The 226,408-nt window shown below is 66.5% G+C and carries 193 protein-coding genes, 4 tRNA genes, 5 pseudogenes, 1 CRISPR repeat array and 1 riboswitch (2 of these 204 only partly in view); of the genes and pseudogenes, 110 read left to right on the top strand and 92 right to left on the bottom strand.

Features of this window, described 5'->3' with window-relative positions; translation table 11 throughout:
* Together ACVMK0_RS01330 and ACVMK0_RS01325 are read right to left on the bottom strand one after the other, a co-directional pair.
* A protein-coding gene (locus tag ACVMK0_RS01330) for an alkaline phosphatase (protein WP_476464048.1) crosses the window boundary here: on the bottom strand, window positions 1–1,657 show its 5' portion. 83 nt of this gene lie to the left of the window's left edge; only the first 1,657 of its 1,740 coding nucleotides appear in the window; the start codon lies at window positions 1,655–1,657; its stop codon lies off the left edge, out of view.
* A gap of 186 nt (window positions 1,658–1,843) precedes the next feature.
* Window positions 1,844–2,347: an arsenate reductase ArsC gene (locus tag ACVMK0_RS01325; protein WP_034114123.1), complete on the bottom strand. Its 504-nt coding sequence runs from the start codon at window positions 2,345–2,347 to the stop codon at window positions 1,844–1,846.
* 125 nt (window positions 2,348–2,472) lie between these two features.
* On the opposite strand from ACVMK0_RS01325, the gene ACVMK0_RS01320 reads away from it, so the two are divergent.
* The gene (locus tag ACVMK0_RS01320; protein ID WP_034114121.1) at window positions 2,473–2,664 is read left to right on the top strand and encodes a YgaP family membrane protein; all 192 of its coding nucleotides are present in this window, start codon (window positions 2,473–2,475) and stop codon (window positions 2,662–2,664) included.
* A gap of 85 nt (window positions 2,665–2,749) precedes the next feature.
* Here the strand turns inward: ACVMK0_RS01320 and ACVMK0_RS01315 are convergent.
* Window positions 2,750–2,825: transfer RNA gene (locus ACVMK0_RS01315), tRNA-Asn, on the bottom strand.
* Window positions 2,826–2,979: 154 nt separating this feature from the next.
* Here ACVMK0_RS01315 and ACVMK0_RS01310 point away from each other — a divergent pair.
* The 3 genes from ACVMK0_RS01310 (at window position 2,980) to ACVMK0_RS01300 (ending at window position 6,778) form a co-directional block, all read left to right on the top strand.
* Window positions 2,980–4,620, top strand: a complete 1,641-nt coding sequence (locus tag ACVMK0_RS01310; RefSeq protein ID WP_476464047.1) for a bifunctional aminoglycoside phosphotransferase/ATP-binding protein — start codon at window positions 2,980–2,982, stop codon at window positions 4,618–4,620.
* A gap of 149 nt (window positions 4,621–4,769) precedes the next feature.
* The gene (locus ACVMK0_RS01305; RefSeq protein WP_476464624.1) at window positions 4,770–6,098 is read left to right on the top strand and encodes a TIGR03862 family flavoprotein; all 1,329 of its coding nucleotides are present in this window, start codon (window positions 4,770–4,772) and stop codon (window positions 6,096–6,098) included.
* 38 nt (window positions 6,099–6,136) lie between these two features.
* A complete protein-coding gene (locus ACVMK0_RS01300; RefSeq protein WP_476464046.1) occupies window positions 6,137–6,778 on the top strand; it encodes an MBL fold metallo-hydrolase in 642 nt (213 codons plus the stop codon).
* Between the two features lie 11 nt (window positions 6,779–6,789).
* On the opposite strand, the gene ACVMK0_RS01295 is transcribed toward ACVMK0_RS01300, so the two are convergent.
* Window positions 6,790–7,701, bottom strand: coding sequence for a M48 family metallopeptidase (locus ACVMK0_RS01295; RefSeq protein ID WP_476464045.1), 912 nt, complete (start codon window positions 7,699–7,701; stop codon window positions 6,790–6,792).
* A 26-nt stretch (window positions 7,702–7,727) separates the two neighbouring features.
* Here ACVMK0_RS01295 and ACVMK0_RS01290 point away from each other — a divergent pair, with 26 nt between their 5' ends.
* A complete protein-coding gene (locus ACVMK0_RS01290; protein WP_476464044.1) occupies window positions 7,728–9,419 on the top strand; it encodes an AmpG family muropeptide MFS transporter in 1,692 nt (563 codons plus the stop codon).
* A gap of 300 nt (window positions 9,420–9,719) precedes the next feature.
* On the opposite strand, the gene ACVMK0_RS01285 is transcribed toward ACVMK0_RS01290, so the two are convergent.
* The gene (locus tag ACVMK0_RS01285; RefSeq protein ID WP_082027396.1) at window positions 9,720–10,175 is read right to left on the bottom strand and encodes an acyl-CoA thioesterase; all 456 of its coding nucleotides are present in this window, start codon (window positions 10,173–10,175) and stop codon (window positions 9,720–9,722) included.
* Window positions 10,176–10,254: 79 nt separating this feature from the next.
* Window positions 10,255–11,178, bottom strand: a complete 924-nt coding sequence (locus tag ACVMK0_RS01280) for a LysR family transcriptional regulator (RefSeq protein WP_034114116.1) — start codon at window positions 11,176–11,178, stop codon at window positions 10,255–10,257.
* A gap of 144 nt (window positions 11,179–11,322) precedes the next feature.
* Here ACVMK0_RS01280 and ACVMK0_RS01275 point away from each other — a divergent pair, with 144 nt between their 5' ends.
* The gene (locus ACVMK0_RS01275) at window positions 11,323–12,798 is read left to right on the top strand and encodes an NADP-dependent isocitrate dehydrogenase (RefSeq protein WP_476464043.1); all 1,476 of its coding nucleotides are present in this window, start codon (window positions 11,323–11,325) and stop codon (window positions 12,796–12,798) included.
* Between the two features lie 305 nt (window positions 12,799–13,103).
* Window positions 13,104–16,013 (top strand): excinuclease ABC subunit UvrA, encoded by a 2,910-nt coding sequence (gene uvrA / locus ACVMK0_RS01270; RefSeq protein WP_476464623.1) that lies wholly within the window; start codon window positions 13,104–13,106, stop codon window positions 16,011–16,013.
* Window positions 16,014–16,171: 158 nt separating this feature from the next.
* Here the strand turns inward: uvrA and ACVMK0_RS01265 are convergent, their stop codons facing one another.
* The gene (locus ACVMK0_RS01265) at window positions 16,172–17,989 is read right to left on the bottom strand and encodes a glycoside hydrolase family 15 protein (RefSeq protein WP_476464042.1); all 1,818 of its coding nucleotides are present in this window, start codon (window positions 17,987–17,989) and stop codon (window positions 16,172–16,174) included.
* 313 nt (window positions 17,990–18,302) lie between these two features.
* Here ACVMK0_RS01265 and ACVMK0_RS01260 point away from each other — a divergent pair, with 313 nt between their 5' ends.
* From ACVMK0_RS01260 to gorA, 5 genes and pseudogenes are all read left to right on the top strand, one after another.
* Entirely contained in the window at window positions 18,303–20,582 is a 2,280-nt protein-coding gene (locus ACVMK0_RS01260; RefSeq protein ID WP_476464622.1) for an alpha,alpha-trehalose-phosphate synthase (UDP-forming), read from the top strand.
* Window positions 20,583–20,612: 30 nt separating this feature from the next.
* Window positions 20,613–21,443, top strand: a complete 831-nt coding sequence (gene otsB / locus ACVMK0_RS01255; protein WP_082040008.1) for a trehalose-phosphatase — start codon at window positions 20,613–20,615, stop codon at window positions 21,441–21,443.
* Window positions 21,440–21,616, top strand: a pseudogene (locus tag ACVMK0_RS01250) (glutathione-disulfide reductase); the annotation flags it as partial. The gene otsB and the pseudogene ACVMK0_RS01250, both read left to right, overlap by 4 nt.
* 147 nt (window positions 21,617–21,763) lie before the next feature.
* Window positions 21,764–22,957: an ATP-binding protein gene (locus ACVMK0_RS01245; protein WP_476464041.1), complete on the top strand. Its 1,194-nt coding sequence runs from the start codon at window positions 21,764–21,766 to the stop codon at window positions 22,955–22,957.
* 70 nt (window positions 22,958–23,027) lie between these two features.
* A complete protein-coding gene (gene gorA, locus ACVMK0_RS01240) occupies window positions 23,028–24,428 on the top strand; it encodes a glutathione-disulfide reductase (protein WP_476464040.1) in 1,401 nt (466 codons plus the stop codon).
* A 21-nt stretch (window positions 24,429–24,449) separates the two neighbouring features.
* Here the strand turns inward: gorA and ACVMK0_RS01235 are convergent, their stop codons facing one another.
* From ACVMK0_RS01235 to cas3, 12 genes are all read right to left on the bottom strand, one after another.
* Complete coding sequence (locus ACVMK0_RS01235) at window positions 24,450–24,743, bottom strand: type II toxin-antitoxin system RelE/ParE family toxin (RefSeq protein WP_476464039.1); 294 nt, start codon at window positions 24,741–24,743, stop codon at window positions 24,450–24,452.
* Complete coding sequence (locus ACVMK0_RS01230) at window positions 24,731–25,003, bottom strand: CopG family ribbon-helix-helix protein (RefSeq protein WP_476464038.1); 273 nt, start codon at window positions 25,001–25,003, stop codon at window positions 24,731–24,733. The genes ACVMK0_RS01235 and ACVMK0_RS01230 overlap by 13 nt, the downstream gene beginning before the upstream one ends.
* A 153-nt stretch (window positions 25,004–25,156) precedes the next feature.
* The gene (locus tag ACVMK0_RS01225) at window positions 25,157–25,477 is read right to left on the bottom strand and encodes a BrnA antitoxin family protein (RefSeq protein ID WP_476464037.1); all 321 of its coding nucleotides are present in this window, start codon (window positions 25,475–25,477) and stop codon (window positions 25,157–25,159) included.
* A gap of 310 nt (window positions 25,478–25,787) precedes the next feature.
* Window positions 25,788–30,695: direct repeats of the CRISPR family, unit length 28 nt; unit sequence GGTCGATCCCCGCTCACGCGGGGGAGAC.
* Between the two features lie 60 nt (window positions 30,696–30,755).
* A complete protein-coding gene (cas2e, locus tag ACVMK0_RS01220; protein WP_476464036.1) occupies window positions 30,756–31,055 on the bottom strand; it encodes a type I-E CRISPR-associated endoribonuclease Cas2e in 300 nt (99 codons plus the stop codon).
* Window positions 31,027–31,926, bottom strand: coding sequence for a type I-E CRISPR-associated endonuclease Cas1e (gene cas1e, locus ACVMK0_RS01215; RefSeq protein WP_476464035.1), 900 nt, complete (start codon window positions 31,924–31,926; stop codon window positions 31,027–31,029). Before cas1e ends, cas2e begins: the two co-directional genes overlap by 29 nt.
* Window positions 31,923–32,624, bottom strand: coding sequence for a type I-E CRISPR-associated protein Cas6/Cse3/CasE (locus ACVMK0_RS01210; protein ID WP_476464034.1), 702 nt, complete (start codon window positions 32,622–32,624; stop codon window positions 31,923–31,925). The genes cas1e and ACVMK0_RS01210 overlap by 4 nt, the downstream gene beginning before the upstream one ends.
* Complete coding sequence (cas5e, locus tag ACVMK0_RS01205; protein ID WP_476464033.1) at window positions 32,621–33,346, bottom strand: type I-E CRISPR-associated protein Cas5/CasD; 726 nt, start codon at window positions 33,344–33,346, stop codon at window positions 32,621–32,623. The genes ACVMK0_RS01210 and cas5e overlap by 4 nt, the downstream gene beginning before the upstream one ends.
* Before the next feature lie 9 nt (window positions 33,347–33,355).
* Complete coding sequence (cas7e, locus tag ACVMK0_RS01200) at window positions 33,356–34,495, bottom strand: type I-E CRISPR-associated protein Cas7/Cse4/CasC (RefSeq protein WP_476464032.1); 1,140 nt, start codon at window positions 34,493–34,495, stop codon at window positions 33,356–33,358.
* 44 nt (window positions 34,496–34,539) lie between these two features.
* The gene (gene casB / locus ACVMK0_RS01195; protein ID WP_476464031.1) at window positions 34,540–35,088 is read right to left on the bottom strand and encodes a type I-E CRISPR-associated protein Cse2/CasB; all 549 of its coding nucleotides are present in this window, start codon (window positions 35,086–35,088) and stop codon (window positions 34,540–34,542) included.
* A complete protein-coding gene (locus ACVMK0_RS01190) occupies window positions 35,085–35,981 on the bottom strand; it encodes a hypothetical protein (RefSeq protein ID WP_476464030.1) in 897 nt (298 codons plus the stop codon). The genes casB and ACVMK0_RS01190 overlap by 4 nt, the downstream gene beginning before the upstream one ends.
* On the bottom strand, window positions 35,939–36,667 hold the full coding sequence (locus ACVMK0_RS01185) for a hypothetical protein (protein ID WP_476464029.1): 729 nt from the start codon (window positions 36,665–36,667) through the stop codon (window positions 35,939–35,941). Before ACVMK0_RS01185 ends, ACVMK0_RS01190 begins: the two co-directional genes overlap by 43 nt.
* Window positions 36,645–39,236, bottom strand: a complete 2,592-nt coding sequence (gene cas3, locus ACVMK0_RS01180; protein ID WP_476464028.1) for a CRISPR-associated helicase Cas3' — start codon at window positions 39,234–39,236, stop codon at window positions 36,645–36,647. The genes ACVMK0_RS01185 and cas3 overlap by 23 nt, the downstream gene beginning before the upstream one ends.
* Before the next feature lie 164 nt (window positions 39,237–39,400).
* On the opposite strand from cas3, the gene ACVMK0_RS01175 reads away from it, so the two are divergent.
* The 7 genes from ACVMK0_RS01175 (at window position 39,401) to ACVMK0_RS01145 (ending at window position 46,917) form a co-directional block, all read left to right on the top strand.
* Window positions 39,401–40,939: an AMP nucleosidase gene (locus ACVMK0_RS01175; protein ID WP_476464027.1), complete on the top strand. Its 1,539-nt coding sequence runs from the start codon at window positions 39,401–39,403 to the stop codon at window positions 40,937–40,939.
* 48 nt (window positions 40,940–40,987) lie between these two features.
* Window positions 40,988–42,202, top strand: coding sequence for an FAD-dependent monooxygenase (locus tag ACVMK0_RS01170; RefSeq protein ID WP_476464026.1), 1,215 nt, complete (start codon window positions 40,988–40,990; stop codon window positions 42,200–42,202).
* Between the two features lie 205 nt (window positions 42,203–42,407).
* Window positions 42,408–43,100 (top strand): DsbC family protein, encoded by a 693-nt coding sequence (locus ACVMK0_RS01165; RefSeq protein WP_476464025.1) that lies wholly within the window; start codon window positions 42,408–42,410, stop codon window positions 43,098–43,100.
* A gap of 40 nt (window positions 43,101–43,140) precedes the next feature.
* Window positions 43,141–45,216 (top strand): M61 family metallopeptidase, encoded by a 2,076-nt coding sequence (locus tag ACVMK0_RS01160; RefSeq protein WP_476464024.1) that lies wholly within the window; start codon window positions 43,141–43,143, stop codon window positions 45,214–45,216.
* 39 nt (window positions 45,217–45,255) lie between these two features.
* Window positions 45,256–46,038: an enoyl-CoA hydratase gene (locus ACVMK0_RS01155; protein ID WP_476464023.1), complete on the top strand. Its 783-nt coding sequence runs from the start codon at window positions 45,256–45,258 to the stop codon at window positions 46,036–46,038.
* A 110-nt stretch (window positions 46,039–46,148) separates the two neighbouring features.
* Window positions 46,149–46,225 (top strand) — tRNA-Met (locus ACVMK0_RS01150).
* Between the two features lie 317 nt (window positions 46,226–46,542).
* Complete coding sequence (locus ACVMK0_RS01145) at window positions 46,543–46,917, top strand: hypothetical protein (RefSeq protein WP_250960760.1); 375 nt, start codon at window positions 46,543–46,545, stop codon at window positions 46,915–46,917.
* Between the two features lie 26 nt (window positions 46,918–46,943).
* Here ACVMK0_RS01145 and ACVMK0_RS01140 read toward each other — a convergent pair whose 3' ends face one another.
* The 9 genes from ACVMK0_RS01140 to ACVMK0_RS01100 all read right to left on the bottom strand — a co-directional run bounded on the left by ACVMK0_RS01140 (window position 46,944) and on the right by ACVMK0_RS01100 (window position 53,841).
* A complete protein-coding gene (locus ACVMK0_RS01140; protein ID WP_250960759.1) occupies window positions 46,944–47,396 on the bottom strand; it encodes a hypothetical protein in 453 nt (150 codons plus the stop codon).
* Window positions 47,393–48,742 (bottom strand): recombinase family protein, encoded by a 1,350-nt coding sequence (locus tag ACVMK0_RS01135; protein ID WP_476464022.1) that lies wholly within the window; start codon window positions 48,740–48,742, stop codon window positions 47,393–47,395. The genes ACVMK0_RS01140 and ACVMK0_RS01135 overlap by 4 nt, the downstream gene beginning before the upstream one ends.
* Window positions 48,739–49,215 carry a DUF2924 domain-containing protein gene (locus ACVMK0_RS01130; RefSeq protein ID WP_476464021.1) on the bottom strand — a complete coding sequence of 159 codons (477 nt, stop codon included), beginning with the start codon at window positions 49,213–49,215 and terminating at the stop codon, window positions 48,739–48,741. The genes ACVMK0_RS01135 and ACVMK0_RS01130 overlap by 4 nt, the downstream gene beginning before the upstream one ends.
* Window positions 49,216–49,275: 60 nt before the next feature.
* A complete protein-coding gene (locus ACVMK0_RS01125) occupies window positions 49,276–49,719 on the bottom strand; it encodes a hypothetical protein (RefSeq protein WP_476464020.1) in 444 nt (147 codons plus the stop codon).
* A gap of 167 nt (window positions 49,720–49,886) precedes the next feature.
* Window positions 49,887–50,732 (bottom strand): hypothetical protein, encoded by an 846-nt coding sequence (locus ACVMK0_RS01120; protein ID WP_476464019.1) that lies wholly within the window; start codon window positions 50,730–50,732, stop codon window positions 49,887–49,889.
* A 38-nt stretch (window positions 50,733–50,770) separates the two neighbouring features.
* On the bottom strand, window positions 50,771–51,052 hold the full coding sequence (locus tag ACVMK0_RS01115) for a hypothetical protein (RefSeq protein ID WP_476464018.1): 282 nt from the start codon (window positions 51,050–51,052) through the stop codon (window positions 50,771–50,773).
* Window positions 51,033–52,847: a hypothetical protein gene (locus ACVMK0_RS01110; protein WP_476464017.1), complete on the bottom strand. Its 1,815-nt coding sequence runs from the start codon at window positions 52,845–52,847 to the stop codon at window positions 51,033–51,035. Before ACVMK0_RS01110 ends, ACVMK0_RS01115 begins: the two co-directional genes overlap by 20 nt.
* Window positions 52,847–53,125 carry a hypothetical protein gene (locus tag ACVMK0_RS01105; RefSeq protein ID WP_476464016.1) on the bottom strand — a complete coding sequence of 93 codons (279 nt, stop codon included), beginning with the start codon at window positions 53,123–53,125 and terminating at the stop codon, window positions 52,847–52,849. Before ACVMK0_RS01105 ends, ACVMK0_RS01110 begins: the two co-directional genes overlap by 1 nt.
* A gap of 104 nt (window positions 53,126–53,229) precedes the next feature.
* Window positions 53,230–53,841: a hypothetical protein gene (locus ACVMK0_RS01100; RefSeq protein ID WP_476464015.1), complete on the bottom strand. Its 612-nt coding sequence runs from the start codon at window positions 53,839–53,841 to the stop codon at window positions 53,230–53,232.
* A 69-nt stretch (window positions 53,842–53,910) separates the two neighbouring features.
* Here ACVMK0_RS01100 and ACVMK0_RS01095 point away from each other — a divergent pair, with 69 nt between their 5' ends.
* Window positions 53,911–54,162 (top strand): type II toxin-antitoxin system ParD family antitoxin, encoded by a 252-nt coding sequence (locus ACVMK0_RS01095; protein ID WP_476464014.1) that lies wholly within the window; start codon window positions 53,911–53,913, stop codon window positions 54,160–54,162.
* Window positions 54,159–54,488 carry a type II toxin-antitoxin system RelE/ParE family toxin gene (locus ACVMK0_RS01090; protein ID WP_476464013.1) on the top strand — a complete coding sequence of 110 codons (330 nt, stop codon included), beginning with the start codon at window positions 54,159–54,161 and terminating at the stop codon, window positions 54,486–54,488. Before ACVMK0_RS01095 ends, ACVMK0_RS01090 begins: the two co-directional genes overlap by 4 nt.
* 637 nt (window positions 54,489–55,125) lie before the next feature.
* On the opposite strand, the gene ACVMK0_RS01085 is transcribed toward ACVMK0_RS01090, so the two are convergent.
* On the bottom strand, window positions 55,126–55,611 hold the full coding sequence (locus ACVMK0_RS01085; protein ID WP_476464012.1) for a DUF3489 domain-containing protein: 486 nt from the start codon (window positions 55,609–55,611) through the stop codon (window positions 55,126–55,128).
* Window positions 55,612–55,622: 11 nt separating this feature from the next.
* Window positions 55,623–55,826 (bottom strand): hypothetical protein, encoded by a 204-nt coding sequence (locus ACVMK0_RS01080; protein WP_476464011.1) that lies wholly within the window; start codon window positions 55,824–55,826, stop codon window positions 55,623–55,625.
* A gap of 180 nt (window positions 55,827–56,006) precedes the next feature.
* Here ACVMK0_RS01080 and ACVMK0_RS01075 point away from each other — a divergent pair, with 180 nt between their 5' ends.
* The 10 genes from ACVMK0_RS01075 (at window position 56,007) to ACVMK0_RS01030 (ending at window position 70,366) form a co-directional block, all read left to right on the top strand.
* A complete protein-coding gene (locus ACVMK0_RS01075) occupies window positions 56,007–56,219 on the top strand; it encodes a helix-turn-helix domain-containing protein (protein ID WP_476464010.1) in 213 nt (70 codons plus the stop codon).
* The gene (locus ACVMK0_RS01070; RefSeq protein WP_476464009.1) at window positions 56,216–57,772 is read left to right on the top strand and encodes a type I restriction-modification system subunit M; all 1,557 of its coding nucleotides are present in this window, start codon (window positions 56,216–56,218) and stop codon (window positions 57,770–57,772) included. Before ACVMK0_RS01075 ends, ACVMK0_RS01070 begins: the two co-directional genes overlap by 4 nt.
* A complete protein-coding gene (locus tag ACVMK0_RS01065) occupies window positions 57,769–59,004 on the top strand; it encodes a restriction endonuclease subunit S (protein WP_476464008.1) in 1,236 nt (411 codons plus the stop codon). The genes ACVMK0_RS01070 and ACVMK0_RS01065 overlap by 4 nt, the downstream gene beginning before the upstream one ends.
* A 1-nt stretch (window position 59,005) precedes the next feature.
* On the top strand, window positions 59,006–60,121 hold the full coding sequence (locus ACVMK0_RS01060; RefSeq protein WP_476464007.1) for an anticodon nuclease: 1,116 nt from the start codon (window positions 59,006–59,008) through the stop codon (window positions 60,119–60,121).
* A 4-nt stretch (window positions 60,122–60,125) separates the two neighbouring features.
* On the top strand, window positions 60,126–61,175 hold the full coding sequence (locus tag ACVMK0_RS01055) for a PDDEXK nuclease domain-containing protein (protein WP_476464006.1): 1,050 nt from the start codon (window positions 60,126–60,128) through the stop codon (window positions 61,173–61,175).
* Window positions 61,168–64,266: an HsdR family type I site-specific deoxyribonuclease gene (locus ACVMK0_RS01050; RefSeq protein ID WP_476464005.1), complete on the top strand. Its 3,099-nt coding sequence runs from the start codon at window positions 61,168–61,170 to the stop codon at window positions 64,264–64,266. Before ACVMK0_RS01055 ends, ACVMK0_RS01050 begins: the two co-directional genes overlap by 8 nt.
* A gap of 10 nt (window positions 64,267–64,276) precedes the next feature.
* Entirely contained in the window at window positions 64,277–66,712 is a 2,436-nt protein-coding gene (locus ACVMK0_RS01045; RefSeq protein WP_476464004.1) for a TOTE conflict system archaeo-eukaryotic primase domain-containing protein, read from the top strand.
* 318 nt (window positions 66,713–67,030) lie between these two features.
* Complete coding sequence (locus tag ACVMK0_RS01040) at window positions 67,031–68,821, top strand: AMP-binding protein (protein ID WP_476464003.1); 1,791 nt, start codon at window positions 67,031–67,033, stop codon at window positions 68,819–68,821.
* Between the two features lie 36 nt (window positions 68,822–68,857).
* On the top strand, window positions 68,858–69,775 hold the full coding sequence (locus ACVMK0_RS01035; protein ID WP_476464002.1) for a bile acid:sodium symporter: 918 nt from the start codon (window positions 68,858–68,860) through the stop codon (window positions 69,773–69,775).
* 36 nt (window positions 69,776–69,811) lie between these two features.
* The gene (locus tag ACVMK0_RS01030; protein ID WP_476464001.1) at window positions 69,812–70,366 is read left to right on the top strand and encodes a thermonuclease family protein; all 555 of its coding nucleotides are present in this window, start codon (window positions 69,812–69,814) and stop codon (window positions 70,364–70,366) included.
* A 46-nt stretch (window positions 70,367–70,412) separates the two neighbouring features.
* Here ACVMK0_RS01030 and ACVMK0_RS01025 read toward each other — a convergent pair whose 3' ends face one another.
* Window positions 70,413–71,615 (bottom strand): HD-GYP domain-containing protein, encoded by a 1,203-nt coding sequence (locus ACVMK0_RS01025; protein WP_476464000.1) that lies wholly within the window; start codon window positions 71,613–71,615, stop codon window positions 70,413–70,415.
* Between the two features lie 101 nt (window positions 71,616–71,716).
* On the opposite strand from ACVMK0_RS01025, the gene ACVMK0_RS01020 reads away from it, so the two are divergent.
* Genes ACVMK0_RS01020 through mpl form a run of 3 tightly spaced genes read left to right on the top strand, consistent with a single transcriptional unit; the run spans window position 71,717 to window position 76,950 of the window.
* Window positions 71,717–73,045 carry an HD-GYP domain-containing protein gene (locus ACVMK0_RS01020; RefSeq protein WP_045534419.1) on the top strand — a complete coding sequence of 443 codons (1,329 nt, stop codon included), beginning with the start codon at window positions 71,717–71,719 and terminating at the stop codon, window positions 73,043–73,045.
* Window positions 73,042–75,444, top strand: a complete 2,403-nt coding sequence (locus ACVMK0_RS01015) for a putative bifunctional diguanylate cyclase/phosphodiesterase (RefSeq protein ID WP_476463999.1) — start codon at window positions 73,042–73,044, stop codon at window positions 75,442–75,444. Before ACVMK0_RS01020 ends, ACVMK0_RS01015 begins: the two co-directional genes overlap by 4 nt.
* 9 nt (window positions 75,445–75,453) lie before the next feature.
* Window positions 75,454–76,950 (top strand): UDP-N-acetylmuramate:L-alanyl-gamma-D-glutamyl-meso-diaminopimelate ligase, encoded by a 1,497-nt coding sequence (gene mpl / locus ACVMK0_RS01010; RefSeq protein WP_476463998.1) that lies wholly within the window; start codon window positions 75,454–75,456, stop codon window positions 76,948–76,950.
* On the opposite strand, the gene ACVMK0_RS01005 is transcribed toward mpl, so the two are convergent.
* The 12 genes from ACVMK0_RS01005 to argB all read right to left on the bottom strand — a co-directional run bounded on the left by ACVMK0_RS01005 (window position 76,944) and on the right by argB (window position 89,630).
* Window positions 76,944–77,264 (bottom strand): hypothetical protein, encoded by a 321-nt coding sequence (locus ACVMK0_RS01005; RefSeq protein WP_476463997.1) that lies wholly within the window; start codon window positions 77,262–77,264, stop codon window positions 76,944–76,946. The genes mpl and ACVMK0_RS01005 overlap by 7 nt on opposite strands.
* 132 nt (window positions 77,265–77,396) lie before the next feature.
* Complete coding sequence (locus ACVMK0_RS01000; RefSeq protein WP_476463996.1) at window positions 77,397–77,777, bottom strand: TorF family putative porin; 381 nt, start codon at window positions 77,775–77,777, stop codon at window positions 77,397–77,399.
* A gap of 176 nt (window positions 77,778–77,953) precedes the next feature.
* Window positions 77,954–79,471 (bottom strand): hypothetical protein, encoded by a 1,518-nt coding sequence (locus ACVMK0_RS00995; protein ID WP_476463995.1) that lies wholly within the window; start codon window positions 79,469–79,471, stop codon window positions 77,954–77,956.
* A 135-nt stretch (window positions 79,472–79,606) separates the two neighbouring features.
* Window positions 79,607–80,101, bottom strand: a complete 495-nt coding sequence (locus ACVMK0_RS00990; protein ID WP_476463994.1) for a thioesterase family protein — start codon at window positions 80,099–80,101, stop codon at window positions 79,607–79,609.
* Between the two features lie 13 nt (window positions 80,102–80,114).
* A complete protein-coding gene (locus tag ACVMK0_RS00985) occupies window positions 80,115–80,879 on the bottom strand; it encodes an enoyl-CoA hydratase (protein ID WP_476463993.1) in 765 nt (254 codons plus the stop codon).
* A gap of 56 nt (window positions 80,880–80,935) precedes the next feature.
* Window positions 80,936–81,817 carry an alpha/beta hydrolase family protein gene (locus tag ACVMK0_RS00980; RefSeq protein ID WP_476463992.1) on the bottom strand — a complete coding sequence of 294 codons (882 nt, stop codon included), beginning with the start codon at window positions 81,815–81,817 and terminating at the stop codon, window positions 80,936–80,938.
* A gap of 32 nt (window positions 81,818–81,849) precedes the next feature.
* A complete protein-coding gene (locus tag ACVMK0_RS00975) occupies window positions 81,850–83,085 on the bottom strand; it encodes an acetyl-CoA C-acyltransferase (protein WP_476463991.1) in 1,236 nt (411 codons plus the stop codon).
* A gap of 19 nt (window positions 83,086–83,104) precedes the next feature.
* Window positions 83,105–85,546 carry a 3-hydroxyacyl-CoA dehydrogenase/enoyl-CoA hydratase family protein gene (locus ACVMK0_RS00970; protein WP_476463990.1) on the bottom strand — a complete coding sequence of 814 codons (2,442 nt, stop codon included), beginning with the start codon at window positions 85,544–85,546 and terminating at the stop codon, window positions 83,105–83,107.
* A gap of 31 nt (window positions 85,547–85,577) precedes the next feature.
* Window positions 85,578–86,033: a DUF2147 domain-containing protein gene (locus ACVMK0_RS00965; RefSeq protein ID WP_476463989.1), complete on the bottom strand. Its 456-nt coding sequence runs from the start codon at window positions 86,031–86,033 to the stop codon at window positions 85,578–85,580.
* Window positions 86,034–86,064: 31 nt separating this feature from the next.
* Window positions 86,065–87,861, bottom strand: coding sequence for an acyl-CoA dehydrogenase C-terminal domain-containing protein (locus tag ACVMK0_RS00960; RefSeq protein ID WP_476463988.1), 1,797 nt, complete (start codon window positions 87,859–87,861; stop codon window positions 86,065–86,067).
* Window positions 87,862–87,902: 41 nt separating this feature from the next.
* Window positions 87,903–88,583: a TetR/AcrR family transcriptional regulator gene (locus ACVMK0_RS00955; RefSeq protein ID WP_250960739.1), complete on the bottom strand. Its 681-nt coding sequence runs from the start codon at window positions 88,581–88,583 to the stop codon at window positions 87,903–87,905.
* A 129-nt stretch (window positions 88,584–88,712) separates the two neighbouring features.
* Window positions 88,713–89,630, bottom strand: a complete 918-nt coding sequence (gene argB / locus ACVMK0_RS00950) for an acetylglutamate kinase (protein ID WP_250960738.1) — start codon at window positions 89,628–89,630, stop codon at window positions 88,713–88,715.
* Window positions 89,631–89,774: 144 nt separating this feature from the next.
* Here argB and ACVMK0_RS00945 point away from each other — a divergent pair, with 144 nt between their 5' ends.
* Together ACVMK0_RS00945 and miaB are read left to right on the top strand one after the other, a co-directional pair.
* Complete coding sequence (locus ACVMK0_RS00945; RefSeq protein WP_476463987.1) at window positions 89,775–91,352, top strand: CYTH and CHAD domain-containing protein; 1,578 nt, start codon at window positions 89,775–89,777, stop codon at window positions 91,350–91,352.
* Between the two features lie 61 nt (window positions 91,353–91,413).
* Window positions 91,414–92,775 (top strand): tRNA (N6-isopentenyl adenosine(37)-C2)-methylthiotransferase MiaB, encoded by a 1,362-nt coding sequence (miaB, locus tag ACVMK0_RS00940; RefSeq protein WP_250960736.1) that lies wholly within the window; start codon window positions 91,414–91,416, stop codon window positions 92,773–92,775.
* Between the two features lie 36 nt (window positions 92,776–92,811).
* On the opposite strand, the gene ACVMK0_RS00935 is transcribed toward miaB, so the two are convergent.
* Window positions 92,812–93,843, bottom strand: coding sequence for a sensor histidine kinase (locus ACVMK0_RS00935; protein ID WP_476463986.1), 1,032 nt, complete (start codon window positions 93,841–93,843; stop codon window positions 92,812–92,814).
* Window positions 93,844–93,999: 156 nt separating this feature from the next.
* Between ACVMK0_RS00935 and xth the strand changes: the two genes are divergently transcribed.
* On the top strand, window positions 94,000–94,827 hold the full coding sequence (gene xth / locus ACVMK0_RS00930) for an exodeoxyribonuclease III (protein WP_045534398.1): 828 nt from the start codon (window positions 94,000–94,002) through the stop codon (window positions 94,825–94,827).
* Window positions 94,828–94,847: 20 nt separating this feature from the next.
* Here xth and ntrC read toward each other — a convergent pair whose 3' ends face one another.
* The 7 genes from ntrC to ACVMK0_RS00895 all read right to left on the bottom strand — a co-directional run bounded on the left by ntrC (window position 94,848) and on the right by ACVMK0_RS00895 (window position 102,605).
* Window positions 94,848–96,476, bottom strand: a complete 1,629-nt coding sequence (ntrC, locus tag ACVMK0_RS00925; RefSeq protein WP_476463985.1) for a nitrogen regulation protein NR(I) — start codon at window positions 96,474–96,476, stop codon at window positions 94,848–94,850.
* A gap of 89 nt (window positions 96,477–96,565) precedes the next feature.
* Window positions 96,566–97,657, bottom strand: a complete 1,092-nt coding sequence (glnL, locus tag ACVMK0_RS00920) for a nitrogen regulation protein NR(II) (RefSeq protein ID WP_476463984.1) — start codon at window positions 97,655–97,657, stop codon at window positions 96,566–96,568.
* Between the two features lie 9 nt (window positions 97,658–97,666).
* Window positions 97,667–98,389, bottom strand: a complete 723-nt coding sequence (locus ACVMK0_RS00915; protein ID WP_171820267.1) for a hypothetical protein — start codon at window positions 98,387–98,389, stop codon at window positions 97,667–97,669.
* Between the two features lie 50 nt (window positions 98,390–98,439).
* Window positions 98,440–99,855 (bottom strand): type I glutamate--ammonia ligase, encoded by a 1,416-nt coding sequence (glnA, locus tag ACVMK0_RS00910; protein WP_476463983.1) that lies wholly within the window; start codon window positions 99,853–99,855, stop codon window positions 98,440–98,442.
* A 200-nt stretch (window positions 99,856–100,055) separates the two neighbouring features.
* Window positions 100,056–100,877, bottom strand: coding sequence for a competence/damage-inducible protein A (locus ACVMK0_RS00905; RefSeq protein ID WP_250960732.1), 822 nt, complete (start codon window positions 100,875–100,877; stop codon window positions 100,056–100,058).
* Window positions 100,874–101,812: an EI24 domain-containing protein gene (locus ACVMK0_RS00900; RefSeq protein WP_045534389.1), complete on the bottom strand. Its 939-nt coding sequence runs from the start codon at window positions 101,810–101,812 to the stop codon at window positions 100,874–100,876. The genes ACVMK0_RS00905 and ACVMK0_RS00900 overlap by 4 nt, the downstream gene beginning before the upstream one ends.
* Window positions 101,813–101,828: 16 nt before the next feature.
* On the bottom strand, window positions 101,829–102,605 hold the full coding sequence (locus tag ACVMK0_RS00895; protein WP_045537314.1) for a 16S rRNA pseudouridine(516) synthase: 777 nt from the start codon (window positions 102,603–102,605) through the stop codon (window positions 101,829–101,831).
* Between the two features lie 149 nt (window positions 102,606–102,754).
* Here ACVMK0_RS00895 and ACVMK0_RS00890 point away from each other — a divergent pair, with 149 nt between their 5' ends.
* Complete coding sequence (locus ACVMK0_RS00890) at window positions 102,755–103,336, top strand: DUF2062 domain-containing protein (protein WP_250960731.1); 582 nt, start codon at window positions 102,755–102,757, stop codon at window positions 103,334–103,336.
* A gap of 24 nt (window positions 103,337–103,360) precedes the next feature.
* On the opposite strand, the gene ACVMK0_RS00885 is transcribed toward ACVMK0_RS00890, so the two are convergent.
* The 5 genes from ACVMK0_RS00885 to ACVMK0_RS00865 form a co-directional block, all read right to left on the bottom strand.
* Window positions 103,361–104,665, bottom strand: coding sequence for a heme biosynthesis protein HemY (locus ACVMK0_RS00885; RefSeq protein ID WP_045534385.1), 1,305 nt, complete (start codon window positions 104,663–104,665; stop codon window positions 103,361–103,363).
* A 21-nt stretch (window positions 104,666–104,686) separates the two neighbouring features.
* Entirely contained in the window at window positions 104,687–106,009 is a 1,323-nt protein-coding gene (locus tag ACVMK0_RS00880; RefSeq protein ID WP_045534383.1) for a uroporphyrinogen-III C-methyltransferase, read from the bottom strand.
* Entirely contained in the window at window positions 106,006–106,761 is a 756-nt protein-coding gene (locus tag ACVMK0_RS00875; RefSeq protein ID WP_250960730.1) for a uroporphyrinogen-III synthase, read from the bottom strand. The genes ACVMK0_RS00880 and ACVMK0_RS00875 overlap by 4 nt, the downstream gene beginning before the upstream one ends.
* Before the next feature lie 135 nt (window positions 106,762–106,896).
* Window positions 106,897–107,919: a hydroxymethylbilane synthase gene (hemC, locus tag ACVMK0_RS00870; RefSeq protein ID WP_476463982.1), complete on the bottom strand. Its 1,023-nt coding sequence runs from the start codon at window positions 107,917–107,919 to the stop codon at window positions 106,897–106,899.
* 95 nt (window positions 107,920–108,014) lie between these two features.
* The gene (locus ACVMK0_RS00865) at window positions 108,015–108,914 is read right to left on the bottom strand and encodes a LytR/AlgR family response regulator transcription factor (protein ID WP_476463981.1); all 900 of its coding nucleotides are present in this window, start codon (window positions 108,912–108,914) and stop codon (window positions 108,015–108,017) included.
* Between the two features lie 228 nt (window positions 108,915–109,142).
* Here ACVMK0_RS00865 and argH point away from each other — a divergent pair, with 228 nt between their 5' ends.
* Complete coding sequence (gene argH, locus ACVMK0_RS00860) at window positions 109,143–110,621, top strand: argininosuccinate lyase (RefSeq protein ID WP_476463980.1); 1,479 nt, start codon at window positions 109,143–109,145, stop codon at window positions 110,619–110,621.
* Between the two features lie 54 nt (window positions 110,622–110,675).
* Here argH and ACVMK0_RS00855 read toward each other — a convergent pair whose 3' ends face one another.
* The 3 genes from ACVMK0_RS00855 to ACVMK0_RS00845 are packed head-to-tail and all read right to left on the bottom strand — an operon-like array spanning window position 110,676 to window position 114,983.
* Entirely contained in the window at window positions 110,676–112,025 is a 1,350-nt protein-coding gene (locus tag ACVMK0_RS00855) for a sensor domain-containing diguanylate cyclase (RefSeq protein WP_476463979.1), read from the bottom strand.
* A complete protein-coding gene (locus ACVMK0_RS00850) occupies window positions 112,022–113,008 on the bottom strand; it encodes a hypothetical protein (protein WP_476463978.1) in 987 nt (328 codons plus the stop codon). The genes ACVMK0_RS00855 and ACVMK0_RS00850 overlap by 4 nt, the downstream gene beginning before the upstream one ends.
* A 22-nt stretch (window positions 113,009–113,030) precedes the next feature.
* Window positions 113,031–114,983, bottom strand: a complete 1,953-nt coding sequence (locus ACVMK0_RS00845) for a TonB-dependent receptor plug domain-containing protein (RefSeq protein ID WP_476463977.1) — start codon at window positions 114,981–114,983, stop codon at window positions 113,031–113,033.
* 314 nt (window positions 114,984–115,297) lie between these two features.
* On the opposite strand from ACVMK0_RS00845, the gene ACVMK0_RS00840 reads away from it, so the two are divergent.
* The 3 genes from ACVMK0_RS00840 to ACVMK0_RS00830 all read left to right on the top strand — a co-directional run bounded on the left by ACVMK0_RS00840 (window position 115,298) and on the right by ACVMK0_RS00830 (window position 117,506).
* Window positions 115,298–116,140, top strand: a complete 843-nt coding sequence (locus ACVMK0_RS00840; protein WP_476463976.1) for an AAA family ATPase — start codon at window positions 115,298–115,300, stop codon at window positions 116,138–116,140.
* 41 nt (window positions 116,141–116,181) lie between these two features.
* A complete protein-coding gene (locus ACVMK0_RS00835; RefSeq protein ID WP_476463975.1) occupies window positions 116,182–117,372 on the top strand; it encodes a vWA domain-containing protein in 1,191 nt (396 codons plus the stop codon).
* A gap of 59 nt (window positions 117,373–117,431) precedes the next feature.
* Window positions 117,432–117,506 (top strand) — tRNA-Arg (locus ACVMK0_RS00830).
* Between the two features lie 47 nt (window positions 117,507–117,553).
* On the opposite strand, the gene ACVMK0_RS00825 is transcribed toward ACVMK0_RS00830, so the two are convergent.
* Complete coding sequence (locus ACVMK0_RS00825; protein WP_250960722.1) at window positions 117,554–118,801, bottom strand: HD-GYP domain-containing protein; 1,248 nt, start codon at window positions 118,799–118,801, stop codon at window positions 117,554–117,556.
* A 313-nt stretch (window positions 118,802–119,114) separates the two neighbouring features.
* Between ACVMK0_RS00825 and ACVMK0_RS00820 the strand changes: the two genes are divergently transcribed.
* Window positions 119,115–120,227, top strand: a complete 1,113-nt coding sequence (locus ACVMK0_RS00820; RefSeq protein ID WP_045534366.1) for an ABC transporter ATP-binding protein — start codon at window positions 119,115–119,117, stop codon at window positions 120,225–120,227.
* 129 nt (window positions 120,228–120,356) lie between these two features.
* On the opposite strand, the gene ACVMK0_RS00815 is transcribed toward ACVMK0_RS00820, so the two are convergent.
* On the bottom strand, window positions 120,357–121,337 hold the full coding sequence (locus ACVMK0_RS00815; protein ID WP_045534365.1) for a Bug family tripartite tricarboxylate transporter substrate binding protein: 981 nt from the start codon (window positions 121,335–121,337) through the stop codon (window positions 120,357–120,359).
* Window positions 121,338–121,628: 291 nt separating this feature from the next.
* Here ACVMK0_RS00815 and ACVMK0_RS00810 point away from each other — a divergent pair, with 291 nt between their 5' ends.
* From ACVMK0_RS00810 to ACVMK0_RS00790, 5 genes are all read left to right on the top strand, one after another.
* Window positions 121,629–122,198 (top strand): tripartite tricarboxylate transporter TctB family protein, encoded by a 570-nt coding sequence (locus ACVMK0_RS00810; protein WP_045534362.1) that lies wholly within the window; start codon window positions 121,629–121,631, stop codon window positions 122,196–122,198.
* Window positions 122,195–123,658, top strand: coding sequence for a tripartite tricarboxylate transporter permease (locus ACVMK0_RS00805; protein WP_476463974.1), 1,464 nt, complete (start codon window positions 122,195–122,197; stop codon window positions 123,656–123,658). The genes ACVMK0_RS00810 and ACVMK0_RS00805 overlap by 4 nt, the downstream gene beginning before the upstream one ends.
* Before the next feature lie 39 nt (window positions 123,659–123,697).
* Window positions 123,698–124,786, top strand: a complete 1,089-nt coding sequence (locus ACVMK0_RS00800) for a DUF3616 domain-containing protein (RefSeq protein ID WP_476463973.1) — start codon at window positions 123,698–123,700, stop codon at window positions 124,784–124,786.
* 44 nt (window positions 124,787–124,830) lie between these two features.
* Entirely contained in the window at window positions 124,831–125,445 is a 615-nt protein-coding gene (locus tag ACVMK0_RS00795) for a diacylglycerol/lipid kinase family protein (protein ID WP_476463972.1), read from the top strand.
* Window positions 125,446–125,540: 95 nt separating this feature from the next.
* Window positions 125,541–126,338: a metallophosphoesterase family protein gene (locus ACVMK0_RS00790; RefSeq protein ID WP_476463971.1), complete on the top strand. Its 798-nt coding sequence runs from the start codon at window positions 125,541–125,543 to the stop codon at window positions 126,336–126,338.
* 4 nt (window positions 126,339–126,342) lie between these two features.
* Here ACVMK0_RS00790 and ACVMK0_RS00785 read toward each other — a convergent pair whose 3' ends face one another.
* Window positions 126,343–127,665: a glycerate kinase type-2 family protein gene (locus ACVMK0_RS00785; RefSeq protein ID WP_476464621.1), complete on the bottom strand. Its 1,323-nt coding sequence runs from the start codon at window positions 127,663–127,665 to the stop codon at window positions 126,343–126,345.
* Window positions 127,666–127,970: 305 nt separating this feature from the next.
* On the opposite strand from ACVMK0_RS00785, the gene ACVMK0_RS00780 reads away from it, so the two are divergent.
* The 3 genes from ACVMK0_RS00780 to zapD are packed head-to-tail and all read left to right on the top strand — an operon-like array spanning window position 127,971 to window position 130,347.
* The gene (locus ACVMK0_RS00780) at window positions 127,971–128,936 is read left to right on the top strand and encodes a prepilin peptidase (protein ID WP_476463970.1); all 966 of its coding nucleotides are present in this window, start codon (window positions 127,971–127,973) and stop codon (window positions 128,934–128,936) included.
* A 15-nt stretch (window positions 128,937–128,951) separates the two neighbouring features.
* Window positions 128,952–129,584 (top strand): dephospho-CoA kinase, encoded by a 633-nt coding sequence (gene coaE, locus ACVMK0_RS00775; RefSeq protein WP_045534347.1) that lies wholly within the window; start codon window positions 128,952–128,954, stop codon window positions 129,582–129,584.
* A 7-nt stretch (window positions 129,585–129,591) separates the two neighbouring features.
* Window positions 129,592–130,347 carry a cell division protein ZapD gene (zapD, locus tag ACVMK0_RS00770; protein ID WP_045537295.1) on the top strand — a complete coding sequence of 252 codons (756 nt, stop codon included), beginning with the start codon at window positions 129,592–129,594 and terminating at the stop codon, window positions 130,345–130,347.
* A gap of 7 nt (window positions 130,348–130,354) precedes the next feature.
* Here the strand turns inward: zapD and ACVMK0_RS00765 are convergent, their stop codons facing one another.
* From ACVMK0_RS00765 to ACVMK0_RS00745, 5 genes are all read right to left on the bottom strand, one after another.
* Entirely contained in the window at window positions 130,355–130,861 is a 507-nt protein-coding gene (locus ACVMK0_RS00765; protein ID WP_476463969.1) for an NUDIX domain-containing protein, read from the bottom strand.
* Between the two features lie 45 nt (window positions 130,862–130,906).
* On the bottom strand, window positions 130,907–131,803 hold the full coding sequence (locus ACVMK0_RS00760) for an ATP-binding protein (RefSeq protein WP_476463968.1): 897 nt from the start codon (window positions 131,801–131,803) through the stop codon (window positions 130,907–130,909).
* Between the two features lie 63 nt (window positions 131,804–131,866).
* On the bottom strand, window positions 131,867–133,096 hold the full coding sequence (gene argJ, locus ACVMK0_RS00755; protein ID WP_045534340.1) for a bifunctional glutamate N-acetyltransferase/amino-acid acetyltransferase ArgJ: 1,230 nt from the start codon (window positions 133,094–133,096) through the stop codon (window positions 131,867–131,869).
* Window positions 133,097–133,158: 62 nt separating this feature from the next.
* Window positions 133,159–135,921, bottom strand: a complete 2,763-nt coding sequence (gene secA, locus ACVMK0_RS00750; RefSeq protein ID WP_476463967.1) for a preprotein translocase subunit SecA — start codon at window positions 135,919–135,921, stop codon at window positions 133,159–133,161.
* Between the two features lie 195 nt (window positions 135,922–136,116).
* Window positions 136,117–136,314, bottom strand: coding sequence for a hypothetical protein (locus ACVMK0_RS00745; RefSeq protein ID WP_476463966.1), 198 nt, complete (start codon window positions 136,312–136,314; stop codon window positions 136,117–136,119).
* A gap of 117 nt (window positions 136,315–136,431) precedes the next feature.
* Between ACVMK0_RS00745 and ACVMK0_RS00740 the strand changes: the two genes are divergently transcribed.
* Both ACVMK0_RS00740 and ACVMK0_RS00735 read left to right on the top strand, forming a co-directional pair.
* Window positions 136,432–136,659, top strand: a complete 228-nt coding sequence (locus tag ACVMK0_RS00740) for an addiction module protein (protein ID WP_045530301.1) — start codon at window positions 136,432–136,434, stop codon at window positions 136,657–136,659.
* Window positions 136,656–136,952 (top strand): type II toxin-antitoxin system RelE/ParE family toxin, encoded by a 297-nt coding sequence (locus ACVMK0_RS00735; protein ID WP_476463965.1) that lies wholly within the window; start codon window positions 136,656–136,658, stop codon window positions 136,950–136,952. Before ACVMK0_RS00740 ends, ACVMK0_RS00735 begins: the two co-directional genes overlap by 4 nt.
* A gap of 26 nt (window positions 136,953–136,978) precedes the next feature.
* Here ACVMK0_RS00735 and glmS read toward each other — a convergent pair whose 3' ends face one another.
* A complete protein-coding gene (gene glmS / locus ACVMK0_RS00730; RefSeq protein WP_045534332.1) occupies window positions 136,979–138,874 on the bottom strand; it encodes a glutamine--fructose-6-phosphate transaminase (isomerizing) in 1,896 nt (631 codons plus the stop codon).
* 118 nt (window positions 138,875–138,992) lie between these two features.
* Here glmS and ACVMK0_RS00725 point away from each other — a divergent pair, with 118 nt between their 5' ends.
* Window positions 138,993–139,451, top strand: a complete 459-nt coding sequence (locus ACVMK0_RS00725; RefSeq protein WP_045534331.1) for an SH3 domain-containing protein — start codon at window positions 138,993–138,995, stop codon at window positions 139,449–139,451.
* 46 nt (window positions 139,452–139,497) lie between these two features.
* Here ACVMK0_RS00725 and glmU read toward each other — a convergent pair whose 3' ends face one another.
* Together glmU and ACVMK0_RS00715 are read right to left on the bottom strand one after the other, a co-directional pair.
* On the bottom strand, window positions 139,498–140,898 hold the full coding sequence (gene glmU, locus ACVMK0_RS00720) for a bifunctional UDP-N-acetylglucosamine diphosphorylase/glucosamine-1-phosphate N-acetyltransferase GlmU (protein WP_476463964.1): 1,401 nt from the start codon (window positions 140,896–140,898) through the stop codon (window positions 139,498–139,500).
* Between the two features lie 55 nt (window positions 140,899–140,953).
* Window positions 140,954–142,171: an NAD(P)/FAD-dependent oxidoreductase gene (locus ACVMK0_RS00715; RefSeq protein WP_476463963.1), complete on the bottom strand. Its 1,218-nt coding sequence runs from the start codon at window positions 142,169–142,171 to the stop codon at window positions 140,954–140,956.
* 128 nt (window positions 142,172–142,299) lie between these two features.
* Here ACVMK0_RS00715 and ACVMK0_RS00710 point away from each other — a divergent pair, with 128 nt between their 5' ends.
* The 4 genes and pseudogenes from ACVMK0_RS00710 (at window position 142,300) to ACVMK0_RS00695 (ending at window position 146,012) form a co-directional block, all read left to right on the top strand.
* Window positions 142,300–143,190, top strand: a complete 891-nt coding sequence (locus tag ACVMK0_RS00710; RefSeq protein WP_476463962.1) for a ketopantoate reductase family protein — start codon at window positions 142,300–142,302, stop codon at window positions 143,188–143,190.
* 64 nt (window positions 143,191–143,254) lie between these two features.
* A pseudogene (locus ACVMK0_RS00705) lies at window positions 143,255–144,189 on the top strand (exopolyphosphatase).
* Window positions 144,190–144,222: 33 nt separating this feature from the next.
* Complete coding sequence (gene purU / locus ACVMK0_RS00700; protein ID WP_476463961.1) at window positions 144,223–145,071, top strand: formyltetrahydrofolate deformylase; 849 nt, start codon at window positions 144,223–144,225, stop codon at window positions 145,069–145,071.
* Window positions 145,072–145,127: 56 nt separating this feature from the next.
* Entirely contained in the window at window positions 145,128–146,012 is an 885-nt protein-coding gene (locus ACVMK0_RS00695; protein ID WP_476463960.1) for a LysR substrate-binding domain-containing protein, read from the top strand.
* A 150-nt stretch (window positions 146,013–146,162) separates the two neighbouring features.
* Here ACVMK0_RS00695 and ACVMK0_RS00690 read toward each other — a convergent pair.
* Window positions 146,163–146,237, bottom strand: a tRNA-Val gene (locus ACVMK0_RS00690).
* 128 nt (window positions 146,238–146,365) lie between these two features.
* On the opposite strand from ACVMK0_RS00690, the gene ACVMK0_RS00685 reads away from it, so the two are divergent.
* Together ACVMK0_RS00685 and ACVMK0_RS00680 are read left to right on the top strand one after the other, a co-directional pair.
* The gene (locus tag ACVMK0_RS00685; protein WP_476463959.1) at window positions 146,366–147,871 is read left to right on the top strand and encodes an FAD-linked oxidase C-terminal domain-containing protein; all 1,506 of its coding nucleotides are present in this window, start codon (window positions 146,366–146,368) and stop codon (window positions 147,869–147,871) included.
* 47 nt (window positions 147,872–147,918) lie between these two features.
* The gene (locus ACVMK0_RS00680; protein ID WP_052468347.1) at window positions 147,919–149,124 is read left to right on the top strand and encodes a PAS domain-containing sensor histidine kinase; all 1,206 of its coding nucleotides are present in this window, start codon (window positions 147,919–147,921) and stop codon (window positions 149,122–149,124) included.
* On the opposite strand, the gene ACVMK0_RS00675 is transcribed toward ACVMK0_RS00680, so the two are convergent.
* Window positions 149,121–149,825 carry a YggS family pyridoxal phosphate-dependent enzyme gene (locus ACVMK0_RS00675; protein WP_476463958.1) on the bottom strand — a complete coding sequence of 235 codons (705 nt, stop codon included), beginning with the start codon at window positions 149,823–149,825 and terminating at the stop codon, window positions 149,121–149,123. The two genes, ACVMK0_RS00680 and ACVMK0_RS00675, sit on opposite strands and share 4 nt — an antisense overlap.
* A 33-nt stretch (window positions 149,826–149,858) precedes the next feature.
* Between ACVMK0_RS00675 and ACVMK0_RS00670 the strand changes: the two genes are divergently transcribed.
* The 3 genes from ACVMK0_RS00670 to ACVMK0_RS00660 are packed head-to-tail and all read left to right on the top strand — an operon-like array spanning window position 149,859 to window position 152,996.
* Entirely contained in the window at window positions 149,859–150,902 is a 1,044-nt protein-coding gene (locus ACVMK0_RS00670; RefSeq protein ID WP_045534322.1) for a type IV pilus twitching motility protein PilT, read from the top strand.
* A 48-nt stretch (window positions 150,903–150,950) separates the two neighbouring features.
* On the top strand, window positions 150,951–152,087 hold the full coding sequence (locus ACVMK0_RS00665) for a PilT/PilU family type 4a pilus ATPase (RefSeq protein WP_476463957.1): 1,137 nt from the start codon (window positions 150,951–150,953) through the stop codon (window positions 152,085–152,087).
* Window positions 152,088–152,093: 6 nt separating this feature from the next.
* Window positions 152,094–152,996: an NAD(P)-dependent oxidoreductase gene (locus ACVMK0_RS00660; RefSeq protein ID WP_476463956.1), complete on the top strand. Its 903-nt coding sequence runs from the start codon at window positions 152,094–152,096 to the stop codon at window positions 152,994–152,996.
* 63 nt (window positions 152,997–153,059) lie between these two features.
* On the opposite strand, the gene ACVMK0_RS00655 is transcribed toward ACVMK0_RS00660, so the two are convergent.
* Together ACVMK0_RS00655 and ACVMK0_RS00650 are read right to left on the bottom strand one after the other, a co-directional pair.
* Window positions 153,060–153,731: a BON domain-containing protein gene (locus ACVMK0_RS00655; protein WP_250960706.1), complete on the bottom strand. Its 672-nt coding sequence runs from the start codon at window positions 153,729–153,731 to the stop codon at window positions 153,060–153,062.
* Between the two features lie 110 nt (window positions 153,732–153,841).
* Complete coding sequence (locus tag ACVMK0_RS00650) at window positions 153,842–154,333, bottom strand: YraN family protein (protein ID WP_476463955.1); 492 nt, start codon at window positions 154,331–154,333, stop codon at window positions 153,842–153,844.
* Here ACVMK0_RS00650 and rsmI point away from each other — a divergent pair.
* Window positions 154,332–155,282, top strand: a complete 951-nt coding sequence (rsmI, locus tag ACVMK0_RS00645; RefSeq protein ID WP_476463954.1) for a 16S rRNA (cytidine(1402)-2'-O)-methyltransferase — start codon at window positions 154,332–154,334, stop codon at window positions 155,280–155,282. The genes ACVMK0_RS00650 and rsmI overlap by 2 nt on opposite strands.
* A 78-nt stretch (window positions 155,283–155,360) precedes the next feature.
* Here the strand turns inward: rsmI and ACVMK0_RS00640 are convergent, their stop codons facing one another.
* Window positions 155,361–155,750, bottom strand: coding sequence for a hypothetical protein (locus tag ACVMK0_RS00640; RefSeq protein WP_476463953.1), 390 nt, complete (start codon window positions 155,748–155,750; stop codon window positions 155,361–155,363).
* A gap of 141 nt (window positions 155,751–155,891) precedes the next feature.
* Between ACVMK0_RS00640 and ACVMK0_RS00635 the strand changes: the two genes are divergently transcribed.
* Complete coding sequence (locus ACVMK0_RS00635) at window positions 155,892–156,512, top strand: DUF502 domain-containing protein (RefSeq protein ID WP_476463952.1); 621 nt, start codon at window positions 155,892–155,894, stop codon at window positions 156,510–156,512.
* Entirely contained in the window at window positions 156,509–159,181 is a 2,673-nt protein-coding gene (locus ACVMK0_RS00630; RefSeq protein WP_476463951.1) for a bifunctional acetate--CoA ligase family protein/GNAT family N-acetyltransferase, read from the top strand. The genes ACVMK0_RS00635 and ACVMK0_RS00630 overlap by 4 nt, the downstream gene beginning before the upstream one ends.
* Before the next feature lie 86 nt (window positions 159,182–159,267).
* Here ACVMK0_RS00630 and ACVMK0_RS00625 read toward each other — a convergent pair whose 3' ends face one another.
* A complete protein-coding gene (locus ACVMK0_RS00625; RefSeq protein ID WP_045534307.1) occupies window positions 159,268–159,735 on the bottom strand; it encodes a CopD family protein in 468 nt (155 codons plus the stop codon).
* Window positions 159,736–160,020: 285 nt separating this feature from the next.
* Here ACVMK0_RS00625 and ACVMK0_RS00620 point away from each other — a divergent pair, with 285 nt between their 5' ends.
* Window positions 160,021–160,575, top strand: a complete 555-nt coding sequence (locus ACVMK0_RS00620) for a phasin family protein (protein WP_045534302.1) — start codon at window positions 160,021–160,023, stop codon at window positions 160,573–160,575.
* Window positions 160,576–160,814: 239 nt separating this feature from the next.
* Window positions 160,815–161,666 carry a 3-hydroxybutyryl-CoA dehydrogenase gene (locus ACVMK0_RS00615; RefSeq protein ID WP_045534301.1) on the top strand — a complete coding sequence of 284 codons (852 nt, stop codon included), beginning with the start codon at window positions 160,815–160,817 and terminating at the stop codon, window positions 161,664–161,666.
* Here the strand turns inward: ACVMK0_RS00615 and moaC are convergent.
* Window positions 161,660–162,172, bottom strand: a complete 513-nt coding sequence (gene moaC / locus ACVMK0_RS00610; RefSeq protein WP_045534300.1) for a cyclic pyranopterin monophosphate synthase MoaC — start codon at window positions 162,170–162,172, stop codon at window positions 161,660–161,662. The genes ACVMK0_RS00615 and moaC overlap by 7 nt on opposite strands.
* Window positions 162,173–162,263: 91 nt before the next feature.
* Here moaC and ACVMK0_RS00605 point away from each other — a divergent pair, with 91 nt between their 5' ends.
* Window positions 162,264–163,859 (top strand): M48 family metalloprotease, encoded by a 1,596-nt coding sequence (locus ACVMK0_RS00605; protein WP_476463950.1) that lies wholly within the window; start codon window positions 162,264–162,266, stop codon window positions 163,857–163,859.
* Here the strand turns inward: ACVMK0_RS00605 and mobA are convergent, their stop codons facing one another.
* The 5 genes from mobA to ACVMK0_RS00580 form a co-directional block, all read right to left on the bottom strand.
* On the bottom strand, window positions 163,860–164,582 hold the full coding sequence (gene mobA / locus ACVMK0_RS00600; protein ID WP_045534297.1) for a molybdenum cofactor guanylyltransferase MobA: 723 nt from the start codon (window positions 164,580–164,582) through the stop codon (window positions 163,860–163,862).
* A gap of 9 nt (window positions 164,583–164,591) precedes the next feature.
* A complete protein-coding gene (locus tag ACVMK0_RS00595; RefSeq protein ID WP_476463949.1) occupies window positions 164,592–165,212 on the bottom strand; it encodes a nitroreductase family protein in 621 nt (206 codons plus the stop codon).
* A gap of 60 nt (window positions 165,213–165,272) precedes the next feature.
* Entirely contained in the window at window positions 165,273–165,611 is a 339-nt protein-coding gene (locus tag ACVMK0_RS00590) for a P-II family nitrogen regulator (RefSeq protein ID WP_476463948.1), read from the bottom strand.
* Window positions 165,608–166,612: a sodium-dependent bicarbonate transport family permease gene (locus tag ACVMK0_RS00585; RefSeq protein ID WP_045534291.1), complete on the bottom strand. Its 1,005-nt coding sequence runs from the start codon at window positions 166,610–166,612 to the stop codon at window positions 165,608–165,610. Before ACVMK0_RS00585 ends, ACVMK0_RS00590 begins: the two co-directional genes overlap by 4 nt.
* Before the next feature lie 118 nt (window positions 166,613–166,730).
* The gene (locus tag ACVMK0_RS00580; RefSeq protein WP_476463947.1) at window positions 166,731–168,083 is read right to left on the bottom strand and encodes an MFS transporter; all 1,353 of its coding nucleotides are present in this window, start codon (window positions 168,081–168,083) and stop codon (window positions 166,731–166,733) included.
* Window positions 168,084–168,439: 356 nt separating this feature from the next.
* Here ACVMK0_RS00580 and fdhD point away from each other — a divergent pair, with 356 nt between their 5' ends.
* The 6 genes from fdhD to ACVMK0_RS00550 are packed head-to-tail and all read left to right on the top strand — an operon-like array spanning window position 168,440 to window position 174,524.
* A complete protein-coding gene (gene fdhD / locus ACVMK0_RS00575) occupies window positions 168,440–169,285 on the top strand; it encodes a formate dehydrogenase accessory sulfurtransferase FdhD (RefSeq protein ID WP_476463946.1) in 846 nt (281 codons plus the stop codon).
* A gap of 13 nt (window positions 169,286–169,298) precedes the next feature.
* Window positions 169,299–169,817: a formate dehydrogenase subunit gamma gene (locus tag ACVMK0_RS00570; RefSeq protein WP_082027136.1), complete on the top strand. Its 519-nt coding sequence runs from the start codon at window positions 169,299–169,301 to the stop codon at window positions 169,815–169,817.
* Complete coding sequence (locus ACVMK0_RS00565) at window positions 169,814–171,388, top strand: NADH-ubiquinone oxidoreductase-F iron-sulfur binding region domain-containing protein (protein WP_045534289.1); 1,575 nt, start codon at window positions 169,814–169,816, stop codon at window positions 171,386–171,388. Before ACVMK0_RS00570 ends, ACVMK0_RS00565 begins: the two co-directional genes overlap by 4 nt.
* Window positions 171,378–172,112, top strand: a complete 735-nt coding sequence (locus ACVMK0_RS00560; RefSeq protein WP_476463945.1) for a 2Fe-2S iron-sulfur cluster-binding protein — start codon at window positions 171,378–171,380, stop codon at window positions 172,110–172,112. Before ACVMK0_RS00565 ends, ACVMK0_RS00560 begins: the two co-directional genes overlap by 11 nt.
* A complete protein-coding gene (gene fdhF / locus ACVMK0_RS00555; RefSeq protein ID WP_476463944.1) occupies window positions 172,090–174,225 on the top strand; it encodes a formate dehydrogenase subunit alpha in 2,136 nt (711 codons plus the stop codon). Before ACVMK0_RS00560 ends, fdhF begins: the two co-directional genes overlap by 23 nt.
* Complete coding sequence (locus ACVMK0_RS00550; protein ID WP_034111576.1) at window positions 174,222–174,524, top strand: formate dehydrogenase subunit delta; 303 nt, start codon at window positions 174,222–174,224, stop codon at window positions 174,522–174,524. Before fdhF ends, ACVMK0_RS00550 begins: the two co-directional genes overlap by 4 nt.
* A gap of 37 nt (window positions 174,525–174,561) precedes the next feature.
* Here the strand turns inward: ACVMK0_RS00550 and ACVMK0_RS00545 are convergent, their stop codons facing one another.
* Window positions 174,562–175,842 (bottom strand): NnrS family protein, encoded by a 1,281-nt coding sequence (locus ACVMK0_RS00545; protein ID WP_476463943.1) that lies wholly within the window; start codon window positions 175,840–175,842, stop codon window positions 174,562–174,564.
* Window positions 175,843–176,018: 176 nt separating this feature from the next.
* Here ACVMK0_RS00545 and ACVMK0_RS00540 point away from each other — a divergent pair, with 176 nt between their 5' ends.
* The 15 genes from ACVMK0_RS00540 (at window position 176,019) to ACVMK0_RS00470 (ending at window position 197,791) form a co-directional block, all read left to right on the top strand.
* A complete protein-coding gene (locus ACVMK0_RS00540) occupies window positions 176,019–177,905 on the top strand; it encodes a type IV pili methyl-accepting chemotaxis transducer N-terminal domain-containing protein (RefSeq protein WP_476463942.1) in 1,887 nt (628 codons plus the stop codon).
* Window positions 177,902–178,636 carry a response regulator gene (locus tag ACVMK0_RS00535; protein ID WP_476463941.1) on the top strand — a complete coding sequence of 245 codons (735 nt, stop codon included), beginning with the start codon at window positions 177,902–177,904 and terminating at the stop codon, window positions 178,634–178,636. Before ACVMK0_RS00540 ends, ACVMK0_RS00535 begins: the two co-directional genes overlap by 4 nt.
* Window positions 178,637–178,882: 246 nt before the next feature.
* Window positions 178,883–180,193 carry an MFS transporter gene (locus ACVMK0_RS00530; protein WP_476463940.1) on the top strand — a complete coding sequence of 437 codons (1,311 nt, stop codon included), beginning with the start codon at window positions 178,883–178,885 and terminating at the stop codon, window positions 180,191–180,193.
* A gap of 119 nt (window positions 180,194–180,312) precedes the next feature.
* On the top strand, window positions 180,313–180,783 hold the full coding sequence (locus ACVMK0_RS00525; protein ID WP_476463939.1) for a universal stress protein: 471 nt from the start codon (window positions 180,313–180,315) through the stop codon (window positions 180,781–180,783).
* 30 nt (window positions 180,784–180,813) lie between these two features.
* Window positions 180,814–182,457 carry an MFS transporter gene (locus ACVMK0_RS00520; protein WP_476463938.1) on the top strand — a complete coding sequence of 548 codons (1,644 nt, stop codon included), beginning with the start codon at window positions 180,814–180,816 and terminating at the stop codon, window positions 182,455–182,457.
* Window positions 182,458–182,643: 186 nt separating this feature from the next.
* On the top strand, window positions 182,644–184,026 hold the full coding sequence (locus ACVMK0_RS00515) for an MFS transporter (protein ID WP_476463937.1): 1,383 nt from the start codon (window positions 182,644–182,646) through the stop codon (window positions 184,024–184,026).
* Between the two features lie 37 nt (window positions 184,027–184,063).
* On the top strand, window positions 184,064–187,882 hold the full coding sequence (locus ACVMK0_RS00510; RefSeq protein ID WP_476463936.1) for a nitrate reductase subunit alpha: 3,819 nt from the start codon (window positions 184,064–184,066) through the stop codon (window positions 187,880–187,882).
* Between the two features lie 31 nt (window positions 187,883–187,913).
* The gene (gene narH / locus ACVMK0_RS00505; protein WP_045534273.1) at window positions 187,914–189,446 is read left to right on the top strand and encodes a nitrate reductase subunit beta; all 1,533 of its coding nucleotides are present in this window, start codon (window positions 187,914–187,916) and stop codon (window positions 189,444–189,446) included.
* A gap of 1 nt (window position 189,447) precedes the next feature.
* Window positions 189,448–190,152, top strand: coding sequence for a nitrate reductase molybdenum cofactor assembly chaperone (gene narJ / locus ACVMK0_RS00500; RefSeq protein WP_034111589.1), 705 nt, complete (start codon window positions 189,448–189,450; stop codon window positions 190,150–190,152).
* The gene (gene narI, locus ACVMK0_RS00495; RefSeq protein WP_476463935.1) at window positions 190,149–190,868 is read left to right on the top strand and encodes a respiratory nitrate reductase subunit gamma; all 720 of its coding nucleotides are present in this window, start codon (window positions 190,149–190,151) and stop codon (window positions 190,866–190,868) included. Before narJ ends, narI begins: the two co-directional genes overlap by 4 nt.
* Window positions 190,869–190,926: 58 nt before the next feature.
* On the top strand, window positions 190,927–191,799 hold the full coding sequence (locus ACVMK0_RS00490) for a peptidylprolyl isomerase (protein ID WP_476463934.1): 873 nt from the start codon (window positions 190,927–190,929) through the stop codon (window positions 191,797–191,799).
* A 73-nt stretch (window positions 191,800–191,872) separates the two neighbouring features.
* A complete protein-coding gene (locus ACVMK0_RS00485) occupies window positions 191,873–193,453 on the top strand; it encodes a methyl-accepting chemotaxis protein (RefSeq protein WP_476463933.1) in 1,581 nt (526 codons plus the stop codon).
* 44 nt (window positions 193,454–193,497) lie between these two features.
* A complete protein-coding gene (locus tag ACVMK0_RS00480; RefSeq protein ID WP_476463932.1) occupies window positions 193,498–193,947 on the top strand; it encodes a bacteriohemerythrin in 450 nt (149 codons plus the stop codon).
* The gene (locus ACVMK0_RS00475; RefSeq protein ID WP_476463931.1) at window positions 193,944–195,266 is read left to right on the top strand and encodes an NAD(P)H-dependent flavin oxidoreductase; all 1,323 of its coding nucleotides are present in this window, start codon (window positions 193,944–193,946) and stop codon (window positions 195,264–195,266) included. The genes ACVMK0_RS00480 and ACVMK0_RS00475 overlap by 4 nt, the downstream gene beginning before the upstream one ends.
* Window positions 195,263–197,791 carry an adenosylcobalamin-dependent ribonucleoside-diphosphate reductase gene (locus ACVMK0_RS00470; RefSeq protein ID WP_476463930.1) on the top strand — a complete coding sequence of 843 codons (2,529 nt, stop codon included), beginning with the start codon at window positions 195,263–195,265 and terminating at the stop codon, window positions 197,789–197,791. Before ACVMK0_RS00475 ends, ACVMK0_RS00470 begins: the two co-directional genes overlap by 4 nt.
* 72 nt (window positions 197,792–197,863) lie before the next feature.
* Here ACVMK0_RS00470 and pyrC read toward each other — a convergent pair whose 3' ends face one another.
* Together pyrC and ACVMK0_RS00460 are read right to left on the bottom strand one after the other, a co-directional pair.
* Window positions 197,864–198,967, bottom strand: a complete 1,104-nt coding sequence (gene pyrC / locus ACVMK0_RS00465) for a dihydroorotase (RefSeq protein WP_476463929.1) — start codon at window positions 198,965–198,967, stop codon at window positions 197,864–197,866.
* The gene (locus ACVMK0_RS00460) at window positions 198,964–200,937 is read right to left on the bottom strand and encodes an ABCB family ABC transporter ATP-binding protein/permease (protein ID WP_476463928.1); all 1,974 of its coding nucleotides are present in this window, start codon (window positions 200,935–200,937) and stop codon (window positions 198,964–198,966) included. The genes pyrC and ACVMK0_RS00460 overlap by 4 nt, the downstream gene beginning before the upstream one ends.
* 322 nt (window positions 200,938–201,259) lie before the next feature.
* On the opposite strand from ACVMK0_RS00460, the gene ACVMK0_RS00455 reads away from it, so the two are divergent.
* The 13 genes from ACVMK0_RS00455 (at window position 201,260) to ACVMK0_RS00395 (ending at window position 214,217) form a co-directional block, all read left to right on the top strand.
* A complete protein-coding gene (locus tag ACVMK0_RS00455; protein WP_476463927.1) occupies window positions 201,260–202,387 on the top strand; it encodes a 3-deoxy-7-phosphoheptulonate synthase in 1,128 nt (375 codons plus the stop codon).
* Window positions 202,388–202,456: 69 nt separating this feature from the next.
* Window positions 202,457–203,677 carry a cation:proton antiporter gene (locus ACVMK0_RS00450; protein ID WP_476464620.1) on the top strand — a complete coding sequence of 407 codons (1,221 nt, stop codon included), beginning with the start codon at window positions 202,457–202,459 and terminating at the stop codon, window positions 203,675–203,677.
* Window positions 203,678–203,679: 2 nt separating this feature from the next.
* The gene (locus ACVMK0_RS00445; RefSeq protein WP_045534265.1) at window positions 203,680–204,807 is read left to right on the top strand and encodes a YbdK family carboxylate-amine ligase; all 1,128 of its coding nucleotides are present in this window, start codon (window positions 203,680–203,682) and stop codon (window positions 204,805–204,807) included.
* Between the two features lie 80 nt (window positions 204,808–204,887).
* Complete coding sequence (gene ubiU, locus ACVMK0_RS00440) at window positions 204,888–205,886, top strand: ubiquinone anaerobic biosynthesis protein UbiU (RefSeq protein ID WP_476463926.1); 999 nt, start codon at window positions 204,888–204,890, stop codon at window positions 205,884–205,886.
* Window positions 205,883–206,839 (top strand): U32 family peptidase, encoded by a 957-nt coding sequence (locus ACVMK0_RS00435; protein ID WP_476463925.1) that lies wholly within the window; start codon window positions 205,883–205,885, stop codon window positions 206,837–206,839. Before ubiU ends, ACVMK0_RS00435 begins: the two co-directional genes overlap by 4 nt.
* A 4-nt stretch (window positions 206,840–206,843) precedes the next feature.
* Window positions 206,844–207,467 (top strand): PAQR family membrane homeostasis protein TrhA, encoded by a 624-nt coding sequence (gene trhA, locus ACVMK0_RS00430; protein WP_045534259.1) that lies wholly within the window; start codon window positions 206,844–206,846, stop codon window positions 207,465–207,467.
* A gap of 10 nt (window positions 207,468–207,477) precedes the next feature.
* Window positions 207,478–208,029 carry a ubiquinone anaerobic biosynthesis accessory factor UbiT gene (ubiT, locus tag ACVMK0_RS00425; protein WP_476463924.1) on the top strand — a complete coding sequence of 184 codons (552 nt, stop codon included), beginning with the start codon at window positions 207,478–207,480 and terminating at the stop codon, window positions 208,027–208,029.
* Window positions 208,029–208,412, top strand: coding sequence for a putative zinc-binding protein (locus ACVMK0_RS00420; protein ID WP_476463923.1), 384 nt, complete (start codon window positions 208,029–208,031; stop codon window positions 208,410–208,412). Before ubiT ends, ACVMK0_RS00420 begins: the two co-directional genes overlap by 1 nt.
* Window positions 208,402–209,019, top strand: coding sequence for a UbiX family flavin prenyltransferase (locus tag ACVMK0_RS00415; RefSeq protein ID WP_476463922.1), 618 nt, complete (start codon window positions 208,402–208,404; stop codon window positions 209,017–209,019). The genes ACVMK0_RS00420 and ACVMK0_RS00415 overlap by 11 nt, the downstream gene beginning before the upstream one ends.
* A 10-nt stretch (window positions 209,020–209,029) precedes the next feature.
* A complete protein-coding gene (gene ubiD / locus ACVMK0_RS00410) occupies window positions 209,030–210,514 on the top strand; it encodes a 4-hydroxy-3-polyprenylbenzoate decarboxylase (protein ID WP_476463921.1) in 1,485 nt (494 codons plus the stop codon).
* The gene (locus tag ACVMK0_RS00405) at window positions 210,511–211,383 is read left to right on the top strand and encodes a class I SAM-dependent methyltransferase (protein ID WP_476463920.1); all 873 of its coding nucleotides are present in this window, start codon (window positions 210,511–210,513) and stop codon (window positions 211,381–211,383) included. The genes ubiD and ACVMK0_RS00405 overlap by 4 nt, the downstream gene beginning before the upstream one ends.
* 70 nt (window positions 211,384–211,453) lie before the next feature.
* Window positions 211,454–212,584 (top strand): pyridoxal-phosphate-dependent aminotransferase family protein, encoded by a 1,131-nt coding sequence (locus ACVMK0_RS00400; RefSeq protein WP_476463919.1) that lies wholly within the window; start codon window positions 211,454–211,456, stop codon window positions 212,582–212,584.
* A gap of 93 nt (window positions 212,585–212,677) precedes the next feature.
* Window positions 212,678–212,772: riboswitch (glycine riboswitch) on the top strand.
* Window positions 212,773–212,933: 161 nt separating this feature from the next.
* A complete protein-coding gene (locus ACVMK0_RS00395; protein ID WP_476463918.1) occupies window positions 212,934–214,217 on the top strand; it encodes a D-amino acid dehydrogenase in 1,284 nt (427 codons plus the stop codon).
* Here ACVMK0_RS00395 and ACVMK0_RS00390 read toward each other — a convergent pair.
* From ACVMK0_RS00390 to ACVMK0_RS00370, 5 genes and pseudogenes are all read right to left on the bottom strand, one after another.
* A pseudogene (locus tag ACVMK0_RS00390) lies at window positions 214,214–214,740 on the bottom strand (IS3 family transposase); the annotation flags it as partial. The gene ACVMK0_RS00395 and the pseudogene ACVMK0_RS00390 sit on opposite strands and share 4 nt — an antisense overlap.
* A gap of 50 nt (window positions 214,741–214,790) precedes the next feature.
* Window positions 214,791–215,759 carry an arsenic resistance protein gene (locus tag ACVMK0_RS00385; protein WP_476463917.1) on the bottom strand — a complete coding sequence of 323 codons (969 nt, stop codon included), beginning with the start codon at window positions 215,757–215,759 and terminating at the stop codon, window positions 214,791–214,793.
* Window positions 215,760–216,061: 302 nt separating this feature from the next.
* Window positions 216,062–216,446, bottom strand: a pseudogene (locus tag ACVMK0_RS00380) (integrase core domain-containing protein); the annotation flags it as partial.
* Between the two features lie 189 nt (window positions 216,447–216,635).
* Window positions 216,636–217,400, bottom strand: coding sequence for an IS21-like element helper ATPase IstB (gene istB / locus ACVMK0_RS00375; RefSeq protein ID WP_250960680.1), 765 nt, complete (start codon window positions 217,398–217,400; stop codon window positions 216,636–216,638).
* A pseudogene (locus ACVMK0_RS00370) lies at window positions 217,397–218,832 on the bottom strand (Mu transposase domain-containing protein); the annotation flags it as partial. The gene istB and the pseudogene ACVMK0_RS00370, both read right to left, overlap by 4 nt.
* Window positions 218,833–218,913: 81 nt before the next feature.
* Here ACVMK0_RS00370 and ACVMK0_RS00365 point away from each other — a divergent pair.
* Entirely contained in the window at window positions 218,914–219,330 is a 417-nt protein-coding gene (locus ACVMK0_RS00365; RefSeq protein ID WP_250960679.1) for a transglutaminase-like domain-containing protein, read from the top strand.
* Here the strand turns inward: ACVMK0_RS00365 and ACVMK0_RS00360 are convergent.
* Together ACVMK0_RS00360 and ACVMK0_RS00355 are read right to left on the bottom strand one after the other, a co-directional pair.
* Window positions 219,293–219,610 carry a CcdB family protein gene (locus ACVMK0_RS00360; protein ID WP_250960780.1) on the bottom strand — a complete coding sequence of 106 codons (318 nt, stop codon included), beginning with the start codon at window positions 219,608–219,610 and terminating at the stop codon, window positions 219,293–219,295. The two genes, ACVMK0_RS00365 and ACVMK0_RS00360, sit on opposite strands and share 38 nt — an antisense overlap.
* The gene (locus ACVMK0_RS00355; protein WP_476463916.1) at window positions 219,610–219,891 is read right to left on the bottom strand and encodes a type II toxin-antitoxin system CcdA family antitoxin; all 282 of its coding nucleotides are present in this window, start codon (window positions 219,889–219,891) and stop codon (window positions 219,610–219,612) included. Before ACVMK0_RS00355 ends, ACVMK0_RS00360 begins: the two co-directional genes overlap by 1 nt.
* A gap of 154 nt (window positions 219,892–220,045) precedes the next feature.
* Between ACVMK0_RS00355 and ACVMK0_RS00350 the strand changes: the two genes are divergently transcribed.
* The 6 genes from ACVMK0_RS00350 to ACVMK0_RS00325 form a co-directional block, all read left to right on the top strand.
* Entirely contained in the window at window positions 220,046–220,288 is a 243-nt protein-coding gene (locus ACVMK0_RS00350; protein WP_045534240.1) for a type II toxin-antitoxin system Phd/YefM family antitoxin, read from the top strand.
* Complete coding sequence (locus ACVMK0_RS00345; protein ID WP_045534238.1) at window positions 220,285–220,548, top strand: Txe/YoeB family addiction module toxin; 264 nt, start codon at window positions 220,285–220,287, stop codon at window positions 220,546–220,548. The genes ACVMK0_RS00350 and ACVMK0_RS00345 overlap by 4 nt, the downstream gene beginning before the upstream one ends.
* 175 nt (window positions 220,549–220,723) lie before the next feature.
* Window positions 220,724–222,196: a DUF3375 domain-containing protein gene (locus tag ACVMK0_RS00340; RefSeq protein ID WP_476463915.1), complete on the top strand. Its 1,473-nt coding sequence runs from the start codon at window positions 220,724–220,726 to the stop codon at window positions 222,194–222,196.
* Between the two features lie 156 nt (window positions 222,197–222,352).
* Complete coding sequence (locus ACVMK0_RS00335) at window positions 222,353–222,973, top strand: DUF4194 domain-containing protein (RefSeq protein WP_476464702.1); 621 nt, start codon at window positions 222,353–222,355, stop codon at window positions 222,971–222,973.
* Entirely contained in the window at window positions 222,966–226,352 is a 3,387-nt protein-coding gene (locus ACVMK0_RS00330) for an ATP-binding protein (protein ID WP_476463914.1), read from the top strand. Before ACVMK0_RS00335 ends, ACVMK0_RS00330 begins: the two co-directional genes overlap by 8 nt.
* Window positions 226,349–226,408, top strand: partial view of a DUF3322 domain-containing protein gene (locus ACVMK0_RS00325; RefSeq protein ID WP_476463913.1) — the 5' portion only. 1,170 nt of this gene lie beyond the right edge of the window; only the first 60 of its 1,230 coding nucleotides appear in the window; the start codon lies at window positions 226,349–226,351; its stop codon lies beyond the right edge, outside the window. Before ACVMK0_RS00330 ends, ACVMK0_RS00325 begins: the two co-directional genes overlap by 4 nt.

Here is a 226,408-nt window from a genome sequence, read left to right as displayed (position 1 = left end):
CGTTGTCGAAGCGCTGGCTGAAGCGGCTGTTGAGCAGGCCGGCGTTTAGGCCGGCGGCGCGCGACAACACGCCGCCAAAGTAGTCGGCCGTGCCCGGCCAAGCGATGCCAAACTGCATCCGGTTGCCAAACTGATCCGGCTCGGTGACAAACATCGGCGACTGCCGGCCCTCGACGCCGTCGAGGAAGTTGTTGACCACCGCAGCGTCGGGGCCGGTGGCACCCGCAGGGATGGCCGACGACGGGTTGGTGGCCACGGAGGCCACGTTGTCGGGCGCGCGCCCGGCCGGCAGGATGTTGGTCGGGGGCGTGATGCCCGACACTTGGCCCGAAACCACCGTCATGCTGCCGGCATCGCTGTCGGCAGCGGTGACGATCAGGGTGCGCTCATTGCGGCGCAAAAAGTCTAGCGCTGCACCGATGGCGCGATCGGTGTCTTGCATGGCGTGCAACATGCCGATGGCGTTGGTGTTGTTGCCAAAGTTGTCGATCGACTCTTGCTCGGCCACGAGGAAGAAGCGGCGCTGCGCGGCTTGCGGGCGCTGTGCGGCGGCACGGCTCAGGATGGTGAGGGCGACCTCGGTCATCTCGGCAAAGGTGGGCGGATTGAAGCCCGGCTCGGCGGCGTCGTGGTCGCCCCACAGCACCAGGCGGCTTTGCTTTTGCGGGCCCGCACCGGTGGTGCCAGCCGCCATGCCCGCGCGCACAAAGCCGCGGTTGATCAGGTCTTGCTCGTTGCGGTCGTTGAAGGTGTCTTGGAACGCAAACAGGCCCAGCACGCGCGGGGCATAGCGCGGGTGGGCTTGCAGCGCTTGCTTGAGGCGCTCGAACTCGGCCCGGGTGCGCAGCACGATGAAATCGTCGCGCTGAGTCGGGTCGTTGCTCAGGTTGCCGCTGCCCATGGCGTTCCAGGCTGCGATCAGGTTGAGGTCGTCGGTGCGCAGGCTTTGGCGGCTGTTGACCGGGGCGCGGCGCTCTTCGTTGACGTTGCGGTGCACGGTGGTGGTGCCCTGCGGCAGCGCGTCGGCCTCGCCACCGCCCATGATGACCCAAGGCGTGGTGTCGTTCATGCCGGGGCGGCCCAAAATCATCTGGCGCGTGATTTCCTGCCAGTTGTCGCGGTTGCCCACTTCGGCCAAGAAGGCGCCGGTGCCGGGCTCACCGACGTGGCCGTCGTTGACCACACCCACCGGCATGCCGGCGTTGGCGGCTTCGCGCATCACCGAGCCGCGAAAGCCCGACAGGCTGCGGATGGCGCGGTTGGTCGGCGGATTCGCGTTGCCGTCGCCATCCATGCCAAAAGAGCCAAAGGCATCGACCTTGTAGCCAAAGGCGTGCGTGGTGGCACCGGCGTGCGAGGTGCCGTTGATCAGGTTGTGCATGTGGCCGCGATAGACCGCCATCTGGGGCAGGCGGTCTTTGTTGGCAATGCCGTCCAGACCATGGAAATACATGCGGTGCGCGGCCCAGTGGTTCAGCCCGGCGCCGTCGGGGTGAAAGAAGATCACGTTGCCGGTGGGCACCGCTTGCGCCATAGCAGCACGGCCTGGGTCGGCAGCTGGGGCGCGCGCCGCACTGGCCGCGCTGGCCGCAGCCACACCAGCGGCCAGCGCCAACACACAAGCGGCCGAAACCGCACGCAGATTCAAGTTAAACATCAATGCGCTCCTTGCGACACGATTTTTCGGGGGATGAAAAACGCACAAAACCCCGGCGCACCCGCAAGCAGCGCCGCATTGTTTTGCACCGTTTGGAGCGTAAAGCGAATTGATGAAAATTGCGTGACGCTTCAGCGTCAAAAGCGTGTCATGTGTCGGGGCAGATGGAGTGCTGGGCGCAATTGCTCATGGGGTTTTTTGTCCCAGGCGGCGCGCCTCGCTTTGCAACACCAAGCGGTCCACCCCAGACAGCGGCAGTTGCACCAGCAGCTCAAGCCGCTGGTGCAGTGCGTGCAGGGTCTGGCGGAAGGCCTCGCGTTGCTGCTCCACATCGCCTGCCGCCTTGGACGGATCCGGGTAGCTCCAGTGCGCTGTGGCGGGGTGCCCTGGCCAGACCGGGCACGACTCACCAGCAGCCATATCGCACACCGTGACCACCAAGTCCATCGCGGGCGCATCGGCGGCGCTGAACTCGGTCCAGCTCTTGCTGCGCAGCCCGTCGGTGGACACACTGGCCGCGCGCAGCACCTCGAGCGTCAGCGGGTGCGGCCGATGGTCAGCACGGGCTTGCGTGCCAGCCGAATAAGCCCGGAAACGATGCCCACCCAGATGGTTGAGCACCGCCTCGGCCATGATGGACCGCGCGGCGTTGTGGGTGCACAAAAACAGGACGTTGAGCGGCTTGATCATGGTCGTATCCCCTTGGCTGGTTGAGTGTGCTCGCCTAAGCCGCTCAAGTATAAAGACTGCGCCCTGAGCAAGGCCAGAATGGCTGTGCCAGAATGAAGCGGTTTCGTTCATTCAGGAGAGCAGCAATGCAAACCAACGTAGGCAGCGCAGATCGTATCGTGCGCGTGGTGGGTGGGGTGGCGCTGATCGCGCTGGCCGCCACGGGCACCGTGGGCGCTTGGGGCTACATCGGCGTCGTGCCGATCCTGACTGCGGCAGTGGGCTGGTGCCCGGCTTATCTGCCCTTTGGCATCAACACCTGCAAGACCCGGGATTGATCGCCGGCGGGCGCTGGCAACAATGCAGCCAGCTCCTGAAAGCAAAAAGCCCAGCTAAGAAACTGGGCTGAGTGCTCGACTTATTTGGCTCCCCGACCTGGGCTCGAACCAGGGACCTACGGATTAACAGTCCGGCGCTCTACCGACTGAGCTATCGGGGAAGAACCCGCATTGTAGCACCGTTTCTCGGCCACTTTGGACGCGGCAGCTTGTCGTGCAGCGCCTTGGCGCGAGGCCTGCTGCCACCCAGCCTCTCAGCCCACTGATGGTACTGGCTGCACGCTTTTAGCCTACTCTGTGCCCTACACTGCCCACATGACCGTGTGCATCGAGACCCACATTTCGCGCGTGCTGCTGCATGGCGCGTGCGCTTACAAGCTCAAAAAGCCGCTGCGCCTGCCTTTTCTGGATTTTTCCAGCACGGAGCGGCGGCGCTGGTTTGGGCTGGAAGAACTGCGCCTGAACCGGCGCACGGCGCCCGAGCTGTATTTGGGGCTGCGCCCTCTGAGCACCAGCTGGGAGGTGTTTGCCGCCGACCCCGAGGCCGCGCTGCACGCCAGCAGCGTGCACACCGCGCTGGACTGGGTGCTGTGCATGCGCCGCTTTGCCCCCGATGCGCTGCTGGCCGAGCAGGCCCGCCGTGGCTGCTTGCGCCCGCAAACCATCGACGCCTTGGCGGCCCACGTGGCGGCCTTTCATCAGTCGCTGGCACCGCTGCCGCTCGAGGCGCTGCCGCAGCGCGACACCGCCCATTGGGCGCATGAAAGCGTGCAGGCCATGCTGGCGCACCCGGCGCTGGCGGCACCGGAGCGGGCTGCCGTGCAGGCGCTGGGTGCTGCGCTGCAGACGCAATTGCAGGCATTGCACCCTTGGATGCAGGCGCGCGCGGCTGCGGGGCAAGTGCGCGAGTGCCACGGCGACTTGCATCTGGGCAACCTGATCGAGTGGGAAGGCGGGGTGCGCGCTTTCGATGCACTCGAATTCGAGCCCGATCTGCGCGCCCTCGACGTGATGCACGACGCCGCCTTTGCCTTCATGGATCTGCTTCAGTACCAACTGCCGGCGCTGGCGTGGCGCTTCCTCAACGGCTACCTGGATGCCACGGGCGATTTCGACGGCGTGCGCGCCCTGCGCCCTTGGACCGCCTACCGTGCGCTGGTGCGCGCGCGCGTGGCTTTGCTGAGTAGCCACGGTGGGCCAGGGGCTGCGTGCGACAGCGCTGCTACCGATGACAACGGCGCCTGCTGTGAGTGCATCGACCAAAACGACCACGGCAATTGTTATACCAGCAGCAACAACACCGCCACCGCCCTCATCGGAGCCCCCCACGCCAGTTACCTCGCCTGCGCCCAAGCCCTGCTGGCCGCACCCGCGCCACCCGGCGTGTGGCTGATCATGGGGCTGAGCGGCAGCGGCAAATCGACCGTGGCGCGGCTGCTTCGCGATGCCCTGGCGCAACAGGGGCGCGCCGCCCTGTGTCTGCGCTCCGACCTTGAGCGCAAGCGCTTGCTGGGCGTGGCCGCCACGGCGCGCCCGAGTGCGGCGCAGCAGGCGCAGTGGTACCACCCAGACACGACGCAGTGCACCTACACCCGGCTGCAGCAAGCGGCGCAGCTGCTGCTGCAAGCTGGCTGCTCGGTGCTGATCGACGCCGCCTGCCTGCGCCGCCACGAGCGCCAGGCCTTGCGCGCGCTGGCTGCGCAACAGCAGGTGCCGTTTCACCTATGGCATTGCAGCGCCAGCCCCGAGCAGGCACAACGGCGCATGGCCGCGCGCCAGGCCGACAACCACGACCCCTCCGACGCCGACGCGGCCGTTCTGGCGCTGCAGCAAAGGTTTTTTGAGCCCCTCGAGGCCAGCGAAGAAGCTGGGCTGTGGCGCTTGCACAACGACGGCGACCTAGTGGCGCTAGAAGCGCAAGTGCGCACCGCCCTGCGAGAGGGGAATGCGTCATGAGTGCCCACAGCTCAATCAGCGCGGCGGCGCAGAGCCCGTTGCCCCCGCCCACGACCGGTGGGGCGATCCACGCGGTGCCTATCGGCATCACCCCCCACCCCCCCCTGCACTGCCCGGTGGCCATCGTCGGTGCCGGACCGGCGGGGCTCATGGCGGCCGAGGTCTTGAGCGCCGCCGGCTTGAAGGTGCACCTGTTCGACGCCATGCCCACGGTGGGGCGCAAGCTGTTGCTCGCCGGCATCGGTGGCCTGAACCTGACGCACGCTGAGCCGCTGCCGGCTTTTAAGGCCCGCTACGGCGCGCGCGCTGCAGATTGCGGCCGCTGGCTCGACGCCTTTGGCCCGCAGGCGCTGCGCGACTGGGCCGCCGGGCTGGGCATCGACACCTTTGTGGGCAGCTCACAGCGCGTGTTCCCGCGCGACATGAAGGCCGCGCCCTTGCTGCGCGCTTGGTTGCAGCGGCTGCGCCATCCAGCCAGCGGCGTGCCGGTGCGGTTTCACATGCGCCAGCGCTGGAGCGGCCATTTGCAGCCGTTGGCCCCAGCAGCGCCACAGCAAACGCCTTCGACACCCCCCACCACACCCACCACACCCCAGAGCGCACACGCCGCGCCACCCGGCTACTGCCTGCACCTGCAGGGCCCACAGGGCCAGACCGAGGTGCACGCACGCGCCGTGTTGCTGGCGCTGGGCGGTGCGAGCTGGCCCCGGCTGGGCTCCGACGGCGCTTGGATGCCGTGGCTGGCACAGCACGGCGTGGCCTTGCAACCGCTGCGCCCCAGCAACTGCGGCTTCGACGTGGCCGTGGGCACGCGCCTAGGCTGGAGCGCGCACCTGCAACAGCGCTTTGCCGGCGCCGCGCTCAAGGGCGTGCTGCTGCGCTTCACCGACGCCAACGGGCAGGCCTTCGAGCGCCGGGGCGAATGCGTGCTGACTCAAACCGGGCTCGAAGGCAGCCTGATCTACGCCGCCTCCGCGCAACTGCGCGACGCCATCGAAGCCGCTGGCCGGGTGCGCATCGCGCTCGACCTCAAGCCCGACTGGAGCCGCAGCCGCTTGCAAGCCGAGCTGGAGCGCGCGCGCAGCGGCCAGTCGCTGGGCACGCTGCTGCGCAAGCGCTTGGGCCTGACCCCCGCGCAAGTGGCGCTGCTGCACGAGGTGCTGCCCCCCGAACAGCGCCACGACCCGGCCCACGTGGCGGCCACCCTGCAAAACCTGCCGATCGATTTGGTGGCCCCACGCCCCATAGCCGAGGCCATCAGCAGCGCCGGCGGTGTGGCGCTGGAGGGCCTGAACGACGCCCTGATGCTGCAGCCCCTGCCCGGTGTGTTCTGCGCTGGCGAGATGCTCGACTGGGAAGCCCCCACCGGCGGCTACTTGCTCACCGCCTGCATGGCCAGCGGCCGCGTGGCGGGTTTGGGGCTGGCGGCTTGGCTGCGGGCGCAACCCAACTCTGCGTCAACCCCAAGCGCGGTCTGATCGCCCACTCGCCCGCCGCCCTGCCTACAATCCAGCCCATGCTGCACTACCACACCATCCCCGTCACGCCGTTTCAGCAAAACTGCAGCCTGCTGTGGTGCGACCAGACCCACGCCGCGGCGGTGATCGACCCCGGTGGCGACCTCGACGAGGTGCTGGCCGAGGTGCAGCGCCTGGGGATCAAGCTCGAGCAGATTTGGCTCACCCACGCCCACATCGACCACGCCGGGGCCGCCGGCGAGCTGGCGCAGCAGCTGGGTTTGCCGATCATCGGGCCGCACCCGGGCGACCAGTTCTGGATCGACGCGCTGGCGCAGCAAAGCCAGATGTTTGGCTTCCCGCAGGCGCGCCCCTTCACGCCCACGCGCTGGCTGCACGACGGCGACACGGTCACGCTCGGGCGCAGCAGCGTGCAGGTGCGCCACTGCCCCGGCCACACGCCCGGCCATGTGGTGTTTCACAGCCCCGAGATCGGACGCGCTTTTGTGGGCGATGTGTTGTTTGCCGGCAGCATTGGGCGCACCGATTTTCCGCAGGGTGACCACGAGCAACTGCTGGCCAGCATCCGCGAGCGCCTGTGGCCGATGGGCGATGCAACCGTGTTCATCCCCGGCCACGGCCCCGAGAGCAGCTTTGGGCGCGAGCGCCGCAGCAACCCCTACGTGCGCGACCCGCTCTAAGCGGCGGCCCTTCAGCCGCGCCGCCGCGCCTGCTCGAACAGGCCCATGACCTTGGGCGCATTGGCTTGCAATTGAGCAATGCGCTCAGGCCCGGCCGGGTGCGTGGACAAAAAGTTGATGCCCGCGCTGCGGTTGCGCGCAATCATCTTCTCCCACAGCGTCACGCTGGCTTGCGGGTGGTGGCCGGCGCGGGCGGCGATCTCTAGACCCACCAGATCGGCGTCGGATTCGTCTTCGCGGCTAAAGCGCAACGCCAGCAACTGGGTGCCGAGGTTGGCCGCCACGTTGCCCAAATCGCCCAAGCCCAGCAGCTGCGCCCCGAGCGATAGCCCGAGGCTGGTGGCCTGGGTTTTGGCCAAGCGCGCACGGGCGTGCTCGCGCACCGCGTGCGCGGCCTCGTGGCCCATGATCATGCCGATCTCGTCGTTGCTCAGGCGCAACTGGTCGAGGATGCCGGTAAAAAAAGCGATCTTGCCGCCGGGCATGACAAAGGCGTTGATCTGCTCGCTGCGGATCAGGTTCACCTCCCACTGCCACTGGCGCGAGCGCGCGTTCCAAGGGTGGGCAAAGGGGATCTGGCGCTGCGCGATGGCGCGCAGATTGCGCAACTGGCGGTCCGAATCCGGGGCCAATGCACCCTGCTGGCGCGCCTGCTCCATCATCTGGCGGTACTGCTGCGCCGCCGCCGCTTCGAGCTGGGCCGCCGACACCAAGTGGCGCAGGCGCGAGCCCTCGCCCACGCTGACTTGGGCCTTCGCCGCCGTGGGCAACAAACCGCCGGCGGCGACCGTAGCTGTGCCGGCCGCAGCGGCCAGCATGAAGCCGCGGCGCGACGACCAGCGCTGCGGCGGCGCCCCGTCATCGGCTTGCGCCAGCGGCGCAATGGGGGCAAGGGGAGTTTTGAATTCACATAGCCAGCACATGGCGCAATCATAGGCACAATCGCGGCATGCGTGTGTCAGCTTCTGTAACAAAACCCAGCCCGGCCGACCCGACCTTGGCCACGGCCGGTGCGGCGCCCCCTGCCGCGCTTTCCGGCAATGCGCCCTCGGTGGCCCTGCCCGCCGGCGCCCCCGCCGGCGCCCCCGACGCCGATGCGGGCGCCGCACCCCCCCTGCACACCTGGGGCGAGACCCTGCAGGCGCTATGGGATTGGCGCGTCCTGAGCCTGCTGATGCTGGGTTTTTCGGCCGGCTTGCCGCTGCTGCTGATCTTTTCTTCGCTCTCGCTGTGGCTCATGGAGGCTGGGGTGGAGCGCCGCGCCGTGACCTTTTTTAGCTGGGCGGCGCTGGGCTATTCGTTCAAATTCGTCTGGGCGCCGCTGGTGGACCGGCTGCCGCTGCCGTGGCTCACCGCGCGCTTGGGGCGCCGGCGCGCCTACATGTTGCTGGCGCAAGTCGGGGTGGCCTGCGCCATCGTCGGCATGGCCATGACCGATCCGGCCCAAGGCCCGCAGGCGCTGGTGGCGATGGCGCTGTTTGCGGTCATGCTGGGCTTCATGTCGGCGACGCAAGACATCGTCATCGACGCTTACCGCATCGAGATCGCACGCCCCGAGCAGCAGGGCCTGCTGTCGGCGGCCTACATCGCCGGCTACCGCGTGGGCATGATCGTGGCCGGGGCCGGGGTGCTGTTTCTGGCCGCGCACTGGGGCACCTCGCGCGACAACTACCAGTTCGAGGCTTGGCAGTCGGCCTACCTGATCATGGCGGCGGTGATGGGCATCGGCATGCTCACCACCTTGCTCACGCCCGAACCCGAGAGCTCGCGCCAGCAAGCGCAGCTGGCGCCCGCGGGGCAGCACCTGCGGCTGCTGGGGGTGTTTTTGTTCAGCGTCGCCGGCTTTGTGGGCGTGTTTTGGGGCTTGGGGGCGCTGGGCTGGCAGTCAGAGCGCGGCGCCGGCGCGCTGCTAAACCTGCTGCTCGAGGCCAGCCGCATGGCGCTGGCGCTGGGCAGCGCTTTTGCGCTGGGCGCGGTGCTGATTCGGCTCGGGCTGGCCGACCGGGAACAGGCGCGCATCACGTGGGTGGAGCCGCTGCTCGACTTTTTCAAGCGCTACGGCTGGCACACGGCCGCGCTGCTGCTGGCGCTGGTGGGGCTGTACCGCATCTCCGACATCGTGCTGGGCGTGATCTCCAACATCTTTTACCAAGACATGGGCTTTACCAAGCCCGAAATCGCCACGGCGGTCAAAACCTACGGCCTGGCGATCACAATTTTTGGCGGCTTTCTGGGCGGCATTCTGGCCTACCGCATCGGCGTCATGCGGGCGCTGCTCTGGGGCGCGATTTTGTCCGCCCTCACCAACTTGGCCTTCATCGCCTTGGCCTACGCCGGTCGCGACCTGACTTTGCTCTATTGGGTGGTGTCGCTCGACAACCTCGCCGCCGGCTTTGCCAGCGCCGCCTTCGTCGCCTTTTTGTCGAGCCTGACGAACATCCAGTTCACCGCCGTGCAGTACGCGATCTTTAGCTCGCTCATGACGCTGCTGCCCAAAACCCTGGGCGGCTACTCGGGCGCCATGGTCGATGGCATGGGCTACCCGGGCTTCTTCATGCTCACGGCGCTGCTCGGGGTGCCGGTGATCGCGCTGGTGTTGCTGGCCAAGCAGCGGCTGCAAATCGCCGAGCGGCCGCCGTAAAGTTTTCATCTGATTCTTAAGCCACCCCGGCGCGTGGTGCCCTGCGCTCCCCCAAACAGGGGATAGTCAAGCCTTTGCTGCACCTGCACAATTGGCACCTGTCGCTGTCAACACAGTCGGATGAAGGGCGCAACAGATTGCCCGCAGGGTTTGGTGGCCCACCGTTGGCCACTGCTTTACGGAACGCACGGTTTCCCAACGACGCCTTGATGGACGTCATTGCCGCCTTCGGGCGGCTTTTTTTTACCCGCATGGCAAAGTCACCGTGCAGCGCGTGGCTTCTGCGTGAGTGCTGGCCGTCTATTTGGGCACCGGTCGCGGCCGCCCCTGCTCGTCGATCGCCACATAGGTGAGCGAGGCCTCGGTCACCTTGACATAGCTGCCCTGTGCCGCAAAGCGCTCGGCATAGACCTCCACCTGCACCGTGATCGAGGTCTTGCCGATGCGCGTCAGGGTGGCGTAAAAGCTCAAAATATCGCCCACCCGCACCGGCTGCTTGAAGATGAACTGGTTCACCGCCACGGTGGCGATGCGCCCCTGCGCCAACCGCGCCGGCAGCACCGAACCGGCCAGATCGACCTGGGCCATGACCCAGCCGCCAAAAATGTCGCCGTTGGGGTTGCAGTCGGCCGGCATGGGGATGACCTTGAGCACCAGTTCGTGCTCGGAGGCGGGCCGGGGGATGTGGGCGGGGCGCTCGCTGTGTGCGGGCGCAGCGCCCCCTTCGGGAGCGGGTGAAGCAGGGGTCGTGTTCATGGCCGCATTGTCGGGCATTGGCAGGGAACAGGGCAGCATGGTCACGCTGGGCGGGCACGCGGCCCTGCCTCTCAGCCTCTCAGCCCACCCCGAGCCCGGCCGGCAGGGCGGCGCGCAAGTGTTCGATCCAAGCGCTGGCCGCCAGCGGCAGGCGGCGGTCGCGCCGCCACACCAGTTGCCAGGTGCGGCAGATCGGGAACCCGGTCATGGGCAGCAGCGCCAGCCCTTCTTGCGCCGGATCGGCATCGAGCGCGTGGCGCGACAGCACCGCCAGCCCCAGCCCGGCGGCCACGGCGTGCTTGATGGCCTCGTTGCTGCCCAGCGTCAGGCGCTCGTCGGGCTCTAGGCCGTGGGCGCGCAGGTGCTCCAGCACCACCTGGCGCGTGCCCGAGCCGCTCTCGCGCCACAGCAGCGTCTGGCCCTTGAGCGCCTTGAGCGGCAAGCGGCGCCGCTGCGCCCACGGGTGCCCGGCCGGGCCGATCAGCACCAGCGGGTTGTCCAGCACCGGCAGCGCGTGCAGCGGCGGAAAGCTGGGCGGGCGCATCATCAGCGCCAGATCCACGCGCTCGCTGTGCAGCAGTTCCACCACGGCGTCGCGGTTGTGCACCGCCAGTTCGATGTCGATCCCCGGGTGCGCCTGCGCAAACGCGCTGATCCACTGGGCGATGAAATACTCGGTGGTGGTCACGCCGGCGATGCGCAGCGTGCCGCGCTTGAGCCCCTGCAGCGCCAGCAGCTCTTCTTGCAGCGCCTGCCAGCGCGTGAACATATCCAGCACCGCCTCGCGCAGCAGCACCCCGCTGTCGGTGACGCGCACGCCGCGCCCGGCTGGGGCCAGCAACGGCTGCCCGAGTGCCGTCTGCATCTCGTGCACCTGCGCCGACACCGTGGGCTGCGCCAGGTGCAACTCGCGCGCCGCAGCGGTGATCGAACCCAGCCGCGCCACCGCCTCCCAGGTGCGCATTTGGGCAAAGGTGACGCGGGGCGGGCGCAGTTTATTCATAGCTTAATACCTATGCATATTATGCTTAATCATAATTGGTTTGCGATGCAAAAAGGCGCCATACTTCGCGTTGGCCCGCAGCCCACAAGCGCTGCTGCGCCCCAGTCCGCATCGGTTCACCCACCCCCAAGAGGAGCATCCCCCATGAGCAACCTGGTTCCCATCACCGTCGCCCCGGGCGACGGCATCGGCCCCGAGATCACCGAAGCCACGCTGCGCGTGCTGCGCGCCGCCGGAGCGCAGATCGCGCCCGAGACCATCAGCGTCGGCGAAGCGCAGTATCTGGCCGGCCACAGCTCGGGCATCGCACCCGAGAGCTGGGACAGCCTGCGCCGCACCCGCGTGTTGCTCAAAGGCCCCATCACCACCCCGCAAGGCGGCGGCTTCAAGAGCCTGAACGTGACCATCCGCAAAACGCTGGGCCTGTACGCCAACGTGCGCCCCTGCGTCACCTACCACCCCTTCGTCAAGACGCTGCACCCCGAGATGGACCTGGTGATCGTGCGCGAAAACGAGGAAGACCTCTACGCCGGCATCGAGCACCGCCAGACCGATCAGGTCTATCAGTGCCTCAAGCTCGTGACCCGGCCCGGCTGCGAAAAGATCATCCGCTACGCCTTTGAGTACGCGGTCAACAACGCGCGGCGCAAGGTCACGTGCATGACCAAAGACAACATCATGAAGATGACCGACGGCCTGTTCCACAAGGTCTTCGACGAAGTTGCCAAAGAATACCCGCAGATCGAAACCGAGCACATGATCATCGACATCGGCGCGGCGCGGCTGGCCACGCGGCCCGAGCGCTTCGACGTCATCGTCACCCTCAACCTCTACGGCGACATCATCAGCGACATCGCGGCCGAGATCACCGGCTCGGTCGGGCTGGCCCCGAGCGCCAACATCGGCGAGCGCATCGCCATGTTCGAGGCCATCCACGGCAGCGCCCCCGACATCGCCGGCAAAGGCATCGCCAACCCCTCGGGCCTGCTGCTGGCGGGCGTGATGATGCTGATCCACATCGGCCAGTCCGAAGTCGCCGAACGGGTACACAACGCTTGGCTGCGCACGATCGAAGACGGCATCATCACCGCCGACCTGCGCGGCTCGCTCAGCGTCGGCCGGCCCTTTGGCAGCATGGACTTTGCCGACGCCGTGATCGACCGCCTGGGCCAAGAGCCCACCCAGCTCAAGCCGGTGCGCTACGTCGCGCCCACCCAAACCGCCCTCGAGGCCTCGGCGGCGACCGCCAACTCGGGGCTGCACGCGCCACTGCCCGACCCGGTCTCGGTCAAGGCGCTGGTGGGGGTCGATGTGTTCGTCAACGCGCGCAGCAGCGCCGACTTTCTGGCCGGCCAGTTGAGCGCGCTGGTGACGCCGGCGTTTCACCTGCAGATGATCACCAACCGCGGCGTCAAGGTCTGGCCGGGCGGCTTCCCCGAAACCTTCTGCACCGACCACTGGCGCTGCCGCTTCGTCGCCGCCAACGGCACCAGCGTGACGCACACCGACCTGATCGAGCTGATGCAGGTGCTGGCGCATCGCGGCATCGACTTCATCAAGACCGAAAACCTCTGCACCTTCGACGGCGAACGCGGCTTCGCGCTCGGGCAGGGGCAGTAAGGGGTACGCCACGGGCGGCGGTGGGGCGCAAGCCCGCCGCCCGAGATGGTGGGTTTGCCGGCAGGCTTGCGCGCGCCGGTCGATGCCACAGCACACCGACGAGCAACCGCGCGGGATACAGGGCTTGGGCCGCGCACCGCTGCGCCTAAGCTCCTATGATCAAGGGTTTGCCCCTGATCGAGTAGCCCTTGAACCCCGACCCCTCCACCGCCGCTGCTGCCCTTGCCTCCAGCGTCGCCGCAGCCGCGCCGCCCGACGATGGCTTGCCGCTGGCGCAGGCGCTGCGCCAGCCGGCTGCGCTGCCGATGCTGCGCGTGCGTGGCGCGCGCACGCACAACCTGAAAAACATCGACCTCGACATCCCGAAAAACGCGCTGGTGGTGATCACCGGGCTGTCGGGTTCGGGCAAATCCAGCCTCGCCTTCGACACCCTGTACGCCGAGGGCCAGCGCCGCTACGTCGAGAGCCTGAGCGCCTACGCGCGCCAGTTTTTGCAGCGCCTCGACAAGCCCGACGTGGACAGCATCGACGGCCTGGCGCCGGCCATCGCCATCGAGCAAAAAGCCACCAGCCACAACCCGCGCTCGACCGTGGGCACGGTGACCGAAATCCACGACTACCTGCGGCTGCTCTACGCCCGCGTCGGCAGCCCGCACTGCCCCGAGCACGGCCAGGCGCTGCGGGCGCAAACCGTGAGCCAGATGGTCGATCAGGTGCTGGCGCTGCCGCCGGGGAGCAAAATCCTGCTGCTGGCCCCGATCGCGCGCGCCCGCAAGGGCGAGTTTGCCGACACCTTGGCCGAGCTGCAAGCGCAGGGCTTCGTGCGCTTCCGGCTCGACGGCCAAGTGCTCGAGGCCGAGCGCCTGCCGGCACTCAAGCGCCAAGGCAAACACGACCTCGACGTGGTGATCGACCGCCTCAAGGTGCGCGCGCCCGAAGCCGGTTTGGGCGCAACGCCCGCACCAGACGAAGCCGCCGACCAGCGCCAGCGGTTGGCCGAGAGCTTCGAGACCGCGCTGCGGCTGGGCGACGGCAAGGCGCTGGTGCTCGAGCTCGACAGCGGCCGCGAACACGTTCTGAGCGCGCGCTTTGCCTGCCCGCTGTGCGCCTACGCGCTCGATGAGCTCGAGCCGCGCCTGTTCTCGTTCAACTCACCCCTCGGGGCCTGCCCCGGCTGCGAGGGCTTGGGGCACGTGGAGCGCTTCGACCCGGCGCGGGTGGTGGCCTTCCCCAGCCTGAGCCTGGCCGCTGGCGCCATCAAAGGCTGGGACCGGCGCAACGCCCAGGCCTTTGGCGTGCTGCAAAACCTGGCCGCGCACTACGCCTTCGACCTCGAGGCTCCTTGGGAGAACCTGCCCGAGCCGGTGCGCCAGGTGCTGCTGCACGGCTCGGGCGCGCAAGCCATCGGCTTCGACTACGCCTTCGACGCTGGCCAGACGGTGCACAAAAGCCACCCCTTCGAGGGCCTGTTGCCCAACCTCGAGCGGCGCTGGCGCGAGAGCAGCAACCCGACCGTGCGCGAAGAACTGGCGCGCCTGCGCAGCACCCAGGTTTGCCCGCAGTGCCACGGCAGCCGCTTGCGTCCGCAAGCGCGTCACGTGTACATCGGTGAGGGCGAGCAAGCCCGCGCCATCTACCAGATCGGCCAGATCACGCTGGCGCAGGCGCTGCACTGGTTCGAGCAGTTGCAGCTGCAGGGCGCCAAAGCCGAGATCGGGGCCCGGGTGCAGCGCGAAATCGCGGCGCGGCTGCGCTTTCTCAACGACGTCGGGCTGGGCTACCTGAGCCTCGAGCGCAGCGCCGAGACCCTGAGCGGCGGCGAGGCGCAGCGCATCCGCTTGGCCAGCCAGATCGGCTCGGGCCTGTCGGGCGTGTTGTATGTGCTCGACGAGCCCAGCATCGGTCTGCACCAGCGCGACAACGAGCGCCTGATCGGCACCCTGATGCGTCTGCGCGAGCTTGGCAACAGCGTGCTGGTGGTCGAGCACGACGAGGACATGATCCGCGCCGCCGACCACGTCATCGACCTCGGCCCCGGCGCCGGCGTGCACGGCGGGCGCGTCATGGCCCAAGGCAGCTGCGCCCAGCTCATGGCCACGCCGGGCTCGCTCACCGGCGCCTACCTCTCGGGCGCGCGGCGCATCGAGGTGCCCAAGCAACGCAAAGCCTTCGACCCGGCCAGCGGCCCGGCGCTGCGCCTGCTGCAGGCCAGCGGCCACAACCTGCGCGCGGTCAGCACCGCCTTCCCCGTCGGGCTGTTCACCTGCGTCACTGGCGTCAGCGGCTCGGGCAAATCGACCCTCGTCAACGACACCCTGTACCGAGCCGTGGCGCGCCACCTCTACCGCAGCCACGACGAAGCGGCGCCGCACCAGGGCCTGGAGGGGCTGGAGCATTTCGACAAGGTCATCAACGTCGATCAAAGCCCGATCGGGCGCACCCCGCGCAGCAACCCGGCCACCTACACCGGCCTTTTTACCGGCATCCGCGAGCTGCTGGCCGAGGTGCCGGCGGCGCGCGAGCGCGGCTACGGCCCGGGGCGCTTTTCGTTCAACGTGGCGCAGTCAGCCGGCGGCGGCCGCTGCGAAGCCTGCCAGGGCGACGGCGTGGTCAAGGTCGAGATGCACTTCCTGCCCGATGTCTATGTGGCGTGCGAGGTCTGCCAGGGCCAGCGCTACAACCGCGAAACGCTGGCTGTGCAGTACAAGGGCAAGCACATCGCGCAGATTCTGGAGCTCACGGTCGAGCAGGCCAGCGCCTTCTTTCAGGCCGTGCCGGCGCTGCAGCGCAAACTGCAAACCCTGCTCGACGTGGGGCTGGGCTACCTGCGCCTGGGCCAGAGCGCAACCACGCTCTCGGGCGGCGAGGCGCAGCGCGTCAAGCTGGCGCTCGAGCTGTCGAAGCGCGACACCGGCCGCACCCTCTACGTGCTGGACGAACCCACCACCGGCCTGCACTTCGCCGACATCGAGCTGCTGCTCAAGGTGCTGCACCAGCTGCGCGACGCCGGCAACACCATCGTGGTGATCGAGCACAACCTGGACGTGATCAAAACCGCCGACTGGCTCATCGACCTCGGCCCCGAAGGCGGTGCCGGCGGTGGCCAGATCCTGGTCTGCGGCACCCCCGAGCAAGTGGCGGCCTGCCCCGGCAGCCACACCGGGCGCTTTTTGCAGCGTGGCCTGCTTGGGCCGCAGGCCTGCGCCTCACTTTGACGTGGACCCGTCACATCTGCTCCAAACTGCATGACTCAGGCGACAACTATCTTGACAGGCGCCGTGCGCTTGGATTTCGCCAGCCGGGTCAGCTCACGCATGTGCAACCGGCGGATGGCGCGCTGCGGTGCGCGCCCCTTCTTACGGTCGGGCGAGGCTCATACCGCGCTGTCCCACGGCGCCGACAGACGCACCGCGCCGTTGATGATGCCGACCATCGAGTACGTTTGCGGGAAGTTGCCCCACAACTCGCCGGTGACCGGATCGAGGTCCTCGCCGAGCAGGCCGACGTGGTTGCGGCGCCCCAGCAGGGCCTCGAAAGCGGCCCGTGCCTCTTCGTGGCGGCCGATGCGCGCCAGGGCGTCGACACGCCAGAACGAACAGACGTTGAATGCGACCTCGGGGCGGCCGAAGTCGTCCTCCGCCTCGTAGCGGCGCATGAACGGCCCGTCGCACAGGGACGCTTCCAGCGCCGCCACGGTGCTGGCAAAGCGTGCGTCGTGGCGCGGCAGGAAGCCCACTTCGCCCATCAGCAGCACGCTGGCGTCGAGGTCGCGCCCGCCCAGGCTCTCGACGTAAGCCTGGCGCTCTTCGTTCCACGCGCGCTCAACGATGGCTGTGCGGATCACTGCGGCGCGCTGCTGCCACAAGGCCGCGCGTTCCGGCAAGCCGAGCACGACAGCGATGCGGGCCAACCGGTCGCAGGCTGCCCAGCACATCAGTGCCGACGAGGTGTGCACGCGGGCCCGCGTGCGCAGCTCCCAGATGCCGGCGTCGGGCCGGTCGTGCAGAGCCCAGGCCTGCTCGCCCATCACTTCCAACGCGGTGAAGTCGGCCGCGTCACCGCGGCGGAACAGGCGGTGATCGTGGAAGGCCTGCGCGGCGCCGAGCACCGCGCTGCCGTAGACGTCGTGCTGGAAGTGCTCCTGTGCTTGGTTGCCCACCCGCACCGGCCCCATGCCGCGGTATCCCGCTGCGCGCGCCACCACCGACTCGGGCAGCGACTTCTCCAGACCGATGCCGTACAGCGGCTGCACGTGACCGTTCTCGGCGCCGCGCACCACGTTGTAGAGCCAACTGAGGTAGGCCTCCATCGTGCCGACCTCGGCCAAGCTGTTCAGCGCGCGGACGACGAAGAAGGCGTCGCGCAGCCAGCAGTAGCGGTAGTCCCAGTTGCGGCCACTATTCGCGGCTTCAGGGATGCTGGTGGTCATCGCCGCGACGATGGCGCCGGTATCCTCGAACTGGCACAGCTTGAGCGTGATGGCGGCGCGAATCACCGCGTCCTGCCACTCCAGCGGCACCGCCAGCCGGCGTGACCAGTGGCGCCAGTAGAGCGCGGTTTGCTCCTCGAACTCGCGCGCGGTGTTGTCGATGCTGCCGACCAGCGTTTCGTCGGGCCCGAGCAGCAGGCTCATCGACCGGGTCGGCGAGAACCAGGTGCCTTCGAGCAGGTAGGTCAGCGGCACGCTCGTGTTCAGCCGCAGCGTCAAGTCGGGCATCACGAAACGCAGGTGGTGGCTGCCGCGCGTCAGGGTCGGCGACGTGGTGCCCCAGTCACCGTGCGGGCGCACCGTGATGCGCACACGCGGGTGGCCGGCCAGCAGGTGGACCCGGCGCACGAGTTGTGCCGGCCGGAACACACGGTCGCGGTGGATGAAGCGTGGCGCGAAGTCCGTGAGCTCGATGCCCTGGCCGCGGTCGTCCCACAGCCGGGTGCGCACGATCGCGGTGCCGGGGTCGTAACTTTGTTCGGTGCGTGCCAGCCCTTCGAGTTCGACGGTCAGCGCGCCGTCCAGCGGCAGCCCGTCGCGGCTGTGCAGCAGCGCGTCGAAGACCGGCGTGCTGTCGAAGCGCGGCATGCAGCACCAGACGATGCTGCCGCGGCGCTCGATCAGTGCGCTGACGGTGCAGTTGCCGATCAGCGCCAGGTCCAGACTGGCCGCCGGGCGGGGCGCGGCTTGATTCGCAGGCATCGTTAAACTCCGCATCGAAAAAGGCGAAAGGGGTTTTGGGTCGGTCAGGATGTAAACTTGATCGAATGTACATGAAGACCGACCTGCGAGCACCGCCAAGCCTTCCCGCCCTCACCGTATGCGGCAGGCCCGTTTGCCATCCGATGGCGGCATCAACAGCGCCTTCGCCTTTCGACATGAACCCACCTAGACAGCGGCTGACGCCGCAACCCGACCCGCGCATCCGAGCGTGAAGACCTTCCGCCTGCAGTTGCGCTTTCTGGTGCCGCTGATTGCGGTGCTGGTCACGGCTTCGTACTTGGCCGTGCCGTTTATGGACCAGGTCACGCTGCGATGGTTCAGCCGCGACCTCAACAGCCGCGGCATGCTGGTCGCCAGCGCCTTGTCCGACTCGGTCGGCGAGGCCTTGATCGCCGGCCGGCCGGCGCGGCTGCAGCCGCTGTTTGACCGCGCCGTGAAGGATGAGCGGCTGCTGGCGGTCGGCCTGTGCAATGCCGATGGTCTGCTGCTGCAGAGCACCGCCGGCTTCCCAGCGACGCTGGGTTGCGCGCAGGCGCAGGTGCTGGCCGCCCAGCCCGAACCGTGGCTGGCGCTCCCCGGCGGCGCGGTGCATTTGGGTGTGCACGACGTGATCGGCCAACCGCCGCCGCCTCCCTCACCGCCGCTGGAGCAGGTGAGTCCTGCATCAGGCCTGATCCCCGACACGGCGCTGGCCAGACTTGGCGAGGCGGCTGCGGCGATCGAATCGCCAACCTCGTCACCATTGCTGTTGGGCCGCCTTGTGCTGCTGCAAGACATGAGCTTCATCGAACGCCGCAGCGCGGACACGCGGCGGTACCTGATCGGGCTGATTGCCGCCCTCGGCTTGGTGATTGCATTGATCACCGTGGTGGTGGCACAGCTCAGTTGGCGCGGATGGGTCAACGGCGCACGCGCGCTGATGCGGGGCGAGGGCCTGCTGAGCCCGCTGCTGTCGGGTGCCGCATCGGCGCCGGAACTGGCGCCGTTGGCCGCCGACCTGCGCGCGCGGCTTCGCGACATGGAGGACGAGTTCCGCCGTTCGCAAGGCCCCGAGGCCGAGTGGACCGCCGAGCGCCTGCGCGCGCTGCTGCAGACCCACCTGAGCGGCGACCAGGTGATCGTCGTCTCCAACCGCGAGCCGTACATCCACGAACACGCCGACTCGGGCATTGTTGTTAAGCGGCCGGCCAGCGGGCTGGTCACCGCGGTCGAGCCGGTGATGCGCGCCTGCTCAGGCACCTGGATCGCCCACGGCAGCGGCAGCGCCGACCGTGACGTGGTCGACGCCGGCGACCGCGTGCTGGTACCGCCCGGGCAGGACGAATACCGGCTGCGCCGCGTCTGGCTCAGCGCCGAGGAAGAGCAGGGCTACTACTACGGCTTGGCCAACGAAGGCCTCTGGCCGCTGTGCCACGTGGCCCATGTGCGCCCGGTGTTCCGCGAATCCGACTGGGAAGCCTACAAGCGTGTCAACCAACGCTTTGCCGACGCGGTGGTGGCCGAAGCGCGCAGCGAAGACCCGGTCGTGCTGGTGCAGGACTATCACTTTGCGCTGTTGCCGGCGATGGTGCGCGAGCGGCTGCCGCAGGCCACCATCCTCACCTTCTGGCACATCCCGTGGCCGAACCCGGAGTCCTTCGGCATCTGCCCGTGGCGGCGCGAGATCCTGCAAGGCTTGCTCGGCAGCACGATCCTCGGCTTCCACACCCGCTTCCATTGCAAGAACTTCATCGAGACCGTGGACCGCTACCTCGAAGCGCGAATCGAGCACGAACACTCGACCATCGCCTTTCGCGAGAAGGAGACGCTGATCGAGAGCTACCCGATCTCGATCGAGTGGCCAAGCCCGGAGCAGGCTGCGGGCTGGGCCAGCGCGGCCGAGTGCCGCCAGCGGGTGGTCGGGCGCCTGGGCCTGCCTACCGACATCTGCCTGGCTGTCGGTGTCGATCGTTTCGACTACACCAAGGGCATCCTCGAACGCCTGAATGCGGTCGAGCGGCTGCTCGAGAAGCGTCCCGAGTGGGTCGGCCGCTTCGTCTTCGTGCAGGTCGCCGCGCCGACGCGCAGCGCGCTCGAGGAGTACCGCAGCTTCCAGGAGCGCATCGAGCGTGTCGCCGAGCGCATCAACCAGCGCTTCGGCCGCCCGGGCTACCAGCCGGTGCACCTGCTCGCGACGCACCACGAGCACGACGCCGTGACCGAACTGTACCGCGCTGCCGACATCTGCATGGTCACCAGCCTGCACGACGGCATGAACCTGGTCTGCAAGGAGTTCGTTGCGGCGCGCGACGACCTGCGCGGCGTGCTGATCCTGAGCCGCTTTGCCGGTGCCGCGCGTGAGCTGTCGGAGGCGTTGATCGTCAACCCGTACCACGTCGAGGAGACCGCCGACGCACTGCACCGCGCGGCCTCGATGCCGCCGGCCGAGCAGCGCGAACGCATGGCCAGCCTGCGTGGCACGGTGCGCGAGTTCAACGTCTACCGCTGGGCCGGGCGCATGTTGGCCGATGCCGGGCGCTGGCGGCTGCGTTCGCGCATCGAAGCGCGCGTCAAGCGCTCCCAGACGGGTTGACCGGCCCCGCCTCTTTCGAAGCAAGCCGCCATGCTGCATCTGTTCACCCCCGAAGGCGAGGCCGCGCTGGCGGCCGTGCTCCGGTTGCGGCCGCTGATGGCCTTCGACTTCGACGGCACGCTCACCCCTATCGTGGCGCGGCCCGCCGACGCCCGCATCTCGGTGGCGGTGGCCAGCCGGCTCGCGGCGCTGGCCAGCCGGCTGCCGGTGGCCATCGTCACCGGGCGGGCGGTGGCCGACGTGCGGCCGCGGCTGGGCTTCGTGCCGCACTTCGTCGTCGGCAACCATGGCGCCGAGGTCGAGCCGGCGGCGGCCTCCGGCGCGGCGCTGTTCACCGCGCTGGACGGTCTTCGTGCGCAACTGTCGGCACACGCCGCAGCGCTGCGCTCGGCCGGTGTGCAGGTCGAGGACAAGGGGCTGTCGATCGCACTGCACTACCGCCTCGCGCGCGACCGCGCGCGCGCCCTGCAGCGCATCGAGGAACTGCTGACCCCGCTGCCGGCCGGCCTGCGGTGCTTCGCCGGCAAGATGGTGGCCAACGTGGTGTCTGCCGACGCGCCCGACAAGGCCCAGGCGGTGCACGCCCTAGTGACGACCACCGGCGCGGCGGCGGCCTTTTTCGCAGGCGACGATGTCAACGACGAACCGGTGTTCGCCGCAGCGCCGGCGCACTGGTTGACGCTGCGCATCGGGCGCGACGACCCGGCCAGCCTCGCGCGCTTCGGACTCGACGGCCCGCACGAGATGGCGATGCTGCTACAGCGTGTGCTGGCAATCACCGCAGCGGCTGCCAGCTGTCGCATCCCAAACAATCGTAGGGGCATAATTTCACCCCAGCAACCCCAAGCAGACGCGCCATGAACCCCTACGACTTCGACCTCTTCGTCATCGGCGGCGGCAGCGGTGGCGTGCGCGTAGCGCTGGCCGAGGCGCACGGCCAGGCTGGGCTGGACGGCACCTGCGTCAACGCCGGCTGCATCCCCAAAAAACTCTACGGCTACGCCGCGCACTACGCGGCCGCGCAGCGCGAGTCGCAGGTGCAGCGCTGCCTGCTCGGGCCGCAGGCCACGGGCAGCGCGGCAACACCCGAAGCGCAACCAGCAGCCGGCTGAAGCGGGCCGCCAGCCATTCACCACGAAATCTCGGACTCGCAATCCGAATTTTTAAGCTAAGATGCGCAGATGATTCACCGCAGCCGTCATCTGCAGGCCCTGCGCACCGCCTTGAGCCTATTCCCGGTCGTGGCCATGCTGGGCGCCCGTCAGGTAGGGAAAACCACGCTGGCGCGTGCGCTGCTCACAGAGTGGGCTGGGCCTGCGCACCATTTCGACCTACAAGACCCCGAGGACCAAGCCCGCTTGAGCGATGCCTCATTTGTGCTCAGGCGCCTCACGGGTTTGGTGGTGCTGGACGAAATCCAGCTGCGGCCCGACCTGTTTGCCTTGCTGCGCGTGCTGGCTGACCGGGCCGACGCACCGGCTAGGTTTTTGCTGCTAGGCAGCGCGGCGCCCGAACTGCTGCGCAACACCTCGGAAAGTCTGGCCGGGCGGGTGGTGTTCCACGAGCTCGAGGGCCTGATGCTGGATGAATTGCCCAGCCCCATGCTCGATGCGCGCTGGTTGCGTGGCGGTTTCCCGCGGTCGCTGCTGGCCCCAACCGACGCGGCGAGCCGCACATGGCGCGAGTCATTCATACGCACCTATCTGGAGCGCGACCTGCCGCAACTCGGTATCAACCTGCCGGCACTGACGCTGCGTCGCTTCTGGACCATGCTGGCCCACTACCACGCGCAAACTTGGAACGGCAGCGAACTCGCTCGGGCCTTGGGGGTGAGCGACAAGACGGTAGCGCGTTACCTCGACATTCTAGAGGGCACCTTCATGACTTGGCGCCTGCGGCCTTGGCACGGCAATCAAGGCAAGCGCGAAGTCAAGGCGCCCAAGGTGTACCTGAGCGACACCGGCTTGCTGCACAGCTTGCTGGGCATCGCGGCCGAGCACGACTTGCTGGCCCACCCCAAATGCGGCGCCTCGTGGGAGGGGCTGGCCGTGCGCGAAATCATGCACAAGATCGGCGCGGGGCGCGACGAAGCGCACTTCTGGGGGCTGCACTCGGGTGCCGAGCTCGACCTGCTGATCGAAAGACAAGGTCAGCGCCTGGGCTTTGAAGTCAAGCTCACCCGTGCGCCCAAAGTCACCCCGTCCATGCGCTCCGCACTGCAAGTTTTAGGTTTAACCCATCTGTATGTGGTTTGCCACGGCGACGGGCCCATTGCCCCTTTGGCCGATGGCATCAGCGCCCTGCCGCTGCAAAGCTTGAGCACGCTGCATGCCGACAGCGCATTCGAAGCCCTGCTCACGGCAAGCTGGCGCTGAATCGGCGCACTTTGCCAGCGCCCACAGCGCGGCATAATTTCCCCCTAGCAACCCCACCACCACAGCCGCCATGAACCCCTACGACTTCGACCTCTTCGTCATCGGCGGCGGCAGTGGCGGCGTGCGCGCCGCGCGCATGGCGGCGCAGCGCGGCGTGCGCGTGGCGCTGGCCGAGGCGCACGGCCAGGCCGGGCTGGGCGGCACCTGCGTCAACGCCGGCTGCATCCCCAAAAAACTCTACGGCTACGCCGCGCACTACGCGACCGCGCAGCGCGAGTCGCAGGGCTACGGCTGGGAGGCAGCGCCGGCGCGGCTCAACTGGGCCACCCTCAAGACCAACCGCGCGCGCGAGTTGGCGCGGCTCAATGGCGTCTATGCCGATCTGCTGCGCGCCAGCGGCGTGGCGCTGCTCGAAGGCTGGGCGCGCCTGCTCGACCCCCACACGGTGAGCCTGGCCACGCTCAACGCCGACGGCTCGCCGGGCCAGCGCCGCTTCAGCGCCGCGCGCATCCTCGTGGCCACCGGGGCCGCGCCGCACCTGCCGCACTTCAAAGGCCGCGAACACGCCCTGCACTCCAGCGATCTGTTCGAGATCGAGCCCTTTCCGCAGCGGCTGCTGGTGGTCGGCGGCGGCTACATCGCCTGCGAGTTCGCCTCCATCTTTCATGGCTTGGGCGCGCAGGTGACGCAGCTCTACCGCGGCGAGCAGATTTTGCGCGGCTTCGACGACGAGCTGCGCCACTTTCTGGCCGCCGAACTGCTCAAGCAAGGGCTCGATCTGCGCTTGCAAGCCGGCGTGCTGGGGCTGGAGCGCCACGCCGACGGCCTGCACGTGGCGCTGGAAGACGGCAACCACCTGGTGGTCGATGCCGCCCTCTACGCCACCGGGCGCCGGCCCAACGTGCAGGGGCTGGGCCTCGAGGAGCTCGGCGTGGCGCTGGGGGCGCAAGGCGAGATCGTGGTCGATGCGCAGTTCCAAAGCAGCGTGCCCAGCGTCTATGCGCTGGGCGACGTCACCGGGCCCATGCAACTCACCCCGGTGGCGCTGGCGCAGGCCATGCGGTTGGTCGATCGGCTCTACGGCAGCGGCCACGCTCGCCCGGCGCTCGACCTCGATCTGGTGCCCACCGCCGTGTTCACCCACCCCAGCCTAGCCACGGTGGGCCTGAGCGAGGCGCAGGCACGCCAGCGCTACCCGCGCGTGCGTGTGTACCGCAGCGAGTTTCGCGCCCTGCGCCACACCCTGAGCGCCAGCAGCGAGCGCACGCTCATCAAGCTGATCGTCAACGACGCCGACGACCGCGTGCTCGGCCTGCACATGGTGGGCGCCGAAGCCGGCGAGATCGTGCAGGGCTTTGCCGTGGCGCTGCAAGCCGGCGCCACCAAGGCGCAGTTCGACGCCACGCTGGGCATCCACCCGACCGTGGCCGAAGAGTTCGTGACCTTGCGCACGCCGGTGGACCAAGGCTAGCAGCGTCCACCACGCTGGCCATCAATAGCCCGCCTCTTTCTGGTGCCGAAAGGCCAGAACATACACCGCATCGTCGGCCGGCTCGTGGCGGTACAGGGCCACATAGCCGGAATCCCCAAAGGCAATCACCCACTCGCGCAGATCGGGCATGTCAGGGCACGGCCGGCCAATGTCGGGGGCGGTTTCCAGCAGCAGGAATTGCCGCTCGATGGCCTGGCCGGCGCGCTTGGCGGCGTCCGGTGCTTTGACCGCCAGAAATCGCCGGCAACGTTCCAAACCTTGCGCCGCGCCTTCGGTAACGATTACTCGTGGCACTCCGGCACCGCCTTTGCGTCATCGGTGCCCCAAGTGTTCAACCAAGTGCGAACTTCTTGGCCACTCAGGTGGCGGCCGGTTTCCTTGTAGGCCGCCCAAGATGCCAAGGCCTCCTGCTTAAAGCTCTCGCGGGCTTCTTCGCGCTCGACGTACTGCTGAATCGCTTCGAGCATGATCCAGTGAGGCGAGCGGCGGCGCTGGCTGGCGAGGTGCTGAACGCGACCTTTCAGCGTGTCGTCGATTTTGAGAGACGTTGCCATAGTGGGCCTGTTATCACATGGTAATGCTGCATGATAACCCTTTCCTGCTCCTGTGTCTAACGCACTGTGGCCTAGCAGTGTGCAGCCTAACCCCTGTCCGATGTGGTCTGGATGCAGGCTCGACCACAGTTTTTCAGCGACTGCAGCGCTCGGTCACTTCGCCTGCGCCTTGTGCGCCTCGACGTAGGAGCGCAACACGGCGTTCATGCGCGACTGGTAGCGCTTGCCGGCGTGCTTGAAGTACGCCAACACGTCGGCATCGATGCGCAGCGTCACTTGCTTCTTGGCGTGGGGCAATTCTGCCGCCGCCTTCATCCAGACCGCATCGGGTAGTGCAGGTGCGTCGCTGTAGTCGATCTGCTCATCGGGCATCGAGGCCACGGCAGCCAGTCGTGCCTTTTGCTCGGCGCCCAAGCGCGGCGGCTGCTTGAGGTCAAGGGTGCGCTTGACGATAGTGCTTTCTTTCGCTGGCATTGGCTTTCCTTGCTGAAATCAGGCGGATAGTGTGCTCGTGTCGAACGGTATAGACCACGTAGGGCACGGCAGAGCGGGCCAAGCCGAGTTCAAGCTCCATTGTGGCCGTAGTGTAGCTGCGTTTTGTAGTTACGCCAAGTCCCGGCGGCGCCTGCCTAGTCGAGCGCAGCTCTCGGCCTCTTTGCGCGTTTTTAGGCCCGACCGATACCTCGGCATCACCAAGCCCATAAAAACGCCTTCTAGGCACGGACTCATTCCTGCTCGATCGGGGAGAACCCAATCCAGACAGATCGTGTTTTTCGCCCAGCAAGTTCGATCCCCGCTCACCCGAGGGAGACGGTATCAAGGCGCTGCGGGATGTGGCCGAGTCGGGTCGATCCCCGCTCACGCGGGGGAGACAGGTTGCCGGTCGTGGCGTCGTCGTAGGTCACGGGTCGATCCCCGCTCACGCGGGGGAGACCGGCTGTTTTTTGGGAGCGCTTGCCGGCGAAGAGGTCGATCCCCGCTCACGCGGGGGAGACTTGTGCTCGAATGGACAGCGTGCTGCCGCCAGTGGTCGATCCCCGCTCACGCGGGGGAGACGGCGCGCAACCGGCTTTCCGGCGCAGGCTGCGAGGTCGATCCCCGCTCACGCGGGGGAGACGCTGGGGCAGTTTGTGCAAGCGCCAGTGGCCGGGGTCGATCCCCGCTCACGCGGGGGAGACGTGTTGGATGGCACCGACGCCGAGCTCGCCAGCGGTCGATCCCCGCTCACGCGGGGGAGACGGCAAAGCCGGCGTCACCCTAGCAACCAATCCAGGTCGATCCCCGCTCACGCGGGGGAGACAGCTGTCCGAGCGCGAGCAGGTGCTGCGCGACAGGTCGATCCCCGCTCACGCGGGGGAGACAGGATTCCCGGTGCCGCCGGGGCGGTGGACTGCGGTCGATCCCCGCTCACGCGGGGGAGACCCACCACTATGGCCAGCTTCGGGGTGGATCCGTGGTCGATCCCCGCTCACGCGGGGGAGACGGGCAACAATTCACGAACGATGTCCTCGCGCAGGGTCGATCCCCGCTCACGCGGGGGAGACGGCGGTGAACAGTCTGTCTGTCCGTGGTGTCGAGGTCGATCCCCGCTCACGCGGGGGAGACGTTTCGACTCGACCGTCGCGGTAGTACAGCCGGGGTCGATCCCCGCTCACGCGGGGGAGACCGTTCTTTGCGCCTTCCTCGGGCGCTTTTGATAGGTCGATCCCCGCTCACGCGGGGGAGACGGGTGGGGAAGGGCCATGGGTAGGGCGTCATGAGGTCGATCCCCGCTCACGCGGGGGAGACTGAAAACCTTTTCTCCGGTCATGCTGCTGCTCCGGTCGATCCCCGCTCACGCGGGGGAGACATTCAGCCGATGCAATACAGCATGGCGAATAAAGGTCGATCCCCGCTCACGCGGGGGAGACGCCGTGCGGGATCGGGTGGCGGCAGTCAACCAGGGTCGATCCCCGCTCACGCGGGGGAGACCGAGTCGCTCCATGTCCGCAGAGTCTGATACCAGGTCGATCCCCGCTCACGCGGGGGAGACATTGCTGCACGAAATCTCGTCGGGCAACAACAGGGTCGATCCCCGCTCACGCGGGGGAGACATTGCTGCACGAAATCTCGTCGGGCAACAACAGGGTCGATCCCCGCTCACGCGGGGGAGACGGCTTCGGCTTGTTCTTCACGCTGGCGGCGCTGGGTCGATCCCCGCTCACGCGGGGGAGACTCCTGAATGACGTGCATGGCCTCGGCCTGCTTGGGTCGATCCCCGCTCACGCGGGGGAGACATGCCTGAGGCGTGTTGAGCGGCGCGATGGTGAGGTCGATCCCCGCTCACGCGGGGGAGACGAACCATTCCTGGTCGGCCATCCAGCGGTCGCGGGTCGATCCCCGCTCACGCGGGGGAGACATTTCCTGCAGATGCCCTTCCACCTCATCCACCGGTCGATCCCCGCTCACGCGGGGGAGACCCCGACTCGCCTCGATGGTGCGTGACGGCATCAGGTCGATCCCCGCTCACGCGGGGGAGACAAGATGTGCCATTTGCAGAAATCCATCAGTGTAGGTCGATCCCCGCTCACGCGGGGGAGACACAGTCAAATCAGCAGACGATCTAGCCGAACCGGGTCGATCCCCGCTCACGCGGGGGAGACAGCCGCCAAGGCATCAGATACCTGCTCATCAGCGGTCGATCCCCGCTCACGCGGGGGAGGCACAATGGACTCGAACAACAGAGCCTTTACACAAGGTCGATCCCCGCTCACGCGGGGGAGACTGGGCTGACACCGCCAGTCCGGCGGCCAATACGGGTCGATCCCCGCTCACGCGGGGGAGACCGATTGTGGGGGCCGTAGACCTGCATGAGCAGAGGTCGATCCCCGCTCACGCGGGGGAGACAGCGACTTGCGCGGCAATGGTGCGCCGTCTGCGGGTCGATCCCCGCTCACGCGGGGGAGACTCGAACAAGACCAAACATCATCCAGCTCGACGAGGTCGATCCCCGCTCACGCGGGGGAGACTTATCGGCCAGCACAAGGATGGCAGTGATCACGGGTCGATCCCCGCTCACGCGGGGGAGACCAACACCCATATTTATGCACGTACTGCTTTGAAGGTCGATCCCCGCTCACGCGGGGGAGACGCAAGGGCTACCCGGTGGGTGATCCGCCGCCGAGGTCGATCCCCGCTCACGCGGGGGAGACGTGCCTTCACTCGGTCTACGTCTGATCTTTTCAGGTCGATCCCCGCTCACGCGGGGGAGACAAAGGGCAAGCGCATTGCCCACATCCCCAATCAGGTCGATCCCCGCTCACGCGGGGGAGACTGTAGGGCGGCCGTCTGCTGGGCGGCCAGCGCGGGTCGATCCCCGCTCACGCGGGGGAGACGTCCAGCCGATCATGCGAGACTCGGCCATGATGGGTCGATCCCCGCTCACGCGGGGGAGACTGGAAAAAGCTATGCCTACACCAAGTGCGAAGGGGTCGATCCCCGCTCACGCGGGGGAGACAACATGAACCAATCTCAAGCGGCGGCGACTGGAGGTCGATCCCCGCTCACGCGGGGGAGACGCAAAAGGCCCGAAGCCGATTGACCCCCAAGCAGGTCGATCCCCGCTCACGCGGGGGAGACCCAGATGACGAGATCGGCTACAGCCAAGAGCAAGGTCGATCCCCGCTCACGCGGGGGAGACGGCGTACTCCCATTCAATCTCTGCCGCCTTGCGGGTCGATCCCCGCTCACGCGGGGGAGACTTCGCAAACGTCACCGCATCGTTTTGGATGGAGGGTCGATCCCCGCTCACGCGGGGGAGACGCCTCGATGGACAAGCGCGGCGGTATCAGTAGAGGTCGATCCCCGCTCACGCGGGGGAGACATCAAGCCCCCAGAACCAGAAACACTACCAAAAGGTCGATCCCCGCTCACGCGGGGGAGACCAATACCATCACAGCATTTGACACACCACTTTAGGTCGATCCCCGCTCACGCGGGGGAGACTCCTTGCACTCGTCCAACCCCTGATAGCCCGAGGGTCGATCCCCGCTCACGCGGGGGAGACTCTTCGTACCGGCGATGGTGCGCGGCCCACTCGGGTCGATCCCCGCTCACGCGGGGGAGACAAAGACTACGCTAAAAAAAACGAGGACAGCGGAGGTCGATCCCCGCTCACGCGGGGGAGACACGCGCCAAGGGTCGGAGGCCGTAGGTGAAGGGGGTCGATCCCCGCTCACGCGGGGGAGACCAGTCGGCGGCCTGTTGATGAACCCACCCAAGCGGTCGATCCCCGCTCACGCGGGGGAGACGGGCAGAGACCCGATTCCGCGCTGCTTGAGGCGGGTCGATCCCCGCTCACGCGGGGGAGACCCGTTGTCATAGGCCGTACCTTCAACGGTATCGGGTCGATCCCCGCTCACGCGGGGGAGACACATTCAAATCAGCATGCGATCTAGCCGAGCCGGGTCGATCCCCGCTCACGCGGGGGAGACTCTCGCCTTCCTTTTGATGAGTAGCGATGCGGGGGTCGATCCCCGCTCACGCGGGGGAGACGCTTGGCCTGCCGACATTCCGCTTTCGACAATAGGTCGATCCCCGCTCACGCGGGGGAGACATGAACCCGCCTAGGCTTGCACGCTCTAGCCGCGGTCGATCCCCGCTCACGCGGGGGAGACGTTAGCGCCGGCTGTCGTGATGCCAGCGGTTACGGTCGATCCCCGCTCACGCGGGGGAGACCAAGACCCTGAGGGTCTGCCTTTAGGGGACGCGGGTCGATCCCCGCTCACGCGGGGGAGACAAGCGCACACCGTGAGCGTAGCCGAACATACCAGGTCGATCCCCGCTCACGCGGGGGAGACCAGAGTATGCGCGGATGAGCTACGGCAAACTCGGGTCGATCCCCGCTCACGCGGGGGAGACCAGGTGTGGTTTGAGTTGCTGCCTCACCAGTTGGGTCGATCCCCGCTCACGCGGGGGAGACCAAAAGAACGGGCCGGAAGTAGCTGGAAATGAAGGTCGATCCCCGCTCACGCGGGGGAGACCAAACGAGCCTTTCGCCAAAACGATCTTGAAAGGGTCGATCCCCGCTCACGCGGGGGAGACACAGGTGGGGCACCATCCCTGCCTAATCAGGACGGTCGATCCCCGCTCACGCGGGGGAGACGTTCTTGCAGTGGCTCAAGCCCTCAATGCAGAAGGTCGATCCCCGCTCACGCGGGGGAGACGCGGCTGGTTGTGCCTGGTACAGCGGCGGCTGGGGTCGATCCCCGCTCACGCGGGGGAGACGGCGGCGCGAGCTGCGTCACGATCAGCCCTAAGGGTCGATCCCCGCTCACGCGGGGGAGACGGGTCGTTGTCCCGGAAATGTGAAAACAGAAAAGGTCGATCCCCGCTCACGCGGGGGAGACCGCAGGTGTAGCAGGGTCTATATGTGAAACGGGGGTCGATCCCCGCTCACGCGGGGGAGACCAAATGGCCTTCCTTTCTACCAAAGTCGCAAAGGGTCGATCCCCGCTCACGCGGGGGAGACCCACTGGGGGTATGGGGGTGCAGACCCCCCATGGGTCGATCCCCGCTCACGCGGGGGAGACATGCGCCCGAGTGCCATTACCATCTCAAGCTAGGGTCGATCCCCGCTCACGCGGGGGAGACTAACGCATGATTACTTTGATTACTGGCACTCCTGGTCGATCCCCGCTCACGCGGGGGAGACTCTAGATCATAAGCGATTGACTGCGCTTGTGATTTCGATTTTTAAGGAACCTGTACGGCGTCAGGATGCCGCTCTGCGCGATAGCAGGAGACCATCCACCTCGACCAACTCAACCGGCGGGCTGCCGAGTGTGCGCATGGCTTGACCGCCCGGCACATCGCGCTCTTGCCAGAGCAGCACGATGGAGGCTTCGCGTTCGTTTGGAAACCAGTCTTCGAGCACGCTCCACAGGCGCGAGCGCACCGCAGGCGAGATGCGCGGAGCGCTGTAAACGCCGGGCGCCACTTCGAGCATGACCGATGCCAGCAAGCCGCGCACCCGCGCCGACACATTACGCGTCACGACCACTGTCATTGACATCAAACAGCTCCTTGATGCGGTCGATCATGCGCGGAATCAGCTTTTCCTGCCGGAACATCCGCACCGCACGGCGGCGCACCTCGCTCTCCAAGTTGTGGGCCTTGCCTTCTGTGCAGGCCTGCACGGCACCAAAAGCCAGCGGCAGCACAAGGTCGATGCGCCAGAGGTCGGCAATGTCGAGCGTGAAGGCATTGCTCGATTCTTCGTGTATAAAGCCCAACGGTGGCAGAGCCCCAACTACCGCTACCGCAATGTCGGCGGCCGCCTCGACAAAAGTGGCGGCGTGATTGATGGCTTGGTTGGGAAGGTCGGCGGCACCGGGGTCGCCGCGCTCATAACGGCGGCCTTGCCAGTCGATGCCGAAGCGTTGCGCCACCAGCCGGTAACTTTCCTTGACGCGCGCGCCTTCGATGCCGCGCAACGTCTCGATGTCGCGGTGTGGCAGGATGCGCCCAAAGCGCCAACCATAAAGGCGCCGTGCAACGTCCAACCTCTGCTTGGGGTCGGCCCACTGCTGGGCGTGCCGCCTTGCCACGTCGGAGTGGCCTTGACCCATGGGCGGCGCGGTATAGCTCTTGACGCCGCCCTCGCCTACCGCAGCGATCAGGGCTCCGTGCCGGGCGCACAGTCGCAGCACATCCTGCGTTAGGCTGGTGCCCGGGCCGAGCAAAATCATAGAAACGGCCTGATACGGGATGGCGTAGTCGCCCGCGTCCATCACCTCGCTTTGGGCGGCAACGAAACGCAAGGTGCCGTCTTCCACCGACAGCTTGCCGTATTCCAGCCACAGCAACCCATGCCGATCCGCGTGCGGAATGCGCGCTGCGGCCAGCCCCAAGCGCCCATGCAGCAGACCCAGCGCCGGACTCATGTGCCAGCCGGTGCAAGCAAGACCATGCCAAAGCCGAAGGCGCGGTGGCGGCCGATGCCGCGCGCCAACAACTCCCCAAAACGCTGCGGCTGCGCAATCGCTGCCTCGGCCACAAACAGCGCTTGCGGACGCTGCACCAGTTGCAGGCGCACCCGGTCATTGCGTGCGCGCCGCAGCAAAGACTGGCGCGCGATCAGCCCGCGCAGCTCGATGCGCTCGAAGTCCAAGGCGTGCTCCCAGCGCTCGATGAACCATTGGCGATAGACCTCGGCCCGCGCCGGGGTGGCGTCGCCCAGCCGATCCAGCGCGTTCAGGTAGGCATCTTTTTCCTCGGCGCCGTGGCGCACCACCGGGCAGGCCAACACCTCCAGCCGCAGGCGCTGCCGTGGGTTCCAAGTGTCTGGCATGGGCTTGCTGGCCACGGCGTCTTGCGCCATCACTGCCCAAGCCGCTGGCGGGGCAAAAGCTTGCGCGTGCGCCAGCAGTTCGGTTTGGCTCAGGGGCGTGTAGGCCAACACTTCGCTGCGGGCATCGAAGTATCGAAACGGCTTGGGCGCATGGTCACCAAACAACGCGGTCAGCCACAGATGCAGGCTGTAGCCCAGACCCTCGTCGCCGTGGGTGACGCCGCGCTCAGCGGCAAAACGCAGCAAGGCCGGCAAGTGCAGCGGCAAGCGGATCAAATGCAGTGTGCTCATGCCCCAAGCTCCAGAAACCCGAGCGCCATGCGCTGGCTGCCACGGTGGATGTTGTGGGCCCAGTCGCGCAGATCGTAGCGCTCCTCGTGCTGCACGCCGTCGCCCTCATCGAGGGGCCAGATGGCGCTCACGCGCCGCGCTCTGTGGCGCGGCCCGATCTCGGCCAGCGGTTCGGCGGCCAATGCTTGCCTGACACCAGACGCTTGCCTGCGTCCCAGAAAAATCGGGCCCGCCGGCAGACAGGGTTTACGGCCTATGAACAGTGGACGGGCTGGGGCAAGCAAGGCCGCCTCCAGCGCTTGCAGCGAAGGCTCACCAGCATCATCGAGCGCGTCATTGAGCGCAATGGCCAGCGTCAGCACACCATTGGCCCAATGGTCGCGCCAGCGCTGGTGCGTGCCACGGGTGGCGGCTCCATCGCCACGATCTTCGCGCCTGCCGCGCGTCGTCCAGCCGGTGTCTTGCATGAAATCCTGCCCTAGGTCCACGGTCTGGTACTCGGTCAAGGGTTCAGGCTCGGCATCCCAGCGCGCGGCAAAGCGCAGCCGCTGTTGCAGGCTTTGCAGCTGCAGCGTTTGGCGATGATCCCAGCCTAGGGCATTGCCCAGCAGCCCGGTCAGCATGGAGGCGCCGGGAAAGCGCCAAGTGGGGTTGAGTTGGTCCACCACCACGGCGCCAAAGCTCATCAAGGGCGCATCAAAGCGCAGCATCAAGCAGTCCATGGCTGGGTCTCAGGCGGTGCGCTGCGACCACAGGGCACCGAGTGCGGCCTGAAGCACCTCGGGCACCGTTTGTGCTGCCGGCAGGTTGCTCGGCAAATCGAGCGCGCTGGCGCAATGGCGGCTTGCCCCTGCACTGCCATACATGGCATCGAGGCGGGCCATATAGCCTGCCAGCGCCTCCAGCGCGGACTGTCGCAAGTCCAGACCGTCCCTGGGGCGCACGCTGTTGAGAAACGCATTGGACAGTGCGCGGGGCTGGGTGCGCCCGACCTCGAGCAGCAGAAAATCGGCATGGGCATACGGTGCGGTGCTGCCGAGTTTGGCGCCCGGACTTTGCAGCAAGATGGCTTGGAGCAGCACCTCCAGCACCTTGCGCGCCGCGCTCGGGTCGGGGCTGAGCCAGTCTTTGGTCTCGCAGCCGCTCAGGTTGGATACCAGCAATGGCACATCGACCACCACGTAACCGTAGTACACGCCGGCACCGAGTTCGGTTTGGTTGGCGTGCGCGGCCCCGGTTTCATCGTCGCGGTTGAGGTCATCGACGACGGTGAAGTAATCCATTTCGGTCTGGGCTGCGTGCACGGTGAAGGCGTGCGCCACGTGCACCGGGGCATCGACACGGGCCAACAGGTCGGAGGTGACCATGCGGCCAAACAGGGCCGCGCTCAGACCGGCCGCAGCTTTGCTCATGGCCTTGAGGTTGTCTTTCTCCCCTTTGGTTTTAAGCCGCTCCTCAAGCGCCCGCAGGGGGTCGTCCAGTTGGCTCGCGTCGCGCATTAATTGAACAAAGTAATCGGCCTCACGCAGCCCCAGCAGCACCGGCTGGTTGAGGTCTCCCCCTTCTTTGACGCCGCCTTTGATCAGGGCTTTGGCCAGCGGTTCGATCAGGCTTTGCGCACAGGCTTGTGGCACGCCCGCAGCAATGGCCTGTGGCAAAACGGTGCGGGTGAAGAAAGATCGGGTGCGCTGGCCATCGGGAAGTTCGGGCAGCTGCGGCGTCACGGTTTCACGCCAATGGCGCTTGAGGCACTGGGAAGACACGCGCAGGCGCTGCGCATTGCCAAAGGGGATGCGCTTGGCCAAGCCGGCATCGTCGCGGTTGAGCAGGCTGGCGGGGTAGGCGGTAAGGGTGTGGATTTGCAAAAACATCGCGGGCTCCTTGGGTTTTTCAAAAAGGCATGGAAACAAGGCGATCAGTTCTCGGCACCTGACGGGCTTGGCAGGTGGCGGTAGTAGCCCAGCGCGATCCGCCGGTGCAGGCTCTCGCGCTTTTCAGGGTCGTGGGTGAGCAGGTAGAGGGCCCAGTCGGTCCAGTTGCAGCCCTCGTTTTTGGCAGCCAGAAAGCGCGCGGCCGACTGATAAAAATCAAAGCGCAGCACCTCGGGGGCCGAAAGCAGGCGCTCCAAGCGTGCTTGGGCAAAGCCAGACTGCGCCAGCGCCTCGCCCAGCGCACGCTGCGCTTGGTGCGCCTTGGAGCCCGAGAGCGCCAAGCCCCAGACGATGGCCATCCAATCCAGCGTTTGCTGCTCGGAGGGCGGTTCGGTGCGCAGATGCTGTAACCAGAGGCGGTAGTAGGCCAGCGGCAGGGGCGCACTCGGGGTCCAGCGCTTGAGCGCTGCCCGGTCTGCGTTGGGGTAGTGTGCCTGGGCCAACTCGTGTGCCAGACGACTCACAGTTTGCTCTAGCCCCGGCTCGGCGGCGGCGGGCACGGTGGTGGGCTGATCGATCGCTTCGGTGTTCATGTATTGCGCTCCTGTGGTTCGGGCTTTGTGGGCAAAAGGCTGTGCTTGCTGAGCACGCCCATGAAGGCGCTGTGGGATTGGGTGAGGGCGCGCCAGCGGCGGTTGGCTGGTAGCGGCAGGCGCGTACTGGCTTGGTCGAGCACGCGCCGGGCGTTTTGCACCAGCAGGGTGCGCCAGTCGCGCAGCACCACCTCGGGGTCTTCGTCGCAGCAGCGCCACAAGGCGGGGTAGTAGTGCAGCGGCCAATCTCGCTCAAAATCGCGCTGCACAGCGGCCACCCAATGCTTGATGGCTTCGCGGTCAAAGTCGGCCTGCTCCGGTCCGCCTTGGGCGAGCACTGTCAACGCAGTGCGCAGTGCAGCCGCTGCGTGCTTGGCGTCGGTTAACAGGGTTTGCGCCTGCTCGGCTAGCCGCTTGCGTTGTGCACTTTGAGCATCGCCCATTGGGCGGGCAAAGCTCTGACGCGCCTTGGCCGGAACAGGGAGTTCCAACCGGTGCAGCCCATCGGTTTTGCCTTGACCGCGCACCAACACGCTGCCCACCAACCAACCGGCGGTTGGGCCGGCCCGAGGGGTCTGCAGTGGGCTCAGTTCGTAGCCTTGTGCAAACAGCAGGTCGGTCACCAGTTTGGGGCTGAAACCCTGGCTCGAAACCGTCAGCGCCGAAGCGCCCTTTTTCTTGTCCTCCACATTGATCGCCGTCCATGGGTCGCCCACGTCGCCACCGTCTGGGGATTTGGGGCCGATCTGGCGCGCAGCGCTGGTGGCGCCGAGCGCAAGCAAGTTTTCGTTGGCATCGAGCCCAAGGCGCAGGGGCCGACAGGCCTCGATGAAGCACGGGTCCAGATCGCTCAGGGTGTATGATGATCGCTGCGCCGCCACGGATGCAGCCATGTGAGCACCACGCCATCTGCGCGGTAGCCGTAGCGCCCGTGCGCAAGGATGTCGGCGCGATGCGCCAGCACGATTGGCAAGGCCTCGAGAAAGCGGCGTGCCGGGTGCAAATCGTTCGCCCAAGAGAGGATGGCGCGGCTGGCAGAACCGCTGTTCATGCGCACAATGCCAAAGTTACCTTTCCCGAGATGGCCCTCGGTGGTCTGCAGCGTCAGCAGGGCGTACAACCACGCCTTGGGATCGGGACGACAAAACCGAGCGGCTTTCACATCGTGGTTTTTGGCTGTGACCAGCACATCGAGCTCGTCTGGGGTGCAGGCTTTGACCTTCTTGTAGCCCTCAATCTTGGCATCTGGGCTGCTCCATGGGTGCTGCATGAAGGCCGGCTGCGTAGAGTCTTCCACATGAAGGTGCCAAGCCGACGCTTTGCCCTCGGCCAGCAGCAGCAGCCCAGCACGCCAGTAATCGGGGTCGGGCGGCGGCGTGGCGCTGGGCTGGCGTGCCAGCACCGCAGTGGCCAGTTGCACCAAGAACACGTGCCAAGGCTCGGCTTGGTGCGCGCGCAAGCCCGTATAACCCTCCACCTCAGCCGCGCAAAGCAGGCTCAAGAGTTGCGGCAGATCGACGCGGCGCTCGCCTTGGGGCGTGCTCACACCGATCAATTCATCGCGCAGCAGGTCGTGCATCGTTTTTCTCCAACCCGAAACGGGTGTAGCTGAAGTGGAGCGCACCAATGGCAAAGTCGAAACCCGCTGCGGTTGCCACCGGCAACAAGGTTTCCGGGGCTGGCGCGCCTTTGAGCCAGCGCGCTGGCAAGGTCAGGCTGTCCAGCGCCTGCCCGAAGGGGGATCGGCACGCTGACCGCAGAGGCAGCTCGTAACTCGGATCACCCAGCCGGGTGAGGACCCGCCCTTGGTCGCTTGCATAGTGCAACTCCCCAAAAGGCAGGTCGCGCATCAGCGATCGGTCGGCTTGGCGCAAGTCGGCCAAAAAATCACCGTTCATGTAGTCGTCGTGCTTGCGCCAGAGCGGCCCAAGGGCAGCCCAAACTTCGGGGTGGGTGGTGGTTTCGATGCGCTCGCGGTTTTGCTGCGGGATGACGATCTGGGGCTGACCGGTCAAGCTCTCGAGGGTGCATTGCAGCACCCGACCGTCGGCATAGACACTGCCCAAGCCCGCTGGGCCGTTCAATTCCCCTCTGGATTGCAAGTACTGACCCAGTGGTTTTTCAGGCAAACGCACGAGCACGCGCGCCGCTGCAAATCCAGCAGGCCGATGGATACGTTCATGCCGATGTAGGCGCCCTATGCGCTGCAACAGCACGTCCATCGGAGCCAGGTCGGTGACCAACCAGTCGGCGTCGATGTCTAGGCTTTGCTCCAGCGTTTGCGTGCCGACGAGCAGCAAAGGGCCGTTGGGCGATCCTTTGCCAAGGCGCCGCGTGACTTCGGCGTCGAGCCGTTCGCGGTCGGGGCGGGCAAAGCGGCCGTGGTGCGGGCAGCGCACGCCATTGAGTTCAAACAAAGCAGGCAACAGTTGTGGCGCCTGTGCAGTCAGATGCGCTTCCAGCGCCCGCAGCAGGCTGTTGCAGCGCCCTACGGTGTTGCACACCACCAGCACCCGCGCGCCTTGAAGCAAAGCAGCGGTCAGCGGCATCAGCAAGGGGTCATCGGCCAGCGTAGGTTGAAACTCCACCGTGATGGTGCGCGCCGCCCGGCCGCTGGCCACAGGCATTAGGCTGGATCGAGTTGCCAATGCGGGATAGGGTTTTGTCAGCGCTTGCGCCAGCGGCAGGGTTTCGCGGTCAAACAATTTTGCCGCCGCCGCTTCGCCCAACGTAGCCGACAGCAGCAAGGCGCTGCCACCGCGATTGATGTGCGCACGCAGCAGCACCCGCAGCAACTCGCTCATGTAGGTGTCGGAGGCGTGCACCTCATCGACCACCAGCAGGTGCCGATCTAGGCAAACCGAACGCAGCAGGCTGTGCTTGGCCTTGAGCACCGACATCAGCGCCTGATCGATGGTGCCCACTGCCACGGGCGCAGCCAGAAAACGCTTGGGCCGCTCAGCCGCCCACTGGTTTTCGCGCCGCTGCGCTTGGGCATCATCTTCCCACAAGGTGCCAACCGGATCGGGCAGGATCGGGGCCCCGTCGACCCGTGTGTAACCGGACACGGCCAGCAGCACGGGCGCGGGCCGTGCGGGCGGGTCAAAGGCCGCATCGATGGCCCGCAGCACACGCCCATACAGCTCGCGCGCGGCCACCCGGGTGGGCAAAGCGAAGTACAAGCCTTCGACCTGCCCGCTGGCATAGAGGCGCATGAACCAAGCCAGCGCGGCCTCCGTCTTGCCGGAACCGGTGTCGGATTCGATCAAGGTCAGGCGCGCCGCGTCGTCAGCAGGCAGGGTGCAAGCCAGAAGATGTTGCAGGGGGTGCGCTGCAAACCCGAACACCTCGGCAAAAGGTTTAGCTTGCCGCCATCCGGGCGTGTCGGGTGGACTAAGGCCAATGGTGCGCAGCGCCCGCTGTGCCGCTGCTTGGGCCTGCTCGAACCGGTTTTCGTCATCGGAAGCACGGTAGGGGAAAAACTGGGTATCGGAGCCGATCCAATCGGCCAGCATCACCAAGCCCGCAAAGCGCTGCTGCAACTCGGGTGTGGCGGCTATAGGGGCTGTGCTAGCAGAAAAAGCAGCCGCAAAGGCAGACCGCGCCCGAGCGGCCAAATCGGCCAACGCCTGCATGGGGCAGTAGCTTCCCGTTTGTGGATGCGGTGGCACCCAGTGCCGGTTCATGGCGTGAAGGCCGGCCGCATTGCAATCCAGCACCGAAACCGGCTTGCCGTGGTGCGAAATGGCGGCCAGCAGCATTTGCAAGGCCCCATCGCCATCGTCGTTGGGTGCAAACCAACCACACAACGTGCCGACGAGGCTTTCCCACTCGGCGGGCCATGCAGCGCGAAGATTGTCGTTGAGCAGCAGGGCAGCGGCTTCAAAGACATGCCCCGCCGTGTCGCGCGACTCAGGCTCGGCCTTGCGCTGAAAACCCGCGTTGCACTTACCAAAATCGTGCAAAAAAGCGATCACGCAAAGCCGCTCTTTTTGCACGCTGCTGAGTTCCCCCAGACGCGCCAGCGCAGGCAAATCGAGCAGGGCACGCAGCACCAGTGCCACATCGAGACAGTGGTCGGCCAAGGGGTGGCGGCGGCCATCGGGGGTGAGCTTGCCCCAAGGTTGCGTGGGTGCGGCGCAGTTCACCGCCACACCCGATGTGGCAACGGGCCCAAGCGCAGCGCCGCAGCGCCACGGCAAATACTGCGCTTGACTTGGCAACCGACGACTGAAAAAAGTGCCTCCCGCATACGCCAAAGCCCCCTTTGCCGGCCATTCTACAGTCGCTTCTGCGCCACAATGCCCCCACCATGCCCCACAGCCCGCCCCACAGCCCACCCTTCACCCCGCCCCAAAGCTACACCGACGCCGCCGCCGCGCTGGCCCAGGTGCAGGCGCTGTATCAGCGTGCGGTGGTGCATTTGCGCCAAGCGCTGCACCAGTACGTGCGCGCCGGCGGCGCCAGCGCGCCCCAGCGCGTGCGCGCCTGCTACCCCTTCGTGCGCCTGCACTGCCAGCACGCCCACGGCGGGCCCGGCGCGGGTGCGCCCAGCCGCCTGAGCTACGGCTTCGTCGCTGGCCCGGGCCGCTACGAAACCACCCTGACCCGCCCCGATCTGTTTGCCAGCTACTACCTGGAGCAGTTCGAGCTGCTGCTGCACAACCACGGCGGTGCGCTCGAAGTGGGGGTGAGCAACCAGCCGATCCCGCTGCACTTCGCGCTGGCCGAGCACGAGCACCTCGAGGGCGAGCTGAGCCCGGCCCAGCGCGCCGCCCTGCGCGACTGCTTCGACCTGCCCGACCTGAGCCAGATGGACGACGGCATCGCCAACGGCACGCACCAGAGCGCCGCCCACGAAGCGCAGCCGCTGGCGCTGTTTGGTGCGGCGCGGGTCGATTACTCGTTGCAGCGGCTGCGCCACTACAGCGGTACCGCCCCGGCCTGGTTTCAGGGCTTCGTGCTGTTTACCAACTACCCTTTCTACGTCGATGAGTTCATCCGCCTCGGGCAAGAGGCGCTGGCCAACCCCGAGAGCGAATACCTGGCCTTGGTCGAGCCCGGCAACGTGCTCACGCCGCGCGCCGGTTTGAGCGCCGCCGAACAACAGCTGTTGCATGAACTCGGACTAGGCCAACCGGGCCGCGCTTTGCCGCGCCTGCCGCAGATGCCGGCCTACCACCTGCTGCGCGCCGACGGCAGCGGCATCACGCTGCTCAACATCGGCGTCGGGCCCAGCAACGCCAAGACCATCACCGACCACATCGCCGTGCTGCGCCCGCACGCCTGGCTGATGCTGGGCCACTGCGCTGGGCTGCGCAACAGCCAACAGCTGGGGGATTACGTGCTGGCCCACGCCTACGTGCGCGAAGACCACGTGCTGGACGAAGAACTGCCGCTGTGGGTGCCCATCCCCGCGTTGGCCGAAATCCAGCTCGCGCTCGAAGGCGCAGTGGCCGACGTGACCGGTTTGAGCGGCGCCGAACTCAAGCGCATTTTGCGCACCGGCACCGTGGCCAGCACCGACAACCGCAACTGGGAGCTGCTGCCCGGCCAGACGCCGCAACGGCGCTTCAGCCAGAGCCGCGCCGTGGCGCTCGACATGGAGAGCGCCACCATCGCCGCCAACGGCTTCAGGCTGCGCGTGCCCTACGGCACCCTGCTGTGCGTGAGCGACAAGCCGCTGCACGGCGAAATCAAGCTGCCCGGCATGGCCAACGCCTTTTACCGCGAGCGCGTTGATCAGCACCTGCGCATCGGCCTGCGCGCCATCGAGCGCCTGCGCGCCGGTGGCGTCGATCAGCTGCACAGCCGCAAGCTGCGCAGCTTTGCTGAGGTGGCGTTTCAGTGATGCCCACAGCGTGATGCTCCAGCCGCCGCCCCGGCCTACAATGCGCGCATGAACCCACGGTACGACGTCGCCATTTTGGGCAGCGGTGTGGTGGCGCACACGCTGGCGCTGCTGCTGGCGCGCGAGCGCTTGCGGGTGGCGCTGCTGCGCCAGCCAGCGCCCCCGGCGGCTGGCCCCGACATCCGCGCCTACGCCCTCAACCAGGCCGCGGTTTCGCTGCTGAGCGATCTGCGCGTCTGGCCCGAGGCCCCGGCCACCACACCGGTGCGCCAGATGTGGGTCTGCGAGCCCGACGCCGAGCGGCCTGCCACCCTCAACCTGCACGCGCCCGCGGCGCAGCAGCCGCTGGCTTGGATCGTGGATGTGCCGGCGCTGGAGCAGCGGCTGGCGCAAGCGCTGCCGTTTCAGAGCGGCATCGACCTCGTGAGCAGCGCCCCACCAGCCGAACTGACCGTGATCTGCGAGGGCAAGCACAGCCGCACCCGGGCCCAGTTTGGCATCGAGTACGAGGTCGAGCCCTACGCCCACACCGCCGTGGCGGCGCGGCTGCGCTGCGCGCGAGCGCACGAGGGCGTGGCGCGGCAGTGGTTCCAGCACGGCGAGGTGCTGGCGCTGCTGCCCATGGACGGCCCCGAGGGCAAGCTGGTGGCCTTGGTCTGGTCGGTGCCCCATGAGCGCGCGGCTGAGCTGCTGGGCTTGGCTGCGCCCGCCTTTGCCGCCGCCGTAGCCCAAGCCTGCGACCACGCCTTGGGCGCCATGAGCACCGAAGGCACCCCCGCCGGCTGGCCCTTGCAGCTGTCGCGCGCCCGGCATTGGGTGCGGCCCGGCTTGGCGCTGGCGGGCGACGCCGCCCACGCCATGCACCCCTTGGCCGGCCAAGGGCTGAACATGGGCTTGGGTGACGTAGCCGAACTGGGCCGCGTGTTGCGCGAGCGCGAATACTGGCGCAGCCCCGGCGACTGGCGCCTGTTGCGGCGCTACGAGCGCGCGCGCCGCGCCGACTTCGAGCGCATGGCCACCCTCACCGACGGCCTCTACAGCCTGTTTGGCCATGGCGACGATCGCGTCGGCGCGCTGCGGCGCTGGGGGCTGCGGCGCTTCGATGGGCTCACGCCGCTCAAACACCACGCCATCCGCTTGGCGATGGGCGGCCCTGAGGCGGATGCGCCCTGCGCGCCGTTTGCTGCTCCTGCTACCGCTGCTTTTGCTGCCTCTGCTACCGCCTCTGGCCAACCACCTGCTGCGCCCTCCGCAGCTGCCTGAGCTCCCACCTCACTCGAGCCTCCTCCAGATGCACAGCTCACCCACCGTCACCGCCCCAACTCGCAGCGCTGCCGCCCATGCCTACTGCAGCGCCGTGGCACCAGCGGCTCAAGCCGCGCACCCGGCGCCAGCGCGACGCACCTGGTTGCACACTGTTTGGCTTAGTGGGTGGCGCTGGTGTTGGCGCGCCGGCGTCCTAGCCGCCTTGGCCGCCCTGCTCGCGGTGGGCACGCTGGCCAGCGCCAACGAGGCCACCATCCGCGCCAACTTGGCCGAGCGGCTGCCCAACCTGCCCCCGATCGAAGAGGTGCGCGCCGCACCCATGCGCGGCCTGTTTGAGGTGCGCATCGGCGCCAACCAGATTTTTTACTCCGACGCCGAAGGCAACTTCCTGATTCAGGGCCAACTGATCGACACCCGCAGCCGCAACAACCTGACCGAGCAGCGCATCGAGCAACTCAACGCCATCGCCTTCGACCAGCTGCCGCTGCGCGACGCCTTCACCATCGTGCGCGGCAACGGCCAGCGCCGCGTAGCCGTGTTCCAAGACCCGAACTGCGGTTTTTGCAAACGGCTCGAGCGCGACCTGAGCCGCCTGAACCACGTCACCATCCACATCTTCCTCTACCCCATTTTGGGCCGCGATTCGCTCGCCAAGTCGCAGCACATCTGGTGCGCGCGCAACCGCGCCCAAGTGTGGGAAAACTGGATGCTGCGCAACGTCGATCCGCCTGCCGCCACCTGCGACACCGCCGCGTTGCAGCGCAACATGGCGTTTGGGCAACGGCACGCCATCACCGGCACCCCCACCACCTTCTTTGCCGACGGCTCGCGCCTTTCGGGTGCCGCCGGCTTCGAGGTGCTCGAGCAGCGTCTGAGCGCGGCGGCGGCGCGTTGATCGGGCACAGATCGGCCTATCCCGCCTATCCCCCTCGCCCATGCCCACTGCCAGCCGCGCCCCATCGAACGGCCCCACGCCGCCAGCGTCCGCTGTGCCGGCAGTGCCGGCAGGAGCCACCGCCGATACCGCCTCCGCTGCGTCCGCCCAGCCCCTAGGCCCGCACTACCGCGTTGAACTGGACGAGCTGCACGCCCACCTGTACACGCTCACCCTGCACATCAGCCAACCGGCGCGGCAGCAGCGCGTCAGCCTGCCGGTGTGGATTCCCGGCAGCTATCTGGTGCGCGAGTTCGCCCAGCACCTGCACGGCCTGCACGCCGACTGCGACGGCTGCGACGGCTGCGTCGTGCCGCTGCGCCAGCTCAACAAAAACACCTGGGAAGCCGCCACCCCAGCCGGCGCCCAGTTGCTGCGGCTGCGCTACCAAGTCTATGCCTACGACGCCTCAGTACGCAGCGCCTGGCTCGACGCCGAACGTGGCTTTTTCAACCCCACCAGCCTGTGCCTGCGCGTGCACGGGCAGGAAGCGCTCACGCACACGCTCGAGCTCTGGGGCAGCGCCGCCACCCAAGGCTGGCAAGTGGCCACGGCCTTGGCGCCCGTCACCCCCGATGCGGCCCATGCCGACGCCCCCCACAGCCTAGGCCGCTGGCAGGCCGCCGACTACGACCAGTTGGCCGATAGCCCCATCGAGCTGGGCCGGCTCTGGAGCGCTTCTTTCAGCGTGCGCGGCGTCGCGCACCGGCTCGTGGTCAGCGGCGCCGGGCCGGGTTTTGATGGCGAGCGCCTGCTGCGCGACACCCAAACCATCTGCCAAGCCGCCATCGAGTTCTGGCACGGCGCGCACGAGGCGCCGCCCTTCGGCCACTACCTGTTTATGCTCAACGCCCGCCACGAAGGCTACGGCGGGCTCGAGCACCGCCACAGCACCGCCCTGATCTGCCGCCGCGCCGACCTGCCGCAACTGCCCCTAGGCGGCGCCCTCGCCCCGGCGCTTGCCCCAACTCCTGCCCAAGTTCCAGCTCTGGGCGCCAGCGACGGCTACACCAGTCTGCTGGGCCTGATCGGCCACGAATACTTTCACGCCTGGCACGTCAAGCGCCTGCGCCCAGCCGAATACACCCGTTACGACTACGACCGCGAACAGCACACCGAGCTGCTGTGGCTGTTTGAAGGCTTCACCAGCTACTACGACGACCTGCTGCTGCTGCGCGCCGGCCTGATCGACGAAGCCTTCTACCTGCAGTTGCTCGCCAAAACCCTGAATCAAGTGCTGCACAGCCCGGGTCGGCTGGTGCACAGCTTGGCCCAATCCAGCTTCGAGGCCTGGACCAAGTACTACCGCGTCAACGAAAACAGCCCCAACGCCACCGTGAGCTACTACGCCAAAGGGTCCTTGGTGGCGCTGGCGCTCGACTTGCAACTGCGCGCCGAGGGCCGCTGCAGCCTCGACGCGGTGCTGCGTGCGCTCTACCAGCGCTGCCAAGGCGGCCCGATGCACGAGGCCGACCTGCTGGCCGTGCTCGAGCAATGCGGCGGGCGCAGCTACGCCCCCGAAATCGCGGCCTGGGTGCATGGCTGCGCCGATCTGCCACTGCCCGATTTGTTGCGCACCCAAGGCATAGACTGGCTCACCGAACCCGCGCCGCTGGCGCAGCGGCTGGGGCTGCGCGTGAGTGAAACCGAGGGCCTGCTGATCAAAAACGTGCTGCGCGGCTCGCTGGCCGAACAAGCCGGGCTGGCCGCTGGCGACGAATGGCTGGGACTGGAAGTGGATAGCGCAAGCAGCAACGGCAACACCCGCACAGCCAACGACAGCACCAACACCACCCCCAGCGCCTGGCGCGTGCGCACGCTCGACGAAGTCGCGCGCCACGCCCACGGGCAGCACAGCGTCGTAGCGCTGGTGGCGCGCGACGGCCGGCTGCTGCGCCTGCCGCTGCGCTGGCCCACACCCGAGCAGCCCCAAGCGCTCGCGGTGCGGCTGCAGCGCCTTGCCGCATCGGCCACCTCAGCTGCAGCCCCCTCAGCTGCGGCCGCCCCACCACCGGCCAGCCCAACCCAAGCACCCCACCCCGATGCGCCTTGGAGCCGCCTTGCCGGCGCGCTATAGTGGCAGCTCCCGCCGACCCTTGAACCAGAGACACAACCCATGAGCCAAACTTACGCAAACATTTTGGTGCGCACCGAGGGCCGCGTCGGCCTCATCACCCTGAATCGCCCCAAGCAACTCAACGCCCTCAACGACGCGCTCATGGACGAGCTCGGCGCCGCCCTCAAGGCCTTCGATGCCGACGCCGACATCGGCTGCATCGTGCTCACCGGCAGCGAAAAAGCCTTTGCCGCCGGCGCCGACATCGGCGCCATGGCCCAGTACAGCTTTGCCGACGTCTACAAAGGCGACTACATCACGCGCAACTGGGAAACCATGCGCAGCATCCGCAAGCCCATCATCGCCGCGGTGAGCGGTTTTGCTTTGGGCGGCGGCTGCGAACTGGCCATGATGTGCGACTTCATCATCGCCGCCGACAACGCCAAGTTCGGCCAGCCCGAAATCAAGCTCGGCATCATCCCCGGCGCCGGCGGCACCCAGCGCCTGCCGCGCACTGTCGGCAAGTCCAAGGCCATGGAGCTGGTGCTCACCGGCCGCATGATGGACGCCGCCGAGGCCGAGCGCGCCGGCTTGGCCAGCCGCGTGGTGCCCCTAGACAAACTGCAAGACGAAGCCCTGGCCGCCGCCCTGACCATCGCCGGCTACTCGCAGATCGCCGTCATGGCGGCCAAAGAGGCGGTCAACAAAGCCTTCGAGGGCACCCTAGCCGACGGCATGGCCTTTGAGCGCCGCCTGTTCCACGCCCTGTTTGCCACCGCCGACCAAAAAGAAGGCATGGCCGCCTTCGTCGAAAAACGCCCGGCGCAGTTCAAGCACCAGTGAGACCGCGCCGGCTGCAACGCCGGCGAGCAGGCGGCAGTGTCCACAAGAAGGCTCTCGCTGAGCCGGTTTGCTGAGCCGGTTTTAAGACCTGCTACAATGTCGGGCTTGAAGGCGCTTTAGCTCAGCCGGTTAGAGCGACGGAATCATAATCCGCAGGTCCGGGGTTCGAATCCCTGAAGCGCCACCATACACAAGGGCTCGGATATTCTCCGGGCCCTTTTTCTTGCCTGAAATCCCCGCACCATGCGGGGTTCCGGCCGTCTGTGCTGCGGGTGGCCATCAGCCGAAACGCCCGAAATCGGCCACTTTCTCGGCCTGAGCCGTCTCTGTTCTCCGTTTGGCCTGCGGGTAGGCGCAGATGATGGCCTAGCAAAATCAAAAACTTACGCGCGCCAGTTCATCGTCAACCATGACCACCGGTCAGGCATCGAACACAGTCAGAGCATCTCCCGCAGCACCCCCAACCGGTGGTCAGCGTGTGAACGTGGGGCCCTTGCAGCGAAAATGTCGACGATGACCAACAAGAAGAAAATCACCGACGATCTGCAGTCTGCGCTGTCTGGGCAAAGCCCACTGAGCATCGATCTGTACGTGGAAGTTCTGGCCGACTTCGAGGACGAGCTCAAGGCCTCGCTCGACAAGGACGCCGATGACGCCTTGCTGTGTATGCTGGCCGACGACGGTGACGTGGCGATGATGGTCATCGACTGGGACGGCAGCATCTACCGGAATGAAAACGCGCTGAAGAAGCTGCAGGCCATGTGGAGGCACAGTTTTGACACCAACGTGCAGACCCTCGTGCCCATCCTCAGTGACCACATCAGCCAGAAAAACCTGGGGGTGGCAGGCATCAAGTGGCTGCCCGCACCCAGCGATTGAAGCGGGCTGACGAACGGCAGCCCTGTTCACGAATCGAACGCGACCACCACCTCCCGCTGCGCCACCCAGTCAGTCGGCAGCGGATTCCGCTGGAACCACAGCAGGCTCATGCACTTGGGCTGCTGCCCGACCAGGATGCTCTGGATGATGGCAGGCTCGAGCAGCGTCAGGCGCAGCAGTTCGTTGACCGTCGAATGGTGCAGGCCTTCGCGCTGGGCGATCTCGCTGCCACTGCCGACCACACCGTCGTCGAGTAGTTGCTGCCAGTAGAAGGCCTGCGTCAGGGCCACCAGCAAGGGCTGGTCGATCTGGCTGGCGACCTTGCCCGGCGACTCGACCGCCCCATCTGGCCGCACCACCACCTTACTGGCGCCGCGCTTCCTGATCTTCAGCGGGATGAAGGTGGACAGCTTGACCTGGTCGCCATCCCGGCGCTCGCGCGCAACGGTGCCGCCTAAAGTCTGCACTTTCGGCTTCATGCCTCCACCTCCTGCTGTTCCCACTCCTGCAATTCCGCGCCGATGGTGCCGGGCATCAGTTCCCCGGCCAGTTCCTGCCACCCGTGGTCGCGCCAGATGATCTCCAGCCCGCCGTCGGCAATCACCACACGGTCGATCAGTAGCTGTGCCAGTCGACACTGTTCAGCGGGGAACAACTGTTGCCACAGGCCAGCCAGATTTCGCATCGGCAAAACCACCTCGGGCTCCGACAGGTCCGGGCGGGTTGTCCGAATCCGGTCCCACACCGACTGCACGATGTGCGGCGCTGACAGCGCGGCGACGATCTGCTGTGTAACCAGGTCTTCGATGGGCGCCGCTGACAACGGGCCGTGGCTGCTGGCCCACGCGCCGAAGCGCCGGTGCTTGATCGGCGTGTAGTAGCGGTAAGTCTTGCCCTTCTTGACCGTGTAGCTGGGCACCAGCCGTTCACCGTCGGGCGTGAACAGCAGGCCGCGCAACAACACCGGCTCACGCTGGCGGTCGTTGGTCTCTCGCCGCCGCTCGACGCCATCGGTGGCGATCAGTGCGTGCACGGCATCCCACTGCGCCTGGGTGATGATGGCCTGGTGCTGGCCGGGGAAGCTCTGCCCCTTGTGGACGATCTCACCCAGGTACATCCGGTTGTGCAGCATCTTGTAGATGGTCTGCTTGGTGAAGGGCTTGCCGCCCTTGGTGACCACGCCTTCCGCGCCGTAGGTCTTGGCCATCAGGGTGGCCGAGCGCACGGTCACGAAGTCATCAAAGATGCGGCGGACCAGCTTGGCCTCGACCTCATTGATCACCAGCAGACGATCCCGAACGTCGTAGCCCAGCGGCAACGGCCCGCCCATCCACATCCCTTTGGCCTTGCTGGCCGCGATCTTGTCGCGGATGCGCTCGCCAGTCACTTCCCGTTCGAACTGTACGAAGGACAGCAGTACGTTGAGCATCAGCCGGCCCATCGACGTGGCCGAGTTGATCTGCTGTGTGACGGCGCTGAAACTGACCCGGTGGCGGTCAAACACATCGACCATCCGCGCGAAATCGGCCAACGAGCGTGACAGCCGGTCGATCTTGTAGACGACCACGATGTCGACCTTGCCCATCTGGATGTCAGCCATCAGGCGCTTCAAGGCAGGCCGTTCCATATTGCCACCAGAGAAACCGCCATCGTCGTAGTCGTCGGCCACGGCGATCCAGCCCTCGTTGCTCTGGCTCTTGATGAAGGCGTGCCCGGCTTCCTTCTGGGCATCGATGGAATTGAAGGACTGGTCCAGCCGTTCGTCGCTGGACACGCGGCAATACACCGCGCAGCGCTTGGGTGGCACGAGCAACGGCGCGTTCATTGAGCATCCCCCTTGCCGCCCCGCAGACCAAAGAACTTCGGCCCATTCCAGCGCGTGCCCGTGATGTGGCGCGCCGCCGCCGACAGGCTCTTGAACACCTGGCCATCTAGGGCATACAGACCATCGGGCGTGACCGTTACGCGGTACTCGCGTTCATCCCATTCCCGGATCAGCGTGGTGCCGGGCATCAGCAGGGTTTGCGCGCTGCGACCGACGGCGGACTTGATCTTGGAATGCTTGGCGCCGGCCTCGACCAGCATCTTGCGGATGTTGGTTGGCAGTGCGCCGTAGGTCAGCTCCTGGATGCGGTAGGCCAGACGCGATTCGACGTAATTGCGGTTGCGGTGGCTGGTCCGCCGGGGAAAGTGCTGATCCCACAGCGCCCACAGCTCGGCCATCGGCAAGGAGGGCAGTGCCGCCAACTGGGCCGAGATGGGCGCGGCAGGGCCACCCGTGTTCTTGTTATCTGTCATTGCACAAACTCCTGTTGTTGAGACAGATCCATGAACGCGCTGTGGCGACCAGAAGCCAAGTCAAACCGCGCTCTGTTCGAGGTCGTCGGCTTGCCCTGTCGCAACATCGACACGCTCTCCCAGCAGCGTCTGGGGTTTGCCGGTGCGCCGGTCCTTGATGCCCAGGATGTAGACCTCGCCGTTCCACACCCCGCAGGCCACGTCGGTGTCACTGGCCGTGGCCGGCATCAACCAGCCGGTGATGCCATTGGGCAACTGCAGGAGTTCATCTATATGCTGGATGGGCCAGCGCATCGCCTCCTGGTAGTGGTCGGCAAAGTCCAGGAGTTGCTGCGGCACGTCCGGGAAGTTTTCCTGGCTGAGGATGGGAATCCAGACCAGCGGCTGGCCGCTGGCAAACCAGCCTTGCAAGCGCTGCTCGACTTCTGGGTTGTAGTGCTGCAGGGGTTCAACGGGCACGTGGCGGCTGCCGCCGGTGGCTTGGGGTTCTGTCGTGTGGTTCATCAAAGGCTCCTTGAGTGGTAACCCGGCACGGCACCGGGCGGTAACCGGGGTGGTAACTGGTAACCCTGTTTCGGGGTCTGTCGGTAGCGGGGCAGCGCGCTCGCGCCCCCCGTATTGCTTTATGGCGAGGAAGGACCCAATTCGCCTGTGGGCGGGTGGCGTGACGATCAAGCCGCTGGCATTTCTGCCGTCAGTGCATCGCCAGCCGCTTCGATCAAGGCTCGAGGAATCTCAACCGGGAAGCGACTTTCGTCGTGGTGGTAGTTGATCTGGCGCCGGGCCGCCGAGGCGCGAGCCAATGCGTTCATGACCGGCATCAACTGTTCGTGCAGCTCGATTTCGGCCATTGCCGCACGGCAGTGGATGAAGTAATCCCTCGCCTTGCGCACCGCATCAGGAAGTCCGCCAAGCTGGGCCTGGACTGCATCACGCTGGCGCTCAAGCTCGGCCTGCGATGCGCGGGTGATGCGCAACTCCACCTCCAGCTTGGTCAAAGTTTCGGGCACCACGAATTCCGCTTCGGTGTCCAGCAGCGCCCGAGATGCCGACTTCGTCTCGACAACAATGCGCGCTTCGAGGTCCACCAGCCGCTTGGCGATCTTGGTCAGTTGGCCATCGACCGTCTGCACCTCAGCGGTGAGCGCCTTGCGTTGTGCCATCAGATCGTCAAGCTGCTTGCGGGCCAGTGCAAAGCGCTCGGGTGTGGCCAGGACCTGCTGCAGCGGACGCAGCTGGCTCTCCAGGTTGGACACCTTCGACTTGAGCCTTTCCATCCGCTGATTGGCCTCGCACAGGATGGGCCAGTGGGCTTTGGCTGCCGGTGGCGTGTTCATCGACATCGAGCCAGCGGCATCGCGCAGCCGGTTTTGCTTCTCGCGTGCCGCAGCGTGCTCGGCTTCCGCCTCCGCCAATTCGGCCTTGAGGGGCGTGAGTTCCAGATTGAGCGCGTCGTGCTCAGACTTGATCTTGTCCAGGTAGGGGTTGGACTTCTTGCTGAACGGGTTCAGTTTCATGGTGGTGGTCTCCGAGTTTGGTCAGGGGTGGACGAGGGTCAAGCGGGATACAGGGCGTCGCCGGGCCGCGCGACGGTGCTGACCCACAGGCCGGGGCCCACCTGCTTCTTGATGCCGACCGGCGCGCCGGGGCGGCGGGGATGGCTGGTGGCCTGCCAACCCTGGTGGGAGTGGGTTTGCCCGGTCATCGCCGCAATCGCGGCAGCCAGCGGGGACAGCTGCGTTTCGGCAGAGGTGGATGGGCTGGTGGCCTGCGGCGTGACGCCGAGGGCCTTGGCCCAGACGGGATGCAAGTTGGGATTACTCACGGTGAGCTCCATATCGAGTGCCACCCTCGATGCCGGGTGGCGTGGCAGGATTGGTTTGGGAACGGGTCTGGGCAATGCGCCAGCGCGCGCCCTCACGGCTGTGGCCGAGATGCGTGATGTCGATGCCCTTGGCGCGGTAGGCCGGGGCGATGCGGCGCAGCTGGTCCGACAGACCCTTGGGCGAGCGAGGCCAACTGCTGCGGTCGGGGATGCTGTGGGCGTTCAGCAGGTCGTAGAGCTGACCGGCGGTTCCCTGCCAGTTGATCGGCAGGATGCGATCAGCGAGGTACTTGTCCAAGGCCTGCGCGACGGCGTTGCTTTCCAAGGCACGGTCGATGCCAGCGCGCACGAGTTCGGCGTACTGCTGCTGGAACTCACCAGGGGCAAAGCCCAGGGCGCGGGCCACTGCCTCGCCCAGGCGCTCGTAATCAGCCATGCGCTGCTTCTGGGTGAGCTTGACCGTCGGCAGAATCGCCAGCGCAGCCGAGAACAGATCGAGCAGACCGGCGAAAACCTTGGGTTGATCACGTTCCCAGCCTGCGTGCGTGTCCGCATCGTCACGCCGGGCATCTGCGGGGATGGTCGGCAGATCGACGTGAATGACCCGGTCGATCAGGTCCGGTCGCGTGGCGACCACGGCGATGCCGTTGAGCACCACCGGCCGCTTGGTTTCCATCACGTGCTCTTCGCCATTGGTGTAGAGCTGGCGCGAGGCAAAACCGCCGCCGGTGGCCAGGGTGCAAAAGGCATCCTGCTGCTCGGGCGTGAGGCCAGAGAGGTTCTCGTAGCTGACCAGCCAGTTGTTGGCGGCGGCGACGAACACGTCCTCCACCGTCTTGGGTCTACCGCGCAGCATCACCTTGTTCGGATCGACCAGGCTGCGCAGCACGGATTGCGTGGTGGACTTGGCCGAGCCTTGTTCGCCCACCAGTTCCAGCACCGGGAAGGGGGTGTCCGGGCGGAAACAATCCAGCAGCCACGCCAGCACCATCACGCGGCTGTGTGCCGGGATGTTGGTGTGCTGCCAGAGCAACCCGACATCGCCATGGGTCACCGGCATAGGCAGCGGGCGCATCGAAGGCGTGCGGGTGAAATACACCGGCGACTCGTTCACCACCCGCCAGCCTTGCGGGGTGACGTGGATGGACTGCCACTGCTCATCGGCCAGATCGATCAGGTAGCCATCGTCGCAGCGGGCGGCGCGGACATGCACTTCGATCTCGTCGCCATCGTTGATGCCTGCAGCGGCGAGCGTGGCCAGTGCCGATTTCATCGTGGTCTCCGGCACGCCCATTTCCTTGGCACGCCAGTACGCGGCCCGCAGCCATTCCTCGAAGCCAGAGGAATACACCCGCCACACTTCGCGCCGACTGGGCATGGGAATCACGGCCACCGCATTGCGGTCCGCATCGTGGTGCAACTGGCACTGCGCACGGGCCAAGGCGACCAGTTCATCGAGCGCGCTGGCGTCGTCGTCGCTGCCGGGCAGTTCGTCTCGCACCAGTTTGTCGAGCATCGTCACCGAGCAGTCACGGTTCGCCTTCTTGGCGGCGTGGCGCAGGCGCAAGTAGCCGGGTAGGTCCGTGGCCTTGAGGATGGAGAAGGCGCGCACCACGTCTTCTTCGGCCAGCACCCCCACGTCATCCACCAGACGAACCAGTGCCACCTCGATCACACCAACAGGATCGGCGTCAGGTGTTGGCCCCGGAGTGGCCGCAGCATCCATCTCGACCGTGTGATGGTCGTGATGGTGGTGACGGTCGTTCTCTACTGCTCCGTCCGGGGAAGGGATGAGCGCGCTCACCATCACCCCCATTCCGCCAGTTCGGAGGTGCGCCTAATGCGGCGGCTGTTTGCTTCCAGCCAAGCCAGCACATCGGCCTTGCGATAGCGGACGGTGCGTCCGATTTTGGTGAGGATGGGGCCGCCGCCGTGGGTGGCAGACCACTCCAGCCAGCCGACGGTGTAGCCCATGCCAGCGGCGGCTGTTTTACGGTCGAGCAAGGCCTCGACGGGCGCTTGCCAGAATTCAGCACGCAGATCAGCGGTGCTGGCAATGTGTGATGTTCGGGCCCGTTTGGGCATGGCGGCATTCCTTCGGGTTCATTTGGAATGCCGCCATCGTGGTTCGCCTCGAACTTGGCGAACAGGAAGTTCAGAAAGGTTTTCTGAACTTCAAAAATCTATTGTCAGGTCCGGTGCCGATTGATCTCCGGCCCGAACAGCTTGAGCGCCTCGCCCAACTTCTTGTTGAAGGACAGTAGGCCGCGCGTGTCGCTGGGCATCAGTTCTTCGGCCGCCTGGATGACGGCTTCGCTGATGGCAGAGGCGTTCGGGCGGTTGCCGACTTGGTATTTACTGGCGGACTTGGCCAGCAGGTGCGCCATCAGCGCAATGGCCTTCAGGCTGTTCATCTCGGCGGCTTCGCTGCCATCGGGAAGCACCGCTTGGCGGGCCTCGTCAAACAGGAAGGCTGGGCGATCCTCGAACGGCAGTTGCTCGAACCACCGGCGCAGGCTGGCCTTGTTGATCACCAGACGATCCTTCTCCAGCAACTCGTCGATGGGAGCGCCCTTGAACACTTGGCCACGCGCAGTGAGAATGCCCAGGTCTTCATATTCGAGGCGTTCCGTGCGCAGGGCGGTGACCAGCGCGGCCCGCTTGGCGCTCATGCACTGGGTCTCGAAGTTCAGACTGGCGAGCTCGGCAGGCTCCACGCCGCACCACAGGGCAATCGCGTCATCGATGCGGATATGGTCGGCCAGGTCCCAGTAGCGCAGGCAGTTGTTTGGGTTGGGCATGGATGCCTTCTTTCGGTATGGTGGAATACGGGTCTTGCCAAATTTTGCCAAAGAACCCACACTTGCGCCATGAGCACGATGAACATCTCTCTCCCCGACACCCTCAAATCCTTCGTGGATGAGCAGGTCAGCCAGCGCGGCTATGGCACGAGCAGCGAGTACGTTCGCGAGTTGATCCGCAAGGATCAAGACCGCCTGCAATTGCGCAACCTACTGTTGGCCGGAGCTGCCTCGGCCCCGGCGGCCACTGCTGATGCCAGCTATTTCGAAGGCTTGCGTGACCGGGCGCGCAAGGCCGCCAAACCCGCTGCCAAGGCGTGAAGGCCAAGCCAGTCATCCCGCGTGAGCAGGCCAACCGGGATGTGGACGAGGCCGTCGCCTACTACCTGAGTGAGGCGGACGAAGCCGTGGCACTCGGCTTCATCGATGCGCTGGAGAAGGCTTACGGGCACATCGGTCGCCACCCGGCCACAGGTTCTCCACGCTACGCCCATGAGCTCAACCTGCCGGGCCTGCGCGCCTGGCCGCTGATGCGCTACCCGCACCTCGTGTTCTACGTTGAGCGTCCGGACCATATCGATGTCTGGCGCGTGCTGCACGGACAGCGGGATATCCCGGCGTGGATGCAGGAGCCTGACGCCGTGTGACGGTCGGATCGCCAGGGCGTATCTGTGCTTTCGCCGGTGTAAACAATAAGCGGCGACCGTCACAACCATCACCACTGTCACAGCGGGCCATCGACCGTGATGGTTGTGGCGATGGTGATGGTCACCGCCTATTGTTATGGCCCGCGCACGCATACATGCCCCAGGCGAAAGGGGTCCTTCCTGACGATATTCCAATACGGGGGGCGCGAGCGCAGCATTGCGCTACCGTCTGGCCAGGAAACAAGGTTTGCAGGGTTTGCGGTTCGCACTTGGCGGTGCGGGTCAACGGGCTGAATGCCGCGTCAACGCTGACGTGTGCGGGATTGTTGGGAAAGAGGAGAGTGCGAACCTTGGTGCGTACCGGGTTTGCAGGTTTGCACCCCGGTGCGCGCGAAAACGGCCAGGGACGAAAACTCAATGCTGGTGCGGGTTTGCAGCCGATTCGCTGACTGGGGTGCAGAAATCGGCCCACGAGCCTTTGCACCCCGTCTGACGCATCGGACACAGGTTGTCGTAACTTTCCGTGAGGCGCGCGCACGCGCACGCGTATAGAGAGTTACGTGGAACTGTGTCCGATGCGTCAGACACGCCGGGGCATCCGCAGGGCCTGAAGAAACTGGACACCCTTGGCGGCTGATCACACCACCCTGTACACCCGTTCGCCGCTGTCGTTGTGCGCCAGCACCACGTTCAGGCCCAGCTTCTTGCGTAGCATCCCGGAGATGGCTCCGCGCACGGAGTGGGGCTGCCAGCCAGTGGCCAGCATCAGTTGCAGGCTGGTCGCCCCCTGCGGGCGGCGCAGCGCCACCACCAGCGCGGCGAGTTTGGTGTCGGGGCGGATCGGGATGCCCTCCAGAAGTTGGAGATCACCGATGGTGTCCATCGGCTGGACGCCATTTGGTGGTGTGGACCGTTGCAGGCCGATGGCCACATAAGCCGCGTCGGTCAGCACGTGGCCGTCATCGGCAGGCTCGATCCACCCGCGCTGCAGCAGTGCAGTCAGCACCTTGACCCGTGCGCCGCCGCGCAGGGTGTCTGGTGGCATCACTCGTCCATCGGCACGGTGGGCTGCGGTGTGCAGCAGCAGGCTTTGGGACGGGGAGAGTTTGAGCAGGGTTCCCATCGTCGCATCCCTTACTTGGCCTGGCTGTCGAAGATCGCCAGCAGGTCATCCAGCGCCTGATCTACCCGCCCGAGGTCCCCAACGTGGCCGCAGTGGATGGCGTCAGGGTCATGGCCGAAGTGGTCGTCGGCCAGTTGCAGCAGGGCCTCGATCTTGTCGAGGATCATCGGCAGTCGTTGCAGGTAGGCATCGAGGGCGGTGGGCTGGGTGGTCATGGTGGGCTCCGGGTTGATTGATGACGCCACCATTCACGCGCTGAACGATCAAGAAGCCAAGAAAAAGATGATGCCCACGGCATCGAACCCTCGTCTGCCGCCCTCCAACCTGATAAATTGCAACCTTTACGATTGAAACCGATTTTATGCGACCCGAACCCCTGCTGCCGGAGCGCTGCAATGACCGCTGAACCATGGGTGTCCGTAGATCAGATCGCCGAGCATCTGGGCGTGACGCGCGATTCGATCTACCGCTGGATCGACCGCAAGAGCCTGCCCGCGCACCGCGTGGGGCGGTTGTGGAAGTTCCAGGTGTCTGAAGTGGATGAGTGGGTTCGCGCCGGTGGCGCGGATGAAGACAAGACGAACGATTTGACAGGAAACCGAACATGACCAGCATTCAGCAACGCGCCGAACTTCAACGCCGGATCTGGCAAATTGCCAATGACGTCCGAGGCGCCGTGGACGGCTGGGACTTCAAGCAATACGTGCTGGGTACCTTGTTCTACCGTTTCATCAGCGAAAACTTTGCGGCCTACATCGAAGGCGGGGACGAGAGCATCAACTACGCCGCGCTGAACGACGTGGTCATCACGCCAGACATCCGCGACGACGCCATCAAAACCAAGGGCTACTTCATCTACCCCAGCCAGCTGTTCGCCAACGTGGCCGCCAGTGCCAACACTAACGACAGCCTGAACACCGACCTGGCAGCGATTTTCTCTGCCATTGAAACCTCCGCCCTGGGCTACCCGTCCGAGCGCGACATCCGTGGCCTGTTCGCCGACTTTGACACCACCAGCAACCGCCTGGGCAACACCGTCAAAGACAAAAACGCCCGCCTGGCCGCTGTGCTCAAAGGTGTGGCCGAGCTGGACTTCGGCGACTTCGACGCCAGCCACATCGACCTTTTTGGCGACGCCTACGAATTCCTCATCTCCAACTACGCTGCCAACGCGGGCAAGTCTGGGGGCGAGTTTTTCACGCCGCAGCAGGTCTCCAAGCTGATCGCCCGGCTGGCCATGCACGGGCAAAGCAGCATCAACAAAATTTACGACCCCGCCTGCGGGTCTGGCTCGCTGCTGCTGCAAGCCAAAAAGCAGTTTGACGCCCACATCATCGAAGACGGCTTCTTTGGCCAGGAACTCAACCACACCACGTACAACCTGGCGCGGATGAACATGTTCCTGCACAACGTCAACTACGACAAATTCAACATCGAGCTGGGCGACACCCTCATCGAGCCGCACTTTGGCGATGACAAACCCTTCGATGCCATTGTTTCCAACCCGCCCTATTCGGTGAAGTGGGTGGGCAGCGACGACCCCACCCTTATCAACGATGACCGGTTTGCCCCGGCCGGTGTGCTGGCGCCCAAATCCAAGGCCGACTTTGCCTTTGTGTTGCACGCGCTCAGCTACCTCTCAGCCAAAGGCCGTGCGGCCATCGTCTGCTTTCCCGGCATTTTTTACCGCGGCGGGGCCGAACAAAAGATCCGCCAGTACCTGGTGGACAACAACTATGTGGAAACGGTGATTTCGCTCGCTCCCAACCTGTTCTTCGGAACCACCATAGCCGTGAGCATTCTGGTGCTGTCCAAACACAAGACCGACACCCACACCCAGTTCATTGATGCCAGTGGCCTGTTCAAGAAAGAAACCAACAACAACGTGCTGCTGGACTCGCACATCGACCAGATCATGGCGGTGTTCGATAGCAAGGCGAACGTCGAGCACTTTGCTCAGTCCGTACCGTTTGAGAAGGTCGCCGCCAACGACTACAACCTTTCGGTCAGCAGCTACGTGGTGGCCAAGGACAACCGCGAGGTGGTGAACATCGCCCAGCTCAATGCCGAGCTGAAAACCACGGTTGCCAAGATTGATCAGCTGCGCAAGGACATTGACGCCATCGTGGCGGAGATTGAAGGCGAGGAGCTGGAGGCATGAGCGGCGTGGACTTTTTGGACAAACTGCTGGATGGTGTGGCGGTGGAGTGGAGGGCGCTGGGTGAGATCACATTGCCTACAAGCAACATCAGGTGGCGTGATGCAAAGCGTTCCTATCGCTACATCGATCTAACATCCGTTGACATCGAGGCCAAAGCAATCGTCGAGACGAATGAAATTCAAGCCAGCAACGCACCGAGTCGAGCTCAGAAGCTAGTTGAAAAAGATGACTTGATTTTTGCTACAACGCGTCCCGCTCAACAACGGTATTGCTTAATTGGTGAAGAGTATTCCGGCGAAGTTGCCAGCACGGGCTATTGCGTTTTACGCGCCAAGCGAGAGGTGGTTCTGCCGAAATGGATTCTTCATTGGATCGCTTCCCGTGATTTCAAAGCATACGTCGAAGAGAACCAAAGTGGCTCTGCATATCCCGCCATATCAGACGCAAAGGTGAAGGATTTCGCAATCCCTATCCCCTGCCCAGAAAACCCCAAAAAATCGCTGGAAATCCAGGCCGAAATCGTCCGCATTCTGGACGCATTCACCGAGCTTACAGCCGAGCTTACAGCCGAGCTTACAGCCGAGCTTACAGCCCGCAAGAAACAATACAACCACTATCGAGATCAGTTGTTGCGTTTTGAAGATGGGGAGGTGGAGTGGCAAACTCTTGGGGAGCTGACAACATTGAGGCGTGGCCGCGTGATGTCAAAAGGCTACCTCGCCGAGAATGCTGGGCCCTTTCCGGTGTTCAGCTCTCAGACTGCCAACAACGGCATGATTGGAAAAATCGATACGTTCGATTTTGATGGAGAGTTCATTAGCTGGACGACTGATGGTGCTAACGCTGGGACTGTATTTCATCGGACAGGCAAATTTTCCATTACCAATGTGTGTGGGCTTATAAAGATCAACGATGAATCAAAATTAAACTACAAGTTCTTGTATTACTGGCTTTCAGTTGAAGCGCAGAAGCATGTCTACTCAGGGATGGGCAATCCAAAACTGATGAGTCATCAGGTTGAGAAAATTCCTGTACCTATCCCTTGTCCGGCAAGCCCAGAAAAGTCTCTTGAGAAACAAAAACGCATTGTTTCTATTCTGGATAAACTTGAGGCGCTTACATTTTCCATTAGCGAAGGTTTGCCGCGCGAGATCGAGCTGCGTCAGAAGCAATACGCGTATTACCGCGATCTGTTATTGAGCTTTCCCAAGCCGGAAGAGGTAGCGGCATAACATGGGCAAGACGCTGACGGAAATCGCCCAGCAGCTGCGACACGCCAACAAAAAGGTGCAGTTGCTCTATGCCTTCAACGGCACGGGCAAGACGCGCCTGTCGCGGGCGTTCAAGGAGTTGATTGCACCGAAGGCGGAGGGCGAAGAGGCTCAGGCGTCTGCTTTGGCAGACAAGAAGGTCCTTTACTACAGCGCCTTCACGGAAGATTTGTTCTATTGGCAGAACGATCTGGAGCAGGATGTTGAACCCAAGTTAATCATCCAGCCCAACGCGTTCACCCGGTGGGTGCTGGAAGAACAAGGCCAGGACCAGAGCATCACGGCCACCTTTCAGAGTTACACCAGCGACAAGTTGACGCCACATTTCAGCAGCGAATTTTCGTCTGTCAGTTTTTCATTTGAGCGCGGCAACAATCAGCAAGAGCCGCACATCAAAATCTCTAAAGGCGAAGAGAGCAATTTCATCTGGAGCGTTTTCAATGCGCTACTGGAGCAGTTGATTTCTGAGCTGAACATCGCCGAAGCCGAAAATCGCTCCACGGATGTCTTCAACAAGCTGGAATACGTTTTCATTGATGATCCGGTCAGCTCACTGGATGAAAACCACTTGATCGAGCTGGCGGTCAACTTGGCGGGTTTGATCAAATCAAGTCAGTCCGACCTGAAGTTCATCATCACCACGCACAGCCCGCTGTTCTACAACGTGCTGTTCAATGAGTTCAGCAACAAAGCCTGCTACATGCTGGAGCGCCTGGACGACGGCAGCTATACGCTGACCGAAAAGTCCGGCGATTCCAACAAGAGCTTTTCGTATCACTTGCACCTGCTGCAGACCATCGAGCAGGCCATTGCTGGCAACCGGGTCGAGCGGTTTCACTTCAAGCTGCTGCGCAATCTGTACGAGAAAACGGCCAGCTTCCTGGGTTACCCGAAGTGGTCAGAGCTGTTGCCAGATGACAAGCAGCTGTACTACAGCCGCATCATCAATTTCACCAGCCACAGCACGCTGTCCAACGAAGCCGTTGCACAGCCCACGCCAGCGGAGCAAGCCACGGTCAAACTGTTGCTTGATCACTTGAAGAACAGTCACGGCTTTTGGCAGCAACAGGGAGCCTGATGGTATGAGCGAAATCACCCACCACACCGATTACCGCCAAGCGTTGGCGGCCATCAAGCACCGCATACAGAGCTCGCAAGTTCGCGCCGTGCTGGCGGTCAATGCAGAGTTGCTTGGCCTGTATTGGGACATTGGCCGGCAGCTGGATGCTTGGCAGCGCGAACGCGGCTGGGGCTCGGCGGTGGTGGAGCAAATGGCGCAAGACCTCCAGGCCAGCTACCCCGGCATGAAAGGCTTTTCGCGCACCAGCCTGTTCGCCATGCGGCAGTTTTATGCCTTCTTCAGCCCGCGCTTTGAAGTTGTCCCACAGCCCGTGGGACAAATGCCTTGGGGACACGTGCGCACCCTGTTGGCCAAGGTGAAGTCGGTAGATCTGGTGTTGCTGTACGCCCAGGCCTGCGCCGAACACGGCTGGAGCCGCACGGTGTTGGAGTGGCAGATTGAGCAGCGCTTCCATGAGCGCGTGGGCCAGGCAGTGGGCAACTTCGCCCAGACCCTGCCTGCGCCGCAGTCCGAGTTGGTTCAGCAAAGCCTGAAAGACCCTTATGTGTTCGACTTTCTTACCCTCAGCGCCCAGGCGGTGGAGCGCGACATCGAGAACCAGTTGGTGGCGCAGATCACCCGGTTTCTGCTGGAGCTGGGCAAAGGCTTTGCTTTCCTGGGGCGGCAATACCCGCTGGTAGTCAATGGCAGGGACTACTTTCTGGACTTGCTCTTCTATCACGCACGTTTGAAATGCTACGTGGTGATCGAGCTCAAGGCGGGTGAATTCAAACCCGAATACGTCGGCAAACTCAATTTCTACCTGTCGGCGGTGGACGACCAATTGCGCGGCGACGGCGACCAGCCAACCATTGGCCTGATCCTGTGCAAAGACAAGGACAAGCTGGATGTGGAGTACGCCCTGCGCGATATTCACAAGCCCATGGGAGTGAGCTCGTTCATCACCAAGGACATCCCGTTGTCGGTGCAGTCCCAGTTACCGACGGTACAAGAGATTGAGAGCGAGTTGACTGCGCTGATCCAAGTTGATGAGAAGAAGCCCAATGAGTGACTACAAGACCATTGCCGAATCGAAGAACTTCATCGTTCTGGACAAATACGCCCCGGAATGGAAGGTCGCTGAAGGCTACCAGAGCGAGGGTGATCTCGAGCGCGAGTTCATTCAGGATTTGCAAAACCAGGGCTATGAATACCTGCCCGGACTGACCACGCCGCAGGCTCTGCTCGCCAATGTTCGCGTGCAACTACAAACACTCAATAACGTGCAGTTCGCTGAAGGCGAATGGCTGCGCCTTGTCGAGACATGGTTGGACAAGCCCAGTGATGGCATCGTCGAAAAAACCCGCAAGATTCACGACGACCACATCCACGACTTTGTCTTTGACGACGGCCGCATCCAGAACATCTATCTGCTGGACAAGAAAAACATCGCCCGCAACAAGGTGCAGGTGATCAAGCAATTTGAACAAACTGGCAGTCACGCCAACCGCTACGATGTGACAATTCTGGTCAATGGCTTGCCGCTGGTGCAGGTGGAATTAAAGAAGCGTGGCGTGGCGATTCGCGAAGCCTTTAATCAGGTGCACCGCTACAGCAAGGAGAGCTTCAACAGCGAGCATTCCCTGTACAAGTATTTGCAGCTGTTCGTGATCTCCAACGGCACCGACAGCCGTTACTTTGCCAACACCACGCAGCGCAACAAGAACAGCTTCGACTTCACCATGAACTGGGCGAAGGCGGACAACAGCCTGATCAAGGATCTGAAGGACTTCACGGCCACTTTCTTTCAGAAGCACACCCTGCTCAATGTGCTGCTGCATTACTCGGTATTTGATGTCAGCAATACGTTGCTGGTGATGCGCCCGTATCAAATTGCCGCCACGGAACGCATTCTGTGGAAGATCAACTGCGCGTATCAGGCCAAGAACTGGAGCAGTACTGAAAGCGGTGGCTTCATCTGGCATACCACCGGCTCGGGCAAGACCCTGACCAGTTTCAAGGCGGCGCGTCTAGCCACTGAGTTGGAGTTCATCGACAAGGTCTTCTTCGTGGTGGACCGGAAGGATCTGGATTACCAGACCATGAAGGAATACCAGCGCTTTTCACCGGACAGCGTGAACGGCTCGGACAGCACCGCTGGCCTGAAGCGTAACCTGGACAAGGACGACAACAAGATCGTCGTCACCACCATCCAGAAGCTCAATAACCTGATGAAGAGCGAGGCTGACTTGCCCATTTACGGCAAGCAGGTGGTCTTCATTTTTGATGAGTGCCATCGCAGCCAGTTTGGTGAAGCACAGAAGAATCTAAAGAAGAAGTTCAAGCGGTTCTGTCAGTTTGGCTTTACCGGTACGCCGATCTTCCCGGAAAACGCCTTGGGCGCTGAGACCACCGCCAGCGTGTTTGGCCGTGAACTGCATTCGTACGTGATCACCGATGCCATCCGTGACGAGAAGGTATTGAAATTCAAGGTGGACTACAACGATGTGCGCCCGCAGTTCAAGGCCATTGAAACCGTGCAGGACGAGAAGAAACTCAGCGCAGCGGAAAACAGGCAAGCCTTGCTGCACCCCGACCGCATTCGCGAGATCACTCAGTACATCCTGAACAACTTTCGGCAAAAAACCCACCGCTTGCAAGCGGGTAATAAAGGGTTCAATGCCATGTTCGCCGTCAGCAGTGTGGACGCTGCAAAGCTGTATTACGAGTCTTTCAGGGAGTTGCAGAAAGGCAGCGACAGGCCATTGAGGGTGGCCACCATCTTCTCGTTCGCAGCCAACGAGGAGCAGGATGCGATTGGCGACATTCAGGACGAGAGCTTTGATGTCTCGGCCATGAACAGCAGCGCCAAGGAGTTCTTGAGCGCGGCCATCGCGGACTACAACACGCTGTTCAAAACCAACTTCAGCGTGGACAGCAATGGCTTCCAGAACTACTACCGTGATCTGGCCAAGCAGGTCAAAGCCAAGGAGATCGACCTGCTGATCGTGGTGGGCATGTTCCTGACCGGCTTTGATGCGCCTACGCTCAACACGCTGTTTGTCGACAAGAACCTGCGCTACCACGGGTTGATGCAGGCCTACTCACGCACCAACCGCATCTTCGACGCCACCAAGACCTTCGGCAATATCGTCACCTTCCGCGACTTGGAGCAGGCGACCATTGATGCCATCACCCTGTTCGGCGACAAGAACACCAAGAACGTGGTGCTGGAGAAGAGCTACAAGGAGTACATGCAAGGCTTCACCGATGCGGTCACCGGTGAGGCGCGGCGTGGCTTTATGGACGTCGTGAAGGAACTGGAAGCACGCTTTCCCGATCCCGCAGCTATTGAAAAGGAAGCCGACAAAAAGGCTTTCGCCAAGTTGTTTGGTGAGTATTTGCGCGTGGAGAACATACTGCAGAATTACGACGAGTTCGCCAGCCTGAAAGAGTTGCAAAGCGTTGACATGGCCAATCCGGCTGCGGTGGAGGCGTTCAAGGCCAAGCACTATCTGAATGATGACGATCTGACCGCGCTCCAAGCCATCACACTCCCGGCCGAACGGAAGGTGCAGGACTACCGCTCGACCTACAACGATGTACGCGACTGGCTCCGCCGTGAGCAGGCGGGGGCCGAGAAGGAAAAGTCCACCATCGACTGGGATGATGTCGTCTTTGAGGTGGATCTGCTCAAGTCGCAAGAGATCAACCTTGACTACATCCTGGAACTGATCTTCGAGCACAACAAGAAGATCAAGAGCAAGTCGGAACTGGTGGATGAAGTGCGCCGGGTGATTCGGGCTAGCTTGGGCAACCGCGCTAAAGAGAGCTTACTGGTGGACTTCATCAACCAGACCGATCTGGACAAGATCGGCGACAAGGCCAGCGTGATAGACGCCTTCTTCACTTTTGCACAGGCGGAGCAGCAGCGTGAAGCGCAGGAATTGATCAACTCCGAGAGCCTGAACGCCGAAGCGGCCAAGCGCTACATCACCGCATCATTGAAGCGTGAATTTGCCAGCGACAGTGGCACGGAGCTGAATTCCGTTTTGCCCAAGATGAGTCCGCTCAATCCGCAGTACCTGACCAAAAAGCAAAGCGTGTTCCAGAAAATCGCCGCATTTGTGGAGAAGTTCAAGGGCGTCGGCGGGCAGGTCTGAGGGGCTGGCAATGTTGTACAGGTCTCCGCATTCGGCAGAGTATCGCCCAGCCGAGGAGAGGGGTTGGCGCGATCATGGAGCAGTTGTTCCAGCGAATGGCGGTGAACTGGCAGCGCTGCAAGCCGAAAACGCCCGCCTGATCGCACTGCTCGAATCGCACGGTATCCAGTGGCGTGCGCCGCAACCGGTCGTCCTGGTGGCGCGAGAGCCTGAGCCGTCCAAGCTTTCCACCGCCGAGAAGGTGGCACTGTTCCGTCGGCTGTTTCGTGGGCGCACGGATGTTTACCCGATCCGCTGGGAGGGCAAGACCTCCGGCAAGACTGGTTACGCGCCCGCGTGTGCAAACGAATGGCGCGCCGGTGTCTGCGAGAAGCCGCGCATCAAGTGCGGGGACTGCAGCAATCGTCTGCTGATTCCGCTGTCCGACGCGGTGATCTACGACCATCTGGCCGGTGAGCACACAGTCGGGGTGTATCCGTTGCTGGAGGACGATAGCTGCTATTTCCTCGCGGTCGACTTCGACGAGGCGGAATGGCGAGACGATGCGCTGGCATTCCTGAAGTCCTGCGATGAACTGGGCGTACCAGTGGCGCTGGAGATTTCCCGCTCCGGGAATGGAGCGCATGCGTGGGTGTTCTTTGCCAGCCGCGTTTCAGCACGTGATGCCCGCCGTTTGGGCACGGCCATCATCACCCATACCTGTGCTCGCACCCGGCAACTGAAGCTGGAATCCTATGACCGACTGTTCCCGAACCAGGACACCATGCCCAAAGGCGGGTTTGGCAACCTGATCGCCTTGCCGCTACAGAAAGGTCCGAGGGAGCAGGGTTTCAGCGTCTTTGTCGATTCCGATCTGCGACCGTACCCTGATCAATGGGCGTTCCTCGCGTCCATCCAGCCGATGGCCGCGCACGATATCGAGCCGACCATCCTCCGGGCCACGGGTGGCGTCCATCCGCTGGACGTCACCTTCATCGACGACGAGGACCTGGCCACGCCCTGGAAGCGCGAGAACACATCGGCCAAGAAACTGGCCGGTCCGATGCCGAAGTCACTGACCGTCACGCTGGCCAATCTGATCTATTTCGAGAAGGCCGAGTTGCCGCAGGCTCTGGCCAACCGGCTGATCCGGTTGGCGGCTTTCCAAAACCCTGAGTTCTACAAGGCCCAGGCGATGCGGATGTCGGTGTGGGACAAGCCGCGCGTCATTGGCTGCGCCGAGAGCTATCCCCAGCACATCGCCCTGCCGCGCGGTTGCCTGGATGCCGCGCTGTCCTTGCTGCGAGAGAACGGCATTGCCTGTGACCTGCGAGACGAACGCTTCGGCGGTCAGCCGCTGGACGTGTCTTTTGTCGGTAGTCTGCGCCTCGATCAGGAAGCCGCTGTTGCAGGACTGCTCACCCACGATGCTGGCGTGCTGTGCGCGCCAACTGCCTTCGGCAAGACGGTCACCGCCGCCGCGATGATCGCCCGGCGGGGCGTCAACACCCTGGTGCTGGTGCATCGCACGGAGTTGCTCAAGCAATGGCAGGAGCGCCTGCAAGCCTTTCTGGGGGGCGCCAAAGGCGTGGTCGGTACCATCGGCGGCGGCAAGGCCAAACCGACTGGAAAGATCGACATCGCCGTGATGCAGTCCCTCTCCCGCCAGGGTGAGGTGAACCCGCTGGTCGAGGGCTATGGGCAGGTGGTCGTCGACGAGTGCCACCACGTCGGCGCAGTCTCCTTCGACGCGATCCTCAAGCGGACCAAGGCGAAATACGTGCTGGGCCTGACCGCGACACCGATTCGCCGCGACGGGCAGCAGCCAATCATCTTCATGCAGTGCGGACCGATCCGATACACGGCCGCCAAGCCAGCCGGGGCACCGCGCGATCTGGAAGTGCTGCCTCGTTCACGCTTCGGCCGGATCGACGTGCCGACCGATGCTGGCATTCAGGACGTCTTCCGGTGCCTCGCCAACGATTCGGCCAGAACAGCTGCCATTGCCGCCGAGGTGCGCGATGCCGTCGCGCAGGGACGCAAGGTGCTGGTCTTGACAGAACGCACAGAACACCTCGATGCCATCAAGACGGAACTCGACAGCCTGCAACCGGCCCCGTTCGTCTTGCACGGAAGAATGTCCAGGAAGCAACGAGCGACGCTGGTCGCGGACCTGGATGCACTACCGCCCGACGCGCCGCGCGTCCTTTTGTCCACCGGCAAGCTGGTTGGCGAGGGATTCGATCACCCGCCGCTCGACACCCTGGTCCTCGCGATGCCGGTGTCTTGGAAGGGCACGTTGCAGCAGTACGCCGGGCGCCTGCACCGCGAGCACGCCAGCAAGACTGACGTGCGGATCATCGACTTCGTCGACACCGGCCATCCGGCGCTGCTGCGGATGTGGGACAAGCGGCAGCGTGGCTACCGGGCGATGGGGTATCGCATCAGCAGTGAAGATTTGAAGTGAGGTGTGAATTCGCCAGTGCCTGCAGCAATCCGCGCCAGTGCTCATAAGCTCGGGAGGCCGGTCGGCAGATGGTCAGCCACCCACCACCAAAATGCCACAACCCGCTGCCGCAAGGCAAGCGGGTTTTTTATTTTTGGCGGGGCACTTTTATCAACTTTAACTGCAGCGCTTTGCTTTTACTGTGGCTATAGCCAAATATCAGGGTTTATCCCTACCATCAAATGTTCGTTTTTAGCCGTTACGCGGACATTTTTTTGCACCACTCAGCCGCGCTTCAGGCAAAATAGCACGATCGTTCGTTTAAACTTCACACCGATCATGCAACACCCGTTCGCCGACACGCCCCGCCCTTGGGCCGCCGTGTACCGAGAAGTCGGCATCGTGCCCGAGCTGCCGCCTTTGAGCCACCCCAACCTCGGCGCCTTCATTCACGATGCCTGCACGCGCTGGGCGCGCGAGAGCAAGGTCAAGGCCGCCTTCACCTGCGTGGTGCCCAACGGCATGAACGGCAGCCTGAGCTTTGCCAAGGTTGATGAGTTGTCAGACTATTTTGCCGCCTACCTGCGCGAGGTACTGGGCCTGCACGTGGGCGACCGGGTGGCGGTGCAGATGCCCAACGGCCTGTCCTATCCGGTGGTGGTATTTGGCATCCTCAAGGCCGGTTGTGTGCTGGTCAACACCAACCCGCTCTACACCCCGGCCGAAATGGTGCATCAGTACAAAGATGCCGGCGTCAAGGCCTTGGTGCTGATCGACATGTTTGCCGACAAACTGCCCTCGGTGCTGGCCATGACCACCGTCAAGCACGTGGTGCTGGCTGGGGTGCCGGAGTTTTTCCCGATCATCCCCAAGCTCATCATCCGTGGGGTGCAAAAGGTCTGGTCGCAGGTGCTTCCTCCGGTCACGGTGCCTCACGCGCGCCTGGCTGCTGCCCTGAAGCAGGGCCGTACTGCGCTGCAAAAAGCCGGCGGTCGCGTGCACGCCCAGAACTACTGGAAAGGCATCCAGCCACACGAACTGGCGCTGCTGCAATACACCGGCGGCACCACCGGGGTGAGCAAGGGCGCCATGATCAGCCACAGCAACCTGCTACACAACGTGCAACAGATGCTGGCCATGGGGGGCACGCACATGGAGCCCGGCAAGGAATGCGTGCTGACCGCGCTGCCGCTGTATCACATCTTAGCATTTACCGCCAATTTGCTGGGATTTCTCGCCATCGGCGCGCAAAACATCCTCATCCCCAGCCCGCGCCCGGTGCAAAACCTGCAGCGCGCGATTGAGAACTACCCCATCACTTGGATGACGGGCGTCAACACGCTCTACAACGGCCTGCTCAATGAGGAGTGGTTCGTCGCCTATCCGCCGCGCAAGCTCAAGGCCTCCATCGCGGGCGGCACCTCGCTGCACAGCGCTGTGGCCAAGCGCTGGCGCGAAGTCACAAAAACGCCGATCGCCGAAGGTTACGGCTTGACTGAAACCTCGCCCGTGGTGAGCTTTAACCCGCTGCATGGTGAGCCGCGCTTGGGCAGCATCGGCATCCCCGCTCCAGGCACCGACATCCGACTGGTGGGCGAAGACGGCCAAAATGTAACCTTCGGGCAAGCCGGCGAAATTTACGTCAGCGGCCCACAAGTGATGCAGGGTTACTGGCACCAACCGGCCGAAACCGCAGAGGTGTTGCGCGACGGCTGGCTCGCCACTGGCGATGTGGCGGAGATGGACGACCAGGGATTCATGCACATCGTCGACCGCAAGAAAGACATGATCCTGGTCTCGGGCTTCAACGTCTACCCCAACGAGATCGAGGACGTGATCGCCCAGATGGACGCCGTGCTCGAGGTGGCTGTGGTGGGCACCCCCGACGAAAAAACCGGCGAAGCGGTGCGCGCCTACGTGGTGCACAACCCAGAACACGACGGGGCTTTGCAAGCCGACGCCGTGATCGCCCATTGCCGCAAGTTTCTGGCCGCTTACAAGGTACCCAAGAGCATTGTGATCCGCGAAGAACTGCCCAAAACGGCGGTCGGCAAGGTGCTGCGCAAAAACCTGAAGGCCGAAGTCAAGGCCGAATGGCAAGCACAACTCAAAGCCAACCTGCAGCATTAAACGCCTGCAACCCCAAGAAACCGGAGACCACACAAAATGCTTACCGAATTTGAAACCCAGCTGCTCGGCTTGATGATGATGGTCATCATGCTGGGCATGGGCGCCTCGCTCACCTACCGCGACTTTTTAATCGCCTTTCGCAAACCCAAAGGCGTGCTGGTGGGCCTGGTGTGCCAGTACGGCATCATGCCCTTTCTGGGTTTTACGCTGGCCATCGTGCTCAACTTTCCGCCCGCGCTCGCCGTGGGCCTGATTTTGATGGGCTGCATGCCGGGCGGCACCACGTCAAACATCTTTGCCTACTTCAGCAAAGGCGTGCTGGCGTTGTCGATCATGATGACCAGCATCTCGACCTTGGTGGCGCTGGTGGCGGTGCCAGCTCTGCTGGCTTTCTACACCGGTGTGGCCGGTATTGGCAGCGAATTTGCGGTGCCCGCCAGCAACGTGGCGCAGGTGCTGTTGGTGTTGCTGGTGCCCACGATCATTGGCATGGTGACGCGCAAGCTCAATCCCAACATCGGCGCCACCATGGAGCTGATCGGCAGCTTTATGGGCGTTTTTGTGATCTTGTTCTTGGTGGTGACTTGGGTGCCGCGCAACTACATGCTGCTGGCAGCGACCCCGTTCTCGGTCTATTTTGCGGTCATCGGCTTGGGGCTGATCGGCATGGCGCTGGGCTTTTTGCTGTCGCGCCTGCTGCGCCAAGACCGCAACCGCAGCCGCACCATCGCGCTCGAAACCGGCATTCAGAACGGCCCGCTGGCGGTGCTGATCGTCACCCTGACCTTCACCGGCACCATGCAGCAAGACGTGCTGCTGATCCCGGTGCTGTACTCGCTCTTCATCGTGATCACGAGCACCTTCGTCACGCTGGCGTTTCGCCGCATCGCCGACCGCGAAGCGCTGGCCCGTGACCAAGCCAAAACCGGCAGCGTGCTGCAAGCTGGGCGTTGATCCCACGCGTCAAAGCTGCGGGTTAAACTGCGGCGGATGAACGCTGTCCGCGCCGCCGCCTTGACGCCATTGCCTCGGAATTGGCTCTGGCTGTGGTTGGCCGCCGGCTTGGCACTGGGCAGCGCGCCACTGCGGGCCCAAGCCATATCCAGCCCGCTGCACGGCCGGGTGATTGCGGTGGCCGACGGCGACAGCGTCACCGTGCTCGATGCCCAGCAACGGCGCCACCGGGTGCGGCTGCTGGGCATCGACGCGCCTGAGCAAGCGCAGCCTTGGGGCGCCGAAGCGGGCGCGCACCTGAAGGCCTTGGTCTTGCAGCACGAGGTGCAGGTGGACTTTGCCAAGACCGACCGCCATGGCCGTTTGGTTGGCACGCTGCGCCTGCAGGGGCAGGACGTGAACCTGCAACTGCTGCGCGCCGGGCTGGCTTGGCACCACAAGCCCTACGCCGCCGATCAGGGGTGGCTGGAGCGCTGGCGCTATGCCCGCGCCGAACGCCTAGCACAGCGCGAGCAGCGCGGGCTGTGGACCGACTCGGCCCCGACGCCGCCGTGGGAATACCGCCAACAACAGCGTGCCCAGCCGCGCTAAACGGTGCGGCCTCACCCTTGTCAAACGCCGCGCAGCAGCTGCATCCTCACAGCCGCGCCAGCAGCTTGGCGGTGTTCACGCGCACCCGCACCTCGTCGGCGGCCAAGCCGGCCTTGATTTCGTAGGCCGCCTCGCTGGTGTCACGCAGCGCCGGCTCACCCAGCGGCATGCCGCTGCGCCCGACGAGGGCAAACACCAACGGTTCGTTGGCGCGGCGCTGACGCCGCACCACCACCGCCAGTTCTTCGCTGGCCAGCCGCACATAGCTGCCCGGGATGTAGACACCCACGGCCTTGATCAGCGCCGCTCCGAGGGGGTTGGGCTGGCCGTCGGCGGCCAGGTAGGCGTCGCGCGCCGCCCGCTGCGAAGGCAAGCCCTTGCGGCTGACACGTGGGCTGATACGCGCCACAAACACATCGATCAAGCTGATCAGATGTGCCATCAGCAACAGCGGCTCGGCGCCCTCAAGGCTGCCCATGGCGTGGAGCTTGGTGTGGTGCAGTCGCACCAAGCGCAACCAGGTTGGGTCCTGCACACCCAGGTGCTGCAGACAGCGCTCTCCAAGCAATGGGTGCTGTTCGATGCGAATGCGCTGCTCGACACTGGGCGGCTCGGCTTGCAAGGCCAGCTCGTCTTGCAGGCGCGTCATGCCGATGTTCATGGTCAGCGCGGCGTTGATGAGGGCATCGATCTGGCTGGGCTCTTTGAGCAGCAACTTGCCGACGATCCGGCACAAAAGCCCGCACAGCAAGGCATGACCGGTGCTGTAGCCCAGGGTGCGATCAAGAAGCATCTGCACCAGCACGAACAAGCTGTCGTCGGTGCGCGACTGCAGCACCTCGTCGATGCGCATGCGGATCAGCCCCAAGCGGCGCAAAAAATCCTGCGCCTGCTCACCTTGGTGCAGCAGCAACCCGAGGCTGGTGTGCAGATCGGCCCAGCGCATGTGCACGGGCACGGCTTGCTCGTCGCGATCAGGCCCAAGCCCCATGGGGCGCGCCACGCTGGCAATGCTCTCCAAGCTGGCGTTGCCGCGCAGTTTGCGGTCGATTTCGGCGGTATACCGAAAGGTCCACTGGCGATACTCCTCCTCGTCAACCATCGGGCCGCGCGACCGCAGCAACTCCCGGTGCTCGAAGTTGCGGATGACTTCTCCGCGGCGCAGCAGCAGCACGCCACTGCCGTCCCAGATATTCAGTGGCAATGGCGCCTCGAGCTCGATCTGATCCAATGACAAGGGGACACGCATGCGCGTATGCTAGCAGTAGGCACAGCCACATGCGCCCTGCTCGGGCCGTCGGTTTTGAAGATAATGCAAGAAAACCCCGTTTCACTCGAGGAACCCGATTCGTGCCTGAAGCCCTCCCCCCCACCATCGCAGTTTCCGATCTGCGCCTGGGGTTATACGTCTATCTCGACCTGGGTTGGATGGACCACCCCTTCCCTCTCAACCGCTTCAAGATCAGCACGCAAGAGCAGATCGACACCATCCGCTCTCTCGGGCTGCAGTCGCTGCGCTACGCCCCCGAACTCAGCGATGCACACGCCCTGCCCGGCGCTGCGGCACCAGAAGTTGGCCCCACCGACCAGACGGCCGCAGCCACCCCTGTCAGCCCTGCGCTCGCTGCGGCACCAGCACCCCCCGCACCCGTTGGTGCAACCACTCCCCAAAGCAACTCAACGCTTTCAGATCCCTGGAAAAAATCCTGTAGCCACTGCGAGCGCCAGCACGCCCAGACCAGCCGCGCCGTCAAGGCGGTTTTCGCGCAACTTCAATCCAACCCGGCCAGCGCCGGCACAGCGAGCAAGCAACTGGTGCAAAACCTGCTCGATGAGATGCTCGGGCAAGAGGAGTCGGCCCTGCGCCTGCTGGCCGACACTTCTTCGGATCACCGTGCCCAGCACGCGCTCAACGTCTCGGTGCTCTGCCTGCTGCTGGGGCGGGCGCTGCAGCTGCCCGAAGCCGACCTGCATACCCTGGGTTTGGCAGGCTTGCTGCACGACATCGGCAAATTCGACTTGCCTACGTTGGTCCGCTACCGCGACCCAGACCTTAGCGCCGCCCACCTGAAGGTCTACCAAGAACACGTTGGGCATAGCCTAGCCTGGGGCAAGCGCATGGGCCTAACCGAGCCGGTGCTGCAGACCATCTCGCAGCACCACGAATACGCCGACGGCAGCGGCTTCCCGCAGGGCCTGCGCGCCGAGCAGATTGGCGCTGCCGGCGGTATTCTGGCGCTGGTCAACCACTACGATTCCCTGTGCAACCCGCACAACCCGCTGCGCGCCGTCACGCCGCACGAGGCACTGTCGATTTTGTTTGCCAAACACAAGGCGCAGCACGATCACCGCACCTTAAGCGCCTTTATCCGCATGATGGGGATTTATCCTCCGGGCTCGGTGGTGCAACTCAGCGACGAGCGCTACGCCGTGGTGGTGTCGGTCAACGCAGCGCGTCCGCTCAAACCCGAGGTAATGGTCTACGAGCGCCAAACCGACAATCCCGATGTGGTGCACCTGCTCGACTTGCAGCAAGAACCGCAACTGAGCATTGCGCGCAGCCTGCGGCCACAGCATCTGCCGCGTCCTGTGCTGCTGTGCCTTTCGCCCAAACCGCGTTACTGTTATTTTTTCGAGCGCGCACTCAGCCCCGCCGAGCGCCCCGCGGAGCCCGAATGAGTTTTTTTCATTGGCCACCCTTGATCGAAGGCTTGCTCGAAGCGGTGTGGCTGGTCGATGCGCAGACACGGCGCATCCTGTATGCCAACCAAGCCGCCTCGGTCCTGCAGCGTGCACCAGCGCAAGAAATCTGTGGCACCTTGGTCACCGACTGGACCGTCAGCCCCGAAGACGCGCTCTACTGGGACACACTGGCGCAGCCTGAGCAGACCCTGCTGCAATCCGAAACCCTCTTGCGCCGCCGCGATGGCAGCACGGTGCAGGTGTTGCGTCGCATCACTGCATTGCCCAACGACCCCGACACGACCTTGCGCCTGGTCGCCATACAAGACCTCAGCGTTCAACACGCCACCCAGCAACGGCTCGAACACCTGCTGGCAGAACTGCGCGCCACGCTCGAATCCACCGCCGACGGCATCTTGGTGTGCGACCTCGACGGCCGCATCCGCGCTTTCAACCGCCTGTTTGCGCAACTGTGGGATCTGCCCAACACGCTGCTGACGCAACAAAACGACGAATCGATCCACCGCTGGCTCGCAAGCCGTGTCACCGACCCCGAGGGCTACCGGCTGCAGCTCGGGCTGCTGCAGCGCTCGCCCTTGCTCCAGACCACCGACGTGCTGCTGTTGCAGAACGGGCGCTTGCTCGAGCGCATCACGCGGCCGCAACTGGCACGCGGGCGCCCGATCGGGCGCATCTACGCCTTTCGCGACATCACCGAACGCTACGCCACCGAGTCACAGCTCAAGCTCGCCGCCAAGGTGTTCGAGTCCAGCCTCGATGCGATACTCATCACCGACCCACAGCAACGCATCCTGGCCTGCAACCCGGCGACGCTGAGCTTGACGCGAACCCAGGAAAGCGATCTGTTGGGCACGCCTGCCACCTCGCTGTTTTTTGCCCCCAGCCAGATCGACTGGCTAGAGATTCTGCGCCAGCATCTCGAGGGCGCGGGCTACTGGCAAGGCGAGCTCTGGCACCGCCGTGCCGACGGTGCTGCGCTGGCCCTGCAGGTTTCCTGGGTGGTGCTGCGCGACGCCGAGGGGCGGACGCTGAACACGGTGCTGTTTGCCAAGGATTTATCAGAGAAAGTGGCGGCGCAGCAGCGCATCGAACAGCTCGCCTACACCGACGCGCTCACCGGCCTGCCCAACCGCCTGACCCTGACCGAACGCGTAGGGCACGCGATCCGGCTGGCGCAGCGCAGTGGTTTGGGCTTTGCCGTGTTGTTCCTCGACCTGGACCGCTTCAAAAGCATCAACGACTCGCTCGGGCACCTGTTTGGCGACAAGGTGCTGATCGAGATCGCCAGCCGGCTCAAGCACTGTCTGCGCCAGACCGACACCCTGTGCCGCCTTGGCGGCGACGAGTTCGTCGTCCACTTGCATGATACCGATGCCGTTGGGGCCGAAATCAGCGCCCAGCGGCTGATCGACGCCATGGTGCGCCCGATCGAGATCGACGAGATGCACTTCAACCTGTCGTGCAGCCTAGGGATTGCGCTCTATCCAGACGACGGCGACACGCTTGACGAACTCATCCGCCACGCCGACACCGCCATGTACGAGGTCAAAGGACGCGGAAAAGGCCACTACCGCTTTTACCGGCCCGAAATGAACGCCAACCTGCTGGCGCGCCTGCAGCTCGATCACGCCCTGCGTGAAGCCTTGCGGGCGCAGCAGTTTGTGCTGCACTACCAGCCGCGCATCGACCTACACAACGGCCAAATGCGCTCGTGCGAGGCGCTGCTGCGCTGGCAACACCCGGAGCGCGGCCTGGTGTTGCCGGGGGAGTTCATCGGCGTGGCCGAAGAAACCGGCTTCATCGTCGCCTTGGGCGACTGGGTGCTGGAGCAAGCTGTGCGCCAAGCTGCCGCCTGGCAGGACGCGGGCACGCCGTGCCCGGTGGCGGTCAACCTCTCGGCGCTGCAATTTCACCCAGGCGGCTTGGTCATGCGGGTGCAGCAGCTGCTCAGCACCTATGGGCTGCAAGCGCACCTGCTGGAGCTGGAGCTGACCGAGTCGATTTTGATCGAGGACGCCGACGAAGCGCTGGCGCGGATGCAGGAGCTGCGCGCCTTGGGCGTGCGGCTCTCGCTCGACGACTTCGGCACCGGCTACTCCAGCCTGGGTTACCTCAAGCGCTTCCCGCTGCAGCAGATCAAGATCGACCGCAGCTTCATCGCCACCATGCACAGCGACGCGGTGGATGCCGCCATCGTCACCTCGATCATCCAGTTGGCGCGGGCGCTCAAAATGGAGGTGGTGGCCGAAGGGGTGGAGCTGGAAGAACAGCGACAGCACCTGCGTGAGCTCGGTTGCGACCAGTATCAGGGTTTTTTGTGCTCGCGTGCCGTGCCCGCGTCGGAGTTCCATGCCTGCTGGCTCCAGCCGCGATAATCGCGCTCCATGCACATCCACATCTTAGGCATTTGCGGCACTTTCATGGGCGGTCTGGCCGCCTTGGCGCGCGCCGCCGGGCACCGCGTCACCGGCTGCGACGCCGGCGTCTATCCTCCCATGAGCGAGCAGCTGCAGGCGCTCGGCATCGAGCTGATCGAAGGCTTTGGAGCCGAGCAACTGGCGCTGCAGCCCGACCTGTACGTGGTGGGCAACGTGGTGTCACGCGCCCGGGGCCCCGACGGTGCGCCCAAATTCCCGCTCATGGAAGCCATTTTGGATGCGGGCGCGCGCTACAGCAGCGGCCCGCAGTGGCTGAGCGAGCACATCTTGCACGGCCGCCACGTGCTGGCGGTGGCCGGCACGCACGGCAAAACCACCACCAGCGCCATGCTGACTTGGATTTTGGAGCATGCCGGGCTGCAGCCAGGTTTTTTGATCGGTGGCGTGCCGCAAAACTTTGGCATTTCGGCGCGGCTGGGCGCGGCCTCGGCCCCGTTCGTGATCGAGGCCGACGAATACGACACCGCCTTCTTTGACAAGCGCAGCAAGTTCGTGCATTACCGGCCGCGCACCGCCGTGCTCAACAACCTCGAGTTCGACCACGCCGACATCTTCGACGACCTCGCGGCCATCGAGCGCCAGTTTCACCACCTGCTGCGCACCGTTCCGGCCAGCGGCCGCGTGATCTACAACGGCCTCGAAGAAAGCCTGGCGCGCGTGCTGCACCAGGGCTGCTGGAGCGAGCAGCGCAGCTTTGGCAGCGCGGTGAGCGATTTTTGCGCCGAAGGCGAAGCCGACGACTTCGTGCTGCGCCAGCGCGGCCACGCCAGCGGCCGCGTGCGCTGGGGGCTGAGCGGGGTGCACAACCAGCTCAACGCCTTGGCTGCTGCCGCCGCCGCCGAGCACTTGGGCGTGCCGGTGGCGCTGGCGGCCGAGGCGCTGGGCCGCTTTGCGGGCGTGAAACGGCGCCTCGAAGTGCGCGGGCGGGTGCACGTGGCCAAGCCCGCGCCGGGGCTGCCCGCAGGCGCCGGGGCTGCTCCCGAGAATGCCCACGAGGCCAGCCCGATCACGGTCTATGACGACTTTGCGCACCACCCCAGTGCCATGCGCAGCACCATCGATGGCCTGCGGCGCCAGCTCGACCGCCGCGGCGGCAGTGGGCAGCGCATCCTGGCGCTGTTCGAGCCGCGCTCCAACACCATGAAGCTGGGCACCATGAAGGCGCAACTGCCTTGGAGCCTAGAACGCGCCGACTTGGCTTTTTGCCACAGCGGCGGCCTAGGCTGGGACGCCGCTGCGGCGCTGGCCCCCATGGGTGAGCGGGCCGTGGTGGCCGCCGACATCGACAGCCTGGTGCAGCAAGCGGTGGCCGCCGCGCAAGCCGGCGACCACCTGCTGTGCATGAGCAACGGCGGCTTTGGCGGCGTGCACCACAAGCTGCTGCAAGCGCTGCGGCAGCGCTTTGATGCGCCCGCTTGCGCCAAGCCCAAAAGCGCTCAGTAACTCACGGTCATCGTGGGCACATCGATGTGCACCACGGGCCGCGCCAGCGTGGCGCTGGCGGCTTGGGCAAAGGCTTGCGCCCAAGCGCGATGGGCCGGGTCGGAAAAATGGGCTTGGCCAGCGGTGCGGGCGATCACCGCCACCTTGTCGGCCAGCAACACCTTGCCCGACAGGCGCAGCGGTTCGCAACCCAGATCGACGAACTGCTGATCCAGCCACTCGCGCGCCAAACCGTTGGGCATGGGCTGCATTTCTTCCAGATCGAATGTGTACTCTTGGGTGTCTCCCCAACTAACGATGACTTGGCTGCGCATGAAACCGGGCTCCTGTAGTGCATAAAAACGGCACGACTCCGGCCCCATGCCGGGATGCGCCAGGGCCTATTGTGCCTTGCGTGTTGCAGCGCGGCAACTGGCGACAACCCGAAGTCACTCAGAATCAGCACATCAGAACGACTGCGTCAGACCCAGCACCAAGCGGCCTTTGCCCGCGGGGCCGGCGCGGTCGGTGTCGGCACCGGACCAGATCGCCGAGGTGCTCAGGCTTTCGGTGAGGGCGTAGGTGAGGCCGAGCCGGTAGTCGGTGGCGCCCGAATTGAGGTTTTCGCGGTTGCGAAAACCCACGCCGGCCTCGAGCGTCAGGCGCTCGGTCAGGGGCTGCTCGATCAAAAAGCTCAGGCGCGCATGCTCGTCGATTGAGCCGCTGGTGCCCCAGCTGAGCTTGGTCGTCAAAATGCCCATGCTCAGGCTGCCATAGACCTCGCTGCCGTTCAAGCTGGCGCCGCTGTTGGGGTAGATGTAGGCGATGTAGCCCACGTCGAAGCCCATGCCGTTGGCGAATTCGCCGCTGTAGCCGCCGTTGAGGTTGATCTCTAGTACAGCGATACCGCACCGATGTTGAACGAAAGCTGGGCCTGCGCCGCAGCGGGCAGAGCCAAGGCCGCCGCAACCGCCAGAGCAGAGAGGGCAAAAGGGACAACGTGGCCTGCCCCCTGCCCTTCGCTCTAAAAAAGCGCAAGCGCCAGCGCCACCCCGAGCAGCCCCGCGCCCGCCAGCACGAACACCGGCCAGCGCGGCATGGCGCCGCCGTTGGCCATGGCGCGGCCAAACATGAAGAACACGAACGGGTGCACCAAAAAGGGCATGGAGAAGATGAGCGCGATCAGCCCCGCCGCGTCGGCGCCAAACATGCCGCCTTGGGTGGCAGCAAAGAGCCCAAAATGCGACATCGAGGCCGCCTTGGCCAGGGCCGAATGTTCCAGCGGCATGGCAAACAGCGCCAGCAGCAGCAGGCCGCCGAAAATGGCCGTGAGCTGCCAGCCGAGCGAAAACTGCATCAGGCCCTTGACCTCTTGCGCATCGGCCCCATCGGCGCGGCTCAGGCTGCGCAGCGCCAGCGCCGTGAGCAGCACCCCGCCCACGAGCACCGCCAGCGCCGCCGGCCACAGCAACTGCCCATACTCCATGCTGACGGCCAAGATGGAAAAGACGAAGATGTGACCGACGAAGGGCACGTTGATCATGATCGGCGCCCGCTGCGCCGCCGTGGGCCCCAAGTCGCCCGCCGTGCAGGCCCCGGTCAGGCCGGCGTGTGAGAGCGCGCCGGCCATTCCGGGCGCGAGGTTGCGCACCTGATTGGTGCGCCCCAACCACATCAGCAGCGCGATGCCGCCAAACATCCACAGCATCTGGCCGAAGAAGCCGTAGGCCAGCACCGCGTTCATGCCCTCGATCTGGAACGCATCGGCGATGCGCGAGCCGCCGATGACGAAGTTGGCCGCCAGCACCACCGGGATGCCGGCAAACAGCAGCGCACGCAGCGTCGGGCCAAACTGCCAGCGCCAAGCCAGCGCGCCCAGGCCACAAGCCAGCAGCATGGCAAAGAAGATGGTCGGCAGCGCGATCAGGGGGCGCACACTTTGCGCCAGCAGCCAAGCCGCCAGCAGCAGCGCCACCAGCGCACCGAGTTCGAGCACGCCCTTGCCCAAGTACTCGCGCTTGTTGCGCAGCTGTGCCTTGTGGTCGATCAGGATGAAGGCCAGCAACAGACCGATGTAGGCGATCAGCGGGTAGTAGGCGACCAGCGGCCCGCTGTCGGCACCCATGAGCACACGCCGGGCGGCCTCGACGCCGAGCAACAAAAACACCGAGCGCAGCACGAACATGAGCTGGGTGCGGTTGGTGCCGAGCAGGGTTTCTTCGGTGCAGGGCACCATCGAGTCGTCGGGGGGCACCTGCAACTGACCAAAGATGCGTCGCAACTGCTGCCCACCGGCAAAAAAGGCCGCCGTCAGCACCACCACCGTGGTGCCGCTGAGCAGCCCCAAGAGCGAGAACTCGGCCAAACCCGGCGCACCGGCCCCAGTGGCCACCAGCACATGGCCGAGCGCGAGGCCAAAGATGACGATGATCAGGATCGGCGAATAGCACGAACCGGCCACCACGGTGCGCGCGATCAGCACCATGGGGATGACCAGAAACAGCGTCAGCCAGAGCTGGTTGAACAGGTCGAATTGCGGCAAGGCGAGGCTCTCCAGGGGTGGCAAGGGGATAGGGCTGCTTCAGCCGCCTAGCATAACAAGCCCGCGCGTGCCGCCCATGACACCGCGCGCTGCGGCCGGTTTGCAGCCAGCAGCCCCCCAAATTCCGACAGAGTTCTAGGACACGATGTAGGCCGCCGCGCCGGTGGCCAGCAGCTTGCCGTCGGCGGCGTGAAAACCCATGCGGGTGGAGGCCACGCGCGAGCCCAGCCGCAGCACCTCGGCGCGCAGCTCGAAGCGCTCGCCGATGCCGGGGCGCAGGTAGTCGATGCGCAGATCGATGGTGCCCAGCTTGGCAAAGCGGTGCAGGCGCGCCAGCACCGGCTCGTCGAGGTGGCGCGCGCCGATGGCGGCCATCACCGCCAGCCCGCCCATGGCGTCGAGCCCAGCGCTGATGACGCCGCCGTGGATGCGGTTGTGGGCAAAGTGCCCGATCAGGTCGGGGCGCATGGCGATCTGCGCCGTCACGTGCTCGGGGCTGATGGCGCTGATCTGCAAACCCAGCAAGGCGTTGAACAGGATGCGGCGCTCGAAAATCTCGCGCACGCCGTCGATGAATTCGGGCTCGAAGACGTGCGGCGGTGGTGCCGCGCCGGATGGGTTTTTGCTCATGAAGGTGTGCGGCTCACAGACGCGAAAAATCCGGCTGGCGCTTTTGCATGAAGGCGCCAAAGGCCTCTTTGGCCGCCGGCTCGCGCAGCATGCGACCGAACACCAACGCCTCTTGCTCGATGGTCTGCAGCACCAGCGCTTGCTGGCCTTGCTTCATCAGGCGCTTGGTTTCGAGCAGCGAGGGCTGCGGCTTGGCGGCGAGCTTGCGCGCCACGCTCTGGGCGTAGCCGTTGACTTCGGTCGGCGGCAGCACCTTGTTGATGAGCCCGGCTTCGAGCGCGGCTTCGGCGTAAAAGGGCTCACCGAGCAGCAGCGCCTCGGCGGCGCGCTGGTGCCCCATGAGCTGCGCCAGCAACAGGCTCGAGGCCCCTTCGGCGCACAGCCCGAGGTTGACGAAGGGCAGCGAGAAGGCGGCGTTGTCGCCGGCATAGACCAGGTCGCAGTGCAGCAGCAAGGTGGTGCCGATGCCCACCGCCGGGCCGCAGACCGCCGCCAGCAAGGGCTTGGGGAAGCTGGCGATGGCGCGCAAAAAGCGCAGCACCGGCGAATCGGGGCCCAGCGGCGGGCTGTGCAAAAAGTCGTTGAGGTCGTTGCCGGCGCAAAACACCGTGGCCTCGCCCTGCAGCACCAGCACGCGCACGGCGGGGTCGGTGGCGGCCTGCTCCAGCGCCTCGGCCAGCTGGCTGTACATGGCGCCGGTGAGCGCGTTTTTGCGCTCCACGCGGTTGAGGGTCAGGGTGTGCACCCCGCCTTCGAGGTGGCTCAAAATGTCGGACATGGAAGCGGTCTCCTTGGGTAGGTGTTTGGAATCAATGCCTAGAATCAATGCGTGCATCAATCTTGTCCCAGCCGCACGGGCCGCTGCAACAACTCGTGCAGGGCCTGCTGCATCAGGGGCCACAGATCGGGCTCGTGTTCGGCCTTGAAGGGCCCAAAATGCCCGATGCGGCGCAGCCCCAGATCGGCGGGCACGATGCGGCGCACCTCGTTCGGGGCGTTTTCGTATAGCCTCACAAGGCTGCGCGTGCCCTGTAGGGTCATGAGTTCGTCGTCGCTGATGGAGAGCGCCAGCAGCGGGTAGCGCACGCCGGCGTAGCGCTCGCGCGCGGCCTCGCCCTCTGCGCCCACGCTGTAGCGCGGGTGCAGGCACCAGCGCCGCCACTGCAGCATGGCGCCGGCCGGAATGTCGCCCACCATGCGCAGGCTGCGTCCAGGAAAGTAGCCGCACAACCGCGTGGCCAGCGGCACCACGAAGAACCAGAAGTAGGGCACCACGAAGCGCAGCCGCGGCGTGTTTTCGCGCCAGTAACCGCTGCCGGCGGCCACGCTCAACAAGCCGCTGACCTTGTCGGCGTTGGCCAGCAGCCCCGCCAGTTGCGCGCCCAAGCTGTGGCCCAGCAGCAGCAGCGGCAGCTTGGGGCGGTCGGTGTGGGCAAAGTCGATCACCGCCTCAAAGTCGCGCACCCAGTCGTGCAGATCGGCTTGGAAGCCGCGCAGCCGCACCCCGGCGGGCAGCGAATCACCCGTGCCGCGGTAGTCGAAGCTGAGGACGCGCCAGCCCTGCGCCGCCAGCCACTGGGCAAAGGGGGTGTAAAAATCTTGGCGCACGCCCATGGCCGCCGCGATGACCACGCTGCCCGCCGCCGGCCCTGTGGACTCGAACACCCGCACCCCGAGCTTGCAACCGTCTTTGGCCTTGATCTGTTGCGTTCTCACGTGGTGTGGGTATCTGGTGGAGGAATGGCAGCTTAAACCCGCTCAAAAATGCCGGCTGCGCCCTGCCCCATGCCCACGCACATGGTCACCATGCCGTAGCGCAACTGGTGCCGCTGCAGGGCGTGCACCACGGTGGCGGCGCGGATGGCGCCGGTGGCCCCCAGCGGGTGCCCCAGGGCGATGGCCCCGCCCATGGGGTTGACGCGCGCCGGATCGAGCCCGAGCGTGTTCAACACCGCCAGCGCCTGCGCGGCAAATGCTTCGTTGAGCTCGATCCAGCCCAGGTCGTGCTGGCCGATGCCAGCGGCCTTGAGCGCCGCCGGGATGGCCTCGATCGGCCCGATGCCCATCAGGTGCGAGGGCACGCCGCGCGAGGCGTAACCCACAAAGCGGGCCAGCGGCTTGAGGCCAAAGCGCTGCACGGCCGCACCGCTGGCCAGCAGCAGCGCCCCGGCGCCGTCGGAGGTCTGCGAGCTGTTGCCGGCGGTGACACTGCCCAGCCCGGTGGGGGTGCCGTCGGCGCGGCGTGGCACCGCAAACGGCGGCTTGAGCTTGGCCAGCCCTTCGAGCGAGGTGTCGGGGCGCGCGCCTTCGTCCAGGCTCACCACGCGCTGCTTTTCGTGAACCTGGCCGCTGGCGAGGTCGAGCTTGCGCTCGGTGACCGACACCGGCGTGATTTCGGCGCTGAACTCGCCCGCCGCCTGCGCCGCCAGCGCGCGCTGGTGCGATTGCAGGGCAAAGGCGTCTTGGTCGGCGCGGCTCACCTTCCACTGCTGCGCCACTTTCTCGGCCGTCAGGCCCATGCCGTAGGCGATGCCGTAGTCTTCGATGCGCTCGGTGTTGCGAAACGCCGCTGGCGACAGGCTGGGCGCGTTGCCCATCATCGGCACCATGCTCATGCTTTCCACGCCGGCGGCGATCATCACGTCGGACTCGCCAACGCGGATGCGGTCGGCCGCCATTTGCACCGCGCTCAGGCCCGAGGCGCAAAAGCGGTTTACGGTGATGCCGCCCACGCTGTCGGGCAGGCCGGCCAGTACGGCGCCAATGCGCGCCACGTTCAGGCCCTGTTGGGCCTCGGGGATGGCGCAGCCGCAGATTACGTCTTCGATCGCCGCCGGGTCGAGGTTGGGCACCTCGGCCAGCACGGCGCGCAGCACATGCGCCAGCAGGTCGTCGGGGCGGGTGTGCTTGAAATAACCGCGGTGCGATTTGCCGATCGGCGTGCGCTTGGCCGCAACGATGTAGGCGTCTTGTAGGGGTTTCATCGGGGAGGGCTCCGGGTATTTAGTTGCGCAGCGGTTTGCCGGTTTGCAGCATTCCCATGATGCGCGCCTGCGTTTTGGGGTGCACGATCAGGCTGCAAAAAGCCTGGCGCTCGAGTTGCATCAGGTACTCCTCGCTCACCAGCGTGCCGGCCTCGACCTCGCCGCCGCAGACCACATGCGCGATCTGGCTGGCGATGTAAAAATCGTGCTGGCTGATGAAGCCGCCGTCGCGCATGTTGATGAGCGAGCCCAAGATGGTGGCTTTGACCGAGCGCCCTGCGGCCGGGAACAGGCGCTTGAGCGGCGGCCGGTAGCCGGCGCGCTGCAGCGCCTGCGCCTGCCCGATGGCCACGTAGAGCAGCTCGTCTTTGTGCGCCACGATGGTGTCGCTGGGCAGCAGGTAGCCGAGCTTGCGGCTCTCGAGGGCGCTGGTGCCCACGCTGGCCATGGCGGCGGCCTTGAAGCCTTCGCTCAGGAACGGCAGCATATCGGTGCCGGTGCTGGCGCGGGCGTTTTCGGCCGCGCGCCGGGCGATGTAGGTGAGGCCGCCGGCACCCGGTATCAGGCCCACGCCCACTTCCACCAGACCGATGTAGCTCTCGAGGTGCACCACCCGGTGCGCGCAGTGCAGCAGCAGCTCGCAGCCGCCGCCCAGCGCCATGCCGCGCACCGCCGCCACCACCGGCACCTGGGCGTAGCGCAGCTTGAGCATGACGCGCTGCAGCTCGGCCTCCACGTCTTCGATCGCCGACACGCCCGCCGCCAAAAAGGCCGGCATCACGGCTTGCAAATCGGCGCCTACGCTGAACGGCTCGTCGCCCGACCAGATCACCAAGCCCTGGTAGCCGCCCTCGGCCAGATCGACGGCACGGCTCAGGCCCTCGGTGACGCCGGGGCCGATGGCGTGCATCTTGCTCTTGATGCTGGCGATGAGCACGCCGGCCATATCGGCGGGATAGCCTTGCTCCAGCGTCCAGAGGCGGATGTCGGCGTCTTCATACACAGTTTGGCCGGCGCTGTGGAAGGTCTGCGCGCCCTCGCCGAGCAAGGTCTCGCGGAACAGCTGACGCCCATACACCGGCAGTTCGCGCCGCGGCTGGAACTGGCCCAGGCTGGGGTTCCACGAGCCTTCGGGCTGGTGCACACCGCCGCGCGCGGCCACCGGGCCGTTAAAGACCCAATCGGGCAGCGGCGTGCGACACAGCGCCAGCCCGGCGTCGATGTCGGCTTGCACCATCTGCGCCACCTCGAGCCAGCCGGCCTCTTGCCAGAGCTCGAACGGGCCTTGCTGCATGCCAAAGCCCCAGCGCATGGCCTGATCGACGTCGCGCGCGCAGTCGGCAATGGTGGCCAGGTGCAGCGCGGCGTAGTGAAAGCTGTTGCGCAAAATCGCCCACAAAAAGCGCCCCTGCGGCCCCTCGGCGTTGCGCAGCAGCTTGAGGCGCTCAGGCGCCGGTTTTTTGAGCATGCGGCCATAGACTTCGTCGGCCTTCTGGCCCTTGCCGTCGGCGCAGGGCACGTAGTCGCGGCTTTCGAGTTCGAAGCGGTGGATGTCGCGCCCCACCTTCTTGAAAAAACCGGCCTTGGTTTTTTGGCCCAGGTGCCCGAGTTCTAGCAGGGCCTTGAGCACCTCGGGGGTTTGGAAGCTGGGGTAGAACGGATCTGTGGCCGGGCTGAGGGTGTCTTGCAGCGTCTTGATGACGTGCGCCATCGTATCTAGGCCCACCACGTCGGCGGTGCGGAAGGTGCCGCTGCTGGCGCGCCCGAGGCGCTTGCCGGTCAGGTCATCGACCACGTCGAACGTCAGGCCGTAACGCTCGGCCTCTTGCATGGTCGAGAGCATGCCGGCGATGCCGATGCGGTTGGCGATGAAGTTGGGCGTGTCTTTGGCGCGCACCACGCTCTTGCCCAGCACGCTGGTCACAAAGATCTCGAGCTGATCGAGCACCAGCGGCCCGGTGCCTGGGGTGGCGATGAGCTCGACCAGCGGCATGTAGCGCGGCGGGTTGAAGAAGTGGATGCCGCAAAAGCGCGCGCGCAAAGCCGCCGGCAATACGTCGGAGAGCGCGCCGATCGACAGCCCCGAGGTGTTCGAGGCCAGCAGCGCGCCTTCGGCGACAAAGGGCGCGATCTTGGCGTAGAGCTCGCGCTTCCAGTCCATGCGCTCGGCGATGGCCTCGATGATCAGGTCGCAACCACGCAGGCGCTCGAGGTGCTGCTCGTAGTTGGCGGCCTCGATCAGCTCGGCGTCGTCGGCCACACCCAGCGGGGCGGGCTTGAGCTTTTTGAGGTTGGCGATGGCGCGGTTGGCGATGGCGTTCAGGTCGCCCGTGCCCGCATCGGCTTGGGGCAGGTCGAACAAAATGACCGGCACCTTGCAGTTGACCAGGTGCGCCGCGATCTGCGCCCCCATCACACCGGCGCCGAGCACGGCGACTTGTTTGATTTGAAATCGGCTCACGGAATGTTCCTTGCGTTAAAGCGGGCTGCCGTCACTGGACGCGAACCCAGGTCTGGGTGCGGCCAAAGGGGCCGATGGAGCCGCGCACTTGCAGCTTGCGCCCCTCTTCGATCGGCGTCAGGCGCAGGGTGTAGCTGCGGCCGTCTTCGGGGTCGAGGATGCGCCCACCCTCCCACACGGCGCGCCCTTCGGCTTGGCGGGCGCCGCGGATGATCTCGAGCCCGATCAGGGGTTGATCCTTGCGGTCGTCGGTGCAGGCGGTGCAGCGCGCGGCTTGGTCGGCACCCGGGCGCAGCAGGCGCGTGATGCGGCCGCTGAGCACGCCGCCCTGCTCGCTGATCACCACTTCGGTGCGCGGCTGGTTGGTCTGGTCGTCGATCGACTGCCAAGTGCCGACCGGGGTCATCTGGGCCCAGGCCGATGCGGCCAACAACAGGCCAGCGGCCAGCAGGGACGAGCGCCCAAGGGTGCGAAGTGCGCGTTTCATGTCGTATCTCCGGGGTGGGGTGGGCAGGTCATCAGGCCAAGGCGGCCTCGGTGTCCATCAACGCGGCGCTGCCGGCGCGCGCGGTGCGCATCAGCATAGCGGTTTCGGGCAGCAGCTTGGCAAAGTAGAAGCGCGCCGTTTGCAGCTTGGCGGTGTAAAACGGATCAGTGCTGCCGGTGGCGATCTGGCGCAGCGCCACCGAGGCCATGCGGGCAAAGAAGTAGGCAAACACCAAGTGCCCGGCCACGCGCAGGTAGTCCACCGCCGCCGCGCCCACTTCGTCGGGGTTTTGCATGCCCTTGAAGCCGATTTCGGTCGTGAACTTGGTCATCTGCTCGCCCAGGTAGGCCAGCGGGTTGATGAATTCGGCCATCTTCTCGTTGGTGCCTTCTTGCTCCACCAGCGCCGCCACCAGCTTGCCGAATTTTTTCAGCGAGGCGCCGTTGTTGCCCAGCACTTTGCGCCCAAGCAGATCCAGGCTTTGCACCGTGTTGGTGCCTTCGTAGATCATGTTGATGCGGGCATCGCGCACGTATTGCTCCATGCCCCACTCTTTGATGTAGCCGTGGCCACCGTACACCTGCTGGCACATGACCGTGGCTTGCCAGCCGTTGTCGGACACGAAGGCTTTGGCGATCGGCGTGAGCAGCGCCAGCAGCTCGGCGCTGTCTTTGCGCACTTTCTCGTCGGGGTGGTTGATTTCTTGGTCGAGCAACAGCGCGCAGTAGCTCATGAGCGCGCGCCCGCCTTCGGCGTAGGCCTTGGCGGTGAGCAGCATTTTGCGCACGTCTGGGTGCACGATGATCGGGTCGGCCGGTTTGTCCTTGGCCTTGACGCCCGAGAGCGAGCGCATCTGGATGCGGTCTTTGGCGTAGGCGAGCGCATTTTGGTACGCGACCTCGGTCAGGCCCAGCGACTGGTTGCCCACGCCCAAGCGGGCGGCGTTCATCATCACGAACATGGCTTGCAGACCCTTGTTGGGCTGCCCGACCAGCGTGCCGATGGCGCCGTCGAGCACCAGCTGCGCCGTGGAGTTGCCGTGGATGCCCATTTTGTGCTCCAGACCGGCGCAGTAGATCGGGTTGCGCGCGCCCAGCGAGCCGTCGGGCTGCACGTGGTATTTGGGCACCAGAAACAGGCTGATGCCCTTGCTGCCCGCCGGAGCGCCGGGCAAGCGCGCCAGCACCAAGTGCAGGATGTTGGCGGTGAGGTCGTGCTCACCGGCGCTGATGAATATCTTTTGCCCGCTGATCTGGTAGGTGCCATCGGGCAGCGGCTCGGCTTTGGTGCGCAGCATCCCGAGGTCGGTGCCGCAATGCGGTTCGGTCAGGCACATGGTGCCGGTCCACTCGCCGCTCACGAGCTTGGCCAAGTAGGTTTTTTTCTGCTCGGGGGTGCCGTGGGCGTGCAGGCACTCGTAGGCGCCGTGGCTCAGGCCCGGGTACATGGTCCAAGCCTGGTTGGCGCTGTTGAGCATTTCGTAAAAGCACTGGTTGACCACGAACGGCAGCCCTTGGCCACCGTATTCGGGGTCGCAGCTCAGGGCTGGCCAACCGCCGGCCACGTACTGCTCGTAGGCGGCCTTGAAACCGCTGGGCGCGCGCACCTCGTGCGTGGTTTTGTCCAGCGTGCAACCCTCTTGGTCGCCGCTGAGGTTGAGCGGAAACGCCACCTCGGCGGCAAATTTTCCGCCCTCTTCGAGCACCGCATTGAGGGTATCGACATCGGCGTCGGCGTGCGCCGGGCAAGCCTTGAGCGCATCAACGGCGTGCAACACTTCGTGCAAAATGAACTGCATGTCGCGCAGCGGCGGGGTGTAAGCGGGCATGAAACAGGTCTCCTGATGGAAAAGGACGAGGGAAAGGGGGGTCAAGAAATGTGGCGCTCCAGCAAGTGCTCAAAGCCTTGCCGAGCCAAGCTCAACCCTTGCGGGTTGCGCAGAAAACGGGCGTCGTAGTGCAGCGCCAGGATCAGGCCATGGATCTCGAAAGCGATCTGCTGCGGCTGCGCGCTGGGTTTCAGATGTCCTTCGGCGATGGCCAGCTCGACCGCCCGCCGGATGGCATCCTGCCAGGTTTTGACGGTCTGCACCAGCTCGTCGCGCACCGGGCCAGGGCGATCGTCGAACTCGACCGCGCCGCTGATGTAGACGCAACCCGCATCGATCTCGATCGCCGTTTGGTGCATCCACAAATCGAACAGGGCGCGCAGCCGCGGCAGCCCGCGCGGCTGCTGCAGCGCCGGGTAGAACACGTCGCGCTCAAAGCGCCGGTGGTATTCGCGCACCACCGCAATCTGCAATTCTTCGCGCGAGCCAAAATGGGCAAACACGCCCGACTTGCTCATGCCCATGACCTCGGCGATGGCCCCGATGCTCAGGCCCTCGAGCCCGACCGGAGCCGCCAGCGCCAGCGCCGCATCCAAAATGGCGGCGCGCGTCTGCTGGCCCTTTTGCAACGCCCGCCCGGCGCGCGTGCCCACAGCGGGCGCCCGGCGCGGGCGCAGGGCCGCCGTAGGCTTGGCATGGGGAGAGAGAGGGGCAAGGGTCATGGCAAAAAATACGAACGATCGTGCTATTTTATGCCCAAGCCGCAACCTGTCAAGGCGTGCAACGCACCTTTGGTGATCAGGGTTTACCCTAAATTTTTCAGTCCTATCGGCCCCTGACGGGGCCCATGCTCAAGCCACGCAGATCGTGGTGCCGCAGGCGTGCTGGCCCAGCGCCTCGAGCAGCATGGCGTGCGGCACCCGGCCGTCGATGATGTGCACCGCCTTGACGCCGCTTTGGGCGGCCTCGAGCGCGCCAGCGATCTTGGGGATCATGCCGCCGCTGATGGTGCCGTCGGCCATGAGGGCCTCGATCTGCGCCATGCTCAGGCGCGCCAACAGCTGGCCCTGGCGGTCGAGCACGCCGGGGATGTTGGTGAGCATGAGCAGCTTGTCGGCCTGCAAGCTGGTGGCCAGCCGCGCCGCCACCACGTCGGCGTTGATGTTGAAGCGCTCGTTGCCGGCGCCATAGCCGATCGGGCTCACCACCGGGATGTAGCCCTGCGCCTGCACGGTGTGCAACAAGGCCGGATCGACGGCCACGATATCGCCCACCTGCCCGATGTCGTGCCAGCGGCTGGGGTCGGTGGCGTCGGGCAGGCGCAGCGCCTGGGCGCGGATCAGGCCGCCGTCGCGCCCGGTCAGCCCCAGCGCCCGGCCCCCGGCTTGGTTGATCAGGCCGACGATTTCTTGCTGCACTTGGCCGGCCAGCACCCACTCGACCACCTGCATGGTTTCGGCGTCGGTCACGCGCATGCCCTGCACGAAACGGCCCTGCTTGCCCAAGCGCTGCAGCAGGTTTTCAATTTGGGGGCCGCCCCCGTGCACCACCACCGGGCGCATGCCCAGCAGCTGCAGCAGCACCACGTCTTGGGCAAAAGCGAGCTGCAGCGCGGGCTCGGTCATGGCGTTGCCGCCGTACTTGATGACCAGCGTCTGGCCCTGCTGCGCGCGCAAACTGGGCAACAGCTCGGCCAGCACGGCGGCGCGCTCGGCTGGGGTTAGGGTGGGCTGAGTTGGGGTCGGTTGGGGTGGTGGGGTCGCATCCATGCTGCGCATTGTGCCGCAAGCGCATCCCTTTGGCCGTTGCCTAGCCCGTGCTTGGCCGCTGCTTTGAGCTTGCCAAAAGACCACCCGCCGGCCCATAATGAACAGGCAGAGGAACCTTCGGCCCCCAAGCACCACAGACCCGACATGAGCAATCCGCAAGAAATCGAACTCAAGCTGCTGGTGCCGGGCCTGACGGCCGCGGCGGCCCTGCAGTTGCTGCGCCGCGCACCCAGCTTGGCGCGGCGCAAGCTGCGTCAGCAGCAGCTGGTGAACCGCTACTTCGACACCCCCGAGCGCTTGCTGCAGCAGCAGCGCTGCGCCTTGCGCGTGCGCCAGCGCCGCGATGTGCACGCCGGCACGGGCTCCGAGGGCGACACCATCACGGGCGCTTCGGTGTGGGTGCAAACCCTCAAGACGGCGGGCTCATCCAGCGCGGGTTTAAGCCAGCGCGGCGAGTGGGAGTGCCTGGTGGCCGCCGACCAGCCCGAGCGCGCCGGGCTGCGCGGCACCGCTTGGGACGCGCTCGACCCCGATGGCGCGCTGTTCGAGCGCCTGCAACCCTGCTTCGAAACCCGCTGCCTGCGCACCACTTGGCTGGTGGCGCGCCGCGACGGCACGCTGCTCGAGGTCTCGCTCGACGCCGGCGAAGTGCTCGCCGACGGGCAGACGCAGCCGCTGCTGGAAGTCGAGCTCGAACTCTTGGCCGGCGCGCCCACGGCCTTGTTCGAGCTGGCCGACGAACTGGCCCGGCGCCTGCCCTGCCTGCCTTGCAACCTGAGCAAGGCCGAGCGCGCCGGTCTGCTGGCCAACGGGCAACTGCTGCAGCCGGTGCGCGCGCGCCGCCTAGAGCGCCAGCGCGGCGAGGCCCTGCCGGCGCTGGCCTTGCGCGTGCTGGGCGAGGCGCAGGATCAATTTCTGCGCAACCTCGAGGGCCTGCTGCACAGCGATGCGCCCGAATGGGTGCACCAGGCGCGGGTGGGCTGGCGGCGCTGGCGCAGCCTGCTGCGCCTGCTGCGCCCGTGGGTGGGGCCCGGCCCCGATTTCACCGAGCTGCGCCCTTTGCTCGATGCCTTGGGCGCACAGCGCAACCTCGACGTGGGCTGCAGCGAAACCCTGCCCGCTTGGAGCGGCGCTTGGGCCTGTGCGCAGGCCGGCGCAGCCGACGGCACCGCAGCCTTGCCGCCCCCGCCCGACGCTTCCACCAACGCCTGCGCGCAAGCCTTGGCCGAGCTGCAAGCGGCGCGCAGCGCCCAGCGCACGCGCTTGCGCCAGACCCTGCTCGAGCCTGCCACCGGCCAAGCGCTGCTGGCGCTGACGCGCTATTTGTGGCAAGCGGGGCAGCAACCCATGGCGATCGAAAAACGCGCAATCGGCGCACGCTTGGCGCGCTGGCACCAACGCCTGCACCGCCTGCTGCAAGGCGAAAAGGCCCAGTTGCTCGACGTGGCCACCCTGCACGAAGCGCGCCTGCTGGCCAAACGGTTGCGCTACGGCAGCGAAGCCATGGCCAGCACCCTGCCGGCCAAGCGACTGCGCCAGAGCCAGCAATGGGTCAAGGATGCCACCCTGTGGCAAACCCGCATCGGGCAGGCGCGCGACGCCTGGCAACTGGCCCTGCTGCTGCAGCAACACACCCACGCTCCGCCCGCCTTGCTGGGCTTCATGCAAGGCGTGGCCGCAGCCATGGAGCGCGCCGCACAAGAAGCCGCCAGCCCGGGCTAAAATCCGCGGCCCTGCTGCCCCCCGACAGCCTCTGGATCTACACCACGAACCGCTGCCCGCCATGAGCAAAAAAGTCTATATCAAAACCTTCGGCTGCCAGATGAACGAGTACGACTCGGACAAAATGGGCGCCGTGCTCGCCGCCGCCGAAGGCTACGAGCCCACCAGCGACGTGGAACAGGCCGACCTAATCCTATTCAACACCTGCTCGGTGCGCGAAAAGGCGCAAGAAAAGGTGTTTTCCGACCTAGGCCGGGTGCGCCACCTGAAGCAAAAGGGCGTGCTCATCGGCGTCGGCGGCTGCGTCGCCAGCCAAGAAGGCGAGGAAATCATCCGCCGCGCGCCCTATGTGGATGTGGTGTTTGGCCCGCAGACCCTGCACCGCCTGCCCGAGCTGCTGCAGGCGCGGGCGGCGCAGCAGCGGCCGCAAGTGGACATCAGCTTTCCCGAGATCGAAAAATTCGACCACCTGCCGCCGGCGCGGGTCGAAGGCGTCAGCGCCTTTGTCAGCGTCATGGAGGGCTGCAGCAAGTACTGCAGCTACTGCGTGGTGCCCTACACCCGCGGCGAGGAGTTCAGCCGCCCGCTCGACGAGGTGCTGCTCGAAGTCGCCACCCTGGCCGAGCAGGGCGTGAAAGAAGTCACGCTGCTGGGGCAAAACGTCAACGCCTACCAAGGCGCCATGGCACCCAGCGCCGATGTGACCGACTTTGCCGATTTTGCGCTGCTGCTGGAATGCGTGCACGAAATCCCCGGCATCGAGCGCATCCGCTACACCACCAGCCACCCCAAAGAGTTCACGCCGCGCCTGATCGAAGCCTACGCGCGCCTGCCCAAGCTGGTGAGCCACCTGCACCTGCCGGTGCAGCACGGCAGCGACCGCATGCTGGCCGCCATGAAGCGCGGCTACAGCGCGCTCGAGTACAAAAGCACGGTACGCAAGCTGCGCGCCGTGCGCCCCGACTTGTCGCTGTCGAGCGACTTCATCGTCGGCTTCCCCGGCGAGACCGAGGCCGATTTCGAGCAGCTGCTCAAGCTGGTGCGCGACGTGGGCTTCGATTCCAGCTTCAGCTTCGTCTTCAGCCCGCGCCCCGGCACCCCGGCAGCCAATCTGCCCGACGACACGGCGCCAGCGCTCAAGCTGCAGCGCCTGCACGCGCTGCAAGCCTTGCTCGAGCAGCAGGCGCAAGCCATCGCCGAGCGCCTAGTGGGCAGCGTGCAGCGCATTTTGGTCGAAGGCCCGTCGCGCAAACACGCGCACGAGCTCACCGGCCGCACCGATTGCAACCGCAGCGTCAACTTCGACGCCGGCACCCAAGGCACGCGCCTGATCGGGCAGCTGCTGGACGTGCGCATCACCGAAGCACGGGCGCATTCGCTGCGCGGTGAGGTGTGTTTGACCGAGGCTGTGCTGGCGCACTGAACCCGCCTGCCGTCGGTTTTACGCCCTTGCAGCAACTCATTCAGCCGCTGATTCAGCCGCGCCCTTGCGCAGCGGCAACCGCACCAGCACCACGTGCTCGCGGTCGGTGTGGTAGCGCCTGATCTGCGCCTCGGCATCGAAATGCAGCTGCAGCCGTTCGCGGATGTTGCCCAACGCCATGTGGTTGCCCCCGGCGACAGCCGCTGCTGCCGCCAACGGCCCCGGCGCCAGCGTGTTGCGCACGAACAGGCGCAGCTCGCTGCCGTCTAGGTACACCTCCAACGACACCTCGGCGCCCTCGGGCGCGGGCTCGACGCCGTAGCGCACCGCGTTTTCGAGCAAGGGCTGCAGCAGCAGCGGCGGCACCAGCGCCTGCAGCGGCGCGTGCTCGGTGCGCCACTGCATGCGCAAACGCTGCGCGCCCAAGCGCAGGGTTTCGATCTCGATGTAGGCGCGCGCCAGCGCCAGCTCCTGCCCCAGCGGCACCAGGGTGCGCGCATCCGACAGCAGCGCGCGGTACAAATCGGCCAGATCGTGCAGCACCGCCTCGGCCTGCTGCGGCTGGCGGCGCAGCAGCGCCAGCACGCTGTTGAGGCTGTTGAACAAAAAATGCGGCCGAATGCGCGCCTGCAACGCCGCCAGCCGCGCCTCGGCCAGCGCCGGCGACAGGCGCTGCTGGCGCCAATCGAAATAAAACAACAGCGCCCCGGTCAGCAGCGCGGCCACGCTGGCGCTGTGCGCCGCCGACCCGGCCAGCGCCAGCCCCAGCCCCTGCTCCACCGCCACGTGCCACAGCGCCGCCACGCTCGCCGCCAGCAACAGCACCAGCACCAGCCCGCGCCGGTAGCGGGTGCGCGCCAGCAGCGGCTGCAGCAGATAGAGCAGCAACACAGTCGCCAACAAGGGCGGATCAAAACGCACCGACTGCTGCAGCAGCTGCTCCAACCACGGCTGGCCGCCGGGCCCACCCAGCACCACAAAAGCCAACCGCAGCGCCTGCGCCAGCAGCAAGATGCGCAGCCACACCCCAAGGTTGCGAAAATCGGGCAGGGTGGCGGGGGGTTTCATGGGCGTCTGGTGCAGGGACACGCTCCATTGTGGCCGATCGCGGCTTGGCTGCAGGCGTTTGGGGCGCGCGCTGTGGCCAAGAGCACACCCCGACTGGATACGCGTTCTGGGGCCGCACGCAGCGCTCTCTGCAGGGGCTCTATACTTGCCTCGACCATGAAAATCGCCACCTGGAACGTGAACTCGCTCACCGTGCGCTTGCCGCAGGTGCTGGACTGGCTGGCGGCGCAGGCCAGCGCCGGTGCGCCGGTGGAGGTGCTGGCGCTGCAAGAGCTCAAGCTCAGCGACGACAAGTTTCCCGCCGCCGCTTTCGAGCAGGCCGGCTACCACGCCGTCTGGCACGGCCAAAAAACCTACAACGGCGTGGCCTTGCTGGCGCGCTCGCCTTTCAACGCGGTGCAGCGCAACCTCCCCGGCTTTGAGGATGAGCAAGCGCGGCTGATCGCCGCCACCCTTGGCGCCGATGACACGCAAGGCAGCGAAGGGGGCGCCAGCGCGCCCGCGCTGCGCGTGGTCGGCGCCTATTTTCCCAACGGGCAGGCGCTGGGCAGCGACAAGTTTGCCTACAAGCTGCGCTGGCTCGAGGCGCTGCGCGCTTGGCTGGCCGACGAAATGCGGCGCCACCCACGGCTGCTGCTGCTGGGCGACTTCAACATCACCTTTGACGACGCCGACGTCTGGGACCCGGAGGGCCTGCGCGAAAGCATCCACTGCAGCAGCGTGGAGCGCGCGCAGTTGCAGGCCTTGCTGGCGCTGGGCTTGCACGACGCGCACCGCCTGTTTGCGCAGCCGCCCAAGAGCTATACGTGGTGGGACTACCGCCAGCTCGGCTTTCAAAAAAACCGCGGCCTGCGCATCGACCACATTTTGCTCAGCGATGCGCTGCGCCCGCTGGCCACGGCCTGCCAGATCGACCGCAGCCCGCGCAAAAACCCACAACCCAGCGACCACGCGCCGCTGTGGGTGCAGTTGCAAGGGCTTTGATCCGGGGGGCTGGCTCCCTGCTAGCCCAGACCGAGCTCGTGCAGCTTGCGCGTCAGGGTGTTGCGCCCGATGCCCAGCTGCTGCGCCGCTTCGATGCGCCGGCCTTGGGTGTGCGCCAGCGCGGCCTCGAGCAAACGCGCCTCGAAACGGTGCAGCAGCTCGTCCCACACCCCGTCGTGGCCGGCCGCCAGCAGGGCTTGCGCCCGGACATAGAGGCCCGATTCCCACGCCGCGCCGTCGGCGCTGGCCGGTGGTGCGCTGCTCTGGGATGCACTTCCCGGCGGCGCACTTCCCGGCGATGCGCTGTCCTGTGGCGCGCCGACCCAGCCCGTGCCGCTGGCGGCGAGCGCTGCACCCACCCCACCTGCTGAGCCCGCCCCATCCGCCGCACCGGCCGCACCAACCCCATCCCCTACCCCAGCCGCGCCAGCCCCCGCTCCCACTGCAGCCGAAGCCGCAGCCGAAGCACCCGCTCCAGAAGCCGCCAAGGCCTGCAGCACCTCGGGCGGCAAGTCTTTGCGCTCCACCACTTGGGCCGGCGCCATGACGGTGAGCCAATGGCAGATGTTCTCCAACTGGCGCACATTGCCCGGAAAATCAAAGGCGGCCAAGGCGTTCAGCGCTGGGGTGCTGATGCGCTTGGGATCGACCCCGAGCTGCTTGGCGCTTTGCTGCAAGAAAAAACGCGTCAGCAGCGGCACGTCTTCGCGCCGTTCGCGCAGCGGCGGCAGGCGCAGGCGGATGACGTTGAGGCGGTGCAGCAAGTCTTCGCGAAAGGCGCCTTCGCGCACCCGCTGCTCGAGGTTTTGGTGCGTGGCGGCGATCACCCGCACCTGCGACTTGACGGCGCTGTGGCCGCCGACGCGGTAGAACTGCCCGTCGGAGAGCACGCGCAGCAGCCGCGTTTGCAGCTCAAAAGGCATGTCGCCGATTTCGTCGAGGAACAAGGTGCCGCCCTCGGCCTGCTCGAAGCGCCCGCGGCGCATGGTCTGGGCGCCGGTGAAGGCGCCGCGTTCGTGGCCAAAGAGCTCGCTCTCGAGCAGGTCTTTGGGGATGGCGGCGGTGTTGATGGCCACGAACGGCCCGCGCGCGCGCGCCGAATGCTTGTGCAGCGCCCGCGCCACCAGCTCTTTGCCGGTGCCCGATTCGCCCGTGATCATCACCGTGACCAGGCTTTGGCTCAGGCGCCCGATGGCGCGAAACACGTCTTGCATCGCGCTGGCTTGGCCCAGCATCTCGGGCGCGCCGGCCGCGCCCTCATCGGCCACCTGCTCGCGCTGGCTCTCTTGCATGGCGCGCCGGATCAGCTCGACCGCCGCCGACAGGTCAAAGGGCTTGGGCAGGTACTCGAAGGCCCCGCCCTGGAACGAGGCCACGGCGCTGTCGAGGTCGGAATAGGCGGTCATGATGATCACCGGCAGACCCGGCAGGTGCTGCTTGACCTGTTGCAATAAATCCAGCCCGCAGCCGCCCGGCATGCGGATGTCGCTCACCAGTACCTGCGGGCCGGCGTCGTCGCCCGCCACCAGCGCCTCCATCACCTCGCGCGGCTGGCTGAAGCTGCGCGTGGGCAGGCCCTCGCGCTGCAGCGCTTTTTCGAGCACGAAGCGGATCGATTGGTCGTCATCGACGATCCAGATGGGTTTCATGCCTGCGTTCCTTTCGTCGTTTGGGTGCCCCCCTGCAGCCAGCCCGGTTGCGGCCTCGGTTGCGGCCTGAACCGGCAGCCGGCACGCGCTCAAGGCAGGGGGATGAGCAGCTTGAAATCGGTCCGGCCCGGCGCGCTGTCGCACTCGATCAAACCGTGGTGTTGCTGCACGATGGTCTGCGCCAACGTCAGCCCCAAGCCGCAACCGCCTTCGCGCCCCGACACCAGGGGGTAGAAGATGCGGTCTTTGATCGCTTCGGGCACGCCGGGCCCGTTGTCGATCACATGCAATTCCAATGCCAGGCGGTAGCGCTGGCGCCCAAACGTGACCTGGCGCAGCACCCGGCTGCGCAGCACGATCTCGGCGTCGCCGGCGGCGATGCGTGCGCGCAGCGCTTGGGCGGCGTTTTGCGCCAGGTTGAGCACGGCCTGGATGAGCTGTTCGCGGTCGCCGCGAAACTCGGGGATCGAAGGATCGTAATCGCGCTGCACGCGCAAGCCGCGCGGAAACTCGGCCAGCACCAGCGCGCGCACGCGTTCGCAGACCTCGTGGATGTTGACATCGTCCACCACCCGGGCACGCCGGTGCGGCGCCAGCAAGCGATCGACCAAGGCCTGCAGCCGGTCGGCTTCGTGGATGATGACTTGGGCGTATTCGGCCAATTCGCGCGCATCGGGTTCGAGCTGCAGCAACTGCGCCGCGCCGCGGATGCCCCCCAGGGGGTTTTTGATCTCGTGCGCGAGGTTGCGAATCAGCTCTTTGTTGGCGTGCGCCTGCTCGAGCAGGCGCTGCTCGCGCTCTTGGCGCGTTTGCTGCTCCAGCGGCAGCAGCTCCACCACCAACTCGCCCCCGTGCTCGGTTTTGGCCAGCACCACATGCACCGGCAGCGGCTCGTTGTTGAGCCGCACCAGCCACGCGTCGTAGCGGATGACGGCGTATTCGTGGCTGTTGGCGCCTGAAACGGCATTTTGCAGCAGGTTTGGCTCGGTAAACCAGTCGGCCAGGGGCAAGCCTGCCAGCGTGCGCCGCGACAGACCCACCGCGTCTTCGAGCGCATTGTTGGCCCAGCAGATGGCGCCGCCGGCATCGACCACCGCCACCAGGGTGGCGAGCCGATCCAGGGCTTGGTATTGGGGCCCGCTGGCCACAGTGGGCACCGAACGGGGCCGTGTGGCCTTCATTTGTTGGGCCTATCGGGCAGGGCCAGACGCAGAGGGCGCTGCGGGCAGAGGAATAAACTGCCCAGCCGCTGGCCCAGCCACCGCCCGCGCCGCAGTTCCAGTACCGACCACGCTGGCCGAGGGGCCCGCCGCAGCGCCACCCTGAGCAGCAGCAGCGGTCGTTTGCACCGACGGCAAGCGGCCGATTTCGCGCTCGATCGCCGTCACGTCGCCTTGGGCGCGCTCGAGCCGGCGCCGCAGCTCCTCGGTGCGCTGCGCCAGCCGGGCTTCGTCGCCGCGCTCGCTGGGCAGCGGCTGCGGTCGACCTTGGTTGAATTCGGCTTGCAGTTCACGCACGCGCTCTTGCGCACGGCGCAGTTCGGTTTCCAAGATCAGGCGCGCATCGCGGTCCCGAGCTTGTTGCTCGGAGCGATCCACGCGCTGGCTCGGGGGGCGCGGCTCGGTGCTGGCTGGAGCGCGCGGAGCGGAATTGGAGGCAACGGGGCTGCTGGCAGCCGCACCCGCCGCCTGATTCGCTGCCGGACGGCGGCCCTCGACGATGCTCAGGTTGCCACCTTGAAGCAAGCGGCAGCCGCGGGCTTCCGGCCGCTCGCCGGGCTGGTTGGTGTACTCGTTGCCGCAGCGCCAGATCTGCCCCTGCGCCAGCGCCGGGGGCGCCACCAGAATGGCAGCGGCGGCCGCAGCAGCCGCCCCAGCCAGCAGCCGCAGCCTGCGCGCACCCACTGTTTTCAAGGCCTTGCTCATCATCCGGCCATGATAGCAGCAGGCGGCGCGCCCCGCCTTTAGTTGCTGAAGTACAGATCGAACTCGGTCGGCGTGACTTCGACCCGGGCGCGCGTGACTTCGCCCATTTTGAGCTCGATGTAGGCGTCGAGCATGGCGTCGCTGAACACACCGCCTTTGGTCAGGAAGGCGCGGTCTTTGTCCAGGTAGTCCAGCGCTTGATCGAGGCTGTGGCAGACCGTGGGCACCAGCTTGTCCTCTTCGGGCGGCAGGTGGTAGAGGTCTTTGGTCGCGGCTTCGCCGGGGTGGATTTTGTTCTCGACGCCGTCGAGCCCGGCCATCAGCAGCGCGGCAAAACCGAGGTAGGGGTTCATCAGCGGATCGGGGAAGCGCGCTTCCACACGGCGCCCTTTGGGGTTGGCCACGTAGGGGATGCGGATCGAGGCCGAGCGGTTTTTGGCCGAGTACGCCAGCTTCACCGGGGCCTCGAAGTGCGGCACCAGGCGCTTGTAGCTGTTGGTGCCGGGGTTGGTGATGGCGTTGAGGGCGCGCGCGTGCTTGATGATGCCGCCGATGTAGTAGAGCGCAAAATCGCTCAGGCCAGCGTAGCCGTCGCCGGCAAACAGGTTTTTGCCGTCTTTCCAGACCGACTGGTGCACGTGCATGCCGCTGCCGTTGTCGCCGTGGTAGGGCTTGGGCATGAAGGTCGCCGTTTTGCCGTAGCTGTTGGCCACGTTCCAGACCACGTATTTCAGGTTTTGCGTCCAGTCGGCGCGCTCGACCAAGGTGCTGAACTTGGTGCCGATCTCGCACTGGCCAGCACCGGCCACTTCGTGGTGAAAGACCTCGACCGGGATGCCCAGGCTCTCGAGGATCAGCACCATCTCGGCGCGCATGTCGTGCGTGCTATCGACTGGTGGCACCGGAAAGTAGCCGCCCTTGGTGCGCGGGCGGTGGCCGCGGTTGCCGCCTTCGAGCTTGGTGCCGGTGTTCCAAGGCGCTTCGTATTCTTCGATTTCGTAGAAGCTGCGGCCGGGCTCGGTGCTCCAGCGCACGTTGTCGAACAGGAAAAACTCGGGCTCAGGGCCGAAGTAGGCGGTGTCGCCCAAGCCCGAGGCCTTGAGGTAGGCTTCGGCGCGGCGGGCGATCGAGCGCGGGTCGCGGTCGTAGGCTTTGCCGTCGCTGGGTTCGACCACATCGCACTGGATGAAGACCGTGGTTTCTTCAAAAAACGGGTCGATCTGGGCCGTGTTCGGGTCCGGCATCAGCAGCATGTCCGAGGCCTCGATGCCCTTCCAGCCAGCGATCGACGAGCCGTCGAAGGCGTGGCCCGAGCTGAACTTGTCTTCGTCGAAGTGCGAAATCGGCACGGTGACGTGCTGCTCTTTGCCACGGGTGTCGGTGAAGCGAAAGTCAACGAACTTGACTTCGTTTTCTTGCACCATGCTCATCACGTCGGCGACGCTTTTGCTCATTTGGGATACTCCGGTTGCGTTGAAAAAAGGGGGGCCAGAAATCTGTGCACAGTTTATAGCAGCAACTGTGCCAACTTGGTGACTGCCCAGCGGCCGGTGCGGCGCTTTGCGGCGGACAAGCCATCGCGCGCACAAGCCGCCCTTGCGCACTTTTTTGGTGCGCACGCGCACCACCGTGGGGCGCACGCGCTCCAGCGGCCCTAGCGCACCACTTCGGGGCCTAGGTGGGCGGCAGCGGCACGCAAGCCGGCCAGCAAATCGGCGTAAGCGGCCTGCACGGCCTGCAACGGCCCCTTGACCCCGAGCTCGAGGTGGCGGCCGTATTCGGGATGGTCCACGCTGGGCAGACTGAACACCTTGCACTGCGGGTGCGTGGCCTCGATCTGCCGCATCAGCGGCGTCAGCTGGGCCTCGATGCCCTGGTACACGATCACCGAGCGCTCGCCCTGCGCGCCGCGCTGAAAATAAGCCGCGTAGTGCTGCTCGAGCAGCCACTCGATCATCGGCCAAGCCATGACGGGAAAGCCGGGTACGGCGTGCAAGGTGGCACCACTGGGGCTGGTGCAGCTGAAACCCGGAATCTGGTTGTAGGGGTTGGGGATGATGCGCGCGCCCTGCGGAAATTCGCCCATTTGCAGGCGCTGCAGGTGCTCGGGGTGCTCGGGCTCAAAGGCGTGGCCCTTGAGTGCCGCCAACTGGCGCGAGCGCGCCTCGATCAGCTCGCGCGCCTGCGGGTGCAACTGCAGCCCCACCCCGAGCGCGCTGGCCGCCGCTTGGCGGGTGTGGTCATCGGGTGTGGCGCCGATGCCGCCGCAAGCAAATACCACGTCGCGGCCCGCCAATGCCTCGCGCAAGGTGTGGGTCAGGGCGGATCGGTCGTCGGGTGCAAAGCGCACCCAAGCCAAAGCCAGACCGCACGCGGCCAGCAGCTCGATCACCCGCGGCATGTGCTTGTCGGCGCGCTTGCCCGACAAAATCTCATCGCCGACGACGAGCAAACCAAAACGCGGAACCGGGCTCATGGGCGCTGTGGCGGCAAGCCCGGGGCCGCGGCGTCGGGCGGGTTGAATGGCAGGGCGGCGGGCTGGGCAGCTTCTGGCTCGGGCTCGACCGTGGCGGCGTGGGCCAGTTGCAGATCGGGCTGCAAGGCGGCACTGGTAATGGTTTCAGCGCGCAGCGCTTGCAGCGCCGCCAGCAAGTAGTGCACAAACCACAGCGCGGCCAGCGCAAACACCCACGTGTACACCCACACCGCCACCGGCACCAGCAGCGGGGCCATGGCGATGAACATGGCGCCCGAGGCCCACAGCAAACCGGGGGCCGCACTCAGCAGGCCACTGAACACGCCCATGAGCAGCAGCACGGTGCGGTGGCGGCGCAGCAGCTCGTGCCGTTCGGCGCGGCTGGCGTGCTCGGCCAGCGCGTCGAAGGCCAGCACGCGGTAGCTCAGCCAGCCCAAGATCAGGGGCGGCAGCACCAGCACCAGCGGGGGCACCAGCCACAGCGGCAGCGACACCAGCAACGCCAGCAGCGCCAGCACGGTGTGCCCCAGCGACCAGCCCAAACTGCCCAGCCACGAGCCGCCCCGGTGCCGCTCTAGGGTGGCAAAGCGGCGCCGCGCCACCAGCTCGACCGCCACCGGCGTGAGCACCACGGCCACCAGCAGCAAGGTGGCGAGCACGATCAGCGGCGTGGCCAGCAGCAGCACGATCAGCGGCGCCAGCACGGCTTGCAGAAAACCCAGACCGACCGACTCCAGCCACTGCAGGGCAAACACCACCAGCGCCCACTGCTCGAGCCAGAGCTGCACCGAAGCGATGGCTCCATCCCAAAAAAAATAGGCCAGCGCAAAGGCCGCCAGCACCATCAGCAGCAGCGGGATGAGAGACCAAGCGATGACGCGCGGGTGCAGGCTATAGGCCAGCGCGCGCCAGAAGGAGTCGAGGGCCAAGCGCATAGGGAACCATTGTGTATCAGATGGCGTCGGGGTGCACGTGCGCCGCCGCCACAAGGGGGGTGGATTGACGGGCCTGCAAGGACTGCACCTGCTCCGGCGTCAACCAGCGCCACTCGCCGGCTTTAAGGTCGTCGGGCAGGGTCACGGGGCCGATGCGGCTGCGGTGCAGGGCCTCGACCCGGTTGCCCACGGCCGCCAGCATGCGCTTGACCTGGTGGTACTTTCCCTCGGTGAGCGTCAGGCGCAGGTGGTGCGCGTCCACCGCCTCGCAGGCCGCGGCCCGCACCGGCTTCGGGTCGTCGTCGAGCACCACGCCTTGCAGCAGGCGCTCGATCTGGTCCGCCTGCAGCGGGTGTTTGCAAGTCAACTCGTACACCTTGGGCACGTGGTGGCGCGGGGAGGCCATGCGGTGGATGAAGGCGCCATCGTCGCTGAGCAAGAGCAGGCCGGTGGTGTCTTGATCGAGCCGGCCCACCGCCTGCACGCCGCTGGCCGCGCCCCCCGGGCGCTGGCGCAGGGGGCTGGGCAGCAGGCTATAAACGCTGGGCCACGCGCCCGGTTTTTGCGAGCATTCGTAGCCGGCGGGCTTGTGCAACATCAGATACGCCAGACGCTGGTGCGTCCAGCGCTGGCCTTGCACCCAAAACACCAGCCCCTCGGGCTCGCACTCCAGCCACGGGTCGCGGCAGATCTGGGCGGGCTCGCCCAGCGCCACCCAACCTTGCTCGACCAGTCCGCTGCACACGCGCCGCGTGCCAAAGCCTTGGCTATACAAAATTTCTTGCAGTTGCATGGGGGCGAGCATAGCGGGCTTTGACCGGCGCCAATGCCAGAGCCGTGCTCTGTGGTGCCGATTCTTCCGTTTCGCGCCGTCTGCCCTGATAGCCCTTCGACGACAATAGGTGGACTGAGCGCAAGCCAGCGCCTTATCCCTCCCCCTCCATGCTCGACCGCCTCAAAAAGCTCATGCCCGAGCGCGAACGCCTGCAGCAAAACCGCTGGCTGCGCTGGCTAAGGCCTTGGTTGGGGCACCCACGGCTGTGGCACCTGAGCCGCAAGGGTGTGGCGCTGGGCATGGCGATCGGGGTTTTTTTTGGGCTTTTGATCCCGGTGGCGCAAATTCCGGCCTCGGCGGTGGTCTCGGTGCTGCTGCGCGCGCACCTGCCTGCGGCGGCGGCCAGCACGCTGGTGACCAACCCCGTCACCTTTGCCCCGGTGTACTACGCCGCCTATGAATTGGGCCGGGTGATCTTGCGAGAAGAGGCTGCCACGGAAGACGAGCTGGCGCGCATCGTCGAGCGCAAAACCCAGGACCATGCGCAGGCCGGCGAGCTGACCCTGACGCAGCAGATCCAGCAAGGCTGGCGCAGACTGGGCGAAATAGGCAAACCGCTGATCTTGGGGCTGTCGATTTTGGCCGTGACCCTGGGCTTGGCGGTGTATTTTGGGGTCAGCGCCATCTGGACGCTGCGGGTGCGCCTAGCGCGCCGGCAGCGCTTGCGCAAAATGCGCAACCCCGATTGACTCGGCCGCCGGCGGGTTCCTCCTTCAGCAGGCAGCGGCTTGCTTCCAGGCCTGTTGCGCCGCCGCCTCGTCGCCGCGCTGCTCGGCCAGTTGCGCCAGCGCACACCAAGCGCGGCGGCGCAATCCGGCATCTTGCAGGCTGCGGCTGGCTTGTTGCAGCATCTGGCCCGCCTTGCCCCAGAGCTGGCGCTGCAGCAAGGCCAGGCCGCAGAGGTACTGCAGCCCGGCGTCGGCTGGGCGGGCGGCCTGCACCGCATCCAGCTGCGCCAACCAGCGCGCATCGAGCGCGGGCAGCCAGTCTTGCAACACCCGGATGCTGCGCTGCTGCGCCAAGCCCTCGAGTTGCGGGTAGGCCGCCAGCAGGGTTTGCAGGGCCTCGTCGCGCCAGCGATAGGCCTCGGGCAGGGGCACAGCCGCAGCAACGCCGGCAACCCCATCGCTTCCCTCAGACCCCTGGGGCCACAGACGCAACCCCTGCTGCAAAAACTCCAGCGCCAGCCCGGCATCGGCGCGCTCCCGGGCGTCCAGTCCTTTCCAGACGCGCAGCAACTGCTCGGCGTCGTGGGTTTGCTGCAAGGCCTCGCTCACCAGCGTGTGCAGCAAGCGCGCGGCGATGGCGCTGGAAAAAGCCTTGTGTTTTTTGAGCTGGCGCACCATCTCGATCGCGCCCACGCTGTCGCGCTCGAGCTGCGCCAGCTTGAGGCGCAGCCGCAGCGCCTGGATGCGCCGCGCCGCGCCTTGGGGCAATTGCTGCCACCAGTGGCGCGCTTGCACCGCGTCGCGGGCCTCGATCGCCCAGGCGCTGGCGCGCAGCAGGGCGGCCTCGCGCGCCGCCGCCGCATCGGGTCCAGCGCCGGCCAGCGCGGCTTCGATGGTGGCGTCGCGCCGCCCGGTGTTGCCCAAGCTGTGGGCGCTCTCGGCCAGCAGCAGGCGGGCCAGCAGCAGCCAGCGACCCTGGTGCGCGAGTGTGCCTTCGGGCAAGCGCTCGAGCACCTGCAGCGCCTGCTCGGCGCTGGTTTGGGCGCGCACAAACCGCCCCGCCCAGTGCTGGACCAAGGCCTCGAGCAGCCCGACATAGACCGCCTTTTCTTGCTGGCGCTGGCGCCAGCGCTGGGCCCGCTGCGGCAAGGCGCGCAGCAGGGCAATGCCGCGCAGCGCCAGATGCAGCAGCACGAAACCCAGCAGCAAGCCGATCAGCACCAGGTTGAGCGACAAATCGACGCGCCACGGCGGCCAGAAAACGCTCACGATCGCCTGGTTGTCACCCAGCAGCAAGGCTGCCACCACCGCCACGGCGGCCAGCAGCAAAAACCAGAGCACGTTTTTCATGTCGGTACCGGGCCCCCGTGGTCAGCGGCCGCCCGCGGCGATCTGCAGCGCCGCCAGCGTGGCGTCGGGCCGGGGCAGATCGGGCTGTTGCATGTCGGCTTGCAGTTGCGCCAGTTGTTCGAGCGCGCGTTGGGTCTCGGGGGCGTCGGGGTTGAAGTAGCGCTGCATCAGCGCCTGCACCGCTTGCACGTCGGCCCGGGCGGCGTCGAACTGGCGCGTCAACACGCCCAAGCGCGCGCTGAGCAATTTGATGCGGATGTTCTCACGCAAAAAATAGGCCTGCTCGGGCGCCAACAGGGCCGCCTCGGGCTCGTCGATGCGGCTGATGCGGATCAGGTCGGCGCTGCTATGGCGCAGTTGCTGCCACAGCGCTGCGCCCACGCCGCTGCCCGTCTGCCCCACCCAGCCCCAGGCGCGGGCCCAAATCGAGGCCTCTTCGGGAACTGCTGGGGTCGGATCGGCGGCAACCGGGGCCGGTTCATTGGCCGCTGGGGCCGCCGCGTTGGCCGCCACAACCGCTGCCTCGGCAGGGGCCTGGGCCGCTGGAGCGGCCAGCAGCAGCGTTGCAGGGCCCGGGGCAAGCGCTGCAGCCGGCAAGGGCTGATTGAGCAGCGGCCACTGATCGACTCGGCGCGCCAGCGCGTCCAGCCGCTGCGCCAGCGCGGGGGCATCGGCCCATTGGGCGGCTTGCAGGCGCTCGATGTCGGCGGCGATCGCGCGCTGCACCGGATTGAGGCGCGGCTGCGCTGCGCGGGCGATGCGCTGCTCGGCTCCGCGCAAGGCCGAAATAAGCGGCTGCACGCTGCCCGTGAGTTGGCTTTGCTGCTGGGCAAAGCGCACGCTGGACTCGAGATCGTGCACCAGCGAGTCGTCGCGCGTGCGCGCCACGGCGAGCATGAGCTCCTCGAGCTGGCTGCGCTGCAACGCCACTTCGGACAAGCGCAACTCGGCCAAGCCCAAGCGCGCTGCCAGGTCTTTGGACTGTGCCTCGGCCGCAGCAGCCAGCTCGCGTGCCGCCACCGCCTCGGCCAAGCTGTCGGCGGCGCGGCGCGCCATCTCCTGCTCGCTGCGCTCCACCCGTTGCACCAGCGTGTAGGTCCAGGCCAATGCCACCAGCGCCAACACCAAAGCCAAGCCCAGCAGCCACGTCGGGGACGAAAACCCACTGGCTCGCTCTGGGCGCGAAGCGGCGGCGGCGGCTAGCGGGGTCGCGCTGGTGCCCTCGCCGCTGCTTGGGCCGCTGAGGCTGCTCGCGCTGTACGCCCGCGCCGGCTCTGGCGACGGCGCGGGGGCCGCAGCAGCAGGAGGGGCCGCGGGCCGATCGGGGCTGGGTGGTTCGGTCATGGGGCAGGCAATTCGGACAAGGCGCGCAACAAATCGTCGATTGTCGGGCGGTGAGCCATTATTTCGCCAAAACCCAGTCGTTTGGCTGACGCCGCGATGCGCGGATGCGACACCAGCGCCACCGATTGCGCCCACGGTCCATCGGGCAGCAGTTGCTGCAGATGCTGTATCGCCTCGGAGCTGCTGAACAACCACACCGCCCCGTTGCGCACCCATTCGCGCACCCGTTCGGCGGTACCCGCATCCCACTGCGGCGCGCGGCGGCTGTAGGCCACGCAGCTGTGCACCTGCCCGCCGTGCGCCCGGCATTGCTGCTCCAGCCAGTCGCGGCCCAAACGGCCATCGGCCGACTGACCGCGCACCACCCACAAGCGGTGGCCAGGGTGCAATTGGGGCTGCACCACGGCCCACAGGGCTTCGGAGTCGAACTGCGCCGAATTCGCCGGCGGCTGGTCGATCTGCTCGGGCGCGATTCCGGCCGCTTGCAACGCGGCCGCCGTGCCCGGGCCCGGCGCCCAGCAACGCGCGGTGATCGGTGGCCCATCGGGGCTGCAAAAGTGCCGCACTGCTTGGGTGCTGACGAACATCAGGGCATCGCAGCCCGCCGCCTGCAGGTGCGCTTGGTGGCGGGCCTGCGGGTCGAGCGCGGAGGAGATTTCAATCAGCGCCAGCGCCTCAGCCGGCCAACCGGCGGCTTGCACGGCTTGCACCCAGGCGGTGGCCTCGGGCGCCGGCCGCGTCACGAGCAACATGCGGCGGTGGGAGTGGCCACTCGCAAGGCGGGTCGCAGGGCTATCTTGAGGCATGAGAGAAGTCTGGCCTGGCGTGACGGGGGGTTTGCCGCGTTTGTGGGGCGAGGAAGGTGTCGATTTCGGCTTCGGGGGCGCTCAAGCGCCGCTGGCGCGGGCCTGGGCGGCCACACCCAACGCCCCCACCGCCCGCGCTCCGGCACGCAGCAGCTGCTGCGCCACCTGCACCCCGAGCGCGTCTGCCGCCTCCAGGCTATCGACCCAAGCGCTGGCACTGGCGCGCAGCAGCGGCGGCTGCCCAGCAGCAGCACCTTCGGGTTCGCCCCAGGCGGCCTGCAAATGCAGCGTGCCCCCGGCTGGCAGGTGCTCCTGCGCGGGCGCTTGCGCCCAAGTGGCGTAGGCCGCCAGCGGCATGGAGCAGCTACCGCCCAAGGTGCGCGAGACGGCGCGCTCGGCCGTCGCCACCGCCCAAGTGGGCGCGTGGGCCAGCGGCTGCAGCGCCTGCAGCAGCTCGGGGCGGCTGCACAGCACCTCGATGCCCAGCGCGCCCTGCCCGGCGGCGGGCAGCATCTGCTCGGGCTCGAAGCGCTGCCGGATGCGTGCCTCCAGCCCCAGCCGCACGAGGCCCGCCGCCGCCAGCACGATGGCGTGGTACTGGCCGGCGTCGAGCTTGCGCAGCCGCGTGTCGAGGTTGCCGCGCAAGGGCTCGATGCGCACGTCGTCGCGGCCCAGATCGTGCAATAAAGCGCGCAGCAGCACCACCCGGCGCAGGCTCGAGGTGCCCACCACGGCGCCGCGGGGCAAGTCGGCCAAGCTGGCGCAGTGCGGCGAGACCCAGGCATCGCGCGCGTCTTCGCGCGGCAGCACCGCCGCCAGCTCGAAGCCGGGTGGCAGCTCCATGGGCACGTCTTTGAGCGAATGCACCGCCAAGTCGGCACGGCCCTGCTCCAGCGCCAGCTCCAGCTCTTTGACGAACAGGCCCTTGCCGCCGACCTTGCTCAAGGAGCGGTCCAAGATCTGGTCGCCCAGCGTCGTCATGCCCAGCAGCTCGACCACGTGCCCGCGCTGGCGCAGCAGGGCGCGCACGTGTTCGGCCTGCCACAGCGCTAGGCGGCTTTCGCGGGTGGCGATGGTAAGTGAGCGGGAGGCGACAAGGGTCATAGGGCGGGCACAAGCGAAAAATGGGGCCAAATACGGGTCGGGGCCGCAGCGCAGGCACCACGCCCGACCGTAGGACTTGGGACCTACGCCTGCAATTATCCGCTGCCGGCACCAGGCTTGGCGGGCTTGTCGGCCCCAGCCTGCGGGCGCGAGCCATTGAGCAGCTCGCGCACCAGCGGCAACTGGCGCCTGGATACTGCCAGCGCCTCGGGCACCGCATCGAGGCGCAACCACCAGCCCTCGGGCTCGTCGTGGCCGCTGTGCGCACCGGCTTTTTCGAGCGCGCGCACGCGGTGCCGCGCCACCAGCGCGTTGCGGTGGATGCGCAGCCAGCGCCCCGGGTGAGCCTGGTCCAGTTCGTTCAGCGCGCCCTCGTAGAGGTAACTCTGGGCGGCGGTGCGCACCGTCAGGTACTTGCACTCGGCCTTGATGTACAGGATATCGGCCAGCGGCACACGCACGAGGCTGCCGCGGTCGTGGATCGTGAGCGCCTCGGGCAGCGGGGCGGGCGCCGGCGCGGGGGGCGGGGAGCCGCCCGCCACGGCAGCTGCGGCAGCCGCCACATCAGCCACGGCCACTCCAGCCGCCGCCTGCCCAGCCGCCTGCCGCCAGCGCGCCGCTTTGACCAGCGCCTGCTGCAGGCGCTCGCGCCGCACCGGTTTCGTCAGGTAATCGATGGCCTGCAGCTCGAAGGCCGCCAGCGCGTGCGCGGTGTGCGCAGTCACGAACACCAGCGCCGGCGGCGCCGGCCAGTCGCTGGGCCAATGGCGCAAGCGCTCGGCCAGTTGCAGCCCGTTGAGGCCTGGCATTTGGATGTCGAGCAGCAGCACATCCCAAGCGGCGTGCTGCAAGCGCTCCATGGCCTGCACCGCGTTGGCGGCCTCGCCCACCTCCAGCGGCGCGCCCGCCTCGGCCAAGCTCAGCTCATCGAGCAGCGCCCGCAGCCGCGCCCGCGCCAGCGCTTCGTCATCCACCAGCAACACCCGCAAAGCCATGGCAGCCCTTCCTCCGCACACGTACAGCCCGTACACCCTGCTCAGCCCACTCGGCTTGCTCAGCCTGCTCAGCCCAGCCGGGCCACGTAAAATTCGGGCTGGCGTTTACAGCCGCATCCATTTTCGCCAATTTTGCCCTGCCCGCGCCCTGTTGCCCGCTCGCCTTGCACGCCCTGAGCCTCCGCACTCTGCCCGCACTCTGCCCGCACCCTGCCCCACACCCGCACCATGACTGCCAGCCAACTCGACTCCAAAACCCAGGCCTGGTCGGCCCTGTTCAGCGAACCCGTGAGCGAGCTGGTGCAGCGCTACACCGCCAGCGTGGGTTTTGACCAGCGCCTGTGGCGCGCCGACATCCGCGCCAGCTTGGCGCACGCCGAGATGCTGGCGGCGCAAGGCATCATCAGCGCCGCCGACTGGGCCGCCATCGAGCGCGGCATGGCCGGCATCGCGGCCGAGATTGAAGCTGGGCGCTTCGAGTGGAAGCTCGAGCTCGAAGACGTACACCTGAACATCGAAGCGCGCCTGACGCAGCTCGTGGGCGACGCCGGCAAGCGCCTGCACACCGGCCGCAGCCGCAACGACCAAGTGGCCACCGACGTGCGCCTGTGGCTGCGCGACGAGATCGACGCCCTGCAGGCGCTGCTGCAACAACTGCAGCGCGCCTTGGTCGAGGTGGCCGAGCAGCATGTGGAAGTGATCATGCCCGGCTTTACCCACCTCCAAGTGGCGCAGCCGGTGAGTTTTGCGCACCATCTGCTGGCTTATGTCGAGATGTTTGCGCGCGACGCCGAGCGCTTGGCCGACGTGCGCCGGCGCACCAACCGGCTGCCGCTGGGCAGCGCGGCGCTGGCCGGCACCCGCTACCCGCTGGACCGCGAGCGCGTGGCGCGCACGCTGGGCATGGTCGATGAGCACGGCCAGCCGCAGTTGTGCCTCAACAGCCTCGACGCCGTGAGCGACCGCGACTTTGCGCTCGAGTTCTGCGCCGCCGCCAGCCTGTGCATGGTGCACCTGAGCCGCCTGAGCGAAGAGCTGATCATCTGGATGAGCCAAAACTTTGGCTTTGTGGCGCTGGCCGACCGCTACACCACCGGCAGCTCGATCATGCCGCAAAAGAAAAACCCCGACGTACCCGAACTTGCGCGCGGCAAGACCGGGCGCGTGATCGGTCACCTGATGGGCCTGCTGGTGCTGATGAAAGCCCAGCCGCTGGCCTACAACAAAGACAACCAGGAAGACAAAGAGCCGCTGTTCGACACCGTGGACACGCTGCGCGATACGCTGCGCATTTTTGCCGAGATGATCGGTGGCACGCCCGATGCGGCCACCGGCCTCAAGCAAGGGGGCTTGCGCGTCAACGCCGCTGCCATGGAGCAGGCGGCGCAAAAAGGCTACGCCACCGCCACCGACCTGGCCGACTACCTGGTGCAAAAGGGGCTGCCCTTTCGCGACGCGCACGAGTGCGTGGCGCACGCCGTCAAGGCCGCCAGCAGCCACGCCTGCGGCTTGGCCGAGCTGCCGCTGGCGGTGCTGCAAGGCTTTCACCCGCTGATCGAGGCCGATGTCTATGACTGCCTGAGCCTGCGCGGCTCGCTCGAGGCGCGCTCGACCATGGGCGGCACGGCGCCGGCCCAAGTGCGGCTGCAACTGGTGCGCCAGCGCGCGCGGCTGGGGCTGGATGAACCGGCCACCACACCCACCTAAAAACCGCACTGCCGCCGCTGCGGTGCGGCGCCCCCTGCGCGAGAGCCAGCCGCCTTAAGTCACCGGCTGCTCAAAACCTGCTGCAGAACCACCCTCGGCCACCTCAACCCGGTTGCGGCCGTTGCGCTTGGCGCGGTACAGGGCCACATCGGCGCGCGCCACCATATTCGACAGGCTGAGGTCGCGCGTATCAAAGGCGGCCACGCCAAAGCTGGCGGTCACACGCAGGCTGCGATCCTCCCAACGCACCGGGTTGGCCTCAAAATGGCTGCGGATGCGCTCGGCCGCGTGGCGTGCCACATCGGGGCTGGTGCGCGGCAGCAACACCACGAACTCCTCGCCACCCCAGCGGCAGGGCAGGTCGGATTCGCGCATCTGCTCGCGCAACAACTCGGCCAAGTGCACCAGGGCCGCGTCGCCACAGGCATGACCATGGTTGTCGTTGATGGCCTTGAAATGGTCCACGTCGAACATGATGAACGACAGCGGGTCTTCATAGCGCAGGCAGCGCTGGATCTCGGCATCGGCCAACTCGATGAAGGCGCGCCGGCGCAGCAATCCCGTCAGGCCATCGGTGCGCGCCGTGCGCTCGGCCTCGAGCTTTTGCAGGCGCAGCTCCTCTGTGGCTTCTTGCACCTGGAGCTTGAGCGCTTCGTGTGTGACGGCAACTTGGCCAGCCATGCGATTGATGCCGCTGGCCAACTGGGCCATCGGGCCGCAGCGGTCCACGTCGGCGCGCGCCTGCAACTGCCCGCCACCGATGCGGCGCACCACATCGCTGATGTGGGCCACCGGCCGCGTCACGCTGGAGGCAATCAGCGTCGACAGCAGCGCCGCCAACATGAGGGCCAGGCCAGTGGCCGCCAGCGCCCACAGCAGCAGCTGCCGGCTGCTGCGCTGCAGCGCACTCAGGTCGTATTCGAGCGCCACGTATCCGAGCACCACCGGTTCGGCCACCCCAGACTCCAGCAAGCCAGCAGCCAGCGGATCATCGACTGCCATCAATTGCGAGCGCACCTCGTGGATCACCCACAAGCGTTCGCCATCGAGATGCAAGCGGTTGCCTGAAAAATCGGGCAATTCGGCGCCAAAGCGCCCTGCTCCAGCCTGAAACTGCCCGGTGGCTGCGCGCAGCGCCACCGCCACCAAGTCACCATCACTGTCTTTGGTGGTTTGGGCCAGGCGCTGCAGCGTCTGCACATCGGCGGCAAACAAGGCAAACTCAGCCTGACTGGCCAACTGCTTGGCCACGGCTTGCGCCTGATGCTGCTGCGCTTGCAGCAGCTCGAAGCCGTGGCGCTGCACGAACAGCGCCAGCAACACCAGCACCACCAGCACCGCCGGCAGGGCAGCGGCCAGCCACAGGCGCAAGCGCATCTGGCGCAGCATGGGGTCGGGGCTCATCGGGCACTCCCTTCGGGTGTGGCGCTGGCCCGCTGCAACAGCGCCCCGGCCAGCATGGCCACTGAGGGCAGCTGCAGATTGAGCGAACGCGCTACCGGCTCGTTGATGTCCAGCTCAAACTGATTGGCCCACTGCTGGCGTGTGCGCGCGCCGGGCTGCTGCGCGTGGCGCAGCAAGTCGAGCATCTGCAGCGCCGCTTGGGCGGGCGTGGTGTACAGGCCCAAGGTGGCCCCTGCACGCACATGGGCCTGGGAGAACGACACCACCGGCAGGCGCTGGCGGTAGGCCGCGATCAGCAAATTCTGGAACTGGCTGGGCTGCACCACCTGGGCGTCGGGCAACAGCAGCAGCACCTCGCTGCCGTCGAGCACCCGGCTCAGGGCGGCAAAGAGCTCAGCCGGCCCGTCGGATTCTTGCAACTGCGCCGCTTGCATCTGCCACTGGCGCGCACGCAGCGCCTCTTGCAGCGGCTCGCGCCACGCGCGGGTGGCGGGGCCAAACAGCACCCCCACGCGCGAGCGATCGGGCAAGGCCAGGCGCAGCAACTCGGCCAGGCGCGGCAGCGGCTGATCCAACCAAGCCACGTGGGTGCGGCCGCGCAGCGCAGCGGGCAATCCCGCCCATGCCGCTTGCGACAGCAGCCCCGCCACCCACGGCATGGCTGGCAAGGCGGGGGGCTGGCGCTGCGCCCAGGCCGCCAGCGCGCGCGCACCCAACAGCATCAGGGCCGAACCCGAAGCCAGCTGCTCCCACTGCGCCCAATCGGACCACAGGCCCGCCTGCAAGGGCAGCGCCGCACCGCTGCGCAGCACGCGCAGCGCCTCGTCCTGGGCCGCGTTGCGCTCTGACATCACCACCCACAGGGGCGAAGGATTTGGATTTGTGGCGGGCTGCGCCACAGCGGGGGCTATCCCTTGCGCCCACAGGTCGGCACTGGCGAGCTGGCCCAAGCCCAGCAGCCCCAAGCCGGCCAGCAAACCCATGCGCCGGGCGGGCTGTTCGGGATCAGAATTCGAGGCGCAGGCTCGCATAGACGCGCCGGTTGCTAAGCCGATTGGGCACGAATTCGTCGATGTCGCCGCCGAGCGACTGCACCACCAAGGCGGCTTCGGCGCGCGCGCCACCCCAGTCGAACGCGCGCGCTAGGCGGGCATCGACGCGGGTGACGGATCCCACCGCGCTGGCCGCCCCGCGCCACGCCATGCCGGTGTGCTCGTGCAGCATCAGCGCCACATCCCAGCCGTGATCCAGGCGCTGGAACCAGGCCACGGTGCTCAGGCGCGCAGGTGGTTCGCGCCCCATGGGCCCGGCCTGGTGCCAGCGCACTTGGTTGAAGGACTGGTTCAAGCGCCATTCGGTGCGCTCACTGGGACGCCAGATCAACTGGTACTCCAGCCCGCGCAGCGTGAAGCCGGGGGCGTTGATGTGCTCGCGCCCGAATGCACCGGTGGTGCGAAACTGGATAAAGTCGTGCAGGCGTTCCTGGTACAGCCGCACATCCAGATTCACGCGCCCCTCAGCCAGGCTGGCGTGGTAGCCCAGCTCCCGCACCCACAGTACCTCGTTGCGCAGCGCCGGGTTGGGCCGGTAGGTGCTGCCGGCAAAACGGCCGTCAGGAAAAAAAAAGCGCGCATCGGCGCTGCGCTCAAACAGCAAAGGCGGTCGCTCGGCGCGCGTCAGCCCGGCGCGCAGCGTGTGGCCTGGAGCAATTTCGTGGTTGAGCATCAGGCGCGGCGCCAGAAAGCTGCCGGTGTCGGTCCGGTAGCCAGCAAACAGGCCGGCGTTGAGCAGCCACCCCGGGGTCGGCGACCATTCGGCGTGCCCAAACACCCGCCAGTCGCGCACGCCCACGCGTTCGGTGGTGGCAAATTGCGCGGGTGCCAAACTGCTGTCGTCGCGCACTCCGCCCCCCAGCACCCAGCGCCAACTCGGTGAGATCACACGGGTGTGCTCGAGCTCTAGCGCCAGCCGCCGCTCCTGGTAGCCCAGATCGACCGCGATGCCAGCGAAAGGCGGTGTGGCAAATGCAAAACGGTCGGTCATGCGCTCCTCGTCCCATGACAAGGTAGCCTTCCAAGTGGCCTCGGGCCGTGCGGCATGGCTCCATTGCAGCAGCGCATGGGATTTGCGCAACGCAACGTCGCGTAGTGGGTCGCCTGCATTGTCCGCAAACCCGTCTTGCGCGTCCCACTCAATCAAGCCGGCTTGCAGCATGAGCTCGGACGCCGGGCTGGGTTTGATGTCGGCACGCCACAACACTTGCACCCGGCGCTGGCTGTCGTGCAAGTCGCGCCAGCCGTGGTCACCGCTGCTCGAGACCGTCAGCCGCTGCGCGAGCCCGGGCACCCCCCAGCCGATGCGCGCATAGGCGTCGGCTACGCCGCCGCCTGCGTTGAAGCTCACCGCCTGGCCCAGCGTGTCGAGCGCGTGGCGCGTCACCACATTGATGACACCAAATAGGGCGTGCGCCCCAAAAGCGGCCGAGTTGGTGCCGCGCAACACCTCGATGCGCTCGACCTCCTCGATCGGCACCGCGTTGAGCGCCCTAAAGCCGCCGCCCACAAACGTGGGACTGTAAAGCGAGCGCCCATCGACCAAAATCAGGCTGCGCACCCCGTATTCGTCCACTGGCGCGTGGTAGGCCGCCATCGGGTTGGCACCGTTGTAACCAGCCACCAAATAACCCGGCACCAGCCGGAGCGCCTCGGTGATATTGCGCGCACCGGAGCGGCGCAAGGTTTGGCGGTCCAGCACCGTGACCGCACCAGGTATGTCGGCCAGCGGCTGCGCCAAGCGCGTCACCGACAGCACCTGCAGCGGCAGCTGATCGGCAAAATAATCGGGCTCGGCTTGCACAACAAGCAGATCCTGTTGCGCCACTTGGGCCGCTTGAGGCCTTTGCGCAACTTCAGCCACCCCGTGCTGGGCTTGGGCCTGCGCCGTTGTGCCCGCAACCATGCCGAAAAAAAACAGCACGCCCATCCAAACCCGCTTCGCCTGGGGCCCGCGCGGGCAGGCGTACCGAACACGGCTGCAAGGCCTGTGGCGGGCAGGGGGCGGCTGCGTGCCGAGTTTGGGTTGCTGCATGATGCGCTGGGAGCACAAAGGTAAAAATGTTATTTTATGCCGCATCGGCACTTTGGCGCTACCATAAGCTATTGCAAGCCACCCACACGGCCTGGCACCGCGCCAACGGCTTGCACCACCCTCTTGCCTTTAGCTCTTCCTGCCCCCAGCTCATCCCCGCCTATTTTTTTACACCCCAGTTTTTTATGAAATTTTCCGGCTCCCCCCACTACGTCGCCAGCCCCGATTTGTTGCTCGCGGTCAACGCCGCCATCACCTTGCAGCGGCCCTTGCTCATCAAGGGCGAACCCGGCACCGGCAAAACCCTGCTTGCCGAAGAGGTGGCGGCGGCCTTGGGGCTGCCGCTGCTGCAATGGCACATCAAGAGCAGCACCAAGGCGCAGCAGGGCCTGTACGAGTACGACGCCGTGAGCCGCCTGCGCGACTCGCAGCTCGGGGACGAGCGCGTGCGCGACATCGGCCACTACATCGTGCAAGGCGTGCTCTGGCAGGCCTTCACGGCCGAGCAGCCGCTGGTGCTCTTGATCGACGAAATCGACAAGGCCGACATCGAATTCCCCAACGACTTGCTGCGCGAGCTCGACCGCATGGAGTTCCACTGTTACGAGACGCGCCAGACCATCCGGGCGCGGCACCGGCCGCTGGTGTTCATCACCTCGAACAACGAAAAAGAGCTGCCCGACGCCTTTTTGCGCCGCTGCTTTTTCCACTACATCCAGTTCCCCGACCCGGCCACGCTGCGCCGCATCGTGGGCGTGCACTTTCCCGGCCTCAAAGACGAGCTGCTCACGGCGGCGCTCAAAGCCTTTCTCGAGCTGCGCCAGCTGCCGGGCCTGAAGAAAAAGCCCAGCACATCCGAGCTGCTGGACTGGATCCGGCTGCTGCTGGCCGAAGACATCCCGCCCCAGGCGCTGCACGGCAAAGAGCAGCAGCTGGTGGTGCCGCCACTGGTGGGCGCGCTGCTCAAAAACGAGCAAGACGCCGGTCTGCTCGAGCGCTTGGTGTTCATGAACCAGCGCCACCGCTGAGGCGGTTTGGCTCACCCAGCCTAGCCCCACCCAGCACACCCATGCTGATCGATTTTTTCTATGCCCTGCGCGCCGCCCGGCTGCCGGTGTCGGTGCGCGAATACCTCACGCTGCTGCAGGCGCTGCAATCCGGCCTCGTGGGCCCGGCCAACCCCGAGGCCTGCTCGCTCGATGATTTCTACTACCTCGCGCGCACCACGCTGGTCAAGGACGAATCCCTGTTCGACCCCTTCGACCGCGCCTTTGCCGCCCACTTCAAGGGCGTGCAGGCCGTGGTGGGTGAGGGCGCGCGCGCCATCCCGGCCGACTGGCTAAGACAGGAGCTGCAGCGGCTGCTGAGCGACGAGCAAAAGGCCAACGCTCCGAAGCTCGACTGGGACGAACTCATGCGCACCCTGCAGCAGCGGCTGGCCGAGCAGACCGAGCGCCACGCCGGCGGCAGCAAGTGGATCGGCACCGGCGGCACCAGCCCCTTTGGCCACGGCGGCCACAACCCGCAGGGCATCCGCATCGGCGGCCCCGGCGGCCAGCGCAGCGCCGTCAAGGTGTGGGAGCAGCGCCTCTGGCGCGACTACGACGACAGCGCGCCGCTGGGGCCGCGCCACCTCAAGCTGGCGCTGCGGCGGCTGCGCAAGTTTGCGCGCCAAGGCAGCGCGCTCGAGCTCGACTTGCCCGACACCATCCGGGCCACCGCCGCCAACGCCGGCTGGCTCGAGCTGCGCCAAGTGCCCGAGCGCCACAACCTGGTCAAGGTGCTGCTGCTGCTCGACGTGGGCGGCAGCATGGACGAGCACGTGCACCAGGTCGAGGCCCTGTTTGCGGCCGCCAAAGCCGAGTTCAAGCACCTCGAAATCTACTACTTCCACAACTGCGTCTATGACTTCGTCTGGAAGCACAACCAGCGCCGGCACAGCGAGCGCACCGCCACCCTCGACCTGCTGCACACCTACCACCGCGACTACAAGCTGATTTTTGTCGGCGACGCGACCATGAGCCCCTACGAAATCCTGCAGCCCGGCGGCAGCGTCGAATACGCCAACGCCGAAACCGGGGCCGACTGGTTGCAGCGCCTCGCGCACCACTACCCGCACCACGCCTGGATCAACCCACAACCAGCGGGCCTGTGGCCCTACCAGCGCAGCATCGAGCTGATCCAGCAAATCCTTGGCCAGCGCATGTACCCGCTGACGCTGCGCGGGCTCGAAGAGGCCATGCGGGCGCTATCCAAATAGCGCCCCCAGCAATGTCGCCCTCAGCAGCGGGCATCGGGGATAATCTTGCGCAGCTACCACCCGCCGTAGTTCAATGGATAGAACGGCCGCCTCCTAAGCGGCAAATACAGGTTCGATTCCTGTCGGTGGGGCCACACCCTGCCAGTTCTCGGATCCAGGTGCCGCTATTGCTGCACCCACCCTATGCGCCCTGTGGATTCGCCAGCTCATCCATCCAGACCGCGTCGAGGTCGGGGATTTTCCAGTCTTTGGGGTTTTCGCGCTTTTCGATCTGCCAGCGGCAGTCAGGTGCCGAGAGGTCGATCAGTTGCGGCTGCACGCGCTCATTGCTCGTGGTGGAAAACACGGTTTTAACCACCGGCTTGAGCAAAGACGCCTTGGACTGCTCCACCACCACCGCCAGCTTGCCGTTGCTCAGCCGCACCAGCGAACCCGTGGGGTAAATGCCGAGGCTGCGCACAAAGGCCTGAAAAATCGCGGCATCGAGGTGGCCGTGGGTCCACTGCGCCATTTTGGCCAGCGATTCGGCCGGGTCCCAGCCCTCTTTGTAGGGCCGGTTCGAGGTGATGGCGTCATAGACATCGCACACCGCCCCCATGCGCGCCATGCGGCTGATGGCCTCGCCCGCCAACCGCTTTGGGTAGCCCTTGCCGTCGAGCCGCTCGTGGTGGTGCAGGCAGACGTCGAGCGCCATCGGGTCATCGACGCCGGCGGCGAGCAAGCGCCGGTGCCCGTGTTCTGGGTGCAGGCGCACTTGGGCAAATTCGGCTTCGGTCAGGCGGCCGGCTTTGTTGAGCACCTCCAGCGGCACGTCGGCCTTGCCTAGGTCGTGCATCAGGCCCGCAAAGCCCGCCGCGCGCGTCTCGGCTGCGCTCAAACCCAACTGACGCGCCAGCGCCACCATCAGCGCGCACACCGCCACCGAGTGCATGTAGGTGTAGCCGTCGGCGCTTTTCAGGCGCGCGAGGCTGATCAGGGCGCCGCCGTTGCGCAACACCGAATCGGTGATCTCCTCGGCCACTTGGCGCGCCACCTCTGGGTCGATGGCGCGGCCCATGCGCACCTCGGCAAACATGTGGCGCACCGCGCCGGTGGCGGCTTTGCAGATGGCGGCGGCGCGCTGATACTCGGCGCGCATCGAGGCCGCCTCGGTATCGGGAGCAGGCGGTGGCTCGGGGGCTGTGGCTGGTGGCGAGGGTGCTGCGGCGGCGTCGCTGGCAGAGGCTGGCACGACATCCAAGCCTTGGCTGACGTCGATCAGCACCTCCTTGATCGCGCACTCATGCAACAAGCGCAACTCGTGCGCGTCGGTGATCACAAACTTGCTGCGCCAAAACGGGTGCTCCATCCAAGAACCGCAAAAACCCTCGATGTACATCCCCAGCTGCACTTGCGCGGTCGGGATTTTTTTCAGCTTGGGTTTGGCCATGGGGTTTGGAACGAGCGGCGAGCGGGTGTTGCGCTCAGAGGCTGAGAGGCAATTGGGCGTGCCCGAAAGGGCGCACCAAAGCGCCAACGGCAAGGCGCAAAGCACAGCCGTAGCGCGGGCTACGGCGCGCATTTGCAACGCCGCAGGCGGTGTTTTGGAGCGTCAGGGCGGGCATCACCGATTGCCTCTTAGCCTCTCAGTATAGATTGGGTGCCGACCCCGTGCCTGACAGATCCAGTGCACGACAAACGGGTGCCGCAGCAGCAGCCCAGCCCACTTGAATGAGAACGGTAATCGTCTAGAATAAGTAACCATGTTCCTGACCCTGTCCCAACTCTCGGTTCAATACCCCCACACCGCCCAGCCTGCGGTGCGCTCTGTTTCTTTCGGCCTCGAGGCGGGCCAGATCGGGGTGCTGATCGGCCCTTCGGGCTGCGGCAAAACCACCTTGCTGCGCGCCGTGGCCGGGCTCGAGCGCGCCAGCGGTGGACAAGTCGCGCTTGGGGGTGAAGTGGTCAGCAACGCCCAGACGCATATGCCGCCCGAGCAGCGCCGCGTCGGCATGGTATTCCAAGATTACGCGCTGTTTCCGCACCTTGACGTGCGCGCCAACGTGGCCTTCGGGCTGCGCCATCTGCCCAAGCCAGCGCGGCTGCAGCGGGTGCAAGAGGTGCTGGCGCTGGTCGGGCTCGAGGGGCTGCACGGGCGCTACCCGCACGAGCTCTCGGGCGGCCAGCAGCAGCGTGTGGCGCTGGCGCGCGCACTCGCCCCCAGCCCACGCCTGCTGCTGCTCGACGAGCCTTTCTCCAACCTCGACGTGGACCTGCGCGAGCGCCTGGCGCACGAAGTGCGCGGGATTTTGAAGGCCGCCGGGGCCACCGCGCTGCTGGTGACGCACGACCAGCTCGAAGCCTTTGCTATTGGCGACATGATCGGCGTGATGCACCAGGGCGAGCTGCACCAGTGGGACCGCGCTTACACGCTCTACCACCGCCCGGCCACGCGCTTCGTGGCCGAATTCATCGGCCACGGCGTGTTTGCCCCGGCGCAGATCGCCCATTTGGGCGCCGAGGTACAGGTGCAAACCCCCCTAGGGCCGCTGCAAGACGTGGCCGCGTGCCCGCTGCCCAGCGCTTACCCCGACGGCCTGTGCGACGTGCTGCTGCGCGCCGACGACATCGTGCACGACGACGCCGCACCGGTGAAGGCGCGCATCGTGCGCAAATCGTTTCGCGGCTCCGAGTTCCTCTACACCCTGCAACTGAACAGCGGTGAGACGGTGATGACGCACGTGCCTTCGCACCACGACCACGCCGTCGGCGAGTGGATCGGGATTAAGGCGGCGGTGGATCACGTCGTCACCTTCGAGCGCGGCGCTGCGGCTGGCGCACCGCCGGCGCAGGCGGTGGTTTGCAACGGCGGCTAGGCCCCCCGGCGGCCTGCACACCAACACGGTCCTGTAACCGCCGGCATCTCCGGGAGCGCGCACAGGTGCAAGAGCCCAAGCAGATGCATGCGCCTGCGGCTGCGCACCTGCTGGGGTGAATCGAAGCGCCTAAACCGCCCGGCTGGCTTCGCGCACCAGCGGCACCCAGATGCGCCGGTCTTCGGCGTAAAAGGCATCGACCTGCGACGGGCTCATGGCACCGGTGAACTCGCTGCCCCAGCCCACGAGGCGCTCGCGCAGCGCCGGCACTTCGAGCACGGCCGCGATTTCGCGGTTCAGGCGCTCGACGATGGGCTGCGGCGTGCCCGCCGGCGCGGCGATCGAGTTCCAGGTAAAGCCCTCGAAACCTGGCAGGCCCTGTTCGGCGGCCGTGGGCACATCGGGCAGCACCTGCAAGCGGCGGCGGCTGGTCACGGCCAGCGCACGCAGCGCGCGCGACTGCACGTGCGGGATGGCGGTCACGGCGACGTCGAACTGGTGCGAGATGCGCCCAGCCATGAGATCGCGCAGCCCCTCGGCGCCGGCGCGGTAGGGCACGTGTTGGACTTCGACCCCGGCCGCACGCGCCCACATCAGACCAGTGATGTGGGTGGTGGTGCCGCGCGGGCCCGAACCGTACTGGTAACGCCCCGGTGCAGCGCGCAGGCGCGCGATGTAGTCGCGCATGTTGGCGGCCGGATCATTGGGGTTGACCAGCATGACCAGCGGCACCTTGTTGATCATGGCCACGCCACGCAAGCTGCCCACGAGGTCAAAGGGCATGGGGTCGAACAGCGCCAGATTGAACACCAGTTGCGAGGCGGTGCCCACCAGCAGCGTGTGACCGTCGGGCTCGGCGCGCGCCACCGCCTCGGTGCCCTGCATGCCCGACGAAGCGGCGAGGTTTTCAACCACGATGCGCTGCCCGAGGCGCTGCTCGAGCTCGGGCGCCATCAGGCGCGTGACCACGTCGGCATTGCCACCGGCCGCCGAAGCGACGATCAGGCGCAGCGGGCGCGAAGGAAAATTCTGGGCGCGCACAATCGCTGGGGCGACGACCAGGGCCGCCGCAGCGGCCGATGATTTGAGTAGGGTACGGCGGGTGCTCATGCAGACAACTCCGAAAAAATTAGCTTTGGGTGAGGCGACGATCGGCAGCGCAAACGGCCACAGTCTGTCCCTTGACGGAAACGGCATTAGACCATAAAATAACGCTAATGCGAATGGTTCTTGTTATTGATCAGTATGCGGCCGTCAGATAACCCCGCGCCCGCACCCCCACCCGATGCCCCCTGCAGCCCGGCCCACACAACGGTTGGCGCTGCGGCTTGGGCTTGGTCTGGCAGCGGCGATGCGGCCGGCAGTAGGAACACCGTCACCTCCTCGGCCCCCTTAGGTCCCTTGGAGCTCGCACCCACCGCCCAGCTCTGGGGCCTGCGCGCGGTGGCTTGGGCGCTGCTGTTGCTGGCGGTGTGGGTGCTGACGCAGGTCGGGCAGCGGCCCGAACTGGCGCTGGGCAGCTTCACGCGCATGGGGCCGGGTTACTGGCCGGGGCTGTTGGCCGTTGCCCTGCTGGGCGTGGCGCTGCTGCTGCTCTGGCGCAGCCATCGGGCCGGCTGGGCCAAGGCCGAAACGGCGGCCGGCGCTGCTGAGACCGAATCTGCGGTCTGCGCCGCTGATACCGAATCGGCGGTCTGCGCCGCCGAGGCCCCCAACGCCGGCCAGCCGCGCGCCGCCGCTCTGACGCTGGCCGCGGTGCTGGGCTTTGCTCTGCTGGTGCCCGTGCTGGGGGTGGCGCTGGCCACCTGGTTGCTGGCGCTGCTGGCGGCGCGCGCCGCCGCCAACCGCTGGCCGCACGCGCTGTTGATCGGATCGGCCTTGAGCCTGCTCTGGCTGCTGGTGTTTGTGCTCGGCTTGCAGGTGCCGTTTCAGCTGCTGCCGCCGGCCCTGGCAGCGGCCTTGCATCCATGATGAGCCTCGAACTGGCGTGGGCGCTGGCGGGCCCGGCCTTGCTCGGCGCCGGGTTGGGGACACTGGTTGGGGTGTTGCCCGGCATCGGGCCGGCGGCCACCATGGCCTTGCTGTTGCCGGCCTCGTTTCTGCTCGAGCCGCAGGCGGCCATCGTGCTGTTGTGTGGGGTCTATTTCGGGGCCCAGTATGGCTCCTCGACCACCGCCATTTTGCTCAAGCTGCCGGGCGAGGCCTCGGGCGTGGTCACGGCCGAAGAAGGGCACCGGCTGGCGCTCAAGGGGCAGGCCGGGGTGGCGCTGGCGGTGGCGGCGCTGGCCTCGTTTCTGGCCGGCCTCATCACCGCGGCGCTGGTGGCGGCGCTGACGCCGGCGCTGGCGCGGCTGGCGCTGGGCTTTGGGCCGGCCGATGTGGCGGCGCTGGTGCTGCTGGCGGCGGTGGCGCTGGTCTGCATCGGCCAACCGCAGCGCCTCAAGGCCCTAGCCATGCTGCTGCTGGGGCTAATGCTCGGGCTGGTGGGCACCGACTTTGGCGGCGGCGCGCCGCGCTTTACCCTCGGGCTGGCCGAACTGCGCGACGGCATCGGCCTCGTGCCGCTGATCGTCGGCCTGTTTGGTCTGGGCGAGGTGCTGGCCAGCCACGCCGGGCTGCGCGCCGGCACGCGCATCGCCCCCATCGGCCGCATCTGGCCGCGCGTGAGCGAACTGCGCGCCAGCTTGGCGCCGGCGCTGCGCGGCACGGCGGTGGGCGCACTGGTGGGCATGCTGCCGGGTGGCAAGACGCTGCTGGCCTCGATGATGAGCTTGGCGCTGGAGCGGCGCGTGGCGCGTGACCGCGCCCAGTACGGGCACGGCGCGCTGTCGGGTGTGGCCGGGCCCGAGGCCGCCAACAACGCCAGCGCCCAAGCCGGGCTGGTGCCGCTGATCGGCCTCGGGCTGCCCGGCAACCCGGCCATGGCGGTGCTGCTGGGGGCCTTCATGCTGCACGGCATCGCCCCTGGCGCTGTCATGTTCGAACGCTCGCCAGAGCTGTTCGAGGCCATCATCTGGGGCATGGTGCTGGCCAACTTGGCGCTGCTGGTGCTCAATCTGCCGCTGATCGGGCTCTGGGTGCGGCTGCTGGCGCTGCCGCTGGGCTGGCTGACGCCGCTGATCGTGCTCGTGGGCGTGCTCGGGGTCTATGCCCAAAGCCGGCTGGCCTTCGATGTCGCGCTGCTGGCCGCTTTTGGTCTGCTGGGCTATGTGTTGCGCAAGGCCGACTACCCGCTGGCCCCGATCGTCTTTGGCGTCGTGCTCGGGCCGATCTTCGAGGACAACCTGCGCCGCGCCTTCATGCACGCGCGCGGCGATGGACTGGTGCTGCTGGCGCAACCGCTGGTGCTGCCGGCGCTGGGGCTGGCGCTGATGTTGCTGCTGTGGCCTTTGCTGGCGGGCTGGCGCCGGGTGTATGCTATACAGCGCTAAACCGTGCGCCCGTGCACGCCACGCACCCAGGAGCCCCCCATGCCCAACACCCGAAGCGCCAATGCCGTGCGGCTGGAATTTACGCCCGACTGCCTGGTCAAAACCAACCTCTCGGGGGCGGCCTTTACGGGCGACTGGCTCTGGGTGGCGGGCGATGAAGCCTGTGGCGTCGAGCGCCTGCGCCGGCTCGAGCCGGTGGGGCGCGAGACGCTGCGCTTTGGCGAGGTGTGCGATTTCCCGCTGGCCGACCTGCTCGACCTGCCCGGCGCCCCCGACGAAGAGGCCGACATCGAGGGCATGGCGGTGGTGGACGGCTTTTTGTGGCTGGTGGGCTCGCACGGCCTGAAGCGCAAAAACGCCAAACCCGAGCGCAGCCACGCCGACAACGCCCGGCGGCTGGCCAAGCTGGCCCTAGACGGCAACCGGCGCCTGCTGGCCTGCCTGCCGATCGAACCCGATGCCGACGGCGCGCCCTGCCTGGTGCGCTTGGCCGCCGATGGCCGCCGCGCCCTGCGCCTCAAGGGCGATGCCCAACACAACCTGCTCACGCGGGCGCTGGCCGACGACCCGCACTTCGGGCCCTACTTGGCGATTCCCGGCAAAGACAACGGCTTTGACATCGAAGGCCTGGCGGTGTTTGGGCGCCGGCTGCTGCTGGGCCTGCGCGGGCCGGTGCTGCGCGGCTGGTCGGCGCTGCTCGAGATCGAAGTGCAGGCGCGCGGCGACGAACTGCGCCTGGTACCGCTGGACGACAACGGCACGCTGCTGCGCAAACACTTTTTGCAGCTCGATGGCTTGGGTGTGCGCGACCTGCATTTTTCTGGCGACGACCTGTACCTGCTGGCCGGCCCGACGATGGTGCTCAACGGCGAAACCCGCGTCTATAAATGGCCGGCCGCGCGGCCGCTGCTCGAAGCCAACCTGGAGCCGGTGCGGTTCGAGTCGGCGCTGAGCGAATCGGTGGTGCTGCCGCATGGCCAGGGCAGCAACCGCGCCGAAGCGATCTGCGATCTGCCGGCCGACCTTGCGGGGCGCAAGCCCAGCTGGCTGGTGTTGTACGACGCACCCGGTGCCGATCGCCGAGAGGGCGAGCACACCGTCTTTGGCGACCTGCTGCGCCACGATTGAATTCGCTTGCATCCGATCGTCTCCACCCGGATGGCGTGCGCGCCATGAGCCCCAGCCCCACCATCGACCCCGCTGCGGCGCTGCAGTTCGTCATCAACGCGGCTTCGGGCAGCAGCGCCGCCGACACCAAGGGCGCGCTCATCAACAGCGTGTTGCAGGCCGCTGGACGCCGCGGGGAGCTGCATTTTTGCCAGCCGGCTGAGCTGAGCGCGGTGGCGCAACAAGCCACGGCCAAGGCGCTGGCCACCGGCACGGCGGTGGTGGCCGTGGGCGGCGACGGCACCCTGAACACGGTGGCGCAGTACGCGCACGCGGCCGGCTGCCCCATGGGGGCCGTGCCCCAAGGCACCTTCAACTACTTTGCGCGCACGCACGGCATACCCACCGACCCGGCCGAGGCGGTGCGTGGGCTGCTGGGCTGGGCCGCGCAACCGGTGCAGGTGGCGGCCATCAACCAGCGCCTGTTCTTGGTCAACGCCAGCATGGGCCTGTACCCCGATCTGCTGGAAGACCGCGAGGCCTACAAGGCGCGCTTCGGGCGCAGCCGCTGGGTGGCGTTCTGGTTCGCCTGCGTCACGTTGCTGCGCGCGCAGCGCCAGTTGCGCCTGCACATCGAACAGGGCATTGAGGCGCGCGATGTGCGCACGCTGGTGCTGTAAATGACGCGCATGCGCGCACCGCTCGACTTTCGCGTGCTGGAACAACCGTTGCTGCTGCTCAAGCCGCCCCCTGCCCCCGACCTTAGGACGCAGCCGTGAGCCTCGTGCTGCAGGTCTCGGACACGCACTTTGGCACCGAACAGCCCCCGGTGCTCGAGGCGCTGGCGGCGCTGGCGCAGCAGCTGCGCCCCGATTTGGCGGTGCTCTCGGGCGACATCACACAGCGCGCGCGGCCGGGGCAGTTTCGCGCCGCCCGCACCTTCATGGACCGGCTGGGGGCCCCGCTGCTGGCGATTCCGGGCAACCACGACATCCCGCTGCTCGATCTGTGGACGCGCCTGCGCCGCCCCTACGCCCGGTACCTCGCCGCCTTTGGCCCGGCGCTCGAGCCGGTGCACGATGTCCCCGATCTGCTGGTGCTGGGCCTGAACACCACCCGGCCGTGGCGGCACAAGCACGGCGCTGTGTCGGCACAGCAGATCGAGCGCGTGGCGCAGCGGCTCGAGGCCGCCGGGGCGGCGCAGCTGCGTGTGGTGGTGGTGCACCAGCCGGTGGCCGTGATCCGTGCCTCCGACCGGGTCAACCTGCTGCGCGGGCACACGGCCGCGCTGGAGCGCTGGGCGGCTGCGGGTGCCGACTTGGTGCTGGGCGGGCACATCCACCTGCCCTATGTGCTGGCGCTGCCCGCGCTGGCGCGGCCGCTGTGGGCGGTGCAGGCCGGCACGGCGGTGTCGACGCGGGTGCGCGAAGGCCTGCCCAATTCGGTGAATCTGCTGCGTTGGGGTGCGCACGCCCCCCCGGGCTGCTGCCTGATCGAGCAGTGGGATTACGCCGCGGGGCAGCAGGCCTTTGTACGCGCCTTGGTGACCGAGGTGCGGCCGGCGCGGGGTTGACGCGTCAGCACGCGCCGATCAGCAGCGCCCTGAAGTCGTTCACGTTGGTGCGCGTGGGGCCACTGTGCAGCGCGTCGCCCAAGGTGGCAAAAAAGCGGTGCGCGTCGTGGGCGTCGAGCATTTGTTGCGCCTCCAGCCCTAGTGAGTGCGCGCGTGCCAGCGTGTCGGGGCCGATCAGGGCCCCGGCAGCGCTACCGACGCCATCGATGCCGTCGGTGTCGGCCATGAGCGCATGAATGCCGGGCTGGCCGCTTGGTTGTCTGCTTGGCTGAGCGGCGCTTTGGTCACCGAGCTCAAGCGCGCACGCCAGCAGGCACTCGACGTTGCGCCCGCCTTGGCCGGGGGTGCTGCTGCGCAGCGTGACCGTGGTTTCACCACCCGAGAGCAGCACGCAAGGTGGCGCAAACGGCTGCTGGCGCTGCGCGATCTGGCGCGCCAGCGCCGCCAGCACCTTACCCACTTCGCGCGCCTCGCCTTGCAGCGCGTCGCTCAAGATGTGCGCCTCAAAGCCGGAGGCGCGCGCGGCGGCGGCAGCGGCTTCGAGCGCCATCTGCGGGGTAGCCAGCCAGCGCAGCTCGCTGCGCGCCAGCCGCGCATCGCCCGGTTTCAGGGTTTCGCCTTGGCCGCTGTGCAGCAGCGCCAGCGCGGCTGGGGGCAGCTGCAGCCGGTAGCGCTGCGCGATGGCCAAGGCATCGGCGCAGGTGCTGGGGTCGGCCACGGTGGGGCCAGAGGCGATGTCGGCCGGGTCGTCGCCGGGCACGTCGGAGATCAGCAGCGTGAGCACGCGCGCCGGATAGCAGGCCGCTGCCAGCCGCCCACCCTGCAGCGCCGACAAATGGCGGCGCAAGCAGTTGATCTCGCCGATGCGGGCGCCGCTGGCCAACAAGGCCCGCGCCAGCGCCTGCTGCTCGGCCAGCACCATGCCGGGCAGCGCCAGAGGCCACAGCGCCGAACCGCCGCCCGAGAGCAGGCAGAGCACGGTGTCGGCCGCGCTCAGGCCCTGCACGCTGGCGAGCACGCGCTCGGCGGCGCGCCAGCCAGCGGCGTCGGGCACCGGGTGCGCGGCGGCGACGATTTCGATGCGCGCGCACGGCACCTCGTGGCCGTAGCGCGTCACCACCAGGCCGCCGAGCGCCTGTGGGTCGCCGTCCCAATGGTCTTCGACGGCGCGCGCCATGGCCGCCGCGGCCTTGCCGGCGCCCACCACCCACAGACGGCCAGCGCCGATGTCGGCCGCGCGCGGCAGATGCGGTGGCAGGCACCGCGCCGGCTGGGCAGAGGCCACGGCCGCGGCAAAGAGCTGGCGCAGCAGGTCGGCGGGGGCGATGGGGGCGGCCTGCGATGGGACTGAGGCTGAGGCTGAGGCAGGTGTAAGTTCGGTTGCGGGTACGGGTGTAGGTATGTGCGCCGAGACAAGCTCAGGCGACCGTGCGGCTGCGGGGTGTGGGCTGGGCGGCTTCATCGTCGCCACTTTAACCGCAAGCCGCAAGCCGCAAGCCGCAAGCCCCAACCCCAACCCCAACCCCAACCCCAACCCCAACCCCAACTCCAACGCCAGCGCCAGCGCGAGCGCGAGCGCCACCCCCCCGGCCCCGTTTACACTTCCCGCACTGCGACTACGCCACACAAACCATGCCACTGGAACTCCTCACCGGCTGGATCGGACTGCTGTTTGCCGGCCTGCTTGGGCTGCTGGTGGGCAGTTTCCTCAACGTCGTCATCCACCGGCTGCCCATCATGCTCGAGCGGCGCTGGGCCGCCGAGTGCGCCGAGCTGCATCCCAGCCCTGCTGGGGCTGGGGCTGGGGCTGGGGCTGGGGCTGGGGCTGGGGCTGGGGCTGGGGCTGGGGCCGCCGCTCACCACAGCACCCACGCGGCACACTCAGCGCACAGCGCCCCAAACCACGCACCCGCTGAAGCCCTGAACCTGATCACACCGCGCTCGCGTTGCCCAGCCTGCGGGGCCGGCATCGCTTGGTACCACAACATCCCGCTGCTCAGCTACGCCCTGCTGCGCGGCCGCTGTAGCGCCTGCGCGGCCCCCATCGGGCTGCGCTACCCGCTGGTGGAGTTGCTCACCGGCATCGGCTTTGCCTGGGTCATGCACCTGCACGGCCCGGGCTTGGCCACTCTGGCCTGGATGGGTTTCGTCGCTGCCGTGCTGGCGCTGGCCTTCATCGACTGGGACACCACCTTGCTGCCAGACGACATCACGCTGCCGCTGGTTTGGGCCGGGCTGATCGTGGCCGCGCTGGGCTGGAACACCATCGACCTCGGCACCGCCCTGTGGGGTGCGGTGGTGGGCTACGTGACGCTGTGGTCGATCTACTGGGCCTTCAAGCTGCTCACCGGCAAAGAGGGCATGGGCTATGGCGACTTCAAGCTCTTGGCCGCGCTCGGGGCCTGGCTGGGCTGGCAGGCGCTGCTGCCGGTGCTGCTGCTGGCCTCGGTGCTGGGCGCGGTCGTGGGCATCGCCATGAAGTACAGCAGCGGCTTGCGCGAGGGCGGCTACGTGCCCTTTGGGCCGTTCCTGGCTTTTGGCGGCCTGCTGGCGCTGGCGCTGGGGCCGGCCACGCTGCTGGGCTGGATCGGGCTTTAAACCGCACCGCCCACCATGCGCGCCCACCCCCAGCCCCCTTGGCGCATCGGTCTGACCGGCGGCATCGGCAGCGGCAAGAGCACGGTGGCGGCGATGCTGCAGGCGCTGGGCGCGCCGGTGCTCGACGCCGACGCTCTGGCGCGCGCCTGCACCGCCCCCGGTGGCACCGCCATCGAGCCCATCCGCGCCGCCTTTGGCCCGCAATACATCGGGCCCGACGGGGCGCTGGACCGCGAGCAGATGCGGGCGCTGGTTTTTGCCCAGCCCGCGGCGCGCCAGCGGCTGGAGGCGATCGTGCACCCGCTCGTGCGCGCCGCGATCGAGCAGGCCTGCGCACAGCTGCAAGGCCACAGCGACTGCGTGGTGCTCGACATCCCGTTGCTGGCCGAATCGGCGCATTGGCTGCAGCAAGTCGATGCGGTGTGGGTGGTGGACTGCAGCGCGCAAACGCAGATTGAGCGCGTGCGCGCGCGCAACGGCTGGCCGCGGGCGCAAATACAAGCCGTGCTCGACGCCCAAGCCAGCCGCGCGCAGCGGCTGGCGCTGGCCGACACGGTGCTCGACAACGACGCCACCACCACCCTGCCCCAGTTGCAAGCGCAAGTGGCGGCGGCTTATGCCCGGCAGCGCCAGCTTTTCGGGCTATGATCGAGCGGTGATCCTCTACGAGTACCCGTTCAACGAACGCATCCGCACCTACCTGCGGCTCGAGCGCTTGGCCGAGCGCTTGGGCCAGTTGCTGCTGCGCCCCAGCGCCCTCGATCACCACTTTGCGCTGCACACCTTGTTCGAGCTGCTCGAAATCGGGGCGCGCTCCGATTTGAAATCCGAAATCCTCAAAGACCTCGAGCGCCTCAAGCAGCAGTACCTGGGCTACCGTGGCAACCCGGCCATTTCCGAGGCCGCGCTGGAGCAGTTCATCGCCCGCCTAGAAGGCTGCTACGCCGCCTTGCAGGAATGCGGCAAGGTGGGGCAGTCGCTGGCCGAAAACGAATGGCTGACAGCGGTGCGCAGCCGCTTGGCCATTCCCGGCGGCAGCTTCGAGTTCGACTTGCCCGCCTACCACGACTGGCAACAGCGCAGCCCCGAGCTGCGCCAGCAAGATCTGCAGCCGTGGGCGCAGACCCTAGAACCGTTGCTCGAACCGGTGCAGCTGCTGATGAACGTGCTGCGCAACTCGGCCCAAGCGCAAAAGGTCTGGGCCAGCCACGGCCAGTTCCAGCAAAACCTGGCCCAAGGCAAAAGCTACCAGATGCTGCGGCTGTGGATCGCCCCAGAGCTGAGCCTGGTGCCCGAGATCAGCGGCAACCGGATGCTGTTTGCTGTGCGCCTGCTGCAGCGCGGCGTCGACGGCAAGCTGCACCTGGCCAGCGAGAGCGAGGCCGAGCTGGAGTTCACGCTCTGCGCTTAACTTAAGGTTAAGGGGCCAAGGGAGGCTGCAGCAGCAAGCCCTGCAACTGCTGCAACCCCTGCAACAGCGGCACCGAACCCGGCAACAGCGGTGCCACCTGCACCGGCAGGCTCTGCCAAGCGCAGCTTTGGCCTTCGTGCATGTGCAGGGTGCCGCTCCAGTCGCGCACCAGGCACACCTGCAGGCGCACCAAGGCGTGCGGGTAGTCCACCACGAGGCTGCGCCAAGGCTGCACGGCGCCGATCTGCAGCCCGATTTCTTCCTGCAGCTCGCGCCGCAGCGCCGCCTCAAGGCTCTCGCCGGCTTCGATCTTGCCGCCGGGGAACTCCCAGCAGCCGGCGTAGGCTTTGCCCGGCGGGCGCGTGGTGAGCAAAACCCGCCCTTGGGCGTCGATCAGCACGCCCACCGCGACTTCAATCAGGCGCTGCCCGTGCCCCGGGGCGCGCGGCCGCTCGGCGTCCACCACCAGCGCCGGCGGCAAGGTCAACTCTGGCAACAGCGGCGGCAGGCTCATGTATGGGGCCAAAGGCGGGCTCGTGGGGCTGGCTGGAGGGTAAGGCTAGGCCAGCGCCGACCCGGCCACAGCGCTGCTCGGGTGGTTGCCGGCGTAATCGCGCGCAAACTGGTAGGCCACGCGGCCGTTGCGCGCGCCGCGCTCGAGCGCCCAGACCAGCGCTTGCGATCGTGCGGCCTCGATCGCTGCCTCGGGCACGCCAAAGTGCCCCAGCCACTGGTGCACCACGCTCAGATACTCGTCTTGACCGAAAGGGTAAAAGCTGATCCACAGCCCGAAACGCTCGGACAGCGAGATTTTTTCCTCCACCGCTTCGCCAGGGTGCAGTTCGCCGTCCTCGTCGCGGCGGTGGCTCAGGTTGTCGCGCAGGTACTCGGGCAGCAGGTGGCGCCGGTTGCTGGTGGCGTAGATCAGCACGTTGGGGCTGCTGGCGGCCACCGATCCGTCCAAGATCGACTTGAGCGCCTTGTAGCCGCTCTCGCCGTCCTCGAAGCTCAGGTCGTCGCAAAAAATCAGGAAGCGCTCGCTGCGTTCGGCCACCAGCGCCACCAAGTCGGGCAAATCGCCCAGGTCGGCTTTATCGACTTCGATCAGGCGCAGGCCTTGGGCCGCAAAGGCGTTTAGGCAGGCGCGGATGAGCGAGCTTTTGCCGGTGCCGCGCGCGCCGGTGAGCAGCACGTTGTTGGCCGGCAGCCCCTGCACGAAGTGCGCGGTGTTGCGCACCAGACGCTCTTTTTGCGGCTCGATTTCCTGCAAATCGGACAGCGCCATGGCCCCGATGTGGCGCACCGGCTCGAGCAGGCCGTGGCCGCCGCGTTTGCGGTAGCGCCAAGCCACGGCGGCGCCCCAGTCAGGGGCGGCCAGCGGCTGCGGCAGCACGGCCTCGAGGCGCGCCAACAGCGCTTCGGCGCGCAGCAGCACGCGTTCAAAAGCTTCGTTCATGGGGGCTTTGATCTGGGGCTTTATTCAGGGCTGGGCGGGCATCAAAAGCGGATCGGGAGCGGATCATGAGCGGTAATCGGCGTTGATGCGCACGTAGTCGAGGCTGAAGTCGCAGGTCCAGACGGTCTCGGTGGCCGCGCCCCGGCCCAGGCCGACGCGGATGGTGATCTCGCTCTGGCGCATGACGCGCGCGCCCTCGGCTTCGGTGTAGCCGGGGTGGCGGCCGCCGCGCGTGACCACGTGCACGTCGTCGAGGTGCAGCTCGATCCGGTTTTGGTCTAGGTCGGCGATGCCGGCGTAGCCCACCGCCGCGAGGATGCGGCCCAGATTCGGGTCGCTGGCGTAAAACGCGGTTTTGACCAGCGGCGAATGCGCGATGGCGTAGGCCACCTGCAGGCATTCATCGGCGTGGCGCCCGCCTTCGACGCGCACGGTGATGAACTTGGTCGCGCCCTCGCCATCGCGCACGATGGCGTGCGCCAGCGTCTGCGCCAGCTCGGTCAGGGCCGCCTGCAAGGCCACGCCGTCTGGGCTGGCTAGGTCGGTGATGGGGGCGTGCCCGGCCTGCCCGGTGGCGATCAGGATGAAAGAATCGTTGGTCGAGGTGTCGCCGTCGATGGTGATGCGGTTGAACGAGGCGTCGGCCAAGCGCCGTGCCAGCTCGGGCAGCAGCGCGGGTGCGATGCAGGCGTCGGTGGCAACGAAGCCGAGCATGGTCGCCATATTGGGCCGGATCATGCCGGCGCCCTTGGACATGCCGCTCAAGGTCACGCGTTGGCCACCGAGCTGCAGCTGGCGGCTGGCGGCCTTGGCCACGGTGTCGGTGGTCATGATGCCTTCGGCGGCGCGCAGCCAGTGCGTGGGCTGGGCGTCGGCCAGCGCTGCCGGCAGGCCAGCGACGATGCGCTCGATCGGCAGCGGCTCCATGATCACGCCGGTGGAAAAGGGCAGCACCTGCTCGGGTGCTAGGCCCAGCAGCGCGGCCAGGGCGGCGCAACTCTGGCGCGCGTGCGCAAGGCCCGGCTCACCAGTGCCGGCGTTGGCGCAGCCGGTGTTGATGAGCAGCGCGCGCACCGCCGCGCCGGCCTCGAGGTGCTCGCGGCACACCTGCACCGGTGCGGCGCAGTAGCGGTTGCGCGTGAACACCCCAGCCACGGCGCTGCCGGGGTCGAGCAGCAGCACGGTCAGGTCTTTGCGGTTGGGCTTGCGCACCCAGGCTTCGGTCACGCCGATGCGCACCCCGGGCACGGGCAGCAGGCTCTCGACGGCAGGGGCGCTCCAGTTGACGGGCATGGTTTTACTCCTTTGGGCCTTTGGGCCGCTTAAGCTCTAGCCACTTAGGCCACTAAGACCTCTCAGGCCAGCTTGCCGTGGCAATGCTTGTATTTTTTGCCGCTGCCGCAGGGGCAGGGGTCGTTGCGGCCCACGCGCGGCAGTGCGCCGGCCGGGGTGGCGCGACCACCGAGCAGGCCACGGTCGGCCACGGTTTCGGCCTCGCCGGTTTCGCTCGGGGCGGTGTAGGTGACGTTGCTGAAGCGCTCGGCGGCGGCTTCGAGCTCCTGCGCGGCGGCACTCACCTGCTCGGGCGTCTGCACCTTCACGTTCATGAGGATGCGCGTGACCTCGCCGCGCACTTGGTCGAGCATCAGCGAGAACAACTGGAACGCCTCGCGCTTGTACTCCTGCTTGGGCTGCTTTTGCGCGTAGCCGCGCAGGTGGATGCCTTTGCGCAGGTAGTCAAGGGCGCTTAAATGGTCGCGCCAGTGGCTGTCGAGGTTTTGCAGCAGCACCACGCGCTCGAAGGCGGCAAAGCTGCCCGGGCTGGCCAGCTGCACCTTGGCCTCGTAGTGGGCGTGCGCGGCTTGCAGCACCTTCTCCACCACATCGGCGTCGTCCATCTCGCTGGCCGCGTGCACCTCTTGCACCAGCGGCAAGTGCAAGCCCCATTCGTCGGCCAAGGTTTTTTCTAGGCCCGGCAAGTCCCACTGCTCTTCCACGCTCTGGGCCGGCACAAACTGGCGCACCACGTGCTCGAGCGCGCCGCTACGCAGGTTGCGGATCTGTGGCCCCACCTCTTGCGTGTCGATGAACTCGTTGCGCTGCTGATAGACCACGCGGCGCTGGTCGTTGGCCACGTCGTCGTACTCGAGCAGCTGCTTGCGGATGTCAAAGTTGCGCGCCTCGACCTTGCGCTGCGCGTTCTCGATCGAGCGCGTCACCATGCGGTGCTCGATCGCCTCGCCCTCGGGCATATTGAAGCGCTCCATGATGGCGCGCACCTTGTCGCCGGCAAAGATGCGCATCAGCGAGTCGTCGAGGCTGAGGTAGAAGCGGCTCGAACCCGGGTCGCCCTGGCGCCCGGCGCGGCCGCGCAGCTGGTTGTCGATGCGCCGGCTCTCGTGGCGCTCGGTGGCGATGATGCGCAAGCCCCCCAGCGCCACCACGCGCTCGTGGTCGAGCTGCCATTGGGCGCGCGCAGCGGCGATCTTGCTCGCCCGCGCCGCTTCGTCGAGCGCCGGGTCGGCCTCGATGGCGGCGCACATTTTTTCTAGGTTGCCGCCGAGCACGATGTCGGTGCCGCGCCCGGCCATGTTGGTGGCGATGGTGATGGCGCCGGGCCGGCCGGCTTGGGCGATGATGTCGGCCTCGCGCTCGTGCTGTTTGGCGTTGAGCACCTCAAATGGCAGCTGGGCTTTTTTGAGCAGATCGGCGATGATCTCGGAGTTTTCGATCGACGAGGTGCCCACCAGCACCGGCTGGCCGCGCTCGTGGCACTCGCGGATGTCGGCGATGGCGGCGACGTATTTTTCGGGCGTGGTTTTGTACACGCGATCGAGCTCGTCTTTGCGCTGGCTGGGCCGGTTGGGCGGCACCACCACGGTTTCCAGACCGTAGATTTCTTGGAACTCGAAGGCTTCGGTGTCGGCGGTGCCGGTCATGCCCGAGAGCTTGGCGTAGAGCCTGAAGTAGTTTTGAAAGGTGATCGAGGCCAGGGTCTGGTTCTCGGGCTGGATGCGCACGCCCTCTTTGGCCTCCACCGCTTGGTGCAGGCCCTCGCTCCAGCGCCGCCCGACCATCAGGCGGCCGGTGAATTCATCGACGATGATGATCTCGCCGTTTTGCACCACGTACTGCTGGTCGCGGTGGTACAGGTGCTGCGCCTTGAGCGCCGTCACCAGGTGGTGCATGAGCGCGATGTTGGCCGGGTCGTAGAGCGAAGCGCCCTCGGGCAGCAGGCCGGCTTGGGCCAGCAGCGCCTCGGCTTTTTCGTGCCCGCTCTCGGTCAGGTTGACGGTCTGCGCCTTTTCATCGACCAAAAAATCACCCGGCTTGATCACGCCCTCGCCGGTGCGCATGTCTTCTTCGCCCTCTTGGCGCTCGAGGTGCGGCACCAGCTTGTTGATGGCGATGTATTCGTCGGTGTGGTCTTCGGCCTGGCCGCTGATGATCAGCGGCGTGCGCGCCTCGTCGATCAGAATCGAATCGACCTCATCGACGATGGCGTAATACAGCCCGCGCTGCACCCGGTCGCGGGCCTCATAGACCATGTTGTCGCGCAGGTAGTCAAAGCCGTATTCGTTGTTGGTGCCGTAGGTGATGTCGGCGGCGTAGGCGGCCTGCTTTTGCTCGCGCGTGGTCTGCGAGCGGTTGACCCCGACCGAGAGCCCAAGCCAGTTGTAGATGCGGCCCATCCACTCGGCGTCGCGCCCAGCCAGGTAGTCGTTGACCGTGACCACGTGCACGCCTTGGCCGGCCAAGGCGTTGAGATAGACCGCCAGCGTCGAGGTCAGGGTTTTACCCTCACCGGTGCGCATTTCGGCGATCTTTCCGCTGTGCAGCGCCATGCCGCCTATCAGCTGCACGTCGAAGTGGCGCATTTTGAGCACGCGCTTGCTGGCCTCGCGCACGGTGGCAAAGGCCTCGGGCAGCAGCGCATCCAGCGTCTCGCCCTGCGCCAGCCGCTGTTTGAATTCGGCCGTCTTGGCTTGCACTTGGGCATCGCTCAGGCGCTCGAACTCGGTCTCGAGGGCGTTGATGCGGGCCACCGTCTTGCGGTGGGTTTTGAGCAGGCGCTCGTTGCGGTTGCCAAAGAGCTGGGTCAGGAATTGAAGAGGCATGGCAAAAAGCTGGTCTCGCGTCCGGCGGCGCAAGCGGTTCAATAAAGCGGCCGACCGGGCCGGGCTGGGTGCGCGCACGCCGTGCGAGCGCACCAAACATGCATTTTAGCCCCCGTCCACCCAGCCCGCCCAGCCCGCCCAAAGCCTGCGCTGCCCAGAGCCCGCGCTGCGTCGCACTGCGTCTGGTGCCGTGGCTTAGGCCGCCTTGGCCGCCAGCCGCAGGGGTGCCTTGGCTTTGGACTGGGTGCGATGCGGCTGCCCTGCCCGGGCGCTTGAAGCCTGCTCTGAAGCGGCTCGGTACACCGCCAGCGCCTCGCTCAGGCGCAGCGCTTGGCCGTGCAGACTCTCGGCGGCGGCGGCGCTTTCTTCGACCAAGGCGGCGTTTTGTTTCACGGAGGCGGTGATCTGCTCCACCGTCACGCTTTTGGCCCGCACCCAAAAACCCAAACAGCACGGGTTTTTGCTACCATGGCGCCACGAAACCACACCACCGCACCAGAGGTTGCTTCCATGAACGCTATCGAAATCGACTCCATGCCGGTGGCCCAAAAACTGCGTTTGATGGAGGCGCTGTGGGAGTCGCTGTCCCAAACCCTAGACGCCCCCGACAGCGAGGCCGCCCCGGATTGGCATGCGCAGGCCTTGCAGGAGGCTGAAACTGCGCTGCGCGCGGGCCGAGCCGAGTTCATCGACTGGCAAGCCGCCAAACAAATCTTGAGTGCGCGCAGCCGGGCATGACCATCCGCCTGCTGTCCTTGGCGCTCGATGACTTGGACGCTGGACGGCGCTTTTACGAACGCCAGCAAGCCGGCTTGGGCGACTATTTTCTCGATTCCCTGTACTCCGACATCGAATCCTTGCTGCTTTACGCCGGCGTGCACGCCAAGGTCTTGGGCTGCTACCGCGCGTTGTCGCGCCGCTTTCCGTACGCCATTTACTACCGCCTCGAGGGCGAGGAGATCCAAGTCTGGCGCGTGCTGGATTGTCGCCAGCGCCCCAGCACCACCCAGCGCCAGTTGCGCAGCGACTGATCCCGTACGCACTTACCCAAGCCCCCTCACTCCACCGTCACGCTTTTGGCCAGGTTGCGCGGTTTGTCCACGTCGGTGCCGCGCGCCAACGCGCAGTGGTAGGCCAGCAGTTGCAGCGGCACCACGTGCAAAATCGGGCTCAAGTGGCCGTAGTGCTCGGGCAGACGGATCGCGTGCAGACCGTCGGCGCTGCGGATGTGGCTGTCGGCGTCGGCCAGCACGTAGAGCACGCCGCCGCGGGCGCGCACCTCTTGCATGTTGCTCTTGAGCTTTTCCAGCAGCGCGTCATTCGGTGCCACCACCACCACCGGCATTTCCTTGGTCACCAGCGCCAGCGGGCCGTGCTTGAGCTCGCCGGCCGGGTAGGCCTCGGCGTGGATGTAGCTGATCTCTTTGAGCTTGAGCGCGCCCTCGAGCGCGATCGGGTAGTGCATGCCGCGGCCCAGAAACAGCGCGTGCTCGTGCTGGGCAAAGGCCTCGGCCCAATGGATGAGCTGTGGCTCGAGCGCCAGCACGGCTTGCAGCGCCAGCGGCAGATGCCGCATGGCCTTGAGCTGCTGCGCCTGCTGCTGCGCGTCGAGCCGCCCGCGCACTTGGGCCAAGGCCAGCGTGAGCAAAAATAGCCCAGCCAACTGGGTGCTGAAGGCCTTGGTGCTGGCCACGCCGATCTCGACCCCGGCGCGCGTCAGGTAGCTGAGCGCGGTTTCGCGCACCAGCGCGCTGGTGGCCACGTTGCACACGGCCAGCGTGTGCCGCATCCCTAGGCTTTGGGCGTGGCGCAGCGCCGCCAGGGTGTCGGCGGTTTCGCCGCTCTGGCTGATGGCCACCACCAGCGTGCGCGGGTCGGGCACGCTGGTGCGGTAGCGGTATTCGCTCGCCACTTCGACCGTGGTCGGCACACCGGCCATGTCTTCCAACCAGTAGCGCGCCACGCAGCCGCTGTAGTAGCTGGTGCCGCAGGCCAAAATGAGCACGCGGTCGATCTGCGCGAACACCGCCGCCGCTTTGGCCGGTTGCTCGCCCAAGCCGTCGAACAGCTCGGGGCCGATCGATTCCACGCCCTCGAGCGTGTCGGCGAGCGCGCGCGGCTGCTCAAAAATCTCTTTGTGCATGTAGTGGCTGTAGGGCCCGAGCTCGGCCGCGCCGGTGTGCGCCTGCACCGTGCGCAGCGGGCGCTCGGCGGCACCGAGCAACTGGCCGCTGCCAGCAAAAATCTGATAACTGCCTAGGCGCAGATCGACCACGTCGCCCTCGGACAGATAGACGATCTGGTCGGTCACGCCGGCCAGCGCCATGGCGTCGCTGGCCAGGTAGTGCGCGGCCCCGGGCGCATCGGCCGCACCCACACCCAACACCAGCGGCGAGCCGGCGCGTGCACCCACCACGCGCTCGGGCTCGGCCTGGTGCAGCACCGCAATCGCGTAGGCGCCGTGCAGCCGCGCCACCGCTGCGCGCACCGCCGCCAGCAAGTCGCCCTGGTAGAGCGCATCGATCAGGTGCACGATCACCTCGGTGTCGGTCTGGCTGGCAAAGGCGTAGCCTTGGGCTTGCAGCTCGGCGCGCAGCTCTTCGTGGTTTTCGATGATGCCGTTGTGCACCAGCGCCACCCGCGCCGGCTGCTGCGCCACAGCGGCCAGCGAGCCTGGGCCGTGGCTGAAGTGGGGGTGGGCGTTGTGCTCGGCCGGGGCGCCGTGGGTGGCCCAGCGGGTGTGGGCGATGCCGGTGCCCGCCACCAGCCCGTCGGCCTGCACTTGGGCGCGCAGCTCGGCCACGCGCGCGGTGCTGCGGCTGCGCACCAGGCCAGCGCTGGTGTGCACGGCCACACCGCACGAGTCGTAGCCGCGGTACTCGAGCCGCTGCAAACCCTGAACCAAGATCGGTAGCGCATTGCTACCCGAAACCGCTGCCACGATGCCGCACATAGGAAATAGCCTTCTTGAGAATAGAATTCAGAGGTCACGATGCTAACGGCAAAAACAGCGCGCACCGCCCGGCTTCACCGCCCGACCCGCCCCCCCTGTGTCTCGAGGAGTTTCACGCATGTCCTGGCTGGCCCACATCCGCCTTCTGTTTCTTGCCGCCGCCTTGGGGCTGGCCGCGCTGGCCCCGGTTTGGGCGCAAGACTTGGTGAGCGCGCGCAACCCGACCATCAACATGCGCGCCGCCCCCAGCACCGATGCTGAGGTGCTCTGGCGCCTTGCTCGAGGCTACCCGCTGCAGGTGCTCGAGCGCCGTGGCGACTGGCTGCGCGTGCAAGACTTCGAAGGCGACCAAGGCTGGGTGGCGCGCAGCGTGGTGGGCGACACCCCGCACCACATCGTGCGCAGCCCGCGCGCCAACCTGCGCGCCGGCCCCGGCACCCAGCACCGCGTGGTGCACACCGCCGTCTATGGCGACATTTTGCGCACCGTGCGCCGCCAAGGCGACTGGGTGCAGGTGCAGCGCCCCGACGGCCGCGGCAACGCCTGGGTGGCCAGCGAGCTGCTCTGGGGCTGGTAGCCACCGCTTGCGCCAGCGCCACCCAGGGGGCGCGCCTAGCGCTGCCTCAGCCCTTGCCCTTCTTGGGCCGCTGCCAGTTGGCTAGGCTGATCTGCTTGCTGCGCGCCACGGTGAGCGCGCCCGGTGGCGTGTTTTTGGTCAGGGTCGATCCCGCCCCCACGGTGCCGCCCGCCCCCAGCGTGAGCGGCGCCACCAGCACGCTGTTGCTGCCCACGTGCACGTCGGCCTCGATCACGCTGCGGTGCTTGGTGGCACCGTCGTAATTGGCGGTGATGCAGCCGGCGCCGTAGTTCACGCGCTCGCCCACCGTGGCGTCGCCCAAATAAGCCAAGTGGTTGGCTTTGGCCCCGGCGGCCAGCTGGCTGTTTTTCACTTCGACAAAATTGCCGATGTGCACCTCGGGCCCGAGCTCGGTGCCCGGGCGCAAGCGCGCAAAGGGCCCGACCAGCGCACCCGGCCCCACCGACACCCCGGAAGTCCCTCCATCGATGTGCGTGAAGGGATGAATCACGGCACCAGCCGCCATCCGAGCATGGGCGATGACACAGTTCGCGCCAATGCGCACACCATCACCCAACACCACCTCGCCTTCGAAGAGGCAGTTCACGTCGATCTCGACATCCTGGCCGCAGATCAGGCGACCGCGTACATCGAGACGGGCGGGATCGGCCAGCCGCACACCCTGGGCCATGAGTGCGTCCGCCACACGACGCTGGTACCCTCGCTCGAGCTCGGCCAGCTGGGCCGGACTGTTCACACCCGCCACCTGCAAAGCATCCTGAATGCGATGGGCATGGACAGGCACGCGATCGGCCACGGCAAACTTCACCACATCGGTGAGGTAGTACTCGCCCTGGGCGTTGCGGTTGTCCAGTTGGGACAGCCAGCGGCGCAACAGGCGCGTCGGCACAGCCATGATGCCGCTGTAAATTTCGCGTATGGCGCGCTGGGCCTCGCTGGCATCCTTGTGCTCGACGATCGCGCGCACCTGGCCACCGTCGTCGCGCAGGATGCGGCCATAGCCCGTGGGATCGGGCAGATCCAGCGTCAGCAAGGCCAGATGTTTACCCCCGCACACGGACAGCAAGGCTTGAAGGGTGTCCGGTCGGGTCAGCGGCACGTCGCCCGACAGCACCAGGGTGACCCCATCGTCGTCGAGCACGGGCATGGCCTGCTGGACGGCATGGCCGGTGCCCAGCTGGGGCTCCTGTCGCACAAACTGCAGGGGCAGCAGGCCCTCGGCGTGGGCAGCCAGCGCGGGCTCCACCTGGTCGGCACCGTGGCCGATGATCACCACGGCCCGGCGAGCACCCAGCGCAGCCGCGCAATCGAGCACGTGAGCGGCCAGCGCCCGGCCCCCCAGTTTGTGCAACACCTTGGGCAAGGCACTCTTCATGCGTGTGCCTTTGCCCGCCGCCATCACCACCACATCCACCAACCCTGTCATACCGCCCTTTCCTGTATCGAAGGTACCCTTGCACCCCAGTGGCGCGATTATCGGCTCAGAAACGGCTGGCGCAGTAAGGCGTGGGGTCGATGAAGGGGGTTTCACCGGTGATCAGTTCGGCCAGCAAACGACCGGCCACCGGCCCCAGGGTGAAGCCCTGATGGGCATGCCCGAAGTTGAACCAGAGGCCCGGATGCCGGGGCGCAGGCCCCATCACAGGCAGCATGTCGGCCGTGCAGGGGCGCGCACCCAGCCAGGGTGGATCATCCAGCGGATCACGCAAGTCCAGCCATTGCCTGGCCAGCCTTTCAGCCTTGGTCACCTGCACAGGCGTGGGGGCCGCGTCCACCGGTGCGAATTCAGCGCCGGTCGTCAGTCGCATGCCGCGTTGCATCGGCGCCAGCACGTAGCCCGACTCGGCATCCAGCAAGGGGCGGTTCAATCGCCCGCCGGCGGCGTAGTGCTGGTGGTACCCGCGCTTCACAAACAAAGGCATGCGGTAGCCAAGCGTCTGCGTCCAGCGGGCTGCCCAGGGGCCCAGCGCCAGCACGACGGCCGAGGCCTCAAACTGACCTTGCGAGGTCTCCACTTGCCAGCCGGCACCTTTGGCGTGCAACTGCTGGATATCGGCTTCCACCAAGGTGCCACCACGCTGCGCGAAAGCCTCGGCGTAGCGACGCACCAGCGCCCCAGGATCGCTCACCGCCCATGGGTCCTGCCAGAGCAAGCCTCCAGCAAGCCGGGCATGCAAGGCCGGTTCGGCCTGCGCCATACCGGCACTGTCGAGCACCTGGTGACGGATGCCAAACGCTTCCGTCAGTCGCTGGGCGTCTTTCACCGCGGCCGCCCAGGCCGCCGGGGTGCGAAAGCCGTCCAGATAGCCCGTCGGCGACACCAGGTTCTGTGTGTCCACCCCCTGCATCAGCGCCTGATGCTCGGTCACACAATGGGCAATCAGGCGGCTGTAGGCTTGCACCACTTGCGGATACAGCGCCGGCCCTGAATGCCGGTAATAGCCCCACAGCGGCCCGATCAGTGACGGCAGGGCCTTGAGGTGGTAGTGCACATCGGCCCCGGATTGCCACAGCACCTGCCAGAGCTTGCGCCACTGGCGCGGGAAGGGATAAGGCTCGACCGATTCGCGCTGGATCAGCCCGGCATTCCCATACGAGGTTTCGCGGCCGGGCTCGCGACGGTCGATCAATGTCACCTGACAACCGCGCTGCTGCAAGTGCAGCGCCGTGCAGGTACCGATCATGCCGGCGCCCAGCACGATGACCGACGAAGGTGGGACAACTGAGGAGGACGAAGGGGAAACCATGATGGGTTCAGTGTAGCGCTCAAGCGGGTTCCTGTAGCATGCGCAGGGTATGGAAGAGGCCAGTCCTCAGGAGACCAATCATGCACTTTGCCATCATGGGGGCCGGCGCGGTCGGCTGTTATTTCGGCGGTATGCTGGCGCGTGCCGGTCATCCGGTCACGCTGATTGGGCGCGAATCACACGTGGCGGCCTTTCGGGCTCACGGGCTGCGGCTGCAGGCCACCACTTTTGATGAGTACGTCCCGGTGTCGGCGACAACCGATCCTATCGGGGTGAAGGACGCCGATGTCGTGCTGTTCTGCGTCAAGTCCACCGACACCGAAACGGCCGGCGCCCAGATTCGGCCCCACCTGAAGCCCGGGGCGGTGGTGATGAGCCTGCAGAACGGAGTGGACAACGCACCCCGTCTGGCCGACGTGCTGGGCCGTGCCGTCATCCCGGCGGTCGTCTATGTGGCTTGCGGGATGGCCGGACCAGGGCATGTGCAACACCACGGCCGGGGCGAGCTGGTGATCCGCCCTTATGACGGCGACCAGGCCCTCATCGCCACCTGTGCCCAGGCCGGCGTGACCGTCACCACCAGCGACAATGTGGAAGGGGAGTTGTGGGCCAAACTGGTGATCAACTGCGCCTACAACGCCCTGTCGGCGGTGACACGGCAGCCCTATGCCCGCCTGGTGACCTTCGATGGCATGTGGGACGTCATGCGCGACATCCAGCGCGAATGCCTGGCTGTCGCCGCTGCAGACGGCATCACCCTGCCTGGCGACACCTGGGCCGCCATCGAAAACATTGCCCGAACCATGCCGACGCAGCTGTCGTCCACCGCGCGCGACATGATGCGCGGCCATCCCAGCGAGATCGACCACATCAATGGCTATGTCCTGCGCCGCGCCGCGTTGCATGGCCTGCCGGTGCCAGCGAATCGCTTGCTCCACACGCTGGTGCGCGCCCTGGAAACGGCGGCTTGAGTCCAGCGGTTTCGGCGTCATAATGAAGCCGATCCTTCCTTCCAACCGTGCACGAGGTATTTCCATGTCTGGACAACGCTATCGCCTGGTGACCCGCAGCGACTTCGACGGCCTCGTGTGTGCTGTCTTGCTGAACGAACTTGACCTGATATCGACGACATCCTGTTCGTTCACCCCAAAGACATGCAGGACGGCAAGGTGGCGATCACATCCCGCGACATCACCACGAACCTGCCCTATGTGCCCGGCGCGCACCTGGCTTTTGACCATCACGATTCGGAAACACTGCGCAACACTGGCGACCGGCCCAATCACGTCATCGACGCATCTGCCCCTTCGGCCGCTCGGGTGGTGTACCGGCACTATGGGGGCAAGGCCGCTTTTCCGCGCGTCTCCGACGAGATGATGGACGCGGTGGACAAGGCCGATTCCGCCCAGTTCTCCGAAGATGAGGTGCTCAACCCCACCGGCTGGGTGCTGCTGAACTACCTGATGGACTCACGCACCGGGCTGGGCCGCTTCCGGAACTTCCGCATCAGCAACTACCAGCTGATGATGGACCTGATCCAGTACTGCCGCGACCACACGATCGAGCAGATCCTGGCCCTGCCCGACGTGCAGGAGCGGGTGGAGCTGTTCCGCGAACACGAAGCCAAGGGCAAGGAGCAGATCCGGCGCTGCGCCACCGTGCACGGCAATCTGGTGGTGCTGGACCTGCGCACCGAGGAAACGATCTGGGCGGTCAACCGCTTCATGATCTACGCGCTGTTCCCACAAGCCAACATCTCCATCCATGTGATGTGGGGCCTGCAAAAGCAGAATACCGTGTTCGCTACAGGCAAGTCCATCCTCAATCGCTCGTCCCGAACCAATGTGGGCGAACTGATGCTCGCCTACGGCGGCGGTGGACACCAGGCAGCGGGTACCTGCCAGGTCAGCAACGACCGTGCCGATGCGGTGCTGCAGGCGCTCATCAGCCGCATCAACCAGGACGGCTGAAGGCTCCCCCCGACCTGCGACAATCGGGGGATCATGAATTCGACTTACGTTTTGACCTTGTCCTGCAAGGACAAACCCGGCATTGTGCACGCCGTGTCGGGCTTCTTGCTCGAGCAGGGCGGCAACATCGAAGAGGCCGCCCAGTACAACGACCACGACACCGGGCTGTTTTTCATGCGGGTACAGTTTGTGTGCGACACCAGTCCCGCCGATGCCCTGCAACTGCAGGTGCGTGCGTTTGCCGAGTCCCACCAGATGCAATGGGGCCTGCATCCGCTGAACGCCCCCATGCGCACCGTGCTGCTGGTCAGTCAGCAGGGCCACTGCCTCAACGATTTGCTGTTTCGCTGGAAAAGCGGCCTGCTGCGGCTCGACATCCGCGCCATTGTGAGCAACCACCGCGATTTTTACCAGCTCGCGGCCAGCTACAACATCCCCTTTCACCACCTGCCGCTGCGCCCGGGGCTCAAGGCCGAGGTCGAGGCGCGCCAGCTCGAGCTCATCGAACAAGAACAGGCCGAACTGGTGGTGCTGGCGCGCTACATGCAGATTTTGTCCGACCCGATGTGCGAGCAGCTGGCCGGGCGCGCGATCAACATCCACCACAGTTTTTTGCCCAGCTTCAAGGGCGCCAAGCCCTACCAACAGGCGCACGAGCGCGGCGTCAAGCTCATCGGCGCCACGGCGCACTACGTCACGGCGGCGCTCGACGAAGGCCCGATCATCGAGCAAGACGTGGCGCGGGTGGACCACAGCTTCACGGTGGACGATTTGGCCGCGCAGGGGCGCGACACCGAATGCGCGGTGCTGGCGCGCGCCGTCAAGTGGCACTGCGAGCACCGGGTGCTGCTCAACGGCCACAAGACCGTGGTCTTTCGCTGAGGGGCCTAGAGGCAACTGCGCCCAACGGCCGAAATCGCACCCACAAAATCCGACCCATGCCCGCCCGCATCCCCCCCATCCAGTGCCTGCTCACCTTCGAGGCGCTGGCGCGGCTGCGCAGCGTCACGCAGGCGGCCGAAGAGCTGTGCGTCACCCCCAGCGCGGTCAGCCACCGCGTCAAGCAACTCGAGCAGATTTTGGGCGTCAAGCTCTTTGGCCGCGCCGATTTTTCGCTCACCACCGAGGGCAGCGAATACTTGGCGCACGTGCGCGAGGGCCTGCTGGCCCTGCAGCGCTTTCCCAGCCACCAGCCCAGCCCGGGGCGGCGCAAGCTGCGGCTGGCGGTCACGCCCACCTTTGCGCGCTCGCTGGTGATACCGCGGTTGCAGCAGTTTGCCCAAGCCTACCCCGAGATCGACCTAACGCTACAGATCAGCATCCCGCTGCTCGACGTGGTGGCCGAAGACGCCGACCTCACCATCCGCTTCGGCACCGGGCGCTACGCCGACGTGGAGCACATCTGCCTGGTCAAAGACGCGGTGCTGCCCTTGGCCTCACCGGCGTTCGTGCGCGCGCACGGCCCCTTCGATTGCGCCGCCGACCTCGAAGGCGTGCCGCTGCTGCGCAGCCCGCTCGAGCCCTGGCGCACCTGGTTTGCGGCCCAGCACCTGGACTGGCCCGAACCCAGCGACGGCTCGCAGTTCAACGACATCGGCCTGATGTGCGACGGCGCCGCCGCCGGCATGGGCGTGGCGCTGGTGCGGCTGCGCCTAGGCGCACCCTGGCTCGAGACCGGCGCGCTGGTGCGCTTAGGGGAAGCCGACGCCTTTCGCGCCCCGGTGCCCAGCCCGCACGCGCACTACCTGTGTTGGCGCACCGGCACCATGGACCGCTGGGAATGTGCGGCTTTTGCCGAGTGGCTCAAGAAAGCTTTGGATTAAAGCCGATCCGATTCGATCGGCGCGCAGCCCCGGCAAGGCGGGCGGCGCGGGCACAGCTGCGCCAAAAGCGAAGCAGGATTTGGGATGTGAAGAAGGCACCGGCACCAGCGCTGAATCGGCTTGGCCGCCCCTTGCGCAGCAAGGGCTTGGTGGTGGGTGATACATGGATCGAACATGTGACCCCTGCCGTGTGAAGGCAGTGCTCTACCGCTGAGCTAATCACCCATCAAGCCTCAAATTATAGCGCAATTTCGTCCGCTTTGGCCAACCCAAGCCACACCTCACCCAGACAGATAGAATCCCAAAAAAGCAGTCAGGAGCAGGGAACATGCAACCAACCCCAGAGGCCCGCCATGGCAACCGCCACCCTCACCCCTAATCGACCCGGCCCCGGCGTGCGCGCCCAGCGCCAAGCCGAGGTGGTGCGCGCGCTGGCCGCCGTGCTGCCGGCGCACGCGCTGCTCTACACCCCCGAAGACACCACGCCCTACGAGTGCGATGGCCTGACCGCCTACCGCGAGCGGCCGCTGTGCGTGGCGCTGCCCGAAAACTACGACCAGGTGCAGGCCGTGCTGCGCACCTGCCACCTGCTGGACGTGCCGGTGGTGGCGCGCGGCGCTGGCACGGGGCTATCGGGCGGGGCCATGCCGCACACCCTGGGCGTGACTTTGGGCCTGGCCAAGTTCAACCGCATTTTGCGCATCGACCCGCTGGCGCAAACCGCCGTGGTGCAAGCCGGGGTGCGCAACTTGGCCATCAGCGAAGCGGCGGCGGCGCATGGCCTGTACTATGCACCCGACCCGAGCAGTCAGATCGCCTGCACCATCGGCGGCAACGTGGCCGAAAACTCGGGTGGCGTGCACTGCCTCAAGTACGGCCTGACGCTGCACAACGTGCTGCAAGTCGATGGCTACACCATGGCCGGCGAGCCGGTGCGCTTCGGCGGCACGGCGCTCGACAGCCCGGGGCTGGATTTGCTGGCGCTGCTGGTGGGCAGCGAGGGCATGTTGGCGCTGGTGACCGAAGTCACGGTGCGCCTGACACCCAAACCGCAACTGGCGCGCTGCATCATGGCCAGCTTTGCCGACGTGCGCCAAGCCGGCGACGCAGTGGCGGCGGTGATCGCCGCCGGCATCATCCCGGCCGGGCTCGAGATGATGGACCAGCCCATGACCGCCGCCGTGGAAGACTACGTCCACGCCGGCTACGACCTGTCGGCGGCAGCCATTTTGCTGTGCGAGAGCGACGGCACGCCCGAAGAGGTGGAAGAAGAAATCGGGCGCATGAGCGCGGTGCTGCGCGCCAGCGGCGCCAGCGCCATCAGCGTGAGCCAGAACGAAGCCGAGCGCCTGCGCTTTTGGAGCGGGCGCAAAAACGCTTTTCCCGCCAGCGGCCGCATCAGCCCCGACTACATGTGCATGGACAGCACCATCCCGCGCAAGCGCTTGGCCGACATCCTGCTCGCCATCCAGGCCATGGAGACCAAATACGGCCTGCGCTGCGCCAACGTCTTTCATGCCGGCGACGGCAACCTGCACCCCCTGATTCTGTTCGACGCCAGCGACCCGGACCAGTTGCGGCGCTGCGAGCTCTTTGGCGCCGACATCCTCGAGACCAGCGTCGCCATGGGCGGCACCATCACCGGCGAGCACGGCGTAGGGGTGGAAAAGCTCAACAGCATGTGCGTGCAGTTCAGCCCGGATGAGTGCGAACAGATGTTTGGCGTCAAGCGCGCCTTTGACCCCAAGGGCCTGCTCAACCCGGGCAAGGTGATCCCGACGCTGCACCGCTGCGCCGAATACGGCAAGATGCTGGTGCGCGGCGGCCGGCTGGCCTTTCCCGAACTGGAGCGCTTCTGAACCGCACCCAGACCCGGGCCGAGCATTGGCCGCTGCTGGCCGAGGCCTTGCGCGACGCGGCCATTTTTTTCCTCGACGCCGACGGCCGCGTCAGCGACTGGACGCCCAGCGCCGAGCGCCTGCTGGGCTGGAGCGCGCCGCAGATGCTGGGCCAGAGCGTGGCCTGCTTTGCCCCGGTGCGCCAGCCGCAGGCCAGCGCTACCCAGCCCGGCACGCAGCCCGGTGCCGAGCCCCACACCGAGCCCGGTCCGCAAGCCGACGACGCCGCCGACCCGATGACGCTGGGCATCGAGCGCGCCACCCTGCTGGGCCAGAGCGAAACCCCGGGCTGGCAGCAGCGCGCCGACGGCAGCCTGTTCTGGGCCCAGACCGTGCTCACCGCCTTGCACGACCCGGAGGCGGGCGAGCTGCAGGGCTACGCCTGCCTGATGCGCGACCAGACCGAGACCAAGCGCCTGCTCGAGCTGCTCGAGCAGCTCAACAGCGCGCTCGAAGCCCGGGTGCAAGAGCGCACGCGCCAGTTGCAAGAAATCAACCACGACCTCGAAGCCTTCAGCGCCTCGGTGTCGCACGATCTGCGCGCACCGTTGCGCCACATCAGCAGCTACCTCGAGCTGCTGCGCGAAGACCTGGGGCCCGAACTGGGGCCCGAGGTGCAGCGGCACCTGGCCACCATCGGTTCGGCGGCCGAACACATGGGCCAGCTCATCGACGGTCTGCTGGCCTTTTCGCGCTTGGGCCGCTCGGCGCTGCAACGGCGCGAGCTGTCGATGACCGACCTGCTGCACTCCAGCCGCAACCGCGTGCTGCACGACCCCGCCTTGCAACGCCCCAGCGACAGCCTGTGCTGGCAGCTGCCGCCCGAGCTGCCGCAGGTGCAAGGCGACCCACGGCTGCTCAGCCAGGTGTGGGACAACCTGCTGGCCAACGCGCTCAAATACAGCCGACCGCGCCCGCGGGTGGAAATCCGCGTCGGCTGGCGCCCGCAGACCAGCCCCGAGGGCGCGCCCGAGCTGGTGTTCTGGGTGCAAGACAACGGCGTCGGCTTCGACACCCAGCGCGCCGAGCGCCTGTTTGGCGTGTTCCAGCGCCTGCACCGCGCGCGCGACTTCGAGGGCGTGGGCATCGGGCTGGCGCTGTGCCGGCGCATCGTCGAGCGCCACGGCGGTCGCATCTGGGCCGACAGCGCCCCCGACCAAGGCAGCACCTTCTACTTCTCCTTGCCCGAGGCGGGCGCTGCCACAACCCCTTAAGCGCGCGGGCCAAAGATCGCACTGCCCACGCGCACCAGCGTGCTGCCGCTGGCGACGGCCGCCTCGAGGTCGGCGCTCATGCCCATCGACAGGGTGTCGAGCGCGGCCGCACCCGGCGGCCACGCCGCTTGCAGCTGGGCCAGCAGCGCGCGCAGCTGGCCAAACAGCGCGCACTGGGCGGCAAAGTCGGGCACTGGCTCGGGGATGCACATCAAGCCACGCAGGCGCAAGCGCGGCAGCTCCAGCAGCTGCTGCGCCAGCGCCAGCGTCTCGGGCGCGGGCACGCCGGCCTTGTTGGGCCCGCCGTCGAGGTTGACCTGGATGCACACCTGCAGCGGCGCAAGCCCGGGCGGGCGCTGCGCGCTCAGGCGCTGGGCGATGGCCAGCCGTTCGATGCCGTGCACCCAGTCGAAGTGCTCGGCCACGGCACGTGTTTTGTTGCTTTGCAGCGCGCCAATGTAATGCCACTGCAGATCGGCGCAACCCAGGGCGCGCAAGGCGGCGATTTTGTCCACCCCTTCTTGCACGTAGTTCTCGCCAAAGGCGCGCTGACCGGCGTGCACCGCCTCCCGCACCGCCGCCGGGCTCATGGTTTTGCTCACCGCAAGCAAGGCCACGCCGGCCGGATCGCGGCCGTGCTGGGCACAGGCCCGGGCGATGCGCGCCCGCACCTGCAGCAGCCGGTGGTCAATCGTTGTCATAATGTTGTGGTCATATCAAATTTGGACGAGTCGATGGACATCACCCAGCTGCTGGCCTTCAGCCACAAAAACAAAGCCTCAGACTTGCACCTGTCGTCTGGCCTGCCGCCGATGATACGGGTGCACGGCGACGTGCGCCGCCTCAACGTCGAGCCGCTCGAACACAAGCAGGTGCACGCCATGGTCTATGACATCATGAACGACGCCCAGCGCAAGCACTACGAGGAGTTCCTCGAGGTCGATTTCTCGTTCGAAATCGAGGGCTTGGCGCGCTTTCGTGTCAACGCCTTCAACCAAAAGCGCGGCGCGGCGGCGGTGTTTCGCACCATTCCATCCAAAATCCTCTCGCTCGAAGACCTCAACTGCCCCAAAATTTTTGCCGACCTCGCGCTCAAGCCGCGCGGCTTGGTGCTGGTCACGGGCCCGACCGGTTCCGGCAAATCGACCACCCTGGCGGCGATGGTCAACCACCGCAACGAAAACGACTACGGCCACATCCTGACGATCGAAGACCCGATCGAGTTCGTGCACGAATCCAAAAAAAGCCTGATCAACCAACGCGAAGTCAGCACCATGACGCTGAGCTTTGCGGCGGCGCTGCGCTCGGCCCTGCGCGAAGACCCCGACGTGGTGCTGGTGGGCGAGATGCGCGACCTCGAGACCATCCGCTTGGCCATGACCGCCGCCGAAACCGGACACTTGGTGTTTGGCACCCTGCACACCTCGAGCGCGGCCAAGACCATCGACCGCATCATCGACGTCTTCCCGCCCGAAGAAAAAGAGATGGTGCGCGCCATGCTGTCGGAGTCGCTGGTGGCCGTGATCTCGCAGACCCTGCTCAAAACCGCCGACGGCAACGGCCGCGTGGCCGCGCACGAGATCATGATGGGCACGCCGGCGATCCGCAACCTGATCCGCGAAAACAAGGTGGCGCAGATGTACTCGGCCATCCAGACCGGCAACGGCTTTGGCATGCAGACGCTGGATCAGAGCCTGATGAACCTGGTGCGTGGCAACCGCGTGCACGTGGCAGAGGCCCGTGCCAAAGCCAAAATCCCGGAAAACTTCCCCGGCTGATAACCGCTTAACCCCCAACCCCGCCTAGTCACCCCCAAAGAGGCCGCCATGGAACGCGATCAAGCCAGCCAATTCGTCAACGACCTGCTGCGCCTGCTGGTGAGCCGCAACGGCAGCGATCTGTTTCTCACCGCCGACTTCCCACCGGCGATCAAGGTCGACGGCAAGATCGCCAAGGTCTCGCCGCAGCCGCTTTCGGGCCAGCACACGCAGGCGCTGGTGCGCGCGCTCATGAACGACAAGCAGTCGGCCGAGTTCGAACGCACCATGGAGTGCAACTTTGCCATTTCCCCCGGAGGTATTGGGCGCTTTCGCGTCAACGCCTTTGTGCAGATGGGTAAGGTCGGGCTGGTGATGCGCACCATTCCGGCCAAAATCCCGACCATCGACAGCCTGGGGCTGCCGCAGGTGCTCAAAAACCTGGCGCTGGCCAAACGCGGCATCTGCATCTTGGTGGGCGGCACCGGCTCGGGCAAATCGACCACGCTGGCCGCCATGGTGGACTGGCGCAACGAGCACACGCACGAGCACATCGTGACCATCGAAGACCCGGTGGAGTTCGTGCACCAGCACAAAAACTGCATCGTGACGCAACGCGAAGTGGGGCTCGACACCGACGGCTGGGACGTTGCCCTCAAAAACTCGCTGCGCCAAGCCCCGAACGTGATTTTGATGGGCGAGATCCGCGACCGCGAAACCATGCAGCACGCGATTTCGTTCTCGGAAACCGGGCATTTGTGCTTGGCCACGCTGCACGCCAACAGCGCCAACCAGGCCATGGAGCGCATCATCAACTTCTTCCCCGAAGCGGTGCACGCGCAGATTCTGAAGGACGTCTCGCTCAACCTGCGCGGCATGGTGGCGCAGCGCCTGCTGCCGCGCCAAGACGGCAAGGGCCGCTACGCCGTGGTCGAGATTTTGCTGCACAGCGGCCTGATCGCCGACCAGATCATGAAGGGCGAGATCAACGAGCTCAAGGAAACCATGAAAAAGAGCGTCGAGGTCGGGATGCAGACCTTCGACCAGTCGCTTTTTACGGCCTTCGAAGCCAACTTGATCAGCTTTGAAGAAGCCATCCGCAACGCCGACTCGCAAAACGACCTCAAGCTGCGCATCAAGCTGCAAAGCCAGCGCGCCCGCAACACCGATCTGGGGGCGGGCACCGAACACCTGCAAATCCTCTAAACCACCATGCCCAGTCTGAACCCCAAAATCCACGCCGCTGTGGCGCCGCTCAAGCTGGCCTTCATCGGCTTGGGCGCGATGGGCTTTCCCATGGCCGGCCACCTGGCGCAAGCCGGGCACCAGGTCACGGTCTATAACCGCAACCCCGCCAAGGCGCAGGCCTGGGTGGCCGAGTTCGGTGGCGCCAGCCAGCCCACGCCGCGGCTGGCCGCGCTTGGGGCTGACATGGTGCTGTGCTGCGTGGGCAACGACGCCGACGTGCGCGCGGTGCTGCTGGGCGAGCACGGCGCCATGGCCGGCTTGGCCGCGGGCGCGCTGCTGGTGGACCACACCACCGCCTCGGTCGAGCTGGCGCGCGAGTTCGACGCGCTGGCACGGGCGCGCGGGCTGCATTTTCTCGACGCCCCGGTCTCGGGCGGCCAACTGGGGGCGCAAAACGGGCAACTCACGCTGATGTGCGGCGGCGCACCCGAGGCCTTCGAGCGCGTGCGCCCCACCTTGCAGGCCTACGCCCGCGCCGTGACGCTGATGGGGCCCTGCGGCGCCGGGCAGCTCACCAAAATGGTGAACCAAATCTGCATCGCCGGGCTGCTGCAGGGCTTGAGCGAGGCGGTGGCTTTTGGCCAGCGCGCCGGGCTCGACATGGGGCAGGTGCTCGAGGTCATCGGCCAAGGCGCGGCGCAGAGCTGGCAGCTGCAGCAGCGCGGCCCGACCATGGTGGCCGACCGCTTCGACTTCGGCTTTGCGGTGGACTGGATGCGCAAAGACCTGGGGCTGGTGCTGGCCGAGGCGCAGCGCAACGGCGCCTCGCTGCCGGTGACGGCGCTGGTGGACCAGTTCTACGCCGACGTGCAGCGCATGGGCGGCGGCCGCTGGGACACCTCGAGCCTGGTGCGGCGGCTGCGCTAGAGGCGCTGCGGGGCACGCTTGTTGCCCGCGCCCTTCTGCCTCTGCGCCCTTTCCCTGCGCCCTTTAGTTGCCTGCGGGGGCTCGGGGGGCCGCGTTGGCCGGCGCCGGTGCCGGTGCAATGCGCGCCAGCTCTTCTTCGGTGATGAGCTCGAACACCCGCACCACGCGCTGCACGCCAGCGGTGCGGCGCGCGATCTCGGTAGCCCGGTCGGCTTCGCGCGCCGTCACCCGGCCCAGCAGATAGACGGTGCCGCGCTCTGTGACGATCAAAAACGCATTGGAAGACAGGTCGGCGGCGTCGATCAGGCCGGCGCGCACGCGAGCGCTCACCAGCAGATCGGCCGAGCGCGCGGTGAGCGAAGGCGACCCCATGACGGCCAGCTCATCGACCACCGCCAGCACGTTTTCCACCCCGGCCACCACGCGCAGCGCCAGCGCGCGGTCGGCTTCGGTGGCCACTTCGCCGGTGATGAGCACGCGCCGGTTGTAGCTGGTGACGTTGACGCGGCCGCGGTTGCCGATCTCGGCGCGCAGCCGGCTGGCGGCGCGCATTTCGATGCCTTGGTCTTCGACCATGGCGCCCGAGGTGCGGCGGTCGGTGGCCACCAGCACCGTACCGGCCACCGCGCCGCCCGCGATCAGCGGCGCGCAGGCCGACAGGCCCATCGCCGCCGCCAGCACCAGCGCCGCCACCGCCAACAGCCGTGCGTTGTGCGAACCCTTGTCTAAAGCCATGGCCAAATTCCTTACAGATGAATCAATCCGCCTATGATACCTGTGCGGTGGGCAGCGCCCACCTTGGCCCCGCGCTGCAGGCGTAACCCTTTGTTTGCGGACAGCATCCGTTAAAGGCCGTCGGCGTTGAAGGCGGCGCGCAACCATTCGATTTCCAGCGCCTCGCCTTCGCCTTGCACGGCCACCACATCGAAGCGGCACGGCGGCAGCTGCGCCCAGCGCAGCAAATAATGCCGCGCCGCAAACAGCAGGCGCCGCTGCTTGAGCGCCGAGACCGACGCCGCCGCACCACCGTGGCTGCGCTGGCGGCGCTGACGCACCTCCACAAACACCAGCGTGCCGTCGCGCTCACGCAGAATCAGGTCGATCTCGCCGCCGCCACGCCCCGGCGTGCGAAAATTGCGCACCAGCAGGCGCAAGCCTTGGCGCTGCAGGAAGGCCAGGGCCAGCGCCTCGGCGGCGGCGCCCCGTTCTTTGGTGCTTGGGGCTTTGGTGCTCTGAGCCTTCTGTCCCGTGGCGGCTGGCGCTGGCTTGGCTGGCCTCGGCTTGGTTTCCGCTGCCTTGGTTGCCGCATCGGTGGCCGGTTTAAAGATTTCGTTCATGGTCTCTGTCAACCCCTCGGGCGCACTTGCCCTGCAAGCCGCCCAGGCAGTGGCCGGTGCGCAGCATTATCCGCCTGCCACCCTGTACCTGGTGGCGACCCCGATCGGCAACTTGGCCGACATCAGCCTGCGCGCGCTGCACCTGCTGCAGCAAGTCGATGCCGTGGCCTGCGAAGACACGCGCCACAGCGCCGCGCTGCTGCGTGCCTACGGCATCGAGCGCCCCTTGCTGGCGCTGCATCAGCACAACGAGCGCGAAGCCGCCGCCGCCGTGGTGGCGCGGCTGCAAGCCGGCGCGCGCATCGCCTACGTGAGCGACGCCGGCACCCCCGGCATCAGCGACCCCGGCGCCCGGCTGTGCCAAGCCGTGGCCGCCGCCGGCCTGCGCTGCGTGCCGCTGCCCGGCGCCAGCAGCCTCACCGCCTTGCTCAGCGTGGCCGGCTGGGTCGAGAGCGAGGCGGCGCCGGGTTTTGTTTTCCTCGGCTTTCTGCCCGCCAAGGGGGCGGCGCGCGAGCGCGCACTGCGCCGCTTGGCGCAGCTGCCGCAGGCCGGCGTGCTGCTCGAGGCCCCGCACCGCATCCCGGCGCTGGCGCGCGAACTGGCGGCCTTGGGTGCGCGGTGCCTCACCGTAGGCCGCGAGCTGACCAAGCAGTTCGAGGAGATCGCTACCCTGCCCTGCGCCGACCTGCCCGCTTGGCTGGCGGCCAAGCCGCAGCGCCTGCGCGGCGAATTTGCCCTGCTGCTGCACCCGCCCGAGGCCGCGCCGGCCACCGACCCCGAGGCCGGACCAGATGCCGGCCTAGGTGCCGAGGCGCTGCGCGTGCTCGATCTGCTGCTGCCCGAGCTGCCCCTGAAAACCGCCGTGCGCCTGTGTGCCGAGATCACCGGCGCGCCGCGCAACGCGCTCTACGATGCGGCGCTGCAGCGCCAAGCGCGCCAAGCCAGCTAGGCCAAAGCCCTCTGCGCCCTGCCCTGCGGCCGCACACAGCCCTGAGGGGCCGGCGTGGTGGCGCCCGCGGCCGCTGTGTTATGGGCGCGGGTCGCCGGGGGGCCTGCTTGGGCCGTCGCCGGGCAAGGTCGGATTGGGGGTCTGGCCCTCGCGCACCTCCACATCGCGCGCCTCGACATCGACCACCTCGTCGCCACGCCCAGCGGCAGCGCCGGGGCCGCGGCTGGCCCGCCCACCCCAACCGCGCCCGCGGGCGCGCATCCGCTCCTGCATCTGGCGGCGCAGCAGCTCGGCCGCCAGCGGCACGGCCACGCGCCGCCCGCGCAGCAAGGCCCACAGAGCGCCCAGCAGCAGCAAAGGCAGCGCCACGACCAGCAGCAAAACCCCGATCCCAATCAAAAACAGCCACAGCACCAGGCGCAGCAACGCGCCCAGCAGCCACACCAAGCCATCCAGCAATTTGCCCATATCCCCTTTCTTGGCCGATTGGCCCGTTACCACCCACAGACACCCGACCGCGTGCCATCGACACCGGCTTGCAATCATCGCGCACAATCGGCTCTGCTGCATGAAACTGTCACGCTTGCGGCTTTCAACCGAGCGCCTCACATGGATTCCACCCGCCCGACCGCCCTCGTCAAACGCCTGCCGCAGTACTTTCTGCGCGGCCTGATCACCATTTTGCCGCTGTTGCTCACCGTTTATCTGCTGTTTGCCTTGGTGGCATGGTCGGAGTCGCTGGCTTCCTACCTGATTCGCCCGCTGCTGGGCAGCCTCTACATCCCCGGTTTGGGGCTGCTGGTGGCCATCGGCATCATCATCCTGACCGGCTACCTGATCTCGCGCCAAGACACCTCGCGCCTGCTCAACTGGGTCGAGCTGCCCTTCACCAACATTCCGGTGGTGCGCAGCATCTACAACTCGCTCAAAAGCTTTGCCGACTATTTTTCGCCGCAAAACGCCGGCGAAACGACGCAGCAGGTGGTGATTGTGCGCTGGCCCGAGCAGCCGCTCGAAGTGGTGGGCTTGGTCACGCGCAACCACGTCGCCGGCCTGCCCACCGGTTTTTTGCAGGGCGACCGGGTGGCGGTCTATTTGCCCATGGGCTACATGATCGGCGGCTACACTGTGTTCGTTCCGCGCGCTTGGCTGACACCGATCGACATGAGCGTCGAAGAAGCCATGCGCTCGGCCCTGATCGCTTGGATGCCACCGCGCAAACAACCATGATGACCCGCCATTTGCATGCTTTGTTGGCCCCGCGCAGCGTCGCGGTTTTTGGGGCCTCTGACCGCCCGCAACGCGACGGCACCTCGATCTGGAACCGGCTCGCGGCCGAGTTCAAGGGCACGCTGCACGCTGTCAACCCGCGCCTGCGCCAGCTGGGCGCGCACAAGGTCTGGCACAGCGTGACCGAGCTGCCGCAAACCCCCGACTTGGCCGTGATCTGCACCCCGGCGGCCACCGTGCCCGCCCTGATCGCGGCCTTGGGCGCGCGCGGCTGCAAGGCGGCGGTGGTGGTGAGCACGGGCTTGAGCGCGGCGCAAAAGCAGGCCATGCTGGCCGCTGCCCAGCCCTACGCGCTGCGCATCCTGGGCCCCGACTGCACCGGCCTGCTGGTGCCCCACTTGGGGCTCAACATCAGCTTGGCGCAAGTGGGCGCGCAACCCGGGTCGGTGGCTTTCGTGTCGCAGTCGGCGGCGCTGGTCACCGCCATGATGGACTGGGCCAGTTCGCGCCAGATCGGCTTTTCGCACTTCATTGCCCTGGGCGAGCACGCCGACGTCGATTTTGCCGACGTGCTCGACTACCTCGCCAGCGATGCGCGCACGCGCGCCATCATGCTCTACGTCGAGACGCTGGACGAGCCGCGCAAATTTTTGTCCGCCGCGCGGGTGGCGGCGCGCAACAAACCGCTGATCGTGGTCAAGGGCGGGCGCTCGGGCCAGGGCCAGCAGGCCGCCTCGACGCACAGCGCGGCACTGGCCGGCAGCGACCGCGTCTTTGACGCCGCCGTGTCGCGCGCCGGCATGTTGCGCGTGTTCCGGCTGCAGCACCTGTTCATGGCGGCCGAGCTGCTGGCGCGCTTTCGCGACAACCGCAGCGAACAGCTGATCGTGCTCACCAACGGCGGCGGGGCCGGCGTGCTGGCCGCCGACGCCGCCGACTACGCCCGCGTGCAGCTGGCGCCCCTGAGCCCCGAGCGCATCGCCGAGCTCGACGCGGTGCTGCCCGTCGGCTGGTCGCGCGCCAACCCGGTGGACATCGGCGGCGATGCGCCACCGCAGCGCTACCTCGACGCCCTGCGCATCCTGCTGCGCGAGCGCGACTGCGCCGTGCTGCTGGTGCACGCCCCCACCGGCCACGTGCCCAGCCTCGACATCGCCCAGGCGCTGCTGCCGCTGGCGAGCGAAAAACCGGTGCGCGTGCTTGGCTGCTGGCTGGGCACGCAGGCCGTAGCCGAGGCCAGCGCGCTGTTTCGTGCTGCCGGCATCCCCGACTACGACACCCCGGAAGACGCGGTGCGCGCCTTCGCCTCGCTGCGCCTGCACCGGCACCACCAGATCGACCTGATGGAGACCCCGCCCGCTGCGCCGCTGCACAGCCGCATGGACTTGCCCGGCATCCGCGAACTGGTCGAGTTCGTGCTGGCCGACGGGCGCGAGTGGCTCACCGAGCCCGAAACCAAAGAACTGCTCAAACGCGCCGGCTTGCCGGTCACGCCCACCCGGGTCGTGCCCCCCGAACCCGAGGCGGCCGTCTATGCTGCCGGCACGCTGGGCTTTCCGGTGGCGCTCAAGATTTTGTCGCACGACATCACGCACAAGTCCGATGTCGGTGGCGTGCGCCTGAACCTGCACAACGCCGCCGAAGTGGAGCAAGCGGCGCGCTCGATGCTCGAGCGCGTGTTGCAACTCCTGCCGCAGGCGCGCATCGAAGGCTTCACCGTGCAGCCCATGGTGCGGCGCCAGCACGCGCATGAGCTGATCATCGGTGCGCGCATCGACCCGCTGTTTGGCCCGGTGATGGTGTTCGGGCAAGGCGGCGTCGCCGTCGAGGTGCTGTCGGACCGCTCGGTGGCGCTGCCGCCGCTCAACGGCAAGCTGGCGCGCTCGCTGGTCGAGCGCACCCGCGTGGCGCGGCTGCTGCAGGGCTACCGCAACGTGCCCGCGGCCAAGCTGGAGGCGCTCATCGACGCCCTGGTGGCGGTGTCGCAGCTGCTGGCCGAGGTGCCCGAAATCGCCGAACTCGACATCAACCCGCTGCTGCTCAACCCCGAGGGCGCGCTGGTGCTCGATGCGCGGCTGCGCCTGAGCCGCGAGCGCCCGGCCGGAGCGGCCAACTTTGCCATCCGACCCTACCCGCTCGAGCTGATCGAAACCCTGCCCTTTGCCGACGGCCGCACGCTCACGCTGCGCCCGATCCGGCCCGAGGACGAGGGGCTGCTGGAGCGCTTTTTTGAGCAACTCGACCCCGAAGACATCCGCCTGCGCCTGTTCTACAGCCGGCGCAGCTTCGAGCACAGCGAGTTGGCGCGCATGACGCAGATCGACTACGAGCGCGAGATGGCCTTCATCGCCACCCTGCCCCTGCCCGACGGCAGCGAGGAGATGATCGGCGACGTGCGCGGCCTAGGCGACCCCGACAACCTCGAGGCCGAATTCGGCGTGCTGGTGCGCTCCGACATGAAGGGGCACCGGCTGGGTTGGATTCTGATGGACAAACTGATCCGCTACCTGCGCGCCCACGGCACCCAGCGCATCGTGGGCGCGGTGCTGCGCGAAAACGACGGCATGCTGGGGCTGGGGCGCAAGCTCGGCTTTCACATCAGCGTGCACCCCGAAGACCCGGATCTGCGCCACCTCGAGCTGCCGCTGCAGACCGCCCAACGCGCCTAAAGCCAGACGCTCTGAGGGCACGTTGCGGGTGGGTTCTGGAGGCGGCTGGTTGTAGCCTGCTGCCCAAGGGGCAGCGGGTTCAGCGCTTAGTTGAGCAGCGTAAAGCCGACGATGAACACGCCGATGGCCAAGTTCACCAGCACCCAAGTGCGCACTTTGTCCATCACCGCCGCGGCGGCTGGCCAGTCTTTGGCTTGCACCGCTTTGTCGCAGCGCTTAAAGAGGGCAAAGCGGATGTGGCCGACGATCAGCAGCATCAGAACGCCCAAAGTAGACATCACTTTCCAGTCCAGCGGCATGGTGAAGCTGCCCCCGCCCTCGGAAGCGGCGCGCGCCACGTTGCCGATCATCCACAACCCGGTAAACAGCGCGACCAGCGACACCGCCACCACCGCGTTGGCAAAGCGCCGCATGACCTCGTGCATGATCGGCAGGCGCACCGACGGTTCGAGCGTGGCCAGCGCCGGGCGCAAGAAGAACATGGCAAACACCATGCCGCCCAGCCAAACGATGATGGCCAGCAGGTGCACGGTTTTGAGGGAGGCGTAGAGCATAAAGATCCTGTGAGGTTGAGGTTGAGAGGCTGCGATTCGACACCGCCCAGCGGCAGAGTTCCCTTTGACTGTGGCACAAGCCGGTCGGGCACGTGCTCTGAGGGTTTTTGGGGGTTTTTGTTGCACCGCAACAAAAAAGACTTGCAAAGCGCGCCACAGCCCCTATACTTCGTTTCATGTTGCAGCGCAGCAAATCCGGGCTGACACGGTTTTGAAGCAAACGCGCGCTACAGTTTTCGAACTGTCAGATCTTTTGCCCTCACCCTTTTTTTAAGGAACCCTGCCATGTTGACCGTTGAACAAATCCTCGCCGCCCAAAAAGCCCAAGTCTCCACCCTGTTTGATCTGAGCAGCAAGGCGCTGGCCAGCGTCGAGCGCCTGAACGAGCTGAACCTGCAAGCCGCCCGCGCTTCGCTGTCGGAAAGCGCCAGCCACGCCCAAGCCGTGCTGGGTGCCAAAGACCTGCAAGACGTGGTCGCCCTGCAAAGCGCCGCCCTGCAACCCTTGGCCGAGAAAGCCGCTTCCTACAGCCGCCACCTGTACGAAATCGCCACCGGCATGGGCGCCGAGCTGAGCAAAGTCGCCGAAGCCCAAGCCTCGGACGCGCAAAAGCAGTTCGTCGCCGCCGTGGACAGCGCCGTGAAAAACGCGCCCCAGGGTTCGGAGTCGGCCGTGGCTGCCGTGAAAAGCGCCGTCTCGACCGCCAGCGCCGCCATGGAATTGGTGCAAAAAGGCGTCAAGCAAGCCACCGAGCTGGCCGAAGCCAACTTCAACGCCGTCACCAGCACCGCTGCTGCCAGCGCCAAACCGGCTGCCCGTTCCAGCAAATCGGCTGCCTGATCTATCGGTTGCCTGATCGGTACCGATCTGCTCCCCACCTAGGCCGGATGATTTCCGTGCTTTGGTGAGGTGGCCCCAAAGCCCCGAGTGCGTCACCGCCCTCGGGGCTTTGGCTTTGGGCGCGCGGCATGGCGCCAAAGGGACGCGCTGGCGCCACCGAATTGTCATGCTCGGGGAGCGCGCAACGGCATAATGACCCTGTTCCCATCAGCCTTATCCAACCCTTCAGGAGAGCACACATGAGCGAAATCCACACCGTCGGCATCCTTGGCGCCGGCACCATGGGCCACGGCATCGCGCAGGTCTGCGCGCTCAACGGCGTCGCGGTCGTGATGGTTGACATCAACGCCGCTGCGGTGCAAAAAGGCTTGGCCGCCGTCACCAGCAACCTCGATCGCTTGCTGAAAAAAGAAAAAATCAGCGCCGCCGACAAAGACGCCGCGCTGGCGCGCATCCAGGTCGGCACCGACTACGCCGCGCTGCAAGGGGCGCAACTGGTGATCGAAGCCGCCACCGAAAACCTCGAGCTCAAGCTCAGCATCCTGCGCCAGCTCGACGCGCTGCTGCCGGCCGAAACCGTGGTCGCCACCAACACCAGCTCGATCAGCATCACCCAGCTGGCGGCCTTGAGCGGGCGGCCCGAGCGCTTCATCGGCATGCACTTTTTCAACCCGGTGCCGATGATGGCGCTGGTCGAGCTCATCCGTGGCCTGCAGACCAGCGACGCCACCCATGCCGCCGTGCATGCGCTCGCGCTCAAGCTCGGCAAAACGCCGATCACGGTCAAAAACGCGCCCGGTTTTGTCGTCAACCGGGTGCTGATCCCGATGATCAACGAGGCCTTTTTTGTGCTCGCCGAAGGGCTGGCCAGCGCCGAAGACATCGACTCGGGCATGAAACTGGGCTGCAACCACCCCATTGGGCCACTGGCGCTGGCCGACCTGATCGGGCTCGACGTCTGCTTGGCGGTGATGAACGTCTTTGTGTCCGAGTTCAACGACAGCAAATACCGCCCCTGCCCGCTGCTCAAAGAACTGGTGGCCGCCGGCCGCTTGGGCCGCAAGAGCGGGCGCGGCGTGTTTAGCTACTGAACCTCTGCGGCGGGCCGGTCTGGGGCCCGGTAGTCGCCCGAGCGCCCGCCGGCTTTGTGCAGCAGGCGCACGCCGGTGATCTCCATGCCCCGGTCCACCGCCTTGCACATGTCGTAGATCGTCAGCAGCGCCACTTGCACGGCAGTGAGCGCTTCCATCTCGACCCCGGTCGGCCCCACCGTCTCGGCGCGGGCGGTGCAGCGCACGGCCGGCCCTTCGGCCAAGAGCTCGAAATCGAGCCCGACGTGGCTCAGCGCCACCGGGTGGCACAGTGGGATGAGATCGCTGGTTTTTTTGGCCGCCATGATGCCGGCCAGCCGCGCCACGCCCAACACATCGCCTTTTTTCGCGCTGCCGGCCTCGATCAACCCCAAGGTGGCCGCTTCGAGCCGGATCAGGCCCTGAGCCACCGCCACGCGGTGGCTGGCCGGCTTGGCCCCCACATCGACCATGTGGGCTTGGCCTTGGGAGTCGAAATGGGTTAAATGGGTTGATGGCTCGGACATGTTCTGGCGGCAAGAGGGGTGGTGGAGGGGCCTGGAGGGCTGGCGACGACGGATGGAGCGCACTTTTGCGCCATGCTGGCATCATACGGCCATGAGAACGAACCTGTTGCAACGCTGCCGCCCATGGTTGTTGGTCTTGGGGCTGGCGGTGCTGGTGCTGCCTGCAGCCACGCTACCCACTGCGGCGGCCACCCCCAATTTGCCCGCCTTGGGCGGCGCCAGCGCGCTGTCGTTGGCGCAGGAGCGGCGCTTGGGCGACGAAATCGCGCGCTCGCTCTACCGCAGCCCCGACTTCATCGACGACCCGCTGCTGCACGACTACCTGCAAAGCATTTGGCAGCCGCTGATGCAAGCGGCCCAGCGCCGCGGCGAAGTCTCGCCCGAGCTGGCCGAGCGCTTTGCCTGGGAGCTGCTGTTAAGCCGCGAGCGCAGTGTCAACGCCTTTGCCCTGCCGGGTGGCTACTTGGGCCTGCACTTGGGGCTGCTGGCCATCAGCACCAGCGCCGACGAAATCGCCGCCGTGCTGGCGCACGAGCTGGCGCATGTGTCGCAGCGCCACATCGCGCGCCGCATCGAGCACGGCCAGCAGCAAACGCCGTGGGTGATCGGGGCCATGATTTTGGGTGCGCTGGCCGCCAACGCCGCGCGCAACGCCGACATCGCCAACGCCGCCATGGCCGGCGGGCAAGCGGTGGCGCTGCAAGGTCAGCTCGCGTTTTCGCGCGACATGGAGCGCGAGGCCGACCGCGTGGGGCTGGACATCATGGCCGAAGCCGGCTTCGATGGCCGCGGTTTTGTCACCCTGTTCAGCAAACTGCAAGCCGCTGCGCGGCTCAACGACGGCGGGTCCTTCCCCTACCTGCGCACCCACCCCATGACCGCCGAGCGCAGCGCCGACATCGAAGCACGGTTGCACGATCTGGGGCCGGCGCGCCAAGCCCAAAGCCCGGTACCGGCGCCGGTGCACGCGCTCATGGCGGCGCGGGCGCGTGTGCTGTCTGAAACCGGCAGCGATCGGCTGCAAGCCTTGGCCGCCACCCTGCGCGCGTCCAGCGCTGGGCGGTCAGCCAGCCACTTGCCAACGGCCCTAGAGAATGAGGAACTGGGCCGCCTCTACGCCGCCACCTTGGCTGCGGCGCGGTTGCGCGAACCGGCGCTGGCGCTGCACGGCTTGCAGCGCTTGCAGGCGCTGGCCCCCACCGAACCCGCCACCCAAGAGAAGTTGCGCTGGTTGCAGCTGGAGCTGTTGCTGCTGCTGCCAGCGCAGGCGCTGCCCCTGGCACAACAGCAACAGCTCGGCACCCTGCTGCAAGCCGCGCTGCAATCAGATCGCCGGGCTGCGCTGCTGCTCGGGGCCCAAGCCAGCTTGCAGCACGGCACCGAACTGCAGCGGCTGGCGATCGCGCGCCTTCAAGCGCGCACCAGCTTGCACCCCAACGACGCCTTGGCTTGGCAAACCCTGGCCGGGCTGCATCTGGCGCAGCAGCAGCCCGTGCGCGCCGCCCGCGCCGAAGCCGAGGCCCGGCTGGCCCTGCTCGACGCCCCCGGCGCCCTGGAGCGGTTGCGCGCCGCGCGCCGGTTGGGACAGGCACCGGGTGCCGCCGATCACATCGAGCAGTCGATCATCGATGCGCGGCTGCGCCACGTTGAAGAAGTGGCGCGCTTGCAGGCATTGCCCTGGCAATGATCACCCCGGCGCCGGTTGCGGTGCCATCGGTCGGTCCAACGGGAGGCCGGCCCCCGCGCCGAGCGCGGCCAGCTGCGCCTCCAACTCGCGCAGCTCCTGCGGCGTATTCAGGTTGCGAAAAGCCAGCGGGTTGTCGGTGGGGGCATCGAAGGGCACCACGGCGCAACGCTGCGTGCGCGCCCACGCCTGCACCTTGCCGCCCCCTTGGGCGATGTAATCGAGCAGACTGGGGCGCAGACTGGCGCGCATCAGACAAAAAACCGGTTGCCAGCGCAGGGTTCCGCACTCATCGGGCGCAGCGGCGAGCGCCATGTCGGCCTGTTCCTGCAGCAGGGCGTGGTGCAAGCGCCGCAGCAGATCGAGCGGAAACAACGGCACATCGCAGGGCACCGTGAGCAGCAAAGGCGTGCGGCAGTGCTGCAAACCGGCGGCAAAACCCGCCAACGGGCCGGCAAAATGCCCCACCGGATCCGGCCACACCGGCAGCCCGAAGGCGGCGTAGTCGGCCCATTCGCGGTTGGCATTGATCGCCAGTTGCAGCGGCCCGGCTCCAGCATCGGCGCCATCGGTGACTTGCGCGCGCAAGCGCTGCAGCGCCCACTGCACCAGCGGCACCCCTTGCAAGCGCACCAGCCCCTTGTCCACCCCGCCCATGCGGCTGCCGCGCCCGCCAGCCAGCACCAAGGCCGTCACGGGCCAGTTTGCATCAGAGGCCAAGGTCATTGCGGCGCGTCAGCTTGGAGTCGGCGCAGCCAAGCGGCTAAAGTAAGCGTCCACGGCGGGCCGCTCGCGCACTGCCCGGGGCTGCACCACATGGCCGATGTTGACAAAGCACAGCGCCATTTCATCGTCGGCCAAGCCAAACAAATGCCGCAGCGGGGCCGATTGCAACGCCTGGCCGCTGGTGAGGCTCGAACCCAAGCCCAGCGCGCTGGCTTGCAGCAGCATGTTTTGCAAGGCCGCGCCGGCCGACAACAGGCGCTCGTGATCGGGGATTTGGGGAGTCTCGGCCCCCGCAGCATTCAGGCGCAGCAGCGCCAGCAGCAGCCAAGGCGCGCGCTGCGCTTTGTCGGCGGCCTGCGCCAGTTGCTCGGCGCTGGCTTGGGGGTCGCGCTCCAGCAAGGCCGCCGCAAAAGCCGCCCCCAAGCGCGCGCGCTGCGCCAGCGGCACCTCAATCAGGCGCCACGGCAAAATGCGCCCATGGTCGGGCCCGGCCGCCGCCGCCGCCAAGATCAGCTGCTGCTGCGCCGCGTCGGGCCCCGGCGCGCACAGGCGCCGTGGCGAGGTGCTGTGTCGGCCCTGTATCAGGGCTTGGGCCCAGTGCCCATGGTCGCTGGCGGTGCGGTCTTGCATCGAAGCTGGTTTGGATTTTGTCGCCGTCGCTGGACCGCGCAGGGCACGCTAGGGTGCCCGTCAGAACTGGCTTGTACGCGCCACTTCGACGTCTTCCACGTACGAGATACCGGAGTAGTTGCCGAAATAGGTCGACACCACCCCATCGATGATCTTTTGCGCCACCTCGGGCCTGGCGGTGATGAATTCTATCTTGACGTTGCTAAAAATCTCACCATGCCCACTCAGGGCGTCGGAGCGCACACCGCGGTGCCCTTGTCCGTTGGCGTACACCGCCGTGTAACCGGTGGCCCCGGCTGCCATGGCCAGCGTCACCACCTTGTCGAGCAAAATCTTTTCGGTGACCACCACCACCTTCTTGGCCTTGTTCAGCATTTCTGTACCCAAAATCCTTATCATAGGTCAAAAACCCAGCGCCCGAGGATCAAGAACAAGGGGATGCAGATGGCGATCGCCACCGGCGTGCCGATGCCGGTCGATGAGCCGATGTACGACGACGGGTTGGCCGTGGGGATGCCGGCGCGCAGCGTGGGCGGGCCCGAGATATCGGAACTGGACGCAGCGATGATCGCCAGCAAGATCACGCCCCCGGGGCTGAAACCCACCAGCACGTGCGCCACGTAACCCAAACCAAATGCAATCAAACCGTGCACGATCGGCATCACGAAGGCGTAGGCGATGTACCAATGCGCGACCTTGCGCAATTCGTTCAGGCGCTGATAGGCCTCGATGCCCATGGTGATCATCAACACCGTCAATAGGCCACGAAACAGCAGGTCGTAAAAGCCTTCAAATACCGCCTCGGGGCGCGTAAACAGCCCGATCGCCACACCCAGCAGCATGGCCGACAGCGCTGGGCCTTGCAGGCTTTCTTTGACGATGGGCCAAATCGCCACCCGCTTGGTGGAGCCGTCCTTTTTGCTCAAGTACATATTGGCCAATACGATGGCCAGCACCAGCGCCGGAATATCCATGAACGGATACAAAGCCGGCACCCAGGCTTCGAAATAAATGCCTTCGTCTTCGAGCATAAACATGGCCGCAGCCATGGTGGACGCACTGACGGCGCCAAATAGGCCTGCGGTGGCCAGGGCATCGTCTTTTTTTACGCCATTCATGCGCGCCAAGGTCAACCAACCCAATACCACGATCGTCATGCCGATCACGGCGCTGAACAAGGCCGGCAACAGCATGGCGCCGATGTCGCCGCCGCGTATTTCCATGCCGCCCTGAATGCCGATGCGCATCAGCAGCATGAAAACGCAGAAGCGGTAGATGGCGTCTGGAATATCGAGCTTGCTGCCCAATGCCGCCGCCAACATACCCCCCAGCAAAAACGCCAGCGTGGGGGTTTGGAACTGGGTCAGGAAGGTGTGGAAAAATTCGAGCAAAACATCCATGGACAGCGCCTCACCTCAGGCCGTTGATCAAGCGGCTGCCCTTTGGTGCGCCGCGCGCGCGCCCACCACTGCACGGCTTGCAGTGGTGGGCGCGGCTCTTGAGTGTAACCGTGGGGGCTCAGGCCGCCACATCGGTACGCGGAGCAGGCGCCGCACCCGGGCGCTTGAGGTGTTCCTGGCCGCTCTTAGGCACCAGGAAAAAGGCCAGCACCAGCGCCACGGTGGCGGTGGCGGCCGCGCTCAGGAAGGCCATGTCGTAGCTGCCGGTTTGGGTGCGCACCATGCCGCCCACCATCGGCCCGAAGAAGCCGCCGCCGCCAAAACCGATCAGATACACCAGGCCGTAGATGCGCGCGACGTAGGTGGAGCCAAAGAAGGCCGTGGTCAGGATCGGGTTCAGGGCCAGTATGCCGCCAAAGGCAAAGCCGGTGAGCCCAGCGGCGACGAACATCATGGTCGGCGTGGCGGCGATGCTCAGGGTCAGCATGGCGGCGATCATGAGGCAGATCACGATCATGTAGGTGTTGCGAATGCCGATGATGTCGGATATGGCGCCCCAAGTCGGGCGCCCGGCGCCGTTGAAGATGGCCATGGTCATCACCACCAAGCCGGCGGCGGCGGCGGCCATGCCGATGCCGGTCGGCTGGGCGTCGCGGGCAAAGGCCGCCAGTTGCGAAACCGCCATCAGGCCACCAAAGATGCTCAGGAAGAACATGGCTCCGGTGAGCCACATCTGCGGTGTGCGTGCGGCCTCGGCGAAGGTCAGGTCGTTCGGGTTGATGGCGACCTCGTTTTTGCCACGGGCGGCAGCGGCGGTGGCATCGTCCATGGGCTCCCAGCCGCGGCCGGGCACGAAATGCCAGTCGGCGGGTGGAAAGCGCAGTACCGTGCCGATGATGAATAGACCGATTGCAAACACGGCCCCAGTCCACATATAGGTTTCACGCCAGCCGATGGCGGCGATGCTGGCGGTCCAGACCGGCCCCGCCACCGCCGCCCCCAAGCCAAAACCCAGCACCGCAAAGCCGATCGCCATACCCTTTTTATCCGGGAACCAGCGCGAGCTCACGGCCACCGTGGCGGCGGTGTAGGTCAGGCCCAGACCGATGCCGCCGACTACGCCGAAGGTCAGCACCAGCTCAACCACGGTGTCGATTTGCGCCGAAAGAATCTGCGACGTGGCCAAAAAGGCCGCGCCCACAAAGAACACGATTCGTGGGCCGTATTTGTCGACGAAATAACCGCCGACAAACATCAGAATGCCAAAAACGAACATGGCGGTGGAAAAGGCGGCGACGGTCTCGGCGCGGGTCCAGCCGAATTCGGCTTCGAGCGGGCGCACAAACACGCTAAAGGCATAGGCGGCGCCACCGATCAAGGTGGTGAGCGCGCCCAATAGGGGAAAGATCCAGCGGTTTTTAACCAGATCGATACCCAGCCAGGTGGGGGCCGGGGAGGCGTTGGATTTCATTGTGTCTCCTCAAGTGGATGGCGCTGTTCAGGTTAGGCATGGACAAGTGAGCTGATGCCCCTCAGTTCGCCTACCACATCTGATTGAAAAAAACCTTGTGATTCAGGGACTTGCTGGTATTCATCAAGCACCCATCAACACTTAACCCGAACAGCGCCAAGTGGATGGATCAGCAAGACCAGAGCTTAATTTCAAAATTTTACGCGATCTTTCAGATCATTTGCAGCCGCACTGCAAGACCATCCTGCAGACGCTTGCGCAGCCCCATAAAAAACACACAACACGGCAGGTTTTTTTTATTGGATAATTCGCAAACACAAGCTTTGGTCTTGGATGCGTTAATTAGGGTTTCCCCCATGAACCATTCTAGTGCAACCACTCAACCGGTCTGGTGCTGGCGCGACGGCACGCGCCGGGCCGCGCTGGACGAGCTGGCCGAGGAAATCCCGGTGGCCATCGAATACAACGCCACGCCCTTCGCGGTGATGATGGCCAGCCCGGCCGACCTGGCCGATCTGGCGCTGGGCTTCACCCTCAGCGAAGGCATTGCACGACAGGATCAATACGAATCCGTGCAGACCTGGGTGGGCGGCGGCAGCGCGCGCTTGGCGATCGAAATCGCCACCCCGGCGCTGGAGCCATTGCTGGCGCTGCGCCAGCGCAACCTGGTCGGGCGCAGCGGCTGCGGCCTGTGCGGCACCGAAAGCCTACCCGGCGTGCTGCGGCCGCTGCCCGATCTGCGCGGTCGCGGCCCGCGCTTGGGCACCCAAGCCATCGAGCGTGCGCTGACCGAGCTGGAGCCGCTGCAGGCGCTGCGCAACCGCACCGGGGCCACGCACGCCGCCGCCTGGTGCAGCCCAGACGGTGGCATAAGCTGCGTGCGCGAAGACGTGGGGCGCCACAACGCGCTAGACAAACTCATCGGTGCCTTGGCCGCGCGCGGCACCGACCCAGCCAGCGGCTTTGCCCTGGTGAGCAGCCGCGCCAGCTTCGAGATGGTGCAAAAGGCCGCCACCTTTGGCATCACGGTGCTGGTGGCGGTGTCGGCACCCACCAAGCTCGGCGTCAGCTTGGCCAACCAGTGCGGCCAGACCCTGATCGGCTTTGCCCGTGGCCGCTCGTTCACCGCCTACAGCGCGGCCGGGCGCATCGCCGCGCTCGAACCCATTTACACCTCCCTCACCGCCCCCATCGACAACTAGCCCAAGGAGACGCATGAGCACCCTACCAAGCCCCGCGGCCGCGCCAGCCGCACCCCATCCCGACCAAGCGGCGCCCGACAAGCTGACTCCGCTGCTCGAGCGCTGGCGCAAGGTGCCCGGCGGCCTGCTGCCGCTGCTGCACGAGGTGCAAGCCGCCTTCGGTTACGTGCCCTCCAGCACCGTGCCGCGCATCGCGCGTGCCTTGGGGCTCTCGCGCGCCGAGGTGCACGGCGTCATCAGCTTCTATCACGATTTTCGCAGCCAACCGCCGGCGCAGCACCGGTTGCGCGTCTGCCAAGCCGAATCGTGCCAGGCCATGGGCAGCCAAGCGCTCACCACCGCGCTCGAGCAGCGCCTGGGCTGCAAGCTCGACCAGCCCCGCGCCGATGGCACCTGGGCGCTCGAATCGGTCTATTGCCTCGGGCTGTGCGCGGCCTCGCCGGCGCTGATGCTCGATGGCCAACTGCACGCCCGGGTCGGGCTGGAGCAAGCCCAGGCCCTGATCCAGCACACCGAGGAGCAGCGCGCATGAGCCCCACTGTCTATGTACCCAACGATTCGGTGGCGCTGGCGCTGGGTGCCGACGCGCTCGCCGCCGCCTTGCAGCTGCACGCTCTGCGTCGCGGCAGCCCGTTGCGGCTGGTGCGCAACAGCAGCCGCGGCCTATACAGCCACGAGCCGCTGCTCGAAGTCGATACGCCCGCTGGGCGCGTGGGCTACGCCCGCGTCAGCGCCGAGCAGGTGCCGGCGCTGTTCGACGCCGACTTTCTGCATGGCGGCGCGCACCCGAGCTGCATCGGGCTGGTCGAGCGCCTCGACTGGTTGCAGCGCCAAGAGCGCCTGACCTTTGCCCGCGCCGGCCTGACCGACCCGCTGTGCCTAGACGACTACGCGCGCCACGGCGGCTGGGCCGGGCTGCTGCGCGCGCTCGAGCTGGGCCCAGCTGCCACGGTGGAAGAAATCGCGCAATCGGGCTTGCGCGGGCGCGGCGGCGCGGCTTTTCCAGCCGGCATCAAGTGGCGCACCGTGGCGGCACAAACGGCAGCGCCCAAATACGTGGTCTGCAACGCCGACGAGGGCGACTCGGGCACCTACGCCGACCGCATGGCGATCGAGGGCGACCCCTACCAGCTGATCGAGGGCATGGCCATCGCCGCTTATGCCGTCGGCGCCAGCTCGGGCTACGTCTATCTGCGCTCGGAATACCCGCACGCCATCGCCACCTTCAAGCAGGCACTGGAGCGCGCACGCGCCGCCGGCTGGCTGGGCGCGCGCGTGGCCGGCAGCAGCTTTGCCTTTGACATCGAGCTGCGCGTGGGCGCCGGCGCCTACATCTGCGGCGAAGAGAGCTCCTTGCTCGAAAGCCTGGAGGGCAAACGCGGCCTCGTGCGCGCGCGCCCGCCGCTACCCGCTGTGCGCGGCCTGTTTGGCCAGCCCACGCTGGTGCACAACGTCATCAGCTTGGCCACCGTGCCGGTGATCGTGGCGCGCGGCGCCGCCTTTTACGCCAACTACGGCGCCGGGCGCTCGCGCGGCACGCTGCCCATCCAACTCGCTGGCAACCTGCGCACCCCGGGCCTGGTCGAGAAGGCCTTTGGCGTCAGCCTGCGCGAGCTGATCGAGGACTTTGGCGGCGGCACCGCCAGTGGCCGGCCAGTCAAGGCGGTGCAGATCGGCGGCCCGCTCGGTGCCTATCTGAGCGCGGCCGAGCTCGACCTGCCGCTCGACTACGAAACGCTGGCGCAGCATCAGGCCATGGTCGGCCACGGCGGCATCGTGGTCTTTGACGACCGCGCCGACATGGCCGCACTGGCGCGCTATGCCATGCACTTCACTGCCATCGAGAGCTGCGGCAAGTGCACGCCGTGCCGCATCGGCGCCGTGCGCGGGCGCGAGCTGATCGAGCGCATGCAGCACGCGCCCGCACAGGCCGCCGAACGGGCGGCCGAACTCGAAGCGCTGTGCGACCTCATGGAACACGCCTCGTTGTGCGCGCTCGGCGGCATGACCCCCTACCCGGTGCGCTCGGCGATCCGGTTGTTCCCGGCCGACTTCGGCCTGCCCCGCCCCAACCCAGCCAAGGAGAGCGCCCATGTGGAGTGAACTGCGCCGGCTCAAAGCCGATACCGACTACGGCACACCACCGCGCGACGGCGCCCCGGTGGCCCTAGAGATCGATGGCGTGGCGGTCACGGTGCCTGCGGGCAGCTCGGTGCTGCTGGCGGCCACCGAGGCCGGCTCGCAGGTGCCCAAGCTGTGCGCCTGCGACACGCTCGAGCCCTTTGGCAGCTGCCGCGTCTGCTTGGTGGAGATCGAGGGCAAGCGCGGCTACCCGGCCAGCTGCACCACCCCGGTGGAAGCGGGCATGGTGGTGCGCACCGCCACGCCGCGGCTGCAGGCGCTGCGCCGCGGTGTGCTGGAGCTGTACCTGTCCGACTTTCCGGCCGACGAAATCGCGGGCGGCTGGAGCGAATTCCACCAAACCCTAGAGCAAGTGGGTGTGCGCAGCCACCCCTACGGCCACAACGGGGCCAGCCACGCCGGGGCAGCGGTCGATCAGTCCAACCCCTACTTTTTGTTCGACCCGGCCAAGTGCATCGTCTGCAGCCGCTGCGTGCGCGCTTGCGAAGAAATCCAGGGCACCTTTGCCCTGGCCCTGCAAGGGCGCGGCTTCGACACCCAAGTCGTGGCCGGGCAGAACCAGCCCTTTTTCGAATCCGACTGCGTCAGCTGCGGTGCCTGTGTGCAGAGCTGCCCGAGCCAAGCCCTAGTTGAAAAAAGCCTTTTTGATGGAGCCAACGATCATGCCACTGCCACTGCAACCTGAACGCAGCGTCGTCACCGTCTGCGCCTACTGCGGCGTGGGCTGCGCCCTCGAGGCGCAAACCCGAGCCGGCCGCATCGTGCGCATGCTGCCTTGGAAAGAGGGCAAATCGAACCACGGCCACAGCTGCGTCAAAGGCCGCTTTGCCTACAACTACTACAACGACCCGGACCGGGTGCGCACGCCGCTCATCCGCGATTCGATCGACGAACCTTGGCGCGAAGCCTCGTGGGACGAGGCCATCGCCTTTGCCGCCGCCGGCCTGCGCGGGGTGCAGCAGCGCCACGGTGTGCGCTCGATCGGCGCGGTCTCGAGCTCGCGCTGCACCAACGAAGAAATCTACCTGACGCAAAAACTGGCGCGGGCCGTGTTTGGCAACAACAACATCGACAACTGCGCGCGCATCTGCCACTCCCCGACCCAGTTTGGCCTCTCGGCCACCATCGGCGCGGGCGCGGCCAGCCAGCATTTCGACTCGATCTTGCAAGCCGACGTGATTTTGGTGGTGGGAGCCAACCCCACCGAGGGGCACCCGGTGTTTGGCTCGCTGCTCAAGCGCCGCGTGCGCCAAGGCGCCACGCTGCTGGTGATCGACCCGCGGCGCACCGAAACCGTGTCGTCGCCGCACTGCCAGGCCACGGTGCATCTGGCGCTGCGCCCGGGCACCAATGTGCTGGTGCTCAACAGCGTGGCGCACGTGATCGTGACCGAAGGCCTGTACCGCGAAGCCTTTGTGCGCGAGCGCTGCGAGTGGCCCGAGTTCGAGCGCTGGCAGGCGCTGGTATCCGACCCGCGCTACGCCCCCGAAGTCGCCGGCCCCGAGGCCGGGCTCGACCCCGAGGCCATCCGCACGCTGGCGCGGCGCTATGCCGCCGGCCCCAACTCGGCCATCTACTACGGCCTGGGCGTGACCGAGCATTCGCAAGGCTCGACCGGCGTCATGTGCTTGGGCAACCTGGCGCTGGCCTGCGGCATGCTGGGCCGCGAAGGCGTGGGCGTCAACCCCTTGCGCGGGCAGGGCAACGTGCAGGGCGGCAGCTGCTTGGGCAGCTGGCCACACGTCTATTCCGGCTATCGCTTCGTCTCCGACCCCGAGGTGCGCGCCAGCTTCGAAGCCGGCTGGGGCGCGGCCCTAGACCCGGAGCCGGGTCTGCGCCTGCCCAATATGTTTGACGCCGCCGTGGGCGGCGACTTTCGCGGCATATTCATCATGGGCGAAGACCCGGTGCAGAGCGACCCGAACCAGAACCACGTCATCGCCGCCATGCGCAACATGGAGTTTGTGGTGCTGCAAGACCTGTACCGCAACGAAACCTCAAAGTACGCGCACGTGCTGCTGCCGGGCAGCTCCGCGCTCGAAAAAGACGGCACCTTCACCAACGCCGAGCGCCGCGTCAGTCGGGTGCGCCAGGTGGTGCCGCCGCTGGCCGGCCTGCAAGACTGGGAGGTCGTGGTGCGGCTGATGAACGCCATGGGCTACGCCACCCAGTACCGCGACGCCGGCGAGGTGCTGCTGGAGCTGGCAAGCCTCACCCCCGCCTACAGCGGCCTGTCGTTCGAGCTGCTCGAGCGCGTCGGCTCGGCGCAGTGGCCGGTCGATGCCAAGGCGCCCGAGGGCACCGAGGTGCTGCACCTCGAGCGCTTCCCGCGCGCCAACGGCTTGGGCACCTTCATGCTCACCGGCTACGTGCCCACCACCGAGCGCAGCAGCGAGCGCTACCCGCTGCTGCTCACCACCGGCCGCATCCTCACGCAATACAACGCCGGCACCCAGACCCGGCGCAGCGCCAACAGCCAATGGCACCCCGAAGACGTGCTCGAAATCAGCGCCGCCGACGCCATCGCGCGCGGCATCCGCGACGGCGAGCAGGTGCAAGTGAGCAGCCGCTTTGGCAGCACGCAGCTCAAGGCGGTGTATTCGCAGCGCGTCAACCCGGGCGTGGTCTATACCACCTTCCACCACGCCGAGTCGCGCGTCAACGCGCTCACCTCAGACCGCTCCGACTGGGCCACCAACTGCCCCGAGTACAAGGTCACGGCGGTCGAGGTGCTGCGCGTCGCCGCGCCGGCGGGCGTGAGCGCTGCCAGCACCCAAGCCAGCGAGGTGCAGGCATGAGCAGCCCCGCGCACCTCCACGCCCCACCCAGCGCCGAGCCGGCCGTGATGGAGCTCGAGCGCCTGCTGACCATGGCCGGGCAGATCGGCGATTTCTTTGCCCCCTACCCGCCCGAGCGCGCCGCCGAGGGCGTGCGCAACCACCTGCGTAGCTACTGGGAGCCGCGCATGCGCGCGGCGCTGCTGGCGCACATCGAAGCCGGCGCCCACGGCCTAGCGCCCCAAGTGGTGGCCGGCGCGCGCCTGCTGCAAGACGAGGCTGCGGCAAAAAAAAGCTACTACGGGCCGCCCAAGGCTTGAGGCTGGTGCGGGGGGCGGGCGTGAGCCATGCTGCCCCTCAGCCCGGCCGACCATCGATGCGCGGCAAGCCGTACCAGCGCAGCATGCGCAGCGCCCACGGCAGCAGTGCCAGCGTCCAGAGCAGCGCGGCGGCCAGCGTCAGGCCCAGCAGGTAGCGCAGATCGACCAAGTCCGACACCACCCGCAGCACCGTGGCCAGCTGCAGCAACCAAAACAGGCTCCACACCAGCCGGTCGGCCACCAGCAAGCGCCCGCTGTGCCCGCACGAGACCCGGGTCACCATCGCCAGCAACAGCGAACCCATGAAACCCATGGTGATGGCGTGCATGGCCCCCAGCGTCCAGGGCGCATCGCCCGAGAGCAGCATCCAGAAGTGGCCGATCGAATCGATCAAAAACGCCAGCCCGAGCCACAAAAAACCGATGTGCAGCATCGCCAGCAACCGAATGCGCAGGCTCTGCACCAACCCCCAGACAAAGGCCAGCCCCAGCAGCACCATGCCCGAGACCAACAACCAAAAGCTGCCCAGCGCCGCCCACAGGCGCAGCTCCCATTCCAGCCACTCGACCCAGACCATGAGCAGGCGCAGCGCGATCGCCAGCAGCAAAAACAGCAGCACCCAGAGCGGGCGCCAGATGCTGATCATGGGCAGGGCGCTGGAAGTGAAGAACGGGATCATGCGGTGCGCCACCGTCACATAGACCACCACCACAAAGCCCCACAAGCCACTGGTCAGCCACGCCCGCGCCAGCGAGGGCTGGTCCCAAGCCAGCGCCAGCAACATACCGGCCAAGCACAGCAGCCCTAGGCCCCAAGCGCCAGCGATCAGGCGCGCGTGCACCTGATCGGCCACCCGGCTTTGGCGCAGCATGGCGAGCAAATGCCACAGGCCCGCGCACAGCCCCAGCCACGCTAGGGCACCCCCAACCAAGGCAACCGTGCCGCCCAATTGCGCTCCCAGCAACCACAGACACCAACCCAACCCCTGCAGCCACAGCCCGGGCGCGACTTGGCGCGCCGTCGGCCCCTCGATGCCGAGCCAGCGCGGCCCGGCGGTGTACAAAAACCCCAGAAAAAACAGCGGCACGAAGCCATAGGTCATGACCGCGCCATGAACCAGACTCGGGTACCAGACCAGCGGCCACACCAGCGCCTCGGGCAGCCAGGCGCTGCGCACCAGCTGCACGTTGAGCCACCACAGGCTCGACAAAATCAGCAGCACGCACGCCAGCGCAAAGGCCAGCCGGTGCGGCGCCCAGTACAGGGCGCGCCAACTCCAGCGCGCTGGCGCAGCAGCAGGTGGGGGCGGCGCGTTCATGGCAAATAATCGATGCACATCACGCGCCATCATGGCACCCAGACTGACACGGCGCCATCCTTCTGCGGCCGGGCCTGTGCCGTGCAAGAGGAGGATGCTGCGGGTTGCGCCCTAGTTCTTTGGAACTAGAACCCAGGGCGGCCCCAGCGGCGACAATAGCCCCCGAGTACGCCCCTATGATGCCCAAACGCCGACTTTCGACCCAGTTTTTGGTGCTGGGCTTGGCGCTGCTGGGTTTGGCGCTGGTCTCCATCGCCTCCACCATGTGGGTCACGCGCAAGCTCGACGGCGGCGCCGCCGCCGTGAACGAAGCCGGGCGCTTGCGCATGCAAGCCTGGCGCCTGCTGAGCGCCGAACTGGCGCAGCACGACCTGCAGGCGCGCGCCGTGCTGGTGCAGGAGTTCGAGCACAGCTTGGATTTGCTGCGCCGGGGCGACCCGCAACGCCCCCTGCTCGTGCCTTGGAACGCCGCCACCCGGGCCAAGTTTGAAGCCTTGCAGACCTCTTGGCTGCAGCTGCGTCCGGTGCTATCGGGCGCATACGGCCCAGCGCTCGGCCATGGGCAATTGGTCACCGAGGTCGATGCCTTCGTCGATGAGGTGGACCTGTTGGTGCTGGCGATCGAACGCGTATTGGTGCGCTTTGGCGCCCTCTTGACCCTGTTTCAGTTCGTGATGATGGCGCTGGCGGTCGCTGGGGCGATCTTGGCGCTCTACATGGGTCATTTGTACGTCGCCTTCCCCGTGCGCCGCCTGATCGAGGCCCAGAACCGGGTGCAAGCGGGCGAGTTCGGCGCGCGCATTCCGCCCGAGGCGCACGACGAGTTCAACCAGCTCGCCGCCGGCTTCAACCACATGACCCAGACCTTGGGCGAGCTCTACCAAGGGCTGGAGCGCCGGGTCGAAAACAAGACGCGCGACCTGCGCGCCGAGCGCGAGCGCCTGCGCGTGTTGTACGAAGTCAGCAGCTTTCTGATCGACGCCCGCTCGATGGACGAAATCACGCGCGGATTTGCCCAGCGCGTGCGCGCCTTCAGCCAGGCCGATGGCCTGGCCCTGCGCTGGACCGACCCGGCCAACCAGCGCTACCTGATGCTGGGCAGCGAGGCCCTGCCGCCCGAACTGGTCGAGGGCGAACACTGCATCGAGGCCGGCGCCTGCGCCTGCGGCCAGTTGCCCGAGCAGGCGCGCACACGCGTGATACCCATCGTCAGCGCCACCAACGCGCGCTTGGGCAACTGCGCCAAGGCCGGCTTTGTCAGCCTGATCACGGTACCGATTCGGGTCCAGGAGCGTTTGCTGGGCGAGATCGACCTGTTCTTTCGCCACCCGGCCACCCTGACCGAGGCCGACCGCGCGCTCTACGAAGCCTTAGCCAGCCAACTGGCCGCCGCCCTCGAACACCTGCGCAACACCGCCCTGCTGCGCGAAGCTGCGGTGAGCGAGGAGCGCACCCTGCTGGCGCGCGAACTGCACGACTCGATCGCCCAGTCGCTGGCTTTCCTCAAGATCCAGGTCACGTTGCTGCGCCAGGCCTTGCAGCGCGCCGACACGCAGCTGGTGCAGCAGGCACTGGAGGAAATCGACGCCGGCGTGCGCGAGAGCACCAGCGACGTGCGCGAACTGCTGGTGCACTTTCGCACCCGCACCAACAGCGACGACATGGCGCAGGCCCTGCGCGCCACCCTGAGCAAGTTCGAGCACCAAAGCGGCATCAAAACCGAGCTCGAGCTGCAGGGCCAGGCGATCGAGCTGCCCTCCGACGTGCAGCTGCAGGTGCTGCATGTGCTGCAGGAAGCCTTGTCGAACGTGCGCAAGCACGCCCACGCCAACCGGGTCTGGCTCAGCGTCGAACGCGGCCCAGTGTGGCGCTTCAAGGTGCGCGACGACGGCTGCGGCTTCGAGCCCAAGCCACCCGCTGCCGACGACACCCACGTCGGTTTGCATATCATGCGCGAACGCGCCGAGCGCATCGGCGCCCGGGTGCAGATCGAATCGCGCCCGGCGCACGGCACCGAAGTCTGCCTCGAACTCCCAACCGCCACTCAAAGCAACGCCGCATGAACCCAGCCCCCACCCCGCCCATCCGCCTGCTGGTGGTCGATGACCACAACCTGTTTAGACGCGGCCTGATCGCGCTGCTGGCGCAGGATGCGCGCTTTGAAGTCGTGGGCGAGGCCGCCGACGCCTCGCAAGCCCTGCAGGTGCTGGGCCAGCAGCGCCCCGATCTGGTCTTGCTCGACAACCACATGCCGGGTGTGCTCGGGGTGCAGGCCATTGCCGACCTCAAGCGCGCCCAGCCGGGCGTGCGCGTGCTCATGCTGACGGTGAGCGAAAACGTCGAAGACCTGGCCGCCGGGCTGCGCGCCGGTGCCGACGGCTACTTGGTCAAGACCATCAACACCGACGCCCTGTGCGACTCGATCCAGCGCGTCTGGGACGGCGACTCGGTCATCAGCCCCGTGATGATGGGCAAACTGGTCGGGCTTTTGCGCCACCCCCCCGACACCCCATCCGCTGCTCCAGCCAACCCGGCCGCTGACTCCGCGCCGGCGGCGGCGCGCAGCCAAGCGCTGCACGCGCTCAACCCCAAAGACCCGATCCACACCCTGTCGCCGCGCGAAAGCGAAATCCTAAAACTCATCGCCAAGGGCGACAGCAACAAGCACATCGCGCGCGCGCTGGGCATCGCCGAGACCACGGTCAAAATCCACGTCCAGCACATTTTGCGCAAGCTCAACCTGAGCAACCGCGTCCACGCCGCCGTCTATGCCAGCGAGCGCGGGCTGAGCTAGCGCTGCGCCCTGCTCCTGCACCCGATCTACTCCCAACGGCCAGGGTAGGCATGCCCCGGGGTCGGCCATGCGGCAGGGGCGCCCGACATCATTGAGCAGGATGGGCAAAGCGGGCGGCAGCGGACACAGTGCGGGTTGCGGGCCCACTCAACGCTGCATCCTAGGCAAGCAGCCACCCGTGCCCGCTCCCCAGCCCAACGGAGCCCAAACCATGCCCACCCACCCACCCCGCACGAGGGCCACCCCATGAACCCGCGCCCAGTTCACGTTCAGGCGCAGACGCACAGCGGCACCGGCCTCAGGCGCAAGCAATTGTCGGTGGCGATCATGAGCACGCTCGCCTTTACGGTCTGCTTCATGGTCTGGATGATGTTTGGCGTCATCGGTGTGCCGATCAAGCAAGAGCTGCAACTGAGCGCGACCGAGTTCGGCCTGCTCACCGCCACCCCGGTGCTCACCGGCGCGCTGATCCGGATTCCGCTCGGCATGTGGACCGACAAGTTCGGCGGGCGCATCGTCTTTTTCCTGCTCATGCTCTCGACCGTGGTGCCGATCTGGCTCATCAGCCACGCCACCGAGTTTTGGCAATTCTTGGTGCTCGGGCTGTTCGTCGGCCTGGCCGGTGGTTCGTTCTCGGTCGGCACGCCCTACGTGGCGCGCTGGTTCGAGCCGCGCAACCAGGGCTTTGCCATGGGCGTGTTTGGCGCCGGCAACATGGGCGCGGGGCTGGGCAAACTGGTGGCACCCAGCCTGCTGGTGGCTTTTGGCTGGATTTTCGTGCCGCAGGTCTATGCGCTGTCGATGCTGGCCATGGCCTTGCTGTTTTGGTTCCTGACCTACAGCGACCCGCAGCACAAAGTCGATGCGCGCATCACCTGGCGCGAGCAACTGCAGGCGCTCAAAGACCCCACGGTCTGGAAATACTGCCAGTACTACTCGGTGGTGCTCGGTGGTTACGTCGCGCTTTCGCTGTGGATGGTGCAGTACTACGTGGGCGAGTTCGGCCTCGATATCCGCATCGCCGCCTTGCTGGCCTCGGTGTTTTCGCTCTCCGGCGGCGTGCTGCGCGGCGTCGGTGGCTGGCTGTCGGACCGCTACGGCGCCCACCGCACCACCTGGTGGGTGATGTGGGTGAGCTGGGTCTGTTTGTTCCTGCTCTCGTACCCGGCCACCACCTACACCATCCAAACTGCAGGCGGCCCCGTCACCTTCACGCTCGCGCACAACGTCTGGAGCTTCACGGTGCTGATGTTCGTGCTCGGCATTGCCTGGGCTTTTGGCAAGGCATCGGTGTGCAAATACATCGCCGACGATTACCCGAGCAACATCGGCGTCATCATGGGCATCGTCGGCTGCATCGGCGCGCTCGGCGGCTTCGTGCTGCCGATCATGTTCGGCATGCTGCAAGACCTGACCGGCGTGCGCTCGACCGCCTTCATGCTGCTGTTTGGCGTGGTCTGGGTGTCGCTGATCTGGATGTACTGGACCGAAGTGCGCAACTCGGATTACCTCAAGCGCCCCAAAGCCCACACCCCCGCGCCCGCCACCGCACCCTAGTTCTTCGGCACAACACCCCAGGCGCCCTTCGGGAGAATGGGCAAAACCCTGCCAAAGCGGCAGAGTTGATGCCCGACCCCGGCCGCTTTATGGCCGTGGCTTAACCCGAGGGGAATCTTATGGAAGTGATGTTGGCCTACGACCACTCACGCAATGCCCGCATTGCGCTTGAGGCCGTGAAAAAAATGTTTCTCATGGCGCGCGAACTGCCCCGCGTCACCTTGGTCACCGTGATCGAGGAGCCCGGCAGCAACGCCAACTCGGGTGACGAGCTGTTCAGCGCCCAGTACCAAGAGCAAAAAGCCGGCACCGAAGCGGCCGCGGCCGAACTGGCCTTGGCCGGTTTTCCGACCCGGGTGCTGGTGGCCGAGGGCGACGCGCGCAAGATGCTGCTGCAAGCCACCGAGCAGCACCGGCCCGACGTGCTGGTGATCGCGCGCCACTCGTACAAGCCCGATGGCAACTTCATCGCCCGGCGCATCGACGCGCTCTTCGACGAGCTCGACCACATGACCTTTGGCACCGTCAGCGCCTTCTTGGCGCGCCGCGCCCAGTGCCCCTTGCTCATCATCCCGACCCAAGAAGGCTAAGGGCCAACAACCCGCCAGCCCATACCCATCATGCAAGTCGCCGACTTATTTCGCTACAAAAACCCGGAAATCAAAGCCCTCCACCTGACGTGGATCGCTTTTTTCATGACCTTCTACGTCTGGTTCAACATGGCGCCGCTGGCGGCCATGATGCTCCAGTCCGAAGACTGGCTGACGCGCGAGGACATCCAGATCTTTGCCATCGCCAACGTCGCGCTGACCATTTTGGCGCGCGTCTTCGTCGGCATGGCGCTGGACCGCTGGGGTCCGCGGCGCGTGTTCTCCGCCCTGCTGGTGGTCATGGCCATCCCGACCTTCGTCTTTGCCTTTGGCGACAGCCGCGAGGTGTTGTTCGTCTCGCGCTTGGTCATATCTTGTGTCGGGGCCTCGTTCGTGATCGGCATCCACATGACGGCGCTGTGGTTCAAACCGCGCGACATCGGTTTTGCCGAAGGCTTCTACGCCGGTTGGGGCAACTTCGGCTCGGCCGGGGCGGCGCTCACCATCCCCTCGATCGCCATGTACGTGTTTGGCGGCGACGACGGCTGGCGCTACGCCATCGCCATGTCGGGCACGGTGATGGCGCTGTATGGCGTGTTTTACTGGTTCGCCATCACCGACGGCCCCAAGCCCGGCACCCAGCGCAAGCCGCGCAAGGCCTCGGCGCTGGAAGTCTCGTCCTACGGCGACATGGTGTTGCACATCCTGTTCACCATCTTCCTCACCGGCGTGCTGGCGATCGTGGTCTATCGCATCCATCTGTCGGGCTTCATCGGCGACAACTTGTCCTACGCGCTCTATCTGGGCATCGCGCTCATCATCATCTACCAGGTGGTGCAGATCCTGCGCGTCAATCTGCCCATCCTCAAGCGCGGCGTGCCCGAAGACGACCGCTACCCCTACAAGTCGGTGGCGGCGCTGCACGTGACCTACTTCGCCAACTTCGGCGCCGAAATCGCCGTGGTCTCGATCCTGCCGATGTTCTTCCTCATGACCTGGGGTTTGTCGCCGGTGCAGGCGGGTCTGGTGGCCTCGACCTTCGCCTTCGTCAACCTGGTGGCGCGTCCGTTGGGCGGGCTGGTTTCAGACCGCTTTGGCAACCGGCGCTTCGTCATGGCGGCCTACATGTTTGGCATCGGAATCGGTGCGGTGCTGATGGGCCTGCTCGACAGCAGCTGGCCGCTGGTGATCGCGGTCTGCTTCACGATCCTGTTCTCGGTCTTCGTGCAGGGTGCCGAAGGGGCGACCTTCGGCATCATCCCCTCGATCAAGCGGCGCGTGACCGGCCAGATATCGGGCATGTGCGGGGCCTACGGCAACGCCGGTGCGGTGTTCTACCTGTTCATCTTCATGTACGTCACGCCGCAGCAGTTCTTCTTCATCATCGCCGCCGGGGCCTTCATCAGCTGGCTGGTATGCGTGATCTGGCTGCAAGAGCCCAAGGGCGGCTTTGACGAGAACTACGTGCTGTCGTCGGTGGACCACGAAATCGCCGAGGAGAACCGGCTCAAGGAAGACGCGCGCAGCCGCTTGGGCCAGTTCCTGGCCGGCAACCAAGGCGTGGAGCTGAGCCAGAAGAACGACGGCTTCCAACTCACGGCCAAGTTCCGCGACCTCGACGACCTGCGCGCTTTGGTGGACCAACTCGAGCAAAAGGGCCTCAAAGGGCATTAGTTCCTTCGACCGATGGCGGCGCCGCGTGCCATCGCTCTTTCAGAGTCGGCGCGCCAGCCCCTTCGAAGGATGTTCAAGTCGTGCCGCAAGCGGCACAGTCGAACCCAGCCACCGGGGCGTTTGCGCCCCCAGCGCCTGCAACCGATTACGCACGCGCTGCAGCTCATTTTTAACGGAGAGCACAGTATGAACAACCGAACCAGCGCCCAGTCGAAACCGATCTGGTCGCCCAACGTGACCGAATGGCGCCCCGAGGACCCGGTTTTTTGGAACAGCCGCAAGTGGCTGGCGATCCGCACCCTGATCATCGCCTTCTTGGCGCTGCACTTGGCGTTTGCGGTCTGGTTTACCTGGAGCGCGCTGGTGGTGCGCCTGCCGGGCTTGGGCTTTCAGCTCACCGTCGATCAGCGCTTCTGGCTGCCGGCGATGGCGCTGCTCATGGGCGCGGTGGCGCGCTTTCCGCACACCTTTTTGGTGCTCAAGATCGGCGGCATGTGGACCACCTTCATCTTCACGCTGGCGCTGCTGATCCCGATCTTTGGCATCGGGCACGTGGTGCAAGACCCGACCACACCGTTCTGGGTGCTGCTGTTCTGGGCCGGTGTCGCGGGGCTGTGTGCCGGTGGGCAGATCTCTTCTACCGCGGCCAACATCAGCCTGTGGTTTCCCAAGCGCATCGGCGGCTCGGCGCTGGGCTTCACCATCGGCTTTGGCAACCTGGGGGCCTCGACGGCGCAGTTCTTGGTGCCCGCCGCCATCGGCGTGGGGCTGTTTGGCGCCATTGCCGGCGACTCGATGATGTTCAGGGTGCTCAACCCAGCGACGCTCGAGGTGGTGCGCGAGGTTCTGATGTACCCACAAAACGCGGCCTACATCTGGCTCATCCCGACCCTGATCATGGCCGTGCTGGTGCTGTTTGGCATGAAGAACCACCCGGCGCGCGGCGACTTCATGGAGCAGATGCAGATCGTCAAGCTCAAGCACACTTGGGTGCAGACCATCCTCTACACCTTCACCTTCGGCACCTTTTCGGGCTTTGTCGCCTCGACGCCGCTGCTGATCCGCGAAGTGTTCCACGGCCTGCCCAACGCCCCCGACCCCCTCGCCTACGCTTGGATCGGGCCGCTGGTGGGGGCGCTGATTCGGCCCCTCGGCGGCATCTTCTCCGACAAGTTTGGCGGCTCGAACATGACCATGCTGGTGTTCGCGATCATGGCCAGCTCGGCCATCGGCCTGACCTTCCTCACCGCACCGACTTCATCCGAGCAGTTCACCCTGTTCTTCATCGTGCTGCTGGGCATCTTCTTGGGTGCTGGCATCGGCAACGCCAGCGTGTTCAAGCAGATCGTGATGATCTTCGAGCCCAAGCAAGCCAGCCCGGTGCTGGGCTTCACGGCGGCCGCGGCGGTGCTGCTGCTGGGCTTTTTTGTGCCAATCCTGTTTGGTCGCTCGTTTGCCATGACCGGCAGCCCCAATGCCGCGCTCTATTTCTTCGCCTTCCTGTACTTCGTGGGCATCGCGCTCAACTACTGGTACTACTGGCGCAAAGGCGCCGAGAAGCCCTGCTGATCCCGCCCAAGCCACCTTTCACGCTGGAGACCCCACCATGAGCCATTTCCTTGACCGTTTGACCTTCTTCAAGCTGGCACGCGAACCGTTTGCCGACGGCCACGGCCGCACCACCGCCGAAGACCGCACCTGGGAAGACGCCTACCGCAACCGCTGGGCGAGCGAGAAGATCGTGCGCTCGACCCACGGCACCAACTGCACCGGCTCCTGCAGCTGGAAAATCTACGTCAAGGGCGGCATCGTGACCTGGGAGACCCAGCAGACCGACTACCCGCGCACGCGCTGGGACATGCCCAACCACGAACCCCGCGGCTGCGCCCGTGGCGCCTCCTACAGCTGGTACCTGTACAGCGCCAACCGGGTCAAGTACCCGATGGTGCGCGGCCGGCTGCTGGAGCGCTGGCGCGCCGCGCTCAAGGTGGCCAAGACGCCGGTCGATGCCTGGGCGCTGATCGCCGACGATCAGGCGGCGCGGCGCGACTACCAGCAGGTGCGCGGCATGGGCGGCTTCGTGCGCTCGACTTGGGACGAAGTCAACCAGCTCATCGCCAGCGCCAACGTCTATACGATCAAAAAATACGGCCCCGACCGCATCATCGGTTTTTCGCCTATTCCCGCCATGAGCATGGTGTCCTACGCCGCCGGCTCGCGCTACATGAGCCTCATCGGCGGCGTGAGCATGAGCTTTTACGACTGGTACTGCGACCTGCCGCCCGCCAGCCCGCAGATCTGGGGCGAGCAGACCGACGTGCCCGAATCGGCCGACTGGTACAACTCGGGCTACATCATCGCTTGGGGCTCGAACGTGCCGCAGACGCGCACCCCGGACGCGCACTTCTTTACCGAGGTGCGCTACAAGGGCACCAAAACGGTGGCGGTCACGCCCGACTACTCCGAAGTCGCCAAACTGTCCGACATCTGGCTGCACCCCAAACAGGGCACCGACGCGGCGCTGGCCATGGCCATGGGCCACGTGGCGCTCAAGGAGTTCTACTTCCCCGACAGCGGCGTGCGCAGCGCCTACTTCGATGACTACGCGCGCCGCTACACCGACTTGCCGCTGCTGGTGCTGCTCAAAGAGCAAACCCTGCCCGACGGCAGCACCACCCTAGTGCCCGACCGCTACCTGCGCGCCAGCGACTTCAACGGCAAGCTCGGGCAGACCAACAACCCAGAGTGGAAAACCGTGGCCTTCGACAGCAACGGCAAAGCGGTGCTGCCCAACGGCTCGATCGGCTTTCGCTGGGGCCCCGAGGGGCGCGCCGACCAAGGCAAATGGAACCTCGAGGCCAAAGAAGCGCGCGCCAACGAAGAAGTGCGGCTCAAGCTCTCGGTGCTTGAAGACGGCGCCCAAGAACACCAGATCGCCGAAGTGGCCCTGCCCTACTTCGCCGGCCGCGACGTGCCGCATTTCAGTTCCAACAAAATGGGCGGAGGAGACATCAACCGCGTGCGCGTGCCGGTGGTCAAGTTGCCGCTGAGCAAAGAAGACGGCGCGCCCCAGGCACTGGTGGCGACGGTGTTCGACTTGCAGGTGGCGCAGTACGGCATCGACCGCGGGCTGGGCAGCGGGGCCAAAAACTACGACGACAACGCCCCCTACACCCCGGCTTGGCAAGAGGCCATCACCGGCGTGCCGCGTCAGCAGGTGATCACGGTGGCGCGCCAGTTTGCCGACAACGCGCACAAGACGCACGGCAAATCCATGGTCATCATCGGCGCCGCCATGAACCACTGGTACCACGCCGACATGAACTACCGCGGCGTCATCAACCTGCTGATGATGTGCGGCTGCATCGGCCAAAGCGGCGGCGGCTGGGCGCACTACGTCGGGCAAGAGAAGCTGCGCCCGCAGTCGGGCTGGATTCCGCTGGCTTTTGCCACCGACTGGGCGCGCCCACCGCGGCAGCAGAACTCGACCTCGTTCTTCTACGCCCACACCGACCAGTGGCGCTACGAGCAGATCGGCGTCGCCGACATCCTGTCGCCGCTGGCCGACCCCAAAGCCTACGGCGGCAGCCTGATCGACTACAACGTGCGCGCCGAACGCATGGGCTGGTTGCCCAGCGCACCGCAGCTCAAGACCAACCCCTTGCAGGTGGTCAAGGACGCCGCCGCCGCCGGCATGGACCCCAAGGACTACGCCGTCAAGGCGCTCAAGGACGGCAGCCTGCAGATGAGCTGCGAAGACCCGGATGCGCCGCAAAACTGGCCGCGCAACCTGTTCGTCTGGCGCTCGAACCTGCTGGGCTCGTCGGGCAAGGGCCACGAGTACTTCCTCAAGCACCTGCTGGGCACGCAAAACGGCGTGCAGGGCAAAGACCTCGGCGCCGCCGACGCCAAGCCGACCGAAGTCGCTTGGCACGCCCAAGCGCCCGAAGGCAAGCTCGACTTGCTGGTGACGCTCGACTTTCGCATGAGCACCACCTGCCTGTACTCCGACATCGTGCTGCCCACGGCCAGCTGGTACGAGAAAAACGACCTCAACACCAGCGACATGCACCCCTTCATCCACCCGCTGTCGGTGGCGGTCGATCCGGTCTGGCAGAGCCGCTCCGACTGGGAGATCTACAAGGGCCTGGCCAAAGCGTTCAGCCAGGTCTGCGTCGGCCACTTGGGCGTAGAAAAAGAGCTGGTGCTGACGCCGCTGATGCACGACAGCCCGGCCGAGTTGGCGCAGCCCTTCGACGTCAAGGAGTGGAAAAAAGGCGAGTGCGATTTGGTGCCAGGCAAGACCGCACCGGCCATGACCGTGGTCGAGCGCGACTACCCCAACACCTACAAGCGCTTCACCGCGCTCGGGCCGCTGCTCAACAAACTGGGCAACGGCGGCAAGGGCATGGCCTGGAAGACCGAGACCGAAGTCACGCAGCTGGGCGAGCTCAACGGCATCACGCTGGAAGAAGGCCCGACCAAAGGCATGCCGCGCATCGTCAGCGACATCGACGCCTGCGAAGTGATTTTGCAGCTGGCGCCCGAGACCAACGGCCACGTCGCCGTCAAGTCTTGGGAGGCGCTGTCCAAGGTCACCGGGCGCGAGCACGCGCACCTGGCGCTGCACCGCGAGGACGAAAAAATCCGCTTCCGCGACTGCCAGGCGCAGCCGCGCAAGATCATCAGCTCGCCGATCTGGTCCGGGCTGGAATCCGAGAAGGTGTCGTACAACGCCGGCTACACCAACGTGCACGAACTGATTCCATGGCGCACCCTGACCGGGCGCCAGCAGTTCTACCAAGACCACGCTTGGATGCGCGCCTTTGGCGAGGGCTTTTCGAGCTACCGGCCGCCGGTGGACCTCAACACCACCGACGCCATCCACAACCGCAAGCCCAACGGCAACAAAGAGATTTTGCTCAACTTCATCACCCCGCACCAGAAGTGGGGCATCCACAGCACCTACACCGACAACCTGATGATGCTCACGCTCAACCGCGGCGGGCCGGTGATCTGGTTGTCCGAAGTCGATGCCAAGGCCGCCGGCATCGAAGACAACGACTGGGTCGAACTGTTCAACGTCAACGGCGCCATCTCGGCGCGCGCCGTGGTCAGCCAGCGCGTCAACCAGGGCATGGTGATGATGTACCACGCGCAAGAGAAGATCATCAACGCGCCGGGTTCCGAAATCACCGGCCACCGCGGCGGCATCCACAACTCGGTCACGCGCGCCGTCACCAAGCCGACGCACATGATCGGCGGCTACGCGCAGCTGAGCTGGGGCTTCAACTACTACGGCACCATCGGCACCAACCGCGACGAGTTCGTGGTGGTGCGCAAGATGCACAAGGTCGATTGGCTCGACACCCCGGACGACCCGCAGCGCGCCAGCGCCGTCTTGTCGCAGGGCGAAAACCCCTGATGCCCACGCACCGCGAACAAGGAGCAATGCAATGAAAGTACGCGCACAGATCGGCATGGTCCTGAACTTGGACAAATGCATCGGTTGCCACACTTGCTCGGTAACGTGCAAGAACGTTTGGACCAACCGCCCCGGCGTCGAGTACGCCTGGTTCAACAACGTCGAGACCAAACCCGGCATCGGCTACCCCAAGGAGTGGGAAAACCAAAATCGCTGGAACGGCGGCTGGACCCGCAAGAGCGACGGCTCGATCGTGCCGCGCCAAGGGGGCAAGTGGTCGCTGCTGATGAAGCTGTTTGCCAACCCCAACCTGCCCGAAATCGACGACTATTACGAGCCCTTCACCTTCGACTACGAGCACCTGCACAGCGCGCCCGAAATGAAGACCGCGCCCACGGCACGCCCGCGCTCGCTCATCACCGGCCAGCGCATGGAGAAGATCGAATGGGGCCCGAACTGGGAAGAAATCCTGGGCGGCGAGTTCTCCAAGCGCAGCAAGGACTCCAACCTCGACAGCTTCGAGGCGGCGCAGAAAGCCATGGTGGGTGAGTTCGAAAACACCTTCATGATGTACCTGCCGCGGCTGTGCGAGCACTGCCTGAACCCGACTTGCGTCGCCTCCTGCCCATCGGGCAGCATCTACAAGCGCGAAGAAGACGGCATCGTGCTGATCGACCAAGACAAGTGCCGCGGCTGGCGCATGTGCGTCTCGGGCTGCCCGTACAAAAAAATCTACTACAACTGGAAAAGCGGCAAGGCCGAGAAGTGCATCTTCTGCTACCCGCGCATCGAAGCCGGCCAGCCCACGGTGTGCTCCGAGACCTGCGTGGGCCGCATCCGCTACCTCGGCGTGCTGCTCTACGACGCCGACCGCATCGAGCAAGCCGCCAGCGTGGCCCGCGACACCGACCTGTACCAGGCGCAACTCGACGTCTTTCTGGACCCCAACGACCCCGAGGTCATCGCCCAAGCCCTGCGCGACGGCGTGCCGCAGAACTGGCTCGACGCCGCCCGTGTGAGCCCGGTGTGGAAGATGGCGATGGACTGGAAGGTGGCGCTGCCGCTGCACCCGGAATACCGCACCCTGCCCATGGTCTGGTACATCCCGCCGCTGTCGCCCATCAGCGCCGCGGCCAACGCCGGCGCGCTCAACCTCAACGGCGTCATCCCCGACGTGAGCCAGTTGCGCATCCCGGTCAAGTATCTGGCCAACCTGCTCACCGCCGGCGACCCGTTCCCGGTGGTCAAGGCGCTCGAGCGCATGCTGGCCATGCGCGCCTACCAGCGCGCCAAGCACGTCGAGGGCGTGGTGAACCAAGAGGTGCTCGATCAGGTCGGGCTCGATGCGGCCACGGTCGAAGACATGTACCACATCATGGCCATCGCCAACTACGAAGACCGCTTCGTGATCCCGAGCACGCACCGCGAGTACGCCGAAAACGCCTACAACCTGCGCGGTGGCTGCGGCTTCAGTTTTGGCAACGGCTGCTCCGACGGCGAAACCGAAACCAGCCTGTTCGGGGCCGAGAAGAAGCGCACCATCCCCATCAAGGTAGGAGCCTGAGATGAGCCACCACAGCCCCCCACTGGCCCCGAGCATGCAGCTGACGCTGCGCGCGCTGGCGCACCTGCTGCGCTACCCCGACGCGGCCCTGCGCGCGCACCTGCCCGAGCTGCGCGCCGCCTTGCAACAAGAGGCCGCGCTCGCCGCGCCGCGCTTGGCCGAGCTCGAGCAGCTGCTGCAGCGCCTGCAGCACAGCAGCGGCCTGACGGTCGAGGCCGAGTACGTCGAGCTCTTTGACCGCGGCCGTGGCACGGCGCTGCACCTGTTCGAGCACGTGCACGGCGACAGCCGCGACCGCGGCCCGGCCATGATCGACCTGCTGCAAACCTACGAGCAAGCCGGCCTGTACCTGGACGCCGACGACCTGCCCGACTACCTGCCGGTGCTGCTCGAGTTCGCCTCGACCCAGCCGGCCGAGCAAGCGCGGGCCTTTCTGCACGAGACCGCGCACATCGTGCGCGCCATCTTCAGCGCCCTGCTCAAGCGCCAAAGCCCCTACGCCTGCGTGCTGGCGGCGGTGCTCGAGCTCGCCGGCGAGGCCGCCGAACCGGTGCCGGTGGCCGCCGACCCGGATCTCGATCAGGCCTGGGCCGAGCCGGCGGCGTTTGACGGCTGCGCCAGCAGCGGCCAAACGCGGCCCGATCAGCCGCAACCGATACGCTTTGTCAAGCCGTCCAAACCGTCGCATCAAGGAGCGCAGACATGAACTCGCTGCATCAGTTCTTCTTTGGCTACTTCCCCTACATCTGCTTGGCCGTGTTCTTGGTCGGCAGCCTGCTGCGCTTCGATCGCGACCAGTACACCTGGAAGACCGATTCGTCGCAGCTGCTGCGCACCGGCCAGTTGCGCTGGGGCAGCAACCTGTTTCACATCGGCATTCTGGTGATCTTTTTTGGCCACACCGTCGGCCTGCTGACCCCGCCTTGGATCTATGAGATTTTTATCAGCACCGCCGACAAAAAGCTCATGGCCATCAGCGTCGGCGGCGTGGCTGGGGTGCTGGGCCTGATCGGCCTGAGCCTGCTGCTGCACCGGCGCCTGAGCGATCCGCGCATCCGCGCCACCAGCAAGAGCGCCGACATCTTGATTCTGTGGCTGCTGTGGGCCCAGTTCGCGCTCGGCTTGGCCACGATCTGGGGTTCGGTGCAGTACCACCTCGATGGTGCCAAGATGGCGCAGTTGTCGGCTTGGGCGCAGCACATCGTGACATTCCGCGCCGGCGCCGCCGAGCTGCTGGTCGATATCGGCTGGATCACCAAGGCGCACCTTGTGCTGGGCATGACGCTGTTCTTGGTGTTTCCGTTCAGCCGCTTGGTGCACGTCTGGAGCGGCTTTGGCACCTTGGCCTACCTGCGGCGCCCCTACCAACTGGTGCGCAGCCGCCGCTTGGGTCTGGGCGAGCGTTCGGACGCGCCACGCTGAACCGCCTGCACCCCCACAACCACGGACATCCCACCCAAGCCTGAAAGCCAGACCCACTATGAACGACTTGACTGAAGCCACGCGCACGGGTTGCGGTGGCGGTGGTGGTGGCTGCCAGTGTGCCGCCCAAGCCGCCGAGGCAGCGGCCGCCACCGCGCCGCCGCTGCCGCGCATCAACGGCGTGGCGCTGCAACGCGCCGACGAGGCCCTGTCGCCGCCCGAACTGCGCGAGCGCGCTTACGCCGAGCTGCTGCGCCAAGAGGCGGTGCGCCGCGGCCTCTTGCCCGCCGCTGAGCACACCGATCTGGCCCCGACCTTGGACGAGGCGCAGCAGGAGTGCATCCAAGCCATGCTCGAGGCCGAGGTGCAAACGCCCGAGCCCAACCTCGAGGCGTGCGAGCGCACCTACCAGGCCCAGAGCCTGCAGTTCGTGGTCGGGCAGGCGGTGAACCTGCGCCACATCCTGTTTGCCGTCACCCCGGGGGTGAATGTGCACGCGCTGGCGCAGCGCGCCGAAACCGCGTTGCTGGAGCTGTCGCGCAAAGAAGCCGCGCCGCAGCGCTTCGGCGAACTGGCGCGCGAGCTCTCCAACTGCCCCAGCGGCGCCCAAGGCGGCGAACTGGGCTGGATCGGCCCCGACGACTGCGCACCCGAACTGGCCAACGAGCTGTTCTTCCAGACCGACCAACTCGGCGGCATGGGGCTGCACCCGCGCTTGGTGCACACGCGCTTTGGCTTTCACATCGTCGAGGTGCTGGGCAGGCGCAAGGGCCGCCAGCTCGCTTTCGACGAAGTGCGCGAGCGCATCGAACGCCAGCTGCGCCTCAAGTCGCGCGCCACGGCACTGCGCCACTACATGTTGCTGCTGGCCGGTGCGGCGCAGATCGAGGCCCTCGATCTCGAGCGCAGCACCGATCCCCTGGTGCAGTAAACCGTCCCTTGACCCCCAAACCGCTGTAGCAATGCGTGCGCCCAAGCGGGGTTGCGCGCAATAGGAGGCAAACTTGAAATTCGTCGATTGGAATATTGCCTCCCGGTTGGGCTTGAGTCATGGCACGTTGATCGTCATGATGCTGGCCTTGGTGGGCGTGGCCGTCTGGGGCTTTGTGCAGGTGCAGACGGTCAACACCCGGCTGATCGAGAGCGAATGGGTCAAGTCTGAAGCTGCCCACGCCATCAACGCCACCACGCGCGCCAATGCGCGGCGCAACCTCGAGATGTTGATCGTCACCGACCCGGCACAGATCACACAGATTCGGGGCCATATCGCGCAAAACCGCCAGCTCATCGACGATGCTTTTGCCACCCTTACCGAACTGACGCACGACCCCGAACACCAGCGCTTATTGGCCGATCTTTCCAGCAAACGCCGCGCCTACGTGGAATCGTTTGTGCGCGTCGGCCAGCTGGTTCAAGCAGGAGATCGCGAGGCCGCCGTCGCCCTCATGCTCAGTGAGACCCTGCCAGCCCTCGACGCCTTGCAAACCCCAATCAACGCCTTGGTGCAAGCACAACAAAGCACCGTCAACGACAGCAACGCCGAACTGAGCCAAACCATCTCCACGGCCCAGCTTTGGTTGCTTGCCTTGGGTCTGGCGGCTGCCGTGCTGGCCTTGCTGCTGGCGGTGTCGATTTCGCGCTCCATCACCCGGCCCTTGGTCGAAGCCGTGCAGCTGGCGCGCTGCGTTGCCGCTGGCGACCTGAGCCGACGGGTGCTTACCCAAGCGCGCCAAGACGAATGCGGCCAACTGCTCCAAGCGCTGCAGGACATGAATCAGTCACTGGGCAAAATCATCAGCCAAGTGCGCCAAGGCTCGCAATCGGTCGCCAGCGCCAGCGGCCAAATTGCAGCGGGCAACCAAGATCTGTCGGCGCGCACCGAGCACCAAGCCAGCGCGCTCGAACAGACCACGGCCTCGATGCAGGAGCTCACCCAAACCGTGCAGCGCAACACCGACAGCAGCCGCCACGCCAACCAACTCGCCGAGTCGGCCTCCCAGGTGGCGGTGCGTGGCGGCGAAGTGGTGGCGCAAGTGGTGCACACCATGGAGGCGATCAATACGTCGTCGCGCAAAATCGCCGACATCATCGGCGTGATCGACGGCATCGCGTTCCAAACCAACATCTTGGCGCTCAACGCCGCCGTCGAAGCCGCACGCGCCGGCGAGCAAGGGCGCGGCTTTGCTGTCGTCGCCAGCGAGGTGCGCAGCCTTGCCGGGCGCTCGGCCAGCGCCGCGCGCGAGATCAAGCAGCTCATCGGCACCTCGGTGAGCAACGTCAACGACGGCTGCAAGCTGGTCGAGCAAGCCGGCAGCACCATGGACGAAATCGTGGTGCACGTGCGCCGCGTCGCCGATCTGATGCGCGAAATCACCGGCGCCGAACTCAATCAGGCTGCGGGCATAGACCAGATCAACCAAGCCATCCATCAGCTCGATCAGGCCACACAACAAAACGCGGCGCTGGTTGAAGAATCGGCTGCAGCCGCTCAGTCCCTCAGCCTGCAAGCGCGCGAGCTGGCAGCGGCGGTGGGTGTGTTTAAGCTTCAGCAGGGCAACCAGCCCTTGCTCGATCGGCCCGCCTAAAACCCGGCACTTTTAGGGCTCATTTTTCATACACGGGAGTTCGAATGGCGTATTTTGAATGGGCTGATGATCTGGTCATAGACCGCGGCGTGATCGACGCCGACCACCAAAAACTGGTCGCCACCGTCAACGAACTGCACAGTGCCACCAGCCAAGGGCGCGGCCTTGAGGTGGTCGCTGACCTGCTCGACACCCTGCTGCGCGACACCCACGAACACATCCGGCGCGAAGAAAGCCTGATGGAGCGGCTGCGCTACCCCTACCTAAAGGAACACCGCGCCGCACATCAAGAATTCATTGATCTGCTCGGGCAACTCAAGCAGCGCCAGAGCGCCGGCGCCATCACGGTAGCGGCTCAACTGTCGAGCGTGTTGCGCGACTGGTTGTCGATCCACATCCGGCGCCACGACAAAAAACTGTTCTATTATTTGAACCAGAACCCCTCGCACCCTGCGGCGCGCCGCCTCCTGACTGACAACCCCCGCACCCCATGACCCCGAATTCACCCCCAACCCCTGTCTTGCTCGAGCGCCTGCCCGACTTCGGCCTGCAACCCCTGCGCCTGCTCGGCCGCACCCTGCTGCCGATCGTGCAAGGGGGCATGGGGGTGGCGGTGTCGGCCTCGAGCCTGGCCGGTAGCGTGGCGGCGCTGGGGGCGGTGGGCACGCTGTCGTCGGTCGATCTGCGGCGCAAACACCCCGACCTGATGGAACAGACCGCGCATCTGGGCACCGGCCCCGAGGCGCGGCCGCTGATCGACGCCGCCAATATCGTGGCGCTGCGGCGCGAGATCGCGCGCGCGCGCGAAATCGCACAAGGCGGCGGCCTGCTGGCGATCAACATCATGAAGGCCATCAGCGCCTACAGCGCGCACGTGCGCGAGGCGCTGGCCTGCGGCATCGACGCGCTGGTGGTGGGCGCCGGGCTGCCGCTCGATTTGCCCGAAATGGCGCAAGACCACCCCAAAACCGCCCTCATCCCGATTTTGTCGGATGCGCGCGGTGTGCAGCTGATCGTGCGCAAGTGGGAGAAAAAAGGCCGCCTGCCCGACGCCATCGTGATCGAGCACCCGCGCTGGGCCGGTGGCCACTTGGGCGCGGCCAAGGTCGAAGATTTGCGCGACAGCCGCTTCGACTTCGAGCAGGTGCTGCCGGCGGTGCGCGCCTTTTTGCGCTCGGCTGGCATCGAGCGCGCCATCCCCCTGATCGCCGCCGGCGGCGTCTATGAGCGCGCCGATGTGCAGCGCCTGCAGGGCTTGGGAGCCGATGCGGTGCAGCTGGGCACCGCCTTTGCCGTGACCCAAGAATGCGATGCCGATCTGGGCTTCAAGCACATTCTGGCGCGGGCGCGGCCACGCGATCTGGCCGAGTTCATCAGCGTCGCTGGGCTGCCGGCGCGCGGGGTGCGCAACCACTGGCTGAGCAAATACCTGCGCATCGAGCCCAAGCTCAAGGCGGTGGCGCACGCCAAGGGCCACTGCAACATGGGCTTTGACTGCCTCACCCACTGCGGCTTGCGCGACGGCAAGGCCGAGATGGGCCAGTTTTGCATCGACCAGCAGCTCGGGCACGCGCTCGAGGGCGACGCGCAGCGCGGCCTGTTTTTTCGCGGCGCCGGCCCGCTGCCCTTTGGCGACCAGATCCGCCCAGTGCGCGACCTGCTGCGCTGGCTCATCGAAGGCGTGCGCGAAGGCGTCAGCGGCGACCCCAAAGCGGCTTGGTTGGCCGAGCTCGAGCCTGCCCAACCCTACGCCCGGCCCGCCCGGTGCTTGCAGCCTAAAATCACCGCAGCCCGACTCACGCTGCCCTTATGACCTCTGCTACCCCCACTTCCTCCGCCCCCACCGCTTCTATTTCCAGCCCCGCTCCCCGCGCTGGCGCGCTGCCCGACCTGCCGCCGCAACCGATCAGCCTCGACGTCCTGCGCGAAAAATACCTCAAGGGCGACGAGCGCAACGCCGACGATCTGTTTGACCGCCTCGCGCGCGCACTCGCCAGCGTCGAGGCGCCCGAGCGCCGCGCCGAATTCGAGGCTCTTTTTAGGCGCAACCTCGCCGCCGGCGGCATCGGCGCCGGGCGCATCATGAGCGCGGCCGGCAGCGGCATCAGCGCCACCCTGATCAACTGCTTTGTACAGCCCGTGGGCGACTGCATCCAGGGCATGGACGACGCTGGTTACCCCGGCATCTACGAGGCGCTGCGCGAAGCCGCCGAGACCATGCGCCGCGGCGGCGGTGTCGGTTACGATTTTTCGCGCATCCGACCCAAGGGCGCGCGCGTCAAGGGCACGGCCTCGACCGCCAGCGGGCCCTGCAGCTACATCAACGTTTTTGACCAGTCCTGCGCCACGGTCGAGAGCGCCGGCGCGCGCCGTGGCGCCCAGATGGGCGTGCTGCGCATCGACCACCCGGACGTGCTCGAGTTCATCACCGCCAAGCGCACCCCGGGGCGCTGGAACAACTTCAACGTCTCGGTGGGCGTGAGCGACGCCTTCATCGAAGCCGTGCTGCACGACCGCCCGTGGGACTTGGTGCACCCGGCCACCCCCGGCGCCGACCAAGTGGCCGCTGGCGCCCAGCAACGCGCCGATGGCCTGTGGGTCTATCGCCAGCTGCCGGCGCGCACGCTGTGGGACACCATCATGCGCTCGGCCTACGACTTTGCCGAGCCCGGCATCCTGTTCCTCGACCAGATCGCGCGCGACAACAACCTGCGCTACTGCGAAAGCATCGAAGCCACCAACCCTTGCGGCGAGCAGCCATTACCCCCCTACGGCTGCTGCGACCTTGGGCCGGTGATTCTGCCGCGCTTCGTGCTGCACCCCTTTGACCACGGCGGCACGGCGCGCTTTGACTTCGAGCGCTTTGCCGACTGCGTGGCCGTGCAGGTGCGCGCGCTCGACAACGTGCTCGAGCTCACGCACTGGCCGCTGTCGCAGCAGCAGCGCGAGGCGCAGGCCAAGCGCCGCATCGGCGTCGGCTTCACTGGCCTAGGCGACACCTTGGTGCTGCTGGGGCTGCGCTACGACAGCGCCGCCGGGCGCGAGATGGCGCGCGAAATCGCGGCCTGCATGCGCGACGCCGCCTACCGCGCCTCGGTCGAGCTGGCGCGCGAAAAAGGCGCGTTCCCGCTGTTTGACGCCGAACGCTACCTCGAGGCCGGCAGCTTCGCCAGCCGCCTGCCGGCCGACATTCAAGCCAGCATTCGCGCCCACGGCATCCGCAACAGCCACCTGCTCTCCATCGCGCCCACCGGCACCGTCAGCCTGGCGTTTGCCGACAACGCCTCCAACGGCATCGAGCCGGCGTTTTCTTGGACTTATCTGCGCAAAAAACGCGAAGCCGACGGCAGCCGCAGCGAATACGAGGTGCAAGACCACGCCTGGCGCCTGTACCGCGCGCTCGGCCACGACACGCGCCAGCTGCCCGACTGCTTCGTCAACGCGCTCGAGATGAGCGCGCACGACCACATCGCCATGATGGAGGCGGTGCAGCCCTTTGTCGATACCGCGATCTCCAAAACCGTCAACGTCGCCGCCGATTACCCCTACGCCGACTTCAAAGACCTGTACCTGCACGCCTGGCGCGCCGGCCTCAAAGGGCTGGCCACCTACCGCCCGAACGCCATCTTGGGTTCGGTGCTCGAAACCCTGCCGGAAAGCCCCGCCGCCACCCCAGTCCCGGCCGCCGCGCCCGCACCCGCCGCCCCAGCCGACCCGATGCGCAGCGTGATCGAGAGCCGCCCCAAGGGCGCGCTCGACGCCGTGGCCGAAAAAATCGAGTACTGGACCCACGAAGGCCACAAACGCCTGTACCTGATCGTCTCGTTCCTGCCGCTGCCGCGCCCCGATGGCTCGGGCCACGTCGATCGCGCCATCGAGTTTTTCATGCCGGTGGGCCAGTACGGCGAATCGCAGCAGTGGATCACGGCCAGCATGCGGCTGCTGTCGCTGGCTGCGCGCGGCGGTTTTCTGGAGCGGGCGCTGAGCGACATGCGCAAAGTCGCTTGGGACCGCGGCCCGGTGCGCCACGGCCACAAGATCAAGGAAGATGGCACCCAGGTGCCGCTGTGGCACGACTCCGAAGTGGCGGCCATCGCCTACGCGATCCAGAACATCCTCGAGCTGCGCGCCCGGCGCAACCTGAACGCCGACCAGCTCAGCCTGGCGCTGCCCGAGCCCGAGCCCGAGGCCGACCCCGAGCCCGAACCGGCCGCCGCACCCAGCGGCCCGGGCCTGATGGCGGGCAAGAAATGCCCCGAGTGCGGCGCCCACGCCATGATCCGGCGCGACGGCTGCGACTACTGCACCGCCTGCGGCCACGTCGGCGTCTGCGGCTAGGCGCAGCGCCCCAGCCGCGGGGCGTGGGCGCCTGCGGCCCCTGCTACTTGTGGGGGCCGCTTCTTTCTTAATTCAACCCGCTGTGTTGTCGAGCCGCCAGTCCAGTGCCTCGCCGGCGCGCAGCGGCTTGAGCTCGGCTTGGCCGAAGGGGTAGGCAGCGGGCACTTCCCAGCGCTGGCGGCGCAGCGTCACGCGCTCGGTGTGGCGCGGCAAGCCATAAAAATCGGCGCCGTAAAAACTGGCAAAGCCCTCGAGCCGCTCCAGCGCCCCCACCGACTCGAAGGCCTCGGCGTAGAGCTCGAGCGCGGCGTGCGCGGTGTAGCAACCGGCGCAGGCGCTGGTGTGCTCTTTGAGGTGGGCCGCGTGCGGGGCGCTGTCGGTGCCCAGAAAGAACTTGGGGTTGCCGCTGGTGGCGGCCTCGAGCAAGGCCAGGCGGTGCTGCTCGCGCTTGAGCACCGGCAGGCAGTAGTAGTGCGGGCGCAGGCCGCCGCTAAAGAGCGCGTTGCGGCTGTAGAGCAGGTGGTGCGCGGTGATGGTGGCCGCCACCAGCGGCCCGGCCTGGGTCACGAACTCCACCGCCTCGCGCGTGGTGATGTGCTCGAGCACCACCTTCAGGCGCGGGAAGCGCGCCACGATGCGGCTCAGGTGCAAGTCGATGAACACGCGCTCGCGGTCGTATACGTCCACCGCCGGGTCGGTGACCTCACCGTGCAGCAACAGCGGCAGGCCGACCTCTTGCATGGCGGCAAAGACCTCGTCGCAGCGCGCAAAGTCACTCACGCCAAAGGCCGAATTGGTGGTGGCGCCGGCCAAAAAGGCCTCGCCGACACCGTGCACGATGCCGCTGGCTTGCGCGCGCACGATCTCGTCGGGCGCGGTCTGGTCGGTCAGGTACAGCGTCATCAGCGGCTCGAAGTTCGAGCCCGGTGGCAGCGCCGCCAAAATGCGCTCGCGGTAGGCGCTGGCATCGGCCAATGTGCGCACCGGCGGGTTCAGATTGGGCATGATCATGGCGCGCCCAAACTGCGCCTCCGAGTGCGCCAGCACGGCCTGCAGCGCCGCGCCGTCGCGCACGTGCAGGTGCCAGTCGTCGGGGCGAATCAGGCTCAGGGCCTCGGGCGAGGCCGCAGTGGAAACAGCGGTGGAAGCAGGGGTTGGGGCAGCGGCGTCGGTCATGGCGGAATTGTCGCAGCTTCGTGTCCGGGCAGCTCAGGCGGGGGGCTCGCCGCGCCAGCGCCGTGGTGCTGCAGCGCCCACATCTGCGCGTAGCGGCCCCCGGCGGCCAGCAAGTCGGCGTGGCGGCCGCGCTCGACGATCCGGCCCTGCTCCAGCACCAGAATCTGGTGCGCATCGACCACGGTCGAGAGCCGGTGCGCGATCACCAGCGTGGTCTTGTTGCGCGCCACCTGGCGCAGCTCGGCCTGGATGGCGCGCTCGTTGGCCGAGTCCAGCGCCGACGTGGCCTCGTCGAAGATCAGGATCGGCGGGTCTTTGAGCAGGGTGCGGGCGATGGCCACGCGCTGCTTTTCGCCGCCCGAGAGCTTGAGCCCGCGCTCGCCCACCGCGGTCTGGTAGCCCTGCGGCAGGGCGCTGATGAAGTCGTGAATGTGCGCCGCCTGCGCTGCGCGCCGTGCCTCCTCGGGCCCGGCATCGGGGCGGCCGTACAGGATGTTGTACTCGATGCTGTCGTTGAACAGCACCGTGTCTTGCGGCACGATGCCGATGGCGCGGCGCAGGCTGGCTTGGGTGCAAGCGCGCAGGTCTAGACCGTCGATGGTGATGCGCCCGGACGCCTGCGGCCCCTGCCCCGGCTGCCCGACCTCATAAAAACGGTACAGCAGCCGCGCCAGCGTCGATTTGCCCGCGCCCGACGGCCCCACCACCGCCACCGTCTGCCCGGCCGGGATGGTGAAGCTCAGGCCGCGCAAAATCTCGCGCTCGCGCTCGTAGCCAAAGTGCACGTCCTCGAAGCGGATCTCGGGCGCCTGCTGCAGCTGCAGCTCGGTGGCATCGGGGCGGTCGGCGATCTCGCGCTGGCTGTCGAGCAGCGTGAACAAGCGCTCGACGTCGATCAGGCCTTGGCGGATCTCGCGGTACAGCACGCCCAGAAAATTGAGCGGGATGTAGAGCTGGATCATGAAGGCGTTGATCATCACCAGGTCGCCCAGCGTCATGCGCCCGGCCAGCACGCCCTCGGTGGCGCGCCAGAGCATGGCCACCAGCGCCAGCGCAATGATGAGCTGCTGCCCGGCGTTGAGCAGCGACAGGGTGGCTTGGGTTTTGAGCCGGGTGCGCTGCAAGCCCTCCAACGCCGCGTCGTAGCGCTGCGCCTCGAAGCCCTCGTTGCCAAAGTACTTCACGGTCTCGTAATTGAGCAAGGAGTCGATGGCGCGGCTCTGGCTAAGCGACTCGGCCTCGTTCATGTGGCGGCGCAGCTCCATGCGCCACTCGGTCACGCGCAGCGTGAAAAACACGTACAGCACCAGCGCAGCGAGCGTGATCCAGACAAACCAGAGGTCGAACTTCAAACCCAGCAGCAGCAGCACCAGCGTGACTTCGAGGATCGTGGGCACGATGCTGTAGAGCAGGTACGACACCAGCGACTGCACCCCGCGCACGCCGCGCTCGATGTCGCGCGTCAGGCCGCCGGTCTGGCGCTGCAAGTGAAAGCGCAGGCTCAAGTCGTGCAGATGGCCAAACACCTGCAAGGCGATGGCGCGGGTGGCGCCCTCGGTGGCCTTGGCAAAGACCAGCTCGCGCAGCTCGGTAAAGAGCGCAGTGCAAAAGCGCAGCGCCCCGTAGGCCAGCAGCAGCCCCAGCGGCAGCACCACCAGCGCCACCCCGGCCTCGGGCAGCCCGAGCCGGTTCGGCCCACCGGGCGGGACTAGGGTATCGACCAGCTCTTTGAGCAGCAGCGGCACCGAGACCGTGGCCAGCTTGGCCGCCACCATGAAGGCCAGCGCCGCCGCCACCCGCCAGCGGTACTGCCACAGGTAAGGCAGCAGGCGGCGCAGGGCCGACCAGTTGGCGTGGGCTTCGGGGGCAGGCGTTTTCACGCCGGCCGCGACGGGGGCTGCGTCATCGCTGGGGCTGGGGCTGGGGCTGTCGGTGGACGCGGCGGCGGTGGCTGGGGGGCTGGGTCTCATCAGGGTGGGCACTCTACCCGCTTTGCCGGCCCGTGTAAGGGTCCGCGCAGGCAGCACCGGGGGAGCGCGCGGGGGATACGAAGGCAGCAGGCTGGGGCACTGCAAATGTGCTACATTGTCGCCCATGCAAGCCGCCCGCTTTTATTTTGCCAGCTTTTGGTTCTCACGCGTCACCGACGGCAGAGAGCGATGAGTGCGGCCCCATAAAACCGGCCGCAGGCGCCCAAAAAACCGTCGGAAACCCTCCGGCGGTTTTTTTTTGCCCTCGCCCCTTAAGCAACACCCACCCCTTTCGCAGCCACCCCCTTCAAGGAGTTTGACCATGAGCACTACCGCCGCCGCCCCCGCCGACTACTGGCACACGCACCCGATCGATCGCACCAGCCTGACCGACGACCAACGCATCGAGGACATCACCGTGCTGCCGCCTCCCGAACACCTGATCCGCTTTTTCCCGATCCGTGGCACCGCGGTCGAGCAACTCATCGGCCAGACGCGGCGCAACATCCACCGCATCGTGCAAGGGCAAGACGAGCGGCTGCTGGTGGTGGTCGGCCCGTGCTCGATCCACGACCCCGCCGCCGCGCTCGACTACGCCCGGCGCCTGCAGCCGCTGCGCGAGCAGCACCGCGAGCAGCTCGAGATCGTGATGCGGGTGTATTTCGAAAAACCGCGCACCACGGTCGGCTGGAAGGGCCTGATCAACGATCCCTACCTCGACGGCAGTTTTCGCATCGACGAGGGCTTGCGCATCGCGCGCCAGCTGCTGATCGACATCAACCGCCTCGGCCTGCCCGCCGGCAGCGAGTTCCTCGACGTCATCAGCCCGCAGTACATCGGCGACCTGATCAGCTGGGGCGCGATCGGCGCGCGCACCACCGAAAGCCAGGTGCACCGCGAACTGGCCTCGGGCCTGAGCGCGCCCATCGGCTTCAAGAACGGCACCGACGGCAACATCCGCATCGCCAGCGACGCCATTTTGGCCGCGGCGCGCGGGCACCACTTTTTGTCGGTGCACAAAAACGGCCAAGTCGCGATCGTGCAGACCAAGGGCAACCCCGACTGCCACCTGATTTTGCGCGGCGGCAAAGCGCCCAACTACGACGCCGCCAGCGTGGCCAGCGCCTGCGCCGAATTGGCCGCCGCCAAACTCACGCCGCGCCTGATGATAGACTGCAGCCACGCCAACAGCAGCAAGCAGCACCAGCGCCAGCTCGAAGTGGCCACCGACATCGGACAGCAGATCGCCGCCGGATCGCGCCAGATCATGGGCGTGATGGTCGAAAGCCACCTGTGCGCCGGGGCACAAAAATTCACGCCTGGCCAAGACGCCATCGGCACCCTGTGCTACGGCCAGAGCATCACCGACGCCTGCATCGGCTGGGACGACACCGTCGGCCTGCTGCAAGGACTGGCCGACGCCGTGGCGGCGCGACGCAAGCAGACTTAAGCCCGCTGGCGCCGTACCGCCCGGCCATCGCTCACCACCTTTTGCTTGACAGCAAGGAGCATGGATTTGATGCAGCTACAAGAACTGCCCTTCTTCGTACAGGCCATGGGCTGGCCGCTGGCCTTGCTGCTGGCTTGGCTGGCCGGCGAACGCCTGCACACGCTCTGGCGCGTGCCGCGCGTGAGCACCTACTTTGCCGTCGGCCTGCTGGGCGGCTGGCTCAACCTGCACGGCCTGACCGCCGCCGTCACCGGCTTGTCGTTTTTGGCCAACCTGGCCTTGGCGCTGATCCTGTTCGAGCTCGGCTACCGCATCAACCTGCGCTGGCTGCGCCACAACCCCTGGGTGCTGTTGCTGGGCTTGGTTGAGTCGGCCCTGACTTTTGCCGTGGTGTTTTGGGCCACCGGCTGGTTCGAGCTCAGCCTCGAGGTGCGGCTGATTCTGGCGGCGTTGGCGGTTTCGACCTCGCCGGCGGTGTTGTTGCGCGTGGCCCACGAAACCCGCGCCGCCGGTCAAGTGACCGAGCGCATCATGCACCTGTGCGCCATCAATTGCCTGGTGGCGGTGTTGCTGGTCAAACTGGTGGTGGGCCTGTGGCACGTGCGTGCTGTCGGCGACTGGCAGGCCGCCGCCATCGGCAGCGTTTACGCGCTGGCGGTTTCGGTCGCCCTTGGAGCCGCCATCGGTGTGGCCATTCCCTGGTTGCTGCGCCGCGTGGCCGCGCACAGCCAGAGCCTGTCGGTGGTGTTTGCGCTCGCCGTGCTGCTGCTGACCACCGCCGCCTACGCCCTGATGCTGTCGCCGCTGCTGGCGGCGCTGGTGTTTGGCATCGTGGCGCGCGAGCGCCGCATTCAGCTCACCAACGCGCAGCGCGGCTTTGGCTCCATCGGTGAATTGCTGGGCGTGTTTTTGTTCGTCTATGTGGGTTCGCTGATCGTCTGGGCCGACGTCTGGTCATCGATCTGGATCGCCTTGGCCCTACTGGGCCTGCGCTTGTTGAGCAAAACCGCCTGCAGCTTGGCCGTGGCCCGCATCAGCGGCATCACCCTGCGCAAAGGGCTGCTCAGCGGCTTGGCGCTCGTGCCGCTGTCGGCCTTTTTCGTGCTGCTGCTCGAACAGACGCGCCTGTACGGCTTCGAGCCCGCCCAGAGCGCCTTTGCCGCCATGGCGGCGCTGATGGTGCTCTTGGGCCTGCTCGGGCCCTGGGTGACCCAGCTCTGCCTGAGAGCCGCCCGTGAGACCCACGTGACGGCGGCGACCGACCACCCTGCAACCCCACCCCGAGACTGACCATGGGACTCGAAGCCTTCAAATCCAGCAACGCCCTGACCATGGGCGTCGAGCTCGAGCTGCAGCTCGTCAACACCTACGACCACGACCTCTCGAGCAGCGCCGACGACCTGCTCGAGCTGCTCGCACGCAAGCCCTTCCCGGGCACGGTCACGCCCGAGATGACGCAGAGCATGATCGAAGTGGCCACCGGCATCCACACCGGCCACGCCGGCTTGCTGACGCAACTGCACGCCATGCGCGATGCGCTGGTGCAGGGCTGCGACCGGCTCAACCTTGAAATCGCAGGCGGCGGCACCCACCCGTTTCAGCGCTGGTTCGAGCAGCGCATCTTTGCGCGCCCGCGCTTCGCGCAGCTCTCCAACCTGTACGGCTATCTGGCCAAGCAATTCACGATTTTTGGTCAGCACGTCCACATCGGCTGCGAGTCGGCCGACGAGGCTTTGTTTTTGCTGCACTCGCTCAACCGCTTTGTGCCGCATTTCATCGCTTTGTCGGCCTCATCGCCCTACTCGCAAGGGGTGGACACCTTGTTCGATTCGGCGCGCCTGAACTCGGTCTTTGCCTTCCCGCTCAGCGGCCGCGCCCCTTTCGTGCTGCGCTGGGACGAGTTCAGCGAAGGCTATTTCAGCAAAATGGAATCGACCGGCGTGGTGCGCTCGATGAAAGATTTTTACTGGGACATCCGGCCCAAGCCCGAATACGGCACCATCGAGTTGCGCGTCTGCGACACGCCGCTGACGGTCGAGCGCGCCGCCGCCTTGGCGGCCTATTTGCAAACCCTGTGCCGCCACCTCTTGCATCGGCTCGAGGAGCCGCCAGCCGAAGACGATTACTTGGTTTACACCTACAACCGTTTTCAGGCCTGCCGCTTTGGGCTCGACGGTTTGCTGGTGCACCCCAAGACGCGCGAGCCCATCAGCATCCGGGAAGACATCTTGGCCACGCTGCGCCGGCTGGCCCCGCATGCCCAAGCGCTGGAGTCGCAAGCCGGCTTGGACGAGATCGAGCGCGTAGCCGGCCGCGACGGCAACCACGCCACCTATCTGCGGCGCAGCTTTGGCGCCAACGGCAACGTCCAGGCCGTGGTGCGCGCTGCCGTCGATGCCCTGCGCTTGGGGCCACGGTAGCGGCATCATCCCCTAGGCCTATCGTCCTGAGGCACTACTACCCCCGCTGTGCAGCCTGCGCTGGGGGTATAGTGGCTGGCATGGATTTGATCTGCCCTGCCGGTAGCTTGGCCGCGCTCAAGCAAGCCGTGGACCACGGTGCCAACGCGGTCTATCTGGGGCTGCGCGACGCCACCAATGCGCGCAACTTCGCCGGCCTGAACTTCGACCCGCCGGCCTTGACCAGCGGCTTGGCCTACGCGCACGCGCGCGGCTGCCAAGTGTACCTGGCCATCAACACCTACGCGCAGGCGGCGCAGCCCGAGCGCTGGCAGCAGGCGCTGGATCAGGCCGTCACGCTGGGGGTCGATGCCGTCATCCTCGCCGACCCGGGGCTGCTGCGCTACGCCTGCCAGCGCCACCCGGGGCTGCGCCTGCATTTGTCGGTGCAGGGCTCGGCCACCAACTTCGAGGCCATCAACTTTTACCAGCGCCAGTTTGGCATCGTGCGCGCCGTGCTGCCGCGCGTGCTGGCGCTCGAGCAGGTGCGCCAAGTGGTGCAAAAGACCCCGGTCGAGATCGAGGTCTTCGGTTTTGGCAGCCTGTGCGTGATGGTCGAGGGCCGCTGCGCGCTGTCGTCCTTTGTCACCGGCGAGTCGCCCAACACCCACGGCGTGTGCTCGCCGGCCAAGGCGGTGCGCTGGCACGAAACGCCCTCTGGTCTAGAAGCGCGCCTGGGCGGGGTGCTGATCGACCGCTACGGCCCAGACGAAAACGCCGGCTACCCGACCCTGTGCAAGGGCCGCTTCGACGTCGCCGAGCGCGCCCACGACTACGCCATCGAAGAGCCCACCAGCCTCAACACCCTGAGCCTGCTGCCGCAACTGCTGCAGATGGGGGTGCGCGCCATCAAGATCGAGGGCCGCCAGCGCAGCCCGGCCTACGTGGCGCAGGTGACCCAAGTCTGGCGCGCCGCCATCGACGCCTGCAAGGCCCAGCCGCAGCATTACCGCCCGCGGGGCGAGTGGCTGGCCGCGCTCGACGCCGTGGCCGAAGGCCAGCAACACACCTTGGGTGCTTATCAGAGGGCCTGGAAATGAGCGCCACCGCCTTGGCCCCGAACACCGTTGCGGCCACCGCCCCAGCGCTGGCGTTGGCACCCCTGCCCTACTACTGGCCGCGCGCGCAGGTGTTTGATTTCTACACCGCCATCGCTGCCACGCCCGTCGATCTGGTCTATCTGGGCGAGACCGTATGCTCGCGCCGCCACGAGCTGCGTTTGGGCGACTGGATCGAGCTCGCGCGGCTGCTGCGCGCGGCCGGCAAGACGGCGTTGCTGTCCACCCAGGTGCTGCTCGAATCGGGCTCGGAGGTCAGCGCCATGCAGCGCGTGGTGGCCAATGGCGAGTTCGAGGTCGAGGCCAACGACATGGGCGCGGTCGGCGTGCTGTCGGCTGCTGGGCTGCCTTTCGTCGCTGGGCCGCATCTCAACCTCTACAACGGCCCGGCGCTGGAGTGGATCGCCGCCCTTGGCGCCAAGCGCTGGGTGGCGGCGCTCGAACTGCGGCGCGAGGATTTGGCGCTGCTGCAGGATCGCCGCCCGGCGGCGCTGCAGACCGAGGTGCTGGTGCACGGCCGCCTGCCGCTGGCCTTTTCGGCGCGCTGCTTCACCGCCCGGCACCACCGCCTGCCCAAGGACGACTGCCAGTTTCGCTGCCTCGAACACCCCGAGGGCCTGCTGCTGCGCACGCGCGAGCAGAGCGAGTTTTTGGTGCTCAACGGCCTGCAAACCCAGTCGGCGCAAGTGCACAGCCTGATCGACTGCTGGGCCGATCTGGTGGCGCTGGGCGTGGAAGTGGCGCGCATCGTGCCGCAGGCGCTGCACACGGCCGACGTGATCGACCTGTACCACGCCGTGCGCTGCGGCCAGCTGGATGCAGCCGCGGCGCGCAGCGCCCTGCTCGAGCTGCTGCCCAGCGCCGACTGCAATGGCTACTGGCATGGCCAGCCCGGGCTGGCGCGTGTCGCCACCGCCCCTTGGGCCCGGAGCTGAGTTTATGTACAGCGGAGAACGCTTCAACAGCATCAGCCACCTAGTCGGGGCTGCGCTGGCCTTGATTGGGGCCACGCTGCTCATCACCTTGGCCGCGCTCAGCGGCGACCCTTGGCGCATCGTGGCCTTCAGCATCTACGGCGCGACCTTGGTCACGCTCTTTCTGGCCTCGACGCTCTACCACAGCCTGCGTGGCAAGGCCAAAGCCGTGTTCCAGAAGCTGGATCATTGCAGCATCTACCTGTTCATCGCCGGCAGCTACACGCCGTTTGCGCTGCTGGCGCTGCCCGGCAGCACCGGCTGGCTCGTGCTGGCTGCATCTTGGTCGCTGGCGACTCTAGGGGTTGCGCTCGAGCTCAGTCCGCTGGCTCGGGGCTCACGCATCCTCTCGCTGGCGATCTACCTAGGCATGGGCTGGTTGGCCCTGGTAGTGATCGGGCCGCTTTGGCAAGCCTTGGGTTGGGCCGGTTTGTCTTGGCTGCTCGGCGGCGGCGTGCTCTACACCTTGGGCGTGCTGTTTTATGTCGCCAAAGAGCGCATCCGCCACAGCCACGGCATCTGGCACCTGTTTGTGCTCGGTGGCAGCGCCTGCCACTTTGTGGCCCTTTTGCTCTACCTCAACGGATGAACGACTGCATATGAACCCCAGCTTGGCACCCGCTGCGCGCCCGCGCGTTCCGGCCCCGCTGGCGGCCGTCTTGTCCCGGCTGCCGCGCTACCCCGGCTCGCTGCTGCTGGTGCTGGGCTTGAACGCGGTACTGGCGCGCCAGTTGCCGCCCGACGTCGCCGCGCACATGCAGGGCAAGCGTTTTTGCATCCAGGTGCGCGACGCCGGTCTGCGCTTTGACTTCGCTTGGCAGCGCAGCCTGTTTCTGCCCTGTGCGCCACAACCCGAGCCCGACCTGACCCTGAGCGCCGACGCCTGCGACCTGCTGCGGCTGGCCCAGCGCCTAGACGACCCTGACACGCTGTTTTTCAACCGCCGCCTGTCGCTGCAGGGCGACACCGAACTCGGGCTGGTGGTCAAGAACGCGCTCGATGCGCTCGACTGGCCGCTGTTTGGGCACGCGGACTGGACGCCCCCGGCGCTGCTGCAGCGGCTGCGCCAGCGCCTCGATGCCTGTGGTGCCACAGCCCCACCGCCACCGCGCGCCCCATCCCGCCCCGCACCCCACGAACAGGCCCAATAATGGCACCCAACTCCAAACCCAAGCCCTTGATCTACGCTTGCTCGGGCTGTTCGAGCGCCGCGCAACTGGCCAACCACGTGGCGCTGCGGCTCGATCGCAGCGGCGTGGCCGAGATGTCGTGCATTGCCGGCGTCGGCGGCGACGTGCCCTCGCTGCTCAAGCTCGCCCACGCGCGGCGCCCGATCGTCGTGCTCGACGGCTGCCCACTGTCTTGCGCCGCGCACTGCCTGCGCCGCCACGGCATCGAGCCGACGCAACACCATCAGCTGCAGATTTACGGCGTGCGCAAACGCCGCCACGAAGACTTCGACCCCGAGCAGGCCGAAGCCGTGCTCTACCGGGTGCGGCGCGGCTTGGAGCACCTGCAGCCCCATGCAGCCTGAGGCCCCGCCCAGCGTGCAGCGCCTGCTGGTGGCCATCACCGGGGCCAGCGGCGCCGTGTATGGCTGGCGGCTGCTGCAACTGCTGCGCGAACTGCCCGCGCTCGAGGTTCATGCGCTGGTCTCCGATGCCGGCTGGCTGACCCTGCAGCACGAGCTGGACCTCGGGCCAGACGATGTGCGCGCAGCGGTGGCGCAACTGCACGACGTGCACCACATCGGGGCCGCGCCCGCCAGCGGCTCCTTTCGCTGCCACGGCATGGTGGTGGCCCCGTGCTCGATGCGCAGCCTGGCAGCGATCGCGCTGAGCTTGGCCGACAACCTGATCGTGCGTGCCGCCGACGTCATGCTCAAAGAGCGCCGGCGCCTGATCCTGCTGCCGCGCGAAGCGCCGCTGCACCTGGGCCACCTGCGCCACATGCTCCAAGTCACCGAGATGGGCGGCATCATCTGCCCGCCCATGCCGGCTTTTTATCAGCACCCACGCAGCATCGAGGATCTGGTGGACGCCAGCCTGATGCGCGTGCTCGACTTGCTCGGGCTGGCGCACCTACGCGCCCAGCGCTGGACCGGGCTCGGCAGCGCGGCCCCTAGCCACACCGGAACTTAAAAACACCACCATGCCCTACCGCGACCTGCGCGACTTCATGGGCCAGCTCGAAGCGGCGGGCGAGTTGCGCCACATCGCCGCGCCGGTCTCACCCAAGCTCGAAATGACGGCGCTGTGCGACCGGGTGTTGCGCGCCGGCGGCCCGGCGCTGTTGTTTGAACACCCGAGCGGCTACCCGATGCCGGTGCTGGCCAACCTGTTTGGCACCCCGGCGCGGGTGGCGCGCGCCTGCGGCCTCGAGTCGGTGGCGGGGCTGCGCCAGTTTGGCCAGCTCTTGGCCCAGCTCAAAGAGCCCGAGGCCCCACGCGGCCTGCGCGACGCCCCCCAGCTGGCGGCCATGGCGCGCGCGCTCTGGCGCATGCGGCCCCAGGTGCTGCAACGCCCGCCGTGCCAACAGGTGCAGTTCGAGGGCCCCGACGTCGATCTGCAGCAGTTGCCCATACAGCACTGCTGGCCCGACGACGTGGCCCCGCTGCTGACTTGGGGCCTGGTGATCACACGCGGGCCGCACAAGCCGCGCCAGAACTTGGGCATCTACCGCCAGCAGCTGCTCGGGCGCAACCAGCTCATCATGCGCTGGCTGGCGCACCGTGGCGGCGCGCTCGACTTTCGCGACCACTGCCGCTTGCATCCGGGCCAGCCCTTCCCCTTGGCCGTGGCCATCGGCGCCGACCCGGCGACCCTGCTCGGTGCCGTGACACCGGTGCCCGACGCGCTCTCGGAATACCAATTTGCCGGCCTGCTGCGTGGCGCCCGCACCGAAGTCGCGCCCGCCATCGGCGTGCCGCTGCAGGTGCCGGCCCAAGCCGAAATCGTGCTCGAAGGGCATATCCTGCCCGATCCCCTGCACCCCAGCGGCTGGCAGCACGCGCTCGAAGGCCCTTATGGCGACCACACCGGCTACTACAACGAACGCGCCGAGTTCCCGGTATTCACGGTGCAGCGCCTGACCCAGCGCACGGCGCCGATCTACCACTCGACCTACACCGGCAAGCCGCCCGACGAGCCGGCCGTGCTCGGGCAGGCGCTCAACGAGCTCTTCATCCCGCTGCTGCAACGCGCCCTGCCCGAGGTGGTGGATTTTTATCTCCCGCCCGAGGGCTGCAGCTACCGCCTGGCGCTGGTCAGCATCCGCAAGGCGTATGCCGGCCACGCGCGGCGGGTGATGATGGGCATCTGGAGCCATTTGCGCCAGTTCATGTACACCAAGTTTATCGTCGTCGTCGATGACGACATCGACGTGCGCGACTGGCGCGAGGTGGTCTGGGCCATCACCACCCGCATGGACCCGGCGCGCGACTGCATGCTGGTGGAACAAACCCCGATCGACTACCTCGACTTTGCCTCGCCCGTCAGCGGCCTGGGCAGCAAGATGGGGCTGGATGCGACCCACAAATGGCCCGGCGAAACCACGCGCGAATGGGGCCGCAGCATCCACATGAGCCCCGCGGTAACCCAGCGCATGGACGCACTGGCACAATCGCTGGGCTTATGAGCCCCCCGCCCCACACCCCCGACCCGCTGCTGAGCGGGCAGTCGATCGAGCTGCTGCAGCACCTGCACATTGTTACGCGCGACGGCCGCCTGAACCAAGACAGCCGGCGCAAGCTCAAGCAGGTGCAGCATCTGCTGCACTTTATCGAACCGCTGCTGCTCGACGTGCTGCAGCGGCGCGGCGACGTGACGCTGGTCGATCACGGTTGCGGCAAGTCTTATTTGGGTTTTCTGCTCTACGACCGCTTTTTCAAGGCGCGCAGCCAAGGCCGGGTGATCGGCGTCGAGGCGCGCGCCGAACTGGTGCACAGCGCGCAGGCGCTGGCGCAGCGGCTGGGCTTTGCGCGCATGGGCTTTGTCGCCGCCACGGTGCAGCAGGCGCTGCAGGCCGAGCTGGCGCCGGTGGTCGATGTGGTCACTGCCCTGCACGCCTGCGACACCGCCACCGACGACGCCATCGCCTTTGCGCTGGCGCACCGGGCGCAACACCTGGTGCTGGTGCCGTGCTGCCAGGCCGAAGTCGCCTCCGCCATGCGCCATTACAAGGGCCTGTCGGCGGCTGCGCCCCAGCCGCGCGCGCCGTTGAGCGAACTCTGGCGTCACGCGCTGCACACGCGCGAGTTTGGCAGCCACCTGACCAACGTGCTGCGCTGCCTGCAGCTCGAGGCCCATGGCTACCAGGTCACGGTGACCGAACTGGTGGGCTGGGAGCATTCACTGAAAAACGAACTGATTTTGGCGCGCAAAGTCGGCCCGCCACGCGCCCAGGCGCGCCAGCGCCTGCAGCAGGTGCTGGCACAGTTCAACCTGCCGCCGTTGCAGCAGCGTTTCGGCGTGCCGGCGCCCGGGCATTCCACCGCAGCCGCGTAGGCCCTTGCACGGCAGCCCGGCGCCGCGTGCTAAGCTCCAAACGCCCCCCTTTTTCAGGACAGGAGCCCCAATGCCCGCTTTGCTGCCCCAAATCGACCCCGACGGCCTGCTCGAGTTCTCGGTCGTCTATACCGACCGCGCCCTGAATCACATGTCGCAGCGCTTCCAGCGCGTGATGGTCGATATCTCGGCCCTGCTCAAACAGGTCTATAACGGCCACGCCACCGCGCTGGTGCCGGGCAGCGGCACCTTTGGCATGGAAGCGGTGGCGCGCCAGTTTGCCGGTGGGCGCAAGGTGCTGGTGCTGCGCAACGGCTGGTTCAGCTACCGCTGGTCGCAGATTTTCGAGATGGGCACCATCCCGGCGCAGGAACTGGTGCTCAAAGCCCGCCCCTGCGCCGATGAACCGCAGGCACCTTGGCAGCCGTGTCCGCTCGACGAGGTGCTGGCCACCATTGCGCGCGAGCGCCCGGCCGTGGTCTTTGCCCCGCACGTGGAAACCGCCGCCGGCCTGCTGTTGCCCGACGACTACCTGCGCGCCGTCGGCGAAGCGGTGCGCGCCGTCGATGGCCTGTTCGTGCTCGACTGCATCGCCTCGGGGGCGCTGTGGGTCGACATGCAGGCCTGCGCCGTCGATGTGCTCATCAGCGCGCCGCAAAAAGGCTGGAGCGGCTCGCCCGCCTGCGCCATGGTGGTGCTGGGCGAACGCGCCAGCGCCGCCATCGAGCACACGCGCAGCAGCAGCTTTGCCTGCGACCTGAAAAAATGGCTGCAAGTCATGCAGGCTTACGAAGCCGGCGGCCACACCTACCACAGCACCATGCCCACCGACGCGCTGGTGCGGCTGCGCGAGGTCATGTTCGAAACCCAAGCCTTTGGCTTCGAGCGCGCGCGTGCGCAGCAAAACCTGCTCGGTCGGCAAGTGCGCGCCCTGTTCGAGTCGCGCGGCCTGCGCAGCGTCGCCGCAGCCGGCTACCAAGCCCCGGGCGTGGTGGTGAGCCACACCAGCGACCCGCTGCTGCAAAACGGGCAAAAGTTTCGCGCCATCGGCATCCAGAGCGCCGCCGGTGTGCCCCTGATGTGCGACGAACCGGCCGACTGGCGCACCTTCCGCATCGGCCTGTTTGGCCTCGACAAACTGGCGCAGCCCGAGCGCAGCGTGGCGCAACTCGCGGCGGCGCTCGATCAGCTCGGGCTGTAGGCGGTGGGGCTGGGGCTGGGGCTTGCCCCTGCATTTTTCTGCAGTTAAGCCACAAACCCCGGTATTGCAGTAACATCTACGGTATCACTACCTGCACAAGCGTCGGGAGAGATCCGCCCTTCATTGAGGTGGGCGCCGAAGGAGCAACCGCCCCGGAAACTCTCAGGCCAAAGGACCGGCGCTTGCCATGCAAATCTCTGAAGAGTGGTCGGCCTCATCGCCCGACCCACCGCAGGAGCAAGTGACCCAAAGCCACGGGTCATGAATCTCTCAGGTTCCAAACAGAGGGGGCGCGCATTCCGCACAGAGCGGAGTGTGCCTGCCCTTTCTGACACTTTGGAGCCAACTCATGAAATCGATCGCAGTCGTTGGCGGAGGCATCACCGGCGTCACCACGGCCTACGCCTTGGCCAAGCGCGGCTTGAGCGTCACCCTATTCGAGCAAAACCGCTACGCGGCCATGGAAACCTCGTTTGCCAACGGCGGTCAGTTGTCGGCCTCCAACGCCGAGGTGTGGACGCACTGGTCCACCATTCTCAAGGGCTTCAAGTGGATGCTCAAAAGCGATGCACCGCTGCTGGTCAACCCCAAGCCGAGCTGGCACAAGCTGTCGTGGTTTCTGGAGTTCATGGCCAACATCCCGCACTATGAGCGCAACACCACCGCAACCGCCAAGCTGGCCATTGCCGCGCGCGAGCACTTTTTTGCTTGGGCCGACGCCGAAGGGCTAGATTTCAACAGCGAAAAGCGCGGCATTTTGCACATATACCGCGACCAAAACGGCTTTGAGCACGCCGGCCGCGTGAGCCAGCTGCTGGCCGCGGGCGGTTTGCAGCGCCGGGCCGTCACGCCGGCAGAAATCCGCGCCATCGAACCCACGCTGGCTGGCCAGTACTACGGCGGCTACTACACCGAAAGCGATTCCACCGGCGACATCCACAAATACACCGTGGGCTTGGCCGCTGCGGCCGAGCGCTTGGGCGCAGCGATCCGCTACGGGCAGCCAGTGCGCCGCCTGCGCAGCGACGGCCAAAGCGCTTGGGTCACAGCCCAAGACGCTGCCGGGGAAACCACCCACCGCTTCGACGGCCTTGTGGTGTGCGCCGGCATCACCAGCCGCGACCTGGCCGCTCAACTGGGTGACCGCGTCAACATCTACCCGGTCAAAGGCTATTCCATCACCGTGCAGCTGTCAGACGAGGCCAGCCAGCAAGCGGCCCCGTGGGTGAGCCTGCTGGACGATGAAACCAAACTGGTGACCAGCCGCCTTGGCCCAGACCGCTTTCGCGTCGCGGGCACAGCCGAATTCAACGGCGCCAACAAAGACATACGGGCGGACCGCATCAAACCCCTGATCGATTGGGTGAACCAGTGCTTCCCGGGCGTGAACACGCGCCAAGTGGTGCCGTGGGCCGGTTTGCGCCCGATGATGCCCGACATGATGCCGCGCGTGGGCCGAGGCAAAAAACCCAACGTTTACTACAACACCGGACACGGCCACTTGGGCTGGACGCTGTCGGCCGGTACCGCCGATTGGGTCGCGGGCTTGGTCGCCAGTGCCAGCGGCTCAGCCACCGCGCATACTGTAGCGCCGGTGAACCGCACCGGGAATCGAGGAGGCCGATTGGTTTAAGTTGACACCTCTTCAGAGGTGTTGCTGTTGGCGAGTTGCCCCCAGTAGTTTGCCTCAGCTTCTGCCGGAGGGATGCCCCCAATTGGCGTGAGCAGTCGGACGAGGTTGAACCAGTGCACCCATTGCAGGGTGGCCAGCTCCACGGATTCCTTGGTCTTCCAGGGTCCCCGGCGGTGAATCAAACCGAGGGCTGTATGCCCGCCTGGTCCAAGCGTTCGGTGTAGCGAATGCTGACGTATTGACTGCCCCTGTCGCAATGATGCGTCAAAGCATGGGCTGCCGGCTGGCGGTCATACAGCGCCGGTTCAAGCGCGTCCAGCACGAAGTCCGTCTGCATGCTGCGGCTGACCCGCCAGCCCACGATGCGCCGGGCGTAGACATCGATGACAAACGCCACGTACAACCAGCCCTGCCAGGTGGAGACATAGGTGAAGTCTGACACCCACAGCTCATTGGGTCGGCTGGCCTGAAACTGCCGGTTGACATGGTCCAGCGGACACGGTGCCGACTTGTCTGGCGTGGTCATGGCTCCATCTTCTCAGACGTTGGAGCCTCCTCAATTCCCGGGGCGGTTCAGGCCACCCCGAGCCTCGGTATCAGGCGCATGTAGATCACCGAGGCGACCAGCTCGACCATCGTTTGCGTCACGATGATGGCCGGCAGCACCGGAATAGCTCCCGGCACCGCCAGGGCCAGCGGCAGCACCACCAGGGAATTGCGCGTGCCCGCACTGAACGCCACGGCCCGGCCAGCCGGTGCATCGAGGCGCGATAGACGGGCAACCGTCCAGCCAATGAGGGGTGCGACCACTGCGAACGCCACATAGAGCGGAATCACCCGCAAAGCGGGTTCGATGGCGGCCCCGAGCTGGGGCACCATCGCAGCCACGACGACGAACAGAACCAGCGCCGTCGCCGGCACCGGCAGCAGACCAAGTCCCGCCGCGACACGCTGGCCGGCCCCGCTGCGGGCCGCCCATAACTGCACCAGGGCGGCCAGGACAAGCGGGATGGCGATCAGCCACACAAACGCATGAACAAACGGGCCTAGATGCACCAGCTCGGCCGCTGCGTCGCCCAGGAACACGTGCAGGTAAGCCGGCAGCAGCAGCATTTGCGCAATGAGCAGCATCGGGGTGGCGGCCAGCAGCAAACGGGCGTCGGCGCGGCCGATGTGCGAGAACGTCACCACGTAGTCGATGCAGGGCGTCAGGAGCACGAGCAGCACGCCGAGCCTCACCATCGGGTCGGCCGGCAGGAACTGCACCAGGAGCGCGACCAGCAACGGCACGATCAGGAAGTTGGTGGTCAGCAACGCACCCAAGAAGCGAATGCGTGTGAAGGCGCGGCCCAGGTCAGCAAGCGGCACCTGCAAGAAGGTGACGAAGAGCATCAGGGCCAGCGCCGGATTGATCGCCCCTTCCAGCGCTTCGGTGCCCGGTACCAGGAGCGCGACGGCCGCCGCGACTACGACGGCCGCGAAGTAGATGATGATTTGACGGTGTTCTAGGCGATCTCGGAGCGCCAGGCTGATGTTTGTCAACGCACTTTCCCTTCGGTTCATTTGGGTATAGCTAAACGCGCCCACTCTAACCCGGCAGGCTCATTTGCAAAAGCACAATCTATCCGAACCTAGCTCCAAGTGATAACCTCAATGATCCGAGCAAGACAATTTCAGTGTGGGGGTGTGATGGGACGGAAAGAAACCGAGGAAGCGATTGCGGATAGCCGCGCCGGCCGCGTGACGCAGTTCGGCTCTGTCGCCGAGCTGATGGCCGATCTGAACGCGGACGACACTCCCGACCAGGTACGCGCACGGTACATGTCAAGCAACTTGTCGCGTCCTCAAGCAGCCATGGGCTGCGTAATGCTGCGCGTCAGGGCAGCGTTTTGCACCTCAGTTCGTTCAGGGTTGAGGGTGACGGTTTTGATGAGTGACCAGTCGCGCGTGGGGCCAGACCAGCGCAGCGGGTTGTCTTCGCGGGCTTGGGCGTAGAGGGCGTGGCGTACTTGCAAAATCTGTTGGTCCAGTCCGGCATGGCGCTGCGCCGGCGTGACGCCAGCGTATGCCACTGTGGCGGTGCTCATGGTTGTACCAATGCACGAAATTGCTCGCCCACTGGCGCGCAGCCTGCAAGTCGGCAAACCCTGCTTCGGGGTACTGCGGCCTGTACTTGGCGGTACGAAACAAGCTTTCCACAAAGGCGTTGTCGTCGCTGACGCGGGGGCGCGAGTACTGGCGCACCTTTTTTCGCTGCAAAGCCCGCACGACGCCCTCGACGTGACCGCCGCCTGCCTGCTCACCACCGCGCCACCGCTGGCCCTGCCCGAGAGCGATCCGTGGCCGCGTGTCCCCGATGGCCAGGTCAAATTCCCCCACCCTTGGCCACCCCAAATTCCCCCAGGCAGGACCGCCGGATTATGACGACTCAGGTCCAACGGCGATGCGTGCAGCGGCCTCCTTGAGGCGGTAGCTCTTGCCCTCGAACTCCAGCATCGCGCAGCGGTGCATGAGTCGGTCCAGGATGGTGGTGGCCATGGTGGCGTCGCCCAGATATTTGCCCCAGTCCTGCACCACGCGGTTGGAGGTGATGACGATGGAGCGGCGCAGCTTGTAGCGCTGGTGCACGATGGCCTGCAGCACCTCGGCGGCGTGCTCGCTGATGCGCCTGGCCAGGAACAGGTCATCGAGGACGAGCAGGTCCGGCGCGACCCAGTCCTTGAGCAGCTCGGTGCGCTCTGAGTCGCTGGCCAACGCGTAGTGAGCAAACTCGGTGTCGGCTTGCAGGTACCGCGCGTCATAGCCCTGCAGCGTGGCCTGGTAGGCCACGGCCTTGGCCACATGACTCTTGCCGGTGCCCGGCTTGCCGATGATCAGCGCATTGGCGCCCTCGCCGATGAACTTCAGGGTGTGCAATTCGAAGCAGGCGCTGCGCGGCAGCTTCGGGTTGAAGCGCCAGTCGAAGTCAACCAGCGAGGGACGCTCATCCAGGCCCGAGCGTTTGAAGCGGCGCTCGGTCAGGCGAGAGCGCCGGCGGTCCAGCTCGTCTTGCAGCATGGCGGCGAAGGTCTCCAGGAAGGGCTCCTGAGCGGCCTGAGCCTGCATCACGCGGGTGGACAGGGTCTCGGCAATGCCGGACAGACGCAGCTCGCGCAGCGCGCGTTCGATCTCGATCATGTTCATGCTTGCACTCCCGGTGCGTTGGTGATGTTGTTGGTGGTGGTGGCGTTCGCCGTGGCGGACTCGAGCGTGCTCGTGGCTGTGGCTGTGGCTGTGGCTGTGACGGCCGCAGCGTGCGCAAACAGATCTGCGTACTCATCCGCGTCGCGGATGAGCTCATGCTGCTGGGTCAGCGTTCGGGCCCCGGCGGCGGACGCACTGCTGGACGCACCGGTGGACTCGGTCTCGATGGCCGCCAGTGCCTGGGCAAAGATGACTTCTGCCAAAGCCAGAACGCGCTTGTAGCTGTAGACCCCTTGCTCCAGGGCCTGAGCGCAGGCGGCATCGACGCAGTGCGCGGGGTAGCGCCGCACCAAACCCACGATGCCCCAGAGCTTGCGCTGGCCCACCCGGCCTTCAATGGCAAAGAGCAGAGCTCACACAGCCGGCTGGCGTGCTCACCGATCTCGCTGGCCTGGCGCAGGATCAGACGGGTCTCGCGCGAGGGATTGAACACCCGCTCCTCCTGGGGCAGCACCACCGTGCCGGGCCGCTCGGCCTTGGCGTGGGTGCGCAGCAGGGCGCCGGTGTGGATGTCACGGATCTCGATGCGCTGGGCGTAGATGCGCACCAAGACCTTGGAGCCGATGGCTGCCGGGCGCGCGGCGTAGCTGCTGTGATCCACCCGCACACAGCTGTCGTCGCAGACGGTGCGCACCGCCTCATTGAAATACTGCATGCCCAAGAGCGGCAGCGCCTTGAGGTGGGTGCGCTCCTCCTCGAACATGGCCTGCACCTGGCGCCGCTCGGTGCCGTGGATGCGCTTGGCCGCCCAGTTCTTCTCCCAGTGGGCGAGGAACTCGTTCTGGGCCTCGATGGACTCAAAGCGACGACCCTTCAGGGCCGCGGCGTACACCGGGTTGAGATCGGGCTCGTACAGGTCGGGCTTGAGGATGCCTTCCTTCAGATTGTCCAGCACCACGTATTGCGGGCAGCCGCCGAAGTACCGCAGGGCCCGCTCGTGCAGCTCGGCCCAGATCTGCTGGCTGGACTTCCAGACCACGCGCCGCAAGCTGGCACGGGAATAGCGCAGCGTGGCCACGAACAAGCGGGGCTTGCGGTACCGCTCGCTGCCGGGCATTCGGGTGGGCGCGCCCTCGCCGTAGTCCACCTGCATCTCCTCGCCAGGCAGGAAGGACAGGCGGTCGAACTGCTCGGGCTCCTTGTGGCGCAGCTTGGCGCAGAACCGTTTGACGGAGTTGTACTGCCCGGCAAAGCCGTGTTGGTCGACCAGGTCTTGGAAGATGGCCGTGGCGTTGCGCTTCAGACGCAACTGGGCTTCGATGAACTCGCGGAGGGGTTCGCATAGGGAGGTGGCCGCCGGCACAGGAGCCGGTGGCCAGGGTGGGGGAATTTGCTCGGCCGAGCCGGTGGCCACCCCGGGGGAAATTGACGGCTGCTGCAGCCAGCGCTGGCGGTCAGGTGGGGGAGTTTGAGGTGGCCATAACCGGGGGAATTTGGGTGGCCATCAGGGCGTGTGCGCGCCGCGTTGCAGTACCACGCGCACCAGCCGCACCAGCCGGCGGCCGAGTTCATTTACCCATCGCCCTACATCCCCCGCCACGACGCGCTGGCGGCTTACGCGCGCAAGGCCTTCCCGGCCAAGCGCCCGCTGCTGCAAGCCTGCCGGGCGCTGATGGAGCGCATCCACCAAGACTGCCGCTACGAGAGCGCCAGCACCGACATCCACACCCCGGTGCTGCAAGCCCTGGAGCAGCGCAAAGGCGTGTGCCAAGACTTCGCGCACATCAGAAAGTTGCCGTCACGGTGGCGCCGGAAGACGAGTTCGAGGCTTTGCTGGGTTGAGGAAGTCGTAGCCTGTTCTCAATTTTTCGGGCACCGATTGTTCCGCAGCATCAGTAGCCGTGGAACAAAAAATCCAGCGCAGCGGTGATCTGTGCTTGCGCGTGCGCCAGAGAGCTTACGGGCGGCTTCAGCAGGCGCCTTGGAACTGCGGCCATCTTCGGCGTCTCGAGCAGGAGCTCTTGGCCTTCGATGGTGAATACCGGAGTCAGCCGATCTGGGAATTTGACTTGGGGAAAGTGCTTGAGGCTGCGCAGCGGGATCACCATCCGGCTCTCAAGGCCATCGAGCAAATCGCTCTGCACATCAAGCAGGTAGGGCGTGGTAACCGCATGGCTGCCAGGGTTGGCATAGACATCGAAGCGCGCCATCAAAAACTCTTCCACTCGTCCAGCGGCAAGCCTTCGGCCTCGATGCTGGCGTTGTAGGCGCCAATGAAATCGGCGTGCTCTAGTCGCCATTTGCGCCCCTGCTCGCGCCGCACGACTTCGCGCAAGTGGTTGTCGCAGATCTGCGAAATGTTGATATTGAGCTGTTTGGCCCCCTCGAGCACATCCGCGCTCAGGCTCAGGTTGGTTGCGCGCTTGACCGACGTGCCCGTGCGCGGGCGGCGAGTAGAGTGCAGGTCGGGCATAGCGAGCTTCGTGCGCATGTGTGGATGCGCACATCTTAACCCACCGACTCGCTTGCTGGATAAATCTTGGCCTGAAGCCCGGTTTTCCTTTGGGCGCCGTGATTCGACTCGCAGATTTTCCGCTTGACCAAACGTATCATTTGGCGTACGCTTTGCGCGACCGGAGCCTATCATGCACACACTCACCGCAAGCCAAGCACGCGCCAACCTGTACCGCCTCATGGATCAGGCAGCCGAGTCGCATCAGCCCATCGCCATCACCGGCAAGCACTCTGACGCCGTGCTGATTTCCGCCCAAGACTGGCAGGCCATCCAAGAAACGCTGTACTTGCTCGCCGTGCCAGGTATGCGTGAGTCCATCAAGGAAGGCATGGATCAGGCCCCAGAGGCCTGCGTCCAGGAGTTGGACTGGTGAGCTGGAAGGTCGTTTACACCAAGCACGCACTCAAAGACGCCCAGAAAATTGCAGCCAGCGGCCTCAAAGGCAAGGCCCAAGCATTGCTCGTGCTGCTCAAAGACGACCCCTTTCGCAGCCCGCCACCGCTTGAAAAGCTGGTAGGCGATCTGTCGGGAGCGTATTCGCGGCGCATCAACATTCAACATCGGCTGGTGTACCAAGTGCTGCCAGAGTCCAAAATAGTCAAAGTGTTGCGCATGTGGACGCACTACGAGTAGCTGCACGCTGGCGTAGGGGCCATCTGCCGCCATCGCTGATTAGCCTGCCCCTGTCGCGCACCCGGCACGCGCGCTCGACCCCCATAGCCCCGGATAAACTACGCGGCCACCCCGCCCTTTAGCCCCCCCTGCAAAACCCACGCTAGCCACCGGGCTCAGCCACACCCCCCGGCCCATGGACCACCACACCCTGAGCGCCCTGCGCGAGCGCCACCCCGCTTGGCGGCTGCTGGCGTCGGCGCACGCGCCGCTGGTGGCGGGTTTTTTGCACCGGGTGTTCGTGCTGCCCAACGTGCGCCTGATGAACGCCGCCGATCTGGCCGAGGCGCTGGAAGACGAGCTTTACGCCTTGCGTGAGCAGCTGGGGCCCGAGGCCTACCCCAAGGGCGCGCTGGATTACTTGAACGACTGGGCCGCGCCCGACAAGGGCTGGCTGCGCAAGTTCTACAAGCCGGGCACCGACGAGGCGCAGTTTGACCTCACGCCGGCCACCGAAAAAGCCATCGCTTGGCTGGGGCAGCTGAGCGAGCGCGCCTTTGTCGGCACCGAATCGCGCTTGCTCACCCTGTTTGCGCTGCTCGAGCAGATCAGCGCCGGCACCGAAGCCGACCCGGTCAAGCGCGTGGACGATCTGCGCGCCAAGCGCGACGCGCTCGATGCCGAAATCGCCCGGGTGCAGGCGGGCGAGCTGCCGCTGCTGGACGACACCGCGGTCAAAGACCGCTTCCAGCAGTTCCAGCAGGTGGCGCGCGAGCTGCTGGCCGATTTTCGCGAGGTGGAGCACAACTTTCGCCAGCTTGACCGCCAGGTGCGCGAAAAAATCGCGCTCTGGGAGGGCAGCAAGGGGGCGCTGCTGGAGCAGATCATGGGCGAGCGCGACGCCATCGCCGACTCCGACCAAGGCCGCAGCCTGCGCGCCTTTTGGGATTTCCTCATGTCCAGCCAGCGCCAAGAGCAGCTGTCCGAGCGGCTCGATCAGGTGCTGGCGCTGCCCGCCGTGGCCGCGCTCAAGCCCGAGCCGCGCACGCGGCGCGTGCACCACGACTGGCTGGAGGCCGGCGAACACACGCAGCGCACGGTGGCGCAGCTGTCGCAGCAGCTGCGGCGCTTTCTGGACGACCGCGCCTTTCTGGAAAACCGCCGCATCCTCGACCTGCTGCACGGCATCGAGAGCAAGGCGCTGGCGCTGCGCAGCGCCGCCCCCACGGGCACGCTGATGCACATCGACGCCATGGGGGCGGGCGTGGAGCTGCCGTTCGAGCGCCCGCTGTTCACGCCCAGCGTCAAGCCGCGCTTGGCCGATGTGGCGCTGGAGGGCTTCGAGGCCGAGATCGACACCGCGCGCCTGTTCGAGCAGTTCGTGGTGGACAAAGCGCGCCTGCGCTCGGCCATCGTGCAGGCGCTGCGCCACCAGCCGCAAGTCACGCTGCGCGATTTGCTGCAAACCGCGCCGCTGCAGCGCGGCTTGGCCGAGCTGGTGGCCTACCTCGAGCTGGTGCATGCGCCGCCCGACGGCAGCGCGCTCGATGGGCTGCGGGCCCTCGTCGATGAAAGCGTGACCGAACCGATCGCTTGGCAGGCCCGCAACGCCGCTGGCCAAAGCGTCACCCGCGCAGCGCGCTTGCCGCGCGTGATCTTTACGCGCTAAAAGCTGCACGCCTGCGAGCCCCTACCAATGACCCCTCTACTGCAAGCCCACGACCGCCGAACCTTGCCGCCCATGCACACCGAGCCGCCCGACACCGCAGCAACCCCTGAAGCAGCAAGCAACGCGCCGCCCACCGCGCCCGAGCTGTCGCAGCTCATGGTGCACCTGCTCAAAGGCGTGCTCTACCGCGACGACGACGAGCGCCTCTGGGCCAGCCTGCTGCGCTTGCAAGCCCGGGTGCGCGAGCAGGCCGCCGTGCTGCTGCTCGATCTGCTGCTCGACGAGGCCGAGGGCTATGCCTTCCTCAAAGGGCGCGCCGACCCGGACGAGTCTGAAGACGCGCCGCGCCTGCCCCGGCTGGTGGCGCGCCGCCCGCTTTCGTATCCGGTCAGCCTGATGCTGGCGCTGCTGCGCAAGCGCATGGCCGAGTTCGACGCCAGCGCCGGCGACACCCGGCTGGTGCTCACGCGCGACGAGATTGCCGAGCTGATGCGCGTGTTCCTGCCCGACGGCAGCAACGAAGCCCGGCTGATCGATCAGGTGGACTCGACTATCGCCAAGGTGCTCGATCTGGGTTTTGTGCGCCGCCTCAAGCCCGCTGCCGCCAGCGCGCCCGACCGCGGCCACTACGAGGTGCGGCGCATCCTCAAAGCCTTTGTCGATGCGCAGTGGCTGGCCGAGTTCGACGCCCGCCTCGAGGGTTATCGCACCGCGCTGGCCACGCCGTCGGCGGCTGCGGCTGGCAAAGCCGCCCAACCGGGGGGCAGCGATGCTTGATAGCGCCACACCGGGGCTGGACTTTGTCGCCGACGACAGCCGGGTGGGCTTCAGGCTGCAGCGGCTCGAGGTGCTCAACTGGGGCACCTTCGACCAGCGCGTCTGGCGCTACGAACTGGGCGGGCGCAACGGCTTGCTCACGGGCGACATCGGCTCCGGCAAATCCACCCTAGTCGATGCCATCACCACCTTGCTGGTGCCGGGGCAGCGCGTGGCCTACAACAAGGCCGCCGGCGCCGAGGCGCGCGAGCGCTCCTTGCGCTCCTACGTGCTGGGCCACTACAAGAGCGAACGCAACGAGCTCACCGGCAGCGCCCGCCCGGTGGCGCTGCGCGACGCCTCGAGCTTTTCCGTGGTGTTGGGCGTGTTTCGCAACGAGGGCTACGACCAAGCCGTGACGCTGGCCCAAGTGTTCTGGCTCAAAGACCCCCAAGGCCAGCCCGCGCGCCTGTACGTGGCCGCCGAACGGGCGCTGTCCATAGCGGCCGACTTCAGCGGCTTTGGCAGCGACATCGGCGCCCTGCGCAAGCGCCTGCGCGCCAGCGGCTGCGAGCTGCACGACAGCTTTCCACCCTACGGCGCTTGGTTCAGGCGCCGCTTCGGCATCGAGCACGAGCAGGCGCTGGAGCTGTTTCACCAGACCGTGTCGATGAAGTCGGTGGGCAACCTGACCGACTTCGTGCGCAGCCACATGCTCGAGCCCTTCGACTCCGGGCAGCGCATCGAGGAGCTGATCCGCCATTTCGACGACCTCGATCAGGCGCACCAAGCCGTGCTCAAAGCCAAGCGGCAGGTGGAGCTGCTCACGCCCTTGGTTGCAGACGGCGAGCGCCACCAAGCGCTGCTGGCCGAGATTGCGGGCTGGCGCGATGGCCGCGATCAACTGCGGCCCTATTTTGCCCGGCTCAAGGGCGAGCTGCTGCAGCGCCGCCTCGAGCTGCTGGGGCAGGACGCCGCCCGCATCGACGCCCAGATCGAGCGCCTCGAGGCCCAGCGCGAGGCCGAGCGCGTGGATGTGGCCCGGCTGGAGCGCGCGCTGCGCGACAACGGCGGCGACCGCCTCGAGGAACTGGCGGCCGAGATCCGGCGCCTGGAGGCCGACAAAGCGCTGCGCCAAACCAAGGCCGACCGTTTCCACGCCCTGCTGGCGCGCATCGACGAGGCCGCGCCGGCCGACGAAGCCGCCTTCATGGCCCTGCAGCAGCGCATTGCCCAGCGCGCCGAGGGCTTGCGCGATGCCGACGCCGAGCTCAAAAACCGTGAGAGCGAGCGCGACTACGAGTTCCGCAAGGGCCGCGAAGCGCACACCGACTTGTCGAGCGAGATCGACAGCCTGCAGCGGCGCAAGAGCAACATCGACGCCGCCCAAGTGCGCATCCGCGACGCGCTGTGTGCGGCGCTGGCCATCGACGAAGGCGAGCTGCCCTTCGCCGGCGAGCTCATCCAAGTGCGCGACGACGAGCGCGATTGGGAGGGTGCTGCCGAGCGGCTGCTGCGCGGCTTTGGCTTGGCGCTGCTGGTGCCCGACGCGCACTACAAGGCCGTGTCCGACTGGGTGGAGCGCCAGCATCTGGGCGCGCGGCTGGTCTATTTTCATGTGCGCGCGCGCAAGCCGGTGCCGGGTGCGGCGCTGCAGCCGCAGTCGCTGGTGCGCAAGCTCGTGCTCAAGCCCGATTCGCCGCACTACGAATGGCTGGAGCACGAACTGCGCCAGCGTTTCGACGTCGCTTGCTGCGACAGCGGCGAGCAGTTTCGCCGCGAAGCGCGCGCCATCACCCGCGCCGGCCAGATCAAAGACCCGAGCGGGCGCCACGAGAAAGACGACCGCAGCCGCATCGACGACCGCAGCCGCTACGTGCTGGGCTGGAGCAACGCCGACAAGCTGCGCGCCTTGCGCGATCAGCGCCAGCGGCTGGAACAGCAACTGGCCGCACTCGGGCACGAGCTGGGCGCGATCAAACAGGCGCGCGACGAACTGCGCGGCCGGCTGGATGCACTGCTCAAGCTCGAAGACTGCACGCGCTACGCCGACATCGACTGGATGGCCCCCGCGCGCCAGATGGCCGCCTTGGCCGAAGAGCGCGCGCGGCTGCAAGCCGCATCCAACGCCTTGCAAGAGCTCGAGCGCCAGCTCAAAACCGTGCGCGAGCGGCTGGCCGAACTCGAGCGCCAGTGGCGCGACACCTTGGGCAAACAAGGCGAGCTCAAGAGCAAGCACGAGGCGGCGCTGGAGCTGCGCCAGCAAGTGCAGCGCATCAGCCACGAGGCGCCGCTGACCGAAGCCCAGATCGAGCGCCTGCATGGCTGGCGCGCGGCCGCTTTGGGCGAGCACCAGCTCTCGGTTGAATCCTGCGACCACCGCGAACAGGAGCTGCGCAAGTGGCTGCAAGACCGCATCGACGCCGAGGACAAGCGCCTGGCGCGGCTCACCGAGCGCATCGTCAACGCCATGCGCGGCTTCAAAGAGGCCTTCAAAGCCGAAACTGCCGAGGTGGACGTGGCCTTGGTGGCGCTGCCCGACTACGCGCGCCTGCTCACCGGCTTGAAGAGCGACGACCTGCCGCGCTTCGAGTCGCGCTTCAAAGAGCTGCTCAACGTCAACACCATCAACCAGATCGCCAGCTTCAACGCCCACCTCGCCAGCCAGCGCGAGACCATCAAAGAGCGCGTGGCACGCATCAACCAGTCGCTCGAGGCGATCGACTACAACCCCGGGCGCTTCATCCTGTTGCTGGCCCAGCCCAGCCCAGACGCCGAAATCCGCGACTTCCAGCGCGACCTGCGCGCCTGCACCGAGGGCACGCTCACCGGCTCGGGCGACGAGCAGTATTCCGAAGCCAAGTTCTTGCAGGTCAAGGCGATCATCGACCGCTTCCGCGGCCGCGAAGGGCTGTCGGACGCCGACCGGCGCTGGACGGCCAAGGTCACCGACGTGCGCAACGCCTTTTTGTTTGCGGCCAGCGAGCGCTGGCGCGCCGACGGCGCCGAGCACGAGCACTACTCCGATTCGGGCGGCAAATCGGGCGGCCAAAAAGAGAAGCTGGCCTACACCGTGCTGGCCGCGAGCTTGGCCTACCAGTTCGGGCTCGAGTGGGGCGCGGTGCGTTCGCGCTCGTTTCGCTTCGTCGTCATCGACGAGGCTTTTGGGCGCGGCTCGGACGAGTCGGCGCAGTACGGGTTGCGCCTGTTCCAGCAGCTCAACCTGCAACTGCTGATCGTCACGCCGCTGCAAAAAATCCACATCATCGAACCCTTCGTCTCGAGCGTGGGCTTCGTGCACAACGAAGGCGGGCGCGACTCGCGCCTGCGCTGCCTGTCGATCGAGGACTACCAAGCGCAGAAAGCGCTGGCCGGGGCCGAAGCCCGGGCGGTGGCATGAACTGGACCACCCCAGCCGACCTGCGCGCCCAGGTGCAACGCCTGTGGGAGCGCGGC

The sequence above is a fragment of the Serpentinimonas sp. SSL01 genome (genome assembly GCF_056323735.1).
Note: the sequence above shows the minus strand (reverse complement) of the source record. Positions and strands in the feature narration are given on the sequence as shown.

Excerpts from the sequence above, each read along its gene's own strand:
- ACVMK0_RS01325 (WP_034114123.1), bottom strand. The coding sequence starts at position 2,347 with ATGATCAAGCCGCTCAACGTCCTGTTTTTGTGCACCCACAACGCCGCG.
- ACVMK0_RS01320 (WP_034114121.1), top strand. The coding sequence starts at position 2,473 with ATGCAAACCAACGTAGGCAGCGCAGATCGTATCGTGCGCGTGGTGGGT.
- ACVMK0_RS01310 (WP_476464047.1), top strand. The coding sequence starts at position 2,980 with ATGACCGTGTGCATCGAGACCCACATTTCGCGCGTGCTGCTGCATGGC.
- ACVMK0_RS01305 (WP_476464624.1), top strand. The coding sequence starts at position 4,770 with ATGGCGGCCGAGGTCTTGAGCGCCGCCGGCTTGAAGGTGCACCTGTTC.
- ACVMK0_RS01300 (WP_476464046.1), top strand. The coding sequence starts at position 6,137 with ATGCTGCACTACCACACCATCCCCGTCACGCCGTTTCAGCAAAACTGC.
- ACVMK0_RS01295 (WP_476464045.1), bottom strand. The coding sequence starts at position 7,701 with ATGTGCTGGCTATGTGAATTCAAAACTCCCCTTGCCCCCATTGCGCCG.
- ACVMK0_RS01290 (WP_476464044.1), top strand. The coding sequence starts at position 7,728 with ATGCGTGTGTCAGCTTCTGTAACAAAACCCAGCCCGGCCGACCCGACC.
- ACVMK0_RS01285 (WP_082027396.1), bottom strand. The coding sequence starts at position 10,175 with ATGAACACGACCCCTGCTTCACCCGCTCCCGAAGGGGGCGCTGCGCCC.
- ACVMK0_RS01280 (WP_034114116.1), bottom strand. The coding sequence starts at position 11,178 with ATGAATAAACTGCGCCCGCCCCGCGTCACCTTTGCCCAAATGCGCACC.
- ACVMK0_RS01275 (WP_476464043.1), top strand. The coding sequence starts at position 11,323 with ATGAGCAACCTGGTTCCCATCACCGTCGCCCCGGGCGACGGCATCGGC.
- uvrA (WP_476464623.1), top strand. The coding sequence starts at position 13,104 with ATGCTGCGCGTGCGTGGCGCGCGCACGCACAACCTGAAAAACATCGAC.
- ACVMK0_RS01265 (WP_476464042.1), bottom strand. The coding sequence starts at position 17,989 with ATGCCTGCGAATCAAGCCGCGCCCCGCCCGGCGGCCAGTCTGGACCTG.
- ACVMK0_RS01260 (WP_476464622.1), top strand. The coding sequence starts at position 18,303 with ATGGACCAGGTCACGCTGCGATGGTTCAGCCGCGACCTCAACAGCCGC.
- otsB (WP_082040008.1), top strand. The coding sequence starts at position 20,613 with ATGCTGCATCTGTTCACCCCCGAAGGCGAGGCCGCGCTGGCGGCCGTG.
- ACVMK0_RS01245 (WP_476464041.1), top strand. The coding sequence starts at position 21,764 with ATGATTCACCGCAGCCGTCATCTGCAGGCCCTGCGCACCGCCTTGAGC.
- gorA (WP_476464040.1), top strand. The coding sequence starts at position 23,028 with ATGAACCCCTACGACTTCGACCTCTTCGTCATCGGCGGCGGCAGTGGC.
- ACVMK0_RS01230 (WP_476464038.1), bottom strand. The coding sequence starts at position 25,003 with ATGGCAACGTCTCTCAAAATCGACGACACGCTGAAAGGTCGCGTTCAG.
- ACVMK0_RS01225 (WP_476464037.1), bottom strand. The coding sequence starts at position 25,477 with ATGCCAGCGAAAGAAAGCACTATCGTCAAGCGCACCCTTGACCTCAAG.
- cas2e (WP_476464036.1), bottom strand. The coding sequence starts at position 31,055 with ATGTCAATGACAGTGGTCGTGACGCGTAATGTGTCGGCGCGGGTGCGC.
- cas1e (WP_476464035.1), bottom strand. The coding sequence starts at position 31,926 with ATGAGTCCGGCGCTGGGTCTGCTGCATGGGCGCTTGGGGCTGGCCGCA.
- ACVMK0_RS01210 (WP_476464034.1), bottom strand. The coding sequence starts at position 32,624 with ATGAGCACACTGCATTTGATCCGCTTGCCGCTGCACTTGCCGGCCTTG.
- cas5e (WP_476464033.1), bottom strand. The coding sequence starts at position 33,346 with ATGGACTGCTTGATGCTGCGCTTTGATGCGCCCTTGATGAGCTTTGGC.
- cas7e (WP_476464032.1), bottom strand. The coding sequence starts at position 34,495 with ATGTTTTTGCAAATCCACACCCTTACCGCCTACCCCGCCAGCCTGCTC.
- casB (WP_476464031.1), bottom strand. The coding sequence starts at position 35,088 with ATGAACACCGAAGCGATCGATCAGCCCACCACCGTGCCCGCCGCCGCC.
- ACVMK0_RS01190 (WP_476464030.1), bottom strand. The coding sequence starts at position 35,981 with ATGGCTGCATCCGTGGCGGCGCAGCGATCATCATACACCCTGAGCGAT.
- ACVMK0_RS01185 (WP_476464029.1), bottom strand. The coding sequence starts at position 36,667 with ATGCACGACCTGCTGCGCGATGAATTGATCGGTGTGAGCACGCCCCAA.
- ACVMK0_RS01175 (WP_476464027.1), top strand. The coding sequence starts at position 39,401 with ATGCCCCACAGCCCGCCCCACAGCCCACCCTTCACCCCGCCCCAAAGC.
- ACVMK0_RS01170 (WP_476464026.1), top strand. The coding sequence starts at position 40,988 with ATGAACCCACGGTACGACGTCGCCATTTTGGGCAGCGGTGTGGTGGCG.
- ACVMK0_RS01160 (WP_476464024.1), top strand. The coding sequence starts at position 43,141 with ATGCCCACTGCCAGCCGCGCCCCATCGAACGGCCCCACGCCGCCAGCG.
- ACVMK0_RS01155 (WP_476464023.1), top strand. The coding sequence starts at position 45,256 with ATGAGCCAAACTTACGCAAACATTTTGGTGCGCACCGAGGGCCGCGTC.
- ACVMK0_RS01145 (WP_250960760.1), top strand. The coding sequence starts at position 46,543 with ATGTCGACGATGACCAACAAGAAGAAAATCACCGACGATCTGCAGTCT.
- ACVMK0_RS01140 (WP_250960759.1), bottom strand. The coding sequence starts at position 47,396 with ATGAAGCCGAAAGTGCAGACTTTAGGCGGCACCGTTGCGCGCGAGCGC.
- ACVMK0_RS01135 (WP_476464022.1), bottom strand. The coding sequence starts at position 48,742 with ATGAACGCGCCGTTGCTCGTGCCACCCAAGCGCTGCGCGGTGTATTGC.
- ACVMK0_RS01130 (WP_476464021.1), bottom strand. The coding sequence starts at position 49,215 with ATGACAGATAACAAGAACACGGGTGGCCCTGCCGCGCCCATCTCGGCC.
- ACVMK0_RS01125 (WP_476464020.1), bottom strand. The coding sequence starts at position 49,719 with ATGAACCACACGACAGAACCCCAAGCCACCGGCGGCAGCCGCCACGTG.
- ACVMK0_RS01120 (WP_476464019.1), bottom strand. The coding sequence starts at position 50,732 with ATGAAACTGAACCCGTTCAGCAAGAAGTCCAACCCCTACCTGGACAAG.
- ACVMK0_RS01115 (WP_476464018.1), bottom strand. The coding sequence starts at position 51,052 with ATGGAGCTCACCGTGAGTAATCCCAACTTGCATCCCGTCTGGGCCAAG.
- ACVMK0_RS01110 (WP_476464017.1), bottom strand. The coding sequence starts at position 52,847 with ATGGTGAGCGCGCTCATCCCTTCCCCGGACGGAGCAGTAGAGAACGAC.
- ACVMK0_RS01105 (WP_476464016.1), bottom strand. The coding sequence starts at position 53,125 with ATGCCCAAACGGGCCCGAACATCACACATTGCCAGCACCGCTGATCTG.
- ACVMK0_RS01100 (WP_476464015.1), bottom strand. The coding sequence starts at position 53,841 with ATGCCCAACCCAAACAACTGCCTGCGCTACTGGGACCTGGCCGACCAT.
- ACVMK0_RS01095 (WP_476464014.1), top strand. The coding sequence starts at position 53,911 with ATGAGCACGATGAACATCTCTCTCCCCGACACCCTCAAATCCTTCGTG.
- ACVMK0_RS01085 (WP_476464012.1), bottom strand. The coding sequence starts at position 55,611 with ATGGGAACCCTGCTCAAACTCTCCCCGTCCCAAAGCCTGCTGCTGCAC.
- ACVMK0_RS01080 (WP_476464011.1), bottom strand. The coding sequence starts at position 55,826 with ATGACCACCCAGCCCACCGCCCTCGATGCCTACCTGCAACGACTGCCG.
- ACVMK0_RS01075 (WP_476464010.1), top strand. The coding sequence starts at position 56,007 with ATGACCGCTGAACCATGGGTGTCCGTAGATCAGATCGCCGAGCATCTG.
- ACVMK0_RS01070 (WP_476464009.1), top strand. The coding sequence starts at position 56,216 with ATGACCAGCATTCAGCAACGCGCCGAACTTCAACGCCGGATCTGGCAA.
- ACVMK0_RS01065 (WP_476464008.1), top strand. The coding sequence starts at position 57,769 with ATGAGCGGCGTGGACTTTTTGGACAAACTGCTGGATGGTGTGGCGGTG.
- ACVMK0_RS01060 (WP_476464007.1), top strand. The coding sequence starts at position 59,006 with ATGGGCAAGACGCTGACGGAAATCGCCCAGCAGCTGCGACACGCCAAC.
- ACVMK0_RS01055 (WP_476464006.1), top strand. The coding sequence starts at position 60,126 with ATGAGCGAAATCACCCACCACACCGATTACCGCCAAGCGTTGGCGGCC.
- ACVMK0_RS01050 (WP_476464005.1), top strand. The coding sequence starts at position 61,168 with ATGAGTGACTACAAGACCATTGCCGAATCGAAGAACTTCATCGTTCTG.
- ACVMK0_RS01045 (WP_476464004.1), top strand. The coding sequence starts at position 64,277 with ATGTTGTACAGGTCTCCGCATTCGGCAGAGTATCGCCCAGCCGAGGAG.
- ACVMK0_RS01040 (WP_476464003.1), top strand. The coding sequence starts at position 67,031 with ATGCAACACCCGTTCGCCGACACGCCCCGCCCTTGGGCCGCCGTGTAC.
- ACVMK0_RS01035 (WP_476464002.1), top strand. The coding sequence starts at position 68,858 with ATGCTTACCGAATTTGAAACCCAGCTGCTCGGCTTGATGATGATGGTC.
- ACVMK0_RS01030 (WP_476464001.1), top strand. The coding sequence starts at position 69,812 with ATGAACGCTGTCCGCGCCGCCGCCTTGACGCCATTGCCTCGGAATTGG.
- ACVMK0_RS01025 (WP_476464000.1), bottom strand. The coding sequence starts at position 71,615 with ATGCGTGTCCCCTTGTCATTGGATCAGATCGAGCTCGAGGCGCCATTG.
- ACVMK0_RS01015 (WP_476463999.1), top strand. The coding sequence starts at position 73,042 with ATGAGTTTTTTTCATTGGCCACCCTTGATCGAAGGCTTGCTCGAAGCG.
- mpl (WP_476463998.1), top strand. The coding sequence starts at position 75,454 with ATGCACATCCACATCTTAGGCATTTGCGGCACTTTCATGGGCGGTCTG.
- ACVMK0_RS01005 (WP_476463997.1), bottom strand. The coding sequence starts at position 77,264 with ATGCGCAGCCAAGTCATCGTTAGTTGGGGAGACACCCAAGAGTACACA.
- ACVMK0_RS01000 (WP_476463996.1), bottom strand. The coding sequence starts at position 77,777 with ATGGGCTTCGACGTGGGCTACATCGCCTACATCTACCCCAACAGCGGC.
- ACVMK0_RS00990 (WP_476463994.1), bottom strand. The coding sequence starts at position 80,101 with ATGAGCAAAAACCCATCCGGCGCGGCACCACCGCCGCACGTCTTCGAG.
- ACVMK0_RS00985 (WP_476463993.1), bottom strand. The coding sequence starts at position 80,879 with ATGTCCGACATTTTGAGCCACCTCGAAGGCGGGGTGCACACCCTGACC.
- ACVMK0_RS00975 (WP_476463991.1), bottom strand. The coding sequence starts at position 83,085 with ATGAAACCCCTACAAGACGCCTACATCGTTGCGGCCAAGCGCACGCCG.
- ACVMK0_RS00965 (WP_476463989.1), bottom strand. The coding sequence starts at position 86,033 with ATGAAACGCGCACTTCGCACCCTTGGGCGCTCGTCCCTGCTGGCCGCT.
- ACVMK0_RS00960 (WP_476463988.1), bottom strand. The coding sequence starts at position 87,861 with ATGCCCGCTTACACCCCGCCGCTGCGCGACATGCAGTTCATTTTGCAC.
- ACVMK0_RS00955 (WP_250960739.1), bottom strand. The coding sequence starts at position 88,583 with ATGACCCTTGCCCCTCTCTCTCCCCATGCCAAGCCTACGGCGGCCCTG.
- argB (WP_250960738.1), bottom strand. The coding sequence starts at position 89,630 with ATGGATGCGACCCCACCACCCCAACCGACCCCAACTCAGCCCACCCTA.
- ACVMK0_RS00945 (WP_476463987.1), top strand. The coding sequence starts at position 89,775 with ATGAGCAATCCGCAAGAAATCGAACTCAAGCTGCTGGTGCCGGGCCTG.
- miaB (WP_250960736.1), top strand. The coding sequence starts at position 91,414 with ATGAGCAAAAAAGTCTATATCAAAACCTTCGGCTGCCAGATGAACGAG.
- ACVMK0_RS00935 (WP_476463986.1), bottom strand. The coding sequence starts at position 93,843 with ATGAAACCCCCCGCCACCCTGCCCGATTTTCGCAACCTTGGGGTGTGG.
- xth (WP_045534398.1), top strand. The coding sequence starts at position 94,000 with ATGAAAATCGCCACCTGGAACGTGAACTCGCTCACCGTGCGCTTGCCG.
- ntrC (WP_476463985.1), bottom strand. The coding sequence starts at position 96,476 with ATGAAACCCATCTGGATCGTCGATGACGACCAATCGATCCGCTTCGTG.
- glnL (WP_476463984.1), bottom strand. The coding sequence starts at position 97,657 with ATGAAGGCCACACGGCCCCGTTCGGTGCCCACTGTGGCCAGCGGGCCC.
- glnA (WP_476463983.1), bottom strand. The coding sequence starts at position 99,855 with ATGAGCAAAAGCGTCGCCGACGTGATGAGCATGGTGCAAGAAAACGAA.
- ACVMK0_RS00905 (WP_250960732.1), bottom strand. The coding sequence starts at position 100,877 with ATGAGCCCGGTTCCGCGTTTTGGTTTGCTCGTCGTCGGCGATGAGATT.
- ACVMK0_RS00900 (WP_045534389.1), bottom strand. The coding sequence starts at position 101,812 with ATGCGCTTGGCCCTCGACTCCTTCTGGCGCGCGCTGGCCTATAGCCTG.
- ACVMK0_RS00895 (WP_045537314.1), bottom strand. The coding sequence starts at position 102,605 with ATGCAACTGCAAGAAATTTTGTATAGCCAAGGCTTTGGCACGCGGCGC.
- ACVMK0_RS00890 (WP_250960731.1), top strand. The coding sequence starts at position 102,755 with ATGCTCGACCGCCTCAAAAAGCTCATGCCCGAGCGCGAACGCCTGCAG.
- ACVMK0_RS00885 (WP_045534385.1), bottom strand. The coding sequence starts at position 104,665 with ATGAAAAACGTGCTCTGGTTTTTGCTGCTGGCCGCCGTGGCGGTGGTG.
- ACVMK0_RS00880 (WP_045534383.1), bottom strand. The coding sequence starts at position 106,009 with ATGACCGAACCACCCAGCCCCGATCGGCCCGCGGCCCCTCCTGCTGCT.
- ACVMK0_RS00875 (WP_250960730.1), bottom strand. The coding sequence starts at position 106,761 with ATGTTGCTCGTGACGCGGCCGGCGCCCGAGGCCACCGCCTGGGTGCAA.
- hemC (WP_476463982.1), bottom strand. The coding sequence starts at position 107,919 with ATGACCCTTGTCGCCTCCCGCTCACTTACCATCGCCACCCGCGAAAGC.
- ACVMK0_RS00865 (WP_476463981.1), bottom strand. The coding sequence starts at position 108,914 with ATGGCTTTGCGGGTGTTGCTGGTGGATGACGAAGCGCTGGCGCGGGCG.
- argH (WP_476463980.1), top strand. The coding sequence starts at position 109,143 with ATGACTGCCAGCCAACTCGACTCCAAAACCCAGGCCTGGTCGGCCCTG.
- ACVMK0_RS00855 (WP_476463979.1), bottom strand. The coding sequence starts at position 112,025 with ATGAGCCCCGACCCCATGCTGCGCCAGATGCGCTTGCGCCTGTGGCTG.
- ACVMK0_RS00850 (WP_476463978.1), bottom strand. The coding sequence starts at position 113,008 with ATGGGTTTGCTGGCCGGCTTGGGGCTGCTGGGCTTGGGCCAGCTCGCC.
- ACVMK0_RS00845 (WP_476463977.1), bottom strand. The coding sequence starts at position 114,983 with ATGGTTGCGGGCACAACGGCGCAGGCCCAAGCCCAGCACGGGGTGGCT.
- ACVMK0_RS00840 (WP_476463976.1), top strand. The coding sequence starts at position 115,298 with ATGAAATTTTCCGGCTCCCCCCACTACGTCGCCAGCCCCGATTTGTTG.
- ACVMK0_RS00835 (WP_476463975.1), top strand. The coding sequence starts at position 116,182 with ATGCTGATCGATTTTTTCTATGCCCTGCGCGCCGCCCGGCTGCCGGTG.
- ACVMK0_RS00825 (WP_250960722.1), bottom strand. The coding sequence starts at position 118,801 with ATGGCCAAACCCAAGCTGAAAAAAATCCCGACCGCGCAAGTGCAGCTG.
- ACVMK0_RS00820 (WP_045534366.1), top strand. The coding sequence starts at position 119,115 with ATGTTCCTGACCCTGTCCCAACTCTCGGTTCAATACCCCCACACCGCC.
- ACVMK0_RS00815 (WP_045534365.1), bottom strand. The coding sequence starts at position 121,337 with ATGAGCACCCGCCGTACCCTACTCAAATCATCGGCCGCTGCGGCGGCC.
- ACVMK0_RS00805 (WP_476463974.1), top strand. The coding sequence starts at position 122,195 with ATGATGAGCCTCGAACTGGCGTGGGCGCTGGCGGGCCCGGCCTTGCTC.
- ACVMK0_RS00800 (WP_476463973.1), top strand. The coding sequence starts at position 123,698 with ATGCCCAACACCCGAAGCGCCAATGCCGTGCGGCTGGAATTTACGCCC.
- ACVMK0_RS00795 (WP_476463972.1), top strand. The coding sequence starts at position 124,831 with ATGAGCCCCAGCCCCACCATCGACCCCGCTGCGGCGCTGCAGTTCGTC.
- ACVMK0_RS00780 (WP_476463970.1), top strand. The coding sequence starts at position 127,971 with ATGCCACTGGAACTCCTCACCGGCTGGATCGGACTGCTGTTTGCCGGC.
- coaE (WP_045534347.1), top strand. The coding sequence starts at position 128,952 with ATGCGCGCCCACCCCCAGCCCCCTTGGCGCATCGGTCTGACCGGCGGC.
- ACVMK0_RS00765 (WP_476463969.1), bottom strand. The coding sequence starts at position 130,861 with ATGAGCCTGCCGCCGCTGTTGCCAGAGTTGACCTTGCCGCCGGCGCTG.
- ACVMK0_RS00760 (WP_476463968.1), bottom strand. The coding sequence starts at position 131,803 with ATGAACGAAGCTTTTGAACGCGTGCTGCTGCGCGCCGAAGCGCTGTTG.
- argJ (WP_045534340.1), bottom strand. The coding sequence starts at position 133,096 with ATGCCCGTCAACTGGAGCGCCCCTGCCGTCGAGAGCCTGCTGCCCGTG.
- secA (WP_476463967.1), bottom strand. The coding sequence starts at position 135,921 with ATGCCTCTTCAATTCCTGACCCAGCTCTTTGGCAACCGCAACGAGCGC.
- ACVMK0_RS00740 (WP_045530301.1), top strand. The coding sequence starts at position 136,432 with ATGAACGCTATCGAAATCGACTCCATGCCGGTGGCCCAAAAACTGCGT.
- ACVMK0_RS00735 (WP_476463965.1), top strand. The coding sequence starts at position 136,656 with ATGACCATCCGCCTGCTGTCCTTGGCGCTCGATGACTTGGACGCTGGA.
- glmS (WP_045534332.1), bottom strand. The coding sequence starts at position 138,874 with ATGTGCGGCATCGTGGCAGCGGTTTCGGGTAGCAATGCGCTACCGATC.
- ACVMK0_RS00725 (WP_045534331.1), top strand. The coding sequence starts at position 138,993 with ATGTCCTGGCTGGCCCACATCCGCCTTCTGTTTCTTGCCGCCGCCTTG.
- glmU (WP_476463964.1), bottom strand. The coding sequence starts at position 140,898 with ATGACAGGGTTGGTGGATGTGGTGGTGATGGCGGCGGGCAAAGGCACA.
- ACVMK0_RS00710 (WP_476463962.1), top strand. The coding sequence starts at position 142,300 with ATGCACTTTGCCATCATGGGGGCCGGCGCGGTCGGCTGTTATTTCGGC.
- purU (WP_476463961.1), top strand. The coding sequence starts at position 144,223 with ATGAATTCGACTTACGTTTTGACCTTGTCCTGCAAGGACAAACCCGGC.
- ACVMK0_RS00695 (WP_476463960.1), top strand. The coding sequence starts at position 145,128 with ATGCCCGCCCGCATCCCCCCCATCCAGTGCCTGCTCACCTTCGAGGCG.
- ACVMK0_RS00685 (WP_476463959.1), top strand. The coding sequence starts at position 146,366 with ATGGCAACCGCCACCCTCACCCCTAATCGACCCGGCCCCGGCGTGCGC.
- ACVMK0_RS00675 (WP_476463958.1), bottom strand. The coding sequence starts at position 149,825 with ATGACAACGATTGACCACCGGCTGCTGCAGGTGCGGGCGCGCATCGCC.
- ACVMK0_RS00670 (WP_045534322.1), top strand. The coding sequence starts at position 149,859 with ATGGACATCACCCAGCTGCTGGCCTTCAGCCACAAAAACAAAGCCTCA.
- ACVMK0_RS00665 (WP_476463957.1), top strand. The coding sequence starts at position 150,951 with ATGGAACGCGATCAAGCCAGCCAATTCGTCAACGACCTGCTGCGCCTG.
- ACVMK0_RS00660 (WP_476463956.1), top strand. The coding sequence starts at position 152,094 with ATGCCCAGTCTGAACCCCAAAATCCACGCCGCTGTGGCGCCGCTCAAG.
- ACVMK0_RS00655 (WP_250960706.1), bottom strand. The coding sequence starts at position 153,731 with ATGGCTTTAGACAAGGGTTCGCACAACGCACGGCTGTTGGCGGTGGCG.
- rsmI (WP_476463954.1), top strand. The coding sequence starts at position 154,332 with ATGGTCTCTGTCAACCCCTCGGGCGCACTTGCCCTGCAAGCCGCCCAG.
- ACVMK0_RS00650 (WP_476463955.1), bottom strand. The coding sequence starts at position 154,333 with ATGAACGAAATCTTTAAACCGGCCACCGATGCGGCAACCAAGGCAGCG.
- ACVMK0_RS00640 (WP_476463953.1), bottom strand. The coding sequence starts at position 155,750 with ATGGGCAAATTGCTGGATGGCTTGGTGTGGCTGCTGGGCGCGTTGCTG.
- ACVMK0_RS00635 (WP_476463952.1), top strand. The coding sequence starts at position 155,892 with ATGGATTCCACCCGCCCGACCGCCCTCGTCAAACGCCTGCCGCAGTAC.
- ACVMK0_RS00630 (WP_476463951.1), top strand. The coding sequence starts at position 156,509 with ATGATGACCCGCCATTTGCATGCTTTGTTGGCCCCGCGCAGCGTCGCG.
- ACVMK0_RS00625 (WP_045534307.1), bottom strand. The coding sequence starts at position 159,735 with ATGCTCTACGCCTCCCTCAAAACCGTGCACCTGCTGGCCATCATCGTT.
- ACVMK0_RS00620 (WP_045534302.1), top strand. The coding sequence starts at position 160,021 with ATGTTGACCGTTGAACAAATCCTCGCCGCCCAAAAAGCCCAAGTCTCC.
- ACVMK0_RS00615 (WP_045534301.1), top strand. The coding sequence starts at position 160,815 with ATGAGCGAAATCCACACCGTCGGCATCCTTGGCGCCGGCACCATGGGC.
- moaC (WP_045534300.1), bottom strand. The coding sequence starts at position 162,172 with ATGTCCGAGCCATCAACCCATTTAACCCATTTCGACTCCCAAGGCCAA.
- ACVMK0_RS00605 (WP_476463950.1), top strand. The coding sequence starts at position 162,264 with ATGAGAACGAACCTGTTGCAACGCTGCCGCCCATGGTTGTTGGTCTTG.
- mobA (WP_045534297.1), bottom strand. The coding sequence starts at position 164,582 with ATGACCTTGGCCTCTGATGCAAACTGGCCCGTGACGGCCTTGGTGCTG.
- ACVMK0_RS00595 (WP_476463949.1), bottom strand. The coding sequence starts at position 165,212 with ATGCAAGACCGCACCGCCAGCGACCATGGGCACTGGGCCCAAGCCCTG.
- ACVMK0_RS00590 (WP_476463948.1), bottom strand. The coding sequence starts at position 165,611 with ATGATAAGGATTTTGGGTACAGAAATGCTGAACAAGGCCAAGAAGGTG.
- ACVMK0_RS00585 (WP_045534291.1), bottom strand. The coding sequence starts at position 166,612 with ATGGATGTTTTGCTCGAATTTTTCCACACCTTCCTGACCCAGTTCCAA.
- ACVMK0_RS00580 (WP_476463947.1), bottom strand. The coding sequence starts at position 168,083 with ATGAAATCCAACGCCTCCCCGGCCCCCACCTGGCTGGGTATCGATCTG.
- fdhD (WP_476463946.1), top strand. The coding sequence starts at position 168,440 with ATGAACCATTCTAGTGCAACCACTCAACCGGTCTGGTGCTGGCGCGAC.
- ACVMK0_RS00570 (WP_082027136.1), top strand. The coding sequence starts at position 169,299 with ATGAGCACCCTACCAAGCCCCGCGGCCGCGCCAGCCGCACCCCATCCC.
- ACVMK0_RS00565 (WP_045534289.1), top strand. The coding sequence starts at position 169,814 with ATGAGCCCCACTGTCTATGTACCCAACGATTCGGTGGCGCTGGCGCTG.
- ACVMK0_RS00560 (WP_476463945.1), top strand. The coding sequence starts at position 171,378 with ATGTGGAGTGAACTGCGCCGGCTCAAAGCCGATACCGACTACGGCACA.
- fdhF (WP_476463944.1), top strand. The coding sequence starts at position 172,090 with ATGCCACTGCCACTGCAACCTGAACGCAGCGTCGTCACCGTCTGCGCC.
- ACVMK0_RS00550 (WP_034111576.1), top strand. The coding sequence starts at position 174,222 with ATGAGCAGCCCCGCGCACCTCCACGCCCCACCCAGCGCCGAGCCGGCC.
- ACVMK0_RS00545 (WP_476463943.1), bottom strand. The coding sequence starts at position 175,842 with ATGAACGCGCCGCCCCCACCTGCTGCTGCGCCAGCGCGCTGGAGTTGG.
- ACVMK0_RS00540 (WP_476463942.1), top strand. The coding sequence starts at position 176,019 with ATGATGCCCAAACGCCGACTTTCGACCCAGTTTTTGGTGCTGGGCTTG.
- ACVMK0_RS00535 (WP_476463941.1), top strand. The coding sequence starts at position 177,902 with ATGAACCCAGCCCCCACCCCGCCCATCCGCCTGCTGGTGGTCGATGAC.
- ACVMK0_RS00530 (WP_476463940.1), top strand. The coding sequence starts at position 178,883 with ATGAACCCGCGCCCAGTTCACGTTCAGGCGCAGACGCACAGCGGCACC.
- ACVMK0_RS00525 (WP_476463939.1), top strand. The coding sequence starts at position 180,313 with ATGGAAGTGATGTTGGCCTACGACCACTCACGCAATGCCCGCATTGCG.
- ACVMK0_RS00520 (WP_476463938.1), top strand. The coding sequence starts at position 180,814 with ATGCAAGTCGCCGACTTATTTCGCTACAAAAACCCGGAAATCAAAGCC.
- ACVMK0_RS00515 (WP_476463937.1), top strand. The coding sequence starts at position 182,644 with ATGAACAACCGAACCAGCGCCCAGTCGAAACCGATCTGGTCGCCCAAC.
- ACVMK0_RS00510 (WP_476463936.1), top strand. The coding sequence starts at position 184,064 with ATGAGCCATTTCCTTGACCGTTTGACCTTCTTCAAGCTGGCACGCGAA.
- narH (WP_045534273.1), top strand. The coding sequence starts at position 187,914 with ATGAAAGTACGCGCACAGATCGGCATGGTCCTGAACTTGGACAAATGC.
- narJ (WP_034111589.1), top strand. The coding sequence starts at position 189,448 with ATGAGCCACCACAGCCCCCCACTGGCCCCGAGCATGCAGCTGACGCTG.
- narI (WP_476463935.1), top strand. The coding sequence starts at position 190,149 with ATGAACTCGCTGCATCAGTTCTTCTTTGGCTACTTCCCCTACATCTGC.
- ACVMK0_RS00490 (WP_476463934.1), top strand. The coding sequence starts at position 190,927 with ATGAACGACTTGACTGAAGCCACGCGCACGGGTTGCGGTGGCGGTGGT.
- ACVMK0_RS00480 (WP_476463932.1), top strand. The coding sequence starts at position 193,498 with ATGGCGTATTTTGAATGGGCTGATGATCTGGTCATAGACCGCGGCGTG.
- ACVMK0_RS00475 (WP_476463931.1), top strand. The coding sequence starts at position 193,944 with ATGACCCCGAATTCACCCCCAACCCCTGTCTTGCTCGAGCGCCTGCCC.
- ACVMK0_RS00470 (WP_476463930.1), top strand. The coding sequence starts at position 195,263 with ATGACCTCTGCTACCCCCACTTCCTCCGCCCCCACCGCTTCTATTTCC.
- pyrC (WP_476463929.1), bottom strand. The coding sequence starts at position 198,967 with ATGACCGACGCCGCTGCCCCAACCCCTGCTTCCACCGCTGTTTCCACT.
- ACVMK0_RS00460 (WP_476463928.1), bottom strand. The coding sequence starts at position 200,937 with ATGAGACCCAGCCCCCCAGCCACCGCCGCCGCGTCCACCGACAGCCCC.
- ACVMK0_RS00455 (WP_476463927.1), top strand. The coding sequence starts at position 201,260 with ATGAGCACTACCGCCGCCGCCCCCGCCGACTACTGGCACACGCACCCG.
- ACVMK0_RS00450 (WP_476464620.1), top strand. The coding sequence starts at position 202,457 with ATGCAGCTACAAGAACTGCCCTTCTTCGTACAGGCCATGGGCTGGCCG.
- ACVMK0_RS00445 (WP_045534265.1), top strand. The coding sequence starts at position 203,680 with ATGGGACTCGAAGCCTTCAAATCCAGCAACGCCCTGACCATGGGCGTC.
- ubiU (WP_476463926.1), top strand. The coding sequence starts at position 204,888 with ATGGATTTGATCTGCCCTGCCGGTAGCTTGGCCGCGCTCAAGCAAGCC.
- ACVMK0_RS00435 (WP_476463925.1), top strand. The coding sequence starts at position 205,883 with ATGAGCGCCACCGCCTTGGCCCCGAACACCGTTGCGGCCACCGCCCCA.
- trhA (WP_045534259.1), top strand. The coding sequence starts at position 206,844 with ATGTACAGCGGAGAACGCTTCAACAGCATCAGCCACCTAGTCGGGGCT.
- ubiT (WP_476463924.1), top strand. The coding sequence starts at position 207,478 with ATGAACCCCAGCTTGGCACCCGCTGCGCGCCCGCGCGTTCCGGCCCCG.
- ACVMK0_RS00420 (WP_476463923.1), top strand. The coding sequence starts at position 208,029 with ATGGCACCCAACTCCAAACCCAAGCCCTTGATCTACGCTTGCTCGGGC.
- ACVMK0_RS00415 (WP_476463922.1), top strand. The coding sequence starts at position 208,402 with ATGCAGCCTGAGGCCCCGCCCAGCGTGCAGCGCCTGCTGGTGGCCATC.
- ubiD (WP_476463921.1), top strand. The coding sequence starts at position 209,030 with ATGCCCTACCGCGACCTGCGCGACTTCATGGGCCAGCTCGAAGCGGCG.
- ACVMK0_RS00405 (WP_476463920.1), top strand. The coding sequence starts at position 210,511 with ATGAGCCCCCCGCCCCACACCCCCGACCCGCTGCTGAGCGGGCAGTCG.
- ACVMK0_RS00400 (WP_476463919.1), top strand. The coding sequence starts at position 211,454 with ATGCCCGCTTTGCTGCCCCAAATCGACCCCGACGGCCTGCTCGAGTTC.
- ACVMK0_RS00395 (WP_476463918.1), top strand. The coding sequence starts at position 212,934 with ATGAAATCGATCGCAGTCGTTGGCGGAGGCATCACCGGCGTCACCACG.
- istB (WP_250960680.1), bottom strand. The coding sequence starts at position 217,400 with ATGAACATGATCGAGATCGAACGCGCGCTGCGCGAGCTGCGTCTGTCC.
- ACVMK0_RS00360 (WP_250960780.1), bottom strand. The coding sequence starts at position 219,610 with ATGGCGCGCTTCGATGTCTATGCCAACCCTGGCAGCCATGCGGTTACC.
- ACVMK0_RS00355 (WP_476463916.1), bottom strand. The coding sequence starts at position 219,891 with ATGCGCACGAAGCTCGCTATGCCCGACCTGCACTCTACTCGCCGCCCG.
- ACVMK0_RS00350 (WP_045534240.1), top strand. The coding sequence starts at position 220,046 with ATGCACACACTCACCGCAAGCCAAGCACGCGCCAACCTGTACCGCCTC.
- ACVMK0_RS00340 (WP_476463915.1), top strand. The coding sequence starts at position 220,724 with ATGGACCACCACACCCTGAGCGCCCTGCGCGAGCGCCACCCCGCTTGG.
- ACVMK0_RS00335 (WP_476464702.1), top strand. The coding sequence starts at position 222,353 with ATGGTGCACCTGCTCAAAGGCGTGCTCTACCGCGACGACGACGAGCGC.
- ACVMK0_RS00330 (WP_476463914.1), top strand. The coding sequence starts at position 222,966 with ATGCTTGATAGCGCCACACCGGGGCTGGACTTTGTCGCCGACGACAGC.